Below are 170686 nucleotides of genomic sequence, written 5' to 3' on the forward strand. Positions count from 1 at the left end.
GAGCGCAGGATCCTGGTCGAGCTCAGGCAAGGATTGTTCACCCAGCCACGGCCATAACCACCCGGAGAGGCCGCCACCAGCCCCAGCAGCAAGCGCGAAACGGGCAGGACGTCACTTACCGCCCTCTCATAGCCCAGGCCGCTGACACCAGGCGGCGAACCGCGCCGCGTCGACATGCGTTCACATCGCACAAGTTCGGTGGGCTGTAGGGCTCAAGGCGAGTCGTCCACCCGCATCCTGTCTCGGCAGCGGCCTCAACGACCCGCCATCCAACCCTGAGAGCTGTCAGATGGCGGTGCTGGGCCTTCGGACAAGGCGGTGCAGGGTGCGGCGGTGCCCTCGCTCTCGACACCGATGCCCAGGCTGCCGAAAAGCGGCATGTCTTGTTTCTGCAGCGCGGCCGCGGCGCGAGCAACGTCGTCCTTGTCGGGGTAGATCCAGAGACTGACCGGTCCGGTGTCCGCGTGTTCGGCCACCCCCACGAAGAACTCCCGCTCCTGGGCGGTCCCGAGCGCGAAGCGGACCGCCAGCTCGAAGGGCTTGGCGCCCACCACGCGCACGCCGCGAAGGCCCCGGATGTCCAGGTGGAGCCGGGCACGGAGTTCTGGGGGCGGGGTGGGCTCAACCTGGATGCCCCGACCTGTACCTATACTTCAATCTATGACCCCGTTTAGTAAGGGTGCGTCATACGAGCGCATCAGCAAGGCGGATGATGGCGACGAAGACGGTGTCATCCGTCAAGGCGAGGACACCGCAGAGTTGGCCGAACGGCGCGGAATCCCCCTCCAGGGGCGCCGCTTCCGGGACAACGACAAGTCGGCCACCCACGGCAAGCACCGTCCCCAGTACGAGCTCCTCATGGCTGCCGTACAGCGCGACGAAGTCGACGTCATCATCGTCTACATGCTCGGCCGGCTCTGGCGGAACCGGCGCGAACGGGCCGAGGGAATCGAAATCCTCCGCAAGCACGAGGTGTCCGTGCTGTGCGTCAAGGGCCCCGAGTTGGACCTCACGACGGCCGCTGGCCGCCTCCTCGCCGGCCTCCTCGGCGAGGTAGACACGTTCGAGGTCGAGCAGATGTCGGAGCGGGAACAGCGGGAGATGCGCCAGCGCGTCGAGCGCGGCCTGCCGCCGACCGGGCCGCGTTGCTTCGGTTACACCGCAGACGGCACGGAACTTGTCGAAGACGAGGCCGCCGAGGTCAAGGACTGCTTTCACGCGCTACTCGCCGGAGCGACCCTCTCCGGCATGGCCGCCGACCTCAACAAGCGGGGCATCCTCAACCGCAACGGCAAACCCTGGTCATACAACGCCATCCGCGGCGTACTCCTGAACGAGCGCTACGCAGGGCTGCGTCAGTACCGCGGCGAGCTGCACCCGGGGAAGTGGCCGGTCATCGTGGACGAGGCCATATGGCGGGAGGCGAAGCACGTCCTTGAGGACCAGAGCCGGGCGACAAGCCCGGGACCGGGAAGGCGGTGGCTGCTGTCAGGCATCGCCCGGTGCGGTGTCTGCGACGACGGGACGACCGTGACGTCCGGGTCACGGGGTGGCCCGAAAGGCACGCGGGGGCTCACGACGCCGCTGTACCGGTGCCGGAAGACGAAGCACTTGGCGCGCGGTACGGAACCGATCGACCTTACCGTCGAGGAGTACGTGATCCGGCGCCTGTCGCGCCCCGACGCCGTCGATCTTCTCGTCGACGAGAGCGCACCGGGGACGGAGAAGCTGCGGGCGAAGGCCGTTGCCCTGCGGTCCCGAATCAGGGTTCTGACCGACGAGTTCGCGGATGACGACGATGCGGACGCCGCCGAATTCAAGGCCGCTACCCGTAGAATCAAGGCCCGGCTGGCTGACGTCGAGGCGCAGATGGCGCACCCGCAGCGGTCGCGCATCCTGGTGGACATCGTGACCGCCGAAGATCCGGCCAAGGCCTGGAAGGATCTGGCGCTGGACCGGCAGCGCGCGGTTGTCGTGACGCTGGCCACGGTAGCGCTTCTGCCCGGCCGTCCGGGCAGGGCGCCGTTCGATCCGCGATCGGTACGGATCGAGCCGCACCCGGGGATGGGCTGACCGCGCCGGCGACGCCGACGTATCTGCGGGTGGGAGGGCCGGTCACCCGGCCTTCCCACGATATGATGCGCCGTCAGAACAGCGGCTCAGGTGCAACTTCCGAGAAGCATCCTCCGCGGTCATCTGTAGCGAGAACCCCGGGGGCGACCGGCGGCCACTCCCAGTCGACGAAGAGCGCGACGACACAGGCGGCCAACGCTGACCTGAGCGTCCACACGGAGGCGCCGCGGTGAGCATCACGGGAGCCGCAGGGGCTGTCCGGGGCTCGCGGGGCGATGGTCCGCAGGCTGGTTCGGTACCGGCCTGTACAGGACTGCCTCGACGGCGTCTTGGGCGACTGGCGTGTTCCCGAAGTGGCTGCTGCTGGTGCGTCGTTACAGGCGCTTCGCTGTGCGGTCGCGCAGCAGCAGCCACTGACTCGCGTCGGCGCCGCCTGAGCGCGCAGTCGGTTCACGCAGCAGCACGGTGTAAGCCGTCCTCTCCGCCTCGCTCGGGGCGGCATGCTGGCCTGGCGCCTCCGGAGCCGGGAATGACTTTGTCATGACTTTCCAGGCCCTGTCTGCTTTAGGAGTGCTGAGCATCGGCCCTCCCGGGGCTTAATAGGGTCATGCAGTGAAGTGCAAGCAGGCGTGGGTGCAGCCGCGCGGTACGGGTTCACGGTCCACTCGAACGGCATCCGGGAGGCGCCCGGCACCCGGTTCACGATCGAGCGGGCCCGGATCTCGTGGAAGGTGACGCCCCTGAATTCCGGGGTGTCGAAGGTGCGGGTCGTCACCGCGTCCGCGGCGAAGAGCGCACCCGTACTGCCTGTGGGGTGGTTGGCGTTGTCTTCAGCCAGATTGTCCCAGCGCATGGACGCCTCCTCGGTAGCTCTCGACCGAGAATAGAACACTTGTTCCCTTGATCGTTTCCTCCCCTTCGTCCCGGACCGGATTTTGAGCCGGACACCGGAGGTGGTTGGCTCAGCACACCCCTGAAGAACCGAGTGCTGGAGGAACAGCCATGGCGCAGGTCGAAGCCACGACGGAGCGGATCATCGCGGCGGACGCGGAGGCGGTGTTCGACGCGCTGGCCGACTACAAGGACGTCCGGGGCAAGGTGCTGCCCGCGCACTTCAGTGAGTACGAGGTGCGCGAGGGCGGCGACGGCGAGGGCACTCTCGTCCACTGGAAGCTCCAGGCCACCAGCAAGCGCGTGCGCGACTGCCTGCTCGACGTCAGCGAGCCGACCGACGGACAGCTGGTGGAGAAGGACCGCAACTCCTCGATGGTCACCACCTGGACCGTCACCCCCGCCGGCGAGGGGAAGTCCAAGGCCGTCGTCTCGACCGTGTGGAACGGCGCCGGGGGTATCGGCGGCTTCTTCGAGAAGACCTTCGCGCCCAAGGGGCTCGGCCGCATCTACGACGAGCTGCTGCAGAACCTCGCCGCAGTGGTCGAGAACTGACCCTCGGTCACGCTGCCCGGCCTCACCGGTTCGGGTGGTCTTTGCGGCGGGGCAGTTGTGCGCCGTAGTGGCTCCCACCGGGGGATACGCCCCCTGAGTGCGCCGTCAGCGCCCCCCGTCGCGTTTGCCCTCGCTTGTCGCACGATGCGAGAAATGGGCGGCAGCGCGACGAGGGGAGCGGCACGTGGTGGGTGGCATCACTCTGGTGGAGGACGAACCGGGCGGACCGGGGGGCGCCGAGGCGGCGCCCGAGGCCGCGCCGCCCCCGCCGCCTCCCGCCGCGACAAAAGTCACCGCCGGCGGCGCGTCCGGTGACACCGCGACGGACCCCCGACGCATCCGTCTGATCTTCGTCGGGCTGATGCTCACGCTCCTGCTCGCGGCGCTCGACCAGATGATCGTCGCCACCGCGCTCCCGAAGATCGTCGGCGAGCTGCACGGCCTGGAGAAGATGTCCTGGGCGGTCACCGCCTATCTGCTCGCCTCCACCATCGGACTGCCGGTCTACGGCAAGCTCGGTGACCTCTTCGGGCGCAAGGGCGTCTTCCAGTTCGCCATCGTCGTCTTCGTCGTCGGCTCCGCGCTGGCCGGCTGGTCCCGCACCATGGACCAGCTGATCGCCTTCCGGGCCCTCCAGGGCGTCGGCGGCGGCGGGCTCATGATCGGCGTCCAGGCGATCATCGCGGACGTGGTGCCGCCCCGCGAGCGCGGCCGGTTCATGGGGCTCATCGGCGCGGCCTTCGGACTCGCCTCCGTGGCGGGCCCGCTGCTCGGCGGCTTCTTCACCGACCACGCCTCCTGGCGCTGGTGCTTCTACATCAACGTGCCATTCGGCCTGGTCACCCTCGGCGTCATCACCGTCGTCCTGAAGCTCCCCAGGCCCACCGTCCGGCCCCGGCTCGACATCCTCGGCGCCGCCCTGCTCGCCACCGCCTCCACCTGCCTGGTGCTGCTGACCAGCTGGGGCGGTACGGAGTACGCCTGGGGCTCGGGCACCATCCTGGGGCTGGCGGCCGGGGCTGCCGGAACGACTCTGCTGTTCCTCGTGGTCGAGCGCCGCGCCGCCGAACCGATCATCCCGCTGCGGCTGTTCCGCGACTCGATCTTCAACGTCACGGCCCTGGTCGGCGCAGTCGTCGGCGTCGCGCTGTTCGGCGCGGCCAGCTATCTGCCGACCTTCCTCCAGATGGTCGACGGGGCGAGCGCCACCGAGTCCGGGCTGCTGATGCTCCCCATGATGGGCGGCATCGTCGGCGCCTCGGTCGTCTCCGGCCAGCTCATCTCCCGTACCGGGCGCTACCGCGTCTACCCGATCGCCGGCTGCGCGATCTCGGCGGTGGGCATGTGGCTGCTGTCCCGGCTGGAGACCGACACCCCGCGCTTCGAATACAGCATCGCGCAGGCGGTCCTCGGCCTCGGGATCGGGCTCATCATGCCGGTGCTGGTCCTCGCCGTGCAGAACTCCGTACGCCCCGCCGACCTCGGCACCGCGACCAGCGCCAACAACTACTTCCGGCAGATCGGCGGCAGCGTCGGCGCCGCCGTCTTCGGCACCCTGTTCGCCGGGCGACTGGCCGACGCGCTCGCCGTGCGGCTGCCCTCCGGTGCGGGCCTCCCCGACCCCGAGTCGATCAGCCCGCAGCTGGTGCACGCGATGGAGCCCGCCCTGCGGGACGCCTACATCCAGGCGTACGCCGACGCGATGCCCCGGATCTTCCTCTACCTCGTGCCGGTCCTCGTGGTCGGCCTGTTCTTCGCCTTCTTCCTCAAGGAGAAACCGCTGGTGTCCCACAGTTCCGAAACCACCGCCACCGAGCCCGCCTCGATCCCCTCCGCCCGCACCGACCCCGGCGTCACCTCCGCCGGGTACCTCTCCGGGGTCCCGGTCTGCGGCAGCGTCCAACACCCGGACGGTACGAAGGTCCCGCGAGCCGCCCTCACCCTCATCGACGTCCAGGGCCAGCAGGTCGGCCGGGGCGCCAGTGGCGAGGAGGGGCGGTACGCGCTCAGCGTGCCGGGCGCCGGCTCGTACGTCCTGATCGCCGCTGCCGGAGGGCACCAGCCGCAGGCCGTCAGCGTCACCGTCGGCGAACGGCCCGTCGAACTCGACGTGGTGCTCGGCGGCGCGGGCCGGCTAGCCGGCACCGTGGTGACCGCCGACGGTGTACCCGTGCGGGACGCGGCCGTCACCCTGACCGACGTACGCGGCGAGGTCGTCGCCTCCACGCGCAGCGGCCGCGAGGGCGGTTACGTGATCACCGAGCTGGTGGCGGGCGAGTACACCCTCGCGGCCTCCGCCCCGGCGTTCCGGCCCGCCGCGCTACCGATCAGCGTGCAGGCGGCCAGGGAGACCCGGCAGGACATCGAGCTGGCCGGCGGCGCCGTGCTGCGCGGCGTCGTCCGGGCCAGTGCCGGACGGCCCGTCGAGGACGCCCGCGTCACGCTCCTGGACGCGGCCGGCAACGTCGTGGACACCGTGACCACCGGCCCGGACGGGGCGTTCCGGTTCGTCGACCTGTCCACCGGCGAGTACACCGTGATCGCGGCCGGCTACCCGCCGGTGGCCACCGTCCTGCAGGTCGCGGGCGGCGGGCGCACCGAGCGCGACCTCCAGCTGGGGCACGAGGACTGAACACCCGGGCCGCGAGGGGGTGGTGCGCCGCCGGGTGCGCCGGGCGCACCACCCCCGTGGGTGATTCCGCCGATGACCCACGGACGCCGGTCGCGGCCCCGTACCGTGGAGTCACGCGCCGCGGAACGCAGCGGTGAGGAAGGAGCCTTCCCCTCATGGACCTCGGTGTGCCGCCGCAGAGGACACCACAGCCGCGTGACAGCGCGGCGGGCCGGGTGCCGCTGGCCGTGGTCGTCGTCGACACGGACGGACTCGTCTCGCACTGGTCGACCGGTGCGAGAAAGCTCTTCGGGGTCACCCGCGAGGAGGCGGTGGGCTGCCCGGCCGGTGAACTCCTCCCGGTCTCCGGCGTGTTGTCCCCGGTCGGCGTTTTTTCGGCGGACGGGGCGCACGCCGATCCGGGGCCCGCGCTCGACAGCTCGCTGAGCGGCGACTTCGCCTACCCGGCGGCGGGGCGCGCCCGGCTGGGCGAGCCGGGCCGCGGCCGGATCGACGTGCTGTGGTGGGCCTATCCGCTCGTCGGACCCGGTCCGGAGCGGCTGCTCGTGCTGGCCGCCGACCGCGCGCAACTGCGGGGCGCGGAAGACGGCGAGGACTCCCGGGCCCGGACGATCGCACCCGGATTCGCCCTGCACACCGACTTCCCGGGCTACCAGGAGCTGTCGGCGCGGCTGCCGGAGATCCTGCCGAACATGAGCGTCCAGGAGGCCACGAGGATCGTCTCCCAGGTCCTCGAACTGGGCTACCCGGTCCTGGAGTTCAGCCACCACGACCGCATCCCCGTCACCCCCGACTGGGGTGTGCCGAAGCGCGCCGGAGTCCTGCCGGTGCACGAGGAGGGGCACACCACCGAGGAGGCGGCCGCCCCGCGCGCCGTGCCCAGGCCCGAGCTGGACCTCGAATACGCGGCGGTCCGGGAGCGGCTGGAATTCCTCAACGAGGTCAGCGGCCGCATCGGCACCTCCCTCGACCTCGAACGCACCATCCGCGAGGTCACCAGCGCCGCCGTACCCCGCTTCTCCGACTTCGCCGGTACGCATCTGCGCGCCGCCGTCCTGGCCGGTGAGGGCTTCCCCGACGGGCCGCCCGACGTCACCACGATCTGGCACCGCGTCTGGGTCGAGCACAACGACGAACCGGGCCGCTGGGACGACACCGTGCCCGTCGGCGAATCCATCGCCTTCCCCGAGCACACCCCGTTCTTCCAGTGCATGGTCACCGGCGAGCCGGTCATCGTGCCCTACGTCAGCGAGGAGCTGAGCAACCGGATCTCGGGCGAGTTCGAGAAGCGCGACCTGCGGCCGCTGATCACCCACCGTTCGCTGCTCATCGTGCCGCTCAAGGCCCGCGACGTGGTGCTCGGCTTCATGGTGCTGATGCGCCGCCCCGGCCGGGAGCCGTTCGACGACATGGACCGCACCACCGGCGCCGAACTCGCGGCCCGGGCCGGGCTCGTCCTCGACAACGCCCGCATGTACACGTACCAGGAGAACGTCGCGGAGACGCTCCAGGACAGCATGCTGCCCAACGTCGAACCCCGCATGGCCGGTTGTGACATCGCCACCCGCTACCTGCCGGGCACCCGGCTCGGCCGGATCGGCGGCGACTGGTTCGACTCGGTGAAACTCCCCGGCTCACGGACCGCGCTCGTCGTCGGGGACGTGATGGGACACGGGCTCAACTCGGCAGCAATGATGGGCCAGTTGCGTACCGCCGTCCTGACCATGGCCACCATGGAGCTGCCACCGGCCCAACTCCTGCGCAACCTGGACGACCTGGCCCAGCGCCTCGGCGAGCAGTACCTCGCGACCTGCCTCTACGCCGTCTACGACCCCATCGGCAACGAGCTCCAGATCGCCAACGCGGGCCACATCCCGCCGGTCCTGGTCCGCGCCGAGGACGGCCGGGCGGAGCTCCTGGAGCTGCCGACCGGGGCGCCGATCGGCGTCGGCAAGGTCGCCTTCGAGACCGCCACCGTGCGGGTGCGCCCCGGCGACCGGCTGGTCCTGTGCACGGACGGCCTGGTCGAGGTGCGCGGTCAGGACATCGGGGCCGGGCTCGCCGCGCTCTGCGCCTCGGCCGCCCACCCCGCCGCGTCGATGGACGACGCCTGCGACACCATCATCCGCGCCCTGAACCCCCGCGGCGGCCGCAAGGACGACGTCGCCCTGCTGATGGCCCGGCTCAACGGGATCGAGGACGACGACGTCGCGGAGTGGCAGCTCGCCCTCGACCCGCGCGAGGTCTCCCGGGCCCGCCGCCTGGTGCGCGGCAAGCTGCTCGACTGGGAGCTGCCCGACGCCGTGGAGGCGGCCGAGCTGATGGTCAGCGAGCTCGTGACCAACGCCGTCAAGCACGGCCGCACCCATCACATCGGACTCCGTCTCGTCCGCACGGGCGCGCTGCTGTGCGAGGTCAGCGACGACGAGCCCGCCCCTGCCTCGCTCCTCGGCGTCACCGACAGCGACGAATTTGGGCGCGGCCTCATGGTGGTGAGCAGCCTCGCCCGCGAGTGGGGCACCAGTGGCACGGCCCGCGGCAAGACCGTCTGGTTCGAGCTGGCACTCTCCCGATTCCCCCGCCCCCGGCCGAACGGCTGGTGAACCGACGGCCGTTCTCCGCCGGGATACGGTCCGCACTCTTGCCCCGGCCCACCTGTGGGCAGTAGTCACTGGCTGAGCAGAGCAATTGGCCGGCAAGGGACTTGGGAGGGCGCATGGGTGTGTCGGAGCGATACCGCGAGGCGTGGGAAGGGTACTGGTCGGCCACGTCGGACGAGCCCGGCGAGGCGATCTGGGACGCGGAGGCGGGGCTGAGCGCCATACCCCACAGCCGGCTGCTCCTGCCGTACGCGGACGCCACGCTGCCCGTGGTCGACCTCGGCTGCGGCAACGGTACGCAGACCCGCCATCTGGCCACCCTGTTCGCCCGGGCGATCGGGGTGGACCTCTCGCACGCGGCGATCGACCACGCCCGGCGGGCCGACCCCGGGCAGGCCGCCGAGTTCGCCCAGCTCGACCTGACCGACGCCGCCGCCGTGCGCGCCCTGCACGAGCGGATCGGTGACACGAACGTCTACATGCGGGCCGTGATCCACCAGAGCGACCCCGAGGCCCGGCCGGCCGTCGCCGCGGCCGTCGCGACGCTGCTGGGGGAGCGGGGCCGGGCCTTCGTCGCCGAGCTGACACCCGCGTCCAGGGAGGTGCTGCAACGGGCCGCGCAGGGCCCGGACGGGCCGCCGGTGAAGCTGCGCCGGGTCTTCGAGCACGGGCTCAAGCCGGCGAGCGCCGCCGAGGAGGAGGTCCCCGAGCTGCTGAGGGCGGCCGGGCTGACCACCCTGGACAGCGGGGACACGGTCCTGCCGCAGACCGAGACGCTGCCCGACGGGACCAGGATCGACCTGCCGGCGAGGTGGTTCGTGCTGGCCGCCGGCTGACCCCGGCACGCACCGGCCGCCGGAGGCGGTCGAGGTGTCCGTGAGGCGCTGGGCGGCTGAGCCGGCCGGTTCAGCGCGCGTTCTCCTCCCGTACCAGCGCCATGAGGGCCCGCGCCCCCGGGCTCATGGCCCGCGCCTCGGGAAGGACCACGACGCTCTCGTAGAACGCCTCGCCCGCCCCGTCGAGCCGCACGGCCGCCAGCCCCCGCGCCTCGGGCTTGCGGGAGAAGTGGTGCGGCACGACCGCGATGCCCAACTGCTCGTGCACCAGCTCCAGGAGGCTGTGTACGTCGGTCACCTCCAAGGCCACCGTGCGGCGCACCCCGGCCGCCGTGAACGCCGCGTCGGCCGCGCGGCGCGGCCCGAAGTCCGGGTGGAAGTCGATGAACGGCTCACCGGCCAGCTCGGCCCAGCCGGTCCGGTCGGCCGCCGCCAGCCGGTGGCCCGGCGCGCACAGCAGCACCATGGGCTCCCGGGCCAGCGGGACCAGCTCGCCGCGCCACCCCGCCGGGCTCACCGTCGCGGCGAACGCGATGTCGAGCCGGCCGCCCGCCACCCCGTCCACCAGCCTCGCCGTGCCCTCCTGGCGCAGCCGGATGTCCAGGTGAGGGTGCGCGCGGTGGAAGGCGGCGAGCAGCCGGGGCAGCCGCAACCCAGCCACGCACTGCTCCACGCCCACCGACAGCGTGCCGCGCAGCAGTCCCCGTACCGCGTCGACGGCGTCCTTCGCCGCCCGCACCCCGGCCAGGGTCCGTTCGGCCTCCACCAGCAGGGCGCGCCCCGCCTCGGTCAGCCGTACGCTGCGGGTGGTCCGGCTGAACAGCGGGGTCCGCAGCTCCTGCTCCAGCGCCCGGACGGACGCGGAGAGGCCGGACTGCGACACGGCGACGCGCTCGGCGGCCCGGGTGAAATGCTGTTCCTCGGCGACGGCGACGAAATGTTCCAGCTGGCGCAACTCCATGATTGAGAAATATAGGTCCTGAATCCAAGCGGAATCTCCTGTTGGACTGCTGGATCGATGTGAGCGAGCCTGGAGCAGTGCCCGTCCCCCCGGCCGGGCGAGGCCGGACGGTTCCCCGTCCGGCGAACCGGAACGTCTCTCCCGTGGAGCCTCGCATGTACATCCCGTCCGCCGACCGCTACGAGAACATGCCCTACCGGCGCACCGGGCGCAGCGGCCTGAAGCTGCCGGCCCTCTCGCTCGGCCTGTGGCACAACTTCGGCGGGGACCGGACACCGCAGACGCAGGGCGAGATCCTGCGCCGGGCCTTCGATCTCGGCATCACCCACTTCGACCTGGCGAACAACTACGGTCCGCCGCCCGGCTCCGCCGAGACCGCGATGGGCCGGGCGCTGGCGACGGACTTCGCCGCCCACCGCGACGAGATCATCGTCTCCACCAAGGCCGGCTACCTGATGTGGGACGGCCCGTACGGTGAGTGGGGCTCGCGCAAGAACCTCCTGGCCTCGCTGGACCGGAGCCTCACCCGGCTCGGCCTGGACTACGTCGACATCTTCTACTCCCACCGGCCCGACCCGGAGACCCCGCTCGAAGAGACGATGGGCGCCCTCCACTCGGCGGTTCAGCAGGGCAAGGCGCTCTACGTCGGCGTCTCCAACTACTCGCCCGAACAGACCCGCGAGGCCGCGCGCATCCTGAAGGACCTCGGCACCCCGCTGCTCATCCACCAGCCGCGGTACTCGATGCTCGACCGCTGGGTCGAGGACGGGCTGCTCACGGCCCTGGACGAGCTGGGCGTCGGCTCCATCGCCTACTCCCCGCTGGAGCAGGGCATCCTCTCCGACCGCTACCTCCAGGGCATCCCGGAGGGCTCCCGCGCCGCCGGCAGCAGCCCCTTCCTGTCGGCCGACGCGGTCACCCCCGACCTGGTGGCGCGGCTGCGCGAACTGGACGAACTGGCCTCCGCGCGCGGCCAGTCACTGGCCCAGATGGCCCTGGCCTGGGTGCTGCGCGGCGGCCGTGTCACCTCGGCCGTGGTCGGCGCGAGCAGCGTCGCCCAGCTGGAGAACAGCGTCGAGGCCGTGCGCAACCTGGAGTTCTCGGACAAGGAGCTCAGCCGGATCGAGAAGCTGCTGAAGGGCGCCAAGCGCCGCTGACGCCCCGGCGCCCCCGGCGGCCCGCACCGGTCGCCGGGGGCGTCATTGGAGTGGACCTGTGGAGGTCCGGGCAGCCCTGGCCTGCGCGTTCTGTGGCGCGTAGCGTGTGGCCGCATGAAGATCCTCGTCAGCGCCGACATGGAAGGCGCCACCGGCGTGACCTGGCCGGCCGATGTGCTGCCCGGCACACCGCAGTGGGAGCGGTGCCGCTCCCTGTTCACCTCCGACGTCAACGCCGCCGCCCTCGGCTTCTACGACGGGGGAGCGGACGAGGTGCTGATCAACGAGGCCCACTGGTCCATGCGCAACCTCCTGCTGGAGAAGCTGGACGACCGCGTCCAGACGCTCACCGGCAAGCACAAGTCGCTCAGCATGGTCGAGGGCATCCAGCACGGGGACGTCGACGCCGTCGCCTTCATCGGCTACCACACGGGCGCCGGCACGGAAGGCGTCCTCGCCCACACCTACCTCGCCAACTCAATCACCGGGGTCTGGCTGAACGGGGTCCGGGCGAGCGAGGGACTGCTCAACGCCCATGTCGCCGCCGAGTACGGCGTTCCCGTCGTCCTCGTCACCGGGGACGACCTGACCTGCGTGGACGCGGAGGGGTACGCCCCCGACGCGCGGAAGGTCGCCGTCAAGGACCACGTGTCGCGCTACGCCGCCGTCTGCCGCACCCCCGCCCGCACCGCCGCCGACATCCGGGCCGCCGCCGAGCAGGCCGTCCCGCTGGCCGGCCGGTACACGCCGGTCGAGGGCGGGCCGTTCACCGTGGAGCTGGAGTTCGACGCCGAGCACCTGGCCGGGGCGGCCACCGTCGTACCCGGTGTCGCGCCCAGCGGCGAGAGGCGTGTCGCCTACACCAGCGCGACGATGTACGAAGGTATCCGCACGTTCAAGGCGGTGACGACGATCGTGTCGTCCGCCGTGGAGGAGCAGTATGGCTGAGGCGACCGCCCCCCAGGACTCCGTCGACGCCCTCGCGCTCGACGAATCGGTGACGTTCACCTCGGAACTGATCCGCATCGACACCACCAACCGGGGCGACGGCGACTGCCGCGAACGCCCCGCCGCCGAGTACGTCGCCGAACGTCTCGCCGCCACCGGACTCGAACCCGCACTCCTGGAGCGCACCCCCGGCCGCACCAACGTGGTCGCCCGCATCCCCGGCACCGACCCCACCGCCCCCGCGCTCCTGGTCCACGGCCACCTGGACGTGGTGCCCGCAGAGGCCGCCGACTGGACCGTGCACCCCTTCTCCGGCGAGGTGCGCGACGGCACCGTCTGGGGGCGCGGCGCCATCGACATGAAGAACATGGACGCGATGGTCTTGGCCGTCGTCCGGTTCTGGGCCCGGGCCGGCATCCGCCCCCGCCGCGACATCGTCATCGCGTACACCGCCGACGAGGAGGCCAGCGCCGACGACGGCTCCGGCTTCCTCGCCTACCGGCACGCCGCCCTCTTCGAAGGCTGTACGGAGGGCATCAGCGAGTCCGGCGCCTTCACCTTCCACGCCGGCCCGAACATGCCGCTCTACCCCGTCGCGGCCGGCGAGCGCGGCACCGGATGGCTCAAGCTCACCGCCCACGGCAAAGCGGGCCACGGCTCCAAGGTCAACCGCGCCAACGCCGTCAGCGCGGTCGCCGCCGCCGTCGCCCGCATCGGCGAACACGAGTGGCCCGTCCGACTCACCCCGACGGTCCGGGCGGCCCTCACCGAGATCGCCGCGCTCCACGGCATCCACCCCGACCTCGACGCCCCCGGCTTCGACGTCGACGAACTCCTCGGCAAGATCGGACCGGCCGCCGCCCTCATCGCCCCGACCGTCCGCAACAGCTCCAACCCGACGATGCTGGACGCCGGCTACAAGGTCAACGTCATCCCGGGCCACGCCACCGCCTACATCGACGGGCGGACCGTCCCCGGCGGCGACGAGGAGTTCCGGGCCACCCTGGACCGGCTCACCGGCCCCTCGGTCGACTGGGAGTTCCACCACCGCGAGGTCGCCCTCCAGGCCCCCGTCGACTCGCCCACGTACGCGAAACTCCGTGCCGCCGTCGAGCGGTTCGACCCCGACGGGCACGTCGTGCCGTACTGCATGTCCGGCGGCACCGACGCCAAGCAGTTCTCCCGGCTCGGCATCACCGGCTACGGATTCTCGCCGCTGAAACTGCCCGTCGGCTTCGACTACCAGGCCCTCTTCCACGGCGTGGACGAGCGGGTTCCCGTCGACGCGCTGCACTTCGGCGTCCGGGTCCTGGACCACTATCTGCGCACCGCCTGAACCACCCGGGGGAGACTCACACACATGGCAACCACACAGTCCCACGGAAGCTGGCCCTCGCCGATCGACGCCGCGCTGGCCGCCTCCCACGACGGCCGCCCCGAGTACGCCGGCGCGGTCGGCGACGAGCTGTGGTGGACGGAGCCGCGCCCGGCCGAAGCGGGCCGGCGCGCCCTGGTCCGCCGGACGGCGGACGGCACCACCACCGAACTGCCCGCCCCCTGGAACGTCCGCAGCCGCGTCATCGAATACGGCGGACAGCCCTGGGCCGGCACCGAACGGGCCGAGGGCGGACCGCTGATCGTCTTCGTCCACTTCGCCGACCAGCGGCTGTACGCCTACGAACCCGACGGCCCTCGCGAGCCGTGGCCGCTGACCCCCGTCTCCGCCCTCGGCGGCGGACTGCGCTGGGCCGACCCGCGCCTGCGCCCCGGCCAGGGGCCGGCCGGTGAGGTCTGGTGCGTCCTGGAGGAGTTCACCGGCGACGCGCCCACCGCACTGCGCCGGGTCGCCGCCGCCGTACCGCTCGACGGATCGGCGGCCGACGACCGGTCCGCCGTACGTGAACTCACCGAGGAGCGGCACCGGTTCGTCACCGGGCCCGAGGTCTCGCCCGACGGGCGGCGCGCCGCCTGGATCGGCTGGGACCACCCGCGCATGCCCTGGGACGGCACCGAGGTCGTGGTCGCCGGCATCGCGGACGACGGCACCTTCCGCGACGCCCGCACCCTCGCCGGCGGCCCGGACGAGTCCGTGCCGCAGATCCAGTGGACCGCCGACGGGCAGCTCCTCCTCGCGAGCGATCGCAGCGGCTGGTGGAACCTCTACCGCCTCGACCCGGACGGCGGCGAGCCGGTCGCGCTCTGCGCCCGGGAGGAGGAGTTCGCCGGACCGCTGTGGAAGATCGGGCTCGTCTGGTTCCGCCCCCTGGAGAACGGGCTGATCGCCACCCTCCACGGCAAGGGCCCCACCACGCTCGGCATCCTCGACCCGGAGACCGGCGACCTCGTGGACATCGCCGGGCCCTGGACCGAGTGGGCCCCGACACTCACCGTGCAGGGCAGCAGGGTCGCCGGCATCGCCGCGAGCCCGCACAGCGCGTACGAGATCGTGGAACTGGACACGGCGACCGGGCACACCCGGATCATCGGCGCCCCGCACGAGGACGCGGTCGACCCCGCGTACTACCCCGAACCCGTCGTCCGCACCTTCAGCGGACCCGGCGGACGCGAGATCCACGCCCAGGTCCACCCGCCGCGCAACCCCGAGCGCACCGGGCCTGCGGACGAACTCCCGCCCTACGTGGTGTGGGCCCACGGCGGCCCCACCGGCCATGCCGCGCTCGTCCTGGACCTGGAGATCGCCTACTTCACCTCACGCGGCATCGGAGTCGCCGAGGTCAACTACGGCGGCTCCACCGGATACGGCAGGGCCTACCGCAACCGGCTGCGCGAGCAGTGGGGCGTCGTGGACGTCGAGGACTGCGCCGCCGTCGCAGGGGCGCTCGCCGCCGAGGGCACCGCCGACCCGCACCGGCTCGCCATCCGCGGCGGCAGCGCCGGCGGCTGGACCACCGCCGCCTCGCTGACCGGCACCGACGTCTACGCCTGCGGCACCATCACCTACCCCATCCTCGACCTGACCGGCTGGGGCACCGACGAGACCCACGACTTCGAGTCCCGCTACCTGGAGTCGCTGGTGGGACCGCTCGCCGAGGTCCCCGAGCGCTACCGCGAACGCTCCCCGGTCAGCCGCACCGACCGGCTCGCCGTGCCGTTCCTGCTGCTCCAGGGGGAGGACGACCCGATCTGCCCGCCCGTGCAGTGCGAACGCTTCCTCGCCGCCGTCGAGGGGCGCGGCATCCCGCACGCGTACCGCACCTACCCGGGCGAGGGCCACGGATTCCGGCGCGCCGACACCATGATCGACGCGGTCGAGTCGGAACTCTCCCTGTACGCCCAGGTGTTCGGCTTCGACCGCCCGGACGTGGCACGCCTGGAGCTGACGGAGTGACGCTCGCCCCGCTGGCCCGCCCCGCCCGGCTGCGCACGGGCGCCCGGGTCGCCGTCGTGTCCCCGAGCGGACCCGTACCCGCCGACCGCCTGGAGCCCGGCCTCGACATCCTGCGCGGCTGGGGCCTCGACCCCGTGCCGATGCCCCATGTGCTCGACGTGCACCGGGAGTTGGACTACCTCGCCGGTACGGACGAGGGGCGCGCCCGGGACCTCGTGGACGCCTGGTGCGACCCGTCCGTCGACGCGGTGATCTGCGCGCGCGGCGGGTACGGGGCGCACCGCATGGTCGACCTGGTGGACTGGGCGGCGGTGCGCGATGCGGGGCCCAAGGTGTTCGTCGGCTACAGCGACATCACCGTGCTCCACGAGGCGTTCGCGCTGCGGGCCGGGTTCGCCACCCTGCACGGGCCCATGGTGGGGACGGAGGCCTTCCTCAAGGACCCGCGCACCCAGGAGTCCTTGCGGGCCGCCCTGTTCGAGCCGGAGACCGTGCTGACGTCGGGCCTGGAGGAGGCGCGGGCGCTGGTGCCGGGCCGGGCCCGCGGCATCACCTACGGCGGCTGTGTGAGCCTGCTCGCCGCCGACCTCGGCACCCCGCACGCCCGCACCTCGGCCCGGGGCGGGCTGCTCGTCATCGAGGACACCACCGAGGACCCGTACAGCCTCGACCGCATCCTCACCCAGCTGCTGCGGGCCGGGGCGCTCGACGGCGTCGCAGGGGTGGCCTGCGGGTCCTGGGCGGGGTGCGGACCGTACGAGAAGGTACGGGCGGTGCTCGCCGACCGGCTCGGGCCGCTGGGCGTACCGGTCGTCGAGGAGCTGGGCTTCGGGCACGGCCCGACCGGGCTGACGGTCCCGCTCGGTGTGCCGGCCGTGCTCGACGCCCCGGCGGACGGCGGCCCGGCCACCCTGACGGCCGAGGTGCCCGCACTGCTCTGACCCGCCGGCCCGTACCGCCCCGTCACCGTCACCGCCCCGTCACCCGGATGGCCGAACATCTGTGCCTGCCGGTACGGGGGCGGAGCATGCTGGAGCCCCGGGGCGACACGGCCGTACCAGGGCCGGGAAAGGGGCTGCTCATGAGCCCGAAGGACGTGTCGAGCAGCGGGAAGGGCGGCAGCGGGGCCTTCACCCCGGGCCGCATCCTGGTCCTCGTCATCGCGGTGCTGTCGGTCGTGTTCATCGCCGGGAACACCAAGCACGTCAAGGTCCGCCTCATCGTCCCGCTGGTGACCGCGCCGCTCTACGTCTGGCTGGTCGTGATGTTCGTGGCGGGCATGGCGTGCGGCGCCTACGTCTTCCGCCGGCGGCCCAAGTAGCCAGGCGGGCCGAATGGCCTCGGCGGACCGGTCGTGCGGGGCAGGGCTCACGGCCTCTGCCCCGCACGACCGCTCTACGCTGGAACGATGTCCGACACCAGCTATCCGGCCGAGGGGCCGCGCACGGCGATCCGCCCCTTCACGCTCGCCGACGCCGACGAGTTCACCTCCCGGGCTCGGGAGAGCGGCGCACTGCACCACCCCTGGCTGTTCCCGCCCACCGCCCCCGACACGTACGCCGCCTACGCGGGCGCGCTCATCGACGATCCGAGGCGGGCCGGCTTCCTCGTGTGCGAGCGGCACGAGCCGGGCGACCCGGCCGACGGTGCGATCGCCGGGTTCATCAACATCAACAACATCGTCATCGGCGGCTTCCGCTGCGGCGCGCTCGGCTACGGCGTCTTCGCCCACGCGGCCGGGCGCGGACTCATGAGCGAGGCGCTGGGCCTCGTCCTGGACCACGCCTTCGGCCCGCTCGGCCTGCACCGGCTCGAAGCCAACATCCAGCCGGACAACGAGGGTTCGATCGCCCTGGTCCGCCGGGCCGGATTCCGGCTGGAGGGCTACTCACCGGACTTCCTGCACATCGACGGCGCCTGGCGCGACCACGAACGCTGGGCGATCACCGCCGAGATGCGCTGACCCGCGCACCCCGGCGGCGGCGTCCCTATCCGACCAGGCGGCGGGCCGCTGCGGCGATGTGGGTGCGGGAGATGCCCGCCGCGTCGAGCAGTTCGTCGGTGGTGCCGGACCCCGGGAGGTTGCTCCCGGCGAGGTGGGCGAAGGCGGGATGGCTGCCGGACGCGGCGAGCGCGGAGAGCACGGCCTCCCCGATGCCGCCCTCGGGGTGGTGGTCCTCGGCGACGACGATGGCCCCGGTCTCCTGGGCGGCGCGGACGAGGGCCCGGGTGTCGATGGGCTTGATGGAGTAGAGGTCGATGACGCGGGCCCGGACGCCCTCCTCGGCCAGCCGGTCGGCGGCGGCCAGGCACTCGTGCAGGGTGACACCGGCGCTGACCAGGGTGACCTGGTCGTCGTCGCCGTGGCGCAGGGTCTTGGAGCCGCCGACGGGGAAGGTCTCCTCGCTCCCGTAGAGCACGGGGTAGGCGCCGCGCGTGGTGCGCAGGTAGGAGATGCCGTCGAGATCGGCCATGGCCACGGTCAGCGCCGCCGCGGAGGTGGCGTCGCTGGGGTAGAGGACGGTCGAGCCGCGCACCGAGCGCATCATGGCCAGGTCCTCGACGCCCATTTGCGAGGGGCCGTCGGCGCCGATCTCCACGCCGCTGTGGGTGCCGCACAGGGCCATCGTGATGTCCGAGACCGCGGCCATGCGGATGAAGTCGTGGGCCCGGGTGAGGAAGGCGGCGAAGGTGGTGGCGTAGGGGCGGTAGCCGCGCACGGCCATGCCGACGGCGTCGGCGATCATCTGCTGCTCGGCGATGTACGTCTGGAAGAACCGCTCGGGGTACGCCTTCTTGAAGTCCTCGGAGTGCGTGGAGTTGCCGACCTCGGCGTCCAGGGCGACGACGTCGGGCCGCACCCCGAGCGCGACCAGCGCCTTGCCGAACGCGACCCGGGTGGCGACCTCGTCCCCCTTGTCGAAGCGCGGCAGCTCCACGGCGCCGGCGGCCTGGGCGGCGGCGGGCGCGGCCTTCGGCGGCCGGGCGCCGCTCACCCGCAGATCGCGGACGCCGCCCAGCTCCTCGATGGCGCGGTCGGCCATGTCCGAGGGCAGCGGCTTGCCGTGCCAGCCCTCCTGGTCCGCGACCTCGCTCACCCCGCGCCCCTTGACCGTCTTGGCCACGATCACGGTGGGGGCCGTCCCGTCCGCCGCGGTCTTCAGGGCCCGGTCGATCGCGGTGAGGTCGTGGCCGTCGACGACGATGGCGCGGCAGCCGAACGCCTCGGCACGGCGGGCGTAGGTGTCGGTGTCCCACTCCAGCTCGGTCGGGCCGCTCTGCCCGAGGCGGTTGACGTCGATGACGGCGATGAAGTTGGCGAGCTTGTGCCGGCCGGCCTTGTCCAGGGCCTCCCACACGGACCCCTCGGTCATCTCGCTGTCGCCGCATAGTACCCAGACCCGGTAGGGCTGCTTCTCCAGGTCCCGCCCGGCGAGCGCGATGCCGACGCCGTAGGCGATGCCCTGGCCGAGCGAACCGGTGGCCACGTCCACCCAGGGCAGCTCGGGCGTCGGGTGGCCCTGGAGACGGTGGCCGAAGCGGCGGTAGGTCGTCATCAGCTCCTTGTCGCTGACGGCACCGGCCGCCTTGAACATGGCGTAGAGCAGGGGCGAGGCGTGGCCCTTGGAAAAGATCAGGTGGTCGCCCGCGGGGTTGTCGGGGGTGTCCCAGTCGTAGCGCAGGTGGCGGGTCATGAGCACGGCCATCAGATCGGCCGCGGACAGGCTGGAGGTGGGGTGCCCGGAGCCGGCCGAGGTGCTGGCGCGCACCGAGTCCACCCGCAGCTGCTGCGCGAGCTCGAAGACCTCGGTGAGATCGCTGTCGGGACCGAGCGTGGTGGTCTGTTCGGTGGTCATGGGACGGGCCTTTCCTGTGGGGGCGGGGCGACAAGAGACGGGTTCCCGGTTCCGGCCGGTCCATCACCCCCCGGACGGGGGTTGCCCTCCTTCGGGCGTGGGCCGGGAGCGGGCGCCCTGGACTCTGTCCGGCTCCGATCACGTTCCGTGACGCGTGGTCCGCCCTGTGCTCCGGTGGGACAGGCCGCTTGTGGACCGACGGAGTTCCGGTCGTTGCTGCCCCGTCCAGCCGCTCTCCGCCCCCTGAAAACGCCGGTCGCCGGTTGCCACCGCCCACGCCGTACGGGTCCGCGTTCTCGGGGACGCCCGCCCCTGGAGCGGTGTGCGTCAGCTCTCCGCGGCCCCTTCGACAGTTGGCGCCACGTTACGGGCCGCTGCGTCGGTTGTGGCGGATCGCGTTCAACTTCTTGACGTGTCGGCATCAACGCCGTAATCATCTGCTCATCCAGAGAGCGCTCTCTCGGGATTTGGCGACCACGAGGAGACGCCATGCACGGTAGTTCCCCCAGTTCCCCCCTCCTGATGACCAACCGCAGAAGATCCCTGATCCTGGCCTTGGTCGTCGCTGTTCTCGCGAGCCTTGCTCTTGCCCTGAACGGCAACACCCCCGCCAAGGCGGCGGGCACCCTGCTCTCGCAGGGCAAGACGGCAACGTCATCGTCCGTCGAGAACGCCGGTACCCCCGCTTCCGCCGCGGTCGACGGCGATGCCGGCACCCGCTGGTCCAGCGCGGCAGCCGACCCGCAGTGGATCCAGGTAGACCTGGGCACCGCCTCGTCCATCTCACAGATCACGCTCAACTGGGAGGCTGCGTACGCCAAGGCGTTCCAGATCCAGACGTCGGCCAATGGCACGGACTGGACGAGCATCTACTCGACCACCACAGCCACCGGTGGCAAGCAGACGCTCGACGTGACCGGTTCGGGCCGCTACGTGCGACTGACCGGCACTCAGCGCGCCACCGCCTACGGCTACTCCCTCTGGGAGTTCCAGGTCTTCGGCGGCTCCGGCTCCACCGGGTCGGAATGCAGCAAGACCAACGCGGCGCTGAACAAGCCGGTCTCCGCCTCGTCGACCGAGAACGCCGGAACACCGGCCTCCGCGGCCGTCGACGGCGACGTCGGCACGCGCTGGTCCAGCGCCCCCGGTGACCCGCAGTGGCTGCGGATCGACCTCGGTTCCCGCCAGTCCATCTGCGGGGTCCAGCTGAGCTGGGAGGCGGCGTACGCCAAGGCGTACCAGATCCAGGCATCGACGGACGGCACCGACTGGACCACGCTGCACAGCACCACCACGGGGCCCGGCGCCACCGAGCTGATCACACTCACCGGCACCGGCCGCTACATCCGGGTGTACAGCACGGCCCGTGCCACTGAGTACGGCATCTCCCTCTGGGAGTTCCAGGTCTTCACCACCGGCGGCGGTGGCGTGGACCCGGGCGGCCCGACGGCTCCGTCCGACTCCGCCCTGCTCTCGTACAACAAGCCGGCCACCGCTTCCACGTACCAGAACGCCAACAGCTGCGTCGGCTGCACCCCGGGCAAGGCGTTCGACCACGACCCGGCCACCCGGTGGGCCACCAGTGACAGCAACGGCTGGGTCGACCCCGGCTGGATCAGCGTCGACCTGGGCGCCACGGCTCACATCACGCAGGTCGTGCTGCAGTGGGACCCGGCGTACGCGACGGCCTACCAGATCCAGACGTCACCCGACGGCACCAACTGGACCAGCATCTACTCCACCACCACCGGCAAGGGATTCAAGGAGACCCTGAACGTCGACGGCAACGGCCGCTACGTGCGGATGTACGGGACCGCGCGCAGCAACGGCTACGGCTACTCGCTGTGGGGCTTCGACGTGTACGGCACAGGCGGCAACCCGACCCCGCCGCCCGCCGCTCCGCCCGCGCCCCACAACCCGCCGAAGCTCGTGTGGAGCGACGAGTTCAACGGTGCGGCGGGCACCAAGCCCGACTCGGGCAAGTGGACGCAGGACCCCGGCAACGGCCAGAACGGTGAGCTGGAGACCTACACCAACGGTGACAACACCAACATGGACGGCGCGGGCAACCTCGTCATCGAAGCCAGGAAGGAGGCCAACGGCTCGTACACCTCGGGCCGTATCAACACCTCGAACCACTTCAACTTCGCCTACGGCCATGTCGAGGCCCGGATCAAGGTGAGCGGCACGCAGGGTCTGTGGCCCGCGTTCTGGATGCTCGGATCCAACTTCAACACCGGCACACCGTGGCCGAACTCGGGTGAGATCGACATCATGGAGCACGTCGGCAGCGTCGCCGACTCGGTGTACTCCACACTGCACGCGCCCGCCTACAACGGCGGCAACGGCTACGGAGCTCCGTACACCCTGGCGGGCAAGGACTTCGCCTCCGACTTCCACGTCTACGCCGTTGACTGGGATGCCGACCACATGACCTTCTCCGTCGACGGCAATGCCTTCTTCACGGCGGACAAGGCGACGGTTGAGGCGACCCAGGGCCCCTGGGTCTACGACCACCCGTTCTACATCATCCTGAACAACGCGGTGGGCGGTGACTGGCCCGGGTCCCCGGACGCCTCGACCGTCTTCCCGCAGCGGATGCTGATCGACTACGTGCGGGTCTCGCAGTGACAAGCGCGGCAGCACAACAGCGGTAACGAACGGCTGACGCGTCATGACGCGTCGTCAAGGAGTGAAGGTGCCCGCACACGGCCTCCTGCCGTGTGCGGGCGTCACCGTCCGAAGTATTGTCCGCGCCGACGGAAGAACGGTGGGGTCCTTCCGCTGTCGGCTGCGACCGCAAGTCGATCGCCGTCCTCGGCACCGACCGCGGTCTGCCGGGCCGTGTCACGCGGCCCCGGTCCCCCGCCGCCCCTTGTAGTTGATCTTCATCGTGTCCATGTCCGTCGCCGTGGACCGTAGTTCCCCGTGGCCGCAACCGGCCCTCCGCAGCGCCGTCTGCGCCCGGTCCTCGGCGATCGCGGCGGCCATCTCCTCGCCGTCCTCGGCGTCCGAGACGACCACGTACCGGAAGCTGAAGTGCTTGAGCACCCGGTCGTACGTCAGCGAGCCCTCCTCGGTGAACTGCATCGCGGCGAGGCCGTGCTCCTCCACCTCCGCGAGCAGCCGCTCGCGCGCCGCGTCCGTCAGCCCCTCCCACGTGCCGCGCACGATCACCCGGTACGTGTGCTGCGTGCTCATGTGTCCCGCCGTTCCTCTCGCCTGCCGCGTTCCGTGTCCGAGGCGAGAGTACGGGGGCCGGGAGCGGGGCGGAAACGGAATTCCGGGCGGGCGGCGGCCGTGCCCTTTGCCGAAGAGTGATGCCTGAGCCTCTGGTCCGGGCGGCAACCGGCGTGTTCCATGGTCATCGGGGGGCGCCCGGACCTGTGGCGGCCCGCGCGAGGGAGCGAGGTTGCCTTGGCCACCACCGTACGACGTGCCGTACTGACCCTGCCCGCCGCGGCGACGGGGCCGGAGAACCCGCTGCCCGCGCTGCGGCCGCTGGACGAGACGCACGTCATCGACGACCGGGACCGGGTCGGACTCCCGCGCGACATGGCCCGCCGGCTCGGCCACGCCCCGCTCGCCACCGTCCTGCCCGTCCGCACCCTCGACGGGTACGGGCGCGAGCGCACCCCCACGGACCTCGACGCGATCGTCATCGAGAACGACCACCTACGCGTCACCGTACTGCCGGGACTCGGCGGCCGTATCCACTCCCTCGTCCACAAACCGGCCGGCCGCGACCTCGTCTACGCCAACCCCGTCCTCCAGCCCGCCGACTTCGCGCTCAACGGGGCCTGGTTCTCCGGCGGCATCGAGTGGAACATCGGCGCCACCGGCCACACCACCCTCTCCTGCGCCCCGGTGCACGCGGCCCGCGTCCCGGCGCCCGACGGCGGCGAGATGGTCCGGCTCTGGGAGTGGGAGCGGCTGCGGGACCTGCCCTTCCAGGTCGACCTGTGGCTGCCCGACGACTCCGCGTTCCTGCACGTCGGCGTACGGATACGCAACCCGCACGAGCAGCCGGCCCCCGTCTACTGGTGGTCCAACACCGCCGTCCCCGAGGACGAGGGCACCCGGGTCCTCGCCCCCGCCGACGAGGCCTGGCACTTCGGGTACGAGCGGACGCTGACCCGGGTTCCGGTCCCCGAGACCGGCGGCACCGACCGCACGTACCCGCTGCGCAGCGACTACCCGGCCGACTACTTCTACGAGGTGCCCGACGGCGCCCGCCGCTGGATCGCCTCCCTGGACGAGCACGGCCAGGGGCTCGTCCAGACCTCCACCGACCTGCTGCGCGGCCGCAAGCTGTTCCTCTGGGGCCGGGGCGCGGGCGGCCGGCGCTGGCAGGAATGGCTCACCGAACCCGGCACCGGCGGGTACGCCGAGATCCAGGCCGGACTGGCCCGCACCCAGCTGGAGCACATACCGCTGGAGCCGGGCGGCGAGTTCAGCTGGCTGGAGTCGTACGGGCCGCTGGCCGCCGATCCCGCCACCGTGCACGGCACCGACTGGGCGGCGGCCCGCACCGAGACCGAGCGGCAACTCGCCGCCGTCCTGCCGCGCGCCGACGTGGACGCCGCCTACGCCGCCTGGCGCCTCTGCGCCGACACCGAACCGGGCGAACGCCTCGCCACCGGCTCGGGCTGGGGCGCCCTGGAGGTGCGGCGCGGCCGGTACAAGCTGCCCGGTACGCCGTTCGCCGACTCCACGCTCGGGGAGCAGCAGGCGCCCTGGCTGGAGCTGCTGGACCAGGGCACGCTCCCCGGACCGTCCGGCGCGGCCCCGCCCGGGCCCACCCTGGTCTCCTGGCACTGGCGCGACATGCTGGAGACGGCCCCCGCCGAACCGCTCACCGAGTACCACCTCGGCGTCGCGCAGTGGCACGCCGGCGACCGCGCCCAGGCGGTCCGCAGCTGGGAACGCGGACTGGCCACCACCGCCTCGTCCCGCTGGCCGCTGCTGCGCTGTCTGGCCGTCGCCGCCCAGGAGAGCGGCCAGCGGGAGAGGGCGGCCGACCTCTGCACGGAGGCGTTCGACGGCCTGTGCGCGGATCGCGGCGACGGTGAGGCATGGGCCGCCGCCACCGCGGCCCTCGGCCGGGAGGCGATCGAGGCGCTGCTCACGGCGGGCCGGACTGCCGCCGCCCGCACGGTCTGGGCGGGGCTGCTCCCGGAGATCCGCGAGCGGGGCCGCTTCCGTCTGCTGAAGGCCCGGCTGCTGATCGCGGAGGGCCGGCCCGAGGCGGCACGCGCCCTCTTCGACGCGGGCTTCGAGGTCGCCGACCTGCGCGAGGGCGCGGAGATCCTGGAGGAGGTGTGGGAACAGCTCACGGACGAACCGCTGCCTGACATGTACAACTACCGGATGCGTCCGCGAGGCTGACGGCACACGGCACACGGCACACGGCACACGGCACGGGGAACGGGAGCATCGGTACATGATCGTCTGGATCAACGGGGCGTTCGGCAGCGGCAAGACCACGCTGGTCGCGGAGCTGCACCGCAGACTGCCGGACGCCCTCGTCTACGACCCCGAGCACGTGGGCTTCGTCCTGCGCGAGATCGTGGAGGCGCCGCACGGCGACTTCCAGCACATCCCGCTCTGGCGCAAGCAGGTGGCGTCGCTGGGCCAGGGGCTGGTGGAGGAGTACGGGCGGCCGGTCCTGGCACCGATGACCGTGGTCCGCCGGCAGTACGCCGACGAGATCTTCGGAGCCCTGGAGAAGGCGGGCGTACCGGTCCACCACTTCTTCCTCGACGTCTCGGCCGGAGTCCTCGAACAGCGGCTGCACGACCGGGTGGTGGTGCCCGGCGACCCGGAGCGCGACGAGGCGGTGCGGCGCTGGGGGAAGGCGCAGATCGCCGAGTGCGTGGCGGCGGTCGGCAGCCTGCGGGAGGACACGGTGGTGCTGGACGGTGAGCTGCCCACCCGCGAGCTGGCCGACCGGGTGCTGGACCGGACCGGTCTGGCCGGCCTGTCCCGCGGGGTGTTCTGAAGTCCCGCCTCAGGCGGGGAGGTTGCGGTCGGCGTACTCGAAGACCGAGCCGTCCGGGTGCACGGCGATCAGGTTGCGGCCGACCGGGGTCGGGACGGGGCCCGCGATGACGCGGGCGCCGACCCGGGTCAGGGCGTCGTGCGCCTCGTCGACGTTCTTCACGGCGATCGTCGCCGTCACCTTGCGCAGGATCTCCAGCTCCGACTCGGGACCGCTCATCAACAGGAAGCAGCCGATGGCGGCGACGGAGACCCCGCCGCGCTCGAAGCGCAGGGCCCGACCGCCCGTGAGCTCCTCGTAGAAGGCCACCGCGGCCTCCAGGTCGTCGACGCAGATACGCAGCGTGGTTCCCAGGATTTCCATGGCCACCAGGGTAGTTGGCGGGTCGGTGCCGTGTGTTCGATTCGTCTTCGGCGGCTCCGCTCCGGTCCCGGACCGGCCCGGGACCGGAGCCATGCGCTCAGACGCGGCAGAGGACCTCGCCGTGCGGGACCATGAACCAGCCGTCGCCCTGCTCGCCCCACGTGCGCCACGCCCCGGCGATCTCCGCCAGTTCCTCCGGCGTCGCGTGGCCGCCGTCCACCGCCAGTCCCGCGTACACCGAGCCGACGGTACGGTCCCCCCACAGGCTGCTCCACCACGCCCGGCTCTCCGGGGTGGCGTAGCACCAGGAGGCCGCCGTCGGCGTGATGTCGGTGAAGCCCGCCTGTCGCGCCCAGGACAGCAGCCGGCGTCCGGCGTCGGGCTCGCCGCCGTTGGCGCGGGCCACCCGGCCGTACAGCTCCTGCCAGTGGTCCATTCCCGTCGACTCGGGGAACCAGGTCATCCCCGCGTAGTCGCTGTCGCGCGCCGCGACGACGCCCCCGGGGCGGCAGACCCGGCGCATCTCGCGCAGCGCCTGCACCGGGTCGCCCACGTGCTGGAGGACCTGATGGGCGTGGACCACGTCGAAGGAGTCGTCGGGGTAGTCCAGGGCATGCACGTCCGCGACGGCGAACTCGACGTTGTCCAGGCCCCGTTCGGCGGCCACCGCGGCCGCCTGGCCCAGGATCTCGTCGGTGGTGTCCAGCCCCGTCACCCGGCCGGGGGCGACCAGTTCGGCCAGGTCCGCGGTGATGGTGCCGGGGCCGCAGCCGACGTCCAGCACGCTCAGACCCGGGCGGAGTTCGCCGATGAGGTAGGCCGCGGAATTGGCGGCGGTGCGCCACCGGTGCGAGCGCAGCACCGACTCGTGGTGGCCGTGGGTGTAGACGGCGGTCTCCTTCGGCATGGCCGTGATCCTCTCTCGAAACGCGAACCGCGAAATCGCTGATCGGTAGGACCACCGTAGGCCCTCATGCCGAATGATGAGATACGTATCTTGCAATGTGGACAGCGGTGAGTCGCGCGAAAGGGCGGCCGACTCAGCGTCGACCGCCCTCTGTTGCCTCGCGTCCCGGACCTGCTACACCGGCCTCGGGCAGTACACCGTCAGCGCCTCCGGCAGCTTGTCGATCATCAACTCGCTCCCGCTGTGCGCCACTTCACCGTCGTACGCGTACGGCGTGCCGGGCTTCAGGCCGGAGACCCGCACCCGCTGGCGGCGGACGGCGGCGTGCGTGGGGGAGCGGGTCAGCGGGCCCGCGACGGCGGCGGCCAGCAGCCTCAGGCCGGGGGTCCGGCCGCCGTGCACGACGCGTACGTCCAGCAGCCCGTCCGCCAGGTTGTGCCGCCGGCCCGGCGCCGGGCCCATCCGCTGGAACAGGCCGTTGCCGACGAACAGCAGCCACAAGGGGCGGCACTCTCCCTGGAGTTCGGCCTCCAGCGGGCGCTCGCCGCGCAGCACGTGCAGGGCCGCCAGGACACCGGCCGGCCAGCCGCCGATCCGGGGTGACCAGCGCTCACGCATCCGTACGAGCTCCGGGTACACGCCCAGGCTGAAGGCGTTGAGGAAGTAGCCGTGGGCGCCGCCGGGCCCGTCGGGGCCGGGCCGGAAGCGGCCGAGGTCCACCCGGACCGCGCTTCCCTCGCCCAGCGCGGCGCAAGCGTCCGCGACCGTCTCTATGCCCAGGTCGTACGCGAAGTGGTTGAGGGTCCCGCCGGGGAACACCGCGAGCGGCACGTCGTGCACGGCCGCCACCGCCGCCGCCTGGTTGACGGTGCCGTCCCCGCCGCACACACCCAGCGCCCGGCCCCGGCCCGCCGCCTTCTCCAGCTCGGCGGAGAGCTGGTCAGGGGGACACTCGGCCACCTCCGCCGCCCGTAGCGCGTCCCTGATCAGTGAGGCGGTGGCCGTGGCCGTGCCCGACTCCTGGTTGACGACGACCACGAGGCCCTGGCCGTCGGACAGGGCGGGCGCCTCGGCCGGCGGCCGGCCGGGAGCCGGCAGCTGACCCCTCGTCGGTATGACCCCGCGCAGGGCGAACGCCGCTCCCACGCCGAAAACCGCACCGGCGAGCACATCGCTCGGGTAGTGGACCCCGGTGTAGACGCGGGACGCGACCACGGACAGCGCGACGGGCGCGACGACCGCTCCCCAGCCCTTCGACTCCAGCGCCACCCCGGTGGCGAAGGCGGCGGCCGACGCGGCGTGCCCCGAGGGGAACGAGGTGGTCACCGGCTGGCGCTTCAGCTGCCGTATCACCGGCACGGCGTCCAGTATCGGCCGCTGCCTGCGGACCGCCCCCTTGCCCACCGTGTTGATCGCCGCCGAGGCCACCGCCAGCGAGGCGATGCCCCGCAGCGCGGCCCGCCGCGCCCGGGCACTGCCCCCGAAGGCGGCCATGCCGGCGGCGGCCCCGAACCACAGGAGCCCGTGATTGGCGCTGCGGCTCAGCCTGGGCAACACGGGGCCGGCGGCCGGCCAGTGGCGCCGGGCCAGGTCCTGGAACACCGCGACATCGCGGCTGTGGAGCCGGCCGCGCAGCCCGGTGAGCCGTGACGGGAGGGAAGGGATGCTCGCTGACGACATGGAACAGCGAATACCCGGCAACGCCGCCCCGAACCAGCAGGCGCGCGGGAGCGCGTCGGCGGGACGGACACAGAGCCCGTGCCCGGCCGCCATTCGGTCCCATAGGCGGGCAAACCACTCGGGCGGGCGGGTGTCGCGTGTTCCACGGCACCCCGTCGTTGCACCGGCAACTCCGCCGCACTTAGCCTGCGTTCGTGATGCCGGTCACCGACCGGCATGCCGAACGAGAGGGTGGTGCACGACCATGGGGCGACTCGTCCCCGCGGTGACCAGGGCGCTGGACGTTCTCGAACTCTTCCTCCACGGCGACGGCACGCTCTCCGCGCCCGAGGTGACCCGCAAGCTCCAGCTCCCCCGTACCACCGTCCATGAGCTGCTGACCACGCTCGCCGCCCGCTCGTACCTGGTCGCCGTCCCCGATCGGCCCGGCCGCTACCGGCTCGGCGTCCGCACCTACCAGCTCGGCAGCCGGTACGCCGAGCAGCTCGACCTCGCCGCCGAGGGCCGGCAGGTGGCGCAGCGGGTGGCCGAGACCTGCGGCGAGACCGTGCACGTGGCGATCCTGGAGGGCACCGACGTCATCTACATCGCCCAGGTCGACTCCACCCACGCGGTACGGATGGTGTCGGCGGCCGGCCGCAAGCTGCCCGCCCACTGCACGTCCGTCGGCAAGATGCTGCTCGCCTCGCTGCCCGCCCCGGAACTCGACACCCGGCTCGACGGGCTCGAACTGACCGGCATGACCCCCGACAGCATCACCGACGAACAGGAGCTGCGGACCGCGCTCGACGCCGTACGGGAAAGGGGCGTCGCCGTGGAGCACCAGGAGTCCGACCCCTACGTGGGCTGTGTCGCCGCGCCCGTACGCGACCGGTCGGGGCGGGTCGTCGCCGCGCTGTCCGTCTCCGTCCCGATGATCCGCTGGAACGAGGAGCGCGAGCGGGAGCTCGCGGGGCTCGCCGTCGAAGGCGCCGAGGAGCTGTCCGGCCGCCTCGGCCACCACCGGTGAGGCTCCAGGCCGGGCGCATCGCCTCATTCCCTCGTATAAAGGTCCGGAGGGCGAACGGCGAGTCGGATCGAGCGAGCGGCGGCGAAGGAGGCCCGGATGGGCCGGGAGCGGACCGGAAGCCACGAGCACGGCACGCACACCGTCCGGGAGGACCGCGGGCCCGTACGGTACGGACCGCCCGCCCCCTGGCCCGGGCTGCCCGTCCTGCCGGAACTGGCCGAGGTGCTGGCGGCAGCGGCGGACCGGGCCGCCCCCGAACCCGCCGGCGGATCGGCCGCCCTGCGCGAGGCCGCCTGCGCCTACTGGCAGCGGCGCGGCCTGCGCGGCGGCCCCGAACACGTCGCCGCCGCCCCCGGCACCTCTCCGCTGCTGCTCGCCCTGGTCGCCGCGCACGCGGGCGACGTGCTGCTGCCGCGCCCCTGCCCCGCCTCCTGGATTCCGCAGGCCCGGCTGCTGGGCCGGCCCGCATACCAGGTCCCCACCCCCGCCGAGTGCGGCGGCGTCCCCGACCCGTACGCGCTCCTGGAGACCGTACGCAGGGTGCGCGCCGAGGGCGGCAGACCGCGGCTGCTGCTGCTCTCCGTGGCCGACGACCCCACCGCCACCGTCGCCCCGCCCGAACTCGTGCGCGAGGCCTGCGAGGCCGCCGTCGGTGAGGGCCTGCACATCGTCAGCGACGAGACCTGGCGCGACACCCTGCACCGGCCGCACGACACGGTGCTGGTCAGCCCGGCCGAGATGTGCCCGGACGACGTGACGGTCGTCTCCGGCCTGTACGGGGGCCTGACCCCGCCCGCCTGGCCGGTCGCCGTCGCCCGGTTCCCCGGCACCGGACGCTCCGCCGCGCGCCGGGCCCGCACCCTGGACATCCTCACCGCGCTCGGCGCCTTCGTCGCCGGACCGGTCGCGGCGGCCGCCGCCCACGCGCTGCACGAACCGGACGCCGTCACCGAACGGGTCCGCCGCGCCGCCGCCCTCCAGGCCCGCGTCGCCGCCGAGGCGCACCGGGCGGTGCTCACCACGGGCGCGCTGGCCCGACCCCCGCAGGCCGGCCGCCACCTCTACGCCGACCTCGGCCCGCTCCGCTCCCGGCTCGCCGCCCGAGGGGTCACGGACTCGCTCGAACTGGAGGAATACCTCAGCGAACGGCTCGGCACGCCCACCCCCGGCGGCCACCGCTTCGGCGACGAACTCGGGGCCCTCCGGGTACGGCTGGGCACCGGATCGCTGCTTGGCACCACCCCCGAGGAGCAGAACCGGTCGCTCACCGCCCCGGAGCCCCTCGAATTGCCGCATGTCGCGGCAGCCCTGAGCATTTTCCGAGCAGCCCTCGACGAACTGCGCTGACGCCGTGCCGGCGCACTCCAGGACGGGAGCCTCGATATGACGGACCGGACCGAGCGCTCCCTCGCCCGGGACACACCCACGGTGGCCTGCGGCGACGTCGTCGCCCCGCGGCCCCTCGGCGAGGTGCGCTCCTGGCCCAGGAGCTTCGCGGACCGGCTCACCGCCCCGCTCCCCGGCATCCTCGGCATGTCCCGGCTGGCCCGTGAGCACTCCATCCGGCCCAACGCGGAGGGACTGCGCCACATCCGCCGCCTGCCGTACGCCCCCGAGCCCCTGCTGCCGGTCCCGGCCGGCTCCAGCTGCGTCACCTGGGCCGGGCACGCCAGCTGGATCATCCGCACCGGCGGCCTCACCGTCCTGGCCGATCCGGTCTGGTCCCGCCGCATCCTCGGCACCCCGGCCCGGATCACCCCCGTCGGCGTCCGCTGGGAGGATGTGCCGCCCGTCGACGCCGTCGTCATCAGCCACAACCACTACGACCACCTCGACGCCCCCACGCTGCGCCGGCTGCCCCGGCACACCCCGCTGTTCGTCCCGGCCGGCCTCGGCCAGTGGTGCCGCCGGCGCGGCTTCGACCGCGTCACCGAACTCGACTGGTGGGAGTCGGCCCGGCTGGGCGGCGTCCGCTTCGACTTCGTGCCCGCCCACCACTGGTCCCGGCGCACCCTCACCGACACCTGCCGCTCACTGTGGGGCGGCTGGATCATCGAGGACACCGCCTCCACCGGCCCCGGCGGTCGGATCTACTTCGCCGGGGACACCGGATACGGCCACTGGTTCACCGAGATCGGCCGCCGCCACCCCGGCATCGACCTCGCCCTGCTGCCGATCGGCGCCTACGAACCGCGCTGGTGGCTCGGCGACGTCCACACCGACCCGGAGGAGGCCGTGCAGGCGTACGAGGATTTGGGCGCCCGCGCGATGGCCCCGATGCACTGGGCGACGTTCCTGCTGTCCGCCGAACCCGTGCTCGAACCGCTCACCCGGCTGCGGACCGCCTGGCAACGCGCCGGCCACCCGCGCGAACGGCTCTGGGACCTGCCCATCGGCGGCTCACGCCTGCTGGAGGCCCCGGCCGGCTGAGGTCACCGCGCCCACCGCGCCCGCGTCCGGCGCCACACCGCGGGCACCCCGCTGATCAGCAGCGTCAGCCCCACCGCCGCCACCACCCCCTGCCACGGCTCCGGGAACAGCGAACCGCCCAGGATGCCGATCAGCTGATACGTCGCCGCCCACGCCAGACAGGCCGGCACATCGCCCCGGGCGAACCGTCGCATCGGCATCCGCCCCAGCAGACACGCCAGCATCACCGGTATGCGCCCCGCAGGCACCAGCCGGGACAGCACCAGCACCGTGGCGCCGTGCTCGTCCAGCTTTTGCTGCGCCTGCGCCAGCCGCTCCGGCGCGGCCCGGTCCCGGATGGCCCGCAGCCACCGCGAGCCGTTCTTCGACCGCACCCCCCGCTGCCCCAGCCAGTACAGGGATATGTCCCCCAGGAACGCCGCCGCCGACGCCACCCCGAACACCACCAGCAGCGAGAACGGCGACGACTGGTGGAACGCCACCACGGCCGCCGAACTCACCAGCGCGCCCGTCGGCACCACCGGGACCAGCGCGCCCAGCGCCACCAGCAGGAACAGCGACGGGTAGCCGATGGCCTGCTGTGTCGACTCCGGGGGCAGCTGCGCCGTCTGCCGCACGAACTCGATCACCCGGAGCCCTCCGGCCGCACGCGCTCCCCGTGCGCCAGCCGGTGCACCACGACCTCGGGTGCCCGCAGCGCCGCCTTCCGTACGAACTCCTCGCCCGGGGCGTGGAACTCGTGCGGCCGGACCCCGTCCATCCCGATCGGCCAGTACGTGCCGTAGTGCACCGGCACCGCCGAGCGCGGCTCCAGCCGGCTCAACGCCTCCGCCGCGCGCCCCGCGTCGAGGTGCCCGTGGCCGAGATGGGGCCCCCAGCCGCCGACCGGCAGCAGGGCCACGTCCACCGGGCCGACCGCCCGCGCCATGTCGTCGAAGAGCCCGGTGTCCCCGGCGAAATACGTGCGGGCCGCGCCCTCGACCACGTACCCCAGGGCGGGGGAGCGCTGAGGGCCCAGCGGAAGGCGCCGGCCGTCGTGCAGCGCCGGGACGGCCCGCACCCGCACCTCGCCGACGCGCACCTCGTCGCCCGCCGTCACCTCGGTGATCCGCAGCCCCCGCGCCCTGCGCAGCAGCCGCAGCCCCGGCACCGCCCGCACCGAGCCGTGCGGCACGATCAGCCGGGCCCCGGGGGCGACGCGCGCCAGCGACGGCAGGTGCAGGTGGTCGGAGTGCAGGTGCGAGATCAGGACCACGTCGGCGACGGCCGCGTCCGGACCGGGCAGCGCGCCGCGGCGGCGCCGCAGATGCGCGAAGCGCCGCACGAAGAGCGGATCGGTCAAGAAGCGCACCCCGGAGTCCTCGATCGTGCACGTGGCATGCCCCCACCAGGTGATCTCCACCGGCACGTCGCCGCCTCCTCCTGCTCACCGGACCCACGTCGGACCCACCACACCTGCCCGACGAGCCTACGGGCAGTCGCCCCGCTCCGGTCCGCGCCCCCCGGCGCACCCGTCATTCGGGGGTCCCGGACCGTGCCTCCGTGCGCCCCCTCACCGCCCCGGTACGCGCCCTCGGGCCCCGGGGACGTCCGCATAGGGTCGGGGTCGGGGAAGGACAAGCACCGGGAGACGGCCATGGGGGACGTACGAGTGGCGGCCATCGCCAGTCTGACGCCGCTCGAAGAACTGGACAGCGATCCGTTCCTGGTGGACACCCGCGGCCAGCACGCCATGTGCGCCCGCTGGGCCGCCGACCAGGGCTACGTCGTCACCCGGCAGCTGCGCCTCTACGGGCTGCGCCCCGACCACCCCGCGCTCTGGGCCGACGTCGAGAGCGGCGAGGTCGAGCTGTTCGTCGCCCCCAGCGACCGGGTCCTCGCCCGCGCCCTGGCCTCGGTGCCGCAGTTCACCGCGGAGTGCGAGCGGCGCGGCGTACGCCTGGAGATCGCCGGGCTCCACGAGCCGTCCTACAGCGCCGACCACAAGGCAGGGGTGCACCGCAGGCTCTCCATGCCGACCGCCGGATACGACGGCTGCTGACCGCCTGCGGGCCCGCCGGAGCCGCTGTGAAAGGCTTGGGCGGGGCCCGGAACGGCAGGGCCCGGACGTGAGGTGACGAGGGCGTGGGCGACAGGCGATGGCGGCGAGCCGGCAGCGCGCTGATGCGAGTGATCGCGGTCTGGGCCGTCTCGACGCTCACCATGCTCGCGCTCGCGGGCATCCTCCCGGACTTCCGGCTCCAGTCCGAGGACGGCGACACCGTCACCAAGACCGCGTTCACCGCGGCCTGGGGCGCGGGCGCCTTCGGACTGCTCTCCGCACTGGTCTGGCCGGTGCTCGTACGGGCCCTGCTCATCGTGCCGGCCCTCGTCCTCGGCATGCTCGTCTTCTTCCTCAACGGCTCGCTGCTGCTGATCGCGCTGCGGCTCATCCCGGACGGCCGGGGCGCCGCTGCCCCGGAGACCGCCGTCGTCGTCGCGGCCGTGATGTCGGCCGTCGCCTCCGCGACCTCCACGGCCCTCGCCGTCCGCGACGACAACGCCTACCGCCGCCGGCTCTCGCGGCTGGCCGACCGGCGCCGCCGGCGCAGCGGCACGGGCGGCGCCGGCGGGGGCCCGCCGGGCACCGTCTTCATCCAGCTGGACGGGGTCGGCCACGACGCCCTCGTGCAAGCCGCCGCCGGGGGCTTGATGCCGACGGTCGCGCACTGGCTGGCCGACGGCGAGGGGCACCGGCTCACCCCCTGGCGCACGGACTGGTCCAGCCAGACCGGCGCCAGCCAGCTCGGCATCCTGCACGGCAGCAACCACGACGTCCCCGCCTTCCGCTGGTACGAGAAGGAGACCGGCGTCGTGATGGTCTCCAGCAAACCGGCGAGCGCCCTGGAGATGCAGCGCCGGGCCGTCGCGCGCACCGGGGACAGCGGACTGCTCACGCTCGACGGGGCCAGCCGGGGCAACCTCTTCAGCGGCGGCGCCCACCAGCTCGCGCTCGTCCTGTCGATGGCCGCCAGACTCGGCAAGGGCCGCCGGTCGCGGGCCGGGTACTTCGCCTACTTCTCCGACCCGGCCAACGCCGTCCGCACCGCCGGCTCCTTCGCCGCGGAGGTCTGCCGGGAGATCGCCCAGTCCACCCGGGCCCGCCTCCGCAAGGAGACGCCCCGCATCAAACGCGGCGGCCTGTACCCCTTCATCCGCGCCTTCGCGACCGTCGTCGAACGCGATGTGGTGGTCGCCGCCGTCATCGGCGACATGTTCGCCGGACGCACCGCGGTCTACGCCGACCTGGTGGCGTACGACGAGGTGGCGCACCACTCGGGGCCGCGCAGCCGGGACGCCGAGAAGGTCCTCGCACGTCTCGACCGGTCCCTCGCCCTGATCGCCAAGGTTGCCGAGCACACCCCGCGCACCTACCGGATCGTGCTCCTGTCCGACCACGGCCAGAGCCCGGGGGACACCTTCGCGGGCGTGTACGGGCTCACCCTCAAGGACCTGGTGCGGGCGGGCAGCGGACTGCCGGTGCCGCGCAGGGCGCAGCGCACCCGCAGCGCGTCCGAGGCCCGCGACGCGGTGCGGATCGCCCTGCACCGGCCGGTCGCCGAGGGCCAGGAGGAGCACGTCGCGAAGCCCTCCGACCCGATAGTCCTCGCCTCCGGGAACCTCGGCCTGATCTCCTTCCCCGACATCGAGGGACGCGCCTCGCTGGAGCAGCTGGAGCGCCGCCACCCCGCCCTGCTCTCCACGCTCGCCAACCACCCCGGCATCGGCTTCCTGCTCGTACGCAGCGAGCGGTACGGCTCGGTGGTGCTGGCCCACGACGGGGTGCGGGTGCCCGTGGCGGAGCTGGCCGACGGCCGGGGGCCGCTGGCCCCGTACGGCACGGGGGCGGCGGACGCGATCCGGCGCACGGACACCTTCCCGCACGTCGCCGATGTGATGGTCAACTCCATGTACGACCCCGCCACCGGCACCGTGCACGCCTTCGAGGAGCAGATCGGCTCGCACGGCGGCCTGGGCGGCGACCAGTCCAGGCCGTTCCTGCTGTGGCCGTGCTCCATGACGGACCCGCTGGACGCCGTCGCGGGCGAGGACGGGGAGCGGCCGGACGAGCTGGTGGGCGCCGAGGCCGTCCACCGGGTCCTGCGGTGCTGGCTGAACGAGGCCTCGGGCCCCCAGGTGCCGGTGCGGCGGGACGAGCAGCCGGGCGGCCGGACGGGCCGGTGGACCCGGCGCGGGCAGGCCAAGGGCTCCGGGACGGGCGCCCGGACGGGCCGGTGGACCCGGCACGGGCAGGCCAAGGGCTCCGGGACGGGCGCCCGGACCTGACCGCCCGACGGCCCCCGGATCAGGCGGACTGCCGCCGTACGAGAGTCGGGTGGAAGATCACGGACGGGGCCGGGTCGCCCGGTTTGCCGATCTGCTTCAGCAGCAGCCGGGCCATCTCCGCCGACATCTCCTCCACCGGCTGCCGGACCGTCGTCAGCGGCGGATCGCAGGTCAGCGCCGCACTGCTGTCGTCGAACCCGACGAGGGCCACGTCCCCGGGCACGTCCTTGCCGGCCCGCAGCAGCACGGGCACGGCGCCCAGCGCCATCAGGTCCGACGCGATGAACACCGCGTCCAGGTCCGGACGGTCCGCGAGCAGCCGCCGCATGGCCGTCGCGCCCCCGGCATGGGTGAAGTCGCCCTCGGCGGTCGCCACGTCCCGGATGCCGTGCGCCGCGAGCGCGTCCAGGAAACCACTGAGCCGCGCCTGACCGGCCGGCATGTCCTGCGGGCCCGACACCGTACCGATCCGGCGGCGGCCCAGCGAGGCCAGGTGGTCGGCGGCGAGCTGCGCCCCGGCCCGCTGGTCCGACTCGACGTAGGTCAGCGGGGTCGGCCTGAGCGGCTGCCCCGCGAGCACGGCGGGCAGCCGGGTTCCGTGCAGCAGCCCGGGCAGGGGATCGTCCGCGTGCGAGGAGATCAGCACCACCCCGTCGACGTGCCCATGGCGCAGGTACGACAGCAACTGGTCGCGGGACTCCTGGTCGTCGGCCAGCATCAGGACCAGCTGGATGCCCGCCGGACGCAGCACCTCAAGGAGCCCGCCGACCACGCGCCCGAAGTACGGATCGGAGAACATCCGGCCGACGAAGGGCTCGGGCACGGTGCGCCGCTCGCGCTCCGAGACGACGAGGGCGATCGAATCGGTGCGCCGGGTCACCAGCGAACGGGCCGCGCGGTTGGGCACGTAACCCGTGGCGTCCACCGCCGCCTCCACCATTCGCCGCATCACCGGGTCCACGGTGGTCGCCCCGTTGATCACCCGGGACACCGTCGCCCGTGACACCCCGGCCACCCCGGCGACGTCCTCCAAGGTGACGGGACGGGCGGGCAGCGGGGAGTCGGCAGTCATGCAGTCTTTATACCGGGTGGTACGACCGACGCGTGAAAGGTTGTGCAGGCCTTGGGGGTACGTTGACCGGGGGCGTCAGCCGGAACCGCCGGGAAGGGCCGGGAGCCGGGCGAGTTCGGTGCGGCGGGCCGTCACCAGGTCGGCGGCGAGCCGCTTGGCGTCCGGCCGGGTGCCGGCCCCGGTCTCGGAACGCGATACCTCGGCGGACTGGTGCAGATGGTCCTTCATCTGCGCGACCAGGAACCGGTCGAAGGCCGCGCCCTTCACCGTGCGGGCCTGTGCGAGGTCGTCCGCCGTCACCATGCCCGGCATGTTGTGGCCCTCGTGGACATTGGTGTCCGGCAGCCCCATCCGGGCCAGCAGCGGGCGCAGCCGGGAGAGTTCATCGTTCTGCGAGGCCAGCAGCCCGGCCGCCCAGTGGCGTACCCCGGCGTCGCCGCAGCGCTCGGCGGCGAGCGAGAGCAGCGCCACGGCCTGCTCGTTCATCGGGGTCATCAGCTGGACCCAGGCGGCATCCGTCGGGTCGGCCGGGGCACCGGAGGCCGGAGCGGAGGCCGGGGGTGCGGAGACCGGGGGAGCGGAGGCGGGTGCGGGCGGACGCTCCGTGTGCGCCGGGCCCGCGCAACCGGCCGCGAGGAGGAGCAGGATGAGCGCCGCTGTGCTGCGGGCCGCCTTCGTCACGGGGATTCCTCGGGGTTGGAGCCCGTCCGGGGCACACGGCCCCGGACGGGCGGGGGGACGGGGGTGCGGCGGTGCGGCGGTCAGGGGGTGCCGTTGGCCCCGCACTTCACGATGGCGTTGATGCAGTCGCGGACGCGCTGCGCCATCTCGGCCTCGGGCCACACGTTGAAGAAGTCACCGTGCATCGTGTAGCCGGGACCGGACGCCAGCCGGAACCGCGACGGGTCGCCGTTGACCGGGTACCGCAGCACCTGACGGAGCTTGGGCACCGGCACCGGGTGGGTCGAGGGGCACTCGCCGCCGACCGGATACGCCATGTGGCTCTTGTGGTCGGCCGAGTCGAGGTCCTTGCCGTTCCAGCACTGCGGGAAGTCGAGGTACGACTCCAGCATCCCGTCCGCCGGGCAGTTGACGAAGTCGTGCGACGGGTTGACCTCGCCGTGGTGCAGGCACGACCAGCGCGAGATGGTGTTGTCGTCGGGGCCGGTCGCCTTGGCGTTGCCCGCGACGATGCGCAGGCCCCGGGGGAGGGGCTGGATGCGCTGGATGACGTCGTCCCGGACGCCTTCGCCCAGGTAGTAGAACGTCGTGCCGGTGGGCTCGACCTCCTTGTTCCCGTCGTACAGGGTGGGCACCCAGTACGACGACAGGTCGATGTCGGGTGAACACGTGCTCCTGGCACGCTCCAGCGAGGCGAGGTCGGAGTTGCCGTTCGTGGAGTCGTTGCCGAAGAAGCTGTGCATGTGCGAGGCGCCGGGCAGGCCCGGGAAGATGATCGGGTCGTCGGGCGCCCGGTGGGTGTAGGGGCACTCGGCCAGGAACTCGGCGACCCGGACGACATCGGCGGCCGCCTTGGGGGCGGGGGCCGCCGCGGCGGCCGGGCCGGCGGACGCGCTGCCGGTGGTGGCCTGGAGGAAGGTCAGGGCGAGCGCGGCGGCGGCGAGCGCCGCCGTGCGGTACCGCTTGGGCGGCAGGGCTCTGCGGCGGCTGTCTTCGCCGGTGCGTCGTTGACGGAAGAAGAGCACGGCACTCCTGTTCGGGGAAGTGGGGGGGCCTGATCATGGGGACCTGACCAGGGTTGAGAGAGCACCGAGAGAGCGCTCTCTCCATGGAACGTAAAAGCGTGTTGCGGGCATGTCAATAGGGCGCACAGAACGGCAATTCTTTGCGCTTTGAAGCCAGTTTGGATGCGAAGGGTCTCGGAGAGCGCTCTCTCAGATGCATTGGTCAGAAGTGGCGTGCCCGGGAAAGCGGAAGGAAGCCCTCCGGCGTCGCGGAGTGGGAGGCCGAAGGCGGTGGCCGGGGTGCTGTCAGTGGTGGGCGGCAGGATGGAGGGCATGACGAACTCAGCTGTTGTGCTCGCCGACACCGCCGCCTACGCCGCTGCGGTCGAACAGGCGTCGCAGGCCGCCGCCGCGTACTACGCCACGGGCGAGAGCACGCTCGACGACGACGGCTACGACCGGCTGGCGCGCGGGATCGCCGCGTACGAGCAGGACCGTCCGCAGGAGGTGCTGCCCGCGTCGCCCACCGGCAAGGTGGCCGGCGGCGCGGCCGTCGGGGACGTGCCGCACACCGTGCCGATGCTCTCCCTCGACAACGTCTTCTCGGCCGAGCAGTTCGCCACCTGGACCGCCTCGCTGGAGCGCCGGATCGGACGGCCCGTCACCGCCTGGAGCGTCGAGCCGAAGCTCGACGGACTCGCGGTCGCCGCCCGCTACCGCGAAGGCCGCCTGGAGCAGCTGATCACCCGCGGCGACGGCACCGCCGGTGAGGACGTGTCGCACGCGATCGGCACCGTCGTCGGACTCCCCGGACAGCTCGCCGGACCGGACACGATCGAGATACGTGGCGAAATCCTCATGACCACCGAGCAGTTCGAGCAGGCCAACACCGTCCGCACCGCCCACGGCGGCGCCCCCTTCGCCAACGCGCGCAACGGCGCCGCGGGGACCCTGCGTGCCAAGGACCGCGCGTACACGGTGCAGATGACGTTCTTCGCCTACGGCGCCCTGCCGCTGCCCGACTCCGGCGAAACGGCCGCCATGCCGGCCGAGCTGCCCCACAGCGAGACCCTGGCGTATGTCGCGGGCCTCGGCGTGCACACGGCGGGGGACCCGGAGGTCGCGCCGCGCACCGTCACCACCGTCGAGGAGGTCCAGGAGCGGATCGAGGAAGTCGCCGCGCTGCGGGCCGCGTTGCCCTTCGGTATCGACGGCATCGTCATCAAGGCGGACCTGGCGGCCGACCAGCGCGACGCCGGCGTCGGCACCCGCGCGCCGCGCTGGGCCATCGCCTACAAGCTCCCGGCCGTCGAGAAGGTCACCCGCCTCCTCGGCGTCGAGTGGAACGTGGGACGCACCGGCATCATCGCGCCGCGCGCGGTGCTGGAGCCCGTCGAGATCGACGGATCGACCGTCGGCTACGCCACCCTGCACAACCCGGCCGACATCACCCGCCGGGATCTGCGCATCGGAGACCACGTGATGGTCTACAAGGCGGGCGACATCATCCCCCGCATCGAGGCGCCCGTCGCCCAGCTGCGGACCGGCGACGAGCAGCCCGTCGTCTTCCCCGAGGTGTGCCCGCAGTGCGGTTCGGACATCGACACCAGCGAGCAGCGCTGGCGCTGTGTACGCGGCCGCGACTGCCGCCTCGTCGCCTCCGTCTCGTACGCGGCCGGGCGCGACCAGCTCGACATCGAGGGCCTCGGCACGACCCGGGTGGTCCAGCTCGTGGACGCCGGACTGGTCGCGGACTTCGCCGATCTGTTCACCCTGGAGCGCGAGCAGTTGCTCGCGCTCGACCGGATGGGCGAGACGAGCACCGACAATCTGCTGACCGCGATCGACGCGGCACGCGCCCAGCCGCTCTCCCGGGTCTTCGGCGCCCTCGGCGTGCGCGGCACCGGGCGCTCCATGTCCCGCCGGATCGCCCGCCACTTCGCGGAGATGGACCGGATCAGGGCCGCCGGCGTGGACGAGCTCCAGCGGGTCGACGGCATAGGCAAGGAGAAGGCGGCGGCCGTGGTCGCGGAGCTGGTGGAGCTGGCCCCGCTGATCGAGAAACTGCTCGCCGCCGGGCTCACCATGACCGAGCCGGGCGCCACCCCGCCACCGGAGCCGGGCGAGGAGGGCGACAAGGCCGCCGTGCCGGAGGGCGAAGGGGCCGGTGAGGGCGCGGACGGGCTGCCGCTGGCCGGGATGACCGTGGTGGTCACCGGGGCCATGACGGGCACGCTGGAGAAGCTGTCACGCAACCAGATGAACGAGCTGATCGAACGGGCCGGCGGGAAGTCCTCCTCCAGCGTCTCCAAGCGCACCACGCTGCTGGTGGCCGGTGAGAAGGCGGGCTCCAAGCGGACGAAGGCGGAGGGCCTGGGGGTACGGATCGCGGCACCGGAGGAGTTCGCGGAGCTGATCGGGGAGTTCCTGCCCGTCGAGGCGTGACCTGTCCGTCACGTGGGGCGGGGGCCGGGCGGTGGGTGGCGGTTGGCGCGTCCTTCGATTTTGCTTGGGAGTGGCTTTCTTTGCCTCCCTATTGCATAGTGAGGGCTCGGCCATGCCTCGCTATCAGCGGGTCACTGGGTGTGTGAACGGCCGCGGCAGCGGGGCGGGGGTGAGGGGCGATGCGTTCTTTGCGCGACGGGCGGCGGCACGACCGCTCCGTTCACCGGCACTACCGGGGCGCGACCCGAGGGCTCGCGCTCGATCTCGGCAGCTCCCGCACCCGCGCCTGGGTTCCCGGACAGGGCATCGTCGCGGACACCGCAAGCGGCGACGGCGGCGAGTACGGCCACGTCCGCCCCGTCCGGCGCGGGCGCATCGTGGACCCGGAGTCGTGCGGCCGCATGCTGGCCCGCATCGCCGACCGGGCCCTCGGGGGCGACCGCGACGACACGGTGATCGTCCTCAGCCACCCCGTCCTCGCCGGCCCCGGACACCGCACCGCCGCCCGGGACATGCTCCGCGCGCTCGGCCCCTCGGACGTCATCGTCCTGGACAGCGCCAGGGCCGCCGCCGCGTACGCCGGACCGCGGGACGGGGGCCCGCTCCTCGTCATCGACGTCGGCGCCGAGCTGACCGAGGCGACCCTGCTCGTCGACGGCCTGGTGCGCGACGCGCGTCTGGCCGAGACCGGGCTCAGCGACCTGGAACCGGGTGAGGCGCCCGCCGTCGTGGTCCGCGCCGTCCTGGACATGGTCATGGCCATGTGGCGGCAGGACCGGCACGGCGCGCTGCTCGGTGCCCTGCGCCGGGGGCCGTTGCTCGCGGGAGGCGGGGCGCTGCGTCCGGACATCACCAATCGGATAGCGGTCCGCCTCGGCGTCCCGGTCCGGCTCGCGGACGACCCGGCGACCACGGTCGTACGCGGAGCCGGACTCATCCTCAGCTCGGTGCTCCGCCACGCCGCCGCACCGGCCCTGCCCGGCCGATCCGGGTGACCCCCCTCCCGGGGCCGCCCCCGGGGAACGCGCACCCCGGGAGCCGGCCGGCCACCCCGGCACACGGCGCACATGCCTCGGCGACGCGGCGGCTCCTGGCGGCGCTGCTCCTCGCGGTGCTCACGGTCGCCGGCGGCGCGCCCGTCGCGGCGGGCGCCGGTCTGCCCGTACGCGCGGTGGCGACCCTTGCCGGGGCACCCACGCCGCCCACCTCCGGCCTCCCCGAACCCGCCACAGCTCCCGCGCCGGCCACGGCCCCCGCGCCGGCCACGGCCCCCGCACCGGCCGCGGCTCCCACCTCGACCGCCTCGCCCGTCTCGGGTACCGCGCCCGCGCCAGGCACCGCCTCCACCTCGACCACGGCCCCCACCCCGGCCGCTGCTCCCACCTCGGCCACGGCCCCCACGTCGGCCGTCGCGCCCATGGCCGTCGCCGACCGGGGGTCGCGTACCGAGCCGTGGGTGGCCGCCGAGCATCCCCGTACGCCGCACCAGCTCCCCCCGCCGGGGCCCGGCGCACTGCTCCCGTGCCCGGCCGGCGTCCCCCTTCCGCCCCCCGTCCCCTGGTCCGTACGCGCCCTCCCCTGTGCCGCCGCCGAGCGCCTGCGCGTCGCGCTCCCCGGTGTGCGCGGGCCTCCGGGGGCCGGTCCTCACCGGCCCGGGGACCTGTCGCAGGTCCCGCTCCCCATCACCGCCGTGCCCTCCTCGCCCTCCTGACGGGTGCGGGGGCGCTCGGCGTCCCCTCGGAGGAAACCCGCAATGACGCGCGCCACCACGGTGCGGGCGGTTCTGGCTGCGGCCGTACTGCTCGTCTCCGTGTTCATCACGCTGACCATGTCACCCAGACTCGGCCTGGATCTCCAGGGCGGCACCCGCATGGTGCTGCAGGCCAAGGACTCCGACACCGCGAAGGCCGACCGCGAGAGCACCGACCGAACCCTGGAGGTGCTGCGCCGGCGAATCGACTCGCTCGGCGTCACGGAGCCGACCCTGACCCGGTCCGGCGAGGACCGGATCATCGTCGAACTCCCGGACGTCCAGGACCCCCGCAAGGCCGCCGAGGTCATCGGCAAGACCGCCCAGCTGACCTTTCACGCCGTCCAGGGTCCGGGCACGGCCGACGGCGCCGAGGGCAAGGACGGGCTGACGCTCCCCGACGAGCAGGGACGCGAACTGGCCCTCGGCCCCGCCGCGCTCTCCGGCGCGGGCGTCAAGAAGGCGTCCGCCGAGTTCGACGCCCAGCAGGGCGCGGGCTGGACCGTCTCGCTCGACTTCCACAAGGACGCCGGGCGGGACTGGACCCGGCTGACCGGGGAAGCGGCCTGCCACCCGGTCCAGGACGAGCGGCGCCGGGTCGCCATCGTCCTCGACCAGCAGGTGATCTCCTCGCCCCAGGTCTCGCCGACCGTCTCCTGCGGCACGGGCCTGCCCTCCGGCTCCACCCAGATCACCGGCTCCTTCAGCGCGGACGAGGCCCGCGAACTGGCCCTCCTGATCGAGGGCGGCTCCCTGCCGGTGCCCGTGGAGATCGTCGAGCAGCGGACGGTCGGCCCGACGCTCGGAGCCGCCGCCATCGACGCCAGTGCCCGCGCCGCCCTCATCGGCGCCGCCGTCACGGCCCTGTTCATCACGGTCGTCTACCGCCTGTTCGGCGCGCTCGCCGCCGTCGCCCTGGCCGCCTACGGCGTCATCTCGTACGCGGCACTGGTCGCGCTCGGCGTCACGCTCACCCTGCCGGGACTCGCCGGTTTCGTGCTGGCCATCGGCATGGCCGTCGACGCCAACGTGTTGGTCTTCGAACGGGCCAGGGAGGAGCACGCCCAGCGCCCCGGCCGGCCCCTGCGTTCCTCGCTCACCGCCGGGTTCCGGGGTGCGTGGAGCGCCGTCGCGGACTCCAACGTGACGACGCTCATCGCGGCCGGGCTGCTGTTCTTCCTCGGCTCGGGCCCGGTCAAGGGCTTCGGTGTCACGCTCGCCATCGGTGTCCTGGCGTCGATGTTCTCCGCGCTCGTCATCGCCCGCGCGCTCACCGAGACGGCGGCCCGCATCCGGTTCGTCGGCGACTACCGGGGCGTCAACGGCATCGCGATCCCGGGCCGGGTGCGCACCTGGCTCAGCCGGCGCGACCCGCAGTTGATGCGCCACCCGCGCCGCTGGCTGATGATCTCCACGGTCCTGATCGCGGTGGCCGTGGCGGGCATCGTGGTGCGCGGGGTGAACTTCGGCGTCGAGTTCACCGGCGGCCGGCTCATCGAGTACTCGACGAGCCGCCCCGTGGAGGTGGAGACCGCGCGCGCCGCCCTGGCGGACGCCGGGTTCGGCGATGCGGAAGTCACCACGGCCGGCGCCGGCGACATCTCGGTGCGGACCGGGGACCTCGACAACAACGGCGAACACAAGCTGCGGGCCGCCCTGGCCGCCGAGGGCGGTGACACCACCAAGGTCCGCGACGAACTCATCGGCCCCAGCCTCGGCGACGAACTGCGGCGCAACGCGCTGATCGCCCTGGCGATTGCCGTACTCGTCCAGCTGGCGTATCTGGCGATCCGGTTCCGCTGGACGTTCGCCGTGGCCTCGGTCGGGGCGCTGATCCACGACGTGATCATTCTGATCGGGGCGTTCGCCTGGCTGGGCCGCACCGTCGACGGCATCTTCCTGGCGTCGCTCCTCACCGTCATCGGGTACTCGGTCAACGACTCGGTGGTGGTCTTCGACCGGGTCAGGGAGCTGTGGGCGAAGGCCCGCAGGCGGCCCCTCGCGTCCGTGGCGAACCAGGCGGTCCTGCAGACCGTGCCGAGAACGGTGAACACCGGGATGGGCGCCCTGTTCATCCTCACCGCGCTCGTCGTGCTGGGCGGCGACTCCCTGGAGGACTTCGCCCTCGCCCTGCTGATCGGCATCGTCGTCGGCACGTACTCCTCGGTCATGACCGCCGTACCGGCCGCGCTCCTGCTGGAACGCACCAGCAAGGTCCCGCCGCCCGCCCGCACCCGCGCCCCGCGCGCCAGGAAGGGGGCAGGGAGCCGGGACCCGCACGACAACGGGGCACGGGTGTAGGGCCTGTCGTCGCGCGGCAGACGGGAATGTGACGACAGGGCCTGACCAGGCGGCCGCCCCGGTGCCGATCAGCCGGTACGCGGGGCGGCCGCGCAGGCCGTCGTCGTCAGGGCACGAGGGACCGCAGATGGGCGGCGGTCTCCTCGTCGGCGGGCAGCAGCGTCTCGATGGCCAGCTCCGCCACCGTCACATCCATCGGCGTGTTGAACGTCGCGATCGACGCGACGAACGACAGCAGCCGCCCCTCGTGCTCGATGACCAGGGGCAGTGCGAACGGCACCGACGACGAGGGCGGCTCCCAGTCCCCCTCCCCGCCCGGGTCCGCCGCCACCGGATAGCCCGCGACCTCCTCGTACAGCTCACGCAGTTCTGCCGAACGGACCAGGGCGATCTGCCGTTCCATCTGGGCCAGCAGATCGGCCCGCCACTCCCGCAGGTTGCGGATGCGCGGGGCGAGGCCGTCCGGATGCAGGGTGAGCCGCATCGCGTTCAGCGGCGGGGCGAGCAGATGCTCCGGCACCCCCTCCAGGAGCCGTGTCATCCCCTGATTGGCCGCCACCACCGTGTACATCCCGTCCACGACGAACGCCGGGTACGGGTCGTAGCCCCGCAGCAGCCGGTCCAGGCCGTCGCGCAGCGCCCCCATCGCCGGGTCGTCGAGCGCGGTCTCCGTGTAGTGCGGGGCGTAACCGGCCACCACCAGCAGGGCGTTGCGCTCCCGGACCGGCACCTCCAGGTGCTCGGCGAGCCGCAGGACCATGTCCTCGCTGGGGCGCGAACGCCCGGTTTCGATGAACGAGATGTGCCGGGCCGACGAGCCGGCCCGCAGCGCCAGCTCCAGCTGGCTGATCCGCCGCCGCTCCCGCCAGTTGCGCAGCAGCGGCCCTACCCCCGTGTCGAGCGCGACAGTTGTCATACGAAGACCGTAACGTCACCGGCACCGCCGACCGGCATCGACCACCAGTGAGGGAGCCGCCGCATGCCCGCCGCACCGCTGCCGCGGAACGAGATCGAGGACCGGCTGCGCGAACTGCCCGGCTGGACGCTGGAGGGCGACCGGATCGCCCGCACCTACCGGCTGCCCTCCCACTTCGCCGCCGCCGCACTCACCATCCACATCGCCCGAATCCAGGACGAGCTGAACCACCACAGCGACCTGACTCTCGGCTACAACACGGTCGCCCTGTCGGTGAACTCCCACGACGCGGGCGGCAAGGTCACCGAGAAGGACCTCGGCCTGGCCGCCAGGGTGGCGGCCGTGGCACCCGGCCACGGAGCCGAGTAGCACCCCCCGGCCGTCAGGGCGCGGCGCCGAAGCGGGGGTGCGCGGCGAGCCAGCGCGTGTAGCTCTCGCTGCGCTCCACCGCCTGGGCGTACGCCGCCCGGGTGTGCCCGCTGACCGCTCCGGCCGCCGCCGACGCCGCCGCCGAACGCGGATGCCAGCCCAGCAGATGGCGCCAGCTGAGAGGCGCCCCGCTGACCGGCCGCGTGACCACACCCGGCGTCGGCGGGAACGTCGCCCGGCACAGTCCGACCGCCCGCCCCACCTGGACCAGATGGACGACGGACGTGGTGTCGGTCTCGTACACCGACGCCGGGCTGAAGCCGGCCCGCGCGCAGGCCGCCACGAAGCAGTCCGCGAAGCAGCCGTCGCCCGGCACGTCCGCCCAGCACTCGCCCGCCAGCTCGGACAGCTCCAACTCGCCGCGCCCGGCCAGCGGATGGGTCTCCGGCAGCATCACGAAGACCGGATCGACCCCGATGACCTGCCACTCCAGCCGGTCCGCGTCCGGCGCGGCACTCTCGCCACAGGTCCCGATGAGCGCGAAGTCCAGCCGTCCGTCGACCAGTTGCGAGGCGATCTCGGCCACCGACCAGGAGGTGTACGTGGAGACGGGCGCGGCTGGGTGCGCCGCCGCCAGCCGGTCGACGAGCCCGCCGAGCAGCGGGCCGTGCGTGCCGCCCAGCCGGAACCGCTCCATGTTCCCCATGGCGTTGGCGAACCGCACCGCCTCCTCCTGGAGTTCGCTGACGGCGGGCAGAACCACCCGGGCCCGCTCCAGCACCAGTTCGCCCAGAGGCGTCGCCCGCGCACCCGTGTGGTCCCGGTCGAAGAGCGGGCCGCCGAGCGCCTTCTCGATCCGCCGCAGCTGTGCGCTGAGCGCGGGCTGCGCGAGACCGAGCGCGGCGGCGGCCTTGGTCAGGCTTCCGGTGTCGGCGATGGCACGTACGGTTCGCAGATGGCGCAACTCCAGCTCCATCACCGCAAGTTATGGCCACCGAGGTCTCACGGCAATACGTCGATGGTTTAGACCTTCGGTCGGGACTTTGCGGACTGGCCTAGAGTCGCCCGGATGCTGGACTACGACGAAGAAGCCGCCCTCTACGACGCCACCCGTGGCGGGGTGCCGCGTGCCGAGGCCGCGGCCGACGCCGTGCTCGGCCTGATTCCGACAACTGCCCGCTCCCTGCTGGACATCGGCTGCGGCACGGGCCTGGTCACCGGCCGGATCGCCGTCGGCCGCCCCGGGCTGCGGGTGATCGGCTCCGACACCGCGCACGGCATGGCCGGCGTCGCCCGGGAGCGCGTCGGCGCCGTCGTGCTCGCCGACGCCCGCCGGCTGCCGCTGCCCGACGCCGGGGTCGACGCGGTCACCGCCGTCTGGCTGCTGCACCTGCTGCGCGAGGACGGCGTGGCGCGGGCGGTGGTCACCGAGGCCGCGCGGGTGCTGCGGCCGGGCGGCGTGTTCGTCACCACCGTCGACAAGGACGCCTCGCACGACGTGGGCAGCGACATCGACGAGGCGTTCGCCCCGTACCTGGCACCCACCCCGTCCGACGGTACGGACCTGATCGTCGCGTACGCCGCCGAGGCCGGCCTCGATGTGCTGGGGGAGGCGTTCTTCCGCGGCCACGGGCAGGGCCGGAGCCCGCTGAGCGCGGCGGGCGCCGTCCGCCGGGGCTACTACGCCTCGCGCCTGTCCCTGCCCGGGGCTGCCGCCGAACACCTCGCCCGCGCCCTGACCGCCCTGCCCGCCCCCGAGCGGCGGCGCGCCGACCCCGAGTACCGGCTGCTGGCCTTCCGCCGCTGAGCCCTGAGCCGGGCGCCCGCACGGACGCCCGGCTCAACGGAGGCGCACCGCCTACGCGTCCCAGGCGCCGTCGCGGGCGGCCTCCGCGGCGAACCGGGCGAACGGCTTGGGGTCACGGCCCAGCGCCTGCTTCACACCGTCCGTCACCGCCGCGTTGTGCCCGTCGAGCAGCGTCGTGAACAGCTCGGCCAGAAAGGCCGCCTCCGCCGCCGGAACGCCGTACCCCACCAGCATCTGTTCGTACTCGGCGCCCGCCAGCGCCACATAGCGGACCTCGCGGCCCGTCGCCCCGGTGAGCTCGACGGCCACCTCGGTGAAGGTCAGCGCCTGGGGGCCGGTCAGTTCGTGCACCCGGCCCGCACCGCTCTCCCCGCACAGCGCGGAGACCATTACATCGGCCACGTCGTCCGCGTCGACGAACGGCTCGGCGGTGTCGCCCGCCGGGAACACCAGCTCACCGCCGCGCACCCCCTCGACCAGGACGCCCTCGCTGAAGTTCTGGGTGAAGAACGCCGAGCGCACCACCGTGAGTTCGGCGTCCCCGGAAGCCGCCCGCAGCGCCTCCTCCGCGACCACCGAGTCCGGCTCGCCCCGCCCCGACAGCAGCACCAGGCGGCGCACCCCGCACCGCCGCACCACCTGCCCGAAAGCGGTCATCGCCGCCGGCGCGCCCGGCGCCCCCAGGTCGGGGGCGTACGCGACGTACGCCGCTTCCACGCCGCTCAGCGCGGCCTCCCACCCCGACTCGTCCGCCCAGTCGAAGGGCACCTCGCCCCGGCGCGAGCCCACCCTGACCGGCACCTCACGCGCGGCCAGCCGTTCCACCACCCGGCGCCCCGTCTTGCCCGTACCGCTCGTCACCAACACCGGCCCCGCGCCGGGGGTTTGCCGTGTCCGGTTCTGCATCTCCTCAGTCATGGGACAAGGTTCCCCGGCCCGCCCCGCGCGCTCCATGCCCAAGGCTCTCGGCCACCTACGCCTGCGTCTACGCTGCTGCTCATGGACGCACTGGCCGAACTGCTGGACGGGCCACGGGCCCGGGGGGCGCTGCTGCTGCGGATGGTGATGGAGCCGCCCTGGTCCGTCCGCATCGAGGACCGGGCCCCGCTCTGCCTGATGTCCGTGACCAGCGGCGAGGCGTGGATCGTGCCTGTCGGAGCCGCCGAGCCCGTCCTGCTGCGCCCCGGTGACCTGGCCGTGGCCCGGGGCCCCGAGCCGTACGCCGTCGCCGACCGGCCCGACACCGAACCGAGGGCGCTGATCGGCCCCGGCGGCACCTGCGCGACGCTGCGCGGCGAGCCGCTGTCGGAGTCCATGGAGCTGGGCGTGCGGACCTGGGGCAACGCCCGCGACGGTTCGGCGGTCGTCCTCGTCGGTACGTATCTGCTCGACGGCGAGATCAGCGGCCGGCTGCTCGACGCCCTGCCCCCGCTGCTCGTCCTGCCGCCGGGCGGCCGCACCGGCCCGCTGCTGACCCTGCTGGACAACGAGATCGCGCGCGACGAGCCCGGGCAGAGCATGATGCTCGACCGGCTGCTGGACCTGCTCCTCGTCGACGCGCTGCGCACCTGGTTCTCGCGGCCCGGTGCCGAACCGCCCGGCTGGTACCTCGCCATGGGCGACCCGGTCGTCGGTCAGGCGCTGAGGCTGCTGCGCGACGAGCCCGCCCGCCCCTGGACGGTGGCCGCGCTGGCCGCCAGGACCGGCGTCTCGCGGGCCGCCCTCGCCCGGCGCTTCACCGAGCTGGTGGGGGAGCCCCCGATGGCCTATCTGACCGGCCGCCGCCTCGCCGTCGCGGCGGATCTCCTGCGCGAGACGGACGCCACGGTCGAGGCCGTGGCCCGCAAGGTCGGCTACAGCCAGGCGTTAGCGTTCAGCACCGCCTTCAAGCGGGTACGCGGCGTCAGCCCGCAGGAGTACCGCAAGGGCGGCGCCTGCTCCTTGCCGGAACAGCAACGAAGTTTGCGCGGTGATCCGGACCCGGTGAGGCTGGGTCCATGAGCAACCACACCGGGCACGGACACCACCACGACGGCGGCCACCAGGGCCTCCACCACCAGCGCGGCGCCGCACACGGACACGGGCACGGCGGCACCGAACCCGACTGGGACGTCATGGCCCCGCTCCTGGAGCGGAACGCCGAGATCAGCAGCGGGCAGTACACCGAGGCGGCCCGCTGGGTCGCCGCGCTGCCCACCGCACCGAAGGTCCGCCGGGTCCTGGACATCGGCAGCGGACCCGGTGTGATCTCCTGCCTGCTCGCGGAGGTCTTCCCCGAGGCGGAGGTCGTCGCCGTCGACGGCACCCCCGCCCTGCTGGAGCGCACGAGTGCCCGCGCGCAGCGGCTCGGGCTCGCCGACCGCGTCACCACCCTGCACGCCACCCTCCCCGCCGGCCTGCCGGACCTGGGCGAGGCGGACCTGATCTGGGCCGGCAACGCGCTGCACCACATGGGCGACCAGCGCGCCGTACTCGCCGGATTCGCCGCACTGCTGCGCCCGGGCGGCACCGTCGCCCTCGTCGAGGGCGGGCTCCAGCCCCGACAGCTTCCGCGCGACCTCGGCTTCGGCAAGCCCGGGCTCGAAGCCCGGATGGAGGCGGTGGAGGCGGAACTCTTCGAGGAGATGCGCGCCGAACTGTCCGACGCCAGGCGGGAGGTGGAGGACTGGGCCGCCCTGTTCAGCGCCGCTGGCCTCATTCCGCAGGGCGCCCGCAGCTTCCTGCTCGATCTGCCCGCACCGCTCGGCGACGCGGCGCGCGAACAGGTCATCGCCGACTTCACCCGCCGCCGCGACGGACTGGTCGACCACCTCGCCGCCGAGGACATCGCCGTGCTCGACCGGCTCCTCGACCCCGAGGACCCGGCGGGACTGCACCGGCGCCCCGACACCTTCCTGCTCCTGGCCCGCACCCTCCACCTGGGCCGGCGCGCCTGAGCCCGGCCCCGTACACAGCGAAGCCGCCGCCCCGGCTCATGGCCCGGGCGGCGGCTTCGTCATGCTTCAGCGGTCGTACGCGAGGGCTCAGGCGCCCGCGTTGAACTCGCCCGGGTTCGGGCCGAGCCGCTTGCCCTCGTCCAGCGCCGCGAACGCGGCCAGGTCGTCGGCGTCCAGCTCGAAGTCGAACACGTCGATGTTCTCCGCGATCCGCGACGGCGTCACGGACTTCGGGATCACCACGTTGCCCGTCTGCAGATGCCAGCGGAGCACCGCCTGCGCGGGCGTACGGCCGTGCTTCCGGGCGACCGCGAGGACCGTCGGCACCTCCAGCAGGCCCTTGCCCGAGCCCAGCGGCGACCACGCCTCGGTGGCGATGTCGTGCTTGGCGTGCAGTGCGCGCGACTCGGCCTGCTGGAGCTGCGGGTGCAGCTCGATCTGGTTGAGCACCGGCACCACGGACGTCTCACCGAGCAGCCGCTCCAGGTGCTCCGGCAGGAAGTTCGAGACGCCGATGGCCTTCGCGCGGCCGTCCGCGTAGATCTTCTCGAACGCCCGGTAGGTGTCGACATAGGCGTCCTTGGCCGGCACCGGCCAGTGGATCAGGTACAGGTCGACGTAGTCGAGGCCCAGCTTGTCGAGCGAGTCGTCGAAGGCGCGCAGCGTCGAGTCGTATCCCTGCTCGGTGTTCCACAGCTTCGTGGTCACGAAGAGCTCGTCGCGGGCGACGCCGGAGGCGGCGATGGCCTTTCCGGTGCCCGTCTCGTTCTGGTAGATCGCGGCGGTGTCGATGCTGCGGTACCCGGACTCGATGGCGGTGGCGACCGCCTTCGTGGCCTCGTCGTCCGGCACCTGCCAGACGCCGAACCCGAGCTGGGGCATCTCGACGCCGTTGTTGAGAGTGAGGGAGGGGACCTGGCTCACGAGCAGTCGATCCTAACGTTGTGTGGGTGGGACTCCCCACGTCAACGATCAAGAGGACCAGCACATTCCCGGCGGACGGCACCGTTTCCGCACCTCAGCGGTACAGCGCGTCCACCTCGGTCTCGTACGCCGCCTCGATCGCCTTGCGCTTCAGCTTCAGCGACGGGGTGAGCAGCCCGTGCTCCTCGCTGAACTGGTGCGCCAGGATGCGGAACGTACGGATGGACTCGGCCTGCGAGACCGCCGTGTTCGCCGCCACCACCGCCCGCCGCACCTCCATCTCCAGATCCGGGTCGCGCACCAGCTCGGCCGGGGTCAGCGACTGCCGCCCCTGCATCGTGAGCCAGTGCTCCACGGCCTCCCGGTCGATGGTGACCAGCGCCGCGATGTACGGCCGGTCGTTGCCGACGACGATGCACTGCGCCACCAGCGGATGCGCCCGCACCCGCTCCTCCAGGGCGGCCGGCGACACGCTCTTGCCGCCGGACGTCACCAGAATCTCCTTCTTCCGCCCGGTGATCGTCAGGTAGCCGTCCTCGTCCAGCGCGCCCAGGTCGCCGGTGGCCAGCCAGCCGTCGTTGAGCACCCCGTCGGTGGCCTTCGGGTCACCGAGGTACCCGCCGAACACATGGGCCCCGTACACCCACACCTCGCCGTCGTCCGCGATGTGCACGCTCGTGCCCGGGATCGGCTGCCCGACCGTGCCGTACCGGGTGCGCTCCGGGGGGTTGGCGGTGGCCGCCGCGGTCGACTCGGTCAGCCCGTATCCCTCGTACACCGTCACCCCGGCGCCCGCGAAGAAGAGGCCGAGCCGCCGCTCCATGCCGGAACCGCCCGACATGGCGTGCCGTATCCGGCCGCCCATCGCGTCGCGGACCTTCTTGTACACGACCTTGTCGAAGAACTGGTGCTGCATCCGCAGCCCGGTGGAGGGACCGGGGCCGGTGCCGAACGCCCGCGCCTCCATCGCCTCCGCGTACTTCACCGCGATGTCGACGGCCTTGTCGAACGGCCCCGCCCGGCCCTCCGCCTCGGCCTTGCGCCGGGCCCCGTTGAAGACCTTCTCGAAGATGTACGGGACGGCCAGGACGAACGTGGGGCGGAACGAGACCAGGTCCGGCATCAGGGCCTTCGCCGACAGCTCCGGCTGGTGCCCGAGCTTCACCCGGCCGCGGATCGCGGTGACCTCCACCATCCGTCCGAAGACGTGCGCCAGCGGCAGGAAGAGGAGCGTCGCCGCCTCGTCGCCCGGTCTGGAGTGGAAGACCGACTCCCAGCGCGAGGCCATGGTGTCCGTCTCGAACATGAAGTTGGCGTGCGTAAGCACACAGCCCTTGGGGCGGCCCGTCGTGCCCGAGGTGTAGATGACGGTCGCCACCGATTCGGGGGTCACCGCACGCCGGTGCCGGTGCACCACCTCGTCATCGACCTGCGCACCCGACTCGACCAGCTGCTCCACCGCACCGGCGTCCAGCTGCCACAGCCGCTTCAGCTGCGGCAGCCGGTCGATGACCGACGCCACCGTCATCGCGTGGTCCTCGTGCTCCACCATCACCGCCGACACCTCGGCGTCGTGCAGCATCCACAGGACCTGCTCGGCGGAGGACGTCGGATAGACCGGGACGGACTGTGCGCCGACCGCCCACAGGGCGAAGTCGAAGAGGGTCCACTCGTAGCGCGTACGCGACATCAGGGCGACCCGGTCGCCGAACCGCACACCGTGGGCGATCAGCCCCTTGGCCAGAGCCAGCACCTGGTCGCGGAACGCCGCCGACGTGACGTCCTGCCAGCGTCCGTCCGCATCTTTTCGGCCGAGCGCGACCCGGTACGGGTCCTCGTCGGCATGGTCGAACACGACATCGGCGAGGCCGCCCACGTGGGGAGCGGCGGCCATGGGTGGGACAGTGAATTCGCGCAATGACCTGCTCCTTGTGGCGCTTCGCACGGCGCCGTGACGCTACCCCACCGGGCGCCCCGGCGGGAGGGCCCGGAACTGTCCGTTCAACGTGCCATCTGCACTGGTCAGGGACCGAAATCCGGCCAGATGGGCAAGGCTCGGGCGCGCTTGGGACCACGGAGTAAGCGGCTCGCGCGGGAATCTCCACCGAATCTGTACGCCGCGATCACTGCCGTTGTGGGCGGGTACGGGCGAATCGTCCCCGGACGACCGGTCCGGTGCGGTCGGTCCGTGCGACCGGTCCGTGCGATCGGTCCGGTGCGACCGGTCCGCCCGGCGCGTCCCGTGGATTCTCCCCCTTCCCGCACCCCGTCATGCCTGCTCCCGCCCCCGGACCGCGCCGGCCCCGCCCGGCGGCCGGATCAGCCGGTCACCGCCCGCCAGGATCGCCGCCGCCAGCGCGTCCGCCGCCTGCTGCGCACCGCCCCGCCGCCGGCCGTGCAGCAGGACGAAGTCCACGCCACCCAGCTCCGGCAGCCCCGCCCTGGCCGAAACCGGCACCAGCCCGGGCGGCACCAGACCGCGGGTGTGCACCATCACGCCGAGCCCCGCCTGCGCGGCGGCGATCAGACCGCTCAGGCTGCCGCTCGTGCACGCCATCCGCCAGGAACGGCCCTGCTCCTCCAGGACCTCCAGGGCCCGCGCCCGGGTGATGCCCGGCGGCGGGAAGACGACCAGCGGCACCGGGCGGTCCGGGTCGATCCGCAGCCCCGGCGCGCCGATCCAGACCAGGACGTCCTGCCGGACCAGCTCCCCGTGCGTGTCCCCGGCCCGCCGCTTGGCCAGCACCAGATCGAGGCGGCCCGCCTCCAGCTGCTGGTGCAGGGTTCCCGACAGCTCGACGGTCAGCTCCAGCTCGACGTCCGGGTGGTCGCGGCGGAACGTCTGAAGGATCTCCGGCAGCCGGGTCTGCACGAAGTCCTCCGAGGCGCCGAACCGCAGCCGCCCGCGCAGCCGGGTGCCGGTGAAGAACGCCGACGCCCGCTCGTGCGCGTCCAGGATCGTCCGCGCGAAGCCGAGCATCGCCTCGCCGTCAGACGTGAGATCGACGCGGTGTGTGTCCCGGGCGAACAGCTGCCGCCCGGTCGCGTCCTCCAGCCGCCGCACGTGCTGGCTCACCGTGGACTGCCGCACCCCGAGCCGGCGGGCGGCGGTGGTGAAGCTGAGGGTCTGGGCGACGGCGAGGAAGGTGCGCAGCTGCGCCGGGTCGTACATGCCGGCCACGCTATCGCGATCCGTGATCACAGTGAGAGCGGTGTACGGGATTCCCGATCGGCGTGCGCCGGAGCAGGATGTTCAGGGCCCGACCTGACCGAAAGACACGTGGAGCACATGAGCCGCCGCATCCCGCAGCCGCCGTCCTGGCTGCCGATCGACCCGTACGTACTGGCCCTGATCGGCACCGTCGTCCTCGCGGCGCTGCTGCCGGCCTCCGGCCCGGCCGCCGAAATGGCCGGCGGCGCCTCCACCGGTGCGGTGGCGTTCCTCTTCTTCCTCTACGGGGCCCGCCTGTCCACCGCCGAGGCGCTGGACGGGCTCCGCCACTGGCGGCTCCACCTCACGGTCCTGACCTGCACCTTCGTCGTCTTTCCGGTGCTGGGCCTGGCGAGCGGGGGACTGGTGCCGTACGTCCTGTCGCCGCAGCTGCAGAGCGGCTTCCTCTTCCTGTGCCTCGTCCCCTCGACCATCCAGTCGTCGATCGCCTTCACCTCGATCGCCCGCGGCAACGTGCCCGCCGCCATCTGCGCGGGTTCCTTCTCCTCGATCGCCGGCGTCTTCCTCACCCCGCTGCTCGCCGCCGCGCTGCTCGGGAACAGCGGCGGCGGCCTCTCCGGCGACGCCCTGCTGAGGATCGGCGCCCAGCTGCTGGCGCCGTTCGTCGCGGGCCGGCTGCTGCGCCGCTGGATCGGCGGTTACATCGCCCGCCACAGGAAGGCCCTCGGCCTGGTCGACCGGGGATCGATCCTGCTCGTCGTCTACACGGCCTTCAGCGAGGGCATGGTCGCCGGCATCTGGCACCAGGTCACCCCGGCGAGGCTCGGGGGGCTGCTCGCCGCCGAGGCGGTCCTGCTCGCGCTCATGCTCGCGGTGACCTGGTACGGGGCGAAGCGGCTCGGCTTCGGCCGCGAGGACCGCATCGCGATCCAGTTCGCCGGCTCCAAGAAGAGCCTGGCCTCGGGGCTGCCCATGGCCAGCGTCCTGTTCGGCGCGCAGGCGAGCCTCGCCGTGCTGCCGCTGATGCTCTTCCACCAGATGCAGCTCATGGTCTGCGCGGTGATCGCCAAGCGGCGTGCCCGCGACCCGGACGACGCGTGCGTGGAGGGCCCGGTGCGGGACGCCGTGGCGGTGGGCTAACCCGCGTCCAGCGCGATGCGGTGCTCTCCGGCGTACACGTTCATGGAGGGGCCGCGCAGGAAGCCGACCAGGGTGAGGCCGGTCTCGGCCGCCAGGTCGACGGCGAGGGACGAGGGCGCCGAGACGGCCGCCAGCATCGGAATGCCCGCCATCACCGCCTTCTGCGCCAGTTCGAACGAGGCCCGTCCCGAGACCAGCAGGATCGACCGGGACAGCGGCAGCCGGCCGTCGGTCAGGGCGCGCCCGACCAGCTTGTCGACGGCGTTGTGCCGTCCGACGTCCTCCCGTATGTCGGTCGGCTCGCCCGTCTCGGAGAACAGCGCCGCCGCGTGCAGGCCGCCGGTCCGGTCGAAGACCCGCTGGGAGGCCCGCAGCCGGTCGGGGAGCTGGGCCAGCAGCGCGGGTGCGACCCGGAGCGGAGGCGTGTCGGCGACCGGGTGGCGGGTCGTGGTGCGGACCGCGTCCAGGCTCGCCTTGCCGCACAGCCCGCAGGAGGAGGTGGTGTACACGTTGCGCTCCAGCGTGATGTCGGGCACCTCGACGCCGGGCGCGAGTTTCACGTCCACCACGTTGTACGTGTTCACGCCGTCGGCCGCCGCGCCCGCGCAGTACACGATCGACTGGACGTCGGAGCTGTCACCGATCACCCCCTCGCTCACCAGGAAGCCGGCCGCGAGCGCGAAGTCGTCGCCCGGGGTGCGCATCGTGATGGCGAGCGGCCTGCCGTTCAGCCGTATCTCCATCGGCTCCTCGGCGACGAGGGTGTCGGGGCGGCTGGAGACGGCCCCGTCCCGGATGCGGATGGTGCGGCGGCGCTCGGTGACCCGTCCCATGACCGTTGGACCCGATTCCTGTACGTGTGGGGGCCGGCGCGGCCCTGGGCGAAGGATGCCGGGACGCCACCGGTCCGGCCTGCGGCGGAGGGCCCCGACGGTCACATTGTCCTGCACATCGGAAGTGACGTCGCAACCGGCCGGCGTAATCAAAGGTCGCGGGCCGCTGTTGCCAAGCCTCCAAGCCGAGGCCGGTATTCCTGTGGGATCACCTGTCCCCGTACCGGGCGGTAGCGACCAAGACTGGTTGGTTCCTGCCAGATGTAGCGAGGGGACCTGTACATGACCGGCTCACGTGTCGCGGCGCTCGGCCACTACCAGCCCGCCAAGGTGCTCACCAACGAGGACCTGGCGGCCATGGTCGACACCAGTGACGAGTGGATCACCAGCCGCGTCGGCATCAAGACCCGTCACATCGGCGGCCCCGACGAGCCGGTCGACGAGCTGGCCGCGCACGCGGCGTCCAAGGCGCTCGCCGGGGCGGGCCTCCAGCCGGCCGACATCGATCTGGTGCTCGTCGCCACCTCCACCGCCATCGACCGCTCGCCGAGCATGTCGGCCCGGGTCGCCGCCCGCCTCGGCATGGTGTCACCGGCGGTGATGGACATCAACGTCGTCTGTTCCGGTTTCACCCACGCCCTCGCCACCGCCGACCACGCACTGCGGGCCGGCGCCGCCACCCGCGCGCTGGTGATCGGCGCCGACAAGATGGGCGACATCGTCGACTGGACGGATCGTTCCAGCTGTGTGCTGATGGGGGACGGTGCCGGCGCGGCGGTCGTGGTCGCCGACTCCGAGGACGCGGCGGTGCCCGGGATCGGGCCGGTGCTCTGGGGCTCGGTCCCCGGCATGGGGGACGCGGTGCGGATCGAGGGGACGCCGCCGCGCTTCGCGCAGGAGGGCCAGTCGGTCTACCGCTGGGCCACCACCCAGCTGCCCCCCATCGCCCGCAAGGTGTGCGAAAAGGCGGGCCTCACCCCCGAGGACCTCGCCGCGGTGGTCCTGCACCAGGCCAACCTGCGGATCATCGAGCCGGTCGCCCGGAAGATCGGCGCGGTCAACGCCGTCGTGGCGCGTGATGTGGTGGATTCCGGCAACACGTCCGCCGCCTCGATCCCCATGGCCCTGTCCAAGCTGGTCGAGCGGGGCGAGGTCCCCAGCGGAGCCCCCGCGCTGCTCTTCGGCTTCGGCGGCAACCTCAGCTACGCGGGACAGGTGATCCGCTGCCCCTGAGGGACGCGCTACCGGGCCCGTGCCGGGCTTTGTCCTCGGAGTGGAGAAAGTTCGGCGGATTTCCGCGCGACTTCTTCCCGTACCGGACAACCGCTGCTAGGTTCCCCTGCCAAGCCCGACGGACAGGCCGATGAGGCGGGGAGGGGCGCGTGAGACGTATGACGGCACGACCCGCCAACGCCCACCAGGCGCGCCTGCTCCGGCTGTTGCGTGACGGCGGGCCCAACTCCCGGGCACAGCTGGGCGACCGGGTCGACCTCTCCCGCTCCAAACTCGCCGTCGAGGTGGACCGGCTGCTGGAGACCGGCCTCGTGGTGGCCGACGGACTCGCCGCCTCCCGCGGCGGGCGCCGCTCGCACAACATCCGGCTCGCCCCGGCACTGCGCTTCCTCGGCGTCGACATCGGCGCCACCTCCATCGACGTGGCGGTCACCAACGCGGAGCTGGAGGTCCTGGGCCACCTCAACCACCCCATGGACGTACGCGAGGGGCCCGTCGCCGTCTTCGAGCAGGTGCTGTCCATGGCGGCGAAGCTCCGCTCCTCCGGGCTCGCCGAAGGCTTCGACGGCGCCGGGATCGGCGTACCGGGACCGGTCCGCTTCCCCGAGGGCGTCCCCGTAGCACCGCCGATCATGCCCGGCTGGGACGGCTTCCCGGTCCGCGAGGCGCTGAGCCAGGAACTGGGCTGCCCCGTCATGGTCGACAACGACGTGAACCTGATGGCGATGGGGGAGCAGCACGCGGGCGTGGCCCGCTCCGTGGGCGACTTCCTCTGCGTCAAGATCGGTACGGGCATCGGCTGCGGCATCGTCGTCGGCGGCACCGTCCACCGGGGTGCGACGGGCAGCGCCGGCGACATCGGCCACATCCAGGTGGAACCCGAGGGCCGCCTCTGCGCCTGCGGCAACCGGGGCTGCCTGGAGGCACACTTCAGCGGCGCCGCCCTCGCCCGGGACGCCGAAACCGCGGCACGCGCCGGACAGTCCGCGGAGCTCGCGGACCGGCTGGCGGCGACCGGGAGACTCACCGCCGCCGATGTGGCCGCCGCGGCGGCCCTGGGCGACCCCACCTCGCTCGGCCTGATCCGCGAAGGCGGCAACCGGGTCGGCCAGGTCATCGCGGGACTCGTCAGCTTCTTCAACCCCGCCCTGGTGGTGATCGGCGGCGGGGTGACCGGCCTCGGCCACACGCTGCTGGCCGGCGTCAGGGCCCAGGTCTACCGGCGCTCCCTGCCGCTGGCCACCGGCAACCTTCCGATCGTCCTGGGTGAGCTGGGGCCCGCCGCCGGAGTCACCGGCGCGGCCAGGCTCATCAGCGACCACCTCTTCTCACCCGTCTGACCCTCCCGACCGTCCGCCCGCGAAAGACCCCATCCGCCGAGGGGATTCGTCATGGCTCCGCAACCACCGCTGCTCACCATGTCCGGCATCACCAAGTCCTTTCCCGGTGTCCGCGCCCTCGACGGCGTGGACCTGGAGGTCCAGGCCGGTGAAGTGCACTGCCTCCTCGGGCAGAACGGCGCCGGCAAGTCCACCCTCATCAAGGTGCTCGCCGGGGCCCACCAGCCCGACGGGGGCGAGATCACCTGGCGCGGCGCACCGGCCGTGCTCAAGTCGCCCCTCGCCGCTATGCGGCTCGGGATCGCCACCATCTACCAGGAACTCGACCTGGTCCGGGGCCTGTCGGTCGCCGAGAACGTCTTCCTGGGCCACGAACCCACCAGCGCCGGCTTCGTCGTCCGTACCCGCCGGGGCCGTACCGGGGCCGCCGCCCTGCTGGAGCGGCTCGGACACCCGGAGATCGATCCCGCCCGCGCGGTCGGTGAACTCTCCGCCGCCCAGCAGCAGATCGTCTCCATGGCCCGGGCGCTCTCCCACGACGTACGCCTCATCGTGATGGACGAGCCGTCCGCCGCGCTCGACCCGGACGAGGTCGGCAACCTCTTCCGGATCATCGCCTCGCTGACCGCCGAGGGCGTCGCCGTCGTCTACATCTCGCACCGGCTGGAGGAGATCCGCCGGATCGGCGACCGGGTGACCGTACTCAAGGACGGCCGGGCCGTCGCCTCCGGCCTCCCCGCCGAGACCACACCGACGCACGACATCGTCGCGATGATGACCGGCCGCAAGGTCGAGTACGTCTTCCCGCCCCGGCCCGCGAAAGGCTCCGCGAAAGGCTCCGCGAAAGGCGCCGCGAAAGGCGCCGCGAAGGGCTCGGGAAATGGCTCGGGAATGGACTCCGGAAATGGCTCGGGAAAGGGCCCCGGGCGGACCGACGTCCCCGTCCTCACCGTCGAAGGTCTCAGCAGGAAGGGGGAGTTCGCCCCGGTCGACCTGGAGGTCCGGCCCGGCGAGATCGTCGGCCTCGCCGGACTCGTCGGCTCGGGGCGCTCGGAGATCCTGGAGACCGTCTACGGTGCCCGCCGGGCCACCACGGGCCGGGTCACGGTCGCGGGCCGGGTGCTGCGGCCCGGAAGCGTACGCGCCGCCGTCGCCGCCGGTATCGGCCTCGCCCCCGAGGAACGCAAGGCCCAAGCCCTGCTCATGCTCGAATCCGTCACCCGCAACGTCTCGCTGTCCACCATGTCCCGCCACTCCAGGGCCGGTTGGCTCGACCGCGGGGCGGAGCGGAAGGCGGCCCGCGCCGCCACCCGGGCCCTCTCGCTGCGCCCCGACGACCCGGACACCCCCGTCCGCACCCTCTCCGGTGGCAACCAGCAGAAGGCGGTCCTGGCCCGCTGGCTGCTGCGCGGCTGCCGGGTGCTGCTGCTCGACGAACCGACCCGTGGCGTGGACGTCGGCGCCCGCGCCGAGCTCTACGCCGTGATCCGCCGGCTGGCCGACGAAGGGCTCGCCGTCCTGCTCGTCTCCAGCGAGGTCCCGGAGGTGCTGGGCCTCTCCGACCGGGTCCTCGTCCTACGCGAGGGACACGTAGTCCATACCGCCGAGGCCAAGGATCTCGACGAGCACCGCGTACTCGACCTCGTGATGGAAGGGAGCCCGACCCCATGACCCATCCCGTCCCCTCGACGCGGCAGAGCGGGCCGGACCAGGGCCCTGCCCCCGCGTCCGCCCCCGCGTCCGCCCCCGCGTCCGCCCCCGCGTCCCCGAAGAAGCACGGGCCCCCGCGCGCCCTCGGGCTGCGCCTGGACGTCCACACCCTGTCCCTGCTGGGCATCCTCGCCGTGCTCGTGGCCGTCGGCGGGATCACCGAGCCCGACGCCTTCCTGGACAGCGGGAACCTCCAACTCGTCCTGACCCAGGCGTCCGTGATCGGCGTCGTCACCGTCGGGGTGACCTTCGTCATCACCTCGGGCGGCATCGACCTCTCGGTCGGCGCCATGGTCGCCCTCGCCTCCGTCTGGGCGACGACCCTCGCCACCCAGGAGTACGGCTTCGCGGGCATCCTGTTCACCGCCGTGCTCGTCGGCCTGGGCGCCGGACTCGTCAACGGGGTGCTCATCGCGTACGGGCGGGTGGTGCCGTTCATCGCGACCCTGGCGATGCTCGCCTCCGCCCGCGGCGTGGCCCTCCAGATCACCGACGGGAGGACCCAGATCGTCACCGTCACCTCGGTCCTCGACCTGGGCCTGCCCGGCTCCTACGTCCTCGGCATCCCGCCGCTGGTCCTGATCTTCGCCGCGGTCACCGTCGCCGGCTGGCTGCTGCTGAACCGTACGACCTTCGGCCGCCGCACCGTCGCCATCGGCGGCAACGCCGAAGCCGCCCGGCTCGCGGGCATCGACGTCCGCAGGCAGCGGCTCTACCTCTACCTGCTGTCCGGGCTGTGCTGCGGCATCGCGGCCTTCATGCTGATCGTGCTGTCCGGCTCCGGCCAGAACACCAACGGCAACCTGTACGAACTCGACGCCATCGCCGCCGCGATCATCGGCGGCACCCTGCTCAGCGGCGGACGCGGCACCATCGTGGGCTCCGTCCTGGGCGTCCTCGTCTTCACCACGATCACCAACATCTTCGCGCTCAACAACCTGCAGAGCGACGTGCAGCAGATCGCCAAGGGCGCGATCATCGTCGCCGCCGTCCTCGTCCAGGGCCGCACCTCGTCCCACGCGGAGACCTGACCGGGCGTACCCGCCCGCACCCGTCCGCGCCTCACTCCCGCCCACCAACCACCCATCGGATGAAGGGTTCCACAGCCATGCCACAAACCAGCCGCAGAGGACTGCTGTTCGGCACCGCGGCGGTCTCCGCGGGCGCCTTCCTCACCGCCTGCACCAGCAATGAGCCCAAGGAGAAGAACTCCGCCGCGACGAGCGGGGCACCCGCCGCCGACGCCGGGCCGGGCAAGCCCGTCACCATCGGCTTCGCCGGACCGCAGGCCGACCACGGCTGGCTCAACGCCATCAACGAGAACGCCAGGTCCCAGGCGAAGAAGTACGCCGAGGTGACGTTGGAGACCACCGAGGGCTCCAACGACACCGCCGCCCAGATCGGCCAGGTCAAGACCCTCATCAACAAGAAGGTCGACGTCCTGGTCGTCCTCCCGGCCGACGGCAAGGCACTCACCCAGGTCGGCCTGGAGGCCATGCGGGCGGGCATCCCCGTCATCAACCTGGACCGGATCTTCGCCTCCCCGCAGGCCTACCGCTGCTGGGTCGGCGGCGACAACTACGGCATGGGCCTCAACGCCGGCACGTACATCGGCGAACAGCTCAAGGACAAGCCGGACGCCAAGGTCGTGGAGCTCGCCGGGATCGACAACCTGGAGCTCACCAAACAGCGCAGCGAGGGCTTCGCCGACGCACTGAAGAACTACCCCAACATCAAACTGGTGGCCCGTCAGGCAGCCGACTTCACCGTCGAGTCGGGGCAGTCGAAGATGGCCCAGCTCCTTCAGGCGCAGAAGAAGTTCGACGCCCTGTGGAACCACGACGACGACCAGGGCGTGGGCGCGCTCCGCGCCATCCAGCAGGCCGGCCGCGACGAGTTCCTGATGGTCGGCGGCGCCGGCGCCAAGTCCGCCATGGACGCCATCAAGGCCGACAACACCGTCCTGAAGGCCACCGTCCTCTACCCGCCGACCATGGCGGCATCCGCCATCGACCTGGCCCGCGCCCTCGGGCAGGGCAAGGGGGTGGCGGGCCTCTCCGAGCTGGAGATCCCGACCGGCCTCACCCTCTACTCCGCCGTGGTCACCAAGGACAACGTCGACCAGTACCTGCCGACGGGCTTCAACTGAGCCGCCCCGCCGCCGTATCCGCCGAACCACAGACGAGGAGGAAGCCCGGATGGCCCGTAGGGATCAGACGCAGCAGGAGACGGCCGCGCCACCGCTCGGCATCGGCATGGTCGGGTACGCGTTCATGGGCGCCGCCCACTCCCAGGGGTGGCGCACCGCCGGACACGTCTTCGACCTGCCGATGCGGCCGGTCCTCGCCGCGATCTGCGGCCGCGACCGCACGGCCGTCGAGGCCGCCGCCGGTCGGCACGGCTGGGCCGCGGCGGAGACCGACTGGCGCGCCCTGATCGCCCGCGACGACGTACAGCTCGTCGACATCTGCACCCCCGGCGACAGCCACGCGGAGATCGCCGTCGCCGCCCTGGAGGCCGGCAAGCACGTGCTGTGCGAGAAGCCGCTCGCCAACACGGTCGGGGAGGCGCGGGCCATGGCGGCGGCGGCCGAGCGCGCCGTCGGCCGTGGCCGGACGGCCATGGTCGGCTTCAACTACCGGCGGGTGCCCGCCCTCGCCCATGCCCGCCGCCTCATCGCTGAGGGCCGCATCGGCGCCCTGCGGCACATACGCGCCGCCTACCTCCAGGACTGGCTGGTCGACCCCGCGTCGCCGCTGACCTGGCGGCTGAAGAAAGAACACGCGGGCTCCGGCGCGCTCGGCGACCTCGGGGCGCACGTCGTGGACCTCGCGCAGTTCCTGGCGGGGGAGCCGCTGGTGGCTGTGTCGGCGCTGAGCGAGACATTCGTACGCGAACGGCCCCTGCCCGCCGGGCCGTCCGGGGGACTGGGCGGCGGGGCCGTGGCCGGGGGACTGGGCGCGGTGACGGTGGACGACGCCGCCGTGTTCACCGGGCGGCTCGCCTCCGGCGCCCTGGCCTCCTTCGAGGTGACCCGGATGGCGGCCGGCCGCAAGAACGCCCTGCGGCTGGAGATCAACGGGGAGCGCGGCTCGCTCGCGTTCGACCTGGAACGGCTCAACGAACTGTCCTTCCACGACCACACCGAACCCGCCACCACGGCCGGCTTCCGCCGCATCCTCGTCACCGAGCCCGAACACCCCTACCTGGAGGCGTGGTGGCCGCCGGGCCACACCCTCGGCTACGAGCACACCTTCGTCCACCAGGCCCGCGACGTGATCCACACCATCGCCGAAGGAGCGCCGCCCGTACCGTCGTTCGCCGACGGCCTCCAGGTGCAACGGGTGCTGGCCGCGGTGGAGGAGAGCGCTGCGAAGAACTCCGTCCTCACCCCCGTGCCCCTCTAGGAGGTTCCGCGCATGCCCCGTCCCTTCACCCTCTTCACCGGCCAGTGGGCCGACCTGCCCCTGGAGGAGGTCTGCCGGCACGCCCGCGACTTCGGCTACGACGGCCTCGAACTCGCCTGCTGGGGCGACCACTTCGAGGTGGACAAGGCCCTCACCGACCCCGGATACCTGGACGGCCGCCATCAACTGCTCGACTCGTACGGGCTGAAGTGCTGGGCCGTCTCCAACCACCTCGTCGGCCAGGCCGTCTGCGACCACCCCATCGACGAACGCCACCAGGCCATCCTGCCCGCCCGCATCTGGGGCGACGGCGAGCCGGAAGGGGTGCGCCGCCGGGCCGCGCAGGAGATGGCCGACACCGCGCGGGCGGCCGCCGCCTTCGGCGTGGACACCGTCATCGGGTTCACCGGCTCCTCGATCTGGCACCTGGTCGCGATGTTCCCGCCGGTCCCGCCGCACATGATCGAGCGGGGCTACGAGGACTTCGCCGCACGCTGGAACCCGGTCCTGGACGTCTTCGACGCGGAAGGCGTGCGCTTCGCCCACGAGGTGCACCCCAGCGAGATCGCGTACGACTACTGGACCACGAAACGCGCCCTGGAGGCGGTCGACCACCGGCCGGCGTTCGGGCTGAACTTCGACCCGAGCCACTTCGTCTGGCAGGACCTGGACCCGGTCGGCTTCCTCTACGACTTCCGGGACCGGATCTACCACGTGGACTGCAAGGAGGCCCGCAAGCGGCTCGACGGGCGCAACGGCAGGCTCGGCTCCCACCTGCCGTGGGGCGACCCGCGACGGGGCTGGGACTTCGTCTCGGCCGGACACGGGGACGTGCCCTGGGAGGACGTGTTCCGGATGCTCCGGTCCATCGGCTATGACGGACCGGTCTCCGTGGAGTGGGAGGACGCCGGCATGGACCGGCTGGCCGGTGCTCCGGAGGCGCTGGCGTCCCTGAAGCGGTACGACTTCGACCCGCCGAGCGCGGCCTTCGACACGGCATTCGGCGGCAACGGCTGACAGACCGGGGGCGTCCCGCTCAGCCGATGCCCTGCCGGTCGGGGAGCAGCGCGAACTCCCGCTCGGTGGCGTCCGGCACCGCGCGTTCCACCGCCTGCACCAGCAGGGCGCGGTGCCGGACCAGCGGGCCCCGCCGGTCCGGTCCCGCCAGCAGCATCAGGTCGTCGATCCCCGCCAGCAGCCGCCTCGTCACCTGCGGGGTGTCCGTCGCACACCGGCGGACCTCCTCGAAGGCGAGATCCACCAGGTCCTCCCACCCCGGCACGTCCTGCACGAGCCGCACCGCCCCCTCGCGGTCCCGGTGGTGCACCGTGCCGAGCGGCAGCCGCACGGTGGCCGCGAGGAACTGCACGATCCGGTCCAGGCTCTGCACGGCGGTCGTCGGATCGTTCACCGCCGAGGACAGCGCCCGCAGCGCGATGTCCGACAACTGGCGCAGCCCGTACGCCAGATCCTGGTGCAGGGTGCGCTCCACGCCCACGGACACCGTGTACCGCAGCGCGTACCGGGCCGGGGCAGCCCCGCCGTGCACCGCGAGCACCGGCGTGCCCGGCACCACGAAGTCCCCGAGCCTGGGGATCAGCCGCAGCACGACGCCCTGGTGCCGGGCGGCCCGCACCAGCCGCGCCACGTTGACGTCCCGCAGCACCCCGGCCCGCCCCTCGTGCAGGATCTGCGCGGTCTCCTCGGGGAGCGGTTCCCCGGACGGCCGTCCCGCGGGCATCCGGCCCAGGACCCGGAAGGTGTCCCGGGTGATGCGGTCGAGGACCGGCCCGATCTGCATCAGACGCAGCGTGGAACTCACATACGCGATGAAGAGCAGCAGACTGAGTGCGACGAGGACCGCGGTCAGCACGCTCTGCACGAAGGGCACGGAGGTGACCCGGCGCGGATCGGTATCGCTCTCGTACGAGCTGAGCACCAGCAGCGAGAACACGAACGTCGCCAGGAAGACCGACAGCGTGAGCTTGCTGATCCGGCTCCGTACGAAGATCCGCACCACCCGGGGCGTGAGCTGCCCGCTCGCCATCTGCACGGCGACCAGCGAGATGCTGAACACCACACCGATGAAGGTCATCATCGCCGAGCTGACCGTGACGACGATCTGCTTGGTGTCCTCGGCGAGGGAGACCAGGTCCTGGATCTCGTCGTACGCCTGCTCGTCGTGCAGATACGAGATGATCTGCTCGTCGAGCGCCGAGGCCGCGAACCAGAGCGCGCACGCACAGACCAGCGTCAGGGCGGGAGCGAACCAGAACGTGTCGCGCAGGTGCTCACGCAGCGGTGACAGCGCGCGGGGCGGACGGGAGCGGCGATCACTCATGCAGGCGAAAGTAACCCGCCCCTCCCACCCGCCGGTGGAACCCACCGCCGACCCTCCGGCGGCACCGTCCGTACGTGGCCCGCGACGGACCGTACGCGAGCCGCGAGCGCCCGGCCCGAAAAGCGTCCCCGTCACCCCCGCACCGCGCTGACCAGCGCAAGGGCGACCGAATGGCCACCGGATACGCAGGTGAGAGGCACCCGGAACCCCTGGTATTGTTTTCTTTGTCGCCACGGGAGACCGCGGCGGATCACCTGGTCCGGGTGGCGGAATGGCAGACGCGCTAGCTTGAGGTGCTAGTGCCCTTTATCGGGCGTGGGGGTTCAAGTCCCCCCTCGGACACTCATCCAGTTCCCACGGTTCATCGCGAACCGTGGGAATTTCTGGTTTCCGGGGGCGGCCCTCGCCGCCGCCGGTGCCGCGATCACCTCTGAAAGGACCCCACCGGTGGCTGTGCAGCGGATCTCGACCCGCAACGCCCGCTTTCAGCAGTTCCAGACGCTGCTCACCAACCGGACCAAGCGCGGGCGCGCCCGCGAATTCCTCGTCCAGGGCGTCCGGCCGATCACCATGGCCGTGGAGCACGGGTGGACGATCCGCTCCCTGCTGTACGACGCGAGCCGTCCGCTCTCCCACTGGGCCGAGGAACTGGTGCGCGGCGTGACCACCGAACGCATCGCGGTGGCCCCGGAACTGCTGGCGGAGCTCAGCGAGAAGACCGAGGGCGCCCCCGAGGTCCTGGCCGTGGTCGAGATGGCACCGGACGACCTGGACCGGATCACGGTCGACGAGGACTTCCTCGGCCTGGTCTTCGACCGCCCGACACAGCCCGGCAACATCGGCAGCATCGTGCGCTCCGCCGACGCCTTCGGCGCGCGCGGACTCATCGTGACGGGACACGCGGCGGACCCGTACGACCCGAAGGCGGTCCGCGCGACGACGGGCTCGTTCTTCGCGCTGCCCGTGGTCCGCACCCCGTCGCACCGCGAGGTCGCACAGTGGCTGGACGAGGAACGCGAACGGGGGCGGCCGGTGGTCGTCGTGGGCACCGACGAGCACGGGGAGTGCGACGCCTCGGAGTTCGACCTGACCCAGCCCGTCCTGCTGGTCATCGGCAACGAGACGGCGGGCCTGAGCGCGGCCTGGCGCGAGCGCTGCGACCACGTGGTCTCCATCCCGATGACCGGCTCCGCCAGCTCCCTCAACGCCTCCAACGCCGCGTCGATCATCCTCTACGAAGCCCGCCGCCAGCGGCTCGCGAAGGGGCGCGGCTAGGGACTGCCCCGGTGCGGTGCGGGGAACAGCGCCGGGGAACGGTGCCGGATGCCGGGCTGTCGGACACGACGGGCAGCGTAGTTCTCACTTCCTCTTGGCGTACACGATGAGGTTGTCCACGGGGTGGCCATCGGCGTCGAACGCGCCGTCGCAGGTGACCAGCCGCAGGGCGCGTGCCGTGGTGTGGCCGTAGACCCGGGCGGTCGGGAATGCCTTCTTGCTCGCCGTCTCGCGGCCCGTGACCTCGAAGTGGATGTCGGTGCCCCGGCCGTCCCGGACCACGATGTCCGCGCCCTGGGCGATCTTCTTCAGGTCGTGGAAGACGGCCCGCCCGTAGCGGGTGTCGTTGTGGCCGATCAGCACCGCCGCGCCGGGCTCGCCGGGTGCGGCACTCCCGGTGTACCAGCCGACCGTCATGCCCTTGTCGGCCGGCGGCACCTCCACCGTGCGGTCCGGGTTGAGCCCGAGGCGCATCACCTCGCTGTCCACGCCGAGGGACGGTATGGAGACGTGGACGGGCGGCTGAGCGTTGGCGGCTTCGGAGGCGGAAGGGGCCGGGGCGGCCGGTGCCTCCGCGGCCGCCGCCGGGGACTTGGCCGGTGACTTCTCCGGGGCGTTGCCGGAGCAGCCGGTCAGCGCGACGAGCGCGGTCAGGGCGAGACAGGCGGACACCGGCAGGGCGGTGCGGCGGGCGGGGTGCTTACGGGACAGCTGAGGCTTACGGGACACGGGAAGGGGCTCCAGAGGGTCGAACGACGGCAGTGGCGCCGCCCGGGGAAGGGCGGCGCCACTGCCTGCTCATCGGTTGCGGGACGGGTCAGCCGTCGCGGCGGGCGGTGCGGCGGCGCAGGACGACCGTGCCGGCGCCGGCGACCAGCAGCGCGGCCGCCGCGGCGGAGCCCGTCATGGCGCCGCTGTGGTCACCCGAGGTGCCGGCCGGGCGCTCACCGGCCGCGACACCGCCGCGAGGCGCCTCGGAAGGCATGGCCGAAGGTGCGACGGTCGGCTCGTCCGAGGACATGGGGGACGGCTCGGCGGACTGTTCCGCCGGGACCTGGGTCGGCACGGCCGACGGGGCGGCGGAGGAGTCGGCGAAGGCCGACGTGGCCGGTACGCACACCGCGCCGGCCACGACGGCGGCGAGGAGGGCGGTACGCAGGGACGTACGCAGGGGCATGGGCAGAGCTCCGTTCCGGATCGGCCTCAGGGGCGGCCGCGGTGCGGGTGCGCACCGCGGCGCGAGGCGTGTGGACAGGCTCGCTCCAAGTTGTGAGGAAGCTGTCAGATCGTTGTGGTCATCGCATCAGGGTCGCCAGGCCCCTCCCCCGCCGGGGAGCTGCCGTCGGCGGGGAGCCGGAGCGTGAACACCGAACCCTGCCCCGGGACGCTCGCCGCGGTGGCCGTCCCACCGTGCGCCTCCACGAGTTTGCGCACGATCGCCAGACCGAGCCCGCTGCCGCCCGTGCGGCGGCTGCGGGACTTCTCGCCGCGCCAGAACCGGTCGAAGACATGGGCCAGGTCGTCGGCCGGTATGCCGCTGCCCGTGTCGGCCACGTCCACGAGCACCGCGTCCCCCTCCTCGGAGCCGTACGGCCGCAGCGTGACCCTCCCGCCCGACGGGGTGTGCCGGACCGCGTTGGACACCAGGTTGCCGACGGCCTGGCGCAGCCGGACCGGGTCGGCCGTCAGCCCGGGCAGCGGGCGGTCCGGCGGCGGCGCCTCGACGCTCAGCGCGACGCCCGCCGTGTCGGCGCGGGCCTGGTGCGCGGCGGCGACCTGGCCGAGCAGTTCCTCGATCCGTACGGGTTCGGGGTGCAGCCGCAGCGCGTCGGCGTCGGCCTGCGCCAGGTCCTGGAGGTCGTCGATGATGTGCTGGAGCTGGACCGCCTCGTCGTGCAGGAAGGCGATGAACGCCGGGTCGGGATCGGCGACCCCGTCCTGCGCCGCCTCCAGCCAGCCCCGGATGTTGCTGAGCGGGGTGCGCAGCTCGTGGGCGACGTCGCTGACCATGGCCTTGCGCTGGGTCTCCAGCCGGGCGCGGTGGGCGGACATGTCGTTGAACGCGGCGGCGAGCCGCCCGATCTCGTTGTCCGCGGCGACCACGACGGGCGCGGTGTCCTCCCCGTCACGCATGCGCTGGGCCGCACCGGTCAGGGCGCGCAGAGGCCGTACGAGCCGGGCCCCGACGAGGACCGAGGCGCCGACGGTGAGAGCCAGCACGAGGGCCGCCGCGCCCGCGATCCGGGCGGTGTTGGCCGGCGAGAGGGCGAATCCGGGCACGGTGGCGCCACCCGTGTCGCCGATGAACAGCAGCGCGGGCGAGGCGACGTACGAGCTGAGCTGCTCGCGGCGGGCGGTGCCCACGCAGGAGGCGATGGCCCGGTCGTCCTCGCTGTTGGCGGCCTGCTGGGGTCCGGAGCTCGGCGCGGCACTGGGCGCCGCTCTCTGCTCCTCGCGGGGCTCGGGCGCCGAGGTCGGTGCGACGCTCGGCACGGCGGTCGGCGGCAGGGTGGGGACCGCTTCCGCCGCCATCGGCACCGCCTCCGCGGGTACCGGCTCGGCGGCCTGACCCCACGACAGGCCCAGCTTCAGTTGGACGCCGTCGCGGCCCTGGCGCTCCAGACACGCGTCGGCCAGCTGGTTCAGCGCCTTGAGCGCCTTCTTCTCGGTGGCCGTCGGGGTGTCCAGCGCGTCGACGGCGCAGCCGGCGCCCTGCACGCGTTCGGGGTCGTTGCCGCCGACCACCTGGATCAGGGGGCGCCCGCTCGCGCTGGCGACCACGTCCGACGCGATCCCGAAGTCGCTGAGGCAGGCCACGGCCCGGTCGGCGACCCTCCGCAGCTGGGTACGCTCCGACGTCGGCAACCGGAAAGGTCCGACCGCTCGCGGGTCGACCCGGTCGGTGGTGGTACCGGACACTCCGGCGTTCTCGGCCGCCAGCGCCGTGTCCACCGCCAGCGGGTCCACGACGGCCGACGCCTGGGCCGGAAGCGCGGTGGCCGGCTCGGGAGCCGCAGAGTCGGCGAGCGGGGCGCGCGACTGCGTCGTCAGCGCGATCCGCCGGCCGGACTGCTCGGCCAGTTCCCGCACGGTCTCCTCCACCCCGTCCCAGGTGGGGTGGGCCGCCGCGTAACCGAGCAGGCGGTGGTAGATCCGGGCGTCGGCGGTCAGGTTCTGGCCCTGCTCCTGGCGGATCGCGCCGGACGTCGTCTGCACGGCGAGCCAGGCGGTCGCCGCCACCGAACAGGCGGCGACCAGCGCAGAAACCGCCAGCAGCCGGGCGAACAGGCTCTTGCGCAACGGGACGGGCCGCCGCGCCGGGCCCGGACGTTCCGCGCCCGCACCCGGGCGTTCCGTGCCCGCACCCGGGCGTTCCGTGCCTGAACCCGGGCGTCCCGTGCCTGATCCCGGTCCCCCCGCGCTACGACGAAGCACGTGCCGCCGCCTTCGCCGGGTCCGTCAGCTTGTAGCCGACACCGAAGACGGTGAGCAGCCGCACAGGTCTGCGCGGGGCCGGCTCGATCTTCTTGCGGAGGTTCATCACGTGCACGTCAACGGTGCGGTCGCTGATGTAGCGGTCGAACCCGTGCAGTTCGGCGAGGAGTTGCTGCCGGGAGAAGACCCGGTCGGGCTCGGCCGCGAGCGCGGAGAGAATCCGGAATTCGCCCGGGGTGCACTCCACGGCCCGCCCCTCCACCGACACCACGTGCCGGGCCGGGTCGACGACCAGCGTCCCCACCGTCAGCACGCCCGCGTCGTCCGGTTCGCCGCCCGCTCCCCGCCGGTTGCGGCGCAGCAGCGTGCGCACCCGGGCCATCAGCTCACGCGGGCTGTACGGCTTGGTCACGTAGTCGTCGGCGCCCAGGTCGAGGCCGAGCAGCAGATCGTCCTCCGTGGTGCGGGCCGTGAGCATCAGGACCGGCAACTCACGCTGCTCGGCGCGCAGTACCCGTACGACGTCGAGACCGTCGGCCCGGGGCATCATCACGTCGAGGACCAGCAGGTCGGGCTCCCGGTGCCGGACCGCGTCGAGCGCCGCGAGTCCGTCGGGGGCGACGGTCACGCGGTGGCCCTCCCGTTCGAGGTAGCGGCGGAGGAGTTCGGCCTGATTCTCGTCGTCTTCGGCGACGATCACGTTTGCGCACACGTGCTCGATCGTAGAGGGGGCTGGGCCCGGGCGTCGGCCACCGCCTTCGCCGCCCTACTCCGCGCCTCGGCGCCGCGGTGGGCCTCCACGAGTTCGTCGTGTGCGGCCGAGACCGAGGCGGCCCGCACCGGTGGCGGACGGCCACCGTGATCACCTGGAACGGGTGCCAGGACAGCCAACCCGGTGCGCGCGGCCCCGGGCGCTGGGCGGCCCGCGCTGGCATACGGCGCCGCGTCGGCACCCTGGACGCTGACGGCGCCTCATCCGATACGTCCCTCACGTGTACGCTTCCGACGGCTGAGGGCCACCCCGGCGGCGAGGGCCGAAAGGCGCGGCAGCCACCATGGGGGAGCGGTCTCGGCCAGGGCCGCGCGGGAGCGCTCAGGAGGAAGACCCCATGGCACTCGCCCACTGCGGCGGAGAGTCCGCCTGATGTCCGCCACCACCCGCAGCCAGGGCTTCGCCGCGGTCCGGCCGGTCGGTGCGCTCCTGCCGGCCGACATGCTGGCCCGGATCTCCGAGGCCACGGACGTCACCGGCTGCGCGCCCGTCGACTACGGTCTGACCACTTCACGCTCGGTCCGTGACGAGGCCGAGCGCGGCTGGAAGTACCTCAAACCCCTCTGGCGTGAGCTGCGCGGACGCCTGCCCGAGCCCCCTCGGGCCGGGGCTCCCGCCACCACCACCTCGCCCGGCCCCGCGACCGCCGACTGGCCGGCCCCGCTCTGGCGCGCGCTCGGCTTCGGTCCGCTCACCGAGGTCGGCCCGGCGGGCATCGCGGCCGACTCCGGCGCGGCGAAGACGTTCCCCGTCTCGCACCGGTGGCACCACGCCGTGATCCACCAGACGGCCTGGGGCCACGGGCTCGACACGCGCCGCGCCGGGCAGGTCCCGCCCCATTCCCTGGTCCAGGAATGCCTGAACCGCACCGACGCCCACCTCTGGGGTCTCCTGACCAACGGCCGCCACGTGCGCCTGCTCCGGGGCTCCGGCGCGCCGGCGCCCGCGTCCTACGTCGAGTTCGACCTGGAGGCGATCTTCGACGGGGAACTGCTCGGCGAGTTCACGCTGCTGTACCGGCTGCTGCACGTGTCCCGCTTCGAGGTGGCCCCGGGCGCCGCGCCGTCCACGTGCCGGCTGGAGACGTGGCGCACGGAGGCCATCGCCTCCCGCGCCCGGACCCTGGACCAGCTCTGCAAGGGCGTCCGGGCGGCCCTCACCACCCTGGGCACCGGCTTCCTGCGCCACCCCGCCAACGCGGCCCTGCGGGCGGGCACCGACGCGGGCGCCCTGCACAACGCCCTGTTGCGCCTCGTCTACCGCCTCCTCTTCGTCTTCGTCGCCGAGGACCGCGACGCGCTGCTGTCCCCGGACGCGAGCGCCGCGGCCCGGTCCCGCTACGAGACGTACTTCTCCTCGGCCCGCCTGCGCGCCCACGCCCGCGAGCGGCGCGGCACCGAGCAGAGCGGCGACCTGTACGAGACCCTGCGCCTCGTCCTGGACGCCCTCGGCGACGAGAACGGCCGCCCCGAACTGGGTCTGCCCGGCCTCGGCGGCATCTTCGACGCCACGGAGACCGACGCTCCCCTGCACAGCCTGTCCCTCTCCGACGAGCACCTGCTGACGGCCGTGCACCACCTCTCCCAGCTCCGGGACACGGGCTCGGGCCGCCGGCGTGCGGTCGACTACCGGCACCTGGGCGCCGAGGAACTGGGCTCCGTCTACGAGTCCCTGCTCGAACTCGTCCCACGGCTCGGGCCGGCCGACCGCACCTTCGAACTGGTCGAGCTGCCGGGCAACACCCGTAAGACGACAGGCTCCTACTACACCCCGTCCTCGCTCATCGAGTACCTTCTCGACTCCACGCTCGACCCGGTCCTGGACGCCGCCGTCGAGCGCGGCGAGCGGGCGGCAGCGGCGGCGGACGTCGCCGATCCCTCCCACGCCGTCGTCCGCGAGCTGCTCGCCCTCACGGTCTGCGACCCGGCCTGCGGCTCCGGCCACTTCCTCGTGGCGGCGGCCCGGCGGATCGCCAAGCGCGTCGCGGCGGTGCGGGAGGACAACCCGGAACCGACGCCCGGCGCGGTCCGCCACGCCCTCCACGAGGTCGTCGCCCACTGCGTCTACGGCGTGGACCTCAACCCGATGGCCGTCGAGCTGGCCAAGGTGTCGCTGTGGCTGGAGGCGCTGGAGCCGGGCAGGCCTCTGGGGTTCCTGGACGCGCACCTCAAGCACGGCAACGCGCTGATCGGCGCGACACCGAGCCTGCTGCGGGGCGGCATCCCGGACGCGGCGTTCAAGCCACTCGCCGGCGACGACAGGACGTACGCCAGGGCCCTGGCCAAACGAAACCGGGCCGAACACGGCGGACCCGGCCGCCCGTTCGGACAGGACGCCGAGCCGAGGACCGCCAACACCGCCCTGGCCACGGACCTGCGCGGCATCGTCGACGCCGCCTCGGGCACCCTCGCCGAGGTGCACGGGCAGGAAGCCGCCTACCGCGGCCTCGCCGGCTCCGCGCGGTACGTGCGCGCACGGCACGTGGCCGACGCCTGGTGCGCCGCGTTCATGTGGCGCAAGGCGGACGGCGCCCCCTCGGCGGTCACCGAGAAGGTCTTCCGCAACCTCCAGGACCCGGCGTCGGACGCGGTGCCCCAGTCCACGCACGACGAGATCATGCGGCTGCGGCGCCGGCACCGGTTCTTCCACTGGCACCTGGAGTTCCCGGAGGTCTTCGCGGTCCCCGAGTCCGGGGAGGGCGTCGACGCGGGCACGGGGTGGGCCGGCGGATTCGCCTGCGTCCTGGGCAACCCGCCGTGGGAGCGCATCAAGCTCCAGGAGCAGGAGTTCTTCGCCCAGCGTGACGCGGAGATCGCCGCCGCGAAGACCGCCGCGGCCCGCAAGCGGCTGATCGCCGCGCTGAAGGAGGACGCGGACGGCGCCGGCCTCCACCACGCCGAGTTCGAGGTGGCCAAACGCAGGGCGGAGGGCGAGAGCCACTTCCTGCGCAACGCCGGCCGCTACCCGCTGACCGGCCGCGGCGACATCAACACGTACGCCGTCTTCGCCGAGACGGGCCGCGCGCTGACCGGCCCGCGCGGCCGCATGGGCGTGATCGTGCCGACGGGCATCGCCACCGACGCGACGACCCAGTTCTTCTTCAAGGACCTGGTGCTCAAGGGTGCGATCGCCGCCCTGTACGACTTCGAGAACGCCGCGCCCGTCTTCCCCGACGTCCACCGCTCGTTCAAGTTCAGCATCCTGTCCCTGACCGGCCGCGCGCTGCGCGAACCCGCCGCCCGGTTCGCGTTCTTCCTCCACGACCCGGCCGAACTGGACGACAAGCGACGGGTGTTCGCCCTCACCCCCGAGGAGATCACGCTTCTCAACCCCAACACGGGCACCTGCCCCGTCTTCCGCTCCCGCCGCGACGCCGAGATCACCCTCGGCATCTACGGGCGGGTTCCCGTCCTGATCAAGGAGGGCGACCCGGACGGCAACCCGTGGGGTGTGACGTTCGGAACGATGTTCCACATGTCCAACGACTCACACCTCTTCCACACCCGCGAGGAGCTGACAGTCACCGGCTGGCAGCCGTCCGGAAACACCTTCGTCAAGCCGGACCGGGCGGACCGTGCGGATCAGGCGGACCGGGCGGACCGGGCGGGCAAGGCCATGCTCCCGCTGTACGAGGCGAAGATGGTCGACGCCTACAACCACCGCGCCGCCGACGTCGTCAAGAGCGCCACCGCCGTGAAACGCCAGAACCAGCCGTCCTACCTGAGCGCCGACGACCGGTCCTCGGCATCCCGCCTCGCCGTGCCGGGCAGCTGGGTGGACAGCGCCGAGACACCGCACGACGCGCCGCCCGGCTGGCTCGCCTTCCTCCGCATCAGCAGCCCCACCAACCAGCGGACCATGATCTCCGCCATCCTCCCGCCGGCGGCGATCGGCGACTCCGTCTTCCTGCTGCGCACCAGAACCTCGCGGGACAGCGCCGCCCTGGTGGCGCACTTCAACTCCTTCGTCTACGACTTCGTCACCCGCCAGAAGGTCGCCGGACTCAACCTCAACTTCTTCTACATCCGCCAGCTCCCCGTACTGCTCCCCGAAACCGCCCGCCGCTTCACGCACTTCCTGATCCCGCGCGTCCTGGAACTCACCTACACCGCCCACGACATGCGGCCCTTCGCCACCGACCTGGGCGACACCGGAACACCCTTCCGCTGGGACGAGGCCCGCCGCCGGCAGATCCGCGCGGAGCTGGACGCCCTCTTCTTCCACCTCTACGGGATCGCCCGCGACGACGTCGGCCACATCCTGGACACCTTCCCCATCGTCCGGCGCAAGGACGAGGCCCGGTACGGCACGTACCGCACCAAGGACCTGATCCTGGCCGAGTACGACCGCATGACCACCGCCGGCCTTGTCGAGGGCGGGACCTACACCTCCCCGCTCAGCCCGCCACCGGGGGAGGGGGCCCGCCACCCGGCGGGCGGGCCGGCGCTGCCTGCCGTGACCTCCGCGAGCACCCGGTAATAGTCCGCCGGCCGGCTCTCGAAGTCCGTCCACGCCGACAGCGCGTCCAGTTCGTTGTCAGGTCCGCGCAGCAGGTCGACCGAGGTCTGTCCGAATCGCGGGCCGAGGGCGTCGAACTTCGCTTCTGCCAGCAGGCCGCGGAGTTCGGCCACGGCGGCGCGGGTGCGTCTGCGGCCTTCCGGGCCGACGCGGAGCATGCCGGTGCGGGTCGAAGCGGCGGAGGCGCCCGTCAGCAGCGGTTCCAGGCGCACGGCCAGTTCGCGGGCGGTGTCCGCGGCCTCTTGTGCCTGGGGGCCGGCCTCCACCAGGACGCGCAGGGCGGTGATCAGTGAGGTCGTCCGGGGGTCGGACCGGTCATCGGGGGTGAGGCGCACCAGTACGTTCTGGTGCGCCGCGTCGGCCAGGCGCTCTGCGGCGGCGACCGCCTGCTCCGCCGTACGCCGGCCCACGTCCGGCAGCTGTCCCAGTTTCCAGACGCCCGCGTCGAGCACGTCGCGCGCGGTGTGGATGCCGCCCTTCTCCCACGCCTTCGTCCGGAAGCGCTGCTTGTCCTCGTTCCGCAGCAGTTTCACTGGCGTGCGGCTCATCTCCTCGTGCACGCGCTCCCGCTGCAGAGGGGCCCATGCCGCACGTACCGCTTCGATCGCGCGGGTGTGGTCCTCCTCCACGGCCGCGGCGTCGTGGGCCAGCCGCCAGGCGCGGTGGACGACGTCCGGCCGGGCACCGATCAGCCGGGCCGCCGCGCGGATGTTCCCGCCGATGAGGCCGGCGGTGGTCAGCAGCAGCCCGATGATCAGCAGCGTGTCGGACAGGTCGATCCGGTCGTCGATGTCCTTGTCGTCCTGGCCCAGCGTGTACAGCCGCCCCTTGGCCGAGCCCTCGGCGACCACGAAGCCGGTCTCCCAGCCGTAACCGGTCTCCGGATCGTAGTACGGCGCCTTGAGGCTGTCGGCCCGTCGGGCATCGCACTGGTGGGCCGCCTCGTGCTCGCTGCGGTCGAAGGGGTCCGTCCACCGGACGGTGCACGTCCCGTCCGGCTTCTCGTCCAGCACGGTGAGGTCGATCTGGCGGAGTTCGGGCATCTCCGGTACGGCCACGTAGACGGCCGCCGAACAGGCGATGAACAACACGCCGAGCGTCAGAACCCAGCGGAAGAAGGGTACGTGTCTCACCTGCGGTCCCTCGCGTCCTGTCGGCGGTGCGCGCTGCCCGCACAGCCTCGCGGTGCCTGGCCGGGGCCATCAAGGCAGGGAGTCGGCAACGCCGCAGCCGTGAGCCTGCCTGATCCGGGCAGTTTTCCGGGGCGGCCGGGGCATGAACGCGGACGGGCGGGGTACGTTCGCCGACTGTTCGGCCCGGCGCCACCGCATGCACACCGCAAGGGCCTTACCTTGGGCCTGCCGAATCCGGAACACTCCAGTCGCCTTCCGCCCCCACACCCCCCACCGCAAAGGCCCCCACCCATGGCAGAACTCAACCGCCGCCGGCTCCTGAAGCTCGCCGGGGGCTCCGTCGCCCTCACCGCGCTGTCGGGCAGCATCGCCCGCGCCGCCTCCCTTCGGCCACGCGGGCGTACGGGCACGATCGAGGACGTCGAGCACATCGTCGTCCTGATGCAGGAGAACCGGTCCTTCGACCACTACTTCGGCACGATGAAGGGCGTACGGGGATACGGTGATCCGCGCCCCGTCACGCTGCCCAGCGGGGCGCCGGTCTGGCACCAGGCGGACGCGGCCGGCAAGGAGGTGCTGCCGTTCCGGCCGCCGGCCGACGAGCTCGGGATGCAGTTCCTCCAGGACCTGAACCACGACTGGGCCGGCGGTCACCGGGCGTTCAACAAGGGGGCCTACGACCAGTGGGTGCCCGCCAAGACGGCGACGACGATGGCCCACCTCACCCGTGAGGACATCCCGTTCCACTACGCGCTCGCCGACGCGTTCACCGTCTGCGACGCGTACCACTGCTCGTTCATCGGGTCGACCGACCCCAACCGCTACTACCTCTGGAGCGGCTACACCGGCAACGACGGCACCGGCGGCGGTCCCGAGCTGGGCAACGACGAGGTGGGGTACGGCTGGACGACCTACCCGGAGCGGCTGGAGAAGGCCGGGGTGTCGTGGAAGGTGTACCAGGACATCGGCGACGGGCTCGACGCCGCCGGCTCCTGGGGCTGGATAAACGACGCCTACCGGGGCAACTACGGCGACAACTCGCTGCTCTACTTCAACAGCTACCGCGACGCCCGGCCCGGCGACCCCCTCTACGACAAGGCCCGCACCGGCAGCGACGTCAAGGGCGGCGGCGGTCTGCTCGTCGACCTCAAGGCCGACGTCCGGGCCGGGACGCTGCCCTCGGTCTCCTGGATCGTGGCCCCCGAAGCCTTCAGCGAGCACCCCAACTGGCCCTCGAACTACGGCGCCTGGTACATCGCCCAGGTGCTGGACGCGCTGACCGCCGACCCGGAGATCTGGGGCCGCACCGCGCTGTTCATCACCTACGACGAGAACGACGGCTTCTTCGACCACGTCGTGCCGCCCTTCGTCCCGTCCGGGCCCGCGCAGGGACTGTCCACCGTCGACACCGCCGCCGACTACTTCCCCGGCGACCTCCGTTACGCCGCCGGACCGTACGGGCTCGGCCAGCGCGTCCCCATGACGGTCGTCTCGCCCTGGAGCACCGGTGGCTACGCCTGCTCCGAGGTCTTCGACCACACCTCCGTCATCCGGTTCATGGAGCGGCGCTTCGGCGTGCACGAGCCCCACATCTCGCCCTGGCGACGGGCCGTCTGCGGCGACCTGACCTCCGCGTTCGACTTCCGGCGCACGGACTCCTCGGCCCCCGAGCTGCCCTCCACGGCCGGGTATGAGCCCCCGGACGGCGACCGGCACCCCGACTACGTACCCGTGCCGCCCGCCACCGGCGCGGTGCCGAACCAGGAGCGCGGCGCGCGCCCCACCCGCCCGCTGCCGTACGCGCCCCGGGTCGACGGGGCCGCCGACCCGGCCACCGGCACCTACCGCCTCACGTTCAGCGGCGGCCCGGCGGCCGGGGCGCAGTTCCTCGTGACGTCCGCCAACCGCACCGACGGGCCCTGGACGTACACCACCGAGGCGGGCGCCTCGCTCGCGGACACCTGGAACACCGCCTACTCCGGCGGAGCGACCGACCTCACCGTCCACGGCCCCAACGGGTTCCTGCGCTCCTTCCGCAACCCCGGGAAGGCCGCCGGCCCCGAGGTGACGGCACGTCATGGCGGTGCGGGCGGGCGGCTGGTACTCACCTTCACCCACTCCGGGTCCGGTTCCGTGCGGCTGACCCTGCGCAGCGCCGCCGCCTACGGGGGAGCGGTGCAGACGGTCACCGTACGCGCGGGCGAGACCGTCGAGCGCGTCCTCGACCTGCGCCGCAGCAGGCGCTGGTACGACATCACCGTCAGCAGCGACGCGGACGAGACCTTCCTGCGCCGCTTCGCCGGTCACGTCGAGACGGGTGAGGTCGGGGTGAGCGACCCCGGGCTGCGTACCGGCTGAGCGGAGGCGGTGCGGGGGTGCGCGCCGGTGCCCCGGTACTTCGCGATGCGTATCAAAGGTGGGCAGTTGTGCCCCCTTTGATTCGTCCAGGGTTCGGGAATGATCGCAGTTGGTAGTTCCTGCGTCACACAAACTCCTTATAGTGGACGGGTGTTGATCGCGCGATCTTGACGCGTGCAGTTGTCGCCCCAGGAGTCAGGATTCATGACGCGACCATCTTCGGCAGAGCCCGCACCGGTCACTCCGCCACCTCCTCCCGGCTGCCCGGCACACGCCGGGGCCGTCCCGCTCTGGGGCCCCGGGTTCCAGACGGAGCCCCAGGTCGTCTACCGCACCATGCGGCGCGACCACGGGCCCGTCGTCCCCGTCGAGCTACCGGGCGGCTTTCCCGCCTGGCTGGTCATCGGCTACCGCGAGCTCCACCGCGTCACCAGTGACGGCGAGTTGTTCCCGCGCGATGTCGGCCTCTGGAACCAGTGGCCGCACATCCCCGACGACTGGCCCCTGCTGCCGATGGTGGGGCGGCCCTTGCCGTCCATCTACTTCAGCGCGGGCGAGGAGCACCGGCGGCACGTCCGCATGGTCGGACCCGCCCTCGAAGGCGCCGACCCGTTCCAGATCCGCAGCCACTGCGAGCAGTTGGCCGACCGGCTGATCGACGACATGTGCAGCCGCGGCACCGCCGACCTCGTCGCCGAGTTCTGCGAACCCCTCCCCGTCCTCGTCCTCGCCCGCCTGATCGGCTTCCCCGACGACGAAGGCATCGGCATCGCACAGGTGTTGAAGGACCTGGCGGACGGCGGGCCGGAGGCGCAGAGCGCGCATCTGCGGTTCGGGGAGTACATGGCGCGGCTGCTCGCCGCGAAGCGGGCCGAGCCGGGGGACGACGTCACCTCCCGCATGCTCGACTTCCCGGAGAAGTTCACCGACGAGGAGTACACACTCGACCTGATGGCCGTCACGGCCGCCGGGCACCTCCCCACCGCCGACTGGATCAGCAACTCCCTGCGGCTGATGCTCACCGAGGACGAGTTCGCCGACTCCATGGCCCACGGCCGGCGCAGCATCGGCGAGGCCATGAACGAGGTGCTGTGGGAGGACACCCCCACCCAGATCCTCGCCGGACGCTGGGCCGCACGCGACACCCAGCTCGGCGGACAGCGGATCAGGTCCGGGGACATGCTGCTGCTCGGGCTCGGGGCCGCCAACACCGACCCGTTGATCCGCCAGGGCCTGTCCGCCGGCGGCTCGTCCGCCCAGGGCGGCAACGGCGCACACCTGGCCTTCAGCCACGGCGAGTACCGGTGCCCGTTCCCGGCCCAGGAGATCGCCGAGATCATCGCCAGGACCGGCATCGAGGTACTGCTCGACCGGCTGCCTGATCTGCGGCTCGACGTCCCCGTCGAAAGCCTCGTCCGACGGCCCTCCCCCTTCCTCCGCGGCAACACCTCGCTCCCCGTCCGGTTCACCCCCGTACGTACGACAGGAGACTTCTCGTGAACTGCCCCCATGCCACCCAGGCAGCGGCCCAGCACGGCGGTACCGTCGTCATCGACCCCATGGTCCAGGACCTGGACGGCGAGACGGTACGGCTGCGCGACGCCGGACGGCTGGCCCGGATCGTGCTCCTGGGCGTGCCGGCCTGGACCCTCACCCGGCACGCGGACGCCCGGCAGCTCCTGGTCGACCCGCGGCTGGTGAAGGACATCGGCGCCTGGGGGCTGTGGCAGAGCGGCGAGGTGACGCGCGACTGGCCGCTCATCGGGATGATCGACGCCGGGCGGTCCATGTTCACTGTCGACGGCGCCGAACACCGCCGGCTGCGGACCAAGACCTCGCAGGCGCTCACGCCCCGCCGGCTGGAGGCGATACGCCCCGACATCGAGAAGTTCACCGCGGAGCTGCTGGACGCGCTGGAGGAGGGCGGCCGGGACGGGGCCGTCGTCGACCTCAAGGCCGTGTTCGCCCAGCCGCTGCCGATGCGGGTCGTCGGCATGCTGATGGGGGTCGACCCCGCGGAGAACGCCATGCTGACCCGCCAGTACAAGGCCTTCTTCTCCATGCTCACCCCGCAGGACGAGCGCCTCGCCCTCCTCGCCGACCTGGACGTCTTCTACGCCGGACTCGTGCGCGAGAAGACCGCGCAGCCGACCGACGACCTGACCTCCGCGCTCATCCTCGCCGAGGAGGGCGGCGAGCCCCTGACCGAGGAGGAGGTGATCGGCAACCTCAAGGCCATGGTCGCCGCCGGGCACGAGACCACGATCGGGCTCATCCTCAACGCCGTACGCGCCCTGCTGGCCCACCCCGAGCAGCTGCGGATGGTCCTCGACGGGGAGGTCTCCTGGGAGACCGTGATCGAGGAGACCCTGCGGTGGGACACCCCCACCACCCATCTGCTCATGCGGTTCGCCACGGAGGACATCCAGGTGGGTGACGACGTGATCGCCAAGGGCGAGGGGGTGGTCATCTCCTACCGGGTGATCGGCCGCGACCCGGAGCAGCACGGCCCCGACGCCGACGCCTTCGACATCACGCGCGCCACCCCCATCCGGCACATGACCTTCGGGCACGGCCCGCACATCTGCCCCGGCGCGGCCCTCTCCCGGGTCGAGGCGGGCATCGCCCTGCCTGCGCTCTTCGCCCGCTTCCCGCGACTGCGGCTCGCGGTGCCCGACTCGGAGCTGCGCAACCTTCCCGTGATGACGCAGAACGACATGGAGTCCTTCCCCGTCCTGCTCGGCACCTGAGTCGATGTGACCGAAGGCCCGGCGGCGGGCATATCGTGGCGGTAGCCGAAGCGGCTGCCGCCACGAGCCGTCCTGGGCGGGCACGGGGTCGAAACGTCGAGTCGAAGCGCTTCGACACTGGTCTGGACATGCAGACCGAGCGGGTCTAGGCTCGCGCTGTCTCTCCATGTCGCAGATGGAGAGGGCGGAGTCGAAGCGCTTCGCCGCATCTGGCCAAAAGTGCCGGAGCAGACCGGTGCGCGTGCCGGGCCCGACGACGTCCCGTGATGGAGAGCTGAATGGTCACCCTGGCCGAGGTCGCGCAGCACGCCGGAGTCTCGGCGAGCACGGTGAGCTACGTCCTCAGCGGCAAGCGCTCCATCTCGGTGGCCACTCGCGAGCGCGTCGAGCAGAGCATCCAGCAGCTCGGCTACCACCCCAACGCCGGGGCCAGGGCCCTCGCCAGCAGCCGGTCGAACATCATCGCGCTCATGGTGCCGCTGCGCACCGACATGTACGTGCCCGTGATGATGGAGATCGCCATCGCGGTCGCCACCACCGCCCGCACCCACGGCTACGACGTCCTGCTGCTCACCGGCGAGGAGGGCCCCGCCGCCGTGCGGCGGATCGCCGGCAGCTCGCTCGCCGACGCGATGATCCTGATGGACGTCGAACTGCACGACGAACGGCTGCCCCTGCTGCGCGAGACCGACCGGGCCGCCGTGCTCATCGGCCTGCCCGCCGACACCGCCGGCCTGACCTGTGTGGACCTCGACTTCGAGGCGACCGGGGCGCTCTGCGTGGAGCACCTGGCCGGTCTCGGACACCGTGAGATCGCCGTGATCGGCGAGGCCGCCGCGGTGTACGAGCGGCACACCGGGTTCGCCGAGCGGACCGTCGACGGCGTACGGGCCAAGGCGCAGGAGACCGGGGTGCGCGTTCTGCACCGGCCGTGCGAGGGCGGGTACGCGGCGATGGCGCAGACGCTGTCGCGGATATTCGACGAGCGCCCCGGCACCACCGGCTTCATCGTGCAGAACGAGGCGGCGGTGGAACCGCTGCTCAACCTGTTGCGGCAGCAGGGCCGGGCCGTGCCGGAGGACGTGTCGGTGGTGGCGATCTGCCCCGAACAGGTGGCCTCCCAGGCGTCGGTGCGGCTCACCTCGGTGGCCATACCGGCGCAGGAGATGGGGCGCCGCTCGGTCGAGCAGGTCGTCGCCAAGCTCTCCGGCCGCGGGACGGACGAAGTGGAGCTGCTGGCACCGGAGTTGACGGTACGGGAGAGTACTGGCCCGGCCCCGGTGTGAGCCCCAGGGGGCGATGCGTGCAAGGAGCCGGCCCCCGCGCGGGGGCCGGCTCCTTGCACGTGCGGCTCAGCCGAACGAGACGCCACGAGTTCATCCGCGGGTGCGTCGGGAGCGCTGCCGCGGCCCCAGTTCGAGGACGCGTTCCACGCCGGCGGTCAGCTCCAGTGGAGCCGGGGGCACACCGGCGGAGGCATCGGTGCGGGTATGGCCGTCACCCGTGCGTACATCGATACGGGCGTCACGCGTGGGACGCAGTACGGCGGTGGCGGTGGAGTCGGCCGACCAGCGCAGATCGAGTCCGGCGCCGAACCGCGTACGCACACCGCGCAGTTCACCGCCCGGGCAGCCCGCGAGGGGCGCGGGCAGCAGGACCAGCCGGTCCGGCGTCGACTGGACGAGCGACTCGATGACCGCGGCGGGCAGGGCGTGGGCCGCGTCCGCGTTGTAGACGTTGCGGGACGGATAGTGGGCGCTCATCAACGAGTCGTGGAAGAAGTCGCCCGCCAGGACCGACCGGACGGCGGCCGAGGCCCGCTCCCCGTCCCGCAGCCGCGCGGCGACCAGCGCATGGTGCAGATGGCCGTGCGCGGAGTCGTTCTCCGCGCCGCGCAGCTCCAGCGCCCGGTGCGCGGCGGCCGACAGCTCCGGGGTGTCGTACGGATTGATCGCGTCCAGCGGCCACACCGGGTAGAGGTGGCTGAGATGGCGGTGGTCGTACGTCTCCGCCAGGCCCGGCCACGCCCACTCGGCGAGCGCGCCGTCCTCGTTGACCCGGTACTCCGCGAGCCGGTCCGCCAGCGCCCGCCGCCGGGCGGAGGCCGGATGGCCGGGGGAGCGGTCGGCCGCCGCGGTCAGGGCGTGGCGGGCCGCCGCGAGGTCCATCGTTGCGTTGACCGTCCCCCAACTCGCGTTGGCCGAACGGTTCTCCGGCGAGTACGAGGGGACGACGGCCACCCGCCCGCCGGGACCGGTACGGGTCAAAAAGTCCTCGTAGAACAGGGCGGCCTCGTCCAGGGCGGCCGTCAGCCGGGGGTCCGTCACCCCGGTCGTCTCGGCGTGCTCGATCAGCGGTTCCAGGAGCCAGTCCGCGCCCGCCGTCCACAGATGCAGTGGGTAGGCGCGCTGGTAGTGGCGGGTGTGACCCGACTCGCCGTCGGTGTGGGAGGGGGCGACGATGCCGCGCGCACCGAAGATCGCCCGCGCGTTGTCCCGCCAGTCGGCGAGCTGCCCGTAAATCAGCGAGGCATGGGCCTCGGACACCTCCGGCAGCGCCGCCGCGGCGGCCGAGGCGATCTGGAGGTTGAGGTTGGCGTTGGTGGTGAACGCCCCCGACCAGGCGGTGTCCCAGTCGCCCGTCCACAGCCCGGTCAGCCGGGGCGGCAGGACCCCGGACGCGGACAGCAGGTGGTAGCGCCCCGCCGCGAACAGCCGCTCAAGGAGCGCCGGACTCTCCGGCCGCCGAATCAACTCGCTACCGGACAGGTACTGTTCGGCCGGGTCCGCCTCCAGGGTGAGGGAGGCCCGCTCGAAGGCCGGGCGGTGCAGCGCGCAGTGCCGGGCGAACAGCGCCGGGTAGTCGTCGCGGGGCAGCGCGGCACACTCCGCCGCCGGGTCCAGGTGGCCCGCGTGCCGGCGCACCCTGGTGAGCAGCAGCAGGCTCCTGGCCCCCTCGACCCGGACGCCCTCGCCCGCCACCGACACCCGGCCGCCCTCCGCCCGCACCACCGTCACCCCGGTGTACGCGAGCTCGCTGTCCGGGTAGCCGGCCCGCAGCGTCAGCCGGGCACCGTCCGGGGTCAGTACGGTGCTGCGCCCCACGGCCAGGCGCGGCGGGGCACCCGGCAGGGCGTGGTCCAGGGTCAGGTCCACCGCGAGCCCGGGCGCGGTGACGTACTGGACGATCACGTCGTCGGCGCGCGAGACGAACACCTGGCTGCGCCGGGCCCCGCAGACGGCCGTGATCTCCCCGGTGGCGAAGTCGACCGAGCGCCGGTAGCCCGCGGGCGGACCGGGCATCGAGGGGGTGGGGCGGATGCGGGTCTGGAAGGCGGGGTGGAAGGGCTGCACCCACACCAGGGGGCGGCCCGCGCCGAAGTGTTCCGCCGCCGTGGTGTCACCGGCGAGCAGGGCGCTCTGCAGCCGGTCGAGCCGGTGCGCGAGTTCGGGCGGGCGGATGTGCTCGCTGCCGTTGGGCCGGACCAGGGTGTGGTGGTTGACGACGACCCGGTCGTCGGCGAGGTCCCCGTACACCATGGCCCCGTGCCGGCCGTTGCCCCCGAGGAAGGCGTCCTCCCAGCGGGCGGCGGGGCGCGGCTCCCAGGTGCCGTCGATGTGCGCGCGTCCGGTCATGGCGCGGCGCTCCGCAGCACGGCGACGCCGTAGCGGCCGAGCGCGACCCGGTCCGTCACCGCCCGCCCGGTCAGCAGCTCCTCGTACGTGCCGGGGACGGGCACGGTGACCATCTCGCGGCCGTGGTGGAGCAGGAAGAGCAATGCGCCGCGGCGGACCGCCTCCACGCCCTCGGGCAGCCCGGCCAGGACCGGTTCCACACCGGCCTCCCGGACCACGTCACCCACAAGCGCCCGCAGCGCCGGGGGCTCCGGCAGCGTCGACACGTAGACCGCCCGGCCCCTGCGCAGCACCGCGGGCAGCCCGGCCAGCTCGCCCTCGCGGTAGGCGGACACCACCTCGGTGCCTTCGGCCGCCTCCAGCTCCTCCGACCACAGGGTGGACCGGAAGCCGTCGCACTCCGCGGTCGCGTCCGCGTCCAGCGGCCACCACTCGTGCAGGGTGCGGATGCCGAACAGCTCGCGCAGCCGTACGTCCATCCCGCCCGGCCTGACCCGGTCGTCCACGTCGGCGATCCCGGTGAAGAAGCCGCACACCAGCCGCCCGCCGTCCCGCACGTACGCCACGAGGTTGTCGATGGCCGCGTCGTCGAGCAGGTAGAGGTGCGGGACGACGACCGCCTTGAACCGGCTCAGATCGGCGTCGGGGCGGGCGAACTCCGTGGCGGTCCCGTTCTCCCACAGAGCACGGTGCCAGCGCCGCACCACCTCGGTGTAGTCCAGCAGGGAGGACGGGGCGCCCTCCTGCGCCCCCGCCCACCACGCGTCCCAGTCGTGCAGGACCGCCACATCGGCGGTCACCTCGCTACCGGCCACCGCCGGGCCGATCGCGGCGAGGTCGGCGCCCAGCCGCCTGGTCTCCCGGAAGGCGCGGCCGTGTTCACCGGCGTGGCCGAGCATCCCCGAGTGGAACTTCTCCGAACCCTGCCGGGACTGGCGCCACTGGAAGTAGCACACGGCGTCGGCACCGCGCGCCACCGACTGGAGCGACCAGAGCCGGTTCAGGCCCTCGGGCTTGGGGTGGTTGACGCCCCGCCAGTTGACCGCGCCAGCCGCCTGCTCCATCAGCATCCACGGCCCGGCGGCCTGCGAGCGCGTCATGTCGGCGAGCATCGCGTTGTACTGGCCGCCCTGCGGGTCCCTGGGGTCCGGGTAGATGTCGACCGAGACGATGTCCTCCTCGGCCGACCACGCCCAGGCGTCCTGTCCCGACCACAGCGGCATGAAGTTCGTCGTCACCGGGATGTGCGGGGTGTGCCGGGCGACGATGTCCCGCTCGGCGACGAAGCACTCCAGCAGCGCGTCGGACGTGAAGCGCTTGAAGTCGAGCACCTGCGTCGGGTTCTTCATGTACTGAGCCTTGCGCGGCGGCAGGATCTCCGTCCAGGAGTCGTAGCGCTGGCTCCAGAACGCCGTGCCCCACGCCTCGTTGAGCGCGTCGAGCGTCCCGTACCGGCCGAGCAGCCAGCGGCGGAAGTGGACCGCCGTCTCGTCGCACCAGCAGTGCGTGCAGTACTCGTTGTTGATGTGCCACACCGTGAGCGCGGGGTGCTCGGCGTACCGCGCGGCCAGGTCCTCGGTGAGGGCGGCGGCGTAGCGCCGGTAGACCGGGGAACTCGGGCAGAACTGCTGGCGCGAGCCGTACCAGACGATCGACCCGTCCTCCGCGCGCGGCAGCGTCTCCGGGTGCCGCGCCCCCATCCAGGGCGGCGGGGACGCGGTCGGGGTGGCGAGCACGACGCCGATGCCGTGTGCGTGCATCAGGTCCATCAGCCGGTCCAGCCAGCCGAACTCCCGGGCGCCGGGGCGTGGTTCGATCTTCGCCCAGGAGAAGACACCGAGGGTGACGGAGTTGACGCCGGCCTCCTTCATCAGCCGGACGTCGTCCTCCCACACCTCCTCGGGCCACTGCTCGGGGTTGTAGTCGCCTCCGAAGAGGATGCGGCCACGGGCCGCGTCGCGCAGGGACGGCATGGCGCCTCGATCCTTACTGGGGTTCTGCGTACTGGATGCCGCGGCCGTTGGTGCCCAGGTGGACGCAGCCGTGGACGCGGGGGACACCGGTGATCACTTAGCCGGTCCGGCCCCACTGGTGGGAGTCATGTCGGACACCTTCCGGACAGGGGGAGAGGGGGAAAGGGCGGCGGCCGGGCGGCGGTTCAGCCCTTCACGGCGCCGGTGAGCATGCCCTTCTGGAAGTGCTTCTGGACGAACGGCGACAGCACCGCGACCGGGATCAGCGCGAGGATCATGACCGCCATCTGCACGGAGAGGCTGTTGATCGCCCCGCTGCTGACGGCCGCGCCCATGGCACCCGGCGGCACCTGGTGCTGGAGGACCAGCTGACGCAGGATCATCTGGAGCGGGTACTTGTCACTGTCCTGGATGTAGAGCATGGCGTTGAACCACTGGCTCCAGTAGCCGACCGCGTAGAACAGCGAGATCACGGCGATCACCGCACGCGACAGCGGCATGATGATCTGGAGCAGGATGCGCCACTCGCCGGCCCCGTCGATGCGGGCCGCGTCGATCAGTTCGGGCGCGGTGTCCATGAAGAAGCCGCGCAGGACGAGCACGTTGAAGACGCTGATCGCGCTGGGCAGGATCATCGACCAGTAGCTGTCGCTCAGCCCGATGCCGGTGACCAGCAGATACGTCGGGATGAGCCCGGCGCCGAAGAACATGGTCGCCATCAGCGTCATCAGCAGCGGGCGGTGCGCGTAGGAGTCGCGGCGGCTCAGCCCGTACGCGCACAGGACCGAGACGATCATGCTGACGGCCGTACCGACGACGGTGAGGCCCACGCTCACGGCGGCCGCACGGGTCACCGCGCCCCCGCTCAGCAGCTCCTTGTACGCGACGAAGGTGATGTGCTTGGGCCAGACGACCAGGCCGCCCGCGTCGTTGATGGTCTTGGTGTCGGAGAGGCTGGTGACCAGCACCACCCAGATCGGGATGATGATGACCGCACAGATCGCGACGAGGCCGAAGCCCTTGAAGGCGAGTCCCGCCTTGGTCGGCTCCTCCTCCCACACCGGGCGCGGTTCGATGCGCAGGGCGCGCTGGAGCGGAGTCTCCGTACGGGGCGCGGGGGCTGCCGGGTCCTTCTCGTGGTCCAGGAGAGTTGTCATTTCTTGGAGTACACCCCCTGCTCGCCCAGCATGTGGGCGACCTTGTTGGCACCCAGCACCATGGCGACGCTGAACAGTCCCTTGAAGATGCCGGCGGCGGCCGCGTAGCCGAAGTCACCGGTCTTGATGCCCGTCCACCAGATGTAGGTGTCCAGGATTTCCGATGCGCCGGCGCCCACCTGGTCGCGCTGGAGCAGGATCTGCTCGAAGTCCAGGTTGAGCGCGCTGCCCACCCGCAGGACGAGCAGCAGGGCGATGACCGGGCGCAGCGCGGGCAGTGTGACATGCCACATGCGGCGCCAGCGGCCCGCCCCGTCGACGGCCGCGGCCTCGTACAGATCGGTGTTGACGGCGGCGAGCGCCGCCAGGAAGACGATCACGCCCCAGCCGGCGTCCTTCCACACGGCCTGCGCGCTGACCAGGAACTTGAAGAAGCCCGGGTTGGTCATCAGGTCGAAGCCCTCGTGACCGTGTTCGCGCAGCCACTGGGCGACCAGTCCCGCGCCGCCGAACATCTGCTGGAACACGGTGACGACGAGCACCCAGGAGAAGAAGTGCGGCAGATAGACGACCGCCTGCACCCAGGCCCGGACCCGGGTGCTCATGATCGTGTTGAGAAGCAGGGCGATGGCGATCGGAATGGGGAAGAACAGGACGAGCTGGGTGACGAAGATGACCAGCGTGTTGATCAGGACTTCCCAGAAGCGGTAGTCCTCGAAGATCCGGGTGAAGTTGTCGAACCCGACGAAGGGGCTGCCGGTGATGCCCAGGTCGTACACGTCGTAGTCCTGGAAGGCCACGATGTTCCCGAGCAGCGGGATGTAGTTGAAGACCAGCAGCAGCGCGATGGCCGGCATCGTCATCAGGATCAGGGTGCGGTCGCGCCGCAGCCGCTGTCGCCAGGTGATGCCGCCTGCCTGCGGGCCGGAGTTCTTCCGTCCGCCGCCCTTGTCCGTACGGGATCTGCGGACACCGCCCGCCCGTGCCCTGCCCTTTCGAACGCCGCTCGTGTCCCTGCCGTCACCGTCCCCGACGCCGCTCCCGCCGGCCGGGGCGCTCGCCCCGTCGGCGGTGCGGTCCGGGACGGCCGCGACCGTGGCCCGTGACTTCACCTTGTGCTCCCCATGTCGTGCTCCTGACCCCGGCCGCCGGGCGTCGTGCGCCCGGCGGCCCTTTCGCTCTCGTACGTACGATCGGTGCGCGTCGTACGCGTCAGTTGCCGGAGCCGTTCTTGTCGAGAATGTCCTGGTACCAGTCGCGCAGCTTGTCGCCGCCGCTCTTCTTCCAGGTGTTCACCGCGTCGTCGACGTCGTTGACCTTCTTGCGGCCGCGGCGGATGTCCTTCTGGAGGTCGTCGAACGGCGTGTACAGGGAGGCGTAGCGCTGCGGTTCGACGACCTGCATGCCGAAGAAGAGGGGCTTCTTGACGTTCGGCGCCTGGCGCGCCATCCAGCCGGCGTAGTCCTTGGCCAGCTGCGGCTGGTCGGGGTAGGCGATGGAGGTGGGCGGCGAGGCGACGAACAGGAAGGTGGAGGGCTGGGCCTCCTCGACACCCTGCGGGGTGTAGGTCGGGGACCCGTCCTTGATCGTGTAGTGGGTGCCCTTCACGCCGTAGTTGGTGAGCATGAACTCCTCGGTGCCGTACGGCGCGGCCGCGTAGTCGGCGATCGCGAGGAACTCCTCGATCTTCGCCTTGGACAGCTTCTTGCTGAGGAAGGTGAAGATGCCCGCCGGGTCGTCCTGCCACAGCACCGGCTTGCCGCCGTCGTGGTTGAAGAAGTCGAGTGCCTGCATGTCGAACTTCGGGCTGGCGGAGGCCTGTTCGGTGACCATGCCCTTCCAGCCGCCGGTGCCGTCGTTGTACATGACCACGTGGCCGCTGGTGAAGCGGATCTTGGCGTCGGCGTCCTTGTTGGCCTCGGCGTCCGGGTGGACGTAGCCGCCGTCGTGGAGCTTGCGGGCGAAGGCGAGCGCCTCGCGGTACTCCTTCGTCTCGATCTTGTGGACCAGCTTGCCGTTCTCCAGCTGCCAGTAGTGCGGTGCGTCGGGCAGCAGGCCGAATATCTTCTGGATGCAGGTCCACAGGTCGTCGAAGGCCCACACCTTCTTCTTGGCTGCGGTGTACTCCTTACCGAAGGCCAGCAGGTCGTCCGCGCTCGCCGGTACGGCGCCGGAGCCGATGAGGTCCTTGCGGTAGAAGATCGCGTTGCCGATGATCGGCGTCGGCATGGGCAGGCCGCGCAGCTTGCCGCCGAAGACCGAGTACTGCCAGGCGCCGGTCGGGATGTTCGCCAGGTTCGGGTACCTCTTGACGGCGTCGCCCGCCAGGTACGGAGAGAGGTCCGCGAACTTGGCGGTGATCGCGTTGCGGATCTGCCCCTGCATGTTCCAGCCGGGGATGGTCATGACGTCCGGGATGTCCGAGCCGGCGAGGACCGCGCCGATCTTGTCCTGGTAGGTGTTGCCGTCCTGCGGGTCGAAGTTGAGCGTCGCGCCGAGCGCCTTGTTCACGGCCGTGTAGTACGGGTTGTTCTTCTTCGGGACGGTGCCCCACAGCGGGGTCATGACGCGGAACTCCGAGCCCTTGCCCGGGACCGACTTGACCGAGACCACCAGCGGGTCCGGCAGCTTGGTGAAGCCGGGGCTCGAACCGTTGACGCCGGCGACATCGGGCTCGACCAGGTTCAGCGGGGCGTAGCTCGGCACGACCTTCTTCAGGGCCTTGCCCGTGGTCGTGCCCTCCTTGCTCCCGGAACCGGAGCCGGAGCCGCCGCACGCGGCGAGCAACGGCACCCCGCCGGCCACGGCGACGGCCGCCACCGCGCCCGTGGCGAGGAAGCTTCTCCGGCTCGGGGCCGTGGAGGAGGGGGAGGAATTCGGCGTCATTGCGTCAACCCTTCGAGGCGCACCAGGACGACACGCGGCGGGGCGACCGCCGTTCGGTTCCTGTGTCTGAGGTGGGGCGTTGCTGGCTGAGCCGGTGTCACCGGCCCCAGGTGAAGCGGTTCAACAGGGAGGCGGCAGAACGTGTCGCCGTCCCGGAAAATCAAGGGCGCCGGGCGCCCCATCGAAGCTCCGTCGAAGCGCTTCGATGTTGCAGCGAGGTTAAGTGAAGGGCCTGTGTGGCACAAGGCTTCGTTTCCAGATTCCTCCGACCCGTTTCCGAACCGTTTCGTGATGCGGTGGAGGCGTGCCGGAAGCGGAGGTCGGCCACGGGCCCTTGACACGTATGGGGTCGGCCGATGAGCATCGAAGCGCTTCGAATGATTCTTCGAGGCCCCCGGGGAGCCCCCACGAGGCGCCGGCACCGGAAAACCTCCCACCTTTCAAGAAGGACTCGCACGTGACGGAACAACCGCAGCCCTTCCGCGACCCGCAGCTGCCCTTCGCCAAGCGCGTCGACGATCTGCTCCAGCGGCTCACCCCGGACGAGCGGATCGCGATGCTGCACCAGTTCGCCCCGGCGGTCGACCGGCTCGGGCTCGGCGCCTTCCGCACCGGCCAGGAGGCCCTGCACGGCGTCGCCTGGATGGGCCCGGCGACGGTCTTCCCGCAGGCCGTGGGGCTCGGCGCCACCTGGAACGACGAACTGGTGCGCCGGGTCGGCGAGGCGGTCGGCAACGAGGTCCGCGCCAAGCGCGCCCAGGACGACCGGGTCGGGCTCAACGTCTGGGCCCCCACCGTGAACCTCCTGCGCCACCCGCTGTGGGGGCGCGGCGAGGAGGGGTACTCGGAGGACGCCGGTCTCACCTCCGCCATCGCGGTCGCCTACACCCGGGGACTGCGCGGCGACCACCCGTACTACTGGCGGACCGCCCCGGTCCTCAAGCACTGGCTCGCCCACAACAACGAGACGGACCGCGACACCTCGTCCTCCTCGGTCAGCCCGAGGGTCCTGCACGAATACGACCTCAAGGCGTTCCGCGACGCCGTGCGGGCGGGCGCGGTGGCCGGTGTGATGCCCTCCTACAACCTGGTCAACGGGCGCCCCAACCACGTCTCGCCGCTGCTCTCGCGCCACCTGCGCGCCTGGACCGAACAGCCCCTGGTCGTCTGCTCGGACGCCGGCGCACCCACCAACCTCGTGGACAGCGAGCACTACTTCGACACCCACGAGGAGGCGACGGCCGCCTCCCTGCGCGCCGGCGTCGACAGCTTCACCGACCACGGCCAGGACTCCGCCGTCATGACCGGCCGCATCAAGGGCGCCCTGGAACGCGGACTGCTCGACGAGCACGACATCGACACCGCCGTCCGGCGCCTGCTCCACATGCGCTTCGCACTCGGCGAGTTCGACCCCGCGCTCGACCCGTACGCGGACACCGCGGACTTCGACACCGAGGAGCACCGGGCGCTCGCCCTGGAGGCCGCCGAGCAGGCCGTCGTCCTCCTCAAGAACGACGGGCTGCTGCCGCTCGACCCCGCCGCCGGGAAGACGGTCGCCGTCGTCGGGCTCCTCGCGGACGACTGCAAGCTCGACTGGTACAGCGGCACCCTGATCCACCGCTCGACCCCGCTCGACGGACTGCGGACGCGCTTCGGCGCCGACCGCGTCGTCCACGCCGAGGGCGCCGACCTGGTCCGGATCAAGTGCGCGGACGGCTGGCTGCGGGTTCCCTCGGCGGACGCCGGTCAGGAAGAGGTGCGCGGCGCGGAGGGCGCCCTCGACCCGGCGCTGCTCGCGGGCCGCACCGACCTTCCCCCGCTGACCTGCGGCGACACCCCGTCCGAGCTGGCGCTCGTGGACTGGGGCAACGGCGTGATCACCCTGCGGGAACCGGCCGGCCGCTATCTGTCCGTCGCCGAGGACGGTTACGTACGCGCCTCCGCGGACGAGCCGGGCGGCTGGGTCGTCCAGGAGACCTTCCGGTGGGAAGCGGTGGAAGGCCATGCCGGCGGTCACCGCCTTCTGCACATCGGAACGGGTGGGTATGTCTCTGTCGCCGCCGACGGCGTAAAGGTTGCCGCCCCGGGCGAAAATGTTTCCGGGGCCGCCGGGACCGTCTTCGAGACCGAGGTGACCGAGCGCGGCGAGGACGCCGTCGCCCGCGCCGCCGCCGAGGCCGACACCGTGATCGTGGTGGCAGGCAACGACCCGCACATCAACGGCCGCGAGACCGAGGACCGCACCACCCTCGCCCTGCCCGCCCAGCAGGAACGCCTCTGGCGCGCCGCCCACGCCGCCAACCCGCGTACCGTCCTGGCGGTCACCTCCCCCTACCCGTACGCCCTCACCGACGCCGCCGCCACCCTGCCCGCGCTGCTGTGGACCGCGCACGGCGGCCAGGCCGCCGGCACCGCGCTCGCCCGTGTCCTGGCGGGCTACGTCTCCCCGGCCGGCCGGCTCCCGCAGACCTGGTACACCTCCGACGCCGAACTGCCCGAGCTGCTGGACTACGACGTCATCGGCTCACGGCAGACCTACCTCTACTACAAGGGCGCCCCGCTCTACCCGTTCGGCCACGGCCTCACGTACAGCGAGTTCGCCTACAGCGCCCTGACCGCCGAACGCGAGGGCGACCTGCTGCACATCTGGCTCACCGTCACCAACACGGGCGCCGTCGCCTCGGACGAGGTCGCCCAGCTGTACGTACGGGCCGTCGCCCCGTCCGTCGCCCGGCCGCTGCGCCAGCTGGCCGGTCACCGCCGGCTGCACCTGGCACCCGGCGCGGCGGAGCGCGTCGCCTTCACCGTGGCGGTCGACGAACTCGGCCACTGGGACGTGGCGCACGGCCGCTGGACCGTCGAGCCCGGCGCGTACGAGATCCAGGCGGGCGCCTCCAGCGCGGACATCCGGATCGTCACCGTCCTCACCGTCGACGGCGAGCCGGCCGGGCCGCGCCCGGTCCTGGCCCGCGGTCTCGAGGCGGCCGACTACGACGAGCAGCTGGCCACCGAGATCGTCGACCGGGCCAAGACGGACGGCGACGCGGTCACCGCCACCGCCGAGGCCAACGAACTCCTCTACCGATGCTGCGACTTCGCGGTCGGCACGAGCGGCGTCGAGGTCTCCGCCTCGGGGGAGGGGGCCGTCCTGATCACCGTCGACGGCACCACGGTCACCGTCACGGTCCCGGCCACCGAAGGACCGTACGACTACCGCACCCTGCGGGCCGGACTGAACGCCTCCGGCGTCGGCGACCTGCGGATCACCCTGCGCGGCACCGTACGCCTGGCCCGGCTCGCCTTCACCGGGCGCGGCGAGTGAACCGCACCGCCGCGCACCCCTGTCCTCCTCCCCCTCCAGTTGCCCCCGGCAAGGAGTCCGCATGAAGTTCACCGACGGCTTCTGGCTCATGCGTGAGGGCGTACGCGCCTCCTACGCGACCGAGATCCGCGATCTGCGCGTCAGCGCCGACCAGTTCACCGCGTACGCCGCAGTCAAACGGGTCGCCGCCCGCGGCGACACCCTCAACACCCCGCTCATCACCGTCGACTGCTTCTCCCCGGCCGAGGGGATCATCGGCGTCCGCACCACCCACCACGCCGGCAAGGCCCGCCGGGGCCCCGACTTCGCCCTCCCCGGACTCGACCCGGCGGCCGCCGGTGCCCGCACCCGGCAGGACGGGACGGTCACCGAACTCACCAGCGGGCCGCTGACGTTGCGTATGGACGGCGAGGGCCCCTGGGGTCTGACCTTCCTCGACGCCGACGGCCGCCGCCTGACCGGGGTCGACGCCAAGGGCACCGCCTTCGCCACCACCCCCGAAGGCGCCCACCACATGATCGCCCAACTCGCCCTGGGAGTCGGCGAGAACATCTACGGGCTCGGCGAGCGCTTCACCCCGTACGTCAAGAACGGCCAGAGCGTGGACATCTGGCAGGCCGACGGCGGCACCAGCAGCGAACTCGCCTACAAGAACATCCCGTTCTACCTCTCCTCGCGCGGCTACGGCGTCTTCGTCAACCACCCCGGCAAGGTCTCCTTCGAGGTCGGCTCGGAGTCGGTCGGGCAGGTGCAGTTCAGCGTCGAGGACCAGTCGCTGGAGTTCTACATCGTCGCCGGGCCGACCCCGAAGGATGTGCTGGCCCGCTACACCGCGCTCACCGGCCGTCCCGCCCTGCCCCCGGCCTGGTCCTTCGGCCTGTGGCTGACGACGTCCTTCTGCACCTCGTACGACGAGGCGACCGTCACCTCGTTCGTGGACGGCATGGCCGAGCGCGACATCCCGCTCTCCGTCTTCCACTTCGACTGCTTCTGGATGCGCGAGTACCAGTGGTCGGACTTCCTGTGGGACCCGGACGTCTTCCCCGATCCCGAAGGCATGCTGGCCCGGCTCAAGGAACGCGGGCTGCGGATCAGCATGTGGATCAACCCGTACATCGCCCAGAAGTCCGCACTGTTCGCGGAGGGCGCCGAACTCGGCCACCTGGTCCTGCGCCCCAACGGCGACGTGTGGCAGTGGGACCTGTGGCAGCCCGGCATGGCCCTGGTCGACTTCACCAGCCCGGCCGCGCGCGAGTGGTACACCGGCAAGCTCCGGACCCTGCTCGACCAGGGCGTCGACTGCTTCAAGACCGACTTCGGGGAGCGCGTCCCCACCGACGTCGTCTGGCACGACGGCTCCGACCCCGAGCGGATGCACAACTACTACGCGCAGATCTACAACAAGACGGTCTTCGAACTCCTGGAGAAGGAGCGCGGCCACGGCGAGGCCGTCCTCTTCGCCCGCTCCGCCACCGCGGGCGGCCAGCAGTTCCCCGTCCACTGGGGCGGCGACTGCTTCGCCTCGTTCACGGCGATGGCCGAGTCCCTGCGCGGCGGACTCTCGCTGAGCCTGTCCGGGTTCGGTTTCTGGAGCCACGACATCGGCGGCTTCGAGGGCACCCCCGACCCGGCGGTCTTCAAGCGCTGGCTCGCCTTCGGCCTGCTCTCCTCGCACAGCCGGCTGCACGGCAACGTCTCCTACCGGGTGCCGTGGGAGTTCGGCGAGGAGGCGGTGGACGTCGCCCGGAAGTTCACCCTGCTCAAGCACCGGCTGATGCCCTACCTGTACGGGGCCGCGGCCACCGCCCACCGCACGGGCGTGCCGATGATGCGCCCCATGCTGCTGGAGTTCCCCGGCGATCCGGCCACCCGGACGCTGGACCGGCAGTACATGCTCGGCCCCGACCTGCTGGTCGCGCCGGTCTTCACGGAGGACGGCCAGGTCGAGTACTACGTCCCCGAGGGTGCCTGGACCCACCTGCTGACCGGCGAGACGATCACCGGTCCCGTCTGGCGCCAGGAGACGCACGGCTTCGACAGCCTGCCCGTCCTCGTGCGCCCCGGCGCGGTCCTGCCCTGGGGCGGCGACGACCAGCGCCCCGACGGCGACTGGCTCGACGGACTCACCCTGCGCGTATTCGGCGACGGCCCCGAGGGCGACGGCGCCTCCGTAGACGTGCCGGACCTGACCGGTGCGACCGCCGCCACCTTCCGGGTGGTGCGGGACGGCGACACCCTGACCGCCGCCTCCGAGCGGATCGACCGCCCCTACCGCGTGGTCGCCGAGGCGACGGGAGCCACGGGGGAGGGGACGGGCACGGTGACGGTGCACGGCGTCTGAGCGCAGGCGCGGCGGCGGCGGAGGCCCCGGCCCCCGCCGCCGCGCCTCGAAGTGACGCGCCATGGAGTCCGCCGAACGCTTGCCTTGGGTGCTTCCGAATTTGCCTAAAAGCTTTAGGCAAGCGCATGATGGCCGTCACCGGACGAGGAGGCGACCATGGCGCGTGCGGGCCTGACCGCGGACCGCCTGACCAGGGCGGGAGCCGAGCTGGCCGACGAGGTCGGCTTCGAGCAGGTCACCGTGTCGGCGCTCGCCCGGCGGTTCGACGTCAAGGTCGCGAGCCTGTACTCGCACCTGAAGAACTCCCAGGACCTCCGGACCAGGATCGCCCTCCTCGCCCTGGAGGAGCTTGCCGACCGGGGCGCCGCCGCGCTGGCGGGCAGGGCGGGCAAGGACGCCCTGAGCGCCTTCGCCGACGTGTACCGCGACTACGCCCGTGAGCACCCCGGCCGTTACGCGGCGGCCCAGACGAAGCTGGACCCCGAAGCCGCGGCGGCCAGCGCGGGCGGCCGGCACGCGCGGATGACCCGGGCGATCCTGCGCGGCTACGACCTGAGCGAACCGGACCAGACGCACGCCGTCCGGCTGCTGGGCAGCGTCTTCCACGGCTACGTCAGCCTGGAGGCACAGGGCGGCTTCAGCCACAGCGCCCCCGACTCGCAGGAGTCCTGGTCCCGGGTCCTCGACGCCCTCGACGCCCTCCTCCGGAACTGGCCCGCCCCCTGACCGCCCCGCGCGCGCCCCGGACACCCAGCCCCCAGCGACAGCAGGTGGAGACATGAGCCCCGACCCCGCACCCCTCCCCATCACCACACCCGTCACCACCGGCCTCCTGCGCGGAGCGCTCGACGTGGAGCGCACCGACATCGGCCTGCTCCCGCACCGACTGCCCGCCCGCGCCCGCGCCCAGGCCCCGGACGGGCAGATCGCCCTGGCCGAGGCACAGCCCTCCGGCGTACGACTGGTCTTCCGGACCCGGGCCACCGCCATCGAGCTGGAGGCGCGGCGCACCCGTACCGCCTACCAGGGCGTCCCGCCCAGGCCCGACGGGGTGTACGACCTGCTCGTGGACGGGAAGCTCGCCGCACGGGGCTCGGCGAGCGGCGGCAACGTGCTCGACGTCGACATGACCACCGGCTCCACCGAGTTCCGCTCCGGGCCGGTGGGAACCCTGCGGTTCGACGGGCTCGCCGGCCACGAGAAGGACGTGGAGCTCTGGCTCCCGTACAACGAGCGGACCGAACTTGTCGCCCTGCGCACCGACGCGCCCGTCACACCGGCGGCGGATACGGGGCGCAAGGTGTGGCTGCACCACGGCAGTTCGATCAGCCACGGCTCCGACGCCGCGAGCCCGACGACCACCTGGCCGGCCCGTGCCGCCCTGCTCGGCGGTGTGGAGCTGGTCAACCTCGGCCTGGGCGGCAGCGCCCTGCTCGACCCGTTCACCGCCCGCGCGATGCGCGACACACCCGCGGACCTCATCAGCGTCAAGATCGGCATCAACATCGTCAACGCCGACGTGATGCGGCTGCGCGCCTTCGTCCCGGCGGTGCACGGCTTCCTCGACACCCTCCGCGAGGGCCACCCGGACACCCCGCTCCTGGTGATCTCGCCCGTGCTCTGCCCCATCCACGAGGACACACCCGGACCCAGCGTCCCCGACTTCGGCCGCCTCGGTGAGGGCAGGGTCCGGTTCGCGGCGGCCGGAGACCCCGAGGAGCGGGCCGCCGGGAAGCTGACGCTCGCCGTCATCCGCGACGAACTGGCCGCCCTGGTGGAGCGACGGGCCGCCGACGACCCGCGGCTGCGCTACCTCGACGGCCGCGAGCTGTACGGCGAGGCGGACGCGGACGAACTCCCCCTGCCCGACGCGCTCCACCCGGACGCCTCCACCCATCTGCGCATGGGTGACCGCTTCGCCCGACTGGCGTTCGGGGCGGACGGTCCGTTCGCCGCCGCGTGATCCACGGGGCCGGGCCCCGGCCCCGTGGATCAGTACAGGGCGCAATGTGTCCGTGAGAGGATTCGGCCATGGACGACGATGCGTTGATGGCCGGGGCCCGCCGACTGTGGGAGACGCTGGCCGGGGTGCCCGTCTCGTTCGCCCCGGCCGGCGGCCCGGTCGTCGTCACGGCCCCCGCGTCGGCTCTGGCACCGCCCTCCTGGGTGGGCGCGGTGCTGCTGGGCGACGCCGCCCTTGTCACGGTGCCCACCGACGCGGTGGCGCGGGAGGTGCGCCGCGCGCTGGAGGGTGTGCCGGCCCGTTCGCTGACCGAACCCTCGGTGCTGACCAGGGTGTTGCCGGTCGCCGAGGTACTGGGACCCGCGACGCTCGCCTATCTGTCCGCCGACGCCTTCCTGCCGTACGAGCCGCCCGGCGTCACCGTCGAGCACCTGCCCGCGCACCACGCCGCTCTCCTGCGGCTGCTCGCTTCGGTGAGCGAGGAGGACGCGGGGGAGTGCGGGATCGACGAGATCACTTCCCCGGCCTTCGTCGTACGGGACGCGGGTGCGGTCGTCGCGGCGGCGGGCTACCGGGACTGGCCCGGCGGGACGGCCCACCTGTGCGTCCTGACCGCTCCGCGCGCCCGGGGGAGGGGCCTTGCCCGCGTGGTGGCCTCCGCCGCGACCGCGCACGCCCTCACGGCGGGCCGTCTGCCCCAGTGGCGGGCGCGTCCGGAAGCGTCGCGCCGGGTGGCGAGGGCGCTCGGCTTTCGCGAGCTGGGCAGCCAGCTGAGCGTGCGGCCGGGCGGCGCCGCGGGCTCCTGACCGAGGAGACCGTGCGGGTCCGGGATCATGGGCATCCCGTCCCCGCGTTCCTGGAGCGACCGATGCCACTGCCGTACAGCCCGTCCCGGATTCTCGTCTTCACCCGCACCACGGACTACCGTCACGACTCGATCCCCGAGGGCGTCGCCGCGTTCCGGGCCCTCGGCGCGGAGCACGGGTTCACGGTGGACGCGACGGAGGACCCCTCAGTGTTCGAGGAGGGGTTGCACGGCTACGCGGCGGTGGTCTTCCTCTCCACGAGCGGGGAGGTCCTGACTCCCGCCGGGCGTGCCGGGCTCCGGGCGTACTGCGCGGCGGGCGGCGGTTTCATGGGGGTGCACGCGGCGGCCTGTACGGAGTACGACTGGCCGTTCTACGGGGAGCTGTTGGGCGCGCGGTTCGACCGCCACCCCGCCTTCCAGCCGGGCACCCTCGTCATCGAGGACCAGGACCACCCGGCCACCGCCCACCTGGGTGCCACCTGGGACTTCACCGACGAGTGGTACGAGTTCCGGGACAGCCCGCGCGGCCGGGTGCACGTACTCGCCTCCGTCGACGCCGCCTCCTACGAGGGCGGTGCGGGGGGCGACCACCCTCTCGTGTGGACCCGTGAACACGGCGGGGCGCGGGTCTTCTACACGGCGCTGGGGCACGCGGCCGAGGCGTACGCCGACCCGGACTTCCTCACGCACCTCCTGGGCGGGCTGCGCAATGTGATGCCGACGCCGTGACGCGCCGGCATCCGCCGGTCCGGCCCGTATGCCACGGGCCGGACCGGCGGACGGCCTGCCGTCAGACGCCCGGCGGCACCCGCGACGGGCGGCCGTTGCCGCGCGTCAGGGAGTAGCCGAAGACGGCCATGAGCGCGGCGAGGACCCCGCCGCCCGCCGTCCACAGCCAGCGGCTGGTCCACCAGCCGGAGGACCAGCCGTCCTCGGGCTCACCGGCGAGGGCGGCCGGTGCGGCGGAGGCGTCCGTGTCGTCCGAGGCCTGCTCGGCCGACGACACCCCGGGCACCAGCGGCTTCGACAGGCTGCCGTCGACGTCGGCGGACCCGCCCTGGTCCTTGGAGGTGACCCGGACCTCGGTGTGCACCGGCAGGCCGAGGTCGGCGGAGGCCAGGCCGACGACCGTGAGGCGGACGTAATAGCTGCCCGGCAGCGGGTCGTTGGCCCACGGCTCGGCCAGGGCCCGGACGGTGCGCAGCACACAGGTCAGCTCGACCGAAGCGGCGTCCGCCCCGGCCCTGCCGGTCTGCTTGCCGTACATGCAGGCCTGCCGGCGGCGCAGCCCGTCGTACACGTCGACCTGCCACGTCTGCGCCCCGTGCCGGGTGGCGCTCTCGGGCAGGGTCACCTTGGCCGTGACCGTGGCGCGCTGCCCGGCGTCGGCCGGGAAGACCCAGTACAGGTAGTCGCCGGTGGAGGCCCCGGCGGTGGCGGTCTCGTCCTGCTGGAGCGCCGTGGCGGTGCGGAAGGTGGTGCCCGCCTCGGTGGGGCCGGAGCCGTCACCGGACGCGCTCGGGCTCGGGCTCGCCGAGTCGTCGGCCGCGGCGGCCCCCGCCCCGGTCAGCAGGGCCAGGCCGGTCAGCAGCGCGCCCGCGAGCACGCGTCTCGTACGGGACATCAGTTGGTCCTCCAGACAGCGAAGCGCCAGCGCGAGATCCAGCCGATGAGCAGGCCCGCGACCAGCCCGGTCAGGGCGAGCGCGCCAAGCAGCCACCAGCCGTGGCCCAAGCCGAACGCCGCGACGTCGGACGCCTCGTCGGGGCCGTCCACCAGGTCGATGGTCAGTTCGATCGGCATGCCGGGGGTGGTCTTCACCGAGGCAGGGGCCGAGAAGGAGTTGCTGACCTGGAGGCAGACGGTCTCCGCGGTCGACTCGTCGTCGTCCAGCTCGGCCTTCGGGTAGCGCAGCCCGGACGAGATGGCGTCGGTGCGCCCGGTACCGGACTCGGAGCCGCGCACGATCTCGCGGCCGTGCACGGTGACCGCGCGCAGCAGCGTCCCGTAGTCGTTGTTGACGGCGCGGTCGGCGAAGACGCTGACGGAGGCGCGCAGTTCCTGGCCGGGGAGCACGTCGACCCGGTACCAGCGGTGCTCGGCGAACTTCTCGCGGTCGGTGTAGAGGCCCGGCTTCAGCTCGGGGGCGTCCGTGCAGCTGTCGGCGCCCTTGGTGGCGACCGGGGTGACGACGGGCTCCGCGGCCCGGTCCACCAACTGCTTCACGCGACCGGAGAGTTCGTCGGTGTGCTGGACGGCGGTGTACGTGCCGCCGGTGGCCTCGGCGATGCAGGTCAGCTGCTGGCGGATCTTCGCGTTCGGCACCAGGCCGAGGGTGTCGATGACCAGGTGGATGCCGCGCGCCGCGATGTCGCGGGCGACCTCGCACGGGTCGAGCGGGCCGCAGGTGTCCTCGCCGTCACTGATCAGCACGATCCGGCGGGTGGAGTCGCCGCCGTCCAGGTCGTCGGCCGCGCCCAGCAGGGCGGGGCCGATCGGGGTCCAGCCGGTGGGGGCCAGCGTGGCGACGGCGGTCTTCGCCTCGGTGCGGTCCAGCGGGCCCACCGGATAGAGCTGCTTGGTGTCCTTGCAGCCCACCTTCCGGTCGTCGCCCGGGTAGTCGGCACCGAGGGTGCGGATGCCGAGCTGCACCTGCTCGGGCACTGCGTCCAGGACCTCGTTGAACGCCTGCTTCGCCGCCGTCATCCGGGACTGGCCGTCGATGTCCCGGGTCCGCATGGAGCCGCTGACGTCGAGCACCAGCTCGACCTTGGGGGAGGCTTTGGTGGGGGTTTCATCGGCCGACGCGGGGAGCGCCGAGCCGAGCCCGGCGGTCAGGGTGGCGAGCAGGATGCCCACCCCGACCGTCAGCCTTCTTCTTATGATCATCGCCGGATAGTAGTGAACATCAGTTCGCTATCCAAAACGGCTGGTTGGGGACGCTCGCGACGGCCGGCCGGGGCCGCCCGCGCGGACGCCGGAAGCGCGGCGACCCCTGACAGCCGGTCAGCCGGTGCGGTCCCCGCCCAGCAGCGGCCCCGACGCCCGTTCCAGCACGGAACCGATCCGCTCCCAGGCCGTCAGATCCCTTTCCACGGCCTCCAGGAGCAGGTCCGCGCCGGTGTCCCAGCCGGCGGCGACGGCGACCGGGTCCGCACCCGTGGCCGCCGACGCGGCCAGCGCCGCCGCACCCAGGGCGACCAGTTCGCCGGCGCCCGGCACGGTCACCGGCCGCCCGGACAGGCGCCGTACGGTCTCCACCCACATGCGCCCCTGGGCGCCGCCGCCGATCAGCCGCAGCGGCCGGTCCGCCACCTCGGGGTCGGCCGGGTCGAGTCCGCAGGCGCGCAGCAGCTCGTCGAGCGCCCGCAGCACGGTGACCACCGCGCCCTCGTAGGCGGCGCCGAGCAGCTGCTGCGGGGTGGTGTCGTGCCGCAGTCCGGTGAGGAGACCGGCGGCGGTCGGCAGGTCCGGGGTGCGCTCGCCGTCCAGATAGGGGAGGAGAACGGCCTCGCCGCCGGGCACCGCGTCATCGCGGTCCAGGCCGAGCAGGGCGGCGACCTTGTCCACGGCGAGCGTGCAGTTGAGGGTGCAGGCCAGCGGCAGATACGTACCGTCCGCCGCCGCGAACCCCGACAGCGCGGATGACGCCGGCCTGGTCCGGGAGGCGGCGAAGACCGTGCCCGAGGTGCCCAGGCTCAGGACCGGGTGGTCGAGGAGCCCCGCGCCGCCGAGGCCGAGACCGACGGCGGCGCTCATGTTGTCCCCGGTGCCCGCGGCGACGGCGATCCCGGCGGGCAGCCCGAGCGCCTCGGCGGCCGCCTCCGTCAGCGAACCGGCCCGGGCCCCGCCGCTCGGGGCCACCTCGGGCAGCAGCTCCGGGTCGAGGCCGAGCAGCGCGAGCAGCTCGGGGTCGTAGGCGTCGGTCGCCGTGGAGTACCAGCAGGTGCCCGACGCGTCGCCGGGGTCGGTGACGGCCCGGCCCGACAGCCGCTCGGTCAGGAAGTCGTGGGGGAGGCGGATCGCGGCCGCCGCGGCGGCGGTCTCCGGCTCGTTCTCCCGCAGCCACTGCCACTTCGACGCGGTCATCGCGGCCACCGGGACCGACCCGGTGCGCGCGGTCCAGGCGTCGGCGCCGCCGAGCGCGGCGGTGAGGGCCGCGGCCTGCGGGGCGGATCGGGTGTCGTTCCACAGCAGGGCCGGGCGCAGCGGGCGGCCCTCGCCGTCGAGGACGACCAGGCCGTGCTGTTGTCCGGCGACCGCGATCCCCGCGATGTCCGTGGCCGCGACGCCACACTCCTTCAGCCCGGCGGCGACCGCGTCGCGCAGGGCCTGCCACCACACCTCGGGGTCGCTCTCGCGCGCCCCGCCCTCGCCGGTGACGACGTGCGGAGCGCGGCCGACGGCGAGCAGCCGGCCGGTGGCGGTGTCGACGAACGCCGCCTTGGTGGACTGGGTGGAGCTGTCCACACCGATGACGACGGTATGCGGCGGCATGGCTGACCTCATTCGCTGGCTCGTGGGTTCCCGGACCGCGGAGAACCGGGCCGCAGGGCAGGTGATCGTGTATTTGATCGTACGGAAAACAAATTACGTGATCGAACCCGCCCGGAACAGGGGCTGTTCCGGTTTTCCGGCGAGCGGCGCGCGGAGGTGATCGCGCCGGGGGCTTTACGGCACACGGGCAGCCCGTGCATGATTAGTCATGACAGTGAACAAATTGAGGTTCGGCGCCCGACCGGCTGCGGACCCACGGCCCCGAAGGCGGCACCACCATGACGGAACGCTTCGTACCGACCCCCGAGGACAAGTTCACCTTCGGTCTGTGGACCGTGGGCTGGCAGGGCCGCGACCCGTTCGGTGACGCGACGCGCACGGCGATCGACCCGGTCGACTCCGTCCAGCGGCTCGCGGAGCTGGGCGCCTACGGGGTGACCTTCCACGACGACGACCTGATCCCGTTCGGCTCGACGGACTCCGAGCGCGAGGGCATCGTCAAGCGCTTCCGCCAGGCGCTGGACGCGGCCGGCCTCGTCGTCCCGATGGCGACGACGAACCTCTTCACCCACCCCGTCTTCAAGGACGGCGCCTTCACCGCCAACGACCGCGACGTCCGCCGCTACGCGCTGCGCAAGACGCTGCGCAACGTCGACCTGGCCGTCGAGCTGGGCGCCACCACCTACGTCGCCTGGGGCGGCCGGGAGGGCTCCGAGTCGGGCGCGGCCAAGGACATCCGCGTCGCGCTCGACCGCATGAAGGAGGCATTCGACCTGCTGGGCGACTACGTCACCGAGCAGGGTTACGACCTCAAGTTCGCCATCGAGCCCAAGCCCAACGAGCCCCGCGGCGACATCCTGCTCCCCACCATCGGCCACGCCCTCGCCTTCATCGAGCGCCTGGAGCGCCCCGAGATGGTGGGTGTCAACCCGGAGGTCGGCCACGAGCAGATGGCCGGGCTGAACTTCCCGCACGGCATCGCCCAGGCCCTGTGGGCGGGCAAGCTCTTCCACATCGACCTCAACGGCCAGTCCGGCATCAAGTACGACCAGGACCTCCGCTTCGGCGCCGGCGACCTGCGCCAGGCCTTCTGGCTCGTCGACCTCCTGGAGAACTCCGACTACGCCGGCCCGCGCCACTTCGACTTCAAGCCGCCGCGCACCGAGGACTACGACGGCGTCTGGGCCTCGGCCGCGGGCTGCATGCGCAACTACCTGATCCTCAAGGAGCGCGCCGCGGCCTTCCGCGCCGACCCGGCCGTCCAGGAGGCCCTGCGCGCCTCCCGCCTGGACGAGCTGGCCCAGCGCACCGCCGAGGACGGCGTGGCGGGGCTGCTCGCCGACCGCTCCGCCTTCGAGGAGTTCGACGTGGACGCGGCGGCTGGGCGCGGCATGGCGTTCGAGGCCCTGGACCAGCTGGCGATGGACCACCTGCTCGGCGTCCGCTGATTCTGCGGCGGGACGAAGGGGGCGGACGCGCCGTGCGCGTCCGCCCCTCTCGCGTATTGCCGCGCGCGCCGCACCTGCTCTCGCGTGCGGCACCCGCTCTGCGCGTACCGCGCCTGCTCTCGCGTGCGGCGCCCGCTCTGCGCGTACCGCGCCTGCTCTCGCGTGCGGCGCCCGCTCTGCGCGTACCGCACCTGCTCTCGCGTGCGGCACCCGCTCTGCGCGTACCGCACCTGCTCTCGCGCACCACCGCGCGTCCGGCGCCCGCTCTCGCGTACCTCCGCAGGCCCCGCGCCCCCTACGCGCAGCCCTCAGGCCAGCGCGCGGCCCGCGTACGCCACCGGGTCGGCCAGCACGTCCGTCATCACCAGCGCCGCCGCGCCCCGCGCCGCGTCCCCCGCAACCGACGACGCGCGCAGCCTGCCCCCGCCGGGGGACCACAGCCCGGACACCACCCGGCCGGTCAGCTCCTCGTCGACGGGCGGCGACAGCCACGGCATCAGGTTCCGGTAGATCCCGCCGAGCACCACGGCGTCCGGGTCCAGCAGGTTGACCGCCCCCGACAGCACCCGCCCCAGCATCCGGCCGGCCTCCGCCACCGCGGCGACCGCCCGCTCGTCGCCCGCCCGCACCCGCTTCTCCAGCTCGGCGACCGCGAGCCCGCCGCCGCCCCCCTCGATCCCGGCCGCGCGCAGCAGCGCCGCCTGCCCCGCGTACTGCTCCAGGCAGCCGCGCGAACCGCAGCGGCACTGCGGGCCCCGCGCGTCCACCACCACATGGCCGATCTCCCCGGCGAAGCCGTGCGCCCCGCGCAGCAGCTCGCCGTCGATGACCAGGGCACCGCCCACGCCGATCTCGCCGGTCAAGTAGAGGAAGCTGCGGACGCGGTCCAGGCCGCCGAACCACAGCTCGGCCAGGGCCGCGAGATTCGCCTCGTTCTCCGAGCGGACCGGCAGCCCCTGGTGACCGGGGCGCTCGGCGGCCAGCGAGGCGGCGAACAGTTCCTCGGCCGGGACCTGGTTCCAGCCCAGGTTCGGTGCCTGGCGCACCGCGCCGCCCGAGACCAGGCCGGGCAGGGCCAGGGCCACACCAACCGGGAACAGCTCCTGCTCACGCGCCGAGTCCAGGGTGCGCGCGGCGATCCGGGCCGCCCGCGCCAGCACCTCGGCGGGCGGGGTGCCCCGGTTGTCGAGATGCTCGGTGAGCCGGACCCGGCCGGTGCCGGCCAGGTCGACGACGCACACCGACACGTAGTCGATGTTGACCTCGACCCCGAGCCCGGCCGGTCCGGTGCGGGCCGTCTTGAGCGCGGTCCCGGGCCGGCCGGCCTGGCCGCTGAACGTCTTGCCGGACTCGGTGAGGAACCCGCTCTCCAGCAACTGCTCGACCAGCGAGGACACGGCGGCCCGGGTCAGCCCCACGCGCGCGGCGACACCGGCCCGGGTCGCCTCCCCCTCGCCCTCGTCGCGCACGGCCCGCAGCACGAGGCTCAGGTTGCTGCGCCGGACGGTGTCCTTGTCGGCCTTGGGCCCCAGCGGTGTGAGGTTGCTCTTCATATCGGTCCTGAGCCTATGCGATTCCGTACGCCAGTACGGGCGCGATCCGGACGAACCGGGCCCCGCCGGACGGCGCGACCCGGTCGCCGTGTCCGCGAAGTCCCGCCCGGCCCTCAGGACGCGGACGCCCCGCGCTCCTTGAGCATGTCGGCCATGAGCGCGATCTCCGACCGCTGGCCCAGGACCATGCCCGATGCCAGGTTCTTGATCTCCTCGGTGCCCGCCGACGCGGCGGCCGCCTCGGCCATCTCGGCACCCGCCTTGTGGTGCGCGGTCATCAGCTTCAGGAAGCGCACCTCGGCGTCCTTGCCCTTGGCCGCCCGCAGGGCGTCCAGCTCGGCGTCGGTCGCCATGCCGGGCATCAGCGCGCCGTCGCCGCGCGGCGTGAAGGCGTGCCCCATCCACGCCATGGGCGGTCCGGGGGAACTCTTCGCCCGCCCCCACATCTCCAGCCAGCCCAGCATCATGCCGCGCTGGTTGGCCTGGGTGTTGATGATGTCGAACGCGAGCCGGCGCACCGCCTCGTCCGAGGTGCGGTCCCGGACGATGAACGCCATCTCGACCGCCTGCTGGTGGTGGACCGCCATGTCACGCGCGAACCCCACATCGGCCGAGGAGTCGGCGGGTGCGGACGCGGGCGCGGAAGCGGACGCCGCCGGGGAGGCGGGCGACGACGTCGAGGGGCGTACGAGCATCAGCGCGACCAGCGCGAGTGCCAGCAGCAGCACCGCCCCGCCGGCCAGGACCATGGGCCGCGACGTGCGCGGGTCGGATGTCACTTGTCGATCCCTCCGGTGCAGGCGGCGCCCGGTTCCGGGGTCTGCGGGCCCTGCACGTACTTGCTGAAGAACTGCGCGACGCGGGCGTCCGTGGCGCTCTTCACGGTCAGCTGCTTCCCCCAGGCGCTGAGCATCAGCGGCGCCGCCTGGTCCTCGACGGGGCTCATCAGGGAGTACGGGGTGGCCGACACCCGCTCGGTGAACTTCTTCACGTCGGCGGGGGTCGCCTCGCCGGTGTACGTCACCCACACCGCGCCGTGCTCCAGCGAGTGGACGGCGTTCTCCTTCGGTATCGCCCCGGTGTAGACGTCACCGTCGCAGTTCATCCACACCGGGTTGTGGTCGCCGCCGACCGGCGGGTTCATCGGGTAGTCGACCTTCTTCTCCACATGGTTCTGCGTGAGCTTGTCCCAGCTCTTCTCGCCGTCGACGGGCGAGGACTTCGCGGCAGCCTCGGCCTTGTCCTGCTCATCGGCGGCGCTCATCAGATAACCGCCCCCGGCGACGAGGCCGGCGACCACGAGGACGCCGACGGTGATCGTGACGATGCGGGAGCGGCGCTCGCGGGCCCGCTCCTGGCGGCGGGCCTCCTCCAGCTTGGCGCGGCGGGCGGCGGTGGCGGTGTTCTGCTTGTTGGCGGAAGCCATGACGGGTCCTTCGGTTCCTCGGATCGGCAAGACGGACGGCGTGCGGGGGAGCCCCGGACACGGGCACGGGAGATCCCCGGCCGTCCTAGATCCGCTGAACCTGGAGCCGTAGCCGGTCGACGTCGCCGACGGCGTCGTTGGAGGGGCCCCGGATGCACGCGCCGCCGGTGAGGGGCCGGGCCGGGAGGACCGCGACGGCGGCCGACGGAATCGCGGCGGGGGCCGGCTGGCCGGGCAGCACCATCGGCGTCGAGTGCTGCGAGGTGCCGTGGCAGGAGTCGCCCACGCCCCGGTCGCCGGGGGCGTCGGCCACCACGGTCCGCACCGCCGTGAGGTCCGTCCACGGCGCGAGGGCGGAGGCGGGGGCGAACCCGGGGGAGGAGGAGTGCTCCCGCGGAGACAGCGGCGAGCAGCAGGAGACCAGCGCGACCAGGACGAACACCCAGGTGAGCGCCATCGGCGCACCGGTGCCGCGCAGCCGGTCCGCGCCCTCGCTCAGCCTCTTCACGCGGCACATCGTACGCGGCGCGTGAAGTTTCAAGCAGTGCGGGACGAGGTCCGGTGAACCTGTGGATCGACGGCCGAGGGGGTTCCGGTCGCGGCGTGCCGGGATAGTGTGCCCCGGTGACAACGCACTCGAACGTATCCGCGGGCTGGTATCCCGATCCGCACGGCGCACCTCAGCTGCTGCGCTACTGGGACGGCTCCCAGTGGACCGAGCACACCAACCCCGCGGGTGGCGGTCAGCCCCAGGCCCCCGCGCAGGTCCAGGCTCCCGCGCAGGCCCAGGTGCCTCCGCAGCAGTCGTACCAGCAGCCGGCGGCGCCCCAGCAGCCCGCGGCCGTCCCCCAGCAGGGGGCGCAGCACCCGCAGGGCGGTGCGCCCGGCGGCGGCTCGCTCTTCAACCAGCAGGTCCTGGTGGTGAACCAGAAGGCCAAGCTGATCGAGCTGACGAACGAGTACAGCGTCTTCGACCAGCACGGCGCCACCATCGGGTCGGTCGTCGAGGTCGGCCAGGGCGCCATGCGCAAGGTGCTGCGGTTCCTCACCAGCATCGACCAGTACCTGACCCACCGGCTGGAGATCCGCGACGCCTACGGTCAGCCGCAGCTGCTGCTGACCCGCCCGGCGAAGTTCATCAAGTCCAAGGTCATCGTGCAGCGCCCGGACGGTCAGCCGGTCGGCGAGATCGTCCAGCAGAACGCCATCGGCAAGATCAACTTCGCGATCATGGTCGACGGGCAGCAGGTCGGCGCGATCAAGGCCGAGAACTGGCGCGCCTGGAACTTCGCGATCGTCGACCACAACGACGCCGAGATAGCCCGGATCACCAAGACCTGGGAAGGCCTCGCGAAGACGCTGTTCACGACGGCGGACAACTACGTCCTCCAGATCCACTACCAGCTGCCCGAGCCGCTGCTGAGCCTGGTGGTGGCGACGGCCCTGACCGTGGACACCGCGCTCAAGCAGGACTCCCGCGGCCTGGGCTGAGCCCCGGCCCGTACGTGCGACCGCCCGCACCCCTCGCACGAGGAGCGCGGGCGGTCGCGTTTCCCGCCTCACTCCATGTCGGCGGCCCGGTACATGCCGAACGCCGCACCGTGGGGGTCGCGGGCTACGGCGATCCTGGGGCCGTGCGCGAGGTCCGTCGGCGGAACCAGCAGGTCGCCGCCGCTCTGCACGGTGGAAGCCGTGGAGTCGACGTCCGCGACGGCGAAGTACGGCAGCCAGTACGGCGGCATCTCCGGCGGGTACTTCCCGTCCATCGTCACCAGACCGCCGAAGTCCGCCCCGTCGACGCTCCACTGCGGATACGTCTGAGAGGGGCTGACCGTCCAGTCGAAGACGTCGGCGTAGAAGGCGAGCGCCGCTTCCCTTTCGTGGGTGAGCAGTTCGGTCCAGCCGAGCGCGCCGGGTGCGTTGAAGAGGTCGGCGCCCGCGAAGGCGCGGCCCTGCCACAGCGAGAAGACCGCGCCCGACGGGTCCGCGACGACGGCGAAGCGGCCCTGGTCGAAGACGTCGGTCGGGCCCGCCAGCAGCGAACCGCCCGCCGCCGTCACCTTCCCGGCCACCGCGTCCGTGTCGTCGGCGGCGAACGAAACGGTCCAGGCCGGGGGCTGACCGGGCTGGTGGACCGGGCTGAGCGCGGCGACCCGGGACTCCCCGAGGTGGGCGATGGTGTAGCCGCCCGCCTCCTCGCGCGGGTCGGTCTCGCACCGCCAGCCGAAGAGCGCCGCGTAGAACGTCCTGGCCGCCGGTACGTCGGGGGTGCTCAGCTCGATCCAGCAGGGACCGCCGGGCACCGGTGCGGTGAGCTTCATGGGGTTCCTTCGCGCGTGGGGATGTGCGCACGACTTCGCGGCACACCAAAACGCTAGGGCCGCGCGCCCGGACCGGCCATCGGGGCGGGGGAGAGGGTGGGGTTCCGGTACAAGTGTTTTACGTGTGTAATACCTGCTAAGATATATAGGTGAGTGATACAAGCATCAGGTCCCGCAGGCCCACCGTCCGCAGACTCCCGCTGACCGGCCCACTGCGTCTGGCCCGGCCCTCGGACGTGTGGTTCAAGCCGGCCACCAGCGTCGTCGTGGCCACGGCGATACCCAACCTGGTGCTGCTCTCGCTGGGCCGTCTCGACCTGGTGATGTACACGATGGCCGGCTCGCTCTGTGCGCTCTACGGCCACAACCTCCCGTACGCGCGCCGCGCCGGCACCGTCGCCGCCGTCGTACTCGGCATGACCGCCGGCCTGGGCATCGCCCTCGTCATGGCCTCGCTGACCGGCTCGGCCGCCGTCCTGATCGCCGTCGGGGCCCTCCTGGCGGCCGGGCAGAAGCTCCTGTGCGACGCCTCCCGGGTCGGGCCCCCGGGGCCGGTGATCTTCACCTTCGTCAGCTCCGCCGCCCTGTTCGTCCCCCAGACGCTCGGCCAGGTCCCCGGCCACCTCGCCCTCACCCTCGGCGCCGGCGCCGTCTCCTGGCTCGTCGCCGTCGTCGCCCCCGCCCTGATCCGCCGCGACGGACCCGAGCGCCGCGCGACGGCCCGCGCCCTCGACGCCGCAGCCGCGCACGCCGCCGCCCCCGGCCACGCCACCCGGCGCGCCGCGGTCGGCGCCGTGCACGCCGCCTGGCAGACCCTGCTCGCCGCCGGCCGCCCCACCCCCGCGCGCCGCGCCCTGGAACGCCTCGTCGTCCACGCCGAGACCTCGGCCCTGGCCGGCACCCCGGACACCGCCGACGCGGCCCGGCTGAGCGAGTGGGCCCGGCGAACCCGCGCCCGCGGACCCGTCCCAGCCCCGCCGGCGGCCCCCGGGACCACCGCCGAACTCTTCGGCGTCGACGCCGAACGCGCCGCCCGCCGCAGCTCGCCGCGCGCACTGCTGCGCGGCCTCGCCCCCGGCTCCCCGCTGCTGCCGGTCGCCGCCCGCACGCTCGTCGGCTGCGCCCTGGCCGGCTACGTCTGCTCGGCCGTGGGCGTCGGCCGCCCCTACTGGGCGATCGTCACCGCGGCCTCCCTCTACCAGGCCAACGTCACGCTCTCCTGGAACCGCGCGCTCCAGCGCACCCTCGGCAACCTGATCGGCGTCCTGGTCTTCGCCGCGGTCCTCCCGGTCGCCCGGACCACCCCGCTGGCCCTCGTCGGCTTCTGCCTCCTCTTCGGCTTCGCCGCCGAGGCCCTGATCACCCGCAACTACTGGCTCGGCTCCGTCGCCGTCACCCCGATGGCGCTGCTCGTCCTGGAGTACGCCGGCAGCCACGCGGCCGGCGAGCTGATCGGCGACCGGGTCCTGGACACCGTGATCGGCGCCGCCGTCGGCTTCCTCGCCGCCGTACTCGTCACCAACCGCCGCGCCACCGGCCGCGTCGAACGCGCGCTGGCCGCCGCCGAACAGGCCCGCGCGCACGCCGTGCGGACCCTCGCGGCCCCCGAGACCGTCCCCGCCGCCCTCGACGCCGCCCGCCGCAGGCTCACCGGCTCCCTGGTCGAGCTGCGCGAGGCCGACGACACCGCGGCCGGCGAGTGGTGGCAGCGCGCCCTGCCCCAGGAGGCGGTGCTCGCCGCCGAGCAGGCCGGACACCGTACGCTCGCCGCGACAGCGAAACGGCGGGGGCCGACCGTCCCCGCCCAGGAGAACGGAGCGGTGTGACCGACGACATCGTCGCTTCGGTGGTACGGCAGTGGCAGGCCGTGAACCCGGAGCTGGACACCGGCCCGATGGAGCTCATCGGCCGTATCAACCGCTGCTCCGCCCTGCTCCAGCAGGCCGAGGACGCCCCGCTGCGGGCGGCCGGGCTGACCCGGGCCGAGTTCGACCTGCTGGGAGCCGTACGCCGTACCGGCCGCGAACTGACCCCCGGCGAACTGGCCCGGGAGACCTTCTCCTCCGGAGCCGCCGTCACCAAGCGCCTCCGGGGCCTCCAGGAACGCGGCCTGATCGCCCGCCGCGGTGACGAACGCGACCGCAGGGTCGCCCACGTGCGCCTCACCGACGAGGGACGCGACCTGGTCGACGGGCTGCTGCCCCGGCAGCTGGCGTACGAACGCGCGGTGCTCTCCGGCCTCGACGCCGAGTCCCGCGACCGGCTCAGCACGCAGCTCAGTGAGCTGCTGGTCCAGCTGGAAGGCCGTATCGGCGGCGCCCGCCACTGACCCCGGGGCGCGGGGCACCGCGCGCCCCGGCTGCGGCATCACTCGTACGGGCCTCTTCGATCACATGTTCCCATTTGCCGCCCTGTGGGGCGTTTCTTCCTCATTCCTCCGCCCTGTCACTCCCCGCACACGCGTGAAGGCGCTGCGTGCAAAAACTCGTGAGTGTATTACCGCGGGAGCGCTCGCGCAGGGGGTTGGAGGAATGTGCGGAAGCACTGATTCGATCTGACTAAGCTCACGCGCAGTGAAGCCGAGTTGAGATGAATGCGAGCGCTTGTTCCCAACTGCCCTACAGGCGCCGAATCTCCGGAATACAGCCGAATCAACCGCCAGAGGTTCAGATGGTCCGTGTTGAATCACCGCCGGCCGAACGGGAAGCCCCCGTCGCCCGCGCCCTGTTGCTGCCCGTCGTCGTGATGGCGGGCGCGACTGCCGCCGCCGCGGCGCTGGTTGCCGAGCCCGCGCGGATACCAGTCGTCTGGTGCGGAGCGTTCGCCACCGTCGTGGTCACCGCGCTCGCCGTGGAGATCGCCCGCCGCGGCCGGACGATCCGCCGCCGGCGCGCCGAGTACGAGCGGCGCGTCACCGCGCTGGAACGGCGCATCGCCGACCACGACGAAGAGACCGTGCGGATCAGCAAGGAACTGCTGCCGGCCGCCATTCACCGTCTGCGCGTGGGCAATTCGCCCGACGAGGTGCTGCGGGACGTCGTGGACGCCGACCCGGTCTACCGCCACCTCCCCGACGCCCAGCGCGCCCTCGTCTACACCGTGCTGGACATCATCGACAACGAGGAGGCGACCCGAGACGCCGCGCAGCGCGCCTTCGTCAACGTCGCCCGCCGCGTCCAGGCGATCGTCCACCGGCAGGCCAGCGAACTGCGGGAGATGGAGGAGCACCACGGGCGCAACCCCGACGTCTTCGACGACCTCCTCCGCATCGACCACGGCACCGCGCTGATCGGCCGCCTCGCCGACTCCATCGCGGTACTCGGCGGTGCCCGCCCCAGCCGCCAGTGGCCCAAGCCCGTACCGCTGTTCAGCGTCTTGCGCGGCGCCATGTCGCGCATCCTGGAGTACCCGCGCGTCGATCTGCACTCGATCGCCAAGGTCGCCATCATCGGCACCGCGGTCGAACCGCTCATCCACGCCTGCGCCGAACTCCTCGACAACGCCACCCGCTACTCGCCGCCGCAGACCCGGGTGCACGTCACCGCGGTCGAGGTGCAGACGGGCATCGCCATCGAGATCGAGGACGGCGGCGTCAGCCTCAGCGAGGAGGCCCGCGCACGGGCCGAGAACATGCTCGCCAGGGCCCAGGCCGGCTCCAGCATGAACGACCTCGGCGAGTCCCCCCGTCTCGGCATGGCGGTCGTCGGCCGCATCTCACGGATGTACGACCTCCAGGTCTCGCTGCGGCAGTCCGCGTACGGCGGGGTGCGGGCCGTGCTCATCGTGCCCCGCGCCATGATCACCACCGGCCCCGCGCCCGGCATCGCCCACGGCATCGGCGCCACCTCGCGGCCCACCAGCGACATCGACCTCGAAGACATGAAGCACGTCGTCCCGGCCCGCAGCAACCGCCGCAAGCCGAGCCCCGTGGCCGCCCGTCCCGCCACCGGACCCGTGGCGTCCGACCCCCGCCCGGTCGCCCCGGCCGTCGCCATGGAGGACGACGTGCCCGTCGTGACCGAGTGGACAGCGGGCGGGCTCCCGCAGCGCCGCAGCCGGGGGCGCGCACCGCTGGGCTCGCACAACCTTCCCGCCCAGTCCGCCGACCCGACCGCGGGCCGGACCAACGGCCACGGCTACGGCAACGGTCGGGACAACGGCAAGGAACCGCCGCCCGGGATCTGGCTGGAGGCGTTCACCAAGGCCGCCAACGGTGTGCCCCAGGACCCCAGGACGGGCGAAGACTCTGACGACGCGTGGGACAAGGGAGACCTGAAGTGATCCAGCAGCGGGGCAACATGGACTGGATGCTCAAAGAGCTCGCCGACGACGTCCCCGACATCCATCAGATCGTCGTCCTCTCCGCGGACGGGCTGCGCATCGCCCGGCACGGCGGCGACCCCGACGTCGCGGACCGGCTCGCGGCGGCGTGCGCCGGACTGCAGAGCCTGGCGGCGGCCGTCGCCTCCGAGATCCCGTACAGCGACGGCCGGATGAGGCTCGTCGTCATCGAGGTCACCGGCGGCTTCTTCTACCTGATGGCCGCGGGCACCGGCGCCTATCTGGCGGTGCTCGCGGGCGAGACGGTGGACGCCGGACTCGTCGGGGCCCGGATGCGCGACCTGGTCGTACGGATCGGCGCCCACCTCACGAGTCCGCCCCGCCACGACGAGCAGGCCGTATGAACGTTCCCCGACGAGAACGCCGCAGGACCGAATCCGAACCGAGCGATCCGGAACGGCTCTACGTCATCACCGGCGATCCCGACGGCAGCGAGCGGGCAGCCCTCGACCTGGTCACGATGATCGTCTCGAAGTCGGAGCCGTCACCTACGGTCCAGCCCGAGCAGGCAGTGATCCTCCGGCTCTGCCGGGCCCCGTTATCCGTCGCGGAACTCTCCGCCTACCTCAGCCTGCCGTTCAGCGTGGTGACCTCGCTCCTCACGGAACTCCTCGCGACCGGGCTGATCGAATCACGTGCCCCGATCGTCCGCGCGACCCTCCCGGACAGGTCCCTCCTCGAAGCGGTGATGCATGGACTTCAGAAACTCTGACACGATCACGGGCCCCCGCAGCGAGGACGTCCTGCCCACCACGGCCACCGCCGCGGTGAAGGTCGTGATCGTCGGAGGGTTCGGGGCCGGCAAGACGACCATGGTGGGCTCGGTCAGCGAGATCCGGCCCCTGACCACCGAAGAGACGATGACGCAGGCCGGCGTCGGCGTGGACGACAACTTCGGGGTGGAGAGCAAGACCTCCACCACCGTCGCCATGGACTTCGGCCGGATCAGCATCAGCGAGGAGCTCATCCTCTATCTCTTCGGCACCCCCGGCCAGGAACGCTTCTGGTTCCTGTGGAACGGCCTGTTCGAAGGCGCGCTCGGCGCCGTCGTCCTCATCGACACCCGCCGGCTCGAAGTCAGCTTCGACGTCATCGGGCGCCTGGAGGAGCGCGGCGTGCCGTTCGTCGTCGCCATCAACACCTTCCCCGACGCGCCGAAACACCCCGTCGAGGCGCTGCGCAGCGCCCTGGACCTGCCCGACGAGGTCCCGATGATCGACTGCGACGCCCGGCTGCGCGTCTCCAGCCGCGATGTGCTGATGACCCTGATGCGCTACCTGCACAGCCTGGCCCTCCCGCTCGGCTGACCCGCGCACCACCCCACCCGCACCCGTTCGCGCGCCCCCGCCGCGCACCACATCCGTCCGGCCCGTTGCGGCCTGACCCCTGGAGCGATCGTGACAACCCCCTTTCCCTACGACCACGGCCTGGACACCGGGCCGGTCCCGCCTCCCGGATGCCCGGCCCACGGCCTGGGCGTCGGCCCCGGAGGCCTGCGCCGGCTCTACGGCCCCGAGGCGGAACAGGACCCGCGAGGCCTGTACGAGAAGCTGCGCGCCGAGCACGGCACGGTGGCCCCGGTGCTGCTGCAGGGCGACGTGCCCGCCTGGCTGGTACTCGGGCACAGCGAGAACCTGCACATGACCCGTACGCCCTCGCAGTTCTCCCGCGACTCGCGCCACTGGTGGGCGTTGCAGGACGGCACCATCGCCCCGGACCACCCGCTGGCCCCGCAGGTCGCCTGGCAGCCGATCTGCGCCTTCGCGGACGGCGCCACCCACGAGCGGCAGCGCGGCGCCCTCACCGACTCCATGGCCCGCATCGACACGCGCGGGGTCCGGCGCCACGTCAACCGGTACAGCAACCGGCTCGTCAACGGCTTCTGCCGCGCGGGCCGCACCGACCTGGTCACCGAGTTCGCCGAACGGCTGCCCATGATGGTCATGTGCGCCATCCTCGGCATGCCGGAGGAGTACAGCGACCGGATGGTGCAGGCGGCCCGCGACATGATCCGGGGCACCGAGACGGCTGTCCAGAGCAACGCCTACATGGTGGACGCGCTGAGCCGCCTCGTGGAGCGCCGCCGCCGGGAACCCGCGGACGACTTCGCCACCTGGCTCGTCGAGCACCCCGCCGCCATGAACGACAAGGAGGTCGCCGAGCACCTGCGGCTCATGCTCGTCGTCTCCTACGAAACGACCACCAACCTGATCTCCAACGTGCTGCGCATGGTCCTCACCGACCCGCGCTTCCGAGCCCGGCTCAGCGGCGGCCACATGACCGTGCCCGAGGCGGTCGAGCAGACCCTGTGGGACGAGCCGCCATTCGCCGCCATCCTCGGCCGCTGGGCGGTCGGCGACACGGAGCTGGGCGGACAGCACATCAAGGCCGGCGACGCCCTGATCGTCGGCATCGCGGCGGCCAACACGGACCCGGTGGTGCGCCCCGACCTCAACGCCGACATGGAGGGCAACCGCGCGCACCTCGCGTTCAGCGGCGGGCCCCACGAGTGCCCGGGGCAGGACATCGGGCGTGCCATCGCGGACGTCGGCGTCGACGCCCTGCTGATGCGCCTGCCCGACCTCGAACTCGCGGTCGAGGACAGCGAACTGCGGTGGGTCGGCAACCTGGTGAGCCGGCACCTGGCCGAACTCCCCGCCGAGTTCGCGCCGCGCTCCCCGCAGGACGACCGCGAGCCGCCGTCCATGGGCAAGCCCAACCCGGCCCGCCAGGACTGGGAGGTGCGGTCCGCCGTACGGCACACCGCGCCGACCCCCGTCCGCGTCACCGTCCCCGAGGACCCGTCCCACGTGCCGTCGCCGTCCGCCCCGTCCGGGGAGACCACCACGGCCGACGGATCGGTGGACGCGCTGGCCGGGACGCCGGGCGAGGGCCCGGCGGCCGGACAGATCCCGCACCAGCGCAAGCCCGGTGCGTCCACCCGGCTGTGGCGCGTCGTGACCCGCTGGTGGAACGGCGACTGACGGCAGGGCGGTGACGGGGCGCCGGTGGCGGGGCGCGCGGTGGCGGAGGCGGACCCGCGGGCCTCACCACCGGCCCCCGCACCGGCGCCCCACGTACCATGCGGAAGCGTGAAGCTGACAATTCTGGGCGGCGGCGGATTCCGGGTTCCACTGGTGTACGGGGCGCTGCTCGCCGACCATGCCGAGGGCCGCGTAACGGCCGTCACCCTCTACGACACGGACACCGACCGGCTCTCCGCCGTCGCCCGGGTCCTCGCCGAGCAGGCCGAGGGCGTCCCGGACGCGCCCGCCGTAGCCGCCACCACCGACCTGGACGAGGCCCTGCGCGGCGCCGACTTCGTCTTCTCGGCGATCCGGGTCGGCGGCCTCGCCGGCCGGGCCGCCGACGAACGGGTCGCGCTCGACGAGGGCGTCCTCGGCCAGGAGACGGTCGGCGCCGGCGGCATCGCCTACGGGCTGCGCACCGTCCCCGTCGCCGTCGACCTCGCGCGGCGCGTCGCCCGGCTCGCCCCGCACGCCTGGGTCATCAACTTCACCAACCCGGCCGGCCTGGTCACCGAGGCCATGTCCCACCACCTCGGCGACCGCGTCATCGGCATCTGCGACTCACCGGTGGGCCTCGGCCGCCGCATCGCCCGGGTGCTCGGCGCCGACCCGGACCTGGCCCGCATCGACTACGTCGGCCTCAACCACCTCGGCTGGGTGCGCGGGCTGTACGTCGAGGGCCGGGACGAACTCCCGCGCCTGCTCGCCGACCCCGGACTGCTCGGCTCCTTCGAGGAGGGCCGGCTGTTCGGCCCCGACTGGCTGCGCTCGCTGGGCTCGATCCCCAACGAATACCTCCACTACTACTACTTCAACCGTGAGGCGGTCCGCGCCTACCAGGAGGCGGAGCAGACCCGGGGTGCCTTCCTGCGGGAGCAGCAGGAGGGTTTCTACGGGCGGATGAAGGACCCGGCCACTCCCGCCCTGGCCACCTGGAACCGCACCCGCGCCGAGCGCGAAGCGACCTACATGTCCGAGAACCGGGACGTGGCGGGCGCCGGTGAGCGCGACGAGAGCGACCTGGACTCCGGCGGCTACGAACAGGTCGCGCTCGCCCTCATGCGGGCCGTCGCACGCAACGAGCAGACCTCGCTCATCCTCAACGTCCGCAACCGGACCACACTGTCGGTGCTCGACGCGGACGCCGTCATCGAGGTGCCGTGCCTGGTCGACGCGAACGGCGCCCACCCGGTCGCCGTCGACCCGCTGCCGTACCACGCGGTCGGGCTGGTCACCTCGGTGAAGGCCGTGGAGCGCGCGGTGCTGGACGCGGCGGCGAGCGGGTCACGCGCGGACGCAGTACGGGCCTTCGCCCTGCACCCCCTGGTGGACTCGGTCTCCGTCGCCCGCCGGCTGGTCGACGGCTACACGAAGGCTCACCCGGGGCTGGCGTACCTGCGCTAGGCCCTGTGGCGGGGGCCCGGCTCAGGGGGCGGAGACGACCCGGGGCCCGGCCGCCTGCGTCCACGACGGTGTCACCCCGGTCACCTGGCAGACCATCAGGAACAGCGGGATCGGCGGGGTGTACGGCGTACGGCTGTCGGGCTGGTGGATCAGCCGGGGCCGCACGGCGGGCACGCAGGTCCCGCGTGCGTACGCCGCCTGCTCGGGCCAGTCCAGGTCGAGGTCGGAGCCGGCCGGGACGATCCACCACCAGCGCTCGGCGTCCGCGAAGACGCAGCCGGTGCGCGGCAGATGGGACATCAGCCGGAAGCCGTAACGGGCCGGCACCCCGACCGCGTCGCAGCCCAGACTCGCCGAAAGGGTCGCGGGCAGCGGCAGCTGGACCCGGCCGGTGCCGGGGGAGAGGCCGGGCTCGCGGGAGCGGCGGTGTCCGAGGAGGTGGTGCATGGCGTTCTTCAACATGAGTGCTCCGAGCCGTGCGGCAGTTCTGCCCAGACGATGCGTCCCGAGCCGTCCCCGGCGTCGTGCGACCCCCAGGCGCTCGACAGCGAGTCCACGAGCAGCAGGCCGCGTCCGTGCTCGTCGTCGGCGCCCCGGCCCAGTCGCGGTCCGCCGGGCTGGTGTCCCTGGTCCTGCACGGATACGCGCAGGCCGCCGGTGAGGTACCGCAGTTCGCACACGACCCGTGCGCTGGCGGTGTGGACCACCGCGTTGGTCACCAGCTCGGAGACGATCAGGACCGCGGCCTCACGCGCGTCGCCGCCCGTGCGCCACTCGTCGAGCCGGGCCTTCGTCAGGCGCCGGGCACCGGCGACCGATTCGGGGTGCGCGGGCAGCGCGAAGCAGTACCGGAGCGCTTCGGTCCCGGGGCTGAGTTCCCTGAGCCGGGGGATGAGCGCACTGCCAGGTGCCACGACCGAATCCTCACAGTGGGGGCTGCGTCACGCTTCGCGATCTTCGGTGAAGGCCGCGGGCATGACTGGTCAACTGGTTCGCAGACCAACTCTCCCCCTGTCGCGAACACTTGGCAAGGGGCACTCTGAAAATTCCAGAGTGGCTGTGTCTTTGACGGGAGACGCATGGCACACTGCACGAATACAGCGCATGGGGAGGTCTGAAGTGAGCGAACCGCGGTCCGCCCCGACCGTGGGCCAGGTCGTTCTCGGCAAGCGTCTGCAGGACCTGCGGGAGCGTGCCGGCATGGGCCGGGACCAGGCCGCCAAGGTGCTGCGCGTCGCCCCGGCGACGATACGCAGGATGGAGACCGCCGAGGTCGCGCTCAAGATCCCCTACGTGCAGGTCCTGCTGAAGGCCTACGGGATCTCGGACGAGGAGGCGGACTCCTTCGTCGAGCTCGCGGAGGAGGCCAACAGGCCGGGCTGGTGGCAGCGCTTCCACGACGTGCTGCCCGACTGGTTCAGCATGTACGTCAGCCTGGAGGGCGCCGCGAGCCTGCTGCGCATGTACGAGCCGCACTTCGTGCCCGGACTGCTCCAGACCGAGGACTACGCGCGCACGGTGATGCGCACCGGGGCGGTCGGCCAGACCAGGCCCGAGGACATCGAGCGCCATGTGGCGCTGCGGATGGAGCGGCAGTCCCTGCTGACCCGGCCGGACGCCCCGCGCCTGTGGGTGGTGATGGACGAGACCGTCCTGCGCCGTCCCGTGGGCAGCGTCGAGATCATGCGCGCCCAGGCGGACAAGCTGCTGGAAGCCACGGCGATGCCCAACGTGACCCTTCAGATCGCGGAGTTCTCCACCGGCCACCACCCGGGGACCTACGGCCCGTTCGTGCTCTTCCGGTTCGCCGTCCCGGAACTGCCCGACATGGTCTACAGCGAGTACCTGACCGGGGCCGTCTACTTCGACGCGCGCCCGGAGGTGGCCTCCTACCTCGAGGTCATGGACCGCATGGCGGCCCAGGCCGCGACTGCACAACGCACGAAGGAACTCCTCCGGGACTTCCGCAAGGAGCTGTGATGACACCCATATACAACGGCATGCCGGCCGCTGACCTCGGCTCCGAAGGCTGGTACAAGCCGTGGAGCGGCGGCAACGGGGGCAACTGCGTCGAGGCGATGAAGCTGGCCGACGGGAGAATCGCCATGCGCCAGTCCGCGGACCCCGACGGCCCGGCCCTGATCTACACGAACCGCGAGATCGCCGCCTTCATCCAGGGCGCCAAGGCCGGCCAGGCGGACTTCCTGCTGACCTGACCCGCACGGCGGGCCGGGTGCCCCCGCACGTCACAATGGACCCATGTCCCGACGCACCTCCCGCCCCCGGCGCCCGTCCGCCGCCGGCCCCCGCACCACCCCCGTCCCCCAGGTCACCGCGGCTTCGCCGTGCCCCTGCGGGCGGGCCGCCACCTACGCCGAGTGCTGCGGCCGGCTGCACGCGGGGGCCCCGGCGCCGACGTGCGAGGCGCTGATGCGTTCGCGCTACGCCGCCTTCGTCGTCCGGGACGCCGGGTATCTGCTGCGGACCTGGCACCCGGACCACCGGCCGGACGTCCTCGACCTCGACCCCGACCAGCGCTGGACGGGCCTGGAGGTCCTGGAGACGACCGAGGGCAGCGCCTTCCACACCACCGGCACCGTCACCTTCCGGGCCCACTACACGGCGGGCGGCCATCCCGGTTCTCTCCACGAGAAGAGCCGCTTCGTCCGGGTCGAGGGCGCCTGGGTCTACGAGTCCGCCGTCTTCGCCGACTGACGGACGCGGGGCGAGGGTCAGACGGGCGCGCCCGCCGGGGCCGGCGGGGACAGCTCCTGGGCCAGGTCCTCCGCCAGCAGCCGCTTGGCGATCACGTCGACCGCGGCGCGCAGCCGGGTGTCGTCCGGGCGCTCGCCGGCCTCGCCCAGCTGTTCGTGCAGCCAGCGGGCCCAGGCGTCCGTGATGGTCCTGGCCTCCCGGCTGCCGGCCGCGGTGTGCGTGAACAGATGGCCGTCCCCGGTGAGGAAGCCCTCCTCGATCATCCGGTCGAAGACCGGCACCAGGACCTCCGGCGGAATCCGGTGCCGGGCCGCGATCAGCCGGAGCCCCGCGTGTCCGACCATCCGCGTGAACAGCTCGACCTGCATCACCGCCCAGGCCCCCGCCATGTCGAGCCGGGTGTCCGACTCGGCCACGATCCGCCGCGCCGTCTCCGGGTCCACCCGCCCCAGGACCCTCGCCACCGAGAACTCCAGGAGCCGGGCCGAGTCCCCGGTGCTCGGCGAGGCGAAGCCCTCACCCATGTCGGTCGAGCCGGCCCGTACCGTGTCCCGCAGCTTGACCTGCTTGAGGAACAGCGCCACGACGAATCCGAGCAGCGCGATGGGCACCGTCCACAGGAACACCGTGTGCAGGGTGTCGGCGTACGCCTGGGCCAGCGGCGCCGACTGGGCCCCGGGCAGCGCGTGCAGCCCCTCCGGGCTCTGGGATGCCTTCGCCAGTTCGGCGGGGTCGCCGCCGGCCCGCGCGGCCCCGGCGATCCCGTCCTTGAGGTTGGGGCCGAGCGCGTTGGCGTAGATCGTCCCGAAGACGGCGGTGCCGAAGGAACTGCCGAGCGTACGGAAGAAGGTCACGCCCGAGGTCGCCGTGCCGAGGTCCGCGTAGTCGACCGTGTTCTGCACCGCGATCGTCAGGACCTGCATGGAGAGGCCGATGCCGATGCCGAGCACCACCATGTACAGCGACTCCAGCAGGACCCCGCTGTCCGGCCCCATCCGGGAGAGCAGATACAGGCCGGCGGCCATGACCAGCGAGCCGATGATGGGGAAGATCCGGTAGCGGCCGGTCTTGCTGACCACGTTGCCGCTGAAGATGGAGGCGGCGAGCAGACCGACGACCATCGGCAGGGTCCGGACGCCGGACAGGGTCGCCGAGTCGCCGTCCACGTACTGCAGATACGTCGGCAGGAAGATCATCGCGCCGAGCATCGCGAACCCGACGATGAAGCTGAGGATCGAGCAGACCGTGAAGACCGGGTTGCCGAACAGCCGCATCGGCAGCATCGGTTCCTTCGCGCGGAACTCGACGAGGCAGAAGACCGCGAGCGCCACCAGGCCGAGGACGAACAGGCCGATGATGACCGGCGACCCCCAGGCGTACTGGTTGCCGCCCCAGCTCGTCGCCAGGATCAGGGCGCTGGCCCCGATCGTGACCATCGCGATGCCCAGGTAGTCGATGACCGGGCGCCCGGCCGCCTTGACGGACGGGATCGTACGGGCCGCCGCGATGACCACCACGATCGCGATGGGCACATTGACGTAGAAGGCCCAGCGCCAGGTCAGATGGTCGGTGAAGAGCCCGCCGAGCAGCGGTCCGATGACGGTCGACACGCCGAAGACGGCACCGATCGCGCCCTGGTACTTGCCCCGGTCGCGCAGCGGGATCACGTCGGCGATCAACGCCATCGACGTGACCATCAGACCGCCGGCGCCGATGCCCTGGAGGCCGCGCCACACGATCAGCAGCGTCATGTTCGTCGCGAGACCGCAGAGGAACGAGCCGGTGATGAAGATGACGGCGGACAGCTGGAAGACGATCTTCCGCCCGAACAGGTCGCCGAACTTGCCGACCAGCACCGTCGCCACGGTCTCCGCGAGGAGATAGGCGGTGACCACCCACGACATATGTGCGGCGCCCCCGAGGTCCGAGACGATCGTGGGCAGCGCGGTGCCCACGATCGTCTGGTCCAGGGCTGCCAGCAGAATGCCCAGCACGATCGTGGCGAAGACGATGTTGCGGCGGCGGGGATCGAGCAGGGGCGGCGCCGCGGCACTCTGCACGGCGGGGGCGGTCTCGCTGGCAGTAGTCACCTTTGCACCCTCACATCGCGCTGTGGCACCCGCATGCGGGGAACGCCCGGACGTGTCAGCCGAGCAGGTCCCGCAGCGACGCCGTCATCCGGGCGGCGAAAGCCTCGCGTACGGGGGCGGCTACCCGGTCCAGCGAGAGATATGGATTGAGGTCCTCCAGTTCGACCAGCAGCAGGTCGCCGTCCGCCGTCCGGCAGGCGTCGACGCGCTGGATGCCGTGGTCGAGCGTGTTCCACTCCACGAACGACCGGGCGAACGCCAGATCCTGCGCGCTCGCGGCGTACGGCTCCAGCACCCACCGCCGCTCGGGGTGCGGGGCGTGCAGCGCGTACTGGAAGTCGTGGTCCACGAAGTAGAAGGACACCTCGTAACGGAAGTCGATCCGGGGCTGGATCAGCTGGGCGCCGTCCGCACCGGGCTCCGGTTCCGGAACCGTCACGAAGCGCAGCCCGACCGAGTCCGCGCCCAGCTTCGGCTTGACGACATAGCCCTCGGCCTGGGGCAGTAGCCCCAGGTCCGCTGCCCGGTCCACGGTGGGTATGACCGGGTACCCGGCCCGGCTCAGGTCGACGAGGTACTGCTTGCCCGCCATGTCCCCGCGGCCGGTCAGCGGGTTGTAGACCAGGGTGCCCAGCTCCACGGCCCGCGCGCGGAAAGCGTCGTACGCCTCCTGGTAGTGCAGCACCGGACCGCTGTTGCGTACGACGACGGCGTCGAACCCGTCGAGCAGCGCGGCGGCGTCGCGCGGATGGCACAGCGCGATGTCGAAGTCCTCGCGCAGCCGCGAGGTCAGGTGGATGTCCTCGTCGCAGTAGCGCCGGCCGCGTGCCTCGTAGGCGAGGTCGGTGACGAAGAGCACGGACGGGCGCGGGACGGCGGGCATGGCGTTTTCCCCTTGGGTGCGACGGCGGGCGGGCGCGCCCATCCTCGCGGTCCGGGCCGGACGCCCGCCCGCCGCCCCCGCCGCTCAGCGGATGTGGCGGCCCGAGATCGCCCGCGCGATGACCAGGCGCTGGATCTCGCTGGTCCCCTCGAAGATCGTGTAGATCTTGGCGTCCCGGTACATCCGCTCGACCGGATGCTCACGGCTGTACCCGGCGCCGCCGAGGATCTGGACGGCCTTCTCCGTCGCGGCCACCGCGAGTTCGCCCGCGCGCAGCTTGGACATCGAGCCCTGACCGGCGTCGAAGGTGCGGTCGTTGCGGGCCATCCAGGCGGCCTGCCAGATCAGCAGCCGTACGGCTTCGATCTCGGTACGCAGGTCGGCGAGGGCGAACGCGATCGACTGGTTCTCGATGATGGTCCGGCCGAACGCCTCGCGCTGTCCGGCGTACTCCAGCGCGTATTCGTACGCCGCCCGCGCGATGCCCAGCGCCTGGGCGCCGACGGTGGGGCGGCTGACCTCGAAGGTGGCCATCGCGGCCTGCCCCTTGGCGGTGCCGCCCTCGCGGGCGCGGGCGAGGCGGGCGTCCAGCTTCTCCTTTCCGCCGAGCAGGCAGTGCCCCGGCACCCGTACCTCGTCCAGGAAGACGTCCGCCGTGTGCGAGGCGCGCAGGCCGAGCTTCTTGATGGTGCGGCTCGCCGCAAGGCCCTTGGTGGCGGGCGGCACGATGAACGCGGCCTGCCCGCGCGCGCCGAGCGAGGGGTCGACCGAGGCGACGACCACATGGATCTCGGCGATCCCGCCGTTGGTGATCCACGCCTTCTGGCCGGAGATCACCCACTCGTCCTTCGCCTCGTCGTAGCGGGCCTTCGTGGTCATCGCGGAGACGTCGGAGCCGGCCTGCGGTTCGGAGACGCAGAACGCCGCCACCTTCGGGTCGTCCTCGTCGCCGTAGCACTGGGGCACCCACTCGGCGAGCTGGTCCGGGGTGCCGGAGGCGAAGATTCCGGCGACGGCGAGCGAGGTGCCGAACAGGGCCATGCCGATGCCGGCGTCGCCCCAGAACAGCTCCTCGTTGGCTATCTGGAGGGAGAGCCCCGACGGGTCGCCGTACATGTCGGCCAGTGACTCGAAGCCGTAGAGGCCGATCCGGGCGGCCTCCTGGATGACGGGCCAGGGCGTCTCCTCGCGGGCGTCCCACTCGGCGGCCGCCGGGCGCACCACCTGGGCGGCGAAGCCGTGCACCCAGTTGCGCAGGTCCTGCTGTTCCTCGGTGAGCGCGAGGGAGAAGTAGCTCATCGGCTCAGGCCTTCGGGATGTCGAAGTAGCGGGTCAGGCCCGAGGCCAGGCCGACGTCACCGGCCACCTTCAGCTTGCGCATCATGAACATCGTCACGGGGTTGGCGTTGCCGGAGACCAGCTTGAGGAACTCCGCGTCCGCCATGACCAGCGTCGTTCGCGGTTCGGCGCCGGAGCGGCCCTCGCTGACGGTGCAGGTGCCGTCCGCGATCGACGTCTCGTAGACCACGTCCGTGTCACCGGTGATCTTCCAGCGGATCAGCGCCGTGAGCCGGCCCGCCGCCTCCGGGCGGAACTGCTGCTTCATCCGGCCGAAGACCTCGCCGAGCACCCGGGTGCGCAGCTCGCCGTGCATGGCCTCGCCGAGCTGCTTGGCGGACAGGCCCTTCACGATCCGGGCGAACTCCGGCGGGGAGACGGCCGCGAAGTCTAGGGCGGCCAGTTCGTCGATGACACTGCCGGTGCTGTTGTCGGCCACGCCAGTTCCTTACTCTGAAGTAAACTTACTTTTGAGTAAGGTAAGGGCCCGGCGCCCCCTCCGCAAGGTGCGGCGGGACACTTCACGCGGGCGCGGCGGGGCGCTTCGCGAGGGTGTGGCGGGCTCGCGGGGTCACCAGGGGCTGCCGGGGCGCACCACCAGGCGGGGGTGGTGGGCCGCGAGCACCTTGTTGGCGCGGGCCAGCTCCGACAGGGCCTGCTCACGGTCGGCCTGGTCCTCGATGCCGAGCCGGGGCCCACGGAACCTGCGGACCTCGCGCGCGGCGCACGCGGCGTCGAACTCCGCCCGGAGGACGTGTACCGGGATGCAGGAGCCGATGAGTGCGGCGATGCGGTCCGGGATCGGGACCGGGACGAGCAAGTGCGAGGCGGTCATGGGGGATTCCCTCTCGATGGTGGCCAGGAGGTCGGGTGCCGGGCCGCCGGGTGGGCGGCCGACTCCTCTCCATATAACGGGACGCAGTTCCGGGTTTCTCGTTGAGAACGTCTCCGTGTGGCAACCGTTTGGGAATGACCGGCTATTTCCCCTTACCGGTAGGTAGGTTGACTTCGCGTGAGGTACTCGTCCGATCGAGGCCGCGTCGCGCTGTTCAGATGGGTGTGTCGTTGCTGCGGGCGCGCAGCTGCATGGCGCGGAGCACGGTCTCGGTCGAGAACCTGGCCTCGGGATCGACCAGTTGGTCACCGAAGATCGATTCCAGGTTGCGCATCCGGTAGCGGACGGTCTGGGGGTGTACGTCGAGCAGCTCGCCCATCTGGGCGGCGGTGCCGCGGGTGTCGAGCCAGATCCGCAGCGTCTCGATGAGCCGTTCACGCCGGTTGGCGCTGATGTTGGCCATCGGAGCGAGTTCGCGGCGCGCGAGCTGGTCGAGGAGGACCGGGTCGGAGAGCAGCCACAGGGTGATGAGGTGTTCCTCGCAGAGGATGGCCGGCGCGTCGTCTATGACGCCGGCGTCCACGAGTTCGAGCACCCGCCGAGCCCAGCGGATCGAGTCCGAAGCCAGGGACGCGGGGACGGTCAGGCCGATGGCCGTACGAGCACCCGGGAGCGCATGTTCGAGCATGCGTCTTCGCATGTCGTCGAAGGGCCCCGGGATCAGTAAGTGCGGCTGCGGGTCGCTGAAGTCCACGAGTATGTCCCGGTCGATCCCGAGCCGGTCGAGATCCGGAGTGGGACGCACCGCGACGAGGGTCACCTCGTCGGGCAGGGTCCAGCCGGTCTGCTCACTGAGCTCCGCGATGGCGACGCGGGGCACCGGCCGCCCGGCGAGGATCAGATGCAGCAGCCTGCGCCGCAGCGTGTCCGTGTGGTCGTCGGAGGCCGACCTGACCTCCAAGTACCCTTCGCGCGAGAGGGCTTCGAGCTCGTCGACGTACGAGAAGAGGGCGTCGGCGAAGGTCAGCATCATCGTGGGGGAGAGGTTGTAGCGCCTGCCGATCTTCTTCGCCCGGCGCAGCGCGACCCGCGCGCCCAGCCGGTACGCCCCCTGTAACTGGTCCAGGCTGCGACCCTCGTACGCCTCGAACCTGCCGAACCTGCGGCACATCTCGTCGCGCAGCGCGGAGGGGGCGGCGGGTTCGGCGACCTGGTCCACGAAGACGGAGATGCTCTGTTCCACGCCGACCCGGATGCCCTGGCCGTAGGGACCGTCCAGAAGCCGCGCGTACTCGGGGTAGGCGCGTGTGACCTCAAGGCCGATCTCCTTGATGAGGCTGGGGAGTTCGGGACGCACGATCGTGGCGAACTCCTGCGGCAGCGGTCCCAGTGGCTCTCCCAGCTCCGAGGGTTGTGCAACTCCCGGCATACCTTTGACCCCTTGCTCTCCGGCGCCCGATGGGGGGTGGACGGGCGGAAGAGCGCTCCCATCCGTCGTCAGGTGCGTACCGACATCGGCTGCCGAACATAGTCCAAGGCTGTGGCCCTGAACACAGGCAGGACAAGACGAAATGCAGGGGGCACGTATCGGCGGGCCGGGCCGCTGGTGCGGCGCTCGTGCCGGGATGGTGGCGCGCTCGTGGGTTGCTTGAGCGGGAATCGGAATCCCAATAACGCGACTTCGGTTCCGGCCCGTACTTCCCGACAATGTCGCGTGCGCTATTCACATTGAATTCCACTGTGCCGACGGGATGCACACGGGGTGCAGCGTGCGGGACGGGGGCACACGGGCCGCAAGCGCCGGGCGGTGTCGCGTCCCAGGGCTGTGACATGGGAAGTTGGGTGGATTCGAGAGGTCGGTCCGTCATCCGGTGAGCAAGGCCCGGCACCGCCGCACCGGGGAAACTGCTCACTTCTCGATAAAAAATCGGTACGCCGTACTCGCGGTGCAGCAAATTCTCCACAGAGAAGGCGGTTTACGGAGATTCTTTGTGCCGATGTGTTGCGGAGCAACATTACTCACCCGTAGCGTCATCGCCGAACGCAAGAGGTCGAGCAGTCGGTCAGGCCGGACTGCCGCATTCCTGTCCTGTGACCCCCCGCCCCGGGAGCACCGCTGACCCGGCCGGAAGCGGCCCCCGGTGTCGGTCACACACCCTCGAAGGGAACCGGATTCCGTGAACACCCTTGCACGTAGAGCCGCCATCGTCGTCACCTCCGTCAGCGCAGCCCTCGGGATGGCGGTGACCTCGGCTTCCGCCGGCACCACCTCCTCGTGGTCGGCGACCCCGTCCGGGGCGTACACCGCTCACGCGGCCTACCCCACGCTCGACGTCCCGTTCGCGAACCTGGAGTGTGACTCCTCCGACGTGTCCACGGGCACCGTCAACGCGAGCAGCGCCACCGGTGCCAACATGGCCACCATCGGCAACATCAGCTTCACCAACTGCACGGTCGGCGGGCTCGACTTCGACGTCACCATGACCGCGACGCCGTGGACGATCAACGTCACCGGTGTGAACTCCTCGAACGCCAACCGGGTCAACGGCAACGTCACCGGCATCTCCGCCCACATCGAGGGCTTCGCCTGCTCCGCCGACTTCACCGGCAAGGTCTACGGGTACTACGACAACAGCAGCGGTGACCTGGTCATCGACGGATCGGGCACCGAGCTGGTCGCGTCCAACGCCGACTGCCTCGGCCTGGTCAACGACGACGACGTGGCGTCGTTCAACGCCTCGTACCACGTGAAGGTGACCTCGACGGGCACCTCGCCGGTGATCAGCACGCCGTAGGGCCGCAGGAGCACACAGGTACGGGCCGACCGCGGGGTTTCTCCGCGGCGGTCCGGCCTTCTCGTTCGGGCGCCGCACTCCCGGTCGCCAACGCAGTTCGAACCACCGATCGCACCCCGTGGAGGACAGGCCCGATATGCACACCCAGATACCTGTGACCCGTGCGGGGCGGTCCGTGCGGGTCGCCTCCGTCGCCGGACTCGCCCTGCTCGCCGGGCTGTTGTCCGGGGGAGGCTCGGCCGCCGACGAGAGCCCTGGGCCCGTCAGCCTCGCGGCCGCCTGCGGACCCGAGGACAGCAGCACGGCGGCCGCGGCCACGGTCGGCGTGTCGGTGGACGTCCCGGCTACCGGCGAGGTGGGCCGCCCCGTACAGCCGGGGCCCGTGACCCTCACCCTCACGCTCTCGCGGGCGGATCTCGCCGGGCTGTTGCCGGAAGGCACCGAGGCCGTCGTGAGCCGGGCGGCGCTCAAGGTGAAGGTCGCCCAGAACGGCGAGTCGGCCGAGGCGCCCTGGGAGCTCACCGCTCCGAGCACTTCGCTTCCCGCTGACGGTGACGTAGCGCTCGTCCACTCCGGTGAGGTCCCTTACGTGACGTTCGGGTCCTCGGGCGATGTCGACTTCTCGGTCGGGGAGTTCACGGTCGAGCTGCTGTCCGCCACAGCGACGGCCGAGGAGACCGCACCGGCCCTCGCCACGCTGACCTGCCGGCTGAAGGAGGGGGAGAACGGGCATCTGGCGACCACGCACGTGACGGACGGTTCCGGCACCGAACCGTCCGGAACCCCCGAGACACCCACCACTCCGGCGGGCGGTTCCGGCCGGGTGAAGGGGAAGGACATCACGCTGGAACCGGCGGCCGCCGACGAGGAGGACACCGATTTCTGTCCTGTCGAGCCGCCGGTGGGTGAGATGGACGCGAGTGAGGCACCGCAGCCTCCGCCGGGCGATCTCGTCATCCCTACGGACCTCCCCACGGGAGGGACCTTCAGTTGCGCCTATGCACTGGGTCTGGCCAACGTGTACAAGCTGAACGGGGCCATGATCATCAACGATCCCGACAACCCGGCGCTCATCAGTGTCCTTGCGTCCAAGCGCACGGCGTCGCGATCGGCGCAGAAGCCGGGCGGGGCGTACCTCCGTATCGATTCGCTCGCCAACCTGGACCTTCCGGACGCCGAATCCACCTTCCTCACTTTCGGTTTCCAGCCGGTGACGGCGAAGGTCTCGTTCGAGAACGGCCCCATCACCATCTCGACGGGCAACTACGGTTCCGGCGCGAGTCGGGTGGCGTTCTCCACCGCCTACTTCAAGCAGTCGCTGCGCCTCCACGATGTCAAGGTCAACGGCACTCCGTTGGACGTGGGAAACAACTGCCGGACGTCGAAGCCGTTCAAGGTGACGCTGGACGGGGGAGCCGATTACACCAACGTTGCTCTGGGCGGCGTCCTGGAGGGCGAGGTCGACATCCCGCCCTTCACCGGCTGCGGTACGGGTGGTGAGGACCTGAATCCGCTTTTCACCGCCTCCATCTCGGGCCCCGGGAACCGGGTCTTCATGAACCAGGCCCCGACCTGCGTTCCGGCGAACCCGACCAGGTCGTACTGCCCGCCCCCGCTGCCCGAACTGCCCGGCTCGAAGTCCTGACCGAAGCCCTGCCCGACCGACGCACACCGAAGGGGCCACCTCCGCGAGGAGAGTGGCCCCTTCGGGGCTTCGGGGCCCGAGGGCGGTTACCGCGCCGCCGAGTGCCAGTACTGCGACAGCAGCTTGCCCGCGTCCGGGGCCGCGTCGCGGGGCTTGTTCATCGTCGCCACGTAGGTCTGGGCGTTGTCCAGCGAGACGTTGTTGTTGCCCGAGGCCGACGGCAGGCCCGTCTTCAGGTTGACCGCCCAGTTCAGCGCGCCCAGCAGGCCGCAGCCGTTGGTGCCGGGGACCGCGTAAGTCGTGTCGGTCTGGGTGGCGCCCAGGAGGTTGAGCCGGTTCATGGCGCCGGCCGTGTCCGGGGTTCCGTCGCCGGCGAACTTCTCGCTGCTGACGGCCGGCTGGGTCGAGTTCTGCGGACGCAGCAGGATCGGGTTCGAGGAGGAGCCGATGTAGCACTTGTCGCCGAGGAGCGGGTTCTCCAGGTGGATTCGGACCGGCAGGGTGACGATCGGCTTCCCGGTGGTCGTCCCCGCCACGAGCTGGAAGTCGGTCGGGGTGTTGACCGATTCGATGGTCGCCGTCACCCGGTTCAGGTTGACGTCGCTGAGCGTGTTGCAGACGCCGGTGATCACGGGAACGTTGCTGGGGCACATCAGGCCGAGCAGCCCGCCCGGTACCTTCGCGGAGTCCGCGACGAGCGCGCCGCCCGCCGGGGAGACCACGGTCGACAGGCCCCCCGGATGGGTGACGACGCCGACCTGGAGGTCGCTCGCGCCGACCGGCACCTCGGTGTTGCCCAGCTTGATAGCGCCGCTCGCCGAGTGGGACGACACGCAGATGGCGGTGTCCGAAACCCCGTCCGCCGCCAGCATGGCGGGGGCGTCCACCGGACAGCGGCTGAACGGCGCCCAGCTGCCGTTCAGCGTCGTGGCGGCCGTGGCCGAACCCATCGACGCGACGGCGGCGAATGCGGTGAAGGAGGCCAGCAGCCCCACACGTACCCGGTTCGAGCCAGTTCTCATGTCTTCCCCTTTTCCGATGGGAGGCGGCCGCCGTCGAGGCGGCCCGGTGAACCCGGAGGTGCTCGGTGCGCAGCGGAATTGAGCACGGAATGCGGAATGCGGGTGCCGGGATCGCGACGGACCGTGCCGAGGCGAAATCCCATTCACCGAGCCGTGAGGTTACTGGCGGGAAACACCGGGGCACAATCCCGCCGTATGAGAATCTATGGGCGGGGCGGTCATCTCTTCCGTGGGTGAGTACGAGATCCGGCCTTCTTGTCACATCGTGCGTACGCCCTCGCGGCCCCCGTGGCGTCGGCAGCCGCCGCCGTATGCGGAACCTCCTCTCCCACTTGTGTATTCGAGCCGGTCCCGAGCACTTCTCGATGGCCCAGGGGCGGTTCCTGCGCCCGCCTGCCGACGGCGGAACTTATCACCGGGCGACAGTTTTTCCGGCCTCCTTGCTCAATCGGTGCGAAAGGGTGGACGGCTTCGTGCTCTCGCGCGAAAACTTGATGACCTGGTATTGCGGGGCAGGTTACTCGGCCGTAACGTCGCCTCCGTCAGCAACTCGTCCGGCGCGCCCGGAGATTGCTCACCCGTCGGGAGGCGGCTCAGGCACATCCCCAGTGCCCGGGTCGCCGGTCCAGGAGGGCGTCGCCCCAGGAATCTTCACACCGGCGGCGCTTTTCCTCCGGAACCCCGTGGCGCAGGCCCCTCTGGGCCGCGGGGTTCCGGCCTGCACCGACGGATGAGAGTGCGCAGTTGTTCACAAGATCGGGACCGGAATTTGTCACCGGATGACAAGCGGGCCGGATCTTTGCGAATCGGCTGTTCAAGGGCTTGTCCTGGCGGTGCAGGTGAACTTAACGTGCGCCCCTTGGTGCACTTCTGTCACTTCGTGAGCGCATGCAGGAGGTGGGATGGGAATCGAAGTAGTGGTCGAAGGCCTCACCAAGTCTTTCGGCAAGCAGAACATCTGGCAGGATGTATCGCTCACGCTTCCCGCAGGCGAGGTCAGTGTCATGCTCGGCCCGTCCGGTACGGGAAAGACGGTGTTCCTCAAATCCATCATCGGCCTGCTCAAACCTGAACGCGGCCGCGTTCTCGTCAATGGCGTCGACATGGTGAACGGCTCCGAGCGGGACATCATGGAGACGCGCAAGCTCTTCGGCCTCATGTTCCAGGACGGCGCCCTTTTCGGGTCGATGTCACTTTTCGACAACATCGCCTTCCCGCTCCGGGAGCACACCCGCAAGAAGGAATCCGAGATCCGCCGCATCGTCATGGAGCGAATCGAAGTGGTGGGCCTCCTCGGCGCCGAGAACAAGCTCCCCGGCGAGATATCCGGCGGCATGCGCAAGCGGGCCGGCCTCGCCCGGGCCCTCGTCCTGGACCCGCAGATCATCCTCTGCGACGAACCCGACTCCGGTCTCGACCCGGTCCGCACCGCCTACATCTCCCAGCTCCTCGTCGACCTGAACGCCCAGATCGACGCGACGATGCTCATCGTCACCCACAACCTCGACATCGCCTCCACCGTGCCGGACAACATGGGGATGCTGTTCTGCCGTAACCTCGTCACCTTCGGGCCGCGCGAGGTGCTGCTCACCAGCGACCTGCCCGTCGTCAACCAGTTCCTCGCCGGCCGCTGCGAGGGGCCCATCGGCATGTCCGAGGAGAAGGACGCCGCCACCCTCGCAGCCGAGGAGCGACACGGCTACGGCCAGGGCATCAGCTCCGCCAACGCCCCGCGCACCGTCGTCCCGCAACTGGAGCCCTCGCCCGGCCTGCCGGTGCGCCAGGGCGCCCTGCGCCGCCGGGAGCGGGTCATGTCGATGATGGGGCAGCTGCCGGAGGCGGCCCGTACCGCCATCCTCAACAGCTACAGCCCGGCCGCGGGCGGTGGACGCCTGTGACCGCCCCGATGCCCGTACGGCCCCCCGAGCAGCCGGTGGACCAGGTCCCGGAGCCGGAGAAGGTGCCCGAGGCCCCGCGCCCCAGCAAGCTGACCGCCCCGCTGCGCGAGACCGGACGGCTGTTCGCCCTGGCCGGGACCGTGAGCCGGGAGACCTTCCGGCGGCCCTTCCAGGTAAGGGAGTTCATCGAGCAGTTCTGGTTCGTCGCCAGCGTCACGATCCTGCCCGCCGCCCTCGTCTCCATCCCGTTCGGCGCGGTCATCGCCCTCCAGGTCGGCTCGCTGACCCAGCAGCTCGGCGCCCAGTCCTTCACCGGCGGCGCCAGCGTCCTCGCCGTCATCCAGCAGGCCAGCCCGATCATCGTGGCCCTGCTGGTCTCCGGGGCGGCGGGCTCCGCCATCTGCGCCGACCTCGGCTCGCGCAAGATCCGCGAGGAGCTGGACGCGATGGAGGTCATGGGCGTCTCGCCCGTACAGCGCCTCGTCGTCCCGCGCGTCCTGGCCACCATGCTCGTCGCCGTCCTGCTCAACGGCCTCGTCTCGGTCGTCGGCACCCTCGGCGGCTACTTCTTCAACGTGATCCTGCAGCACGGCACCCCGGGCGCCTACCTCTCCAGCTTCTCCGCCCTCGCCCAGCTGCCCGACCTCTACGTCAGCGAGATCAAGGCGCTCATCTTCGGCTTCATCGCCGGCATCGTCGCCGCCTACCGCGGCCTCAACCCGCGCGGCGGCCCGAAGGGAGTGGGCGACGCGGTCAACCAGTCCGTCGTCATCACCTTCATGCTGCTGTTCTTCGTGAACATGGTCCTCACGGCGATCTACCTCCAGATCGTCCCCGCGAAGGGGAGCTGACCCATGTCGATGCTCGGCTGGCTGGACAGATCCGGCGACCAGCTCACCTTCTACGTACGGGCCCTGCTCTGGATACCCCGCACGCTGCGCCGCTACCTCAAGGAGGTGCAGCGCCTGCTCGCCGAGGTCGCCTTCGGCAGCGGCGGCCTCGGGGTCGTCGGCGGCACCATCGGCGTCATGATCGCGATGACCCTGGCCACCGGCACGGTCGTCGGCCTCCAGGGATACGCGGCCCTCAACCAGATCGGCACCGCCGCCTTCACCGGCTTCATCTCCGCGTACTTCAACACCCGCGAGATCGCCCCGCTCGTCGCCGGCCTCGCCCTCTCCGCGACCGTCGGGGCGGGCTTCACCGCACAGCTCGGCGCCATGCGCATCAACGAGGAGGTCGACGGACTGGAGTCGATGGGCGTGCGCTCCATGCCCTACCTCGTCACCACCCGCATCATCGCCGGCGTGGTCGCCATCATCCCGCTCTACGCGATCGGGCTGCTCTCCTCGTACGTCGCCTCCCGCTACGTCACCGTCCTGTTCAACGGCCAGTCGGCGGGCACCTACGACCACTACTTCAATCTCTTCCTGTCCCCTGCGGACGTGCTCCTGTCGGTGCTCAAGGTGCTGATCTTCAGCGTGATGGTGATCCTCGCGCACTGCTACTACGGCTTCCACGCCACCGGCGGCCCCGCCGGGGTCGGTGTGGCCGTCGGCCGGTCGGTGCGCAACGCGATCGTGCTGATCAGCGTCACCGACTTCTTCCTCTCGCTCGCCATCTGGGGCGCCACGACGACGGTGAAGGTGGCCGGCTGATGAGTTCCCGCGCCACCAGGACCACCGGCCGCAGAACCGCCGGAGTCGCCTTCTTCCTCGTGCCCGCCGTCCTCATCTGGGTGTCGGTCTCGGTGTACGAGAAGGACTTCACCCACGACGCGACCGTCACCGTACGCACGTCGAGCGTGGGAAACGAGATGCACGACAACGCCGACGTGAAGCTGCGCGGGGTCGTCGTCGGCCAGGTCCGCGACATCGCGGCCGACGGCGACGGAGCCCGGCTCACCCTCGCGATCAAACCGGACAAGCTGGACCGCATCCCGGCCGACGTCACCGCCCAGATGCTCCCCACCACGCTCTTCGGCGAACGGTTCGTCGCCCTCGTACCGCCCGCCGTGCCCTCGGCGAAGACCCTCGGCGCCGGTGACGTCATCCCGCAGGACCGCTCCAGCAACGCCATCGAGCTGGAAGAGGTCCTGGACAACGTCCTGCCCCTGCTGACCGCCGTGAAGCCGGAAAAACTCTCCGCCACCCTCAACGCGGTCTCCCAGGCACTCCAGGGCCGGGGCGAGAAGCTCGGCGACACCCTCGTCAAGCTCGACGCCCACCTGCAGAAGTTCAACCCCCAACTGCCCACGCTCAACGAGGACATCAAGGAACTCGTCAAGGTGAGCCGGCTCTACGCGGACTCCGCCCCCGACGTCCTGGACGCCCTCACCGACTTCACCACCACCAGTGGCACCCTCGCCGAAGAGCAGGCCGACCTCGCCGACCTGTACGGCTCCACCACCGCATCCGCCCGCGACCTCACCGCCTTCTTCCAGCGGAACAAGGACAACCTCATCCGGCTCGCCGCCACAGGCCGGCCCACCCTGGAGACCCTCGCCAAGTACTCCTCGGAGTTCCCCTGCACACTGCGCACCGTCGCCGGATTCATACCGGCCATGGACAAGGCGCTCGGCAAGGGCACCGACCAGCCGGGACTGCACGTCACGCTCAAGACAGTGCCGTCCAAGGGGAAGTACGTGGCGGGCAAGGACACCCCGGTCTACAACGACACCGGCGGACCGCACTGCTACTCCATCCCCTACGTCGGCCGGACCGTGCCGACCGCCGACGCCAGGACCGCCGCGGACACCCGCACCGCGGCTGACCCGGAGACGGCCACCCCGGTGGAGGTCCCGGCGGCGGACGCGTCGCTCGGCATGCCCAACTCCCCGCAGGAAAGCCGGCTCGTCAACGAGCTGGTCGCTCCCTCACTGGAAGTCCGGCCGCAGGCCCTGCCCGAGTGGAGCAGCGTGCTCATCGGCCCGGCCTTCCGCGGCGTGGAGGTGAAGCTCAAGTGAAGCGCCGCTCCATCGCGGGACCGCTCGCGAAATCGATCGTCTTCATCGTGGTGACGAGCCTGGCCACCACGGTTCTCGCCCTGTCCATCGCCAACACCGGTGTGGGCGACACCCGTTCGTACCGTGCCCGGTTCACCGACGCGACCGGCCTCATCGTCGGGGACAGCGTCCGGATCGCCGGCGTCAAGGTCGGCCAGGTCGAATCCGTCAAGGTCGCCGACCGGCGAGTGGCCGAGGTCGGCTTCAGCGTCCGCAAGGGCCGCAAGCTGCCGGCGTCGGTGACCGCGTCGATCAAGTACCTCAACATGGTCGGCCAGCGCTACATCGACCTGGACCAGGGCGCGGGGCCCGTCGGTGAGAGCTTCGCCCCGGGCGCCACCATCCCGCTCTCGCGCACCACCCCGGCGCTCGACCTGACCCAGCTCTTCAACGGCTTCCAGCCGCTCTTCGAAGGGCTCTCCCCGCCCGACGTCAACCAGCTCGCCGGCTCCATCGTCCAGGTGCTCCAGGGCGAGGGCGGCACCGTCGACAGCATCCTCCAGCACGTCGGCTCGCTGACCGGCACAGTCGCAGCCAAGGACAAGGTGATCGGCGAGGTGATCAAGAACCTCAACACGGTCCTGAAGACGGTCAACGACCGGGAGGCCGGCTTCAACGACCTCGTCGACACCCTCCAGGAACTCGTCACCGGCTTCGCGGGCGACCGCAAGCCGCTCGGTGAGGCCGTCACAGCGATGGGCGCGCTCACCACGGTCACCGCGGACCTCTTCGAGGACGGCCGGGGACCCCTCAAGGACGACATCAAGGAACTCGGCCGGCTCTCCGGAAACCTGGCCGACAACTCTCCGAAGATCGTCAACTTCCTGGAGAAGACCCCGGCCAAGATGGAGGCCATCAGCCGCCTCACCTCGTACGGCTCCTGGCTCAACCTCTACCTCTGCGAGGCCAGGGTCAGCGGCGTCACGACCAGCGACGGCAGCACCCCGCCGACCGGCATCGAGATCACCCAGCCGAGGTGCCTGTCATGAGGATCAAGCCGATACGTCACCGCAACCCCGTCGCCGTCGGCATCGTGGGACTGCTCCTGCTGGCCCTCATCGGGTTCGGGGCCTACCGCGCCGACTCGCTCCCCTTCATCGGCGGCGGCACCACCTACCGCGCCGACTTCACCGAGTCCGCCGGCCTCAGCGAGGGCGACGAGGTACGCATCGCCGGAGTGAAGGTCGGCAAGGTCACCGGGGTCTCCCTCGACGGGGCCAAGGTGAAGGTCACCTTCAAGGTCAAGGACGCCTGGATCGGCAACGCCAGCACCGTCGGCATCGCCATCAAGACGCTCCTCGGCGAGAAGTACCTGGCCGTCGACCCGCTCGGCGACTCGGCGCAGGACCCGGACGAGCGCATCACCGCGTCGCGCACCACCTCCCCGTACGACGTCACCCAGGCGTTCAACGGACTGGGCGAGACCATCGGGGAGATCGACACCGAACAGCTCGCCAAGAGCTTCGAGACGATCTCCGCCACCTTCAAGGACTCCCCGCCCGACGTGAAGAGCGCCGCCGAGGGACTGTCCGCCCTGTCGAAGACCGTCTCCGAACGCGACGCCCAGCTGGCGACCCTGCTCAAGGGCAGCAAGCAGCTCACCAAGACCCTCGCCAACAAGAAGAGCGGCTTCGAAACCCTCCTGGAGGACGGCAACCTGCTCCTCGGCGAGATCCAGGCCCGCCGCGACTCCATCCACCTGCTGCTCACCGGCACCCGCGATCTGGGCACCCAGCTCACCGGGCTCGTCGCCGACAACAACAAGCAGCTGAAGCCGACCCTCAAGGCGCTCGGCCGGGTCACGGCGGTGCTGCAGAAGAACCGCAAGAGCCTCGACCAGGTGCTCTCGCTCGCCGGCTCCTACAACCGGCTCGTCGGCAACACCCTCGGCAACGGCCGCTGGTTCGACAACTACGTCTGCGGTGTCGTCCCGAAGAACTACCTGCCTGCGAACACACCACCGGCGACCGGATGCATGCCTCCCAAGCAGGAAGGCGGGCACTGAGATGAGACTCACCCGCGTCATCGGCATCGGCGCCGGCCTCGTCGTCGTGGCCGTCGCCGCCACCTCCGGCGTGATGGCCATGGAGGAGGAGGGAACGACCACCGTCACGGCCTACTTCGACCAGGCCACCGGCGTCTACGCCGGGTCCGACCTGCGCATCCTCGGCGTGCGGGTCGGCTCGGTCGAATCGGTCCAGCCGCGCGGCAAGGACGTCGAGGTGGTCCTGCGCATCGACAAGGGCATCCAGGTGCCCAAGGACGCGCACGCCGTGGTCGTCGCCCCCAGCCTCGTCGCCGACCGGTACGTCCAGCTCGCCCCCGCCTACACCGGGGGAGCGGTCCTCGCGGACGGCGCCGAACTGCCCGCAGCGAACAACGCGACCCCCGTGGAGGTGGACCAGCTCTACGCGTCCATCACCGAACTGTCCACCGCGCTCGGCCCGGACGGGGCGAACGCCGAAGGAGCCTTCGCCGGGCTCCTGGACACCGGAGCGAAGAACCTCAAGGGCAACGGCAAGGACATCGGCGACTCCATCGAGCAGTTCGGCAAGGCGACGAAGACGCTCGACAAGTCCAGCGGCAACCTCTTCGACACGCTGTCCTACCTCCAGACCTTCACCACCATGCTGAAGGACAACGACGGCAACGTCCGGAAGGCCGAGGACCAGCTGAACTCCGTGACCGGCTTCCTCGCCGACGACAAGAAGAACCTCGGCGCCGCCCTCAAGGAACTCGGCACCGCCCTCGGCCAGGTCAAGACGTTCATCAAGGACAACCGGGCCGCCCTGAAGGAGAACGTGGACGCCCTGGTGCCGATCACCCAGACCCTCGTCGACCAGCGCGCCTCGCTCGCCGAGTCGCTGGACGTCCTGCCCCTGTCGGCGGGCAACGTCCTGAACGCGTACGACCCGGCGCACCGCACCCTCAACGGCCGGACCAACCTCAACGAACTCAGCATGGGCGGCCCGCTGACCGAGTCCACCCTCGCCCTCAAGGGGCTCTCCCCGGTGGACGCCGACCGGCAGCGGGCGCTGCCCGCCCTGCCGCTCCCGGCCGTGGGGACGGTCTACGGCACCCCGAAGGACAGCAAGGACAAGAAGGGGGCGAAGCAATGAGCCGCAGACCGCGCAGACCCGCGGCCCTCGGGACCACGGGCGGGGCGGCACTCGTCGCGCTCGGCCTGTGCTGCACCCTCCTCGTCACCGGATGCGGGGCCCCGCACTTCTCCGGCATCGAAGACGTGCCGCTGCCCGGCGGAGCGGACCTCGGCGACCACCCGTACGAGATCACCGCCGACTTCGGGGACGTGCTCAGCCTCTCCCCGCAGTCCTCGGTGAAGGTCAACGACGTCGCCGTCGGCCGCGTCACCAAGATCTCCCTCGCCCCGGACGGCTGGCAGGCCCGGGTCACCATGAAGGTCAACGGGAAGATCGACCTGCCCGCCAACGCCTACGCCCACCTGGAGCAGTCCAGCCTGCTCGGCGAGAAGTACATCCAGCTCCGGCCGTCGGCCAAGGGCACCGCCCGGGGCACCCTCGCCGACGGCGACCGCATCCCGCTCACCCGCACCAACCGCAACCCCGAGGTCGAAGAGGTCTTCGGCGCCCTGTCCATGCTCCTCAACGGCGGCGGGGTCCAGCAGCTCAAGACCATCACCACCGAGCTCAACAAGGCACTGGCCGGGCAGGAACCCCAGGTCAAGTCCATGCTCCACCGGGTCGACACCCTCGTCACCAACCTCGACGACCACCGCGGCGACATCACCGCGGCGCTCGACGGCGTCAACCGGCTCTCCACCACGCTCGCCACCCGCAAGCAGCAGGTCGGAACGGTCCTCACCAAACTCAGCCCCGGCATGAAGGTCCTGGAGAAACAGCGCGGCTCGCTCCTGACGATGCTCCGCTCCCTGGACACCCTCTCCGACGTCGCCGTCAGCACCATCAACAAGGGCAAGGCGGACACCATCGCCGACCTGAAGGCCCTCGCCCCCACCCTGAGGGCCCTGGCCGACTCCGGCAACGACCTGCCCGACTCCCTCCAGGTGCTCATGACCTACCCGTTCACGGACGAGGTGCTGCGCGGTGTGAAGGGCGACTACCTCAACGTGTACCTGGACATGACGGCCGAGCCCGGCACCCAGATCATCCCCGCCTACGACCCGGACGCGGAGAGCGGGACGCCGGGCGAGGCCGACGCGGTCGCCGGCGCCGGACTGCCGCTGCCCCTCCCCACGACCTCGGCGCCCACGACGAGCCGGCCCTCGGCCTCGAAGGGGAGCAACTGATGATCACCCTCGCCATCCGGCTGAAGAACCTCGCCTTCCTGATCATCGCGGTGCTGGTGCTCGGCTACCTCGGCGTGCGCTACGCCGACCTCGGCCACTACATCGGCATGCGCGACTACTACACCGTCAAGGTGCAACTCCCGCGCACCGGCGGCCTGTTCACTCACTCCAACGTCACCTACCGAGGGGTCTCGGTGGGCCGGGTCGGACCCATCGAGCTCACCGACGACGGCGTGGAGGCCGAACTGCGGATCAACAAGTCAGCACCCCGCATCCCCGACGACCTGAAGGCGGTCGTGGCCAACCTCTCCGCGGTCGGCGAGCAGTACGTCGACCTGCGGCCGACCCGCACCGAGGGCCCCTACCTCGCGAACGGCTCGGTCATCGACCAGGCCGAGACCACCGTCCCGGCGCCCGTGACGAACGTCCTCACCAGCGTCAACGACCTCGCCTCCTCGGTCGACCTGGAGTCGCTGCGTACCGTCGTGGACGAATTCGGCACCGCGTTCAGCGGGCGCGGCGACGACCTCCAGGTCCTCCTGGACACCGGCAGCGACTTCGTGGACGCCGCCGACGATGCCCTGCCCGTCAACACCAGGCTGATGGAGGACGGCAAGACCGTGCTGCGCACCCAGGTCGAACAGGGCGAAGCCCTCAAGGGGTTCGCCGCCGGCGCCAAGGAACTGGCCGCCCAGCTCAAGGGCTCCGACTCCGACCTGCGCAAGCTCATCGCCGTCACCCCCGACGCGACCGGGCAGATCAGCGGGCTGCTGCGGGACGTCGAACCCAGCTTCGGAGTCGTCGTCGCCAACCTCCTCACCACCTCCGAGGTCGCCGTCACCCGGCAGCGCGGCCTTGAGGAACTGCTCGTGAAGCTCCCCGCCGTCGCGGCAGCCGGGGCCAGCGCGGTCGACGAGGACGGTGCCAGGTTCGGCATGTCGATCACCTTCTTCGAGCCGCTGCCCTGCACCGCCGGCTACGAGGGGACGACCTACCGCAACGGGCTGGACCTCTCACCCGCCCCCGCGCTCAACACCAAGGCCCGCTGCGCCGCTTCGCCCGGCACCGGCATCGACGTCCGGGGCAGTGCCAACGCCCCGAAGGGCGGCCCCGTGCCCGAACCGGCCAGGGCCGGCGCGCTGACCCTCGGTGACACCAAGCAGGAGCGACTGCCCGGAGTGCTCGGCGCCAAGGCCGACGAGGCCCCCGTACGGAACATGGCCGGGCTGCTGGGCCTCGGACAGGAGGGCGGCGAGTGAATCCCCGCACCCGCACCTTCGGCGGCTGGGCCGTGCTGCTGGTCGCGGCGCTCGTCTGCGCCCTGGGCGGCTGGTCGTACGCCCGGGCGCGCGGCGACGACGACCTGGCGTACGCCAAGAGCAGGGACGCCGCACTCGCGGACGGCCGGCAGGACCTGGCCCGGCTCAACACCCTGGACGGCAAGGACGAGGCGAGCGTGGACGCCGGTCTCGCCGGCTGGCTGGAATCCGCCACCGGACCGCTGTACGACCAGCTGAAGCGGACCCGGAAGAAGGACGCGGCCGACCTGGAGAAGGCCGGCGCCACCGCGCGCGGCAAGGTCACCGACGCCGCGCTCACCGAGCTGGACGAGCGGACCGGCACCGCGCTGATGATCGCGACCGTGGACGTCGAGGTCACCCCGCGCACCGGGAAGGCCGGCACCGAACGCAAACGCTTCGAGGCCACGCTCGCCCGGACCGGGGACGGCTGGAAGATCAAGGCGCTCACGGCGCTCGGCATAGGGAGCGGCGCATGAAACGCGGCGGTACGACCGACGTGGTGACCGGTGACACGGACGTCGAGGACGCCGTGGAGCCGGACGAGCTGGACGAGCCGGCCGGCCTGCCCGGCGACGGTGACGACGACCCGGAGGCCGCCGCGCAGAGCCCGTCCGCCGGCACCGGGCCCGGGGAGGGCACCGACGACGACACCGGGGCCCGGACCGGCCGGCGGTGGCCGCGCGTGCTGGCCGGGGTGCTCGCCGTCGTGCTGGTCGCGGCCGGTGCCGCGCTGTACGTGGCGGGGCGGCAGCTGCGGGACACCCCCGCCACCTCCAACCGGGCGCTGACCGACAGCGCGGCGACCGCCCAGGTCGCCGGGGAGGTCACCAACGCCCTCGGCAAGGTGTTCTCGTACAGCCCCGAGGGCACCGCCGCCACCAAGGCGTCCGCGCAGAAACTCCTGGCGGGCAAGGCGCTTCAGCAGTACGCGGCGCTCTTCGGCCAGGTCGAGAAGCAGTCGGCGGACCAGAAGCTCACGCTCACCACCCATGTCGTACGCGCCGGAGTGACCCGGCTGACGCCCGACACCGCCCACCTCCTCGTCTTCCTCGACCAGGTCTACGAGCGCGAGGGCAAGGCCGCCGGCAAGGCGGCCGCACAGCTCTCCGTCACGGCCCAACTGCGCGAAGGGCACTGGACGATCGTGGAGATCACCCCCCGATAGCGCGGCAGCGTGGAAACACCGCACCACCGAGCACGTACGGCACAGCACGGCAGGACCGGCCGGCAGGGAGAGGCAGCGATGGTACGGGTACGGATGACGAGGAACCCGCTGATGGCGGCGGCGATCGTGCTGACGGTCGCGGCGGCCGGCGCCGCGGGCTGGGGCGGGGTGTCCCGCTACCAGGCGGCGCACGACGGCTCGGCCGCGTACGCCCAGGCCCGCGACGACGTGCTGGCCGCGGGCGAGCAGGCCGTGCAGAACATGAACACGCTCGACCACGCTCGGCTCGCCGAGGGGCTGGACAGCTGGGAGGACTCCACCACCGGCGACCTGCACCAGCAACTCGTGGACGGACGCGACGGGTTCGTGAAGCAGATCCAGGAGGCGAAGACCGTCAGCACCGCCAAGGTGCTGTCCGGCGCGGTCACCGAGCTCGACGACCGGGCCGGGAAGGCCGGGGTCATGGTGGCGCTGCGGGTGACCGTGACCGCGCCGAAGGGCAAGCCCGCGGTGAAGGAGAGCCGGATGCTCGGGCAGCTCACCCGCACCTCCGAGGGGTGGAAGCTCAGCGCCCTCGGCCAGGCGCCCGTCGGCAACACCGCCGGCTGACACCCCCGCCCCGCACCGAGAGGAACCCCGGACATGTCGACGACCCGTCACCTCGTCAACCGCCGGCGCCGCCTGGCCACCGTCGCCGCCGCGGAGCGCACCGCGACAGCCACCCCCGTCCGCGCCCCCGCGGGCCCCGAGAAGCCCTCCGGCGCCACCGCGACGGCCGCCCCCGGCGACGTCACGGACGACGCCCCGGACGAGACCCCGGACGACGCCCCGGACGAATCCGGGGACGAACCGGACGGGGAGAAGGGGAGTGGGCCGGAGGGAGAGAAGGGGAGTGGGCCGGAGGGAGAGAAGACCGCGGCCCGGCGCCTGCCCCGCCTCCGTGTCCGGCTGCCCGCCGTGCTGTGCGCCGTGACCGTGCTGCTCGGCGCCTTCGCCGCCTGGTCGTTCACCTCGGCCGCCGGTCTGCGCGACGACCCCGGCCGGCAGAACACCGCGCTCACCGACATCAGCCGCACCAGCGAGGTGAAGGGCCAGATCACCGAGGCCGTCGGCGCGGTCTTCTCGTACGACTACGCCTCGCCCACCAAGGCGGACAGCGCGGTGGCGAAGTACCTGACCGGCAAGGCGGTCCAGCAGCACCGGGACATGCTCGCCGAGGTCCGGGCCCAGGCGCCGAAGCAGAAGCTCGTCCTCACCACGACCGTCACCGACAGCGGCGTGGAGATGCTCGACGGCGACCGGGCCCGGCTGCTGATCTTCGCCGACCAGAGCAACACCCGTACCGGCAAGTCCGAGGAGACCACGTACGCCGCGGCCATGTTCGCCGTGGACGCCGTCCGCAAGGGCGGCAGCTGGCGGATCTCCGCGATCGACACGTTCACCCGGTGACCCACCAAGGAGAGCACGCATGAGGTTCAACGGCACCATGCGCCGCGGACTCGGCGGTACCGCGGCGGCCGTCGCCGCGATGGCCGCGCTCACCGCGTCCCAGGCACCCCAGCTCGCCGCCCACAAGGAGCCCCCGAAGCAGCGCCAGGAGGCGGAGGACGTCACCTGGTCCGAGGTCCCCAACGACGACTCGTACCACACCGAACTCCCACCGCTGAAAAGCCCGAAGCCGCCCAAGGCGGGGCAGAAGCAGAGCCCGGCCGCCAAGCAGTCTTGGGCCGAGGCGGGCATCCCGGCCACGGTGCTCGCCGCCTACCGCAAGGCCGAGAGCAGCCTCGGACGCAGCGACCCCGGCTGCCGGCTGCCGTGGCAGTTACTGGCGGCGATCGGCAAGGTCGAGTCCGGGCACGCGGCCGGCGGCCGGGTCGACGCCCGCGGCACGACCCTCTCCCCGATCCTCGGCCCGGTCCTCAACGGCGCCGGGTTCGCCGACATCGCGGACACCGACGGCGGGGCGTACGACGGGGACAAGACGTACGACAGGGCGGTCGGCCCGATGCAGTTCATCCCCTCGACCTGGGCGCACTGGGGCCGGGACGGCAACGGCGACGGACGCCGCGACCCGAACAACGTGTACGACGCGGCGCTGGCCGCCGGCGCCTACCTCTGCGCCGGGCCGGGCGACCTGTCGATCCCCGCCGACCTGGACCGGGCGATCCTGAGCTACAACCACTCGGACACCTATCTGCGCACGGTGCTCTCCTGGCTGGAGTTCTACCGCAAGGGCACCCACCCGGTCTCCGACGGCACCGGCGTCGTCCCCAAGAGCCCCGGTGCGGGCAGTCCGAACGAGCCCGAGCACCCCGTGGGCGGGTCCGGCACCAAGGACGGCGGCGGCATCGAGGTCGGCCCGCAGCCCAGCCACAGCACACGCCCGACCGCGCCGGGCTCCCAGCACCCGGAACCGGGCACCGACCCCACGCCGGGCGAATCGGGCTCCCCGGACCCGGGTGGCTCCACCGGCCCAGGCCCCTCGCCCGACCCCACGGACCCCGGCTCCACCACCCCCGACCCCGGTACCAGCCCCGACCCGGGCACCACCCCGGACCCGGACCCGAGCACGACGAAGCCCGACCCGGGCTGCACGACGACCACCCCGGCACCGGACCCGAGCGACACCACCGGGGCCTTTGAACCACCCTCGTCCGGCCCCGCCGCGTCCGCCGAGCCGTGCACCACGCCCACGCTGCCGCCCACGGCGGACTGAGCCCGGCCGGGGCCGGAACCCGAAGGCTCAGCCGCCGCCCGACAGCACCTCGGCCAGGTCGTAGCGCACGACCTCCTCCAGCTGCGCGTACGTGCAGCTGCCCGGCGTACGGTCCGGCCGCCACCGGCGCCACTGGGCCGTGTGCCGGAACCGGTCGCCCTCCATGTGGTCGTACGCCACCTCGCAGACCCGCTCCGGCCGCACCGGCACCCAGGACATGTCCTTCTTCCCGGACCAGCGGCTCGGGGCGCCGGGCAGCCTGGCGCCCTCGTGTGCCTCGGCCTGCGCCCAGGCGCGCCACGGATGGTCCTCGACGCCGGTCAGCAGGGGCTCCAGCTCGGTGACGAGCTCCGCGCGCCGCTTCATCGGGAAGGCCGCGCACACCCCGACGTGCTGGAGCGCGCCCGCCTCGTCGTACAGGCCGAGCAGCAGCGAGCCGACGACCGGGCCGCTCTTGTGGAAGCGGTACCCGGCCACCACGCAGTCGGCGGTCCGTTCGTGCTTGATCTTGTACATGGCCCGGGTGTCCGGCCGGTACGGCGCATCGAGGGGCTTGGCGACGACACCGTCGAGCCCCGCCCCCTCGTACCGCTCGAACCATTCCCGGGCGCGGGCGGGATCGGTGGTCGCCGGGGCCAGGTGCACCGGCGCCGAGGCATCGGCGAGCGCGGCCTCCAGGACCGTGCGCCGGTCCGCCTGCCGGGTGTCCAGGAGCGATTCGTCGCCCAGCGCCAGGAGGTCGAAGGCGATCAGGGCGGCCGGGGTCTGCTCGGCCAGCAGCCGCACCCGCGAGTCCGCGGGGTGGATGCGCTCGCTGAGCCGGTCGAAGTCCAGCCGGCCGTCGTGCGCGACGACGATCTCACCGTCCACCACACAGCGGTCCGGGAGATTGTCCCGGACGGCGGCGACCACCTCGGGGAAGTAACGGGTCAGCGGCTTGCCGGTCCGGCTGCCGATCACCACCTCGTCGCCGTCCCGGTGCACGATCGCCCGGAAGCCGTCCCACTTCGCCTCGTACTGCATGCCCGGCGGAATGCGGGCCACCAGTTTGGCGAGCATCGGTTTCACGGGCGGCATCACCGGCAGGTCCATGGACCGATTGTGAACCGTACAGCGAGCGGAGTCTCCCGATATGCGGCATATGCGTGCCCGGCCTACGGTGGCCGACATGGCAGCAGCGGGCACAGCGGTGGAGCTGGAAGCAGCCGGACGGGCGGTCCGGCTGTCCAACCCGGACAAGATCTACTTCCCGGAGAAGGGCTACACGAAGAGGGACGTGGCCGAGTACTTCCTCGCCGTGGGCCCCGGCATCCTGCGCGCCCTGCGCGACCGGCCCACCACCCTCCAGCGGTTCGTGGACGGTGTCGAGGGCGAGTTCTTCTACCAGAAGCGCGCCCCCAAGAACCTCCCCGACTGGATTCCGACCACCGAGATCGCCTTCCCGAGCGGGCGGTCCGCCGAGGAGATGCGCCCCACCGAGGTGGCCGCCGTCATCTGGGCGGCCAACCTCGGCACGCTCACCTTCCACCCGTGGCCCGTCCGGGGCGGAGACACCGACCACCCCGACGAACTGCGCATCGACCTCGACCCGCAGCCCGGCACCGGCTACGCCGACGCGGTCCGGGTCGCCCACGAGCTGCGCGGAGTCCTGGACAAGCACGGGCTGCGCGGCTGGCCCAAGACGTCCGGGGGCCGGGGCGTCCACGTCTTCGTGCCCATCGAGGCGCGCTGGACGTTCACCGAGGTCCGCCGCGCGGCCATCGCCGTGGGGCGGGAGCTGGAGAGCCGGATGCCCGACCGGGTGACCACCGCCTGGTGGAAGGAGGAGCGGGGCGAGCGGATCTTCGTCGACTACAACCAGACGGCCCGCGACCGGACCATCGCCTCCGCCTACTCGGTACGCCCCTTCCCGCACGCCCCGGTCTCCGCACCGCTGCGCTGGGAGGAGCTGGACGACGCCGAACCCCGCGACTTCGACATCCGCACCATGCCCGTGCGGTACGCGGAACACGGCGACGTCCACGCGGACATGGACCAGGAGGCCTTCCGCCTCGACTCGCTGCTCGAACTCGCCGACCGCCACGCGAGCGACGGCGGCCCCGGCGACCTGCCGTACCCGCCCGAGTACCCGAAGATGCCCGGCGAGCCGAAACGGGTGCAGCCCAGCCGCGCCCGCCGCGACAAGGACGGCGACGCATGAGCGAGTCGGCGCCCCCCGAGCCCGGTCCCGGTGCTCCGCACGCACCGCACGGGGCGCACGGCCGGCCGCTGACGCGCGGACAGAAGTGGGCCGGGTTCAAGGAGTCCCCGTACTTCCCCGCGACGGTCCTGCTGCTCATCCTCGCGGCCGCCGCCGGACTCTTCGCCGGCTCCTACACGTACGCCATGGCCAACCCGACCCCGCACCGGATTCCCACCGCCGTGGTCAGCCAACCCGACACCGCACGCGGCAAGGAGTTCGTCGCCGCGATGGACAAGGCCCTGGACGCCTCCCTGGTCATCCGTGTCTTCCCCACAGCCACGGCGGCGCGCGAGGCGCTGGGGGAGCAGGAGGTCTTCGCGATCGTGCGGCCGGCCGAGCGGGGGGTGCGGCTAGACGTGGCAGCGGCCTCCGGGGCGGCCGTCGCCCAGCTGCTCGGCGAGTCCGCGGTGAAGGTGGGGGACACACTCGGCATCCCGGTCGCCGTCCACGACGTCAAACCCCTACAGAAGGGCGACCCGCGCGGACTCGCGCTCTTCTACATCTCGCTCGCCGCCGTGATCATCGGCTTCGTCGGCTCCATCCAGCTCAGCGTGCACGCCCGGGCGCTGATCCCGCTGGAGCGGATCGGGTTCACGATCGCGTACTCGCTGCTCGGCGCCTTCGCCATCGCCTCCGTGGTGGACTGGCTGCTCGGGGCGGTCGATCTGCCCTTCGTGGAGTCCTGGCTGATCCTGGCGTTCACGATGTTCACCTCCGGCATGGTCTTCACCATGTTCAACACCCTGATCGGCCGCTGGGCGATGCTCCCGACCTGGGGCGTGATGGTGCTCCTGGGCAATCCGTCCTCCGGCGGAGCCGTCTCCTGGCCGCTGCTGCCCTCGCTGCTCGGACACATCGGACGCTGGCTGCCCCCAGGTGCCTCCGTCAACGCCCAGCACACCGCCGTCTACTACCAGGGCCATCAGCGGATCTTCCCCTTCCTGGTGCTGGCGGCCTGGTCGCTGGTGTCGTGCACGGTCTTCGGGGTGTGGCGCCACCGGCACCCCGGAGGCCGCGACCACATGCCCCAGCACGCGGCCACGGGCACTGCGGCCACCTGATCCCGGGCGGCCGATTTGCGACTCGCCCGTGGCTGTGGCAGCACGGAAACGGACTTGTTCCTTACTGTGGGTAAACAAAGTTCCCCGGGGTCGTCACGGCCCGTAGCGGAATCCTCTGTCATACCCGTCCAGCAGTGGGGAGTTCGACATGGACCGCAGAACCTTCAGCCGGCGGATTCTGATGGGCGGCGGGGTCGCGGCGGCGGCCGGTGTGACATCGTTGTCCCTCCCCGCGGCGGAGGCCGCCGCCACGCAGTACCCACTCCGGCGGGCGGCCGCCGGGGGAGTGGTCCGGCACATCCGGATGTACGTGGAGAAGCTGCCGGACGGCCGGATGGGCTACGGACTGGAGAAGGGCAGGGCGACCGTTCCGGGCCCGCTGATCGAGCTCACCGAGGGCGACACCCTCCACATCGAGTTCGTGAACACCCTGGACGTGCCCGCCGGCCTGCACGCGCACGGCGTCGACTACGACATCGCGAGCGACGGCACCCGGATGAACCGCAGCACCGTCCCGCCCGGCGGCACCCGCACCTACACCTGGCGCACGCACACCCCGGGCCTGCGCCGCGACGGCACCTGGCAGCCCGGCAGCGCGGGCTACTGGCACTACCACGACCACGCGGTCGGCTCGGACCACGGCACCGGTGGCATCCGCAAGGGGCTGTACGGGCCGCTCGTCGTCCGGCGCCGGGGCGACATCCTGCCGGACAAGACGATCGCGATCGTCTTCAACGACATGTCGATCAACAACGCGCCGGGCGGCACGGGCCCCGACTTCGAGGCCACGCTCGGGGACCGGCTCGAGGTCGTCATGATCACGCACGGCGATCTCTACCACACGTTCCACGTCCACGGTCACCGCTGGGCCGACAACCGTACGGGCATGCTCACCGGCCCCGACGACCCCAGCCGGATCGTGGACACGAAGATCGTCGGACCGGCGGACTCCTTCGGCTTCCAGGTCATCGCCGGCGAACACGTGGGCGCCGGCGCCTGGATGTACCACTGCCATGTGCAGAGCCACGCCGACCGGGGCATGGGCGGGATGCTGCTCGTCGCCGACCGGGACGGGACCGTACCCGGGCACGCCAAGCGGTAGCGGCTCCGCTTCCCCGCCCGGTCCGGTATCAGCCGTCGACCGGCAGCGCCAGCGCGTCCGTCACGGTCCGCAGGCGCTGCTGCTCCTCCTCCACGATGCGGCGGGCCAGCGCCCCCTGCGACACGTCCACGGCCTCCGGCGTCGTCTCGGCGACATCGCTGCGCCGGGCGTACGCGTCGAACAGCCGCTCCTTGCGGGCCAGGATGTCCAGCATGCGCTGGTCGACGCTGTCCGTCGCGAGCAGCCGGTGCACCCGGACCGTCCGTATCTGGCCCATCCGGTGGGCGCGGGCCACGGCCTGGTGCTCCATCGTCGGCTTGATCTGCGGTTCGCAGAGGATGACGACGGACGCGGCCTGCATGTTCAGCCCGACGCCGCCGGCCTGGATCTGGCTCAGCAGGACCGCATGGCCGGACGCCGCGGCGAAGCCGTCGATCAGCTCCTGGCGCCGGGCGGCCGCCACACTCCCCGACAGCGGGCCGAACACACCGTCGCCCAGGGCCTCGCGGACCGTCTCCAGCACCTCGCGGAAGTAGGAGAACACGACGACCTTCAGGCCGTTGTCCGCCGCCTCCGCGACCAGTTCGCGCAGCCGGTTCAGCTTGGCGGAGTTCTCCGGACACGCGTACGCCGCCCGGCGCATCCGCATGAAATGACCGGCGCCCACCGCCTCCCGGTAGGCCCGCAGATCGTCCTCGCTGAGCTCCTCCCACTCGTCGACCTGCACCAGGGCGGGCAGTTCGGTGAGCACGTCCTGCTGGTTGCGGCGCAGATAGGCGGGGGCGACCGCCCGGCGGAACGCCTGCGATCCGGCGACGCCGTGACGGGTGCCGATGGAGGGGGCCAGCTCCGGCTGGAGGTGCCGGACGAGGCTGCGGAACTCCTCCACCCGGTTCTCCATCGGCGTGCCGGTGAGGAACAGCACCCGCTCGGTCCGCCGCGACCAGCCGGACACCGCGCGGGAGCGGCGGGTGGCCGGATTCTTCACGTAGTGGGCCTCGTCGACCACGAGCATCCCGGGCCGGACACCGCTGTCGTCCGCGTCCGGCAGGGTGTGCAGGGCGTCGAAGGTGGTCAGGGCGACCCCGCCGTCCTCGCGCCACTCGGCGAACGCCTCCCGCCGGTCCGGCCCGTGCACCGGCAGGGCGCGCAGCGTGGACCTGGCGCGGACCTCCCGGGTCCAGTTGATCAGGACGCTCGCGGGACACACGACCAGGAAGTGCGTCTCCCCGCCCGCCGCGAGGTGTGCCAGGGCCGCGATGGCCTGGACGGTCTTGCCGAGCCCCATCTCGTCGCCGAGGACCACCCGCTTCTGCGCGAGCGCGAAGCGCGCGCCGAACGACTGGTAGCCGCGCAGCGAGACCCGCAGCCGGGTGTCGTCCAGCCGCAGCCCGCGCACCCGGTCGGCGATGCCCGACGGCAGAAAGCCCTCGGACGCGTCCCGGTCCGGCCCGGAGCCCGACATCTCGGCGAGCAGGCTGTAGTACTCGGCCGACCGCAGCTCGAAGTCGACCCAGGCGGCGACGGGCGACTCCGGTTCCCGCAGCAGGTCGGCCGAGACCTGCCCGAACAGCGACGGCAGTTCACGCTCCACCGCGTCCGCGACGACCGCCCGGACCCCGGTCGCGGCCTCCCGCACACGCTCCCGCGTCGGCCGGCGGGCGAAGATCATCCGCAGCCGGCCCCGGACCGGTCCGGCCGCCGTCAGCAGTGGCTCCAGGCGCTCGGCCAGCCGCCGGGCCCCGTCCACCGCACGCCGCACGTCCGGCCCCGCCTCCACGAGCCGGTACAGCGCGCAGACCAGGGCGGTCGTGGCGTCGTCCGGGGCGTCCACGTCTATCCGCACCGCGACGGTGTCCCGCACCGCGTGCGCGATCTGGCCCGCCGCGGCCAGGGCCTGGTCGGCGGTCTGCGCGCCGACGCCGGGGATCTGGCGGAGCTCGTAACGGCTCGCCCCGTACACCTGGCCGACCGTGGTGAAGCCCGCCTGTTCGACCGCGCCGAGGCGCAGCCTGCCCTCCGTGACCTCCTTGAGGCGGGAGACGGGGATGGAGACGAGGTCGGCGCGCACGAGGGCGTCGAGCAGCGGGTCCAGACCGGTGCGCACGGCGGCGACCGCGCGGGCGTGGTCCGCGAGCACTCCCCGCGCCGCGTCCAGCAGGCCGTCGGCGCGTGCGAGCAGTTCCCGGGCGGCCCGCCCGGTCGTCGCCCCGCCCTCCGTGGACCCGGCCTCAGTCATCTGCGTCCCTCTGTCCCCGCTCCCTTGCCGCCGCCCGGTCCGTCACCGTCCCGGGCGAGCCCCATCGTCCCACGCACCACCGACACCCGGCGGACCGGTCGGGCGGGGCCTTATACCCCGGACCCACCGGTCGCCGCTGCGCTCAATTCGGCCGTTTCCGGCCGGGAGGGTGACGGGGCTTCCGGACGCCGTACGCCGAGGCCAGGGACGTATGCCGGTGTCACGGGTGCGAGCCGGGCCGGGGGCTGTTCCGGCCACGGCGGCGGAGCGCCGATTGACGCGGCGTTGATCAGTCGTTTATCGCGGCAGGGCACTGTGGCTCCCATGCCGATCAACACCGCGACCGACCCCGCCTTCGCCTGGCAGGAGACAGCCCTGTGCGCGCAGGCGGGTCCCGAGTTCTTCTTCCCCGCCCCGGGCAGCTCCACCCGGGAGGCCAAGCAGCTCTGCAACGCCTGCGAAGGACGGCAGGCCTGCCTGGAGTACGCCCTCGACAACGACGAGCGCTTCGGCGTGTGGGGCGGCCTCTCCGAGAAGGAACGGGAACGTCTGCGCAGAGTTGGCCGAGCACAGGCGTGAGCCCGGCCGGCCCGTGCGAGACTCCGGCGTTCCGTACTTCTTCGGCCTGCGGGTTTCCGTGATCGCTGCGGCGTCCGCCGGCCGGGGGTCATGACGGGATGTGGAACGTCTCGCCGTACATCTTCCACGTCAGCGGCGGCTCCAGATCCAGGTTCTCGTCCTCCAGGAAGACACGCTGGGTCGTGTCGATGCGCGAGGTGTCGTGCTGGTTCTTCTTCGACTTCATCACGGCCCGCGCGGAGTCCAGGAAGATGTCCAGATACGCCGACTCGTCCCCGCCCTCGGCGACCGTGTCCGCCTCCGCCAGCGCCGCCTTCCGGATGCCGTAGAAGGAGTCCGCCTCGTGCCCGGGCCCCTGGAGCACCATGGCGTCGAAGTAGATGAACTGGCCCAGCGTGCCGAGCCCGTCCAGCTTCGCCAGCCGCACCGCGGGCTCGAAGTACTGCTTGTCGCGGACCTCGTCCTGCGCCTCGCGGAACGCCGGGTCCTCGGCCGCCTTCTTCCACGCACCCGTGAAACCCGGGTCCAGCCCCTCGTGCGAACCGGTGCCGTCGACCTTGCGCAGCGCCGGGACGAACGGCGCCAGCGGACTGTCCGGATGGTCCTTGGTGTACGCCTCGACGAACGTCAGCATGTCGTGCGTACCCGAGCAGAACCCGACGATGCCCGCCGCGTAGCCGGTGCCGTCGCCGCTGTCCTCGATCGTCGCGTACTGGGTGCGCCAGTCCAGTGTGGAACCCTCCGCACTGGCCAGCAGCTTCCACGCGATCTCGCGCATCGCCGGAGTGGCGAGCCCGGCCGGTGCCCGGTCGACCTTCTCGTTCATCTGCCGGCGCTCCTCCTCGTCCGCCGCCGCGAACGGGTCGGGGTTCGCCGGGCCGGCGGCCGACGCCTCGGCCGTGGGGGAGTCCTTGGGCAGTGCGGCGTCGCCGCCGCTGTTGAAGACGAGGGAGACGGCTATCGCTATCGGCGCACCGATGAGAACAACGCGGGTCACAGGTTTCACCGGCACAGAGTACGGTCCCCACACCCCTGAAGGGGCCCTGTCCCCGCACGGCGCGACCGGCCCGGGACCGACGCCCTGCCGGGCGGCGGCCGGTGAGCCGCCGCCCCCGCCCGGGACCGGGGGCGGCGCTCCCGCGCGATCAGCCCTGGGCGCGGGCCGCCAGCCGGGCCTTGCGCGCGGCGAGCTTCTCGTCGAACTTCGCGGCCTCGCCGTCCAGCCCGCTCATGTACAGGCCGAGCTCCTCCTGCGCCTGCAGACCCTCCGGGCCGAGGCCGTCGATGTCGAGGACCTTCAGGTAGCGCAGCACCGGCTGGATCACGTCGTCGTGGTGGATGCGCATGTTGTAGATCTCGCCGATCGCCATCTGCGCTGCGGCCCGCTCGAAGCCGGGCATGCCGTGGCCGGGCATCCGGAAGTTGACGACGACATCGCGCACGGACTGCATCGTCAGGTCCGGGGCCAGCTCGAAGGCGGCGCCGAGGAGGTTGCGGTAGAAGACCATGTGAAGGTTCTCGTCGGTCGCGATGCGGGCCAGCATGCGGTCGCAGACCGGGTCGCCCGACTGGTGCCCGGTGTTGCGGTGCGAGACCCGGGTCGCCAGCTCCTGGAAGGCCACGTAGGCCACGGAGTGCAGCATCGAGTGCCGGTTGTCGGACTCGAAGCCCTCCGACATGTGCGCCATCCGGAACTGCTCCAGCTTGTCCGGGTCGACCGCGCGCGAGGTGAGCAGGTAGTCGCGCATCACGATGCCGTGCCGGCCCTCCTCGGCCGTCCAGCGGTGCACCCAGGTGCCCCAGGCGCCGTCGCGGCCGAAGAGGGAGGCGATCTCGTGGTGGTAGCTGGGGAGGTTGTCCTCGGTGAGGAGGTTCACCACCAGGGCGATCTTGCCGATGTCGGTGACCTTGGACTGGTCGGCCCGCCAGGCCTCGCCGTCCTCGAAGACACCGGGGAAGTTCCGGCCGTCGGAGAACGGCACGTACTCGTGCGGCATCCAGTCCTTGGCGACCTTGAGGTGCCGGTTGAGCTCCTTCTCCACCACCTCTTCGAGGGCGTACAGGAGGTGGGCATCGGTCCACGCCTGTGAACTGCCGAGGTGGGGAGAGGTGATCGTCACGGGGGCTCCTGGGGACGGGAGAATTACCTACGGACTCGTAGGTTACGAGACCGTAGGTTAAGGCGACGTTAAGGCCCCCGCCAAGCCGTCCACTCGGAGCGTGGACCTCGGTGTGCGGCAGCTCGACCCGGAACCCGTCGTCGTCGCGCACCGCCTCGACGGCGTCGTCCAGGCGCTGCTTCGCCTCGGCCGGCCGGCCCGCGTGCGTCCACGCGGGCCCGGGGTCAGCGGGAGCCGAACAGCTCCGTCAGATTCCGGTCCAGGTCCAGGAACCGGCGCTCGTGGCCGCAGGGCACCAGCTGCTGCGCCCGCCGCAGGAAGCGGCGCAGATCCGCCGTGCGCACGTGCACCATGGCGATCCCCTCGGCGGCGTGGAACTCCAGCACCGTGCGGTCGTAGCCGAATGGTCTGATCCGCACGTCGCCGAGGCCGGACGGAACCTCCATCCCGGCGGCGAGCAGTTCCCGGGAGAACTCCCAGGACACCTCCGTCCCCTCCAGCGTCGCCGGCGCGGGGAACGCCATGCGCACGGCGAAGGGGTCCGCGCGGTCGTAGCTCAGGACGGCGGGCAGGGTCTCCATCTGCGGCGCGGACGCAACCATGCGGGCCTGTACGGACTGTTCGATGACCGTGGACACGAACCTGCTCCCTCTCGCGACCGGACGAACGGTTCCCGGCACTCGTACAGACGACGGAAGTCGCAGATCCGTGCATCGGGAGGCGGCGTGAGCTGCATCACCGCACACCGCTGCCTGTTCACGTGCCCCGTTCCGGCCGGTGCACCCGGGGTGAGTTTGTTCCGGTGCGAAAGGTCAGAGCTGCTGACGGTACGGGGCGAGCGCGTCCGAGGTCTTCGTGGCGATGAACTCGGTGATCCGGTACGCGCAGACACCCTGGACGGCGAAGGGGTCGGTCGCCGCCAGCCGTTCGATCGCCGCCCGGTCGTCGCCGACCGCGAGGATCACTCCGCCGTCCCGGGGGTTCTTGCGCCCGGAGGCGATGAACACCCCTGCCGCGTACTGGGCGTCGAGCCAGGCGACGTGCTCCCCCAGCACTGCGTCGACGCGGTCCAGCGGGGCGGTGTACGACAGCTCAAGTACGAACATGATCTCCAGGCTACTGGAGGGGACCGGCCGCCCGGGGCCTTAGGGTTGGCGGCATCATGACAGCCCTTCAGATGCCTGCCGACGCGGCCGGGGCCCGGGCGATCCAGGACGCCCTGCGCACCCGGGTGGTCCTCGACGAGCCGGGCCCGCCGCCGGGCACGGGCCGGGTCACCGGGGTCGACGTCGCCTACGACGACGAACGCGACGTCGTGGCGGCGGCGGCCGTCGTGCTCGACGCCGCCACGCTGGAGGTGGTGGCCGAGGCCACCGCCGTCGGCCGCGTCACCTTCCCGTACGTCCCGGGGCTGCTCGCCTTCCGCGAGATCCCGACCGTGCTCGCCGCCCTGGAGTCCCTGCCGGCCGACCCCGGCCTTGTCGTCTGCGACGGATACGGCAGGGCCCACCCCCGCCGCTTCGGGCTCGCCAGCCACCTCGGCGTCCTCACCGGGCTCCCGGTCATCGGCGTCGCCAAGAACCCGTTCACCTTCACCTACGAGCAGCCGGGCCCCCGGCGCGGGGACCAGTCGCCGCTGCTGGACGGGGAGGAGGAGGTCGGCCGGGCGGTGCGCACCCAGGACGGCACCAAACCGGTCTACGTCTCCGTCGGCCACCGCACCGGCCTCGACAACGCCGTCGCCCACACCCTCCGGCTGGCCCGGGACTTCCGCCAGCCGGAGACCACTCGCAGGGCCGACGCGCTGTGCCGCCGCGCCCTGCGCGAGGCCACCGCCTGACGCAGGGGTACGTCAGCGCACCGCCGCCACCCGGAAGCGCAGCCCGGCCGCCCGAAGCCGCTCCAGCAGCGCGTCGCCCATCGCGGTGGCCGTCGTGACCTGCCCCGAGGTGGCGGGCAGCTCGTCCAGCGCCAGGCACAGCGCCGACTCCGCGAGCATCTTCGCCGTCTCGTCGTAGCCCGGGTCGCCGCCCGACACCTCCGTGAACACCCGCCGTCCGCCGCCCTCGCCGACGAACCGGACCGTGAACCAGCTGCGCCGCCTGCGCTCCGCGTCCGGGCCCGCGCCGGGCTCGTAGCGCCCCAGCAGCCAGTCCCGCGCGGCCGGCACCTGCGCCGCGCCGAGCAGCGCGCCGAGGGCCGCCGTTCCGCCGAGCGCCACCGGCAGGTGCTTGACGGAGGCGTAGTGGCGGTAGCGGAAGTCGGGGCCGTACCGGGCCAGCGCACGCGCCGAGCGGGCGACGATCTGCGCGTCGAGCGTCGGCAGCGGAAGCGCCCAGGTTCCGGTCTCCGCGCTGAAGCGGGGGCGGCCGAGCGGGGCGCGGACGCGGCGGCCGGCCAGCCGCGGCTCGTGCAGCCGGCGCTCCTTCGCGGCGCGCAGCATCTGCGGGCCCCGGCCCATCGCGGTGAGCGCCGAGGCGAACGTACCGCCGGAGAAGACGGCGTTGCTGCGGACGAACCCGTCGATGCGCAGCGGCACGTCCTCGGGCAGCTGCCGGACCGTGAAGTACGCGCCGAGGTCGTGCGGTACGGAGTCGAAACCGCAGGCGTGCACGATGCGGGAGCCCGTCTCGCGCGCCCGGGTGTCGTGCTCCAGGAACATCCGGTCGGCGAACTCCGGCTCGCCCGAGAGGTCCGTGTAGTCCGTCCCGGCCTCCGCGCAGGCGGCGACCAGCTTCTCGCCGTACCAGACGTACGGGCCGACGGTCGTGGCTACCACATGGGCGGACTCGGCCAGCGCGCGCAGCGACCCGGCGTCGTCCGCGTCCGCCTCCAGCAGCGGGAGGTCCGCGCAGCGCGGATCGAGGGCGGTCAGCCGGGTGCGCAGCCGCTCCAGCTTGGCGCGGTCGCGTCCGGCCAGGGCCCAGCGGCAGCCGTCCGGGGCGTGGGAGGCGAGATATTCGGCGGTGAGCACGCCCACGAAGCCGGTGGCGCCGAAAAGGACTACGTCGTAGGGGCGTGCGGCCCCGTTCTGCCTGTTCACGAAAGCCTCCGCGAGGGCCGGCGCCGATAGAGCGAGCCGAGGTTAGCGCGGCCCGTCGTGGCGGTGGGCGGGCGGGAGGGGGTCATGGGGGAGTATCCATGAGTATCCGCGAGAAGAACTAAGCGCTTGCTCGGCCCAAGGGGTTGTGCGGAGCGCGGTGCGTTCTTAGCATCATCGATGTTACATCAGTTGTGTCATACCGCTGGGGGCTCGATGGCAACAACAGAGAACGGTCCGCGCGGCCCGCTCGCCGGGCTGCGGGTGGTGGAGCTCGCCGGCATCGGCCCCGGCCCGTTCGCCGCGATGCTCCTGGCCGATCTGGGCGCGGACGTGGTGCGGGTCGACCGCCCCGGCGGCGCCGGACTCGGCATCGACCCGGCCCATGACCTCACCAACCGCAACAAGCGCTCCGTGCTCCTCGACCTCAAGGCCGCCGACGGCCCGGCCACCGTCCTGGACCTGGTGGAGCGCGCCGACGTCCTCATCGAGGGCTACCGGCCGGGCGTCGCCGAACGCCTCGGTGTGGGCCCCGACGCCTGCCTGGCCCGCAACCCGAAGCTCGTCTACGGGCGGATGACCGGCTGGGGCCAGGACGGGCCGCTGGCCGAGCGCGCCGGACACGACATCTCCTACATCGCGCTCACCGGCACCCTCTCCATGATCGGCAGGCCCGGTGAACCGCCCACCGTCCCGGCCAACCTGGTCGGTGACTACGCGGGCGGCTCGCTCTACCTCGTCGTCGGCATCCTCGCCGCCCTGCAGCACGCCCGTACCCCCGGCGGCACCGGACAGGTCGTCGACGCGGCGATCGTCGACGGCGCCGCCCACCTCGCCACGATGATCCACGGCATGCTCGCGGCCGGCGGCTGGCAGGACCGGCGCGGCTCCAACCTCCTGGACGGCGGCTGCCCCTTCTACGGCTCGTACGAGACCTCCGACGGCCAGTACATGGCCGTCGGCCCGCTGGAGCAGCGGTTCTACGACGAGTTCGTCCGGCTCCTGGGCCTCGGGGACACCGCCCCCGACCGGGGCGACCTCGCCCGCTGGGACGAACTGCGCACCGCCGTCGCCGACCGGTTCCGCACCCGCACCCGCGCCGAGTGGACCGAGGTCTTCGACGGGTCGGACGCCTGTGTGGCGCCCGTCCTCTCGCTCCGCGAGGCACCGCACCACCCGCACCTCGCCGCCCGCGCCACCTTCGTGGAACACGGCGGACTCACCCAGCCCGCGCCCGCGCCCCGCTTCTCGGCCACCCCCGCATCGGTGCGCACCAGCCCGGCCCTGCCGGGCGCGGACACCGACGCCGTCGCCGCCGACTGGGACGTGCCCGGCCTGCGGACCACCCGGAAGGACACCACCGACTGATGCAGCGGCAGATCTTCACCGAAGAGCACGACGCGTTCCGCGAGACCGTCCGCACCTTCCTCGCCAAGGAGGTCCTTCCGCACTACGAGCAGTGGGAGAAGGACGGCATCGTCTCGCGCGAGGCATGGCGGGCCGCCGGACGGCAGGGGCTCCTCGGCCTCGCCGTGCCCGAGGAGTACGGGGGCGGCGGCAACCCCGACTTCCGCTACAGCGCCGTACTCGCCGAGGAGTTCACCCGGGCCGGCGCCCCCGGCCTCGCGCTCGGGCTGCACAACGACATCATCGGCCCCTACCTCACCGGCCTCGCGACCGACGAGCAGAAGCGGCGCTGGCTGCCCGGCTTCTGCAGCGGCGAGACCATCACCGCCATCGCCATGACCGAACCCGGCGCCGGCTCCGACCTCCAGGGCATCCGCACCACCGCCGAGGACAAGGGCGACCACTGGCTGCTCAACGGCTCCAAGACGTTCATCTCCAACGGCATCCTCGCCGACCTCGTGGTCGTCGTCGCGAAGACCACCCCGGACGGCGGTGCCAAGGGCCTCTCGCTGATCGTCGTGGAGCGCGGCGCGGAGGGCTTCGAGCGGGGCCGCAACCTCGACAAGATCGGCCAGAAGTCCCAGGACACCGCCGAGCTGTTCTTCAACGACGTGCGCGTCCCCAAGGAGAACCTCCTCGGCGAGCGCGACGGCGCCTTCATCCACCTGATGACCAACCTGGCCCAGGAACGCATGGGCATAGCCGTCGCCGGGATCGCCGCCGCCGAACACCTCCTGGAGATCACCACCGCGTACGTCAAGCAGCGCGAGGCGTTCGGCCGGCCGCTGTCCAAGCTCCAGCACATCCGCTTCGAGATCGCGGAGATGGCCACCGAGTGCGCGGTCACCCGTACCTTCCTGGACCGGTGCATCGTGGACCACTCCGAGGGCGCCCTGGATGCGGTGCACGCCTCGATGGCGAAGTGGTGGGCGACCGAGCTGCAAAAGCGCGTCGCCGACCGCTGCCTCCAACTGCACGGCGGCTACGGCTACATGACCGAGTACCCGGTGGCCAGGGCGTTCACCGACGGCCGCATCCAGACCATCTACGGCGGCACGACCGAGATCATGAAGGAGATCATCGGCCGCTCGCTGCTCGCCTGACCTCCGCTCGCCGCACCACGCTCGCGCCACCACCCTCGAAAGGCAGCTGTCTTGAGTACCGAAGCATTCGTCTACGACGCGATCCGCACCCCGCGCGGCCGCGGCAAGGTCAACGGCGCCCTGCACGGCACCAAGCCGATCGACCTCGTCGTCGGCCTGATCCACGAGCTCCGCGCCCGCTTCCCCGGCCTGGACCCGGCCGCCGTCGACGACATCGTCCTCGGCGTGGTCAGTCCGCTCGGCGACCAGGGGTCCGACATCGCCCGGATCGCCGCCATCGCGGCCGGGCTGCCGGACACCGTCGCCGGCGTCCAGGAGAACCGCTTCTGTGCCTCGGGCCTGGAGGCCGTCAACCTGGCCGCCGCCAAGGTGCGTTCGGGCTGGGAGGACCTCATCCTTGCGGGCGGCGTCGAGTCGATGTCCCGGGTGCCGATGGGCTCCGACGGCGGCGCCTGGGCGATGGACCCGATGACCAACTACGAGACGGGCTTCGCCCCGCAGGGCGTCGGCGCCGACCTCATCGCCACCATCGAGGGCTTCTCGCGCCGCGACGTGGACGAGTTCGCCGCGCTGTCGCAGGAGCGGGCCGCCGAGGCGTGGAAGGACAACCGCTTCGCGCGGTCGGTCGTCCCCGTCAAGGACCGCAACGGCCTCGTCGTCCTCGACCACGACGAGCACATGCGGCCCGGCACCACCGCCGACTCCCTCGCCTCGCTCAAACCCTCCTTCGCGACCATCGGTGAGATGGGCGGCTTCGACGCGGTGGCGCTCCAGAAGTACCACTGGGTCGAGAAGATCGACCACGTCCACCACGCGGGCAACTCCTCCGGCATCGTGGACGGCGCCGCCCTCGTCGCCATCGGCTCCAAGGAGATCGGTGAGCGCTACGGCCTCACCCCGCGCGCCCGGATCGTCTCCGCGGCCGTCTCCGGCTCCGAGCCCACCATCATGCTCACCGGCCCCGCCCCCGCCAGCCGCAAGGCGCTCGCCAAGGCCGGCCTGACCATCGAGGACATCGACCTGGTCGAGATCAACGAGGCCTTCGCCGGAGTCGTCCTGCGCTTCGCCCGGGACATGGGGCTCTCCCTCGACAAGATCAACGTCAACGGCGGCGCCATCGCGCTGGGCCACCCCCTGGGCGCCACCGGCGCGATGATCCTCGGCACGCTCATCGACGAGCTGGAGCGCCAGGACAAGCGCTACGGCCTCGCCACCCTGTGCGTGGGCGGCGGCATGGGCATCGCCACCGTCATCGAGCGTCTCTGACCCTCCCTCTTCCTACGGAGAACACGAACCCATGACCCAGAGCACGACCATCCGCTGGGAACAGGACGAGACCGGCGTCGTCACCCTCGTACTGGACGACCCCAACCAGTCCGCCAACACGATGAACCAGGCCTTCAAGGACTCCATCGCGGCCGTCGCCGACCGCGCCGAGGCCGAGAAGGACTCCATCCGCGGCATCATCTACACCTCCGCCAAGAAGACCTTCTTCGCGGGCGGCGACCTCAAGGACATGATCAAGGTCGGCCCCGAGAACGCGCAGGCCGCCTTCGACACCGGTACCGCGATCAAGAACTCGCTGCGCCGCATCGAGACCCTCGGCAAGCCGGTCGTCGCCGCCATCAACGGCGCGGCCCTCGGCGGCGGCTACGAGATCGCGCTCGCCTCCCACCACCGCGTCGCCCTCGACGCGCCCGGCTCCCGCATCGGCCTGCCCGAGGTCACCCTCGGCCTGCTGCCCGCGGGCGGCGGCGTCACCCGCACCGTACGCCTCATGGGCATCGCCGACGCCCTGCTCAAGGTGCTCCTCCAGGGCACCCAGTACACCCCGCGGCGCGCGCTGGAGAACGGCCTGGTCCACGAGGTCGCCGCCACGCCCGAGGAGATGCTCGACAAGGCCCGCGCCTTCATCGACGCGCACCCCGAGTCCCAGCAGCCCTGGGACGTCAAGGGCTACAAGATCCCCGGCGGCACCCCGTCGAACCCCAAGTTCGCCGCGAACCTGCCGGCCTTCCCGTCCAACCTGAAGAAGCAGCTCGCCGGCGCCCCCATGCCCGCGCCGCGCAACATCATGGCCGCCGCCGTCGAGGGCTCGCAGGTCGACTTCGAGACCGCCCTGACCATCGAGGCCCGGTACTTCACCGAGCTGGTCACCGGCCAGGTCTCCAAGAACATGATCCAGGCGTTCTTCTTCGACCTCCAGGCCGTCAACTCCGGCGCCAGCCGCCCCAAGGGCATCGAGGAGCGCCAGGTCCGCAAGGTCGCCGTTCTCGGCGCCGGGATGATGGGCGCGGGCATCGCCTACTCCTGCGCGAAGGCCGGCATCGAGGTCGTCCTCAAGGACGTCTCCACCGAGGCCGCAGCCAAGGGCAAGGCATACAGCGAGAAGCTGCTCGACAAGGCGCTCTCCCGGGGCCGTACGACCGAGGCCGGGCGCGACGAGCTGCTGGCCCGCATCACCCCGACCGGCGACCCGGCCGACCTCGCGGGCTGCGACGCGGTCATCGAGGCCGTCTTCGAGGACACCGGGCTCAAGCACCAGGTGTTCCAGGAGATCCAGGACATCGTCGAGCCGGACGCGCTGCTCTGCTCCAACACCTCCACCCTGCCCATCACGGTGCTGGCCGAAGGCGTCGCGCGCCCCGCCGACTTCATCGGGCTGCACTTCTTCTCGCCCGTCGACAAGATGCCGCTGGTCGAGATCATCAAGGGCGAGAAGACCGGCGACGAGGCGCTGGCCCGCGCCTTCGACCTGGTCCGCCGGATCAAGAAGACGCCGATCGTCGTCAACGACTCGCGCGGCTTCTTCACCTCGCGCGTCATCGGCCAGTTCATGAACGAGGGCGTCGCCATGGTCGGCGAGGGCGTCGAGCCAGCCTCCGTCGAGCAGGCGGCGGCCCAGGCGGGCTACCCGGCCAAGGTGCTCTCCCTCATGGACGAGCTGACCCTCACCCTGCCCCGCAAGATCCGCGAAGAGACCCGCAAGGCCGTCGAGGAGGCGGGCGGCACCTGGCCCGGCCACCCGGCGGACGCGGTGATCGACCGGATGGTCGACGAATTCGGCCGCCCCGGCCGCAGCGGCGGCGCCGGCTTCTACGAGTACGACGAGACCGGCAAGCGCACCCGCCTGTGGCCCGGCCTGCGCGAGCACTTCACGAAGCCGGAGACGGACATCTCGTTCACCGACATGCAGGAGCGGATGCTCTTCTCCGAGGCCCTGGACAGCGTCCGCTGCCTGGAGGAGAACGTGCTGATCACCGTCGCGGACGCCAACATCGGCTCCATCATGGGCATCGGCTTCCCGCCGTGGACCGGCGGCGTGCTCCAGTACATCAACGGTTACGAGGGCGGCCTGCCCGGCTTTGTGACCCGCGCCCGGGAACTCGCCGAGCGCTACGGCGACCGCTTCCTGCCGCCCGCGCTGCTCGTGGAGAAGGCGGAGAAGGGCGAGACCTTCCACGACTGAGCCGACGCGCCGAGTGCCGTACCACCCCTCGCCCGGGGCGGTACGGCACTCGGCGCGCTCACTGTGCGGTGAACGCCGCCCGCAGCTCCTCCTTCAGGGAGCGCTGGAAGGCGGTCACCAGCGCCTGGAGCACCATCGGCTGCATGTGCGCGGACAGCGACTTCATCGCCTTGACGTGTTCGGGGTCCGATTCCCGCTCCCGGTACGGGTTCCACACCTCGTCCCGGAAGAGCCGGGTCAGCTCCTGCGCGGCCGAACGGGTGTGCTCCATCAGAACCGTACGGGCGGCGAGGATCGTCTCGTGCGCGATCGGCACGTCGAGCAGCTCCACGCCGAGCCGCAGCAGTCCCGGGTCCAGCCGGTAGACGCCGTCCCCGGGCGCGGACCGCTCCAGCACCCCCATCGCGGCCAGCCGGTCGAGGTCCTGCTCACTGAGCGGACGCCCCGCCCGCCGCTCCAGCTCCGCCCGCGACGCGTCCTCCGCCGAGTCCGGCGCCCAGGACGCCACCAGGGCCCGGTGAATGGCCAGATCGTGGGCGCTGAGATCGGGCGGCAGCTGCTCCAGGTAACGTTCGATCGCGGCGAGCGTCATGCCCTGGTGCTGAAGCTCCTCGATGAGCGCCAGCCGCGAGAGGTGGCCGTGCCCGTAGTGCCCGACCCGGCGGGGCCCGATGACCGGGGGCGGCAGCAGCCCCCGCGTGCTGTAGAACCGCACCGTACGCACGGTCACCCCGGCGCGAGCCGCCAGCTCGTCGACGGTGAGCTTCGGCTCCTCGGCCTCGGTCGCCATGTCCGCTCCTCGTGTCCGGCCTCGTGAGCGGGCCGCCAGGCGCGTGCCCCACTCGGTGCAACAGTATTGCTGTCTCACCATCGATGTGAAAGTGGTTGCCCCGGCGGCTGTCAGTGGCGGCGCCTAGCCTGGACGCATGTCCGGGATCACTTACGTACAAGGGGACGCGACCTCGCCCCGCGGCAAGGGCGTCAAGATGATCGTGCACGTCTGCAACGATCTCGGAGGCTGGGGCAAGGGCTCGTCCTGGCCCTCTCGCGCCGCTGGCCCGAACCGGAGGCGGCCTACCGCAGGTGGCACCGCGAGCGCGCGAGCAACGACTTCGGCCTCGGCGCGGTGCAGTTCGTCCAGGTGACCCCGTCCGTATGGGTGGCGAACATAGTGGGCCAGCACGGGATGCGCCGGGGCAGCAACGGCGCCCCGGTGCGCTACGAGGCCATCGACACGGCATTGGGCACCGTGGCCGACCGGGCGCATGAGCTGGGGGTTTCGGTGCACATGCCCCGGATCGGCTGCGGGCTGGCGGGCGGCAGGTGGTCCCGCATCGAGCCGCTGATAGAAGCCCGTCTGACGGACCGGGGCGTCCCGGTGAGCGTGTACGACTTCGACTGAGAGTGCCGAGCACAAGCAGGCCGGCGGTGGCTCGGCCTTCCCCGGCCGGGCCGTGCGGCCGAGCGGTGAACCACGTTCCGCGCGGACTGGTACAGGAATACGGAACGTGTCACTCTGTTCCGGCTTCTATGGTGGGGTGAACCGGCGGAACGGGGGAGGGCCCATGACGGCACGCAGCACCGACGAGATGTCCCCGGTCCCGGGGCTCGGCGGGGGAGCCGCGCCCTCCGACGCGCTGAGCGAGCAGATCCTGGACGCCGCGCGTGAGCAGTTCATGACCTTCGGGCTGCGCCGCTCGACCGTGGACGACGTCGCCAGGCGCGCCCGCGTCTCCCGGGTGACCGTGTACCGGCGGATCGGCAACAAGGACAGCCTCGTCTCGGCGTGCCTGTTGCGCGAGTACCGCCGGTTCGTCGTGGAGGTCGACGAGGCCGTGGCGGCGCTGCCCACCACGGAGGACCGGCTGGTCGAGGGGTTCGCCGCGGTGCTGCGGCACATCCGCGAGCACCCGCTCATCGGCGGGCTGCTGCGGCTGGAGCCCGAGACCATGCTGCCGTTCCTGACCGTGGAGAGCGGACCGGCCTTCCTGGCGATCCGCGGCTACCTGGCGGGCCGGCTCCGCGAGGCCCGCCGCCTGGAAGGCCGGCCGGAGAGCGACCCGACACCCGTCGCCGAACTGATGGTGCGGATCACCGTCTCCTTCCTGCTCAACCCCGTCAGCTGCTTCGAGCTGGACGACGACACCCAGGTACGCGAGTTCGCCCGCCGCTGCCTGGCCCCGCTGCTCGCCGCCTGAGGGCTGTCCGGGCCGCCTCGTCCGGCAGCGGCTCCAGCGGCCGGCTGGGGGCCCAGTGCGGCCCGAGGTCGTCCAGCCGCCAGCCGAACGGGTACGAACGGGGCTGCGGCCGCGCGGGGAAGCGGCGCGG

142 protein-coding genes, 1 tRNA gene and 3 pseudogenes are annotated in these 170686 nt (G+C 72.1%); 89 read left to right on the forward strand and 57 right to left on the reverse strand.

Annotated elements, in window-relative coordinates; genetic code table 11:
* Positions 1–254: 254 nt before the first annotated feature.
* The gene (locus tag E6P78_RS15380; protein WP_136204150.1) at positions 255–554 is read right to left on the reverse strand and encodes a hypothetical protein; all 300 of its coding nucleotides are present in this window, start codon (positions 552–554) and stop codon (positions 255–257) included.
* A gap of 106 nt (positions 555–660) precedes the next feature.
* Here E6P78_RS15380 and E6P78_RS15385 point away from each other — a divergent pair, with 106 nt between their 5' ends.
* Positions 661–2073, forward strand: a complete 1413-nt coding sequence (locus E6P78_RS15385) for a recombinase family protein (RefSeq protein ID WP_240799226.1) — start codon at positions 661–663, stop codon at positions 2071–2073.
* A 643-nt stretch (positions 2074–2716) separates the two neighbouring features.
* On the opposite strand, the pseudogene E6P78_RS15390 reads toward E6P78_RS15385, so the two are convergent.
* Positions 2717–2926: pseudogene (locus E6P78_RS15390) on the reverse strand (radical SAM protein); the annotation flags it as partial.
* Between the two features lie 149 nt (positions 2927–3075).
* Between E6P78_RS15390 and E6P78_RS15395 the strand changes: the two are divergent.
* The 4 genes from E6P78_RS15395 (at position 3076) to E6P78_RS15410 (ending at position 9587) form a co-directional block, all read left to right on the forward strand.
* Positions 3076–3519 (forward strand): SRPBCC family protein, encoded by a 444-nt coding sequence (locus tag E6P78_RS15395; RefSeq protein WP_136204152.1) that lies wholly within the window; start codon positions 3076–3078, stop codon positions 3517–3519.
* A gap of 184 nt (positions 3520–3703) precedes the next feature.
* A complete protein-coding gene (locus E6P78_RS15400) occupies positions 3704–6151 on the forward strand; it encodes an MFS transporter (protein ID WP_136204153.1) in 2448 nt (815 codons plus the stop codon).
* A 155-nt stretch (positions 6152–6306) separates the two neighbouring features.
* The gene (locus E6P78_RS15405; protein WP_136204154.1) at positions 6307–8754 is read left to right on the forward strand and encodes a SpoIIE family protein phosphatase; all 2448 of its coding nucleotides are present in this window, start codon (positions 6307–6309) and stop codon (positions 8752–8754) included.
* A 113-nt stretch (positions 8755–8867) separates the two neighbouring features.
* The gene (locus tag E6P78_RS15410; protein WP_136204155.1) at positions 8868–9587 is read left to right on the forward strand and encodes a class I SAM-dependent methyltransferase; all 720 of its coding nucleotides are present in this window, start codon (positions 8868–8870) and stop codon (positions 9585–9587) included.
* Positions 9588–9657: 70 nt separating this feature from the next.
* On the opposite strand, the gene E6P78_RS15415 is transcribed toward E6P78_RS15410, so the two are convergent.
* Positions 9658–10548, reverse strand: a complete 891-nt coding sequence (locus E6P78_RS15415) for a LysR family transcriptional regulator (RefSeq protein WP_136204156.1) — start codon at positions 10546–10548, stop codon at positions 9658–9660.
* Between the two features lie 155 nt (positions 10549–10703).
* Between E6P78_RS15415 and E6P78_RS15420 the strand changes: the two genes are divergently transcribed.
* From E6P78_RS15420 to E6P78_RS15450, 7 genes are all read left to right on the forward strand, one after another.
* Positions 10704–11705 (forward strand): aldo/keto reductase, encoded by a 1002-nt coding sequence (locus tag E6P78_RS15420; protein WP_136204157.1) that lies wholly within the window; start codon positions 10704–10706, stop codon positions 11703–11705.
* A gap of 114 nt (positions 11706–11819) precedes the next feature.
* Entirely contained in the window at positions 11820–12653 is an 834-nt protein-coding gene (locus tag E6P78_RS15425; RefSeq protein ID WP_136204158.1) for a M55 family metallopeptidase, read from the forward strand.
* Positions 12646–13989: a M20/M25/M40 family metallo-hydrolase gene (locus E6P78_RS15430; RefSeq protein ID WP_136204159.1), complete on the forward strand. Its 1344-nt coding sequence runs from the start codon at positions 12646–12648 to the stop codon at positions 13987–13989. The genes E6P78_RS15425 and E6P78_RS15430 overlap by 8 nt, the downstream gene beginning before the upstream one ends.
* Positions 13990–14013: 24 nt before the next feature.
* The gene (locus E6P78_RS15435; protein ID WP_136204160.1) at positions 14014–16002 is read left to right on the forward strand and encodes a prolyl oligopeptidase family serine peptidase; all 1989 of its coding nucleotides are present in this window, start codon (positions 14014–14016) and stop codon (positions 16000–16002) included.
* Complete coding sequence (locus E6P78_RS15440; RefSeq protein ID WP_136204161.1) at positions 15999–16943, forward strand: LD-carboxypeptidase; 945 nt, start codon at positions 15999–16001, stop codon at positions 16941–16943. The genes E6P78_RS15435 and E6P78_RS15440 overlap by 4 nt, the downstream gene beginning before the upstream one ends.
* Before the next feature lie 140 nt (positions 16944–17083).
* On the forward strand, positions 17084–17323 hold the full coding sequence (locus E6P78_RS15445; RefSeq protein ID WP_136204162.1) for a DUF1049 domain-containing protein: 240 nt from the start codon (positions 17084–17086) through the stop codon (positions 17321–17323).
* An 87-nt stretch (positions 17324–17410) separates the two neighbouring features.
* The gene (locus E6P78_RS15450) at positions 17411–17965 is read left to right on the forward strand and encodes a GNAT family protein (RefSeq protein WP_136204163.1); all 555 of its coding nucleotides are present in this window, start codon (positions 17411–17413) and stop codon (positions 17963–17965) included.
* A 25-nt stretch (positions 17966–17990) separates the two neighbouring features.
* Here E6P78_RS15450 and E6P78_RS15455 read toward each other — a convergent pair whose 3' ends face one another.
* On the reverse strand, positions 17991–19859 hold the full coding sequence (locus E6P78_RS15455; protein ID WP_136204164.1) for a transketolase: 1869 nt from the start codon (positions 19857–19859) through the stop codon (positions 17991–17993).
* 522 nt (positions 19860–20381) lie between these two features.
* On the opposite strand from E6P78_RS15455, the gene E6P78_RS15460 reads away from it, so the two are divergent.
* Complete coding sequence (locus tag E6P78_RS15460; protein ID WP_136204278.1) at positions 20382–22490, forward strand: discoidin domain-containing protein; 2109 nt, start codon at positions 20382–20384, stop codon at positions 22488–22490.
* A gap of 216 nt (positions 22491–22706) precedes the next feature.
* On the opposite strand, the gene E6P78_RS15465 is transcribed toward E6P78_RS15460, so the two are convergent.
* Entirely contained in the window at positions 22707–23060 is a 354-nt protein-coding gene (locus E6P78_RS15465; protein ID WP_136204165.1) for a DUF6204 family protein, read from the reverse strand.
* 216 nt (positions 23061–23276) lie between these two features.
* Here E6P78_RS15465 and E6P78_RS15470 point away from each other — a divergent pair, with 216 nt between their 5' ends.
* Positions 23277–25247, forward strand: coding sequence for a DUF5107 domain-containing protein (locus E6P78_RS15470; RefSeq protein ID WP_136204166.1), 1971 nt, complete (start codon positions 23277–23279; stop codon positions 25245–25247).
* 55 nt (positions 25248–25302) lie between these two features.
* On the forward strand, positions 25303–25860 hold the full coding sequence (locus tag E6P78_RS15475; RefSeq protein WP_136204167.1) for an AAA family ATPase: 558 nt from the start codon (positions 25303–25305) through the stop codon (positions 25858–25860).
* A gap of 9 nt (positions 25861–25869) precedes the next feature.
* On the opposite strand, the gene E6P78_RS15480 is transcribed toward E6P78_RS15475, so the two are convergent.
* The 3 genes from E6P78_RS15480 to E6P78_RS15490 form a co-directional block, all read right to left on the reverse strand.
* Positions 25870–26223, reverse strand: a complete 354-nt coding sequence (locus E6P78_RS15480) for a VOC family protein (RefSeq protein WP_136204168.1) — start codon at positions 26221–26223, stop codon at positions 25870–25872.
* A 97-nt stretch (positions 26224–26320) separates the two neighbouring features.
* A complete protein-coding gene (locus E6P78_RS15485; RefSeq protein ID WP_136204169.1) occupies positions 26321–27130 on the reverse strand; it encodes a class I SAM-dependent methyltransferase in 810 nt (269 codons plus the stop codon).
* Between the two features lie 174 nt (positions 27131–27304).
* The gene (locus E6P78_RS15490) at positions 27305–28810 is read right to left on the reverse strand and encodes a bifunctional phosphatase PAP2/diacylglycerol kinase family protein (protein ID WP_136204170.1); all 1506 of its coding nucleotides are present in this window, start codon (positions 28808–28810) and stop codon (positions 27305–27307) included.
* A 244-nt stretch (positions 28811–29054) separates the two neighbouring features.
* Between E6P78_RS15490 and E6P78_RS15495 the strand changes: the two genes are divergently transcribed.
* From E6P78_RS15495 to E6P78_RS15505, 3 genes are all read left to right on the forward strand, one after another.
* Positions 29055–29819 carry an IclR family transcriptional regulator gene (locus E6P78_RS15495; protein ID WP_136204171.1) on the forward strand — a complete coding sequence of 255 codons (765 nt, stop codon included), beginning with the start codon at positions 29055–29057 and terminating at the stop codon, positions 29817–29819.
* A gap of 96 nt (positions 29820–29915) precedes the next feature.
* Complete coding sequence (locus E6P78_RS15500) at positions 29916–31166, forward strand: aminotransferase class I/II-fold pyridoxal phosphate-dependent enzyme (protein ID WP_136204172.1); 1251 nt, start codon at positions 29916–29918, stop codon at positions 31164–31166.
* Between the two features lie 36 nt (positions 31167–31202).
* Positions 31203–32249: an MBL fold metallo-hydrolase gene (locus E6P78_RS15505; protein WP_136204173.1), complete on the forward strand. Its 1047-nt coding sequence runs from the start codon at positions 31203–31205 to the stop codon at positions 32247–32249.
* A gap of 2 nt (positions 32250–32251) precedes the next feature.
* Here the strand turns inward: E6P78_RS15505 and E6P78_RS15510 are convergent, their stop codons facing one another.
* Together E6P78_RS15510 and E6P78_RS15515 are read right to left on the reverse strand one after the other, a co-directional pair.
* Entirely contained in the window at positions 32252–32878 is a 627-nt protein-coding gene (locus E6P78_RS15510) for a VTT domain-containing protein (RefSeq protein WP_136204174.1), read from the reverse strand.
* A complete protein-coding gene (locus E6P78_RS15515) occupies positions 32875–33657 on the reverse strand; it encodes an MBL fold metallo-hydrolase (RefSeq protein ID WP_136204175.1) in 783 nt (260 codons plus the stop codon). The genes E6P78_RS15510 and E6P78_RS15515 overlap by 4 nt, the downstream gene beginning before the upstream one ends.
* A gap of 228 nt (positions 33658–33885) precedes the next feature.
* On the opposite strand from E6P78_RS15515, the gene E6P78_RS15520 reads away from it, so the two are divergent.
* Complete coding sequence (locus E6P78_RS15520; RefSeq protein WP_136204176.1) at positions 33886–34290, forward strand: hypothetical protein; 405 nt, start codon at positions 33886–33888, stop codon at positions 34288–34290.
* Between the two features lie 83 nt (positions 34291–34373).
* On the forward strand, positions 34374–36575 hold the full coding sequence (locus E6P78_RS15525; protein WP_240799221.1) for an alkaline phosphatase family protein: 2202 nt from the start codon (positions 34374–34376) through the stop codon (positions 36573–36575).
* A 19-nt stretch (positions 36576–36594) separates the two neighbouring features.
* Here E6P78_RS15525 and E6P78_RS15530 read toward each other — a convergent pair whose 3' ends face one another.
* The 3 genes from E6P78_RS15530 to E6P78_RS15540 form a co-directional block, all read right to left on the reverse strand.
* Positions 36595–37647 (reverse strand): LacI family DNA-binding transcriptional regulator, encoded by a 1053-nt coding sequence (locus E6P78_RS15530; RefSeq protein ID WP_136204177.1) that lies wholly within the window; start codon positions 37645–37647, stop codon positions 36595–36597.
* A 75-nt stretch (positions 37648–37722) separates the two neighbouring features.
* Entirely contained in the window at positions 37723–38328 is a 606-nt protein-coding gene (locus tag E6P78_RS15535; protein WP_136204178.1) for a DUF305 domain-containing protein, read from the reverse strand.
* A gap of 80 nt (positions 38329–38408) precedes the next feature.
* Positions 38409–39353 carry a DUF1996 domain-containing protein gene (locus E6P78_RS15540; RefSeq protein WP_136204179.1) on the reverse strand — a complete coding sequence of 315 codons (945 nt, stop codon included), beginning with the start codon at positions 39351–39353 and terminating at the stop codon, positions 38409–38411.
* A gap of 303 nt (positions 39354–39656) precedes the next feature.
* On the opposite strand from E6P78_RS15540, the gene ligA reads away from it, so the two are divergent.
* From ligA to secD, 4 genes are all read left to right on the forward strand, one after another.
* Positions 39657–41777 carry an NAD-dependent DNA ligase LigA gene (gene ligA, locus E6P78_RS15545; protein ID WP_136204279.1) on the forward strand — a complete coding sequence of 707 codons (2121 nt, stop codon included), beginning with the start codon at positions 39657–39659 and terminating at the stop codon, positions 41775–41777.
* 179 nt (positions 41778–41956) lie between these two features.
* On the forward strand, positions 41957–42772 hold the full coding sequence (locus tag E6P78_RS15550; RefSeq protein WP_206307817.1) for a rod shape-determining protein: 816 nt from the start codon (positions 41957–41959) through the stop codon (positions 42770–42772).
* Positions 42769–43488 (forward strand): hypothetical protein, encoded by a 720-nt coding sequence (locus E6P78_RS15555; RefSeq protein WP_136204180.1) that lies wholly within the window; start codon positions 42769–42771, stop codon positions 43486–43488. Before E6P78_RS15550 ends, E6P78_RS15555 begins: the two co-directional genes overlap by 4 nt.
* Before the next feature lie 42 nt (positions 43489–43530).
* A complete protein-coding gene (secD, locus tag E6P78_RS15560) occupies positions 43531–45828 on the forward strand; it encodes a protein translocase subunit SecD (protein WP_136204181.1) in 2298 nt (765 codons plus the stop codon).
* A gap of 106 nt (positions 45829–45934) precedes the next feature.
* Here the strand turns inward: secD and E6P78_RS15565 are convergent, their stop codons facing one another.
* Complete coding sequence (locus E6P78_RS15565; protein WP_136204182.1) at positions 45935–46744, reverse strand: helix-turn-helix transcriptional regulator; 810 nt, start codon at positions 46742–46744, stop codon at positions 45935–45937.
* Between the two features lie 63 nt (positions 46745–46807).
* Between E6P78_RS15565 and E6P78_RS15570 the strand changes: the two genes are divergently transcribed.
* On the forward strand, positions 46808–47113 hold the full coding sequence (locus E6P78_RS15570) for a 4a-hydroxytetrahydrobiopterin dehydratase (RefSeq protein WP_136204183.1): 306 nt from the start codon (positions 46808–46810) through the stop codon (positions 47111–47113).
* A gap of 13 nt (positions 47114–47126) precedes the next feature.
* Here E6P78_RS15570 and E6P78_RS15575 read toward each other — a convergent pair whose 3' ends face one another.
* Complete coding sequence (locus E6P78_RS15575; RefSeq protein ID WP_136204184.1) at positions 47127–48089, reverse strand: LysR family transcriptional regulator; 963 nt, start codon at positions 48087–48089, stop codon at positions 47127–47129.
* A gap of 93 nt (positions 48090–48182) precedes the next feature.
* Here E6P78_RS15575 and E6P78_RS15580 point away from each other — a divergent pair, with 93 nt between their 5' ends.
* Complete coding sequence (locus E6P78_RS15580; protein WP_136204185.1) at positions 48183–48920, forward strand: class I SAM-dependent methyltransferase; 738 nt, start codon at positions 48183–48185, stop codon at positions 48918–48920.
* A gap of 51 nt (positions 48921–48971) precedes the next feature.
* Here E6P78_RS15580 and E6P78_RS15585 read toward each other — a convergent pair whose 3' ends face one another.
* Positions 48972–49838, reverse strand: a complete 867-nt coding sequence (locus tag E6P78_RS15585) for an NmrA family transcriptional regulator (protein ID WP_136204186.1) — start codon at positions 49836–49838, stop codon at positions 48972–48974.
* An 81-nt stretch (positions 49839–49919) separates the two neighbouring features.
* On the opposite strand from E6P78_RS15585, the gene E6P78_RS15590 reads away from it, so the two are divergent.
* Positions 49920–50921 (forward strand): AraC family transcriptional regulator, encoded by a 1002-nt coding sequence (locus E6P78_RS15590; protein ID WP_136204187.1) that lies wholly within the window; start codon positions 49920–49922, stop codon positions 50919–50921.
* Positions 50918–51856, forward strand: a complete 939-nt coding sequence (locus E6P78_RS15595) for a class I SAM-dependent methyltransferase (protein ID WP_136204188.1) — start codon at positions 50918–50920, stop codon at positions 51854–51856. The genes E6P78_RS15590 and E6P78_RS15595 overlap by 4 nt, the downstream gene beginning before the upstream one ends.
* Before the next feature lie 87 nt (positions 51857–51943).
* Here E6P78_RS15595 and E6P78_RS15600 read toward each other — a convergent pair whose 3' ends face one another.
* From E6P78_RS15600 to E6P78_RS15610, 3 genes are all read right to left on the reverse strand, one after another.
* Complete coding sequence (locus E6P78_RS15600; RefSeq protein WP_136204189.1) at positions 51944–52780, reverse strand: aldo/keto reductase; 837 nt, start codon at positions 52778–52780, stop codon at positions 51944–51946.
* A gap of 94 nt (positions 52781–52874) precedes the next feature.
* Positions 52875–54674, reverse strand: a complete 1800-nt coding sequence (locus tag E6P78_RS15605) for an AMP-dependent synthetase/ligase (protein WP_136204190.1) — start codon at positions 54672–54674, stop codon at positions 52875–52877.
* Between the two features lie 375 nt (positions 54675–55049).
* Positions 55050–55952 carry a LysR substrate-binding domain-containing protein gene (locus tag E6P78_RS15610; protein ID WP_136204191.1) on the reverse strand — a complete coding sequence of 301 codons (903 nt, stop codon included), beginning with the start codon at positions 55950–55952 and terminating at the stop codon, positions 55050–55052.
* Between the two features lie 117 nt (positions 55953–56069).
* Here E6P78_RS15610 and E6P78_RS15615 point away from each other — a divergent pair, with 117 nt between their 5' ends.
* Complete coding sequence (locus E6P78_RS15615) at positions 56070–57092, forward strand: bile acid:sodium symporter family protein (protein ID WP_168712632.1); 1023 nt, start codon at positions 56070–56072, stop codon at positions 57090–57092.
* Here the strand turns inward: E6P78_RS15615 and fdhD are convergent.
* Positions 57089–57925 carry a formate dehydrogenase accessory sulfurtransferase FdhD gene (fdhD, locus tag E6P78_RS15620; RefSeq protein WP_136204193.1) on the reverse strand — a complete coding sequence of 279 codons (837 nt, stop codon included), beginning with the start codon at positions 57923–57925 and terminating at the stop codon, positions 57089–57091. The two genes, E6P78_RS15615 and fdhD, sit on opposite strands and share 4 nt — an antisense overlap.
* A 282-nt stretch (positions 57926–58207) precedes the next feature.
* Between fdhD and E6P78_RS15625 the strand changes: the two genes are divergently transcribed.
* The 7 genes from E6P78_RS15625 to E6P78_RS15655 all read left to right on the forward strand — a co-directional run bounded on the left by E6P78_RS15625 (position 58208) and on the right by E6P78_RS15655 (position 66632).
* Positions 58208–59158, forward strand: coding sequence for a beta-ketoacyl-ACP synthase III (locus tag E6P78_RS15625; RefSeq protein ID WP_136204194.1), 951 nt, complete (start codon positions 58208–58210; stop codon positions 59156–59158).
* A gap of 158 nt (positions 59159–59316) precedes the next feature.
* Complete coding sequence (locus E6P78_RS15630; protein WP_136204195.1) at positions 59317–60498, forward strand: ROK family transcriptional regulator; 1182 nt, start codon at positions 59317–59319, stop codon at positions 60496–60498.
* A 51-nt stretch (positions 60499–60549) separates the two neighbouring features.
* Complete coding sequence (locus tag E6P78_RS15635) at positions 60550–62169, forward strand: sugar ABC transporter ATP-binding protein (RefSeq protein ID WP_136204196.1); 1620 nt, start codon at positions 60550–60552, stop codon at positions 62167–62169.
* Positions 62166–63239, forward strand: a complete 1074-nt coding sequence (locus tag E6P78_RS15640; protein ID WP_136204197.1) for an ABC transporter permease — start codon at positions 62166–62168, stop codon at positions 63237–63239. The genes E6P78_RS15635 and E6P78_RS15640 overlap by 4 nt, the downstream gene beginning before the upstream one ends.
* Before the next feature lie 77 nt (positions 63240–63316).
* Positions 63317–64357: a substrate-binding domain-containing protein gene (locus tag E6P78_RS15645; protein WP_136204198.1), complete on the forward strand. Its 1041-nt coding sequence runs from the start codon at positions 63317–63319 to the stop codon at positions 64355–64357.
* A gap of 49 nt (positions 64358–64406) precedes the next feature.
* Complete coding sequence (locus E6P78_RS15650) at positions 64407–65615, forward strand: Gfo/Idh/MocA family oxidoreductase (protein ID WP_136204199.1); 1209 nt, start codon at positions 64407–64409, stop codon at positions 65613–65615.
* A 12-nt stretch (positions 65616–65627) separates the two neighbouring features.
* Positions 65628–66632 carry a sugar phosphate isomerase/epimerase family protein gene (locus tag E6P78_RS15655; RefSeq protein ID WP_136204200.1) on the forward strand — a complete coding sequence of 335 codons (1005 nt, stop codon included), beginning with the start codon at positions 65628–65630 and terminating at the stop codon, positions 66630–66632.
* A 19-nt stretch (positions 66633–66651) separates the two neighbouring features.
* Here the strand turns inward: E6P78_RS15655 and E6P78_RS15660 are convergent, their stop codons facing one another.
* Positions 66652–67956 carry a DUF2254 domain-containing protein gene (locus E6P78_RS15660; RefSeq protein WP_136204201.1) on the reverse strand — a complete coding sequence of 435 codons (1305 nt, stop codon included), beginning with the start codon at positions 67954–67956 and terminating at the stop codon, positions 66652–66654.
* Between the two features lie 257 nt (positions 67957–68213).
* Here E6P78_RS15660 and E6P78_RS15665 point away from each other — a divergent pair.
* Positions 68214–68298: transfer RNA gene (locus E6P78_RS15665), tRNA-Leu, on the forward strand.
* 111 nt (positions 68299–68409) lie between these two features.
* Complete coding sequence (locus E6P78_RS15670; protein ID WP_206307819.1) at positions 68410–69231, forward strand: RNA methyltransferase; 822 nt, start codon at positions 68410–68412, stop codon at positions 69229–69231.
* A gap of 84 nt (positions 69232–69315) precedes the next feature.
* Here the strand turns inward: E6P78_RS15670 and E6P78_RS15675 are convergent, their stop codons facing one another.
* The 4 genes from E6P78_RS15675 to E6P78_RS15690 all read right to left on the reverse strand — a co-directional run bounded on the left by E6P78_RS15675 (position 69316) and on the right by E6P78_RS15690 (position 73378).
* Entirely contained in the window at positions 69316–69909 is a 594-nt protein-coding gene (locus tag E6P78_RS15675) for a class F sortase (protein WP_240799227.1), read from the reverse strand.
* A gap of 139 nt (positions 69910–70048) precedes the next feature.
* Positions 70049–70408 (reverse strand): hypothetical protein, encoded by a 360-nt coding sequence (locus E6P78_RS15680; RefSeq protein WP_136204203.1) that lies wholly within the window; start codon positions 70406–70408, stop codon positions 70049–70051.
* Positions 70409–70512: 104 nt separating this feature from the next.
* Entirely contained in the window at positions 70513–72531 is a 2019-nt protein-coding gene (locus E6P78_RS15685) for a HAMP domain-containing sensor histidine kinase (RefSeq protein WP_136204204.1), read from the reverse strand.
* 121 nt (positions 72532–72652) lie between these two features.
* On the reverse strand, positions 72653–73378 hold the full coding sequence (locus E6P78_RS15690) for a response regulator transcription factor (RefSeq protein ID WP_240799224.1): 726 nt from the start codon (positions 73376–73378) through the stop codon (positions 72653–72655).
* 432 nt (positions 73379–73810) lie between these two features.
* Here E6P78_RS15690 and E6P78_RS15695 point away from each other — a divergent pair, with 432 nt between their 5' ends.
* Positions 73811–77917 (forward strand): DNA methyltransferase, encoded by a 4107-nt coding sequence (locus tag E6P78_RS15695; RefSeq protein WP_136204205.1) that lies wholly within the window; start codon positions 73811–73813, stop codon positions 77915–77917.
* On the opposite strand, the gene E6P78_RS15700 is transcribed toward E6P78_RS15695, so the two are convergent.
* Positions 77821–79089, reverse strand: coding sequence for a hypothetical protein (locus E6P78_RS15700; RefSeq protein WP_136204206.1), 1269 nt, complete (start codon positions 79087–79089; stop codon positions 77821–77823). The genes E6P78_RS15695 and E6P78_RS15700 overlap by 97 nt on opposite strands.
* Positions 79090–79380: 291 nt before the next feature.
* On the opposite strand from E6P78_RS15700, the gene E6P78_RS15705 reads away from it, so the two are divergent.
* From E6P78_RS15705 to E6P78_RS15720, 4 genes are all read left to right on the forward strand, one after another.
* On the forward strand, positions 79381–81447 hold the full coding sequence (locus E6P78_RS15705; protein WP_136204207.1) for a phospholipase C, phosphocholine-specific: 2067 nt from the start codon (positions 79381–79383) through the stop codon (positions 81445–81447).
* A 204-nt stretch (positions 81448–81651) separates the two neighbouring features.
* A complete protein-coding gene (locus E6P78_RS15710) occupies positions 81652–82947 on the forward strand; it encodes a cytochrome P450 (protein WP_136204208.1) in 1296 nt (431 codons plus the stop codon).
* 59 nt (positions 82948–83006) lie between these two features.
* The gene (locus E6P78_RS15715; protein WP_240799228.1) at positions 83007–84197 is read left to right on the forward strand and encodes a cytochrome P450; all 1191 of its coding nucleotides are present in this window, start codon (positions 83007–83009) and stop codon (positions 84195–84197) included.
* 278 nt (positions 84198–84475) lie between these two features.
* Complete coding sequence (locus E6P78_RS15720; protein ID WP_136204210.1) at positions 84476–85483, forward strand: LacI family DNA-binding transcriptional regulator; 1008 nt, start codon at positions 84476–84478, stop codon at positions 85481–85483.
* Between the two features lie 90 nt (positions 85484–85573).
* On the opposite strand, the gene E6P78_RS15725 is transcribed toward E6P78_RS15720, so the two are convergent.
* The 5 genes from E6P78_RS15725 to E6P78_RS15745 form a co-directional block, all read right to left on the reverse strand.
* The gene (locus tag E6P78_RS15725; RefSeq protein ID WP_136204211.1) at positions 85574–87832 is read right to left on the reverse strand and encodes a glycoside hydrolase N-terminal domain-containing protein; all 2259 of its coding nucleotides are present in this window, start codon (positions 87830–87832) and stop codon (positions 85574–85576) included.
* Entirely contained in the window at positions 87829–89805 is a 1977-nt protein-coding gene (locus E6P78_RS15730) for a beta-galactosidase (RefSeq protein ID WP_136204212.1), read from the reverse strand. Before E6P78_RS15730 ends, E6P78_RS15725 begins: the two co-directional genes overlap by 4 nt.
* A gap of 185 nt (positions 89806–89990) precedes the next feature.
* Entirely contained in the window at positions 89991–90962 is a 972-nt protein-coding gene (locus E6P78_RS15735; RefSeq protein WP_136204213.1) for a carbohydrate ABC transporter permease, read from the reverse strand.
* A complete protein-coding gene (locus E6P78_RS15740) occupies positions 90959–92074 on the reverse strand; it encodes an ABC transporter permease subunit (protein WP_136204214.1) in 1116 nt (371 codons plus the stop codon). The genes E6P78_RS15735 and E6P78_RS15740 overlap by 4 nt, the downstream gene beginning before the upstream one ends.
* 100 nt (positions 92075–92174) lie before the next feature.
* A complete protein-coding gene (locus E6P78_RS15745; protein ID WP_136204283.1) occupies positions 92175–93782 on the reverse strand; it encodes an extracellular solute-binding protein in 1608 nt (535 codons plus the stop codon).
* A gap of 523 nt (positions 93783–94305) precedes the next feature.
* On the opposite strand from E6P78_RS15745, the gene E6P78_RS15750 reads away from it, so the two are divergent.
* The 6 genes from E6P78_RS15750 (at position 94306) to E6P78_RS15775 (ending at position 103011) form a co-directional block, all read left to right on the forward strand.
* Entirely contained in the window at positions 94306–97170 is a 2865-nt protein-coding gene (locus tag E6P78_RS15750; RefSeq protein WP_136204215.1) for a glycoside hydrolase family 3 C-terminal domain-containing protein, read from the forward strand.
* Positions 97171–97231: 61 nt separating this feature from the next.
* A complete protein-coding gene (gene yicI, locus E6P78_RS15755) occupies positions 97232–99511 on the forward strand; it encodes an alpha-xylosidase (RefSeq protein WP_136204216.1) in 2280 nt (759 codons plus the stop codon).
* A 156-nt stretch (positions 99512–99667) separates the two neighbouring features.
* Positions 99668–100237, forward strand: a complete 570-nt coding sequence (locus E6P78_RS15760; RefSeq protein ID WP_136204217.1) for a TetR/AcrR family transcriptional regulator — start codon at positions 99668–99670, stop codon at positions 100235–100237.
* 52 nt (positions 100238–100289) lie between these two features.
* Positions 100290–101474 (forward strand): SGNH/GDSL hydrolase family protein, encoded by a 1185-nt coding sequence (locus tag E6P78_RS15765; RefSeq protein ID WP_136204218.1) that lies wholly within the window; start codon positions 100290–100292, stop codon positions 101472–101474.
* Between the two features lie 68 nt (positions 101475–101542).
* Positions 101543–102280: a GNAT family protein gene (locus E6P78_RS15770; RefSeq protein ID WP_136204219.1), complete on the forward strand. Its 738-nt coding sequence runs from the start codon at positions 101543–101545 to the stop codon at positions 102278–102280.
* A 62-nt stretch (positions 102281–102342) separates the two neighbouring features.
* On the forward strand, positions 102343–103011 hold the full coding sequence (locus tag E6P78_RS15775; protein WP_136204220.1) for a ThuA domain-containing protein: 669 nt from the start codon (positions 102343–102345) through the stop codon (positions 103009–103011).
* Positions 103012–103072: 61 nt separating this feature from the next.
* Here the strand turns inward: E6P78_RS15775 and E6P78_RS15780 are convergent, their stop codons facing one another.
* From E6P78_RS15780 to xylB, 3 genes are all read right to left on the reverse strand, one after another.
* The gene (locus E6P78_RS15780) at positions 103073–103906 is read right to left on the reverse strand and encodes a hypothetical protein (protein WP_136204221.1); all 834 of its coding nucleotides are present in this window, start codon (positions 103904–103906) and stop codon (positions 103073–103075) included.
* Positions 103906–105171, reverse strand: coding sequence for a VWA domain-containing protein (locus E6P78_RS15785; RefSeq protein WP_168712633.1), 1266 nt, complete (start codon positions 105169–105171; stop codon positions 103906–103908). Before E6P78_RS15785 ends, E6P78_RS15780 begins: the two co-directional genes overlap by 1 nt.
* 117 nt (positions 105172–105288) lie before the next feature.
* Positions 105289–106779 (reverse strand): xylulokinase, encoded by a 1491-nt coding sequence (xylB, locus tag E6P78_RS15790; RefSeq protein ID WP_136204222.1) that lies wholly within the window; start codon positions 106777–106779, stop codon positions 105289–105291.
* Between the two features lie 278 nt (positions 106780–107057).
* On the opposite strand from xylB, the gene xylA reads away from it, so the two are divergent.
* Positions 107058–108227 (forward strand): xylose isomerase, encoded by a 1170-nt coding sequence (xylA, locus tag E6P78_RS15795; protein ID WP_136204223.1) that lies wholly within the window; start codon positions 107058–107060, stop codon positions 108225–108227.
* A gap of 308 nt (positions 108228–108535) precedes the next feature.
* Here the strand turns inward: xylA and E6P78_RS15800 are convergent, their stop codons facing one another.
* From E6P78_RS15800 to E6P78_RS15815, 4 genes are all read right to left on the reverse strand, one after another.
* Positions 108536–109780 (reverse strand): ROK family protein, encoded by a 1245-nt coding sequence (locus E6P78_RS15800; protein ID WP_136204224.1) that lies wholly within the window; start codon positions 109778–109780, stop codon positions 108536–108538.
* Positions 109781–109893: 113 nt separating this feature from the next.
* Entirely contained in the window at positions 109894–110559 is a 666-nt protein-coding gene (locus E6P78_RS15805) for a DUF305 domain-containing protein (RefSeq protein ID WP_136204225.1), read from the reverse strand.
* A complete protein-coding gene (locus E6P78_RS15810; RefSeq protein WP_136204226.1) occupies positions 110556–111206 on the reverse strand; it encodes a DUF3105 domain-containing protein in 651 nt (216 codons plus the stop codon). The genes E6P78_RS15805 and E6P78_RS15810 overlap by 4 nt, the downstream gene beginning before the upstream one ends.
* An 85-nt stretch (positions 111207–111291) precedes the next feature.
* The gene (locus E6P78_RS15815) at positions 111292–111714 is read right to left on the reverse strand and encodes a hypothetical protein (protein WP_136204227.1); all 423 of its coding nucleotides are present in this window, start codon (positions 111712–111714) and stop codon (positions 111292–111294) included.
* Positions 111715–111830: 116 nt separating this feature from the next.
* On the opposite strand from E6P78_RS15815, the gene E6P78_RS15820 reads away from it, so the two are divergent.
* Positions 111831–112697, forward strand: a complete 867-nt coding sequence (locus tag E6P78_RS15820; protein ID WP_136204228.1) for a phospholipid scramblase-related protein — start codon at positions 111831–111833, stop codon at positions 112695–112697.
* 68 nt (positions 112698–112765) lie between these two features.
* On the opposite strand, the gene E6P78_RS15825 is transcribed toward E6P78_RS15820, so the two are convergent.
* On the reverse strand, positions 112766–113527 hold the full coding sequence (locus E6P78_RS15825) for a VOC family protein (protein WP_136204229.1): 762 nt from the start codon (positions 113525–113527) through the stop codon (positions 112766–112768).
* Between the two features lie 149 nt (positions 113528–113676).
* On the opposite strand from E6P78_RS15825, the gene E6P78_RS15830 reads away from it, so the two are divergent.
* The 8 genes from E6P78_RS15830 to E6P78_RS15870 all read left to right on the forward strand — a co-directional run bounded on the left by E6P78_RS15830 (position 113677) and on the right by E6P78_RS15870 (position 122301).
* A complete protein-coding gene (locus E6P78_RS15830; RefSeq protein ID WP_136204230.1) occupies positions 113677–115353 on the forward strand; it encodes an FUSC family protein in 1677 nt (558 codons plus the stop codon).
* Positions 115350–115856 (forward strand): MarR family transcriptional regulator, encoded by a 507-nt coding sequence (locus E6P78_RS15835; protein ID WP_136204231.1) that lies wholly within the window; start codon positions 115350–115352, stop codon positions 115854–115856. The genes E6P78_RS15830 and E6P78_RS15835 overlap by 4 nt, the downstream gene beginning before the upstream one ends.
* Before the next feature lie 341 nt (positions 115857–116197).
* Positions 116198–117808 (forward strand): ATP-binding protein, encoded by a 1611-nt coding sequence (locus E6P78_RS15840; protein ID WP_136204232.1) that lies wholly within the window; start codon positions 116198–116200, stop codon positions 117806–117808.
* On the forward strand, positions 117805–118212 hold the full coding sequence (locus tag E6P78_RS15845; RefSeq protein ID WP_136204233.1) for a roadblock/LC7 domain-containing protein: 408 nt from the start codon (positions 117805–117807) through the stop codon (positions 118210–118212). Before E6P78_RS15840 ends, E6P78_RS15845 begins: the two co-directional genes overlap by 4 nt.
* Entirely contained in the window at positions 118209–118580 is a 372-nt protein-coding gene (locus tag E6P78_RS15850; protein ID WP_136204234.1) for a DUF742 domain-containing protein, read from the forward strand. The genes E6P78_RS15845 and E6P78_RS15850 overlap by 4 nt, the downstream gene beginning before the upstream one ends.
* Entirely contained in the window at positions 118561–119175 is a 615-nt protein-coding gene (locus tag E6P78_RS15855; RefSeq protein ID WP_136204235.1) for an ATP/GTP-binding protein, read from the forward strand. Before E6P78_RS15850 ends, E6P78_RS15855 begins: the two co-directional genes overlap by 20 nt.
* A 90-nt stretch (positions 119176–119265) precedes the next feature.
* On the forward strand, positions 119266–120852 hold the full coding sequence (locus E6P78_RS15860; RefSeq protein WP_136204236.1) for a cytochrome P450: 1587 nt from the start codon (positions 119266–119268) through the stop codon (positions 120850–120852).
* Positions 120853–120960: 108 nt separating this feature from the next.
* Positions 120961–122301 carry a 6-phospho-beta-glucosidase gene (locus tag E6P78_RS15870; protein ID WP_136204237.1) on the forward strand — a complete coding sequence of 447 codons (1341 nt, stop codon included), beginning with the start codon at positions 120961–120963 and terminating at the stop codon, positions 122299–122301.
* A 21-nt stretch (positions 122302–122322) separates the two neighbouring features.
* Here the strand turns inward: E6P78_RS15870 and E6P78_RS15875 are convergent, their stop codons facing one another.
* The gene (locus E6P78_RS15875) at positions 122323–122763 is read right to left on the reverse strand and encodes a hypothetical protein (protein ID WP_136204238.1); all 441 of its coding nucleotides are present in this window, start codon (positions 122761–122763) and stop codon (positions 122323–122325) included.
* Positions 122757–123215 carry an ATP-binding protein gene (locus tag E6P78_RS15880; protein WP_136204239.1) on the reverse strand — a complete coding sequence of 153 codons (459 nt, stop codon included), beginning with the start codon at positions 123213–123215 and terminating at the stop codon, positions 122757–122759. Before E6P78_RS15880 ends, E6P78_RS15875 begins: the two co-directional genes overlap by 7 nt.
* A 205-nt stretch (positions 123216–123420) precedes the next feature.
* Here E6P78_RS15880 and E6P78_RS15885 point away from each other — a divergent pair, with 205 nt between their 5' ends.
* From E6P78_RS15885 to E6P78_RS15895, 3 genes are read left to right on the forward strand one after another with little or no spacing between them, the layout of a single operon-like run.
* Complete coding sequence (locus E6P78_RS15885) at positions 123421–124281, forward strand: helix-turn-helix transcriptional regulator (protein WP_136204240.1); 861 nt, start codon at positions 123421–123423, stop codon at positions 124279–124281.
* The gene (locus E6P78_RS15890) at positions 124281–124517 is read left to right on the forward strand and encodes a DUF397 domain-containing protein (protein WP_136204241.1); all 237 of its coding nucleotides are present in this window, start codon (positions 124281–124283) and stop codon (positions 124515–124517) included. The genes E6P78_RS15885 and E6P78_RS15890 overlap by 1 nt, the downstream gene beginning before the upstream one ends.
* 43 nt (positions 124518–124560) lie before the next feature.
* On the forward strand, positions 124561–125016 hold the full coding sequence (locus E6P78_RS15895; RefSeq protein ID WP_136204242.1) for a YchJ family metal-binding protein: 456 nt from the start codon (positions 124561–124563) through the stop codon (positions 125014–125016).
* A gap of 17 nt (positions 125017–125033) precedes the next feature.
* Here the strand turns inward: E6P78_RS15895 and E6P78_RS15900 are convergent, their stop codons facing one another.
* From E6P78_RS15900 to E6P78_RS15925, 6 genes are all read right to left on the reverse strand, one after another.
* The gene (locus E6P78_RS15900; protein ID WP_136204243.1) at positions 125034–127106 is read right to left on the reverse strand and encodes an MDR family MFS transporter; all 2073 of its coding nucleotides are present in this window, start codon (positions 127104–127106) and stop codon (positions 125034–125036) included.
* A 55-nt stretch (positions 127107–127161) separates the two neighbouring features.
* Entirely contained in the window at positions 127162–127989 is an 828-nt protein-coding gene (locus tag E6P78_RS15905; RefSeq protein WP_136204244.1) for a hypothetical protein, read from the reverse strand.
* 84 nt (positions 127990–128073) lie between these two features.
* Positions 128074–129288, reverse strand: a complete 1215-nt coding sequence (locus E6P78_RS15910) for an acyl-CoA dehydrogenase family protein (RefSeq protein ID WP_136204245.1) — start codon at positions 129286–129288, stop codon at positions 128074–128076.
* Between the two features lie 4 nt (positions 129289–129292).
* Complete coding sequence (locus E6P78_RS15915) at positions 129293–129766, reverse strand: SCP2 sterol-binding domain-containing protein (RefSeq protein WP_136204246.1); 474 nt, start codon at positions 129764–129766, stop codon at positions 129293–129295.
* 132 nt (positions 129767–129898) lie between these two features.
* On the reverse strand, positions 129899–130162 hold the full coding sequence (locus E6P78_RS15920; protein WP_136204247.1) for a hypothetical protein: 264 nt from the start codon (positions 130160–130162) through the stop codon (positions 129899–129901).
* Positions 130163–130376: 214 nt separating this feature from the next.
* On the reverse strand, positions 130377–131591 hold the full coding sequence (locus E6P78_RS15925) for a helix-turn-helix domain-containing protein (protein ID WP_136204248.1): 1215 nt from the start codon (positions 131589–131591) through the stop codon (positions 130377–130379).
* Between the two features lie 748 nt (positions 131592–132339).
* Between E6P78_RS15925 and E6P78_RS33415 the strand changes: the two genes are divergently transcribed.
* Together E6P78_RS33415 and E6P78_RS15940 are read left to right on the forward strand one after the other, a co-directional pair.
* On the forward strand, positions 132340–132957 hold the full coding sequence (locus E6P78_RS33415; RefSeq protein WP_240799225.1) for a hypothetical protein: 618 nt from the start codon (positions 132340–132342) through the stop codon (positions 132955–132957).
* 136 nt (positions 132958–133093) lie between these two features.
* Positions 133094–134602, forward strand: coding sequence for a DUF6801 domain-containing protein (locus tag E6P78_RS15940; protein ID WP_136204250.1), 1509 nt, complete (start codon positions 133094–133096; stop codon positions 134600–134602).
* A gap of 86 nt (positions 134603–134688) precedes the next feature.
* On the opposite strand, the gene E6P78_RS15945 is transcribed toward E6P78_RS15940, so the two are convergent.
* Positions 134689–135624 (reverse strand): hypothetical protein, encoded by a 936-nt coding sequence (locus E6P78_RS15945; protein ID WP_206307818.1) that lies wholly within the window; start codon positions 135622–135624, stop codon positions 134689–134691.
* Between the two features lie 902 nt (positions 135625–136526).
* On the opposite strand from E6P78_RS15945, the gene E6P78_RS15950 reads away from it, so the two are divergent.
* From E6P78_RS15950 to E6P78_RS16015, 14 genes are all read left to right on the forward strand, one after another.
* Positions 136527–137522, forward strand: coding sequence for an ATP-binding cassette domain-containing protein (locus tag E6P78_RS15950; RefSeq protein WP_136204251.1), 996 nt, complete (start codon positions 136527–136529; stop codon positions 137520–137522).
* Positions 137519–138373 carry an ABC transporter permease gene (locus E6P78_RS15955; protein WP_136204252.1) on the forward strand — a complete coding sequence of 285 codons (855 nt, stop codon included), beginning with the start codon at positions 137519–137521 and terminating at the stop codon, positions 138371–138373. The genes E6P78_RS15950 and E6P78_RS15955 overlap by 4 nt, the downstream gene beginning before the upstream one ends.
* Positions 138374–138376: 3 nt before the next feature.
* The gene (locus E6P78_RS15960) at positions 138377–139180 is read left to right on the forward strand and encodes an ABC transporter permease (RefSeq protein WP_136204253.1); all 804 of its coding nucleotides are present in this window, start codon (positions 138377–138379) and stop codon (positions 139178–139180) included.
* Positions 139180–140487 carry an MCE family protein gene (locus tag E6P78_RS15965; RefSeq protein ID WP_136204254.1) on the forward strand — a complete coding sequence of 436 codons (1308 nt, stop codon included), beginning with the start codon at positions 139180–139182 and terminating at the stop codon, positions 140485–140487. The genes E6P78_RS15960 and E6P78_RS15965 overlap by 1 nt, the downstream gene beginning before the upstream one ends.
* Positions 140484–141515 (forward strand): MCE family protein, encoded by a 1032-nt coding sequence (locus E6P78_RS15970; protein ID WP_136204255.1) that lies wholly within the window; start codon positions 140484–140486, stop codon positions 141513–141515. The genes E6P78_RS15965 and E6P78_RS15970 overlap by 4 nt, the downstream gene beginning before the upstream one ends.
* A complete protein-coding gene (locus E6P78_RS15975) occupies positions 141512–142531 on the forward strand; it encodes an MCE family protein (RefSeq protein WP_136204256.1) in 1020 nt (339 codons plus the stop codon). The genes E6P78_RS15970 and E6P78_RS15975 overlap by 4 nt, the downstream gene beginning before the upstream one ends.
* Position 142532: 1 nt before the next feature.
* Entirely contained in the window at positions 142533–143645 is a 1113-nt protein-coding gene (locus tag E6P78_RS15980) for an MCE family protein (RefSeq protein ID WP_136204257.1), read from the forward strand.
* Positions 143642–144814, forward strand: a complete 1173-nt coding sequence (locus E6P78_RS15985) for an MCE family protein (protein WP_136204258.1) — start codon at positions 143642–143644, stop codon at positions 144812–144814. The genes E6P78_RS15980 and E6P78_RS15985 overlap by 4 nt, the downstream gene beginning before the upstream one ends.
* The gene (locus E6P78_RS15990) at positions 144814–146073 is read left to right on the forward strand and encodes an MlaD family protein (RefSeq protein ID WP_136204259.1); all 1260 of its coding nucleotides are present in this window, start codon (positions 144814–144816) and stop codon (positions 146071–146073) included. Before E6P78_RS15985 ends, E6P78_RS15990 begins: the two co-directional genes overlap by 1 nt.
* Positions 146070–146591, forward strand: a complete 522-nt coding sequence (locus tag E6P78_RS15995; protein ID WP_136204260.1) for a hypothetical protein — start codon at positions 146070–146072, stop codon at positions 146589–146591. The genes E6P78_RS15990 and E6P78_RS15995 overlap by 4 nt, the downstream gene beginning before the upstream one ends.
* A complete protein-coding gene (locus E6P78_RS16000; protein ID WP_136204261.1) occupies positions 146588–147280 on the forward strand; it encodes a hypothetical protein in 693 nt (230 codons plus the stop codon). The genes E6P78_RS15995 and E6P78_RS16000 overlap by 4 nt, the downstream gene beginning before the upstream one ends.
* A 111-nt stretch (positions 147281–147391) precedes the next feature.
* Positions 147392–147889 (forward strand): nuclear transport factor 2 family protein, encoded by a 498-nt coding sequence (locus E6P78_RS16005; RefSeq protein WP_136204286.1) that lies wholly within the window; start codon positions 147392–147394, stop codon positions 147887–147889.
* Between the two features lie 33 nt (positions 147890–147922).
* Positions 147923–148729: a hypothetical protein gene (locus E6P78_RS16010; RefSeq protein ID WP_136204262.1), complete on the forward strand. Its 807-nt coding sequence runs from the start codon at positions 147923–147925 to the stop codon at positions 148727–148729.
* Between the two features lie 19 nt (positions 148730–148748).
* Positions 148749–149996 (forward strand): lytic transglycosylase domain-containing protein, encoded by a 1248-nt coding sequence (locus E6P78_RS16015; protein ID WP_136204263.1) that lies wholly within the window; start codon positions 148749–148751, stop codon positions 149994–149996.
* Positions 149997–150023: 27 nt separating this feature from the next.
* Here the strand turns inward: E6P78_RS16015 and E6P78_RS16020 are convergent, their stop codons facing one another.
* Positions 150024–151088 carry an ATP-dependent DNA ligase gene (locus tag E6P78_RS16020; protein ID WP_136204264.1) on the reverse strand — a complete coding sequence of 355 codons (1065 nt, stop codon included), beginning with the start codon at positions 151086–151088 and terminating at the stop codon, positions 150024–150026.
* A 97-nt stretch (positions 151089–151185) separates the two neighbouring features.
* Here E6P78_RS16020 and ligD point away from each other — a divergent pair, with 97 nt between their 5' ends.
* The 3 genes from ligD (at position 151186) to E6P78_RS16035 (ending at position 154401) form a co-directional block, all read left to right on the forward strand.
* Positions 151186–152196, forward strand: a complete 1011-nt coding sequence (ligD, locus tag E6P78_RS16025; protein WP_136204287.1) for a non-homologous end-joining DNA ligase — start codon at positions 151186–151188, stop codon at positions 152194–152196.
* Entirely contained in the window at positions 152193–153299 is a 1107-nt protein-coding gene (locus E6P78_RS16030; protein ID WP_136204265.1) for an ABC transporter permease, read from the forward strand. Before ligD ends, E6P78_RS16030 begins: the two co-directional genes overlap by 4 nt.
* 148 nt (positions 153300–153447) lie before the next feature.
* Positions 153448–154401 carry a multicopper oxidase domain-containing protein gene (locus E6P78_RS16035; protein ID WP_136204266.1) on the forward strand — a complete coding sequence of 318 codons (954 nt, stop codon included), beginning with the start codon at positions 153448–153450 and terminating at the stop codon, positions 154399–154401.
* A 28-nt stretch (positions 154402–154429) separates the two neighbouring features.
* Here E6P78_RS16035 and E6P78_RS16040 read toward each other — a convergent pair whose 3' ends face one another.
* Positions 154430–156640 (reverse strand): DEAD/DEAH box helicase, encoded by a 2211-nt coding sequence (locus E6P78_RS16040; RefSeq protein ID WP_136204267.1) that lies wholly within the window; start codon positions 156638–156640, stop codon positions 154430–154432.
* A 324-nt stretch (positions 156641–156964) separates the two neighbouring features.
* Here E6P78_RS16040 and E6P78_RS16045 point away from each other — a divergent pair, with 324 nt between their 5' ends.
* Positions 156965–157219, forward strand: a complete 255-nt coding sequence (locus E6P78_RS16045; RefSeq protein ID WP_136204268.1) for a WhiB family transcriptional regulator — start codon at positions 156965–156967, stop codon at positions 157217–157219.
* An 88-nt stretch (positions 157220–157307) separates the two neighbouring features.
* Here E6P78_RS16045 and E6P78_RS16050 read toward each other — a convergent pair whose 3' ends face one another.
* The 4 genes from E6P78_RS16050 to E6P78_RS16065 all read right to left on the reverse strand — a co-directional run bounded on the left by E6P78_RS16050 (position 157308) and on the right by E6P78_RS16065 (position 160445).
* Positions 157308–158216 (reverse strand): chitosanase, encoded by a 909-nt coding sequence (locus E6P78_RS16050; RefSeq protein WP_136204288.1) that lies wholly within the window; start codon positions 158214–158216, stop codon positions 157308–157310.
* Positions 158217–158364: 148 nt separating this feature from the next.
* On the reverse strand, positions 158365–159339 hold the full coding sequence (locus E6P78_RS16055; RefSeq protein ID WP_136204269.1) for an acyl-ACP desaturase: 975 nt from the start codon (positions 159337–159339) through the stop codon (positions 158365–158367).
* A gap of 224 nt (positions 159340–159563) precedes the next feature.
* The gene (locus E6P78_RS16060; protein WP_018552494.1) at positions 159564–159977 is read right to left on the reverse strand and encodes an SsgA family sporulation/cell division regulator; all 414 of its coding nucleotides are present in this window, start codon (positions 159975–159977) and stop codon (positions 159564–159566) included.
* A 174-nt stretch (positions 159978–160151) separates the two neighbouring features.
* A complete protein-coding gene (locus tag E6P78_RS16065; protein ID WP_136204270.1) occupies positions 160152–160445 on the reverse strand; it encodes a YciI family protein in 294 nt (97 codons plus the stop codon).
* Between the two features lie 56 nt (positions 160446–160501).
* On the opposite strand from E6P78_RS16065, the gene E6P78_RS16070 reads away from it, so the two are divergent.
* Positions 160502–161179, forward strand: coding sequence for an endonuclease V (locus E6P78_RS16070; protein ID WP_136204271.1), 678 nt, complete (start codon positions 160502–160504; stop codon positions 161177–161179).
* 12 nt (positions 161180–161191) lie between these two features.
* On the opposite strand, the gene E6P78_RS16075 is transcribed toward E6P78_RS16070, so the two are convergent.
* Positions 161192–162382 (reverse strand): saccharopine dehydrogenase NADP-binding domain-containing protein, encoded by a 1191-nt coding sequence (locus tag E6P78_RS16075; RefSeq protein ID WP_136204272.1) that lies wholly within the window; start codon positions 162380–162382, stop codon positions 161192–161194.
* Positions 162383–162595: 213 nt separating this feature from the next.
* Here E6P78_RS16075 and E6P78_RS16080 point away from each other — a divergent pair, with 213 nt between their 5' ends.
* Genes E6P78_RS16080 through E6P78_RS16095 form a run of 4 tightly spaced genes read left to right on the forward strand, consistent with a single transcriptional unit; the run spans position 162596 to position 168358 of the window.
* On the forward strand, positions 162596–163747 hold the full coding sequence (locus tag E6P78_RS16080; protein WP_136204273.1) for a CaiB/BaiF CoA-transferase family protein: 1152 nt from the start codon (positions 162596–162598) through the stop codon (positions 163745–163747).
* Entirely contained in the window at positions 163747–164889 is a 1143-nt protein-coding gene (locus E6P78_RS16085) for an acyl-CoA dehydrogenase family protein (protein ID WP_136204274.1), read from the forward strand. The genes E6P78_RS16080 and E6P78_RS16085 overlap by 1 nt, the downstream gene beginning before the upstream one ends.
* A 51-nt stretch (positions 164890–164940) precedes the next feature.
* The gene (locus E6P78_RS16090) at positions 164941–166155 is read left to right on the forward strand and encodes an acetyl-CoA C-acetyltransferase (protein ID WP_136204275.1); all 1215 of its coding nucleotides are present in this window, start codon (positions 164941–164943) and stop codon (positions 166153–166155) included.
* 31 nt (positions 166156–166186) lie between these two features.
* Entirely contained in the window at positions 166187–168358 is a 2172-nt protein-coding gene (locus E6P78_RS16095) for a 3-hydroxyacyl-CoA dehydrogenase NAD-binding domain-containing protein (RefSeq protein ID WP_136204276.1), read from the forward strand.
* Between the two features lie 58 nt (positions 168359–168416).
* Here the strand turns inward: E6P78_RS16095 and E6P78_RS16100 are convergent, their stop codons facing one another.
* Positions 168417–169148: a MerR family transcriptional regulator gene (locus E6P78_RS16100; RefSeq protein ID WP_136204277.1), complete on the reverse strand. Its 732-nt coding sequence runs from the start codon at positions 169146–169148 to the stop codon at positions 168417–168419.
* Between the two features lie 136 nt (positions 169149–169284).
* Between E6P78_RS16100 and E6P78_RS16105 the strand changes: the two are divergent.
* Positions 169285–169760 (forward strand): annotated as a pseudogene (locus E6P78_RS16105) (macro domain-containing protein).
* A 187-nt stretch (positions 169761–169947) separates the two neighbouring features.
* On the forward strand, positions 169948–170556 hold the full coding sequence (locus tag E6P78_RS16110) for a TetR/AcrR family transcriptional regulator (RefSeq protein ID WP_136204289.1): 609 nt from the start codon (positions 169948–169950) through the stop codon (positions 170554–170556).
* Here the strand turns inward: E6P78_RS16110 and E6P78_RS33420 are convergent.
* Positions 170477–170686, reverse strand: a pseudogene (locus tag E6P78_RS33420) (DUF2236 domain-containing protein); the annotation flags it as partial. The gene E6P78_RS16110 and the pseudogene E6P78_RS33420 overlap by 80 nt on opposite strands.

Source organism: Streptomyces sp. A0958 (genome assembly GCF_004795035.1).
Lineage (GTDB): Bacteria > Actinomycetota > Actinomycetes > Streptomycetales > Streptomycetaceae > Streptomyces.

Coding starts and splice junctions, on each gene's coding strand:
- E6P78_RS15385 (WP_240799226.1), top strand. CDS start 661: ATGACCCCGTTTAGTAAGGGTGCGTCATACGAGCGCATCAGCAAGGCG.
- E6P78_RS15395 (WP_136204152.1), top strand. CDS start 3,076: ATGGCGCAGGTCGAAGCCACGACGGAGCGGATCATCGCGGCGGACGCG.
- E6P78_RS15405 (WP_136204154.1), top strand. CDS start 6,307: ATGGACCTCGGTGTGCCGCCGCAGAGGACACCACAGCCGCGTGACAGC.
- E6P78_RS15410 (WP_136204155.1), top strand. CDS start 8,868: ATGGGTGTGTCGGAGCGATACCGCGAGGCGTGGGAAGGGTACTGGTCG.
- E6P78_RS15415 (WP_136204156.1), bottom strand. CDS start 10,548: ATGGAGTTGCGCCAGCTGGAACATTTCGTCGCCGTCGCCGAGGAACAG.
- E6P78_RS15420 (WP_136204157.1), top strand. CDS start 10,704: ATGTACATCCCGTCCGCCGACCGCTACGAGAACATGCCCTACCGGCGC.
- E6P78_RS15425 (WP_136204158.1), top strand. CDS start 11,820: ATGAAGATCCTCGTCAGCGCCGACATGGAAGGCGCCACCGGCGTGACC.
- E6P78_RS15430 (WP_136204159.1), top strand. CDS start 12,646: ATGGCTGAGGCGACCGCCCCCCAGGACTCCGTCGACGCCCTCGCGCTC.
- E6P78_RS15435 (WP_136204160.1), top strand. CDS start 14,014: ATGGCAACCACACAGTCCCACGGAAGCTGGCCCTCGCCGATCGACGCC.
- E6P78_RS15445 (WP_136204162.1), top strand. CDS start 17,084: ATGAGCCCGAAGGACGTGTCGAGCAGCGGGAAGGGCGGCAGCGGGGCC.
- E6P78_RS15450 (WP_136204163.1), top strand. CDS start 17,411: ATGTCCGACACCAGCTATCCGGCCGAGGGGCCGCGCACGGCGATCCGC.
- E6P78_RS15455 (WP_136204164.1), bottom strand. CDS start 19,859: ATGACCACCGAACAGACCACCACGCTCGGTCCCGACAGCGATCTCACC.
- E6P78_RS15460 (WP_136204278.1), top strand. CDS start 20,382: ATGACCAACCGCAGAAGATCCCTGATCCTGGCCTTGGTCGTCGCTGTT.
- E6P78_RS15465 (WP_136204165.1), bottom strand. CDS start 23,060: ATGAGCACGCAGCACACGTACCGGGTGATCGTGCGCGGCACGTGGGAG.
- E6P78_RS15475 (WP_136204167.1), top strand. CDS start 25,303: ATGATCGTCTGGATCAACGGGGCGTTCGGCAGCGGCAAGACCACGCTG.
- E6P78_RS15480 (WP_136204168.1), bottom strand. CDS start 26,223: ATGGAAATCCTGGGAACCACGCTGCGTATCTGCGTCGACGACCTGGAG.
- E6P78_RS15485 (WP_136204169.1), bottom strand. CDS start 27,130: ATGCCGAAGGAGACCGCCGTCTACACCCACGGCCACCACGAGTCGGTG.
- E6P78_RS15490 (WP_136204170.1), bottom strand. CDS start 28,810: ATGTCGTCAGCGAGCATCCCTTCCCTCCCGTCACGGCTCACCGGGCTG.
- E6P78_RS15495 (WP_136204171.1), top strand. CDS start 29,055: ATGGGGCGACTCGTCCCCGCGGTGACCAGGGCGCTGGACGTTCTCGAA.
- E6P78_RS15500 (WP_136204172.1), top strand. CDS start 29,916: ATGGGCCGGGAGCGGACCGGAAGCCACGAGCACGGCACGCACACCGTC.
- E6P78_RS15505 (WP_136204173.1), top strand. CDS start 31,203: ATGACGGACCGGACCGAGCGCTCCCTCGCCCGGGACACACCCACGGTG.
- E6P78_RS15520 (WP_136204176.1), top strand. CDS start 33,886: ATGGGGGACGTACGAGTGGCGGCCATCGCCAGTCTGACGCCGCTCGAA.
- E6P78_RS15530 (WP_136204177.1), bottom strand. CDS start 37,647: ATGACTGCCGACTCCCCGCTGCCCGCCCGTCCCGTCACCTTGGAGGAC.
- ligA (WP_136204279.1), top strand. CDS start 39,657: ATGGAGGGCATGACGAACTCAGCTGTTGTGCTCGCCGACACCGCCGCC.
- E6P78_RS15550 (WP_206307817.1), top strand. CDS start 41,957: ATGCGTTCTTTGCGCGACGGGCGGCGGCACGACCGCTCCGTTCACCGG.
- secD (WP_136204181.1), top strand. CDS start 43,531: ATGACGCGCGCCACCACGGTGCGGGCGGTTCTGGCTGCGGCCGTACTG.
- E6P78_RS15565 (WP_136204182.1), bottom strand. CDS start 46,744: ATGACAACTGTCGCGCTCGACACGGGGGTAGGGCCGCTGCTGCGCAAC.
- E6P78_RS15570 (WP_136204183.1), top strand. CDS start 46,808: ATGCCCGCCGCACCGCTGCCGCGGAACGAGATCGAGGACCGGCTGCGC.
- E6P78_RS15575 (WP_136204184.1), bottom strand. CDS start 48,089: ATGGAGCTGGAGTTGCGCCATCTGCGAACCGTACGTGCCATCGCCGAC.
- E6P78_RS15580 (WP_136204185.1), top strand. CDS start 48,183: ATGCTGGACTACGACGAAGAAGCCGCCCTCTACGACGCCACCCGTGGC.
- E6P78_RS15585 (WP_136204186.1), bottom strand. CDS start 49,838: ATGACTGAGGAGATGCAGAACCGGACACGGCAAACCCCCGGCGCGGGG.
- E6P78_RS15590 (WP_136204187.1), top strand. CDS start 49,920: ATGGACGCACTGGCCGAACTGCTGGACGGGCCACGGGCCCGGGGGGCG.
- E6P78_RS15595 (WP_136204188.1), top strand. CDS start 50,918: ATGAGCAACCACACCGGGCACGGACACCACCACGACGGCGGCCACCAG.
- E6P78_RS15605 (WP_136204190.1), bottom strand. CDS start 54,674: ATGGCCGCCGCTCCCCACGTGGGCGGCCTCGCCGATGTCGTGTTCGAC.
- E6P78_RS15610 (WP_136204191.1), bottom strand. CDS start 55,952: ATGTACGACCCGGCGCAGCTGCGCACCTTCCTCGCCGTCGCCCAGACC.
- E6P78_RS15615 (WP_168712632.1), top strand. CDS start 56,070: ATGAGCCGCCGCATCCCGCAGCCGCCGTCCTGGCTGCCGATCGACCCG.
- fdhD (WP_136204193.1), bottom strand. CDS start 57,925: ATGGGACGGGTCACCGAGCGCCGCCGCACCATCCGCATCCGGGACGGG.
- E6P78_RS15625 (WP_136204194.1), top strand. CDS start 58,208: ATGACCGGCTCACGTGTCGCGGCGCTCGGCCACTACCAGCCCGCCAAG.
- E6P78_RS15630 (WP_136204195.1), top strand. CDS start 59,317: ATGACGGCACGACCCGCCAACGCCCACCAGGCGCGCCTGCTCCGGCTG.
- E6P78_RS15635 (WP_136204196.1), top strand. CDS start 60,550: ATGGCTCCGCAACCACCGCTGCTCACCATGTCCGGCATCACCAAGTCC.
- E6P78_RS15640 (WP_136204197.1), top strand. CDS start 62,166: ATGACCCATCCCGTCCCCTCGACGCGGCAGAGCGGGCCGGACCAGGGC.
- E6P78_RS15645 (WP_136204198.1), top strand. CDS start 63,317: ATGCCACAAACCAGCCGCAGAGGACTGCTGTTCGGCACCGCGGCGGTC.
- E6P78_RS15650 (WP_136204199.1), top strand. CDS start 64,407: ATGGCCCGTAGGGATCAGACGCAGCAGGAGACGGCCGCGCCACCGCTC.
- E6P78_RS15655 (WP_136204200.1), top strand. CDS start 65,628: ATGCCCCGTCCCTTCACCCTCTTCACCGGCCAGTGGGCCGACCTGCCC.
- E6P78_RS15660 (WP_136204201.1), bottom strand. CDS start 67,956: ATGAGTGATCGCCGCTCCCGTCCGCCCCGCGCGCTGTCACCGCTGCGT.
- E6P78_RS15680 (WP_136204203.1), bottom strand. CDS start 70,408: ATGCCCCTGCGTACGTCCCTGCGTACCGCCCTCCTCGCCGCCGTCGTG.
- E6P78_RS15695 (WP_136204205.1), top strand. CDS start 73,811: ATGTCCGCCACCACCCGCAGCCAGGGCTTCGCCGCGGTCCGGCCGGTC.
- E6P78_RS15705 (WP_136204207.1), top strand. CDS start 79,381: ATGGCAGAACTCAACCGCCGCCGGCTCCTGAAGCTCGCCGGGGGCTCC.
- E6P78_RS15710 (WP_136204208.1), top strand. CDS start 81,652: ATGACGCGACCATCTTCGGCAGAGCCCGCACCGGTCACTCCGCCACCT.
- E6P78_RS15715 (WP_240799228.1), top strand. CDS start 83,007: ATGGTCCAGGACCTGGACGGCGAGACGGTACGGCTGCGCGACGCCGGA.
- E6P78_RS15720 (WP_136204210.1), top strand. CDS start 84,476: ATGGTCACCCTGGCCGAGGTCGCGCAGCACGCCGGAGTCTCGGCGAGC.
- E6P78_RS15725 (WP_136204211.1), bottom strand. CDS start 87,832: ATGACCGGACGCGCGCACATCGACGGCACCTGGGAGCCGCGCCCCGCC.
- E6P78_RS15730 (WP_136204212.1), bottom strand. CDS start 89,805: ATGCCGTCCCTGCGCGACGCGGCCCGTGGCCGCATCCTCTTCGGAGGC.
- E6P78_RS15735 (WP_136204213.1), bottom strand. CDS start 90,962: ATGACAACTCTCCTGGACCACGAGAAGGACCCGGCAGCCCCCGCGCCC.
- yicI (WP_136204216.1), top strand. CDS start 97,232: ATGAAGTTCACCGACGGCTTCTGGCTCATGCGTGAGGGCGTACGCGCC.
- E6P78_RS15760 (WP_136204217.1), top strand. CDS start 99,668: ATGGCGCGTGCGGGCCTGACCGCGGACCGCCTGACCAGGGCGGGAGCC.
- E6P78_RS15765 (WP_136204218.1), top strand. CDS start 100,290: ATGAGCCCCGACCCCGCACCCCTCCCCATCACCACACCCGTCACCACC.
- E6P78_RS15770 (WP_136204219.1), top strand. CDS start 101,543: ATGGACGACGATGCGTTGATGGCCGGGGCCCGCCGACTGTGGGAGACG.
- E6P78_RS15775 (WP_136204220.1), top strand. CDS start 102,343: ATGCCACTGCCGTACAGCCCGTCCCGGATTCTCGTCTTCACCCGCACC.
- E6P78_RS15780 (WP_136204221.1), bottom strand. CDS start 103,906: ATGTCCCGTACGAGACGCGTGCTCGCGGGCGCGCTGCTGACCGGCCTG.
- E6P78_RS15785 (WP_168712633.1), bottom strand. CDS start 105,171: ATGATCATAAGAAGAAGGCTGACGGTCGGGGTGGGCATCCTGCTCGCC.
- xylB (WP_136204222.1), bottom strand. CDS start 106,779: ATGCCGCCGCATACCGTCGTCATCGGTGTGGACAGCTCCACCCAGTCC.
- xylA (WP_136204223.1), top strand. CDS start 107,058: ATGACGGAACGCTTCGTACCGACCCCCGAGGACAAGTTCACCTTCGGT.
- E6P78_RS15800 (WP_136204224.1), bottom strand. CDS start 109,780: ATGAAGAGCAACCTCACACCGCTGGGGCCCAAGGCCGACAAGGACACC.
- E6P78_RS15810 (WP_136204226.1), bottom strand. CDS start 111,206: ATGGCTTCCGCCAACAAGCAGAACACCGCCACCGCCGCCCGCCGCGCC.
- E6P78_RS15825 (WP_136204229.1), bottom strand. CDS start 113,527: ATGAAGCTCACCGCACCGGTGCCCGGCGGTCCCTGCTGGATCGAGCTG.
- E6P78_RS15840 (WP_136204232.1), top strand. CDS start 116,198: ATGGTCCGTGTTGAATCACCGCCGGCCGAACGGGAAGCCCCCGTCGCC.
- E6P78_RS15850 (WP_136204234.1), top strand. CDS start 118,209: ATGAACGTTCCCCGACGAGAACGCCGCAGGACCGAATCCGAACCGAGC.
- E6P78_RS15855 (WP_136204235.1), top strand. CDS start 118,561: ATGGACTTCAGAAACTCTGACACGATCACGGGCCCCCGCAGCGAGGAC.
- E6P78_RS15875 (WP_136204238.1), bottom strand. CDS start 122,763: ATGTTGAAGAACGCCATGCACCACCTCCTCGGACACCGCCGCTCCCGC.
- E6P78_RS15890 (WP_136204241.1), top strand. CDS start 124,281: ATGACACCCATATACAACGGCATGCCGGCCGCTGACCTCGGCTCCGAA.
- E6P78_RS15895 (WP_136204242.1), top strand. CDS start 124,561: ATGTCCCGACGCACCTCCCGCCCCCGGCGCCCGTCCGCCGCCGGCCCC.
- E6P78_RS15905 (WP_136204244.1), bottom strand. CDS start 127,989: ATGCCCGCCGTCCCGCGCCCGTCCGTGCTCTTCGTCACCGACCTCGCC.
- E6P78_RS15910 (WP_136204245.1), bottom strand. CDS start 129,288: ATGAGCTACTTCTCCCTCGCGCTCACCGAGGAACAGCAGGACCTGCGC.
- E6P78_RS15920 (WP_136204247.1), bottom strand. CDS start 130,162: ATGACCGCCTCGCACTTGCTCGTCCCGGTCCCGATCCCGGACCGCATC.
- E6P78_RS15925 (WP_136204248.1), bottom strand. CDS start 131,591: ATGCCGGGAGTTGCACAACCCTCGGAGCTGGGAGAGCCACTGGGACCG.
- E6P78_RS15940 (WP_136204250.1), top strand. CDS start 133,094: ATGCACACCCAGATACCTGTGACCCGTGCGGGGCGGTCCGTGCGGGTC.
- E6P78_RS15945 (WP_206307818.1), bottom strand. CDS start 135,624: ATGAGAACTGGCTCGAACCGGGTACGTGTGGGGCTGCTGGCCTCCTTC.
- E6P78_RS15950 (WP_136204251.1), top strand. CDS start 136,527: ATGGGAATCGAAGTAGTGGTCGAAGGCCTCACCAAGTCTTTCGGCAAG.
- E6P78_RS15960 (WP_136204253.1), top strand. CDS start 138,377: ATGTCGATGCTCGGCTGGCTGGACAGATCCGGCGACCAGCTCACCTTC.
- E6P78_RS15965 (WP_136204254.1), top strand. CDS start 139,180: ATGAGTTCCCGCGCCACCAGGACCACCGGCCGCAGAACCGCCGGAGTC.
- E6P78_RS15975 (WP_136204256.1), top strand. CDS start 141,512: ATGAGGATCAAGCCGATACGTCACCGCAACCCCGTCGCCGTCGGCATC.
- E6P78_RS15980 (WP_136204257.1), top strand. CDS start 142,533: ATGAGACTCACCCGCGTCATCGGCATCGGCGCCGGCCTCGTCGTCGTG.
- E6P78_RS15985 (WP_136204258.1), top strand. CDS start 143,642: ATGAGCCGCAGACCGCGCAGACCCGCGGCCCTCGGGACCACGGGCGGG.
- E6P78_RS15990 (WP_136204259.1), top strand. CDS start 144,814: ATGATCACCCTCGCCATCCGGCTGAAGAACCTCGCCTTCCTGATCATC.
- E6P78_RS16000 (WP_136204261.1), top strand. CDS start 146,588: ATGAAACGCGGCGGTACGACCGACGTGGTGACCGGTGACACGGACGTC.
- E6P78_RS16005 (WP_136204286.1), top strand. CDS start 147,392: ATGGCGGCGGCGATCGTGCTGACGGTCGCGGCGGCCGGCGCCGCGGGC.
- E6P78_RS16010 (WP_136204262.1), top strand. CDS start 147,923: ATGTCGACGACCCGTCACCTCGTCAACCGCCGGCGCCGCCTGGCCACC.
- E6P78_RS16015 (WP_136204263.1), top strand. CDS start 148,749: ATGAGGTTCAACGGCACCATGCGCCGCGGACTCGGCGGTACCGCGGCG.
- E6P78_RS16020 (WP_136204264.1), bottom strand. CDS start 151,088: ATGGACCTGCCGGTGATGCCGCCCGTGAAACCGATGCTCGCCAAACTG.
- E6P78_RS16030 (WP_136204265.1), top strand. CDS start 152,193: ATGAGCGAGTCGGCGCCCCCCGAGCCCGGTCCCGGTGCTCCGCACGCA.
- E6P78_RS16035 (WP_136204266.1), top strand. CDS start 153,448: ATGGACCGCAGAACCTTCAGCCGGCGGATTCTGATGGGCGGCGGGGTC.
- E6P78_RS16040 (WP_136204267.1), bottom strand. CDS start 156,640: ATGACTGAGGCCGGGTCCACGGAGGGCGGGGCGACGACCGGGCGGGCC.
- E6P78_RS16045 (WP_136204268.1), top strand. CDS start 156,965: ATGCCGATCAACACCGCGACCGACCCCGCCTTCGCCTGGCAGGAGACA.
- E6P78_RS16065 (WP_136204270.1), bottom strand. CDS start 160,445: ATGTTCGTACTTGAGCTGTCGTACACCGCCCCGCTGGACCGCGTCGAC.
- E6P78_RS16070 (WP_136204271.1), top strand. CDS start 160,502: ATGACAGCCCTTCAGATGCCTGCCGACGCGGCCGGGGCCCGGGCGATC.
- E6P78_RS16080 (WP_136204273.1), top strand. CDS start 162,596: ATGGCAACAACAGAGAACGGTCCGCGCGGCCCGCTCGCCGGGCTGCGG.
- E6P78_RS16085 (WP_136204274.1), top strand. CDS start 163,747: ATGCAGCGGCAGATCTTCACCGAAGAGCACGACGCGTTCCGCGAGACC.
- E6P78_RS16095 (WP_136204276.1), top strand. CDS start 166,187: ATGACCCAGAGCACGACCATCCGCTGGGAACAGGACGAGACCGGCGTC.
- E6P78_RS16100 (WP_136204277.1), bottom strand. CDS start 169,148: ATGGCGACCGAGGCCGAGGAGCCGAAGCTCACCGTCGACGAGCTGGCG.
- E6P78_RS16110 (WP_136204289.1), top strand. CDS start 169,948: ATGTCCCCGGTCCCGGGGCTCGGCGGGGGAGCCGCGCCCTCCGACGCG.